This is a genomic window from Psychromonas sp. psych-6C06, from assembly GCF_002835465.1.
In the GTDB taxonomy this organism is placed as follows: Bacteria; Pseudomonadota; Gammaproteobacteria; order Enterobacterales; family Psychromonadaceae; genus Psychromonas.
The window spans coordinates 1-168997 of record NZ_PIZM01000004.1 but is presented as its reverse complement, the minus strand read 5'-3'; the positions used below and the strand labels follow the sequence as shown (position 1 = coordinate 168997).

General features: G+C 39.5%; 138 protein-coding genes and 11 tRNA genes. 85 read left to right on the top strand and 64 right to left on the bottom strand.

Annotated elements, in window-relative coordinates; translation table 11 throughout:
- The 9 genes from CW745_RS16780 to nrdA all read right to left on the bottom strand — a co-directional run.
- Window positions 1-359: VCBS domain-containing protein (locus CW745_RS16780; protein ID WP_238596747.1), on the bottom strand; the 359-nt coding region annotated here is incomplete at its 3' end.
- Window positions 360-487: 128 nt separating this feature from the next.
- Complete coding sequence (locus tag CW745_RS07835) at window positions 488-2959, bottom strand: VCBS domain-containing protein (protein WP_202973173.1); 2472 nt, start codon at window positions 2957-2959, stop codon at window positions 488-490.
- Between the two features lie 490 nt (window positions 2960-3449).
- Window positions 3450-3845, bottom strand: a complete 396-nt coding sequence (locus CW745_RS07830; RefSeq protein WP_101108095.1) for a YchJ family metal-binding protein — start codon at window positions 3843-3845, stop codon at window positions 3450-3452.
- A gap of 89 nt (window positions 3846-3934) precedes the next feature.
- Window positions 3935-5605 (bottom strand): asparagine synthase B, encoded by a 1671-nt coding sequence (asnB, locus tag CW745_RS07825; protein WP_101108094.1) that lies wholly within the window; start codon window positions 5603-5605, stop codon window positions 3935-3937.
- Between the two features lie 201 nt (window positions 5606-5806).
- On the bottom strand, window positions 5807-7423 hold the full coding sequence (locus CW745_RS07820) for a cation:proton antiporter (RefSeq protein WP_101108093.1): 1617 nt from the start codon (window positions 7421-7423) through the stop codon (window positions 5807-5809).
- 67 nt (window positions 7424-7490) lie between these two features.
- Entirely contained in the window at window positions 7491-9206 is a 1716-nt protein-coding gene (locus CW745_RS07815; protein WP_101108092.1) for an SEL1-like repeat protein, read from the bottom strand.
- A 139-nt stretch (window positions 9207-9345) separates the two neighbouring features.
- Entirely contained in the window at window positions 9346-9594 is a 249-nt protein-coding gene (yfaE, locus tag CW745_RS07810; RefSeq protein ID WP_101108091.1) for a class I ribonucleotide reductase maintenance protein YfaE, read from the bottom strand.
- A gap of 5 nt (window positions 9595-9599) precedes the next feature.
- Window positions 9600-10748: a class Ia ribonucleoside-diphosphate reductase subunit beta gene (nrdB, locus tag CW745_RS07805; RefSeq protein ID WP_101108090.1), complete on the bottom strand. Its 1149-nt coding sequence runs from the start codon at window positions 10746-10748 to the stop codon at window positions 9600-9602.
- Window positions 10749-10790: 42 nt separating this feature from the next.
- Window positions 10791-13061 carry a class 1a ribonucleoside-diphosphate reductase subunit alpha gene (nrdA, locus tag CW745_RS07800; RefSeq protein WP_101108089.1) on the bottom strand — a complete coding sequence of 757 codons (2271 nt, stop codon included), beginning with the start codon at window positions 13059-13061 and terminating at the stop codon, window positions 10791-10793.
- Window positions 13062-13661: 600 nt separating this feature from the next.
- Here nrdA and CW745_RS07795 point away from each other — a divergent pair.
- Window positions 13662-13859, top strand: a complete 198-nt coding sequence (locus tag CW745_RS07795; protein WP_343226079.1) for a hypothetical protein — start codon at window positions 13662-13664, stop codon at window positions 13857-13859.
- Window positions 13860-13865: 6 nt separating this feature from the next.
- Here CW745_RS07795 and CW745_RS07790 read toward each other — a convergent pair whose 3' ends face one another.
- Window positions 13866-14765 (bottom strand): LysR family transcriptional regulator ArgP, encoded by a 900-nt coding sequence (locus tag CW745_RS07790; RefSeq protein ID WP_101108087.1) that lies wholly within the window; start codon window positions 14763-14765, stop codon window positions 13866-13868.
- A 149-nt stretch (window positions 14766-14914) separates the two neighbouring features.
- Between CW745_RS07790 and CW745_RS07785 the strand changes: the two genes are divergently transcribed.
- Window positions 14915-15493, top strand: a complete 579-nt coding sequence (locus CW745_RS07785) for a LysE/ArgO family amino acid transporter (RefSeq protein ID WP_193755561.1) — start codon at window positions 14915-14917, stop codon at window positions 15491-15493.
- A gap of 73 nt (window positions 15494-15566) precedes the next feature.
- Here the strand turns inward: CW745_RS07785 and CW745_RS07780 are convergent, their stop codons facing one another.
- Window positions 15567-16478: a GyrI-like domain-containing protein gene (locus tag CW745_RS07780; RefSeq protein ID WP_101108085.1), complete on the bottom strand. Its 912-nt coding sequence runs from the start codon at window positions 16476-16478 to the stop codon at window positions 15567-15569.
- Window positions 16479-16653: 175 nt separating this feature from the next.
- On the opposite strand from CW745_RS07780, the gene CW745_RS07775 reads away from it, so the two are divergent.
- The gene (locus CW745_RS07775; protein ID WP_101108084.1) at window positions 16654-17268 is read left to right on the top strand and encodes a pseudouridine synthase; all 615 of its coding nucleotides are present in this window, start codon (window positions 16654-16656) and stop codon (window positions 17266-17268) included.
- 49 nt (window positions 17269-17317) lie between these two features.
- Here CW745_RS07775 and ubiG read toward each other — a convergent pair whose 3' ends face one another.
- Window positions 17318-18058, bottom strand: a complete 741-nt coding sequence (gene ubiG / locus CW745_RS07770; RefSeq protein ID WP_101108083.1) for a bifunctional 2-polyprenyl-6-hydroxyphenol methylase/3-demethylubiquinol 3-O-methyltransferase UbiG — start codon at window positions 18056-18058, stop codon at window positions 17318-17320.
- Window positions 18059-18310: 252 nt separating this feature from the next.
- Between ubiG and gyrA the strand changes: the two genes are divergently transcribed.
- The 15 genes from gyrA (at window position 18311) to CW745_RS07695 (ending at window position 38251) form a co-directional block, all read left to right on the top strand.
- Window positions 18311-21034 (top strand): DNA topoisomerase (ATP-hydrolyzing) subunit A, encoded by a 2724-nt coding sequence (gene gyrA, locus CW745_RS07765; RefSeq protein ID WP_101108082.1) that lies wholly within the window; start codon window positions 18311-18313, stop codon window positions 21032-21034.
- A gap of 74 nt (window positions 21035-21108) precedes the next feature.
- Complete coding sequence (gene serC, locus CW745_RS07760; protein ID WP_101108081.1) at window positions 21109-22197, top strand: 3-phosphoserine/phosphohydroxythreonine transaminase; 1089 nt, start codon at window positions 21109-21111, stop codon at window positions 22195-22197.
- Between the two features lie 84 nt (window positions 22198-22281).
- Complete coding sequence (gene hisC, locus CW745_RS07755) at window positions 22282-23391, top strand: histidinol-phosphate transaminase (protein ID WP_101108080.1); 1110 nt, start codon at window positions 22282-22284, stop codon at window positions 23389-23391.
- Window positions 23392-23393: 2 nt separating this feature from the next.
- Entirely contained in the window at window positions 23394-24686 is a 1293-nt protein-coding gene (aroA, locus tag CW745_RS07750; RefSeq protein WP_101108079.1) for a 3-phosphoshikimate 1-carboxyvinyltransferase, read from the top strand.
- Window positions 24687-24791: 105 nt separating this feature from the next.
- A complete protein-coding gene (locus CW745_RS07745; RefSeq protein ID WP_101108078.1) occupies window positions 24792-25454 on the top strand; it encodes a TrkA family potassium uptake protein in 663 nt (220 codons plus the stop codon).
- The gene (locus CW745_RS07740; protein ID WP_101108077.1) at window positions 25451-26818 is read left to right on the top strand and encodes a TrkH family potassium uptake protein; all 1368 of its coding nucleotides are present in this window, start codon (window positions 25451-25453) and stop codon (window positions 26816-26818) included. Before CW745_RS07745 ends, CW745_RS07740 begins: the two co-directional genes overlap by 4 nt.
- A gap of 390 nt (window positions 26819-27208) precedes the next feature.
- The gene (locus CW745_RS07735) at window positions 27209-28252 is read left to right on the top strand and encodes a rod shape-determining protein (protein WP_101108076.1); all 1044 of its coding nucleotides are present in this window, start codon (window positions 27209-27211) and stop codon (window positions 28250-28252) included.
- Window positions 28253-28289: 37 nt separating this feature from the next.
- Window positions 28290-29168, top strand: coding sequence for a rod shape-determining protein MreC (gene mreC, locus CW745_RS07730; protein ID WP_101108075.1), 879 nt, complete (start codon window positions 28290-28292; stop codon window positions 29166-29168).
- Window positions 29152-29634 (top strand): rod shape-determining protein MreD, encoded by a 483-nt coding sequence (gene mreD / locus CW745_RS07725; protein ID WP_101108074.1) that lies wholly within the window; start codon window positions 29152-29154, stop codon window positions 29632-29634. The genes mreC and mreD overlap by 17 nt, the downstream gene beginning before the upstream one ends.
- Before the next feature lies 1 nt (window position 29635).
- Window positions 29636-30235, top strand: a complete 600-nt coding sequence (locus CW745_RS07720; RefSeq protein ID WP_101108073.1) for a Maf family protein — start codon at window positions 29636-29638, stop codon at window positions 30233-30235.
- On the top strand, window positions 30225-31697 hold the full coding sequence (rng, locus tag CW745_RS07715) for a ribonuclease G (protein ID WP_101108072.1): 1473 nt from the start codon (window positions 30225-30227) through the stop codon (window positions 31695-31697). Before CW745_RS07720 ends, rng begins: the two co-directional genes overlap by 11 nt.
- Window positions 31698-31737: 40 nt before the next feature.
- The gene (locus CW745_RS07710) at window positions 31738-35661 is read left to right on the top strand and encodes a YhdP family protein (protein ID WP_101108071.1); all 3924 of its coding nucleotides are present in this window, start codon (window positions 31738-31740) and stop codon (window positions 35659-35661) included.
- Window positions 35651-36487: a carbon-nitrogen hydrolase family protein gene (locus tag CW745_RS07705; RefSeq protein WP_101108070.1), complete on the top strand. Its 837-nt coding sequence runs from the start codon at window positions 35651-35653 to the stop codon at window positions 36485-36487. The genes CW745_RS07710 and CW745_RS07705 overlap by 11 nt, the downstream gene beginning before the upstream one ends.
- A 10-nt stretch (window positions 36488-36497) precedes the next feature.
- Window positions 36498-37943 carry a metalloprotease TldD gene (gene tldD / locus CW745_RS07700; protein ID WP_101108069.1) on the top strand — a complete coding sequence of 482 codons (1446 nt, stop codon included), beginning with the start codon at window positions 36498-36500 and terminating at the stop codon, window positions 37941-37943.
- A gap of 137 nt (window positions 37944-38080) precedes the next feature.
- Window positions 38081-38251, top strand: coding sequence for a DUF1508 domain-containing protein (locus CW745_RS07695; protein ID WP_101108068.1), 171 nt, complete (start codon window positions 38081-38083; stop codon window positions 38249-38251).
- A gap of 93 nt (window positions 38252-38344) precedes the next feature.
- Here the strand turns inward: CW745_RS07695 and CW745_RS07690 are convergent, their stop codons facing one another.
- Window positions 38345-39592, bottom strand: coding sequence for a methyl-accepting chemotaxis protein (locus CW745_RS07690; RefSeq protein ID WP_101108067.1), 1248 nt, complete (start codon window positions 39590-39592; stop codon window positions 38345-38347).
- Window positions 39593-39686: 94 nt separating this feature from the next.
- Window positions 39687-40193 carry a ribosome biogenesis factor YjgA gene (gene yjgA / locus CW745_RS07685; protein ID WP_101108066.1) on the bottom strand — a complete coding sequence of 169 codons (507 nt, stop codon included), beginning with the start codon at window positions 40191-40193 and terminating at the stop codon, window positions 39687-39689.
- A 95-nt stretch (window positions 40194-40288) separates the two neighbouring features.
- Between yjgA and pmbA the strand changes: the two genes are divergently transcribed.
- Window positions 40289-41614 (top strand): metalloprotease PmbA, encoded by a 1326-nt coding sequence (gene pmbA, locus CW745_RS07680; protein ID WP_101108065.1) that lies wholly within the window; start codon window positions 40289-40291, stop codon window positions 41612-41614.
- A 34-nt stretch (window positions 41615-41648) separates the two neighbouring features.
- On the opposite strand, the gene punR is transcribed toward pmbA, so the two are convergent.
- Window positions 41649-42551, bottom strand: a complete 903-nt coding sequence (gene punR / locus CW745_RS07675; RefSeq protein ID WP_101108064.1) for a DNA-binding transcriptional activator PunR — start codon at window positions 42549-42551, stop codon at window positions 41649-41651.
- Window positions 42552-42649: 98 nt separating this feature from the next.
- Between punR and punC the strand changes: the two genes are divergently transcribed.
- A complete protein-coding gene (gene punC / locus CW745_RS07670) occupies window positions 42650-43870 on the top strand; it encodes a purine nucleoside transporter PunC (protein WP_101108063.1) in 1221 nt (406 codons plus the stop codon).
- A gap of 224 nt (window positions 43871-44094) precedes the next feature.
- On the opposite strand, the gene CW745_RS07665 is transcribed toward punC, so the two are convergent.
- Genes CW745_RS07665 through rsfS form a run of 5 tightly spaced genes read right to left on the bottom strand, consistent with a single transcriptional unit; the run spans window position 44095 to window position 48679 of the window.
- Window positions 44095-44877 carry a septal ring lytic transglycosylase RlpA family protein gene (locus CW745_RS07665; RefSeq protein WP_101108062.1) on the bottom strand — a complete coding sequence of 261 codons (783 nt, stop codon included), beginning with the start codon at window positions 44875-44877 and terminating at the stop codon, window positions 44095-44097.
- Between the two features lie 19 nt (window positions 44878-44896).
- A complete protein-coding gene (rodA, locus tag CW745_RS07660) occupies window positions 44897-45994 on the bottom strand; it encodes a rod shape-determining protein RodA (RefSeq protein ID WP_101108061.1) in 1098 nt (365 codons plus the stop codon).
- Window position 45995: 1 nt separating this feature from the next.
- The gene (gene mrdA / locus CW745_RS07655) at window positions 45996-47879 is read right to left on the bottom strand and encodes a penicillin-binding protein 2 (protein ID WP_101108060.1); all 1884 of its coding nucleotides are present in this window, start codon (window positions 47877-47879) and stop codon (window positions 45996-45998) included.
- Window positions 47880-47882: 3 nt separating this feature from the next.
- Window positions 47883-48353: a 23S rRNA (pseudouridine(1915)-N(3))-methyltransferase RlmH gene (rlmH, locus tag CW745_RS07650; protein WP_101108059.1), complete on the bottom strand. Its 471-nt coding sequence runs from the start codon at window positions 48351-48353 to the stop codon at window positions 47883-47885.
- Window positions 48353-48679 carry a ribosome silencing factor gene (gene rsfS / locus CW745_RS07645; RefSeq protein ID WP_101108058.1) on the bottom strand — a complete coding sequence of 109 codons (327 nt, stop codon included), beginning with the start codon at window positions 48677-48679 and terminating at the stop codon, window positions 48353-48355. Before rsfS ends, rlmH begins: the two co-directional genes overlap by 1 nt.
- Before the next feature lie 321 nt (window positions 48680-49000).
- Between rsfS and mraZ the strand changes: the two genes are divergently transcribed.
- The 16 genes from mraZ to lpxC all read left to right on the top strand — a co-directional run bounded on the left by mraZ (window position 49001) and on the right by lpxC (window position 67047).
- Window positions 49001-49459: a division/cell wall cluster transcriptional repressor MraZ gene (gene mraZ / locus CW745_RS07640; protein ID WP_101108057.1), complete on the top strand. Its 459-nt coding sequence runs from the start codon at window positions 49001-49003 to the stop codon at window positions 49457-49459.
- On the top strand, window positions 49459-50406 hold the full coding sequence (rsmH, locus tag CW745_RS07635; protein ID WP_101108056.1) for a 16S rRNA (cytosine(1402)-N(4))-methyltransferase RsmH: 948 nt from the start codon (window positions 49459-49461) through the stop codon (window positions 50404-50406). The genes mraZ and rsmH overlap by 1 nt, the downstream gene beginning before the upstream one ends.
- A complete protein-coding gene (gene ftsL, locus CW745_RS07630; protein ID WP_101108055.1) occupies window positions 50407-50721 on the top strand; it encodes a cell division protein FtsL in 315 nt (104 codons plus the stop codon). It begins immediately after the preceding gene.
- Between the two features lie 2 nt (window positions 50722-50723).
- Window positions 50724-52562, top strand: a complete 1839-nt coding sequence (locus tag CW745_RS07625; protein WP_101108054.1) for a penicillin-binding transpeptidase domain-containing protein — start codon at window positions 50724-50726, stop codon at window positions 52560-52562.
- Complete coding sequence (gene murE / locus CW745_RS07620; protein WP_101108053.1) at window positions 52552-54069, top strand: UDP-N-acetylmuramoyl-L-alanyl-D-glutamate--2,6-diaminopimelate ligase; 1518 nt, start codon at window positions 52552-52554, stop codon at window positions 54067-54069. The genes CW745_RS07625 and murE overlap by 11 nt, the downstream gene beginning before the upstream one ends.
- Window positions 54066-55490, top strand: a complete 1425-nt coding sequence (gene murF, locus CW745_RS07615; protein WP_101108052.1) for a UDP-N-acetylmuramoyl-tripeptide--D-alanyl-D-alanine ligase — start codon at window positions 54066-54068, stop codon at window positions 55488-55490. Before murE ends, murF begins: the two co-directional genes overlap by 4 nt.
- A gap of 4 nt (window positions 55491-55494) precedes the next feature.
- The gene (gene mraY / locus CW745_RS07610) at window positions 55495-56577 is read left to right on the top strand and encodes a phospho-N-acetylmuramoyl-pentapeptide-transferase (RefSeq protein ID WP_101108051.1); all 1083 of its coding nucleotides are present in this window, start codon (window positions 55495-55497) and stop codon (window positions 56575-56577) included.
- Window positions 56520-57911, top strand: a complete 1392-nt coding sequence (murD, locus tag CW745_RS07605) for a UDP-N-acetylmuramoyl-L-alanine--D-glutamate ligase (protein WP_343226078.1) — start codon at window positions 56520-56522, stop codon at window positions 57909-57911. The genes mraY and murD overlap by 58 nt, the downstream gene beginning before the upstream one ends.
- Window positions 57911-59122: a putative lipid II flippase FtsW gene (ftsW, locus tag CW745_RS07600; RefSeq protein WP_101108049.1), complete on the top strand. Its 1212-nt coding sequence runs from the start codon at window positions 57911-57913 to the stop codon at window positions 59120-59122. The genes murD and ftsW overlap by 1 nt, the downstream gene beginning before the upstream one ends.
- Window positions 59115-60179: an undecaprenyldiphospho-muramoylpentapeptide beta-N-acetylglucosaminyltransferase gene (gene murG / locus CW745_RS07595; RefSeq protein WP_193755560.1), complete on the top strand. Its 1065-nt coding sequence runs from the start codon at window positions 59115-59117 to the stop codon at window positions 60177-60179. Before ftsW ends, murG begins: the two co-directional genes overlap by 8 nt.
- Before the next feature lie 161 nt (window positions 60180-60340).
- The gene (gene murC / locus CW745_RS07590; protein ID WP_101108048.1) at window positions 60341-61801 is read left to right on the top strand and encodes a UDP-N-acetylmuramate--L-alanine ligase; all 1461 of its coding nucleotides are present in this window, start codon (window positions 60341-60343) and stop codon (window positions 61799-61801) included.
- Complete coding sequence (locus CW745_RS07585) at window positions 61801-62721, top strand: D-alanine--D-alanine ligase (RefSeq protein ID WP_101108047.1); 921 nt, start codon at window positions 61801-61803, stop codon at window positions 62719-62721. The genes murC and CW745_RS07585 overlap by 1 nt, the downstream gene beginning before the upstream one ends.
- 9 nt (window positions 62722-62730) lie before the next feature.
- Complete coding sequence (locus CW745_RS07580; protein ID WP_101108046.1) at window positions 62731-63477, top strand: cell division protein FtsQ/DivIB; 747 nt, start codon at window positions 62731-62733, stop codon at window positions 63475-63477.
- A 20-nt stretch (window positions 63478-63497) separates the two neighbouring features.
- Window positions 63498-64742 (top strand): cell division protein FtsA, encoded by a 1245-nt coding sequence (ftsA, locus tag CW745_RS07575; RefSeq protein WP_101108045.1) that lies wholly within the window; start codon window positions 63498-63500, stop codon window positions 64740-64742.
- 77 nt (window positions 64743-64819) lie between these two features.
- Window positions 64820-66016 (top strand): cell division protein FtsZ, encoded by a 1197-nt coding sequence (ftsZ, locus tag CW745_RS07570; protein ID WP_101108044.1) that lies wholly within the window; start codon window positions 64820-64822, stop codon window positions 66014-66016.
- Window positions 66017-66120: 104 nt separating this feature from the next.
- Window positions 66121-67047, top strand: coding sequence for a UDP-3-O-acyl-N-acetylglucosamine deacetylase (gene lpxC, locus CW745_RS07565; RefSeq protein ID WP_101108043.1), 927 nt, complete (start codon window positions 66121-66123; stop codon window positions 67045-67047).
- A 64-nt stretch (window positions 67048-67111) separates the two neighbouring features.
- Here lpxC and CW745_RS07560 read toward each other — a convergent pair whose 3' ends face one another.
- Complete coding sequence (locus CW745_RS07560) at window positions 67112-67633, bottom strand: DciA family protein (protein WP_238596745.1); 522 nt, start codon at window positions 67631-67633, stop codon at window positions 67112-67114.
- Window positions 67634-67663: 30 nt separating this feature from the next.
- On the opposite strand from CW745_RS07560, the gene CW745_RS07555 reads away from it, so the two are divergent.
- From CW745_RS07555 to CW745_RS07540, 4 genes are all read left to right on the top strand, one after another.
- Window positions 67664-68515 (top strand): M23 family metallopeptidase, encoded by an 852-nt coding sequence (locus CW745_RS07555; RefSeq protein ID WP_238596744.1) that lies wholly within the window; start codon window positions 67664-67666, stop codon window positions 68513-68515.
- A 39-nt stretch (window positions 68516-68554) separates the two neighbouring features.
- Window positions 68555-71284 carry a preprotein translocase subunit SecA gene (secA, locus tag CW745_RS07550; RefSeq protein ID WP_101108041.1) on the top strand — a complete coding sequence of 910 codons (2730 nt, stop codon included), beginning with the start codon at window positions 68555-68557 and terminating at the stop codon, window positions 71282-71284.
- Window positions 71285-71349: 65 nt separating this feature from the next.
- Window positions 71350-71733: an 8-oxo-dGTP diphosphatase MutT gene (gene mutT, locus CW745_RS07545; RefSeq protein ID WP_101108040.1), complete on the top strand. Its 384-nt coding sequence runs from the start codon at window positions 71350-71352 to the stop codon at window positions 71731-71733.
- A 19-nt stretch (window positions 71734-71752) separates the two neighbouring features.
- Window positions 71753-72004, top strand: a complete 252-nt coding sequence (locus CW745_RS07540) for a hypothetical protein (RefSeq protein WP_101108039.1) — start codon at window positions 71753-71755, stop codon at window positions 72002-72004.
- Between the two features lie 320 nt (window positions 72005-72324).
- Here the strand turns inward: CW745_RS07540 and CW745_RS07535 are convergent, their stop codons facing one another.
- Complete coding sequence (locus CW745_RS07535) at window positions 72325-73164, bottom strand: DNA ligase (RefSeq protein WP_101108038.1); 840 nt, start codon at window positions 73162-73164, stop codon at window positions 72325-72327.
- 63 nt (window positions 73165-73227) lie between these two features.
- The gene (gene nadC / locus CW745_RS07530) at window positions 73228-74079 is read right to left on the bottom strand and encodes a carboxylating nicotinate-nucleotide diphosphorylase (protein WP_101108037.1); all 852 of its coding nucleotides are present in this window, start codon (window positions 74077-74079) and stop codon (window positions 73228-73230) included.
- Between the two features lie 105 nt (window positions 74080-74184).
- Here nadC and coaE point away from each other — a divergent pair, with 105 nt between their 5' ends.
- From coaE to CW745_RS07510, 4 genes are read left to right on the top strand one after another with little or no spacing between them, the layout of a single operon-like run.
- Window positions 74185-74778 carry a dephospho-CoA kinase gene (coaE, locus tag CW745_RS07525; protein WP_101108036.1) on the top strand — a complete coding sequence of 198 codons (594 nt, stop codon included), beginning with the start codon at window positions 74185-74187 and terminating at the stop codon, window positions 74776-74778.
- 27 nt (window positions 74779-74805) lie between these two features.
- Window positions 74806-75546 (top strand): cell division protein ZapD, encoded by a 741-nt coding sequence (gene zapD, locus CW745_RS07520; RefSeq protein ID WP_238596743.1) that lies wholly within the window; start codon window positions 74806-74808, stop codon window positions 75544-75546.
- 9 nt (window positions 75547-75555) lie between these two features.
- Complete coding sequence (gene yacG / locus CW745_RS07515; protein WP_101108035.1) at window positions 75556-75744, top strand: DNA gyrase inhibitor YacG; 189 nt, start codon at window positions 75556-75558, stop codon at window positions 75742-75744.
- A gap of 29 nt (window positions 75745-75773) precedes the next feature.
- Window positions 75774-76118, top strand: coding sequence for a HopJ type III effector protein (locus CW745_RS07510; protein ID WP_101108034.1), 345 nt, complete (start codon window positions 75774-75776; stop codon window positions 76116-76118).
- Between the two features lie 45 nt (window positions 76119-76163).
- On the opposite strand, the gene CW745_RS07505 is transcribed toward CW745_RS07510, so the two are convergent.
- Window positions 76164-76616: an Lrp/AsnC family transcriptional regulator gene (locus CW745_RS07505; RefSeq protein ID WP_193755559.1), complete on the bottom strand. Its 453-nt coding sequence runs from the start codon at window positions 76614-76616 to the stop codon at window positions 76164-76166.
- A gap of 171 nt (window positions 76617-76787) precedes the next feature.
- On the opposite strand from CW745_RS07505, the gene CW745_RS07500 reads away from it, so the two are divergent.
- The 3 genes from CW745_RS07500 (at window position 76788) to CW745_RS07490 (ending at window position 79411) form a co-directional block, all read left to right on the top strand.
- A complete protein-coding gene (locus tag CW745_RS07500) occupies window positions 76788-77792 on the top strand; it encodes a PLP-dependent cysteine synthase family protein (RefSeq protein WP_202973176.1) in 1005 nt (334 codons plus the stop codon).
- A gap of 21 nt (window positions 77793-77813) precedes the next feature.
- Entirely contained in the window at window positions 77814-78839 is a 1026-nt protein-coding gene (locus CW745_RS07495; protein ID WP_238596741.1) for an endonuclease/exonuclease/phosphatase family protein, read from the top strand.
- Between the two features lie 197 nt (window positions 78840-79036).
- Window positions 79037-79411 carry a DUF2799 domain-containing protein gene (locus tag CW745_RS07490; RefSeq protein ID WP_101108032.1) on the top strand — a complete coding sequence of 125 codons (375 nt, stop codon included), beginning with the start codon at window positions 79037-79039 and terminating at the stop codon, window positions 79409-79411.
- A gap of 842 nt (window positions 79412-80253) precedes the next feature.
- On the opposite strand, the gene CW745_RS07485 is transcribed toward CW745_RS07490, so the two are convergent.
- From CW745_RS07485 to CW745_RS07475, 3 genes are all read right to left on the bottom strand, one after another.
- Window positions 80254-80823, bottom strand: coding sequence for a YceI family protein (locus tag CW745_RS07485; protein ID WP_101108031.1), 570 nt, complete (start codon window positions 80821-80823; stop codon window positions 80254-80256).
- Between the two features lie 16 nt (window positions 80824-80839).
- Window positions 80840-81367: a cytochrome b gene (locus CW745_RS07480; protein ID WP_101108030.1), complete on the bottom strand. Its 528-nt coding sequence runs from the start codon at window positions 81365-81367 to the stop codon at window positions 80840-80842.
- 107 nt (window positions 81368-81474) lie between these two features.
- A complete protein-coding gene (locus CW745_RS07475; RefSeq protein ID WP_101108029.1) occupies window positions 81475-82107 on the bottom strand; it encodes a glutathione S-transferase in 633 nt (210 codons plus the stop codon).
- Between the two features lie 126 nt (window positions 82108-82233).
- Here CW745_RS07475 and CW745_RS07470 point away from each other — a divergent pair, with 126 nt between their 5' ends.
- The gene (locus CW745_RS07470) at window positions 82234-83334 is read left to right on the top strand and encodes a GGDEF domain-containing protein (protein ID WP_101108028.1); all 1101 of its coding nucleotides are present in this window, start codon (window positions 82234-82236) and stop codon (window positions 83332-83334) included.
- A gap of 94 nt (window positions 83335-83428) precedes the next feature.
- Here CW745_RS07470 and CW745_RS07465 read toward each other — a convergent pair whose 3' ends face one another.
- The gene (locus CW745_RS07465) at window positions 83429-84064 is read right to left on the bottom strand and encodes a cation diffusion facilitator family transporter (protein WP_101108027.1); all 636 of its coding nucleotides are present in this window, start codon (window positions 84062-84064) and stop codon (window positions 83429-83431) included.
- 85 nt (window positions 84065-84149) lie between these two features.
- Between CW745_RS07465 and CW745_RS07460 the strand changes: the two genes are divergently transcribed.
- Both CW745_RS07460 and CW745_RS07455 read left to right on the top strand, forming a co-directional pair.
- Window positions 84150-84560, top strand: coding sequence for a helix-turn-helix domain-containing protein (locus tag CW745_RS07460; RefSeq protein ID WP_101108026.1), 411 nt, complete (start codon window positions 84150-84152; stop codon window positions 84558-84560).
- Between the two features lie 81 nt (window positions 84561-84641).
- Window positions 84642-86123: an alanine/glycine:cation symporter family protein gene (locus CW745_RS07455; RefSeq protein ID WP_101108025.1), complete on the top strand. Its 1482-nt coding sequence runs from the start codon at window positions 84642-84644 to the stop codon at window positions 86121-86123.
- A 30-nt stretch (window positions 86124-86153) separates the two neighbouring features.
- Here the strand turns inward: CW745_RS07455 and CW745_RS07450 are convergent, their stop codons facing one another.
- On the bottom strand, window positions 86154-87035 hold the full coding sequence (locus CW745_RS07450) for a chemotaxis protein (RefSeq protein WP_101108024.1): 882 nt from the start codon (window positions 87033-87035) through the stop codon (window positions 86154-86156).
- A gap of 97 nt (window positions 87036-87132) precedes the next feature.
- Between CW745_RS07450 and CW745_RS07445 the strand changes: the two genes are divergently transcribed.
- Window positions 87133-87429, top strand: a complete 297-nt coding sequence (locus tag CW745_RS07445; RefSeq protein ID WP_101108023.1) for a DUF1244 domain-containing protein — start codon at window positions 87133-87135, stop codon at window positions 87427-87429.
- A gap of 3 nt (window positions 87430-87432) precedes the next feature.
- On the opposite strand, the gene CW745_RS07440 is transcribed toward CW745_RS07445, so the two are convergent.
- Window positions 87433-88227, bottom strand: a complete 795-nt coding sequence (locus tag CW745_RS07440; protein WP_101108022.1) for a class I SAM-dependent methyltransferase — start codon at window positions 88225-88227, stop codon at window positions 87433-87435.
- Between the two features lie 187 nt (window positions 88228-88414).
- Between CW745_RS07440 and CW745_RS07435 the strand changes: the two genes are divergently transcribed.
- The 9 genes from CW745_RS07435 (at window position 88415) to CW745_RS07390 (ending at window position 98394) form a co-directional block, all read left to right on the top strand.
- On the top strand, window positions 88415-88801 hold the full coding sequence (locus tag CW745_RS07435; protein ID WP_101108021.1) for a hypothetical protein: 387 nt from the start codon (window positions 88415-88417) through the stop codon (window positions 88799-88801).
- A gap of 129 nt (window positions 88802-88930) precedes the next feature.
- Entirely contained in the window at window positions 88931-90103 is a 1173-nt protein-coding gene (locus CW745_RS07430; RefSeq protein ID WP_101108020.1) for a methyl-accepting chemotaxis protein, read from the top strand.
- A 22-nt stretch (window positions 90104-90125) separates the two neighbouring features.
- Entirely contained in the window at window positions 90126-90491 is a 366-nt protein-coding gene (locus CW745_RS07425; protein WP_101108019.1) for a response regulator, read from the top strand.
- A gap of 39 nt (window positions 90492-90530) precedes the next feature.
- A complete protein-coding gene (locus tag CW745_RS07420) occupies window positions 90531-92702 on the top strand; it encodes a chemotaxis protein CheW (protein WP_101108018.1) in 2172 nt (723 codons plus the stop codon).
- Window positions 92703-92719: 17 nt separating this feature from the next.
- Entirely contained in the window at window positions 92720-93226 is a 507-nt protein-coding gene (locus tag CW745_RS07415) for a chemotaxis protein CheW (protein WP_101108017.1), read from the top strand.
- Between the two features lie 58 nt (window positions 93227-93284).
- Window positions 93285-95864 carry a PAS domain-containing methyl-accepting chemotaxis protein gene (locus CW745_RS17045; protein WP_202973172.1) on the top strand — a complete coding sequence of 860 codons (2580 nt, stop codon included), beginning with the start codon at window positions 93285-93287 and terminating at the stop codon, window positions 95862-95864.
- Between the two features lie 44 nt (window positions 95865-95908).
- Window positions 95909-96736 carry a CheR family methyltransferase gene (locus CW745_RS07400; RefSeq protein ID WP_101108016.1) on the top strand — a complete coding sequence of 276 codons (828 nt, stop codon included), beginning with the start codon at window positions 95909-95911 and terminating at the stop codon, window positions 96734-96736.
- Window positions 96737-96745: 9 nt separating this feature from the next.
- A complete protein-coding gene (gene cheD, locus CW745_RS07395; protein WP_101108015.1) occupies window positions 96746-97339 on the top strand; it encodes a chemoreceptor glutamine deamidase CheD in 594 nt (197 codons plus the stop codon).
- A gap of 11 nt (window positions 97340-97350) precedes the next feature.
- Window positions 97351-98394: a chemotaxis response regulator protein-glutamate methylesterase gene (locus tag CW745_RS07390; RefSeq protein ID WP_101108014.1), complete on the top strand. Its 1044-nt coding sequence runs from the start codon at window positions 97351-97353 to the stop codon at window positions 98392-98394.
- 332 nt (window positions 98395-98726) lie between these two features.
- Here the strand turns inward: CW745_RS07390 and CW745_RS07385 are convergent.
- The 11 genes from CW745_RS07385 to CW745_RS07335 all read right to left on the bottom strand — a co-directional run bounded on the left by CW745_RS07385 (window position 98727) and on the right by CW745_RS07335 (window position 100064).
- Window positions 98727-98811: transfer RNA gene (locus CW745_RS07385), tRNA-Leu, on the bottom strand.
- A 1-nt stretch (window position 98812) separates the two neighbouring features.
- Window positions 98813-98887: transfer RNA gene (locus CW745_RS07380), tRNA-Gln, on the bottom strand.
- 60 nt (window positions 98888-98947) lie between these two features.
- Window positions 98948-99022: transfer RNA gene (locus tag CW745_RS07375), tRNA-Gln, on the bottom strand.
- Between the two features lie 53 nt (window positions 99023-99075).
- A tRNA-Leu gene (locus CW745_RS07370) sits at window positions 99076-99160 on the bottom strand.
- A 9-nt stretch (window positions 99161-99169) separates the two neighbouring features.
- A tRNA-Met gene (locus CW745_RS07365) sits at window positions 99170-99246 on the bottom strand.
- A 111-nt stretch (window positions 99247-99357) separates the two neighbouring features.
- Window positions 99358-99434, bottom strand: a tRNA-Met gene (locus CW745_RS07360).
- A gap of 81 nt (window positions 99435-99515) precedes the next feature.
- A tRNA-Leu gene (locus CW745_RS07355) sits at window positions 99516-99600 on the bottom strand.
- A 1-nt stretch (window position 99601) separates the two neighbouring features.
- A tRNA-Gln gene (locus tag CW745_RS07350) sits at window positions 99602-99676 on the bottom strand.
- Window positions 99677-99764: 88 nt separating this feature from the next.
- Window positions 99765-99839 (bottom strand) — tRNA-Gln (locus CW745_RS07345).
- 53 nt (window positions 99840-99892) lie between these two features.
- Window positions 99893-99977: transfer RNA gene (locus tag CW745_RS07340), tRNA-Leu, on the bottom strand.
- A gap of 10 nt (window positions 99978-99987) precedes the next feature.
- Window positions 99988-100064, bottom strand: a tRNA-Met gene (locus tag CW745_RS07335).
- Window positions 100065-100325: 261 nt separating this feature from the next.
- Between CW745_RS07335 and sbcD the strand changes: the two genes are divergently transcribed.
- The 7 genes from sbcD to CW745_RS07300 all read left to right on the top strand — a co-directional run bounded on the left by sbcD (window position 100326) and on the right by CW745_RS07300 (window position 112988).
- Window positions 100326-101531, top strand: a complete 1206-nt coding sequence (gene sbcD / locus CW745_RS07330; protein ID WP_101108013.1) for an exonuclease subunit SbcD — start codon at window positions 100326-100328, stop codon at window positions 101529-101531.
- Window positions 101528-105205, top strand: coding sequence for an AAA family ATPase (locus CW745_RS07325; protein WP_101108012.1), 3678 nt, complete (start codon window positions 101528-101530; stop codon window positions 105203-105205). The genes sbcD and CW745_RS07325 overlap by 4 nt, the downstream gene beginning before the upstream one ends.
- Complete coding sequence (locus tag CW745_RS07320) at window positions 105205-105966, top strand: DeoR/GlpR family DNA-binding transcription regulator (RefSeq protein WP_101108011.1); 762 nt, start codon at window positions 105205-105207, stop codon at window positions 105964-105966. The genes CW745_RS07325 and CW745_RS07320 overlap by 1 nt, the downstream gene beginning before the upstream one ends.
- 33 nt (window positions 105967-105999) lie before the next feature.
- Window positions 106000-106440, top strand: coding sequence for a TetR/AcrR family transcriptional regulator (locus CW745_RS07315; protein WP_101108010.1), 441 nt, complete (start codon window positions 106000-106002; stop codon window positions 106438-106440).
- A gap of 69 nt (window positions 106441-106509) precedes the next feature.
- A complete protein-coding gene (locus tag CW745_RS07310; RefSeq protein WP_343226077.1) occupies window positions 106510-107628 on the top strand; it encodes an ABC transporter substrate-binding protein in 1119 nt (372 codons plus the stop codon).
- Between the two features lie 17 nt (window positions 107629-107645).
- On the top strand, window positions 107646-112106 hold the full coding sequence (locus CW745_RS07305; protein WP_153069750.1) for a response regulator: 4461 nt from the start codon (window positions 107646-107648) through the stop codon (window positions 112104-112106).
- The gene (locus CW745_RS07300; protein ID WP_101108007.1) at window positions 112107-112988 is read left to right on the top strand and encodes a diguanylate cyclase; all 882 of its coding nucleotides are present in this window, start codon (window positions 112107-112109) and stop codon (window positions 112986-112988) included.
- A gap of 41 nt (window positions 112989-113029) precedes the next feature.
- On the opposite strand, the gene ychF is transcribed toward CW745_RS07300, so the two are convergent.
- The 11 genes from ychF to mtnN all read right to left on the bottom strand — a co-directional run bounded on the left by ychF (window position 113030) and on the right by mtnN (window position 124440).
- Window positions 113030-114121, bottom strand: a complete 1092-nt coding sequence (gene ychF, locus CW745_RS07295) for a redox-regulated ATPase YchF (RefSeq protein ID WP_101108006.1) — start codon at window positions 114119-114121, stop codon at window positions 113030-113032.
- Between the two features lie 30 nt (window positions 114122-114151).
- A complete protein-coding gene (pth, locus tag CW745_RS07290; protein WP_101108005.1) occupies window positions 114152-114742 on the bottom strand; it encodes an aminoacyl-tRNA hydrolase in 591 nt (196 codons plus the stop codon).
- A gap of 2 nt (window positions 114743-114744) precedes the next feature.
- A complete protein-coding gene (locus tag CW745_RS07285) occupies window positions 114745-115365 on the bottom strand; it encodes a 50S ribosomal protein L25/general stress protein Ctc (RefSeq protein ID WP_101108004.1) in 621 nt (206 codons plus the stop codon).
- Between the two features lie 253 nt (window positions 115366-115618).
- On the bottom strand, window positions 115619-116566 hold the full coding sequence (locus CW745_RS07280) for a ribose-phosphate pyrophosphokinase (RefSeq protein ID WP_101108003.1): 948 nt from the start codon (window positions 116564-116566) through the stop codon (window positions 115619-115621).
- 88 nt (window positions 116567-116654) lie between these two features.
- The gene (gene ispE, locus CW745_RS07275; protein ID WP_101108002.1) at window positions 116655-117509 is read right to left on the bottom strand and encodes a 4-(cytidine 5'-diphospho)-2-C-methyl-D-erythritol kinase; all 855 of its coding nucleotides are present in this window, start codon (window positions 117507-117509) and stop codon (window positions 116655-116657) included.
- A gap of 19 nt (window positions 117510-117528) precedes the next feature.
- The gene (gene lolB, locus CW745_RS07270) at window positions 117529-118134 is read right to left on the bottom strand and encodes a lipoprotein insertase outer membrane protein LolB (protein WP_193755558.1); all 606 of its coding nucleotides are present in this window, start codon (window positions 118132-118134) and stop codon (window positions 117529-117531) included.
- A 97-nt stretch (window positions 118135-118231) separates the two neighbouring features.
- Complete coding sequence (locus CW745_RS07265; protein WP_101108000.1) at window positions 118232-119305, bottom strand: GGDEF domain-containing protein; 1074 nt, start codon at window positions 119303-119305, stop codon at window positions 118232-118234.
- Window positions 119306-119525: 220 nt separating this feature from the next.
- Window positions 119526-120611 (bottom strand): HD domain-containing phosphohydrolase, encoded by a 1086-nt coding sequence (locus tag CW745_RS07260; RefSeq protein WP_101107999.1) that lies wholly within the window; start codon window positions 120609-120611, stop codon window positions 119526-119528.
- A gap of 205 nt (window positions 120612-120816) precedes the next feature.
- Window positions 120817-122496: a DNA repair protein RecN gene (gene recN / locus CW745_RS07255; RefSeq protein ID WP_101107998.1), complete on the bottom strand. Its 1680-nt coding sequence runs from the start codon at window positions 122494-122496 to the stop codon at window positions 120817-120819.
- 279 nt (window positions 122497-122775) lie between these two features.
- Entirely contained in the window at window positions 122776-123744 is a 969-nt protein-coding gene (locus tag CW745_RS07250) for a cobalamin biosynthesis protein (protein WP_101107997.1), read from the bottom strand.
- Complete coding sequence (mtnN, locus tag CW745_RS07245; RefSeq protein ID WP_101107996.1) at window positions 123745-124440, bottom strand: 5'-methylthioadenosine/S-adenosylhomocysteine nucleosidase; 696 nt, start codon at window positions 124438-124440, stop codon at window positions 123745-123747.
- 149 nt (window positions 124441-124589) lie between these two features.
- Here mtnN and tyrS point away from each other — a divergent pair, with 149 nt between their 5' ends.
- The 3 genes from tyrS to CW745_RS07230 all read left to right on the top strand — a co-directional run bounded on the left by tyrS (window position 124590) and on the right by CW745_RS07230 (window position 129234).
- A complete protein-coding gene (gene tyrS / locus CW745_RS07240; RefSeq protein ID WP_101107995.1) occupies window positions 124590-125861 on the top strand; it encodes a tyrosine--tRNA ligase in 1272 nt (423 codons plus the stop codon).
- A 2-nt stretch (window positions 125862-125863) separates the two neighbouring features.
- Window positions 125864-126526, top strand: a complete 663-nt coding sequence (locus CW745_RS07235; RefSeq protein ID WP_101107994.1) for a hypothetical protein — start codon at window positions 125864-125866, stop codon at window positions 126524-126526.
- 176 nt (window positions 126527-126702) lie between these two features.
- Window positions 126703-129234: a diguanylate cyclase gene (locus CW745_RS07230; RefSeq protein ID WP_101107993.1), complete on the top strand. Its 2532-nt coding sequence runs from the start codon at window positions 126703-126705 to the stop codon at window positions 129232-129234.
- Window positions 129235-129542: 308 nt separating this feature from the next.
- On the opposite strand, the gene CW745_RS07225 is transcribed toward CW745_RS07230, so the two are convergent.
- Window positions 129543-130073 (bottom strand): PEP-CTERM sorting domain-containing protein, encoded by a 531-nt coding sequence (locus CW745_RS07225; RefSeq protein ID WP_101107992.1) that lies wholly within the window; start codon window positions 130071-130073, stop codon window positions 129543-129545.
- 588 nt (window positions 130074-130661) lie between these two features.
- Window positions 130662-131582, bottom strand: coding sequence for a GTP cyclohydrolase FolE2 (gene folE2 / locus CW745_RS07220; RefSeq protein WP_101107991.1), 921 nt, complete (start codon window positions 131580-131582; stop codon window positions 130662-130664).
- A 252-nt stretch (window positions 131583-131834) separates the two neighbouring features.
- Here folE2 and arcB point away from each other — a divergent pair, with 252 nt between their 5' ends.
- Window positions 131835-134087 (top strand): aerobic respiration two-component sensor histidine kinase ArcB, encoded by a 2253-nt coding sequence (gene arcB / locus CW745_RS07215; protein ID WP_202973171.1) that lies wholly within the window; start codon window positions 131835-131837, stop codon window positions 134085-134087.
- A 51-nt stretch (window positions 134088-134138) separates the two neighbouring features.
- On the opposite strand, the gene CW745_RS07210 is transcribed toward arcB, so the two are convergent.
- Complete coding sequence (locus CW745_RS07210; RefSeq protein WP_238596737.1) at window positions 134139-135002, bottom strand: hypothetical protein; 864 nt, start codon at window positions 135000-135002, stop codon at window positions 134139-134141.
- Window positions 135003-135074: 72 nt separating this feature from the next.
- On the opposite strand from CW745_RS07210, the gene CW745_RS07205 reads away from it, so the two are divergent.
- Window positions 135075-136034 carry a S49 family peptidase gene (locus CW745_RS07205; protein ID WP_101107990.1) on the top strand — a complete coding sequence of 320 codons (960 nt, stop codon included), beginning with the start codon at window positions 135075-135077 and terminating at the stop codon, window positions 136032-136034.
- Between the two features lie 20 nt (window positions 136035-136054).
- Window positions 136055-136663, top strand: coding sequence for a sugar O-acetyltransferase (locus CW745_RS07200; protein WP_101107989.1), 609 nt, complete (start codon window positions 136055-136057; stop codon window positions 136661-136663).
- A gap of 47 nt (window positions 136664-136710) precedes the next feature.
- Here CW745_RS07200 and CW745_RS07195 read toward each other — a convergent pair whose 3' ends face one another.
- Window positions 136711-138105 (bottom strand): DUF3943 domain-containing protein, encoded by a 1395-nt coding sequence (locus CW745_RS07195; protein WP_101107988.1) that lies wholly within the window; start codon window positions 138103-138105, stop codon window positions 136711-136713.
- Between the two features lie 96 nt (window positions 138106-138201).
- Window positions 138202-139176: a Gfo/Idh/MocA family oxidoreductase gene (locus CW745_RS07190; protein WP_101107987.1), complete on the bottom strand. Its 975-nt coding sequence runs from the start codon at window positions 139174-139176 to the stop codon at window positions 138202-138204.
- 56 nt (window positions 139177-139232) lie between these two features.
- Between CW745_RS07190 and CW745_RS07185 the strand changes: the two genes are divergently transcribed.
- The 3 genes from CW745_RS07185 to CW745_RS07175 are packed head-to-tail and all read left to right on the top strand — an operon-like array spanning window position 139233 to window position 142655.
- On the top strand, window positions 139233-141410 hold the full coding sequence (locus CW745_RS07185) for a Tex family protein (RefSeq protein WP_101107986.1): 2178 nt from the start codon (window positions 139233-139235) through the stop codon (window positions 141408-141410).
- Window positions 141403-142080 carry a tRNA (adenine(22)-N(1))-methyltransferase TrmK gene (locus CW745_RS07180; protein ID WP_101107985.1) on the top strand — a complete coding sequence of 226 codons (678 nt, stop codon included), beginning with the start codon at window positions 141403-141405 and terminating at the stop codon, window positions 142078-142080. Before CW745_RS07185 ends, CW745_RS07180 begins: the two co-directional genes overlap by 8 nt.
- Before the next feature lie 35 nt (window positions 142081-142115).
- A complete protein-coding gene (locus tag CW745_RS07175; RefSeq protein WP_101107984.1) occupies window positions 142116-142655 on the top strand; it encodes an NUDIX hydrolase in 540 nt (179 codons plus the stop codon).
- Window positions 142656-142879: 224 nt separating this feature from the next.
- Here CW745_RS07175 and CW745_RS07170 read toward each other — a convergent pair whose 3' ends face one another.
- Complete coding sequence (locus tag CW745_RS07170) at window positions 142880-144256, bottom strand: hypothetical protein (RefSeq protein WP_101107983.1); 1377 nt, start codon at window positions 144254-144256, stop codon at window positions 142880-142882.
- A gap of 13 nt (window positions 144257-144269) precedes the next feature.
- Window positions 144270-144932: a DUF2913 family protein gene (locus CW745_RS07165; RefSeq protein ID WP_101107982.1), complete on the bottom strand. Its 663-nt coding sequence runs from the start codon at window positions 144930-144932 to the stop codon at window positions 144270-144272.
- A gap of 289 nt (window positions 144933-145221) precedes the next feature.
- On the opposite strand from CW745_RS07165, the gene CW745_RS07160 reads away from it, so the two are divergent.
- Window positions 145222-145554, top strand: a complete 333-nt coding sequence (locus tag CW745_RS07160; protein WP_101107981.1) for a YajD family HNH nuclease — start codon at window positions 145222-145224, stop codon at window positions 145552-145554.
- A gap of 203 nt (window positions 145555-145757) precedes the next feature.
- On the opposite strand, the gene CW745_RS07155 is transcribed toward CW745_RS07160, so the two are convergent.
- The gene (locus tag CW745_RS07155; protein WP_101107980.1) at window positions 145758-146129 is read right to left on the bottom strand and encodes a DUF2799 domain-containing protein; all 372 of its coding nucleotides are present in this window, start codon (window positions 146127-146129) and stop codon (window positions 145758-145760) included.
- Between the two features lie 91 nt (window positions 146130-146220).
- Window positions 146221-147090, bottom strand: a complete 870-nt coding sequence (locus tag CW745_RS07150) for an OmpA family protein (protein WP_101107979.1) — start codon at window positions 147088-147090, stop codon at window positions 146221-146223.
- Window positions 147091-147207: 117 nt separating this feature from the next.
- On the opposite strand from CW745_RS07150, the gene rnt reads away from it, so the two are divergent.
- Both rnt and CW745_RS07140 read left to right on the top strand, forming a co-directional pair.
- Window positions 147208-147822 carry a ribonuclease T gene (gene rnt / locus CW745_RS07145; RefSeq protein ID WP_101107978.1) on the top strand — a complete coding sequence of 205 codons (615 nt, stop codon included), beginning with the start codon at window positions 147208-147210 and terminating at the stop codon, window positions 147820-147822.
- 71 nt (window positions 147823-147893) lie between these two features.
- The gene (locus CW745_RS07140) at window positions 147894-149591 is read left to right on the top strand and encodes an AMP-binding protein (RefSeq protein WP_101107977.1); all 1698 of its coding nucleotides are present in this window, start codon (window positions 147894-147896) and stop codon (window positions 149589-149591) included.
- A gap of 63 nt (window positions 149592-149654) precedes the next feature.
- Here CW745_RS07140 and fbp (CW745_RS07135) read toward each other — a convergent pair whose 3' ends face one another.
- The 3 genes from fbp (CW745_RS07135) to CW745_RS07125 all read right to left on the bottom strand — a co-directional run bounded on the left by fbp (CW745_RS07135) (window position 149655) and on the right by CW745_RS07125 (window position 153373).
- A complete protein-coding gene (gene fbp, locus CW745_RS07135) occupies window positions 149655-150653 on the bottom strand; it encodes a class 1 fructose-bisphosphatase (protein WP_101107976.1) in 999 nt (332 codons plus the stop codon).
- Window positions 150654-150853: 200 nt separating this feature from the next.
- Window positions 150854-151855, bottom strand: coding sequence for a class 1 fructose-bisphosphatase (gene fbp, locus CW745_RS07130; protein ID WP_101107975.1), 1002 nt, complete (start codon window positions 151853-151855; stop codon window positions 150854-150856).
- 9 nt (window positions 151856-151864) lie between these two features.
- Window positions 151865-153373, bottom strand: coding sequence for a DUF3612 domain-containing protein (locus CW745_RS07125; protein ID WP_101107974.1), 1509 nt, complete (start codon window positions 153371-153373; stop codon window positions 151865-151867).
- A 167-nt stretch (window positions 153374-153540) separates the two neighbouring features.
- Between CW745_RS07125 and CW745_RS07120 the strand changes: the two genes are divergently transcribed.
- From CW745_RS07120 to CW745_RS07095, 6 genes are all read left to right on the top strand, one after another.
- Window positions 153541-155724, top strand: a complete 2184-nt coding sequence (locus CW745_RS07120; protein WP_101107973.1) for a malate synthase G — start codon at window positions 153541-153543, stop codon at window positions 155722-155724.
- Between the two features lie 42 nt (window positions 155725-155766).
- Window positions 155767-157365: an isocitrate lyase gene (locus tag CW745_RS07115; protein ID WP_101107972.1), complete on the top strand. Its 1599-nt coding sequence runs from the start codon at window positions 155767-155769 to the stop codon at window positions 157363-157365.
- A 125-nt stretch (window positions 157366-157490) separates the two neighbouring features.
- A complete protein-coding gene (locus CW745_RS07110; RefSeq protein WP_101107971.1) occupies window positions 157491-158576 on the top strand; it encodes a polysaccharide deacetylase family protein in 1086 nt (361 codons plus the stop codon).
- 22 nt (window positions 158577-158598) lie between these two features.
- Window positions 158599-159456, top strand: coding sequence for a glutathione-dependent disulfide-bond oxidoreductase (gene yghU, locus CW745_RS07105; protein WP_101107970.1), 858 nt, complete (start codon window positions 158599-158601; stop codon window positions 159454-159456).
- A 648-nt stretch (window positions 159457-160104) separates the two neighbouring features.
- Window positions 160105-161601: a BspA family leucine-rich repeat surface protein gene (locus tag CW745_RS07100; protein WP_101107969.1), complete on the top strand. Its 1497-nt coding sequence runs from the start codon at window positions 160105-160107 to the stop codon at window positions 161599-161601.
- Window positions 161602-161709: 108 nt separating this feature from the next.
- The coding region (locus CW745_RS07095; RefSeq protein WP_153069749.1) for a filamentous hemagglutinin N-terminal domain-containing protein at window positions 161710-168997 on the top strand (7288 nt) is incomplete at its 3' end.

Sequence of the window (168997 nt, the reverse complement as noted above, 5' to 3'; positions counted from 1 at the left end):
GTTGTTTGAAGTTGTGTTTCTTCGGTAACTGCACCCGAATTGGTGCCTGCAATTACTGCTGTATCATTAGTGCCGTTAACAGTAATGCTGATTTGATGTGGCGTGCCATCAGCAGAATGCACAGTAATAACATCAGTGGCGGTTGCGCCTTGTCCTAATGCTTGTACCGTTGGATTGGTATTATCTAAATCGTAAGTCCAGCTGCCTGAATCAGTCAGGTGAAGTGTACCTAATGATCCCACAATATCAGTGTCCGAGAAGTGTGCTTCACCAGAATCTGTATCGGTAACGGTTAATGTTCCGGTAGTTTGAAGTTGTGTTTCTTCGGTAACTGCACCTGAATTTGTGCCAGCAATCACTGCTGTATCATTAGTGCCGTTAACAGTAATGCTGATTTGATGTGGCGTGCCATCAGCTGAGTTAACAGTAATTGTGTCTGTTGCCGTTTTACCTTGTCCTAATGCTTGTACTGTTGGATTGGTATTGTCTAAATCGTAAGTCCAGCTCCTGAATCAGTCAGGTGAAGTGTACCTAAAGTACCAACAATATCAGTACTTCCTGTGGACGAGGTAGAGAAGTGTGCTTCGCCAGTGTCAGTATCGGTAATAGTTAATAAACCAGAAGTTTGCAGTACAGACTCTTCCGTCACTTGACCAGTATTAGTTCCAGAAATTACAGCAGCATCATTGGTGCCATTGACCGTAACCGTGATTTGATGTGGCGTGCCATCAGCTGAGTTAACAGTAATTGTGTCTGTTGCCGTTTTACCTTGTCCTAATGCTTGCACCGTTGGATTGGTATTGTCTAAATCATACGTCCACGCACCTGAATCAGTCAGGTGAAGTGTACCTAATGATCCCACAATATCAGTGTCCGAGAAGTGTGCTTCACCAGAATCTGTATCCGTAACGGTTAATGTACCAGTTGTTTGAAGTTGTGTTTCTTCGGTAACTGCACCCGAATTGGTGCCTGCAATTACTGCTGTATCATTAGTGCCGTTAACAGTAATGCTGATTTGATGTGGCGTGCCATCAGCAGAATGCACAGTAATGACATCAGTAGCGGTTGCTCCTTTTCCTAATGCTTGTACCGTTGGATTGGTATTATCTAAATCGTAAGTCCAGCTGCCTGAATCAGTGAGGTGAAGTGTACCTAATGATCCTACAATATCAGTGTCCGAGAAGTGTGCTTCACCAGAATCTGTATCGGTAACGGTTAATGTGCCGGTAGTTTGAAGTTGAGACTCTTCTATCACCACACCTGAATTTGTGCCCGCAATCACCGCTTTATCGTTGGTGCCATTAATAGTTATAGACACTTGATGTGTTGTACCATCTGCCGATTGAACCGTGATCGTATCTGTAGCAGTTTTCCCTTGGCCTAATGCTTGAACGGTAGGGTTGGTATTATCCAAATCGTACGTCCACGAACCAGTATCCGTTAAGTGCAACGTACCTAACGTCCCAATTATGTTGGCATTTGAAAAATGCGCTTCACCAGTATCAACATCCGTTACAGTGAGTGTGCCCGAGACTTGAAGCTGAGACTCTTCCGTCACTGCACCTGAATCAGTGCCCGCAATCACCGCTTTATCGTTGGTGCCATTAATAGTTATAGACACTTGATGTGTTGTACCATCAGCCGATTGAACCGTAATGTTATCGGTAGCGGTTGCGCCTTTACCTAACGCTTGAACGGTAGGATTGGTGTTGTCCAGATCGTACGTCCATGCACCATTGTCTTGAAGGTGCAGGGTGCCTAATATCCCAACAATGTCGGTATTGGAGAAGTGTGCTTCTCCGCTATCGCTATCAGTAATTGATAAAGTGCCACTGGTTTGCAGTTGAGATTCTTCCGTCACGCTACCTGTATCTTCACCTGAGATACTTGCATTATCATCGACGCCACCAATCGACATTGACAATACTTGAGCGGAGCCATCAATAGTGTGTACTGTGAAGCTTTCTTGTAGCCCTGTTTGTTGGGTGAGAGCCTGAATGTTACTTTGGTTATTGTTGACGATATACTGCCAACGGCCTTGCTGATCGATAGTTAACGATCCATATTGTCCTTGAATGGTCTCTGCTTGCAAACCACTTTGATCATGGTCTGGATCCGTTACTTCAATTTTGCCTGACGATTTAAGTAATCCGTTACTGTCAACATTGGTATCTTCAATGAGTATGCCAGAGAAGTCTCCTGTGATGGAGGGCTTATCTTGTTGGCCACTAATAGGAATATCAACAATTAAAGTCGTACCATTTGACAGTTGTAAGGTAAAGGTATCTGTACTTGGTTGCTTATTTTGCAATTCAATATATGCAGGCGAATGAGGGTCAAGTACAAATGTATATTTACCCGATGCGTCTACCTCTAGTGTGCCATACTTTCCTGGAATCTTTTCAGCAAGGTAGCTGACAGGTTGTTGAGCCTGCGCAGAAGGTAGCAATAATGGTGTTGCAGGGGTTAAATCTGAAATCATTTGCGTTTGTTGGTCAGGGACATTTGTTGGCGGTAAATTTGAAATGCTAGTATGTGGATTTTGCAATAGTTGCGTAGCGATAGCGAAAGGGCTCGCTGATAAATAATGAGAGGAGTGTAATTGAGAATGAGTAGGTATGTTTCCTTGTTCAGTTACTTCGGCGTTGCTACTAGGCTGTTTTAAGCTATCGCTAGCTTCTGTATTTTCGATGATTATAGGTGTAGATGCATTACCTAGTTTTGTATCCTCGTTAATGCCAATTTGTTGTTTAGTTTCGCTAGATACAGCATTTACATTCTCAGCTGCCAACTGAAAAGAGGGTAAAATCAACATCAGTGAAGAGGGAATCGGAACATGGATATTGAGCTTTGAAAACAAATGTTTTTTCTTTGGCTCTTCTGCTTTCCGGTTCGTTTTGATAATTGGTTTATTGGGGGCTTTTGAGGATGTTGTTTTTAACGGTGTTGTATTTTTCATATCGTTCCACTTATCAAAAAGAATACTAAAATATAAGTTAAATACAACACTTGTATTATTACTAGAGATAAGCGCAATTTAACCATTAAAATTTAACTTTTGAGAGACTAACTGTGTTGTGGTCAAGTAAATTTGTCCACGGATTTGTAGTAATTCCAATATAATGTTTCTGCATTACTTGGAATTTGATAGATTTTTACTCAAGCTCAATATAATACTTTATCGGGTAAGGGGATACTTGACTGTGACTTCGGAGTTCCAAATGAAATTGTTGAATTTATAAATAGAAAGAGTCTATTAAAATAAAGAATCAATTTAATAGATATGAACTTGAAAAGTACCAGTAAATTGAAGCTATTTTAAATTCAGAATAATAGGGGCTGTGCATCATCTGTGCACTTTGAGAGCTAAATACAGCTAAACTTATGCAAGTGTATGGCGAACCTAATAGAACTTTAGGCAAGGCCATACAAGTGCAGGTAAGTAGATTCTAAGTATAAAAAGTCCCATCACAATAAAGCCATTGATCATGATCTTTCATAAAGTTTGAACGTTCATGGTGACATGAAAAGTCACCATCAACTAGATACCATGCTTTAAACTCAACAAACCCAGTGCTAGGCAAACTTTCTGTTTCAACTATTTGTAATTTTTTCCAGTCTAAACTTTTTTCTGAAAGCTGCTCAATGGTTAATGAACCTCTAAAATCGGGGTGGTAGGTATCAAAGAGGTATTCACCAAGTTGAAATACAAATGCGCTGTACCGAGAGCGCATTAATTGTTCGCAAGAAATGGGTTTTTGTTGCCGAGAGTGAAAAACAGCACAACATTTTGCGTAGGTGGAGCCACTGTTACAGGGGCAGGGGAGTTTATTTTTATCACTCATGGGAGTTCCAGTTTTGTTCAAAAGTATTCATGCATAAAAAAAGCGCTCAGTGAGCGCTTTAAAATTTTATCACAAATCTAAATTAGCATTTAGTTTTGTTGGTATGCATCGTTATGGATACCCGCAGCACGGCCCGATGGATCGGCGTTATTTTGGAAACTTTCGTCCCAAGCTAGCGCTTCAACGGTTGAACATGCAACTGACTTACCGTGTGGTACACATTCAGCTGCACTGTCTAGTGGGAAATGTTCAGCAAAGATACTGCGATAGAAGTAAGCTTCTTTAGTATCTGGCGTATTAATTGGGTATTTAAAGGCTGCACTTTCTAATTGCTGATCCGTTACTTGTGTTTCGATATGCTCTTTTAACGTATCAATCCAGTTGTAACCGACACCATCAGAGAATTGCTCTTTTTGACGCCATAGTACTTCATGCAACAATTTACCTTCAAAAGCTTCACGAAGAATATCTTTTTCAATGCGGCCATCTTTGATCATTTTAAGATCTGGGTTAGTACGCATTGCAACATCTAAGAACTCTTTGTCTAAGAATGGTACGCGTGCCTCTACACCCCATGCAGACATCGACTTATTAGCACGTAAACAGTCAAACATATGTAGCTTGCTAAGTTTACGGTTTAGCTCTTCATGGAACTCTTGTGCGTTAGGTGCTTTATGGAAGTATAAGTAACCACCAAATATTTCATCAGCACCTTCACCAGAAAGAACCATCTTGATACCCATTGCTTTAATTTTACGTGCCATTAAATACATTGGTGTTGATGCACGAATTGTTGTTACATCGTAGGTTTCAAGGTGGTATATCACCTCTTTAAGGGCATCAATACCATTTTGTTCAGTAAAGATAATAGGGTGGTGAACCGTGCCTAATTCATCAGCTACTTTTTGTGCTGCTGCTAAATCAGGTGAGCCTTCAAGACCGACAGAGAAAGAGTGAAGTTGTGGCCACCAAGCGCCAGATTGATCGTTATCTTCGATGCGCTGTTTTGCAAATTTTTGCGTGATTGCAGAGATAACGGAAGAATCAAGACCGCCTGAAAGTAGTACACCGTACGGCACATCACACATAAGTTGACGTTTTACTGATGCTTCTAGGGCTTCACCAATCTCAGCTGCGCTACCGCCGTTGTCTTTTACTGCATCATATTCCATCCAATCACGGATGTAGTACTTAGTGAGTTCGCCGATTTCACTATCTAGGTAATGACCTGGAGGGAACTCCTCTACTTTTACACACACTGGTGTCAGGGCTTTCATCTCTGATGCTACGTAGAAGTTACCGTGCTCATCCCAACCCATATAAAGTGGAATGATACCCATGTGATCACGACCAACAAGGTATTTATCTTTTTTGCTGTCATATAAACAGAATGCAAAGATACCATTTAGATCATCTAAGAACTGGTTGCCTTTCTCTTCGTACAAACCAAGAATAACTTCACAATCCGATTTAGTTTTGAACTCATAGCCACAGGTTAGTGTTGCTTCTAAATCTTTATGGTTATAAATCTCACCGTTTACCGCAAGAATATGTGTATTGTCTTGGTTGTATAGCGGTTGTGCACCTGTATTTACATCAACGATCGAAAGACGCTCATGAACTAGGATTGCTTTGTCGCTTGCATAAACACCTGACCAATCAGGGCCACGGTGACGTAATAATTTTGACATCTCTATTGCTTGCTTACGTAAAGCCGTAGGGTCGCTTTTAATGTCGAACACACCAAAAATTGAACACATATTGTTACCTTTATAGTTTCATTTCTATGACAGTTGTTAACCTAACTGCTACAAAAAATGAATTTGTTTTAATAATTGAGATGATTTTTACAGAATCAAGGTAAAAAGTCACACTAAATAGCGTTTACCAAGTCACAATTCCTCTGTTATAGCTGCATAATTCAAAGGATTCATAGCAATGTGTTATTTTTTTGTTAAATGTTATAGTTCTGGATCGACTTTATTAGCTTGAATTTTAGGTTGCAGCTCAGACCAAACATGACGAGCAAAACCAGAACCTGCCTCTTCATACATATTATAAACAGGACTTACGCCTAACTCATTAAGTTCCACTTCATCGCTTTTATAGTGGGCAAGGGCCGCCACTTTAAAGCTTGCACTATCAATTTTTTTTAGCTGTTCTGCTGCATAACGGTTACCGTTATGATCAGGCATCGCCAGTAAAATGAGTTTAATGTTGTCGGTCAGTTGTAATTTATTCCAAAAGTCGGAATCCAGCGCATCACCGGTTATTACACGTCGCCCTTGCTCACGATGTCTAAGCGTAGTTTGATGGTCATAGTCAATTCCCATAACTAGCTCACCATAGCTTATTTTAAGAGCATCGTATGCACCGGCACCAATGCGCCCCATCCCCATGACTAAAATTTGTGCATCTCCGACACGTACTGGCCTATCATCTTTATGTAAACGAGTAGATTGAAAGCGTTTTAATGTTAAGGTAAAACGACTGTAGATAGCGTCGGAGTACTTGTTTAGCACCGAGGCGATGATGAAACTTAATGAAACAGCAATCGCGGTGATAATTAACCAATCCTGTGATAACCAGCCTTTATAGGTTGCTAGTGATGCCACAATTAATCCGAATTCACTATAATTTGCCAATGAGAAAGCTGCAAATAGAGAGGTACGTGAACGTAGCTGGAATTTAGCAAGGGTTAAGAAGTACAGGGCAATTTTACCCACCAACAACAGCGAAAGGATAGCCGCTACAACCACGTGTTCGAGCTGCGGAAAACCACCTAAACCAATACTTAAGAAGAAACAGATTAAGAATAACTCTTTCATGTTAAACAGGGATTTAGCCATATCTTTTGCACTTGGATGTCCCGCGAGTAACATACCCGCTATTAAGGCACCTAAATCAGCCTTCATACCGACTGATTCAAATAAACCTGCGCCAATTACCAGCGCAAGGAAGAAACCGTACAAAACCAGAAGTTCGCCATGGCCAGCCCTATCTAATAGTTTAAAAAGTAATGGCCGGATAAGGGGCAGGGCAAATAAACCTAATGCCCAAATAGAGGGGATTTTTCCCACTGAAACGGTTAAAAATAGCACTGCAAAAATATCCTGCATGATCAAAATACCGATCGCAATACGCCCGTATAACGAGTTTGTTTCGCTTTTTTCTTCGAGTATTTTGACCGCAAAAACGGTACTGGAAAAGCTCAATGCAAAGGCAACCAACAATAAAGAACTTATCTCTAAATCAAGGAAGAAATAGATACCAAGTTGTTTCAGAAGGAATAACAAGCCAGCATAAAAGAGGATACTGGCAATAATGTGGATTGTTGCGCCCCCCCATACTTCAGTTTTAAACAGCGTGCGAATATCAAGTTTTAAACCAATCGAGAAAAGTAGGATAGTTACCCCTAAATTTGCCAAGGTGTTTAAGCCTTCCATTGCTTCAAAGCCGAAGTAGTTTAAAGCGAAACCTGCGAGCAAAAAACCAACCATTGGTGGTAAACCGGTGAAGTTAATGATCATGCCAAAGGTAAATGCTGTGCCAATAAAAAAGAGTAAAGTGGTATCCATTATTTCAACTTTTATAAATATATTTGCTTGATTTTATTGGAATCAGTAGGTCATTCCAACTGATTTGTTAAAAAAGGCTCGGATCAATCCGCGCGTCTGCTTTATCCTCAGCGGGGATAAATGTTTTATCACTTGATTGTTTTTTCTGAGCATCAAGTAATAATTTTTTTTGGGGTGATACATAACGAACATAAGTGGTGGTATCTGGCCATTCACGCCATATGGTAAGTTGTATTCCATCAGTAAGATTCCATTGATAACTCACTGCACCCTCAGCCTCTGTGCCTTTTTGGCTGTGAGGCTGGTCATATCGCTCGGCTAATTTATTTTTAACCTTACCAATGAGCTTGGGGTTACTGCGCCCTATAAAGGTGTATTCCGCGCTTACAAAGAAATCATCACGAGTGTAGGTGACCTTTAACTTGCTACTTCCTCTAATTACTGCTCCTGTAAAATAAGTGTCCGTCCAGAGATCAAGGTTTTCTTCAATCGGAACAATTTTTTGTTCTTTTATTTTTTCTCGAAGGGTTTCACGATCTGTGCAGGCAATATTAACGGAAAATAACTTAGTCGTAGCTGTATCATAGCAGTTTAAACGTGCACTGAGGACTTGATAGCGCTTAATGGCCCAAGGGAGTGTTGAACGTTGGTAAAGTGCTACTGCTTTTTGAAGGTCGACTTCAGTGCCTAAACCTTGCTCATAAAGATAAGCAAGTCGACCATGTGCACGTGAATACCCTAATTCAGAAGATAGTTTAAAATGCTGTAATGCTTTTTTGTAACTATGTTGAATTGACTGTTTTTTTTGTTTGTCTTCAATCCCTTCTTCATAAATTACAGCTAGTTGATAGTGCGCTAGCGCATGATTTTGATTCGCTGCTAGGGTATACCAATCGATCGCGCTACGAATATTTTTTTTTACGCCTTTGCCCTCTTTATGCAAGTTTCCAAGTTTAAATTGAGCACCACTATTACCTTTATTAGCGGCTGATCTATACCATTTAGCTGCGCGCTTAAAGTCTGTGTCACTGCCTTTACCAAGTTCATATAACTCAGCTAGCTTATAAGCTGCTGGTGCATATTGTTTAGTTGCAGATTGTAAATACAATGATTTGGCTTTTTTTAAATTTTTGTCTACACCACGGCCAAATTCATACATATGGCCTAGGTGGTATTGTCCGAGTGCATTGTCTTGTACGGCTGCCTTTTCATACCAGTTAATCGCTAATTTATAATTAATAGCAATACCTTTGCCAGATTGATAAATTTTACCCAGGTTAATTTGTGAGGTGATGTGCCCTTGCTGTGCCGCTTTGGTAAACCAGCGTAAGCTTTTTTGGTAGTCTTGTTGCTTATTATCGTTTTTTTGAAAGTAGACACCTAATTTAAATTGAGCAATGGCATCACCTTGGTTAGCCGCCTTAGTAAACCAAATTACCGCTTGTTGATCACTACGTTTTACACCAGTGCCATTTTGATACATGTTAGCTAGCACATATTGTGCTGCAACATCGCCTTGATTGGCCGCTTTGGTGTACCAAAATGCTGCCTGTTGATAGTTTTGTGGAACACCTTGGCCACTTTCAAACATCCAACCTAAGGTGTATTGTGCGGCAGGATCGCCTTTTTCTGCCAGCGGAGTCCAAAGTAAAATAGCACGTTTATAGTCACCTGCCTGTGCTGCTTCATAACCATCTGTGAAATCTGTTTGTGATAACGCCTCCACGCTAAATACGGTGGTGAGAAAAAACACAATTGGGCTGAGCTTATTAAGCGTGAACATCCAGTGTAGAAAGTATCCTAAAGTCAGTAATACGATAAAGTATAAGGCATTTTTTTTGAATAGGGCAATGCATTCGGAAGATGTTTAAGCACTACAAATTATTTGTGAGTAAACTCACGCTGTTATTGTTGTGTATAGGTTAACGCGTTATCGATATGTCACTTTTTGATTGGCTACAACAAAGCAATATTTCATTTTCTCGCAGGTAGGCCATCGGGTAAGTAATATAGTTTACTTGGCCACTGACTAAAGTGCATCGGCAGGCGCCACAATGCCCGTCGCGACAATGAAATTCTGCTTTAATTGCTTGAGACTCTAAGTTCTCAAGCAAGGTTTGCTGGCTATTTAACGGGTATTTTTTCCCATCAACGGTGAGGGTATGAGGCATATAACTTACAATTCAAAAGTACTTAAGTCTTCGCTGTCTACTTTACTATTAATCTGTCCGACAAGATAAGAGCTAATCTCTGCTTCTTGTGGAGCAACTTGTACGTTATCACTTACTAACCAATGGTTTATCCAAGGGATAGGGTTGGTGCTAACCGGGAAAGGTGCTTCGTAGCCGATAGCAACCATACGTTGGTTACTGATGTACTCTACGTATTGACATAAAATTTGTTCATTAAGGCCGATCATCGAGCCATCTTTGAACAAGTATTGTGCCCACTCTTTTTCCTGTTCAGCTGCTTGCATGAATATTTCACGTCCTTCGGCAAAACACTCAAGTGCAATTTCTGCCATTTCAGGATCATCTTTACCATCAGCCCACAGATTTAAAATTTGTTGTGTTGAGGTTAAATGAAGTGCTTCATCACGGGCAATCAGTTTAATGATTTTTGCATTACCTTCGAGTAAGTCTCGCTCTGCAAAGGCAAAGGAACACGCAAATGAAACATAAAAGCGAATCGCTTCTAGTGCATTAGTTGAACAGATACATAGGTATAGTTTCTTTTTAATGGCACGCAGTGTTAATGCTTCTTGTTTCCCTTCGATATTGTGGTAAGGAATAGTTTCTTGATCATCTAAACCATGTAGTTGCATATATTGCACTGAATGGATTAGTTCATCGTAATACCCTGAAATGTCAGTCGCACGCTTTTGGATTTCATCATTATTTACGATATCTTCAAACACTTCACCTGGATCCGTAAACAGGTTACGTAAAATATGCGTGTAACTACGGCTATGAATCGTTTCTGAAAATGCCCATGTTTCAATCCATGTTTCAAGCTCTGGCAACGAAACAATCGGTAATAACGCCATATTTGGGCTACGACCTTGAATTGAATCAAGCAGTGTTTGATATTTTAAATTAGAGATAAAAATATGCTGTTCATGATCTGGCAAATTCATAAAATCGATACGATCACGACTTACGTCGATCTCTTCTGGTCGCCAGAAGAAACTGAGTTGCTTCTCAATTAATTTTTCAAATACTTCAAATTTTTGTTGATCGTAACGTGCTACGTTGACCGGATTACCAAAAAACATTGGCTCTTTCATTGCGTCATTAGCAAGTTTTGAAAAAGTAGTGTAAGCCATTGAATACTCCAAAATATATCTATTATTGTTTGCTATTATCAGCTAGATTTTACACGCGCCACCGGCACACCCATCATCTTCCACTACTTTTTCATCATCCGCACCATCGCGCGTATTATGATAATACAGTGTTTTTACACCCATTTTATAAGCGACTAACAGGTCTCTTAGCAGGTTTGTCATTGGCACTTTATTATCATCGAAACGTTTTGGATCGTAATTGGTGTTAGCGGAAATCGCTTGGTCAACAAACTTCTGCATTAGTCCCACTAGCTCTAAGTAACCTTGGTTATTAGGGATATCCCACAATAACTCATAGTTTTCTTTGTACTTATCAAACTCAGGTACAACTTGTTTTAATATACCATCTTTACTCGCTTTAACACTAATGAAGCCACGTGGTGGCTCAATACCATTAGTTGCATTAGATATTTGACTTGATGTCTCTGATGGCATCAAAGCCGATAGCGTTGAGTTTCGCAGGCCGTGTTTAACGATGTCGCCACGTAGTGTTTCCCAATCAAGGTGCAGAGGCTCACTGTGGATATCATCGAGTGATTTTTTGTAATTATCGAGCGGTAAAATCCCTTGCGAATAACGTGTTTCATTGAACTTAGGACAAGCACCACGCTCAATCGCTAATTTATTAGACGCTTTTAATAGGTAGTATTGAATCGCTTCAAAGGTTTTGTGTGTTAAGTTGTTAGCACTACCATCTGAATATTTAACGCCATTTTTCGCTAAGTAGTAAGCGTAGTTGATAACCCCTATACCTAAAGTACGACGAGCCATTGAGCTGTTTTCAGCTGCTTTAATTGGATAATCTTGGTAATCAAGTAGATTATCAAGGGCACGTACTGCTAATTCAGATAACTCTTCTAGTTCATCTAAATTTTCAATTGCGCCTAAATTAAGTGCTGATAATGTACATAGCGCTATCTCACCCTCTTCATCCATAATATGCTGTAAAGGTTTTGTTGGTAGCGCAATTTCTAAACACAGGTTACTTTGACGAATAGGGGCAACTTTACTGTCAAAAGGACTGTGTGTATTACAATGATCAACATTTTGAATGTAGATACGACCGGTACTCGCACGCTCTTGCATGAGTAATGAGAATAATTCAACGGCTGGAATACTACTTTGACGAATTGACTCATCACCTTCGTAGAGATGGTATAAGCGCTCAAATTCATCTTGGTCTTCAAAAAAGGCATCGTATAATCCAGGTACATCGGATGGACTGAACAGAGTTATCTCTTTTTTGTCGATAAGGCGTTGGTAAAATAAACGTCCTAATTGCACACCATAATCAAGATGACGAACACGGTTAGAGTCGATACCACGGTTGTTTTTAAGTACTAATAAAGACTCAACTTCTAAGTGCCAAATTGGATAGAAAACAGTGGCCGCACCACCACGCACCCCACCTTGTGAACAAGACTTTACCGCGGTTTGGAAATATTTATAAAAAGGAATACAACCAGTATGGAATGCTTCACCGCCACGGATGGTACTACCCAGTGCGCGAATACGGCCGGCATTAATCCCAATACCTGCACGTTGTGATACATATTTAACAATTGAGCTTGCCGTTGCATTGATAGAATCTAAGCTATCGCCAGTTTCAATTAATACACATGAGCTAAATTGACGTGTCGGAGTACGTACGCCAGACATGATCGGCGTCGGTAATGAAATTTTGAACTGTGATGTCGCATCATAAAAACGTTTTACATAATCAAGACGCACTGATTTATCATAATCGGAGAATAAACACGCTGATACTAACAGGTACAAAAACTGCGCACTTTCGTAAATATCACCAGTAACACGATTTTGAATCAGGTATTTACCTTCAAGTTGTTTGACCGCGCCGTATGAGAAGTTTAAGTCTCGGTTGTGATCGATGAATTTCTCCATCTCCTCAAACTCTTGTTTACTGTAATCCTCTAAAAGGTGTGCATCATACTTTCCTTTAGAGACCATTTTACTCACATGCTCAAAGACACTCGGTGGTGTAAAGCGTTGGTAGGCTTTTTTACGCAGGTGGAAAACGGCTAAGTGAGCTGCCAAATATTGGTAATCAGGGGATTCTTCAGAAATCAGATCGGCAGCTGCTTTGATAATTGTTTCATGTATATCGTCAGTGCGGATACCATCATAAAATTGAATATGAGAGTTTAACTCTACCTGTGAAACTGAAACGTTATTAAGACCTTCGGCCGCCCAAGTGATGACGCGGTGAATTTTTTCGAGATCAATACTTTCTCTTTTGCCATTACGTTTAGTAACAAACAGGTTTTTATTCATTCTGATTACCTTTTAAGGGGTGAATTACAACTATGTAACAAATTAAGTGTTGTTCGTAAATTGTGTGATTTGTTTAATTTAAACACAACATATAGTGTTGCATTAAATAAGGAGGCACAAGATAACGCTTTTAAACTTTTTTTCAAGCTAATAATTTTCAACTTGGCGTGGATAATTTTGTGGATAAATTACGTATAAAAAAAGATGTTGGTGGTTGCTAACATTTTCGCTTACGTCAGCTATGTTTGTAATAAAATGCAAACACTATTTGGAAAATAATTACGCACCAATATCATTATTTAAAAAAGAATAGGCAAATACCATAAATTCTATTTAGTTCATGTTTTGGTGATTAATTGTAAATTTTGGCATTAATTATGCCGTTAATTATTGGACTGTGTATTTTTTAGTTGTTCTGAAAACTTCATTGTGTGACTGCACATAAATCAACACAAACCTATCCAGTCAACTTTGCATGCTAACTAGATTGATTTAGATCAAGGCTACTGTAGAAAATTTACGCTTTTATGGTAATTAATAAGGTTAATGAAATGTTAATCAGTTAAGTGACTATCGTTACATAATATTATTGAGGAGCGTATGATGAAATTGTTAATGGAAGATAAATGTTATACTGATATCTGCCTACATGGGAAATGGTTTCACCACGATCATGGCGAAACCAGCGCTTATATGCTGGGCTCTCGTCAAACCTTTGAACTTGGTTTTATGCCAACTACCGACGAAGAGCTTGAAGCTTGTCTTGAGCCGATTGCGAAAAGTCAGCTACTTTCTTAACGCGCTTTAGTTTATGTTAGTCGTTTGCGCTAATACCTGTTGGCAATAGGCGATTATATTATCTGTCAATTCACTAATTAACCTGCCCGATAGTTGCCAACACTGCCAATAGAGTGGCACATAGAAAATCTGATCGGGCATTATATTGACCAGTTGGCCACTTTTTAAGTGTTCTTCAATTTGTAACTTTGCATTAAGGCTATATGCTCCATCGGCCAGTGTAAGGTCAACAAAAGCCTGTGAAGAGCGGACCGTATGACAAGGGTATTGTCCCGCTTGTAAAGAAAAGTTATCAGCAAGAAATTTAAGGTGGATATCATCATGCTGATCAAAGATAATCGCAGGCGCTTGCTGAAAGCTAACTTGGTTGAAGCCTTGACTAAAATAACGATCGATAAATTTAGGCGTGGCGACACACACATATTCCATAAACCCTAAAAAATGACTTTCCCCGCCACTCATCGGCTTTTGTTTACTGGTCACACAGGCTAGCACTTCACCATTAGAGAGTCGCTCCCAAGTCCGAGATTCATCCTCAACAAAAAGGTTTAATGCGACTTGCTGTGCTTGTAGCAGAGGAGCTAACGCGGAAACAAACCATGTTGCAAGGCTATCTGCGTTTACGGCAAGCGGAAGAGACTGGCGTTGTTTGGTATTTTTTAATTGAACCTCAAGCTCAGATTCCAACTGTAAAACACGTTGATAATGGCCTAAAAGTTTTTGACCTAAAGTCGTCGCTTTAATAGGGTGGCTTCTAATCAATAAGGCCTGACCATGATGGCTTTCAAGTAATTTTATACGTTGTGATATGGCCGATTGAGAAATGTGCAGCTGTTTTGCCGCTTTATCAAAGCTTTGTGTTTTTAAAATAGCATCGAGTGCCGCTAAGAGCTTGTAGTCTTGCATCACTTTCCTTAGTGGGTGTTATCGATCATTAGCTAGGCTAATGAAGCATTAATATTATTAGTTTTATTTAATCGTGTTTGGCCGATATAGTCTACTTAAATAGATAAGGAGAGATGATGTTAGTTAGCTATTTCACAGGATTTACCCTCATGGCAACACTGATCATGCCGATCGGGTTGCAAAATGCTTTTGTATTAAATCAGGGGATACGCAAACAGCATCATCTGTTTGTTGCTACTTTTTGTAGCTTGGCCGATGTGCTTTTTATGTGTATCGGTGTGTGGGGAGGCGCAACCCTATTTAGTCTTTACCCATGGTTATTGATTACTATTACGCTATTAGGTGCTTTGTTTATGATGGTTTATGGTTGGCAATGTTTACAACGTGCTAGAAAAGGTGAGGGAAGTATAGAAACGGATAATAAGCAACGCAGTTTTAAGATGATTGTGCTCGCTTGTTGTGCATTTACCTTTTTAAATCCACACGTGTATATCGATACTATTGTTATTTTAGGTGGTTTTGCGGCTAATTTACTGGTGGAAGAGCGTCCCTATTTTGTATTGGGGGGGATTAGTGCTTCGTTTACTTGGTTTTTTGGGTTAGCTTTAATTGGGGCCAAATTTGCACATGTTTTAAGTAGTAGTAGAGCGCAACGTATTATTGATGCGTTAATCGGGTTGATGATGTGGGGACTGGCGATTTATCTGTTATTAAATTTGGATTTTTAACAGGATCCTGTTTCCTGCGGTGAATAGCAATGCAATAACAGGGCTCAGGTGTTATTGCATCCGTTGAGGTTTATTATTTTATAGCAGTGTAAAAACTCACATCCGCTTCTTCTGTCTGTGGATCATAATGATGATAAAACTCAAAACAAGGGCGTTCATCAATCGCTAGATCGGCTTCTATAATTTGTGACATTAATTTTTCCCAGCAACGACGATATTGCTTTTTATCAGTAATGTTTTCACGAATTGAGCTATATCGCCCAGCGGGTAGGGGCTGTATCTCAATTCCTTGTGTGACTTGTGTCCCTTCAGGTACGCTAATACAAATATCTGTTCTGCATTTTTCTGCTGGTGTGATTTCAGGATTATCATGATAGATAAAAAGTGACTCTCCCTGTTCAAAAGAGTGTAATGCAGCCCATTGATAAAGTTTTCCTATTGCTTGTTGGTATCCTTCGCCATAAGGGCCTGTAACACGGATATAAGCGAGTAATTTATTGTTTATCGTTTCAATTTTCATAGTGATTGCTTCCTGTTGTTGATCACATTGATAAGCATAGCGACCTTCATCGTGATTGGCGTTTCCATTATTGTGTAGCAGGTGGCCAATCTTGCTTTTTTGTAATAATGCTCGGTAATCTGTTGGCGTGGTGCAGTTTCTTATTTGAGAAGCGCTCAATCCAAAGTACTGACGAATTGCTTTCGCAAAACTTTGCGAGCTTGAAAAACCAAGTGTCAGTGCTATCTCTGTAATGCTCTGTTGGGTATAAAAAAGTTGTTGTGCAGCATATTCGAGTTTTAAGCGTCTAAGGTATCCTGCGAGTGTTTCGCCACTGACCACTTTGAAAATACGGTGAAAGTGATAGGGTGACAAATAAGCTTTTTCTGCAACCATCTGCAGGTTTAATGGCTCTTTAAAATTCGCCTCTAAATAACGAAACACCGGTTTAAGTTTTTGCTGATAGTTGGTTTTTTTATTTTCCATAGTTGATGCTCAAAGGAAAGTGTTAAATAAAGATAATGATTTATGGGTAACGCCCAATATAACTATTTAAGATAAGCAAGGCGTGTCAATTATTGCTTTTCCCTATATTTTTTACCTATAGTGCACTAATGATATAGTGAGTAATAATTTACTCGTATGATTAAGGTAGCGTTTTATGACCACCACGGCCGATGCTGATAGCATTATAGAGCACCAGCATTTCAAAATTTATAAACCCTATGGGTTTTTAAGCCAGTTTGTACAAGAACAACGTAAAAAGAAAAAGCTATTAGGTGAGCTCGGTGATTTTCCTGAAAAAATAATGGCGATCGGCCGCTTAGATCATGATTCAGAAGGACTGTTGTTGCTGACTACCGATGGCATGATGAGTTATGAAGTAAGAAGTAAAGGCATTGAAAAAGAATATTACGTACAAGTCGATGGCGCTATTACCGAGGAAGCGTTATTACAGCTACAACAGGGCGTTGAAATCACCGTTAACGGGAGTAAGTATTTAACCTTACCCTGCCACGTCAAGCAGTTAGTTGCTGAGCCTGAGTTACCGAGTCGTGGTCGTAAAATACGCGATGCGAGGCATGGCCCCACCAGTTGGATCTCAATTACCCTCACTGAAGGTAAAAACCGTCAAATTAGAAAGATGACAGCTGCAGTTGGTTTTGCAACATTAAGGCTGGTTCGCGTTCGCATTGCTGATATTACTATCGAAGGGATGTTATCTGGAGAAGTGCTGGTATTGAATAACTTGAATGAATCCGTATCGCCTTTTTAATTCTTTTGGTATTAAAAGCGCGTTTTTTTGTAACGCGCTTTTAATCATCTTATACGCGTTTGACACAACGTAACATGTAATTCACATCAACATTTTTAGTGATCTCAAATCCACCGCTAAAAGGGCTAAACTCAACGCCACAAAGATGCTCACATTTCAGCGTGGTTTTATCGATATCTGCCAATAATAGAGAGGGACGAATAAACTTCTCATATTCATGGGTGCCCTTAGGAACCCATTGTAATAGATGTTCAGCCCCTAAGATCATCATCAAATAGGCTTTAAACGTTTTATTAATGGTGGAGAAATACACTGTGCCACCCGGCTTGACCATGTCGCAACATGCTTTGATGATAGAAGCAGGATCAGGCACATGCTCTAACATCTCCATGCAAGTCACCACATCAAACTGCTCTGGGTGATCATTGGCAAACTGTTCAGCGGTTATTTTTTGGTAATCAAGTTTTGTTTGTGTTTCTAGTGCATGCAGGCGCGCTATTTGCAGTGAAGCGTGGGCCATATCAATACCTATCACCTCCGCGCCTTGAATCGCCATGCTCTCTGCTAAAATACCGCCACCACAACCCACATCAACGACACGTTTTGCAAATAACCCCTCAACACCCTGCTCAATGTAATCAAGGCGAGTTGGGTTTAGCATATGTAGTGGTTTGAAATCCCCCTCTAAGTCCCACCATTGCTCAGCCATTGCGGAAAATTTTTCAATCTCTTTTTGGTCAACATTATCGTTAAAAGCATCATTTTGCATTGTGTTTGTATCTACAGACATAAATTTTGGTACCCAATAAACAAGTTAATAACGAGTATACCGATCACCCTAAAATTTAGAAATTGATTTATTTCGCATTTTAAGGCGTTTTTAGCTTTTTTGTTCTGGTTAAATAATAACCGTAAAAGTGATAAGTGTGCTTATTTGCGCCATAATGCGACGCTAAGGCGATTTTAATCGTAAAAGAGGCATGATAGTAGTTGCTTTTGTGTTAGACTGCTTCACCCTAAAAATTTGAGGATTTCTATCTCTATGAGCGAATTTGCATCTGACGTTTCTCCAATTAACATTGAAGACGAATTAAAAAACTCTTATCTCGAATATGCAATGAGCGTAATTGTTGGGCGTGCTCTGCCTGACGTACGCGATGGCTTAAAGCCTGTTCATCGCCGTGTTTTATTTGCGATGAATATTCTACGCAATGATTGGAATAAACCTTATAAAAAATCAGCACGTGTTGTTGGTGATGTAATTGGTAAATATCACCCACACGGTGATACGGCTGTTTACGATACAATTGTACGCATGGCGCAAGACTTCTCAATGCGTTACATGTTGATCGATGGTCAAGGTAACTTCGGTTCTGTCGATGGCGATAGTGCTGCTGCGATGCGTTATACGGAAATTCGTATGGACAAAATTGCCCACGAATTATTGGCAGACCTTGATAAAGAAACCGTTGATTATGTACCTAACTATGATGGTACAGAGCTTATTCCTGAAGTGATGCCAACAAAGATTCCGAACCTATTAGTAAATGGTTCATCGGGTATCGCGGTTGGTATGGCGACGAATATTCCACCACATAACTTAGGTGAAGTGATCGATGGTTGTTTAGCATTAATCGCCAATAAAGAGATCACCGTTGAAGAGCTGATCGAATTTATTCCCGGTCCAGATTTCCCAACCTGCGGTATCATCAATGGCCGTAAAGGTATTATCGATGCTTACAAAACCGGCCGTGGAAAATTAAAGATTCGTGCTAAAGCGGATATCGAAGTGAATGAAAAAACTGGTCGTGAAACGATCGTGGTCCATGAGCTTCCATACCAAGTAAACAAAGCACGCCTCATTGAAAAAATTGCGGAATTTGTAAAAGATAAAAAATTGGAAGGCATCAGTGCCCTACGCGATGAGTCGGATAAAGACGGTATGCGTATGGTGGTTGAAGTGAAACGTGGTGAAGTGGGTGAGGTGGTATTAAATAACCTTTATGCACAGACACAGATGCAGGTTTCATTTGGTATTAATGCCGTTGCATTAGACCATGGTCAACCGAAACTATTTAACCTAAAAGAGATGCTGGAAGCGTTTATTCGTCACCGTCGTGAAGTGGTAACACGTCGTACGGTATTTGAATTGCGTAAAGCGCGTGATCGTGCCCACCTGTTAGAAGGTCTTGCGATCTCACTGGCAAATATTGAAGAGATCATTGAACTGATTCGTCGTTCTCCGACGTCTGTTGAAGCAAAAGCCGCATTGCAAGCACAGGGCTGGAAGTTAGGTAATGTTGCTGCCATGTTAGAAGCTGCTGGTGTTGATGTTGCTCGACCTGATGCGTTACCTGCTGAATATGGTATGCGTGATGAACTGTACTACATGACAGAAGTACAGGCACAAGCAATTCTGGATATGCGTTTACACAAGCTTACCGGTCTTGAGCACGAGAAAATATTAAATGAATACCAAGAGCTTATCGACCTGATCACAGGTTTAATCTTTATTCTTGAAAATCCAGCGCGTTTAATGGAAGTGATTAAAGAAGAGCTTGAAGAGATCCGCACTAACTTTGGTGATAAACGTCGTACAGAGATCACTGCAAGTGAAGCTGACCTGTGTATGGAAGATTTAATCAACGAAGAAGATGTTGTTGTGACGCTTTCTCACGAAGGTTACGTGAAATACCAACCATTAACCGATTACGAAGCACAGCGACGTGGCGGTAAAGGTAAGTCAGCGACATCGATGAAAGATGAAGACTTTATTGAGAAGCTATTAGTGGCAAGTACCCACGATACGATTTTATGTTTCTCAACACGTGGCCGTTTGTACTGGCTGAAAACATTCCAATTACCGTTGGCTTCTCGTCAAGCGCGTGGTCGTCCGATTGTCAACATTTTGCCGCTTGAAGAGGGCGAACGTATTACAGCAATTCTACCGGTACGTGATTACGAAGATGACAAGTTTGTCTTTATGGCAACGGCAAATGGTACCGTGAAGAAAACGGCATTAAGTGCTTACAGTCGTCCGCGTGCAAGTGGTCTGATTGCCATTAACCTAAATGATGATAACGAGCTAATTGGTGCACAAATCACCAATGGTGAGAATGAGATCATGATCTTCTCGGATGCCGGTAAAGTTGTACGCTTTAAAGAAGCGGAAGAAACACCGGCTGTTGATGAAGAGGGCAATCCAATTCTTGATGAAAATGGCGTGCAAGAGATCAAATTCAAAGGTGTACGCCCAATGGGTCGTACTGCAACCGGTGTTCGTGGTATTAAGTTGAAAGAGGGTGAGAAAGTGGTTTCACTGATCATTCCAAATGAAACTGGCCATATTCTGACTGCGACTGAAAATGGATACGGTAAACGTACTCCTCTTGAAGATTACGCATCGAAAAGTCGTGCAACACAAGGTGTTATCTCAATCAAAGTGAGTGAGCGTAACGGTAAAGTGGTTGGTGCGGTGCAGGTTGATGAAAATGATGAAATCATGCTTATCTCTAACCGTGGCACGCTGGTTCGTACTCCGGTAAGTGGTGTTTCAATTGTTGGACGTAACACACAGGGTGTAACGTTAATTAAGACTCGTGAAGATGAAAAAATCGTCGCGTTACAACGTATTGAAGAGATCAAAGAGCAACCTAACTACGAATCACAAGAGGAAGGCGATACTGAGCAATCGGTAGAGTCTGCAGCTCAAGAGCAGGCAACAGAAGCAAATGCTGATGAATCGCCTGTTGATTCAGTAGAATAAACATCATTTATTATAAAATAAGCGGCTCTTGAGTCGCTTATTTTGTTTTACAAAGACAAACAAGAAGAGCGTTAATGAGTAAAATATTTAATTTCTGTGCTGGACCTGCAATGTTACCCGAAGCGGTAATGGCAAAAGCGCAAAGTGAGTTTTGTAACTGGCAGGGGCTTGGCGTTTCTGTGATGGAAGTGAGTCACCGTAGCCCTGAATATATTGCAATGGCAAAAGAAGCTGAGCAAGACCTGCGTGATTTAATGGAGATCCCAGATAACTACAAAGTGCTGTTCTGCCATGGTGGTGGACGTGGTCAATTTGCTGCTATCCCACTTAACTTGTTAGGTGAGCGGTTAGAAGCGGATTATCTGTTAACTGGGCAATGGTCTAAATCTGCTGTAGTAGAAGCAAAAAAACATGCGCGCATCAGCGAAACGGATCTGATGACCCAAACTTCTGAAGGTAAAATAAGCGTAAAAGCGACATCTGAATGGCCGATTAATGCAGGTGCCGCCTATCTGCATTACTGCCCGAATGAAACCATTGAAGGGATAGAGATTTTTGATCTGCCTGAAACTGGTGTTGTGCCATTAGTTGCAGATATGAGTTCAACAATTCTTTCACGCCCAGTCGATGTATCTAAATTTGGTATTATCTATGCTGGAGCACAAAAGAATATTGGTCCATCGGGGTTATCGATAGTGATTGTACGTGATGACTTAATCGGTCATGCGCGTAAAGCGATCCCTTCTATCTTCGACTATGAAGTACAAGCAAATGCTGACTCAATGTTTAATACGCCACCAACCTATGCGTGGTATTTAGCAGGTCTAGTATTTAAGTGGCTTAAAGAGCAGGGGGGCTTGGTTGAAGTTGAGCAGAAAAATATTGCTAAAGCAGAGCTACTTTATGGTTTCATTGATAGCTCTGACTTTTACGCAAACAATGTCGATAAAAGTGTGCGTAGTCGCATGAATGTGCCGTTTACGTTAGCTGATGACAGACTTAATGAAACATTTTTAAACGAAGCAAAAGAAGCTGGTTTGCTGACGCTTAAAGGACATAAGTTAGTTGGTGGAATGCGTGCAAGTATCTACAATGCAATGCCGATCGAAGGTGTGCAAGCATTAGTCGATTTCATGAATCAATTTGAGAAAAAATACGCATAAAAGCGCTTAACTATTAGCTTTGAGCGAACAGTTAATACTGAATGCTCAAAGCCGATTGCTGACCGCTTATGATAAGGAGTTTGTATGAGTTGTGATTTTTTAAGTTTGGCAAATTCGGGCGTACAGAAGTTACACCCATACCAAGCCGGCAAGCCTACCGATGAATTAGAGCGTGAATTAGGTATTACTGATATTGTTAAACTCGCATCTAATGAAAATCCACTCGGTCTTGCACCGTCGGTAAAAGGAGCGTTGCAAAATGAACTCACTGAGTTAACACGCTATCCGGATGCTAACGGTTATTATTTAAAAAAAGCATTAGCCGATAAATACGCAATTGAGATTGAACAAGTTACGCTAGGGAATGGATCAAATGATCTGTTGGAATTAATTGCGCGTGCGTTTGTCTCCCGTGACGATGAAGTAATGTATGCAGAGCATGCCTTTGTTGTTTATCCTCTTGTCACACAGGCGATTGGCGCTAAAGCAGTCGTTGTGCCAGCGAAAGATTACGGTCATGATTTAGTGGCGATGGCAAATGCCATTACTGCCCAGACTAAGTTAATATTTATTGCTAATCCTAATAACCCAACAGGTACGTTTTTAGAGCAAGAAGCGATTCACGCCTTTTTAAGCAAAGTCCCAAGTGATGTGTTGGTTGTGCTTGATGAAGCTTATTTTGAGTATGCTACTGCATCACGTCGTGGCAATGCGATTGAGTGGATCAACGAATTTCCCAATCTAATTGTATCTCGTACTTTTTCAAAAGCCTATGGATTAGCGGGTTTACGTGTTGGTTACGCTATCTCCCATCCTGATATTGCCGATATTCTAAACCGTGTTCGTCAGCCATTTAATTGTAATGCATTAGCATTAAAGGCAGCTGAAACGGTATTAAACGATGAAGAATACCTGCAAAAAAGTGTTGCTTTAAATAATCAAGGCATGGATGACTTAAGTGCATTTTTCACCGACAACAATCTCGATTTTATCGCATCGATGGGTAACTTTATTACTGTTGATGTAGGCAAATCGGGAGATGAAGTGTATCAAGCCTTGTTGCAACAGGGGGTTATTGTCCGCCCGATCACAGGTTATGGTTTAGCGAATCATCTACGCATCAGTATTGGTACACAGGCTGAAAACCAACGTTTTAAAGAAGCATTAACAACAGTTTTGAATTTAGAGAGTTAAAAATGGAACAATTATTATTAAACCCGATTAAAAAAGTCGATGGTGAAATTAACCTACCAGGCTCAAAAAGTCTTTCAAACCGCGCCTTATTACTGGCCGCATTAGCGAAAGGGACGACCACGCTAACCAACTTACTTGACAGTGATGATATTCGTCATATGTTAAACGCGCTTAAAAAGTTAGGCGTTAACTACCAACTTTCTGACGATAAAACAGAGTGTGTGGTTGAAGGGTTGGGGCGTGCATTTAATACTACTGAGCTAGGTGAATTAGAGCTGTTTTTAGGTAATGCGGGTACGGCGATGCGCCCATTGTGTGCTGCACTTTGTTTAGGCCAAGGTGAATACGTATTAACTGGCGAGCCACGTATGTTTGAACGCCCAATTGGCTCATTAGTTGAAGCATTACAACAAGCGGGCGCTGAAATTACTTACCTAAAAGATGAAAATTATCCCCCACTTAAAATTAATGGTACGGGCCTTAAAGGCGGTAACATTAAGATTGATGGTAGTGTATCAAGTCAATTCTTAACTGCATTCTTAATGTCTGCACCGATGGCAAGCGAAGACACTACCATTGAGATTGTTGGTGAGCTTGTTTCAAAACCTTACATTAAAATCACGCTACAAATTATGGCTGACTTTGGTGTTGAAGTAGATAATGAAAATGGTGAATACCAAAAATTCACCATTAAAGGTGGCCAAACTTACACGGCTGCTGGTAACTACCTTGTGGAAGGCGATGCTTCTTCGGCATCTTACTTCTTAGCTGCGGGCGCCATTGCTGGTGGTACGGTTAAAGTAACTGGTATTGGCCGAAACTCAGTGCAGGGTGATATTCAGTTTGCCGATGCATTAGAGGCAATGGGCGCTGATATTGAGTGGGGCGATGATTATATCAAAGCGAGCAAAGGTGAATTAAAGGCTGTTGATATGGATTTTAACCATATTCCAGATGCTGCCATGACCATAGCCGTTGCCGCGTTGTTTGCAACGGGCACCACGAAAATTACCAATGTTTATAACTGGCGTGTGAAAGAGACTGACCGTTTATTTGCTATGGCAACGGAGTTACGTAAAGTAGGTGCTTTTGTTGTTGAGGGGCATGATTTCATTGAAATTACGGCACCTGAGCAGATCAAACATGCTGAAATTGATACCTACGATGATCACCGTATTGCGATGTGTTTCTCGTTAGTCGCATTAAGTGGTACTTCGGTAACGATTAACGATCCAAAATGTACGTCTAAAACTTTCCCTGATTACTTTGAAAAGCTAGCTTCTGTTAGCCGATAATTTTATTAAAGTTTTTAGAATATGAACGAAAGCCTTGCAATTGCAGGGCTTTTTATTATCTAATTCTTTTCTGATGATGTTGTGAACTTTACGTAAAGAGCTGCTATGAAACTTAATAATAAACAATTTGCGGTGATCGGACTTGGCCGTTTTGGTATGGCGATATGTCAAGAGTTGTCTGCGCAGGGGGCACAGGTGCTTGCTGTTGATGTGATTGAGACTCATGTAAAAAAAGCTGCTGAGTTTGTTAGCCAAGCAATTGTTGCTGATTGTAGCGATGAAGATACTCTGCTTGAGTTAAAACTAAACGATTACGATATCGTTATGGTTGCTATTGGTGATGATGTGAATACCAGTATTTTTACCACCTTAGTATTAAAAGAGTCTGGGGTAAAAGCAGTATGGGTTAAGGCCAAAGATAAGTATCATGCAAAAATATTAAAGAAAATTGGTGCGGATAAGATTATCAGCCCTGAGCGTGATATGGGAGTGCGTATTGCACGTAATATGCTTGATAAGCGAATCTTTGATTACCTTCCTTTAGGCAGTGGCTTAGCAATTGCTGAAGTGGTGGTGGGCAGTAAACACTTTGGCGAAATGATTCAGCAACACCCTTGCTGTCAAAGTGAAGATACCACCATCCTTGCGCATAAAAGAGGTCCGAAATTAAACAGCCATCCTGATTTGAACGGTAAACTTGAAATTGGAGACATTTTAATTGTGGCCGGATTAGAAGCGAGTATTCTTGAGCAGTTTAGAAAGCTATGATCTCTTTTTCCAAACAAAGTGCCGTGCTACATGTAAAAAAAGAAAATGGTAAAAAACGTTGGTCAGAGCCACGCGTCATCCTGTTTAGCTTTTTGGCTATCCTGTTACCTGGGGCGCTATTACTCACCTTGCCTATTTTTTCTGTATCAGGTCTCAGTTTTATTGATGCTTTATTTACCGCTACCTCTGCAATAAGCGTGACTGGACTAGGCGTAGTTGATACTGGCGAGCATTTTACTTTTACGGGAAAAGTATTATTAATGATACTGATGCAAATTGGCGGGTTAGGCCAGATGACGCTTTCAGCTATTTTATTGTATATGTTTGGTTTGCGTCTTAGCTTGCGACAGCAGTCTTTGACTAAAGAGGAGTTAGGGCAGGGGAAATCAGTAAATTTAAGGAAGTTAGTAAAACATATTCTCGTGTTTTCTTGTATTGCCGAATTATGTGGAATGATTTTGTTAGCGGTGCGCTTTGTTCCTCAATTGGGTTGGTCTGAAGGATTGTTTAGTGCGCTTTTTCATGCTGTTTCTGCATTCAATAATGCAGGCTTTTCACTATTTTCAGACAGCATGATGAGTTATGTTGGCGATCCTCTTGTCAACTTTACCATTGCTGGATTATTTATTTTTGGAGGCTTAGGTTTTACGGTTATTTCTGATCTGCATGGCAATTTTTTTCGTGGTTTTAAACACTTACAACTTCACACCAAAATTATGTTATTAGCTACCCCTTGCTTATTAGCGTTTGGCACTTTACTTTTTTGGCTTTTAGAATCAAATAACCCTAATACTCTTGCTACGTTGAGCACGCTCGACCAATGGTTAGCTGCATTTTTTCAATCAGCAAGTGCACGTACAGCAGGTTTTAATAGTATTGATTTAAGCCAATTTACTTACCCTGCATTATTGGTAATGATGGTGTTGATGTTAATTGGTGCGGGCTCAACTTCCACTGGTGGAGGCATTAAAGTCTCAACATTTGTCGTGGCGATGGTTGCAACGTGGGCCTTCTTAAGGCAACGTAATAAAGTAGTTATATTAAAACGCACTGTGCCGTGGAGTACGGTGACAAAATGTTTAGCGATTATTGTGGTCAGCTTCTTTGTACTCATTAATGCTATGTTTTTATTGATGATAACTGAAAATGCTTCCTTTCATATAGTGATGTTTGAAACCATTTCTGCTTTTGCCACCGTCGGTTTAACAGCGGGCTTAACAGCAGAGTTATCGGATGCGGGGAAAGTCATTATGGTAGTGGTAATGATTATTGGTCGAATTGGACCACTTACGCTGGCCTATATGTTAGCCCGCCCTAAACCAACACTGTTAAAATACCCTGATGGCCATGTGTTTGCTGGATAACGAAAACAGTTAACATCATTTCTTGAAAGCGAGCTACGCGACGAGTATTGAAATTGCCTGCGCATTTTAATACTCATCAGTATTAAGTATCTCAACTATCTTGTTGATTAACCTAATAGACAACTACGCAGCATTCCTGCATCTTTCTTTAACCAGCTCTGATTCCAATATTATGTGCAATAGTATAAACAATAAAGACTGACAATGGAGAGGAGATACGTTATAGAAAAAGGAATCATTGCACTTTGCCTGTTTTATAAACAGATATTGAAAAAGTTGCTAATAAAGTTGTTGATAACCTACGCTATTCACTTTCTTTTCTTGATGAAATATAAGAGGGTTGGTAGAGTGCATGCTTATATAATCTTTTAGCCCTGTTGGATAGAATTCATGTTTAAAATGCTTCGAGGAATGTTCTCTAACGATCTGTCGATCGACTTAGGAACTGCAAACACTCTTATTTATGTAAAAGATCAAGGTATCGTTCTTGATGAACCTTCTGTTGTTGCTATTCGTCTAGATAAAAATGGTGCGGGTAAAAGTGTTGCTGCTGTAGGGCATGCGGCCAAGCAGATGTTAGGTAAAACGCCTGGTAATATACAAGCGATTCGTCCAATGAAAGATGGGGTGATTGCTGATTTCTACATTACTGAAAAGATGTTACAGCACTTTATTAAGCAAGTGCATAACAACAGTGTGTTACGTCCAAGCCCGCGTGTTTTAGTTTGTGTCCCTTGTGGTTCTACGCAAGTTGAGCGTCGTGCTATTCGAGAATCTGCACAGGGTGCAGGTGCACGTGATGTATTTCTAATTGATGAGCCGATGGCTGCTGCGATCGGTGCTGGCATGCCAGTATCTGAAGCAAAAGGTTCAATGGTTGTTGATATCGGTGGTGGTACGACTGAAGTTGCTGTTATCTCATTAAACGGCGTCGTTTATTCTGCATCGGTACGTATTGGTGGTGATAAGTTTGATGAAGCGATTATCAACTATGTGCGTCGTAACTATGGCTGTACGATAGGTGAAATCACTGCGGAGCGTATCAAGAAGAGCATTGCAATTGCTTACCCAATCAATGAAGTTAAAGAGATTGAAGTGCGTGGCGTGAATGTTGCTGAAGGTGTACCACGTAGCTTTACCTTAAATAGCAACGAGATTCTAGAAGCGTTACAAGAGCCATTAAGTGGCATTGTTTCTGCGGTAATGTTGGCACTTGAGAAAACGCCACCAGAGCTTGCTGCTGATATTGCAGAGCAGGGGATGGTATTAACAGGTGGTGGCGCATTATTATGCGAGCTAGATAGACTGTTATCTGAAGAATCTGGTATTCCTGTGATTGTTGCTGACGATCCATTAACTTGTGTTGCACGAGGAGGCGGTATGGCGCTTGAGATGATAGATACCCATGGTGGTGATCTGTTTAACGCTGACTAATCTTTACTCAACTCATTTTGAAAATTAATGATTTATAATGAAACCTATCTTTCTTAGCGGTCCCTCATTTCTATTAAGGCTATCCATTGTGATAGCCTTTTCGCTTATTCTGTTTTTAGCTGATAGCCAGCTCAATTTATTTGCTTCTGCACGTATTTACCTTAACTCTTTGGTGAGCCCAATTCAGTATATTGCTGATGCGCCACAAAAGTTATCTAGTGCTATTTCTGAAAACTTGCTAACGCGACAGGCGCTTAAAGACCGTAACCTTGAGCTGGAGAAAGAAAACCTCTATCTCAAAGCTGATCGGTTATTACTGACGCAACTAGAAAATGAGAATAAACAGTTACGTGAATTACTTAATTCACAACGTAGTTATACCAATAAACGTATGATTACCGAAGTGATGAGTTTACGCTCAGATCCCTTTTCACATCAACTATTGATAGATAAAGGTGCATCAGATGGCGTCTATGTTGGACAGCCGGTAATCAATGAACAAGGTGTGGTTGGGCAAGTTTCACAGGTTGGAACAACCACGAGCCGCGTATTATTGATTGTGGATGCAAGCCACGGTATTCCGGTTAGAGTGCAACGTAACGATATTGCCGCTATTTTACATGGCAGTGGTGCATGGAATAAACTCAATGTTCCCTTTGTACAAAGTAATGCGGATCTTAAAGAGGGGGACCTCTTAGTTACCTCTGGCTTAGGTGGGCGTTTTCCAGCGGGTTATCCTGTTGCTAAAATTAGTCACTTTAACTACCAAGAGGGGGCTTTATACGCTGAAGTAACCGCTACCCCTGTGGCGTTGTTAGACAGAAGTCGATATCTGTTATTATTGTGGAACGATCATCAATATAGTGACGCAGAGCCAGCGCTAGACCTGGAGAGTGAAGATGTCACTGCTGAGTAGTTATCGTGTTATCTATTGCACTTTTTTACTTGGCTTATTAGGCGCGATATATCCATTACCTATCTATTTAAATGCCTTTAGGCCTGATTGGATGGTGTTAATCATCTTTTATTGGGTTCTTGCTCTGCCTCATCGTGTCAGTATCTTACATGCATTTTTATTAGGCCTAATATTGGATGTATTACTCGGTTCGACACTCGGCATGCACACTTTAGTCTTTTCCTTACTCGCTTATATCGTCAGTGTTAGTTATCAACGCATTCGTTATTTCACTATGGTACAAACAACTCTGTTGGTCGGTTTCTTTGTTTTATTGTCTAAACTCGGGCTGTATTGGATGGCTTCTAGTTTGCAAGAGATCATTTTACATAAACACTATTTTTGGTCGATATTTACCTCGATGTTAATCTGGCCTTGGTTCTTCTTTTTCATGCGTTTTTTGCGCAAACGTTTTAAGGTTACCTAATATGCGCACAGTTAGTACAGAAACGCAGATCTACCTTTCTTCAAACTCTCCCCGTCGCGCGGAACTTTTAACACAAATTGGCGTCACATTTGAACGTGTTAAAGCAGAGGTTGAGGAGGTGTTACAACCCGATGAGGCGGCTGAGCAATATGTGACCCGTTTAGCACGACAAAAGGCGCAAGCTGGTTTCCTCAATAGCGCTAAAGACAAGCCGGTATTAGGTGCTGATACGATTGTTGTCATTGATGAACAGATATTAGAAAAACCACGTGATAAAACCCATGCAGAGCAAATGATGAATTTGCTGTCTGGACGAACACATCAAGTCTTTACTGCTGTTGCATTAGTCAATGAGAGATTCACTAAAGCGTGTTTAGTTAAGACTGATGTGACTTTTAAGCCTCTTACCCTGCAGCAGATAAGTGATTATTGGCAAACTGGTGAGCCTATTGATAAAGCTGCTGGTTATGGTATTCAAGGCATCGGTGGGCGTTTTGTCACTCATATAAATGGCAGTTACACTGCAGTAGTTGGGTTACCGCTTTATGAAACAGATATGTTAATCAAAGAATTTTTAGAGGAATCGCGCTATGTCGGTTGAATTATTAATGAATATCACACCTACCGAATCACGTGTTGCGTTGATTGAAGGTGGCATTCTACAAGAGTTGCATATTGAACGTTTAGCCTCTAAAGGCATTGTCGGTAATGTTTATAAAGGTAAAGTTTGTCGAGTATTACCGGGAATGCAAGCTGCATTTGTGGATATAGGTTTAGATAAAGCCGCTTTTTTACATGCTTCTGATATTGTTTTACACACTGAGTGTGTTGCCCAGAATGAGAAAGCACAGTTTAAAGTCGCTGACATTTCAGAGCTTGTTCGACAAGGCCAAGATATTATTGTTCAAGTGGTGAAAGATCCTTTAGGGACTAAAGGTGCACGCCTGACCACTGATATTACCGTCCCTTCTCGTTATTTGGTCTTTATGCCGGGCAGTGTTCATGTTGGCGTATCACAGCGTATTGAAAGTGAAAAAGAGCGTAACCGTCTAAAAAAAATTACCCAATCCTGTGTTAATGAACTTGGCGGTTTTATTATCCGCACCGCCGCAGAAGGCGCGCCAGAAGAAGAACTGCAACACGATGCTGCTTTTTTGCAGCGAGTATGGGCAAAAGTACTTGTGCGTAAAGCGCGTTATAAATCTAAGAATAAATTGTTGTACCGTGATTTAGTCCTGCCATTTCGTATATTACGTGACTTTGTGGGAACAAAAATCGATAGAGTGCGCATCGATTCTAAAATTACCTTTAATGAAATCAAAGAGTTTACTCAAGAGTTCGTGCCTGAACTTGAGAATAATATTGAATACTATGAGGGTGCTAGCCCTATCTTTGACCTATTTGATGTTGAAAATGAAGTACAGCGTGCGCTTGAGCGCAAGGTGGAATTGAAATCGGGCGGTTATTTAATTATTGACCAAACAGAAGCGATGACCACGGTTGATATCAATACCGGCGGCTTTGTTGGGCATCGTAACTTAGAAGAGACGATTTTTAATACTAATATCGAAGCAACACAAGCGATAGCACGACAACTTCGTCTTCGTAACTTGGGCGGTATTATTATTCTTGATTTTATCGACATGAAATCGAGCGAACATAAGCGTCGCGTATTTACCAGTTTAGAACAAGCATTAGCAAAAGATCGCGTTAAAACCCATATCAATGATTTCTCGCCACTGGGCTTAATTGAAATGACTCGAAAACGCACGCAGGAGAGCCTTGAGCATATCTTCTGTGATGAATGTTCACAGTGTAATGGCCGTGGTTATGTAAAAACGGTTGAGACGGTGTGTTACGAAGTATTACGTGAAGTGTTGCGTGTTAATCGCGCCTATGATGCGGATTATTTTGTTGTTTATACCTCCCCGGCAGTCGCTGAAGCCTTGCAGGGCGATGAGTCACACAGCTTAGGTGAATTAATTTTATTTATGTCGAAACAGGTGAAAATAAACGCTGAACCATTATATGGGCCTGAGCAGTTTGACGTAGTGATGATGTGAGGCTAATTCTTTTGTATAGTGATAAAAAGTGGGCCTTTAATTGAAACATTTTACCTTTAAATGGTTAAAACGAATTTATATTTTATTCGCCATCAAACTGGTTATTGTTGCTGTATTGCTTACTTCTGCGCGTATTTTATTTATCAGTGTCGAAGATTATAAACAGCAGGCGATCGAGTGGGTAACGGGTGAATACGAAGTTGATATAGCTGTTCAGGATATTTCAGCAGGAATAGACTTCTCGGGCATGATCTTGACCTTGAATAATGTTGAATTACTTGACTCTGAAGAGTTACCCTTTGTTTTAAAGTTTGAGCACCTATTTTTACATTTAGACTTTTGGGACTCTGTTGTAGAAAGAAAATTAAATTTTAATAGAATCTCTTTACAAGGTGCAGAGCTAACACTCAATAAAGGCTCTGATCAGGCCCCCTCAGAAAAATCACAAATAACGATCAATAAATTGAAAGATATTTTTCTGTCGCAGTTAAAAAAAGTGTCGGTCAAAAATAGTAAAGTTCGTTATGTTGACGAGTTTGGTCATCAAAAATTGATCGTTATAAATCAGCTACGCTGGCTGAATGACGGAGACGATCATCAAGGCATTGGCGAGGCTAGTTTTCCTGACAAACTTGGAACCAATAGCCTTAAATTTGTGGTCGACCTATTTCCAGAAAATGACAATCAACCTTTATCGGGTAACCTCTATTTAAAAGCTGACGATCTTGATATTACAGAATATTTGGTCGAGCAAGTTAATAGTAATGCACGTGTTACCAAAGCGGTGCTGGGCTTTGATGCATGGGCTAAATTTACTGAGCACAAAATTGATAGCGTTCAAGTTATCTTTAAAAAAACGGCTTTTTCTTGGTCTCAACTTAAACGCAATTATCATTGGGGAATCTCTTCTGGAGAATTACAACTAACAAACAGCAACAATGGCTGGTTATTAGATAGTTATAATTTGGCAATGCTTCGTGACAATAAACCCTGGCACCCTCTAACGCTCAGTGGCAAGGGCGATGATAAACACCTAAAAATTAATATTAATGGATTAACGATACAAGATATTAGCCCCTTTTACCTTTTACACTCTGAACTTACGAAAGAGCAAATAACCCAACTACGAAAATTTAACCTTGATGCTAATCTTGATCAAGTTGGTGTTATATTGGATGAACAAAACAACGTTCAATTTAGCGTGAATATGAGTGACTTTAATAATCGCCCTGTTGGCGCTATACCTGGCATTAATAATGCGACTATTGCAATTAATGGTGGTATCGACAGTGGATACGCAACGATTAAACTTGCACAACAACAGATTACTTTCGATGGTCAATTTAGCCGTAATATGCCAGTGCAGTCTGCTGATATTGACCTGCAATGGCAGCAGACCAATAACGGCTTGAAACTCTTCAGTAAAGGGGCGTTGTTAAATACTGATGAGCTCCAAACAAGCACTGATTTCTCGCTACTATTAGCTAACGAAAATGCTCAAAATCAAAGTACATTTTTAAGCTTATATACCTATGCTTCACTCAATGATGCCAGTAAAGCACAATATTACTTCCCGGTAAAAGCGATGGGTGAAAGTGTGTTTGAGTATCTAGAGCCTACGCTTAAAAAAGGGCATGTGGAGGGGGCTAAAATCCTTTGGTATGGCGCTTTTAATCATTATCCATACCTTGAAAATAACGGTATATTTCAAGCATTTGTCCCACTGCGCGATGCGCAATATGATTTCTATGGGGAATGGCAAGGATTAACAGATTTAGATTTAGATTTACTGTTTGAGAATGATTACCTACTAATGGATGCTAAACGGGCCTCCTTAGGTGAAGTGGAAGTTGATAAGCTAAGTGCTAAGGTCGATCACCTTAATCCCGATGGCATATTAACGATTAAAGCGGATATCGCTGAAGATGCCAAAAACATAAGTGATTATCTTAAAGCATCACCATTAAAAGAGAGTGTTGGTAAGGCCCTATCGGTGCTAGAGGTATCTCAACCTTTATCGGGCAATATTATATTAACCGTCCCCTTTAACCGTGAAAAACAACAAACACAAAGTGAAGGAACTGTGCGCTTGGTGGATAATCAACTTGATATTCATTTAGCTGATAATCTTGTTATGCCTTTAAAAAAATTAACTGGTAGCTTTGACTTTATTAACGGCAACCTCATCGCTAGTGAGTTGCAAGCATCGCTATTTGAACAGCCTGTTGAGGTTGATTTTAACACGGAAGAAAAAAACGATCGTTATGTTTTAGATGCGCAGTTAAGGGGGATTTGGAAGCTAGCACGGTTAAGCCAGTATCATACGCTATTAGCTCCATTAACACTCTCTGGTCATTTAGATTGGTCTGGCGATGTTAACTTTACACACCTTTATTCAGGTGGATACAACTATCAGCTGGAACTCGAATCTGAGACACAAGGAATAAGAACTAAACTTCCTGCGCCTTTTTATAAACATACTTTGCAATCATGGCCGACTGTAGTAAAAATAACTGGTAACGACAGTCATAGTTTAATGAAAGCTTCTGTTGCTGATAAATTGAGCTTTGAGGGACAACTGAACTACCAATATGGAATACAAAGCATTCCTTATTTTAGTTTGGATGTCGGTCAGAAAGCCACCACTGACCTTGATAAAAACAAGCAGGTTATTAATATTAACTTAGAGCATTTAGGACTTACGGCTTGGTATGATAAATGGCGCATTGATAATCAAGAGTTTGAAGGTTCGATAATTGATGAAGTTATTGAAGATACATCGATTAATGAGCAATCGTTACTTGACATAGAGGCGGTCAATGTAGACATCAAGCACCTAGAACTATTCGAACAACCTTTTGCGCTTTTTCGTGCGAATGCAATCAAAACTAACGATAAATGGGGCGCATCGATCAATTCCGATGTATTACAAACCGATGTAGAGTATCGACCAGGCATTCCAATTCGTATTGATCTCAAAGCGCAAAAAATGAACTTTCAATCTTTAGATTTAAGTTTGTTAAAAGACTCAAAGCGACGAAACTCAGGTAAGTTAAAAGCACTAAGCAGTAATTTATTACTTGATTATCCAGAGTTATTTGTTGAGTGTGAACGTTGTATTTATAAAGATTTTGATCTTTCACCGTTGAATGCGCATATATATCCAACTAAAAAACGCTTAAATATTGATTACATTAAAATTGGTGACGAAACTGAGTTCACAAATATTTCAGGCGTTTGGGATCAACGCTTAACGAATATTATCTTCGACAGCGAAGGCAATAAAGACAATGATATTATAAGAAGAATGGGGTACACCAGCCCTGTTTACCACCAAAAAATGCAATTGAGTGGCGCTGTTAATTGGGTGGGGGGGCCTTGGCAAGCTAACTTTGATACATTAAATGGTGCTTTCTCTGCAGGTTTAGCCGACGGTGCGATTACGGAGGTAAGTGATAAAGGTACACGCTTTCTAAGTGTCTTTAGTTTAGATGGTATACGTCGCTCACTTAATCTCGAGTTCGATAACGTTTTTGCTAAAGGTTTTAGTTTTGACGAGTTAACATTTTCCGGCAATATTAATGATGGCGTGGTGAGTAATGACGATTTCTATTTGGCAGGCTCTGCTGGTAAAATAATCGGCAAAGGTCTTATTGACTTACCTAACTATGAAACCAATTATAATTTTAGTTACAGCCCTGCCGTCACCTCTAGCTTGCCAGTATTAGCAGCCTTTGCTATCAATCCGTTGACAGGAGCTGCATTGTTAATGATCACTAAACTACTTGAGCCTGTCGTTGATACCATTATTCGAGTTGATTTTAGCGTGAAAGGTGATCTTTCCTCTCCTGATGTAAAATTAGTGACCAGAAAAAGAGGAAAAATTAAACTTGAAAACAGTGAAGTATTACAAGAAATGACAGAGCAACATCAGGCATTAAAGGGGAATCCAAGTGAGTTGTAAGATCGTCGCATTACAATTAGTCAGTGAAAGTGATCCTATCTCTAACTTGCAAGTGATTGACCAGCTGTTAAGTCAGCTAAACCCACAATCAAATGATCTTGTGTTATTACCGGAAAATGCAATTTGTTTCGCCGATAAACATCAATATTTAAAGTTGTCGGAAGATTTAGGAGACGGAACTTATCAAACCCAGCTAGCGCAATTAGCGATTAAGTATCAATGCTATTTAGTTTGTGGGAGCTTTCCGGTTAAAAGCGAGCAAAAAGATAAAATTTTTACAACTACACTGGTCTTTTCGCCGGCTGGTTTGCTAATTAGCCATTATCATAAAATTCACCTGTTTGATGCGCTGGTGAGCGATGAGCAAGGAGCTTATAAAGAGTCCGATACTTTTACGCCTGGCAAAAAGCTACAAACTTTTGACTGGGTAACCGATGATGGTTGCTTTAAAGTTGGTCTTGCTATCTGCTATGACTTACGTTTCCCTAGCCTTTTTCAAGCCTTAAGAGAGGCTGGATCAGAAATATTGCTATTGCCTGCCGCTTTTACACAGATTACTGGCAAAGCGCACTGGCAACCCCTATTACAAGCGCGTGCCATAGAAAACCAGTGTTATGTCGTGGCCGCTAATCAAGGTGGTATTCATGCAGGAAAGCGCCATACTTATGGTCACTCTATGATAATCTCTCCTTGGGGGGATATACTTGAAAAGCTTGAAATGAACCCCGGATTTGTCAGCGCACCATTTTCTCACCGTGTTATTAAAGAAGTACGCTCGAGTATGCCAATTACCGCCCATAATCGCTTTATTAGCGTTTTAAAATAAAGGAAAGAATATGTCTTTTGAACAAGTTTGTGAGCGCTTTTTAGCACCAGCACAATTATCCATTGAAGATCTACAGTCACAAATTGGGCGAATTTGTACCCCTAATATCGATTATGCAGATTTTTATTTTCAGTCTAGTCGTCATGAATCATGGGTATTAGAAGATGGCATAGTAAAAGATGGTAGTTATAACATTGACAAAGGGGTAGGGATTCGTGCCATTTCGGGGGAAAAAACCGGCTTTGCATATGCTGATCAAATATCATCAAAAGCGTTGACAGATGCCGCCAGTGCAGCGCGTAGTATCGTCAAAAGTGGCCAACAAAAAGAGGTTAAATTAATTCTTCCAGAGGATATTAACCGCTTTTATAGTGACACCGATCCACTCAATAGCTTACCCCAAGATAAAAAAATTACTCTTCTTAAAGAGGTTGATCAGTTCACCCGTGCGTTAGATTCAAGTGTTTGTGAAGTGACTGTTTCGCTAAATGCAGTTTATGAAGAGATTTTAGTCGCAGCGAGTGATGGCACGCTTGCAACAGATATTCGTCCATTAGTGCGTTTTAGCTGCTCAGTATTGATCGAAAAAAATGGTAAGCGTGAACATGGAAGTGCCGGTGGTGGTGGGCGTTTTAATCTTGACTATTTTACCGATACCCAAGAAGGGGAGGTAAAGGCCTTTTCCTATGCACGTGCTGCGGTGCGACAAGCGCTGATTAATATTGATGCGATTGATGCTCCAGCGGGTACGATGCCGGTTATTATTGGTGCTGGTTGGCCTGGAGTACTATTACATGAGGCCGTTGGCCATGGCTTAGAGGGCGATTTTAATCGTAAGGGCTCATCTGCTTACAGCGGAAAAATAGGCGAGCAAGTCGCTTCAAAACATTGCACTATCATTGATGATGGAAGCATTGCTGACCGTCGTGGCTCAATTAATGTTGATGACGAGGGCACCCCTGGTCAGCGTAATGTGTTAATTGAAAATGGTATTTTAAAAGGTTACATGCAAGACAAATTGAATGCGCGTTTAATGGGTGTTGATCCTACGGGCAATGGTCGTCGAGAGTCTTATGCTCACCTACCATTACCGCGTATGACTAATACATTTATGTTAAATGGAGAATATGAACATGAGGAGCTTATTAGTAGTATTAAAAATGGTATCTATGCGCCTAATTTTGGTGGTGGACAAGTTGATATTACCTCAGGTAAGTTTGTGTTCTCTGCCTCTGAAGCGTATTTAATTGAGAATGGTAAAGTCACTGCACCTATTAAAGGGGCTACATTAATTGGTAATGGTTTTGATGCAATGCAGCAAATTTCAATGGTCGCTAATAATATGAAACTAGATCCTGGCGTTGGTGTGTGCGGTAAAGAGGGGCAAAGTATCCCTGTTGGTGTTGGACAGCCTTCTGTGAAAGTTGATCAATTAACGGTTGGTGGAACGAATTAAGCGCTACTCGTTATAGGTATACTTTATGGATAATTATTGGGCGTTTATTATCTTGTCTTGGGATTAACTAATTATTTTTTTGAACTATGCTTACTCTGTAACTATTAATTTAACCGTTCATTAATTAGGAGTTAGAGATGACAGATAAGTGGAAAATATACACGGATTCAAGAAATAAATGGTGTTGGTATAAAACAGCGAAAAATGGGCAAATGTTAGGCGCTTCAAGCCAAAGTTTTGAAACGGAAGCTGAGTGTATCAAAGATGCTAAAGAGCAGGGGATGCAGGATGATTCTCCGCGACTTTGAGTCCATGCGGTCGCTTTAATAAGTTAGATACCAAAAGGGCATATTTTATGCCCGTTTGGATATCAGAAATACAACGTCTTTTTAGGCTCTATACTAAAACAATTCGATATCATCGCCTTGGCTCGCTTCCACTCCGTCACTCGCATTTCTCAATTCTGTACGTATTTTTGTTTCCCAATTTGCATTTTTTAAGGAGAATTGGTCTAGTTTTACTTTTAATGTTTCTGCTAATTTAGACATGTCATCTGAACTTACTGACTGTATCTGAGAGTTTTCTAGTGCACCATTATTGAGCTCTACCATTGCATTAACTGATTTTTGTGCATTAGTAGAGATAGACTGTTGTCTACTAATCGCATCGTGTGCCTGCTCTGATTTTTGATTAATAGCTTCAATAGAGTGGTTAATTTGATCTAATTGAGTGTTAGCTTGCTGAGATAGCTCTAATGTACTTTGCGCAGATTCTCTGCCTACTTGCATGACTTGAAAAGCATCACCGGTACTATTTTGAATTTGAGTGACGAGATCACGTACCTCTTTGGTAGAGTTAGTGGTTCGTTCTGCCAGTGTTCTTACTTCATCGGCAACAACAGCGAAACCTCGGCCATGTTCGCCTGCTCTTGCTGCTTCAATGGCTGCATTTAAAGCGAGAAGGTTGGTTTGTGCTGCTATTGCGCTGATGACATCAGTAATTGCATTAATTTGTTCACTGTCAGTTTTTAACTGGTCAATATGTTTTGATGCATCTTCAATATGCTCGCTTAGCTGATTCAAACTACTCGCGGTGCTTGCTGTCCCCTGTTTTGCATCTGTCACGATGTTTGCTGTTTCTTGGACCTCTGAAAAAATAACCGCTATTTCACTGTCTAACTCATCGGTTGCTGTGGCCATCTCATGTATTGCGTTACTTAATTGGTGGCCATGTGTTGCTTGCATCATTGCCTTTTGAATCATTGAGCTATAGGTATCTTTAAGGTCCTGTGACATGGGGACTAAACGCGCTGATGAGCTATATACCCCTTCAAGTAAGCTTTCTATTTTTTGATGTTGAGCATTTATTTGTTTCAGAAAAGGAGAAAAAAGAGTGTTTTTATCGGCATTAAACCTAAAGTGTAAGTTGATAGCCTCACTCTCACTATTATAGTGCTCGATATATTCATTACAGCTTTGTAAAGCAGGTTTAATGGCAGTGAAAAAAATCATCAATGCAATAACTATTACGATAATATCAACTGTTAATGTTACCCAGAAAAGATCCCCGAGTAGAAGGTGATTAACAAGGTGTCCCAATAATAAAAAAAGTGAAGGAAAAAGAATGAATATGAGTGACTTCTTAAGCATAGTAACCTACTAATTTGATGAGATTATCAAATTATAGGTTACTTTTTTTATATATGATAAAAACGCTATAGGGGAGGGATATTTATGAGGCAGATCATAAACAGCTTGGTTTGAGATAATTAAACAGTTCTTTAGCTGCTTTAGCCGGTTTCTCTTCTTTTTTCTCTTTATTGGCTTGGCGTACTAATTGGCGTAATTTTTGTCGCTCTAGTGAATCGTGCTCTGCCAGTAGTTCATTGATTTTATTGTCGCCCTGATCAATTAACTCATCACACAGCTTCTCTAATCGCTGTGTCGCGTGAGTTAGTTGTTGATGCTTATTATTAAGTTTATCGATTGCGGTGCGAATAGCATCGCAATCTTCATTACGTAATACTTTACCAATATATTGAATTTGGCGACGCAAGGCTTCATTTTTATCCATGATTTTGTGTGCCACAGAAATCGCATGAAATAAAAGCTCACTTCCTGGTATCTGTGTAAGCTGTTTTTTATTCAAACCTACTAATTCACGGCCAATGAGTTTTAATGCATCAGCTTCACGTTTGATTTGTGATTTGCTGATCTCTTCTTCTTCGATTACTTCTACTTTTTTATTCATAATGTTTTGTCGTTACAGATTAAAGGGGAATTAATTGAAGTATACGTGTTATTCTTGCCGTTTCTAAATTTAATTTATGATACTGGTATTTGATTATGATTGAACAAAAACAACAACTCGAAAATGCGGTCAATGAAGCCTTAATAATTGCTAATAAATTGGGTGTTGATCAAGCTGAGGTTGCCCTCGGGAAAACATCTGGTAGTGCTGTGAATACGCGTTTAGGTGAAGTTGAAAATGTGGAGTTTAATCTCGATGGAGCCATGGGCATCAGTGTCTATATCGACCAATGTAAAGGTAGCGCGTCTACTTCTGATTTAAGCCCTGAAGCGATAGCTTCGACAGTAAAAGCCGCCGTTGATATTGCTAAATATACTAGCCAAGACAAATTTTCTGGCTTACTAGATAAAGATTTATTAGAGACTGAACCACAGGATTTAGACTTATATCATCCAAGCAATGGCGATACAGATCAACTGCTTGATTTAGCGAAACAGTGTGAAGAGATTGCTTTGAATAGTGATAAACGAATTGTCAACTCCGATGGGGCGGCGGTTAATAGTCATTCAAGCTTACGTGTTTACGGTAATAGCAATGGTTTTCTGCATAGCTATGCAAGTAGCCGACACAGTTTAAGCTGTGTATTGATTGCGCAACAGGGTGACGAGATGCAACGCGATTATAGCTATACCAGCGCTCGTGATATGCAGGATTTATTTAGCGCGAAATGGGTTGCCGATGAAGCGGTAAAGCGGACAGTTTCACGTCTTGGCGCAACAAAGATTGCAACGCAACAAGCACCAGTGCTGTTTGCCCCAGAAGTTGCAACTGGCTTATTCGGTCATTTAGTAAGTGCAATTAGTGGTACCAGTTTATATAAAAAATCGACATTTTTGCTCGACAGTTTACAGACACAAATTTTTCCTGAGTGGATGCAAATATTAGAAAAACCACATGTGATCAAAGGGGTTGCTAGCTCACCTTATGATCAAGAAGGGGGAAGAACCATCGATAGAAGTATTGTTGAACAAGGGGTATTACAAACTTATCTGTTAACCGGTTATGCTGCACGTAAATTAAAAATGCAAAGTACGGGGCATACAGGGGGCATTCATAATTGGTTTGTGAAATCGAATGGTTTGGACTTAGCTGGATTATTTAAAGAGATGGGGACAGGCTTTTTTGTTACGGAGTTAATGGGCCAAGGAGTTAACATGGTAACTGGAGATTATTCAAGAGGTGCAGCTGGCTTTTGGATCGAAAATGGTGTCATCGCTTACCCAGTGCACGAAGTTACCATTGCAGGTAATTTAAAAGAGATGTTTATGGGTATTGAAGCGGTTGGTTCAGATATTGACCCGCGCAGTAGTCTAAAAACAGGATCTATTTTAATTAATCAAATGAAAATTGCAGGTGCTTAATATTCAAGCTTGATATTTGATCTTAACTAAAAAATTATGCCAACCACTGTTGGTGTAATTTTTCACTATCACCTAAATAGCTCAATAACCACTTAATTGCAGGCGCTAAAGAGCCTTCACGCCATGCAAGGCAACAAGGACTGTTTTGATGTGGGTTTTGCAACTCTTTTTTTACTAATAGCCCTTTTTCTACTAAAGGTGTAGCGCGGTGCGTTGGCATTACACCAATACCAAGGCCTGCAATAAATATTTGTTCAGCGCTGTGCCAGTTCGGTACTACAATTCTCCGCTGATTATTAAGTAGCCATGTGGTACGTTTGGGTAATGTACGTGCACTATCTTCCAAACAGATACTGGGAAATTCAACCAGTTGTTCATCCGATAAAGCACTAGTGTAGTGTGCAAGGGGGTGGTTTGTACTGACGACAAAGTCCCATGATAACTCTCCCATGCTACGATAAGCTACACCTCCTGTGATAGGGATTGCAGAAGTCGCGCCAATAGCAATATCAGCGCGAGCGTCTACTAAAGCATCCCAAACCCCATTAAATACTTCCATGGTCAACAGCAGCTCAATATCCGGAAATTGTTGATAAAAATCTTCAACTAATTGATTCACTGATGCTTCTCTAACGACATTATCGAGAGCAATTGAGACGCTACTTTGCCAACCATTTGCAACGCGCTGAGTTTGTGTTTTGACCTCGTCCATTTGCTTTAATAATACTCTTGCCTGTTGTACAAAATATTCACCAGCAGCGGTTAGTTTCACCTTACGGTGCAAACGCTCAAAGAGTAATACCCCCAGTTTATCTTCAATTAATTTCACATTATAACTAATTGCACTGGGCACTTTATGCAGTTCGTCGGCCGCACTTGAAAAACTTCCTCGGCGAGCAACCGTTTCGATAACGCTTAAATCATGGTGAGAAAACATACACATCAACTTTTTTGATAGCAATGGTTAAAATATACCGTTTTAATCCTCTTTTGTGCAAGTTTATACTGCTTTAAAATTTTCTATGTGAGCAAAAAATGAATACACAACACACTAAAGTTCCGTATGTTTGGCTATCTGGTTTGAGCATGTTAGGTTTTCTAGCAACCGATATGTACTTACCTGCTTTTGATATATTGCGTCAAGACTTAGCCACCAGTAGTCAAATGATCGGTTGGTCTTTGAGTATTTTCCTTCTTGGAATGGCAATTGGACAGGTAGTTTATGGCCCATTGAGTGAGCGTTTTGGCAAAAAGCGTGTATTGATATCAAGCTTGGTTATTTTTAGTGTCGGTACCATAATCTGTGCATTATCGAGTAATGTCGAGCTATTACTTGCTGGTCGATTTATCCAATCGATAGGTGCAGCTGGCGCGACGATTATTTGGCAAGCTTTTGTTATCGAAAAATATGATGATAAAACCTCCCAACGTATTTTTGCAACAGTTATGCCATTAGTAGCGCTTTCTCCTGCACTTGCGCCCTTACTTGGTGCGTTATTAGAAGCGCAGTTTGGTTGGCAGAGTATTTTCTACTGTTTATTGTTGATCGGTATAGCTTGGGCTTTTCGTAGTAGCTTCATTGACTTTAAATGTGAAAAAGATCCATTAGCTACAGTACGTGAGAAAAATATCAAAACGTCGATATTAAAGCAGTATGTAACAATTTTAAAATCTAAGAAATTCAGTGGCAATATGATTATCTATGCAGCTTGTTCGGCCGCTTTTTTTGCTTGGCTTACTGGCTCACCTTTTGCAATGAGCGCAATGGGGTATTCTGGTACTGATATTGGTTTAAGTTATCTACCACAAACTATCGCTTTTATCATCGGCGGTTACAGTTGCCGTTACTTACTTAATCGTTATAGCAGTGAGCAACTATTACCGTGGCTATTAAAACTGTTTATCTTGAGTGTTGTTGCAATGTTTTCTGTTGCGAGTTTGGCGACACAGACAAGCATTATTCCGCTATTAATACCGATGTGTTTTATGGCCGCCGCTAATGGAGGGATCTATCCTATTGTTGCTAATAATGCATTATTAGCATTTAAAAACAGTAGTGCGTCTGCATCGGGCTTATTGAATTTTTTGCAGATGATGCTATGTGTATTAGCGAGTGGGGTAGTGTCACTATTTAGTGATTATGGTGTGTTAGCAATGACCGCTGTAATGGTGTTTCAAGGCATATTGGTGTTGTTTGGTTATAGTCTCATTGCTAAACAACGTAAATTAGAAAAATTAGTCGTTGCGACAGTTTAAGCTAGGTAACATCAACGCTGATTAGTGGAAGCGTTATAGTCTTTGGACTCAAATAGTTATCTCCAAAAATAACTAGCTGATTTACTGGTTAAAGTAACTTATCTCTTCGTTAATATTTTCGTAAAGGCTACAACCATTTACGTCAAATTTAGCCTTGGGTTAAGTTGCTTTTCCTGTGCAAAATTTAGATCATATACTTAATTCAATAATAAGCTAACGATGAATTAGCGTTTTTTCTGATGGACGATGAAAGCACCAGGGTATTCTTTTTGTAGCTGTTCAAGCAGTTTTCGTGCTTTTTTCTCACTGTTTAAGGGCCCCAAGCGTAATCTATAATTACTTTTATCTTGTAAAGCCGATTGACCTACTGCGTATTTTTCACTTAGTTGCTTGCCTAATTTATTTGCCTTGTCTTGCTGTGAAGTTACTAAATATTGAACATAATAGAATCCATTCAAGTAGTCATTCTTATGTTCATTTTGATCTACGGGAATATGAATAAGCTCAATTTCCACCTTTGCAGTACCAGATTTAATGATGTCGAGCTTATGGGCTGCGACATAGGATAGATCAATGATCCGACCTTCATGAAAAGGACCTCGATCGTTAACACGCACAATCACACTTTTCTCATTTTCAAGGTTAGTCACTCTGACATAGCTCGGTAAAGGTAAGTTTTTGTGTGCAGCACTCATTGCATACATGTCATAGCGCTCGCCATTAGAAGTAAGGTGACCATGAAACTTATTTCCATACCACGAAGCATACCCAGTCTCACTAAAAGAGGTGATGTCGTTAAACACTGGGTAGTCGATACCGCGTACTCGGTAGTTGCTGTTTCCACCACGAGAGTAGGGCTCATATCGTGGAACCGCATCTTCAATGTGTGTCAGTGGTGGAACATCATCAGGGTGATGATCATTATTATATTGATAGCGACTGGAGCTACAGCCTGCAAGTACGCTAATTAAAGTTAAGTATAATAATGTTTGTGTTTTTAGGGGCATAGCTGAATGACCGAATTGTTTATTTAGCGTTAAAACGCTTATGGGTATTGAATGACATTAACACGCCAAAACCAGCGAGTAGTGTAACGATGGAAGTACCACCGTAACTAATTAACGCTAAAGGCACGCCAACAACCGGTAATAATCCACTGACCATGCCAATATTTACAAATACATAGACAAAAAAAGTAAGGATAATACTGCCAGCAACTAACTTGGTAAAGGCATCTTGAGCTTGATTAGCTATCCATAATCCTCGACCAATAATGAACAGGTAAATCGTCAGCAATAGCAAGATACCAATAAAACCAAACTCTTCAGAATACACCGAAAATATAAAGTCAGTATGTCGCTCTGGCAAAAACTCCAGCTGTGATTGTGTACCTTGTTGCCAACCTTTTCCCCAGAGTCCACCAGAGCCAATGGCTATTTTAGATTGTATAATATGATACCCAGCACCAAGTGGATCTGCTTCCGGATTAAATAGTGTCATTACTCGCCCTCGTTGGTAATCATGCATTAAATAGAACCACAGCACTGGAATAAAAGCGAGTACACCTCCAATAGCAATACTAATGTATAACCAAGATATTCCGGAAAGAAAGAGGACAAAAATACCTGAAGAAGCAACCAAGATAGAAGTACCGAGATCGGGTTGCTTGGCAATTAATAGTGTTGGAATTATCACAATTAACAGCGCAATAAGGGCATTTGATAAGCGTGCAGGAAGCGTATATTGGCTGATATAATAAGCGACAGCAAAGGGCATGATCAGTTTCATTATTTCTGAGGGTTGAAACTTCGTAAAGCCAAGGTCTAACCAACGTTGTGCTCCTTTACCTGTATGGCCAATAACTAAAACTGCGATTAGCATTAATACACAAATGATAAAAATTGCGGGTGTCCAGCGTTGATAAACTTCAGGAGGAATTTGTGCCATTACTAGCATCGCTACCATCGCAATGCTAAGCCGAATTATTTGTGGCATGATCCAGTCGGGCGAAACAGAATAAAGAGTGATGAGGCTTAAGCCCATTAAGCTGAAAATACCAAGCATTAACCATGGATCAATATGAAGTCGATAAAAAATACTCTTCTGCGCTTTGGTACTAACCATATTAATTATCCAGTATGTCTTGGTCTTTTATGTTATCGAAGTATTCGTCAAAAAGTTCACGTAATACGGGGGCCCCATTTGAGCTTCCCCCACCTGCATTTTCTAAAATGACGGTGGCGACAATCTCTGGAGACTCATAAGGAGCGTAGGCAACAAACATTGCATTATCTCTATGGCGTTCAGCAATGCTAGCCGCGTCATATTCCTCATCTTCTTTAATATTGATAACCTGCGCTGTTCCTGATTTACCTGCCACTGTATATGAGGTATCAGCAAATGCTCGATGCGCTGTCCCTGTAATTTTACTGGTTACCCCATACATCGCTTTTAATGCAATGTCCCAGTAGTGTTCATCCTTTAAAACGATAGAGGGCGACATATTAACAGGCGGGGTAAATTCACCACCATCAGATACAATAGAATGAAGAATGTGAGGTGCAATGATTGTTCCTTTTCTAGCCAGAATCGCCGTAGCTTGGGTTAGCTGAATAGGCGTGACTGTCCAATAGCCTTGACCTATTCCAACAGAAATCGTGTCACCATCGTACCAAGGTGCTTTATAGCGCTGCCGTTTCCATTCTCTTGAGGGCATGATTGCTTTCGTTTCTTCGGCAAGATCTAGACCACTATATTGACCAAAACCAAACTGTTCCATAAAGGGGTTGATTCGATCAATGCCTATTTTATAAGAAGCATCATAAAAATAAGTGTCACAACTTTGCTCAATTGCGTGAATCACATCAACTTCGCCATGTCCCCAGCGTTTCCAGTCACGAAAACGGCGTTTACTACCAGGAACAATCCACCAACCAGGATCTTTAATTTTAGTATGTTCTGTAACAACACCTGTATCTAAGGCGAGTAACGCCATTTGTGGCTTGATCGTTGAAGCGGGTGGATAGCGACCTTGAGTCGCACGATTGATCAAAGGACGATCTTTGGAATTTAATAATTCATTATATTTTTTACTGCTGATCCCTTGCACAAACAGATTAGGATCATAACTGGGATTGGATACTAAGCTTAAAATACCACCGGTTCTCGTATCCATTACAACGACAGAGCCACGTGTGTCGCCAAGCAGTTTTTGTGCTTTAAGCTGTAGATTAATATCGATGTTAAGTTTAATGTCTTTACCGGGAACTGGCGGTGTAAAATTTAAAACGCGAATCACCTTACCCCAGCTGTCTACTTCAACTTGTCTTTGACCGGGGTGGCCATGCAAAATCTCTTCATAATATTTTTCAATACCTAGCTTACCAATATAGTTTGTGCCTCGGTATCGGGCGGTTGCACCTTGTTCATCAATTCGAATAAGATCTTTACTGTTTATCTTGGCGATATACCCTAAAACATGTGTAAAAGCATCACCGAAGGGATAATAACGTTTTAGGTTGGCTTGAATTGAAAAACCTTTAAATTGGTGTTGATTAACGGTAAATAAAGCAACCTCTTCGCTACTTAATTGATCCCGTAATAGTATTGGCTTGTAAGATCGAGCGCGGGCATAGCGATTACGGTTATAAAATTTTTCAACTTCTTGATCAGTTAAATCGAGCATTTCTCTAAGTTTTTCAATCTTTTGCTTAAGGTTTTTTGTTTTTTTTACAACAACCTGCAAGCTATATACAGGCCTATTTTCTGCGAGAATAATACCGTTACGATCATAAATTAAGCCTCGATTTGGTGGCACTGTTTGCACATTAATACGGTTATCGTTAGATCGTGTTTGAAAGCTTTCGAAAGAGTTGATTTGCAGATAATAAAGGTTTGAGATTAGGGCTGCGATGGCAATAATAATTGCAATAAAAACCACCAAAGTACGGCGCATAAAAAGTGCTGATTCAGCAGAATGATTACGTATATTGATGGGTTTTCTTGGCACAAATTACTCGCGGTGGTAGGGATGGTTTATCGTTAATGTATAGGCGCGATAAAGACCTTCAGCAACAATAATACGCACTAAGGGATGCGGTAAGGTAAGTGCTGAAAGTGACCAACGTTGTTCTGACTTTGCAATACACTCTGGAGCAAGCCCTTCTGGCCCTCCAATTAACAAGCTAATATTTCGAGCATCTAATTGCCACTTTTTCATTTCGCCAGCTAATTGCTCTGTTGTCCAAGGCTTGCCTGTCACCTCAAGGGTGACAATCTTATTACCTTTTGGGATGGCTGCTAATGTCAGTTCACCCTCTTTTTTTAAAATGCGCGCTATATCTGCATTCTTACCACGTTTTCCGGCATTTATTTCAAGCAACTCAAGTTGCATCTCTTTGGGAAAGCGTCTTGCATATTCTTGATATCCTTTTTCAACCCAGTCGGGCATTTTAGTGCCCACTGCGATCAACTGAATTTTCATTAAGCAGACTGTCCCCAAAGTTTCTCTAGATCGTAAAATTGACGTGTTTCATCTTGCATAACATGCAATACAACATTACCTAAATCAACCAGTACCCATTCACTGCCCTCTAAGCCTTCGACACCAATGGGCGCTTCCCCAGCGCGCTTAGCTTCTAATGCAGTTTGTTCAGCAATTGAACGTACATGGCGTTTCGAGTTACCAGTACAGATAATCATAGTATCAGTTACATCAGAGCTATCTGATACATCAATGATAGTGATCTCTTTGGCTTTCATATCTTCGATTTGTGTAATTACAAATGCTTTTAATTCTTGGTCTAACAAAGGAGTGTCCTTTTTAAATAAAACAGCTAATCGAGAACTATATCACGTTCATGACATTCACCTAGCATTTTTGATAATAATTTCACCATTTAGAGCACATTTACAGCGCTAGCGTAATGTTCATCAATTTTGAACATATAGATCATGTTTGTGTGATAAAAATCATAAAAAAAAAAGATCCTTTGCTTGCAAAAACGGTGCACTTTATTACACTTCCTCATCTATTGTGGTAAAAAGTGTCGAAAAGTGGATCTTTTACCCTAAATAAGAAATTTACGACCCTAAAAGAGCCATATTTTCTCAAGTTAGGACTTGATCGTCATGTTACGAAGTGCAAATGCCATCAATATGGACACCAAAGGAAGGATCGCGATGCCAACTCGATATCGCGATAGCCTATTGGAATCTTGCCATGGTCAATTTGTCTGTACGATCGACTTACAATCGCCTTGCTTATTGATTTATCCATTGAATGAATGGCTGGTCATTGAAAAAAAATTAAGTGCATTATCGAGCACCAATCCGATTGAAAGGCGGGTGCAACGTTTAGTCTTGGGCTATGCAACAGAAACAGAACTCGATAAAGGAGGCAGGTTATTGATTGCGCCTACTTTACGAAAGCATGCAAAATTAGAAAAGAAAGTGATGCTAGTTGGTCAGTTCAATAAGTTTGAATTGTGGGACGAAGATATGTGGCAGCAGCAAGTTGAAGCTGATCTACTCGAAGGTTTGCCCGCTGGTGAGCTATTAACTGAAAGTTTAAAAGGATTCTCACTGTAATGGCAGAGCACATCACGGTTTTATTAGATGAAGCGGTTAATGGATTAGCCCTTAAAAAAGACGGCATTTATGTAGATGGTACCTTTGGTCGTGGCGGACATTCCCGCTATATTCTGGATCGTTTAGGTGAAAATGGGCGATTAATTGCGATCGATCGCGATCCGCGTGCTATCGCTGTTGGCGATGCATTAATGCAAGCTGACCCGCGTTTTAGTATTATTCATGGCCCATTCTCTGGATTAGCTGAGTATGTAAAAGAGTTAGGCTTGGCTGGAAAAATAGACGGTGTGTTACTTGACCTTGGTGTCTCCTCGCCACAATTAGATGATGCCGAGCGTGGTTTTAGTTTTATGCGTGACGGGCCGTTAGATATGCGAATGGATCCAACCTCAGGGATCAGTGCCGCAGATTGGTTAGCCAAGGCGGATGTTGACGATATTGGTTGGGTTTTAAAAACCTTTGGTGAAGAGAAGTTTGCTTACCGAATAGCCCGTGCAATCGTTGCCGATCGCGACGAAACACCTTTTTTACGTACGTTAGATCTCGCTAAATTGATCGAGCGCCTTTGTCCTAAACGTGAAAAGAAAAAACATCCGGCAACGCGCAGCTTTCAGGCTATTCGCATTTATGTAAATAGTGAGTTAGAAGAGATCCATAAAGTGTTAGATGGCGCGCTCGATGTACTCGCGATCGGCGGTCAGCTTTCAGTGATCAGTTTTCATTCACTTGAAGATCGTATCGTAAAACGCTTTATTCGTAAGCAGGAGAAAGGACGTGAATATCCTGCTGGACTGCCTCTCACAGATGAGCAGATGCAGTCTGGAAAAACATTAAAAGCAGTAGGTAAGGCGCTAAAACCGACCTCGCGTGAAATAGATGACAACCCAAGAGCGAGAAGCTCAGTATTACGCGTTGCTAAAAAAATAGCGCACCCAGAGAATGCATAATTGAGTGTATCTCGCGATAATTTATTATTGCTGATACTCAGCGATTTACGACGATATTTTGTGGTTGTTGTTTTGGCAATCGCACTTTTAGTGAGTGCTTTTTACAATATTTATATCACCCATGAAACGCGTAAATTAGTGACAGAAAAAGATATGCTTGCACAACAGAAAGATAATTTAACCATTGAATGGCAAAACTTACTCATTGAAGAGCATACCTTAGATGAGCATAGTCGCATCAGGTACTTTGCTAAGAAAAAACTCTCTATGGCTCAGCCAACTACAAATAATAGCGTATTAGTGGAAATACCATAACAATGAAACGGACTGTCAGTAAAAAAAGAAAAGTGCAACAAGCTCAAGCTAGGAAGGTATATCATGCTTTTTCCTCGTGGCGCTTTATGTTTGTATCAATTGTTGTCGCTAGCATTGCTGTATTATTGATATCACGCCTTGCCTATATTCAAGTAATTGAGCCTGAATATTTAACAGAAGAAGCGGACAAGCGTAGCTTACGTGTCACTAAATCAGTCACTCATCGTGGCAATATTTCTGATCGTAATGGTGAAGAGCTTGCTATTAGTGTGCCTGCTTATGCAATTTGGATCGATCCAAAAACAGTCAAAGAGGCCTATGCCTTTAATGATGAACAATGGCAAGCAAGCGCCATTGAAAACAAGCGTACTGGAAAATTAAAATATACTAAAAAGAAGTTTTTCGAATCTAAAAAATGGCCTGCATTAGCAGAGGTGCTTGATATAAAACTTGAAGACTTGGTTAAAATAATTGAGCGCCCTAACGCACGATTTGCTTATTTAAAACGCCAAGTTAATCCACCTGTCGTTGATTACATTAAACAACTAAGACTAGCCGGCATCGCTAATCAATTAGAGTCGCATCGTTATTACCCAACGGGAGAGATAAACGCTAATATTATCGGTTTAACTGACCTAGATGCTCAGGGTATTGAAGGGATAGAAAAAACCTACAATAATTTTTTACAGGGACAAAATGGTAAAAAGCGAGTACGTAAAGACAGGTTAGGTAATGTAATCGATCAAATCGAAGTCGTTGCTGAGAAAAAAGCAGCTGGTAACTTAGCGCTTAGTATTGACCAACGAATTCAAGCGGTTGCTTATAGCGAGTTAAAAAGGGCGGTGAAAATCCATCAAGCAACCTCAGGCTCATTAGTTGTTCTTGATGTACACACCGGTGAAATCTATGCAATGGCTAACTATCCATCCTTTAATCCAAATGATCGAAGTCAGTATCAACCTTATAAATTACGAAATCGTGCAATTACTGACACTTTTGAGCCAGGCTCTACCGTAAAACCTTTGGTGGTGGCGAGTGCGCTTGCTTACAAAAAAACCGACGTTGATGAAGTTATCAATACTTCACCTGGTTGGATGAATATTGGTGGACGTCGTGTACGAGATGGCAAAAATTTGGGCGAAATCGATTTAGCAATGATACTTAAAAAATCTAGTAATATAGGCGTAAGTAAGCTTGCATTACGCTTAAAACCTGGGCAGTTACAGCAGACCTTTGCTGATTTTGGATTAGGTAATGATACCGGTGTTGGCCTGATTGGTGAAAGTGTTGGGCGTTTACCGATTCGTCATCGCTGGTCTGATTTTGAATTAGCGACAATGTCTTTTGGCTATGGTATCACAGCGACTACGCTTCAAATCGCGAAAGCCTACGCTATTTTAGGCAGTGGTGGTAAACAATACCCATTAACCATTTTAAAAACCGATAATCCAGGTGAAGGAGAACAGGTCATTCCACGTAATATCGCCTTAGAAGTCGTGCATATGATGGAAGGCGTGAATGAAAAAGGTGGAACAGCAAGAAAAGCAAGCATTGAAGGTTACCGTATTGCGGGTAAAACAGGTACTTCTCGTAAAGCAGAAGCGGGTGGTTATGGTGATGATTATGTGTCCATTTTTGCAGGGCTTGCCCCAGCCAGTAACCCACGCTTTTCAATTGTGGTGATGATTAATGAGCCACAGGGAGATAGGTATTATGCAGGTGATGTTGCCGCGCCGGTTTTTTCATCGGTTATGCAAAGTGCACTTTTACTAAGCCACATTCGCCCTGATGATGAACACACTCGTTATACTCTGTTGGATCAATTAAAAGATGCCCAATAAAATAGCACATCCCTTAAACTTATTATTATCCCCTTGGTTATCGCTACCTAATACTATTTCAATGCCAGTTGCTGGCATGACTTTGGATAGCCGAAAAGTAAAAAACAACTATCTCTTTGTTGCCTTGCAGGGGGGAACTGTTGATGGACGCCTGTTTATTGAAAATGCGATTCAAGGTGGCGCGTGCGTTGTACTCGCTGAAACGAAAGATAAACAGCAACATGGCATGATTGAAAGCAACAATGAAACCCCTATTATTCATTTTTATGACCTCACTAAGGTACTAAGTAAACTCGCTTATCAGTTCTATTTTCCTGACGCAGATTGTCATAAAGTAATCGGCGTGACAGGCACAAATGGTAAAACAACGATTGCGACTTTATTAGCTAATTGCCTAACGTTACTCAATCAAAAGAGTGCTCAGATGGGCACCATTGGTAATGGCTTATTTGGCGAGTTAGTTAGCAGTTTGAATACCACGCTAGATCCTCTTTCTGTATTTGCATGCCTTAATGATTATCAGTGGCAGGGAACAAAATATACAATGATGGAAGTTTCCTCTCACGGATTAGTTCAAGAAAGAGTCAGTGCAGTACCATTCCATAGTGCCATTTTTACCAATTTAACGCGTGACCACCTCGATTACCATGGCACGATGCAAGCTTATGGTGATGCGAAGAAAAAGCTGTTTGAAGACTTTCCCCTTAAACATCGAATTATTAATCTAGACGATAAAACGGGTGCAACATGGGTAGACGAATACCCTGATGCCATCACCTTCAGTACACATAATAAACGTTTACTTTCACATCGATACTTAATGACTCACAGAGTCCGTTATTTAGCCCAGGGATTAGCCTTTTGTTTTGAGTCTTCATGGGGGAATGGAGAGATAGTTGCCCCCTTTTATGGTGACTTTAATGTTTCAAATTTAGCTGCTGTGATCACTCAGTTGCTTGCTGATGAGTTTACTATCCATGCTGTTCAGCAGGTTATGCCTTTGCTTAGTACCGTTGCAGGGCGAATGGAACAGTATCATTTTGAACCCCAAAATAGTACTTTTGTGGTTGATTATGCGCATACGCCTGATGCGCTTGAAAAAGCGTTATTAGCACTAAAAAAACATAGCCATAGAGGACGTTTGATTTGTGTATTTGGTTGTGGTGGCGATAGAGATAAAGGAAAACGCACCGAAATGGCAAAAGTAGCTGAAGCCTTTGCAGATAAAGTCGTTTTAGTCGATGATAACCCGCGCACCGAATCTGCTGAACAGATCATGAGCGATATCTTGGTCGGTTTCACACAACCTGATAGGGTCGAGTGTATTCATGATCGTAAACAAGCGATCGAGCAACTATTGGCTACTAGCCAAGAAGATGATCTGATTTTAGTCGCAGGCAAGGGACATGAAGATTATCAAATAATCGGTGATAAGCGCATTGATTATAGTGACCGAGTATTATTAGCCTCGTTACAGTTATTACATAAAAAGAAGACAGATTTATGATTTCCCTCTCCTTAGAAGAGATAGCATTGGCAACAGGTGGCGAATTACGCAATGTTGATACTTCCAATAATAATTTTCCAGATCACATTACAACCGTTTGTACTGATACAAGGCATATAGCTGAAGGCTGTCTATTTATTGCATTAAAAGGTGAAAACTTTGATGCTCACCAATTTTTGCTTGAAGCACAAAAGCTAGGAGCGACTGCATTTATTGTCGAGCAAGAAGGTAATATCGAATTACCCTATGTTGTAGTCAATAATACGCGCACTGCATTAGGCCAATTAGGTGCATATGTAAAAGCCAAAATTAAAAACTTAAAGTGTGCTGCTATTACCGGAAGTAATGGTAAAACCACAACTAAAGAGATGTTGAGCGCTATTTTAAGCGTTCATTGTCCTGTGGACGGAGCTGTACTATCAACCGCTGGTAATTTTAATAACGATATTGGATTACCTTTGACACTGCTTCGTCTCACTGAACAAACTCGTTTTGCAGTGGTAGAGCTTGGTGCGAATCATCAAGGGGAAATCGCTTACACCTCTGCACTTGCTAAGCCTGATGTAGCACTGATAAATAATGTTATGCCTGCCCACCTTGAAGGCTTTGGAAGTATTGAAGGGGTTGCACAGGCAAAGGGTGAAATTTGGTCAAGTTTAGAGGCGAGTGCGACAGGTGTTGTCAACCTTGATGCAAAATTTTCTCAGACCTATATTAATCAATTAAAAAAGCAACAAACATCAATATTAACTTTTTCACAAACTGACAATAGTGCCTCTGTGTTTGCTACAGAACTTGAGTTTGATCCATTAGGTCGTGCCCGTTTTACACTAAATTATGAACAACAACAGATATCAATCTGTTTGAATATTGCAGGGCAACATAACGTCAGTAATGCACTGGCTGCGGCAAGTATGGCAATTGCTTTAGGCTGTGATTTAAACGTTATAAGTAAGGGCTTAGCTTCCTTAGAACTTGTTGCTGGACGCGTAAATAGCCTGTCAATTAATGACAACCTAATGCTTATTGATGACAGTTACAATGCTAATTCGGCATCATTAAAAGCTGCGATTGATTTACTTGCTCAAAATAGTGGTGAAACGGTTCTTATCTTTTCTGATATGGGAGAGTTGGGCCAATATAATGAACAAGAGCATCGCATTGTTGGGCAGTATGCTGCTGAGCAGCAAATTACTGTATTGTTAACCGTTGGTCAGTCAACAGCATTTACCCATGAAACTTTTAAGTCATTAAGCAGTCATACCTGCTTGCATTTTGATGATAAAAAGGTGCTTAAAGCACATCTACACACTTATTTACAAAACAAACGCAATGAAAAACTAACTATTTTAGTGAAAGGCTCACGCAGCACTAAAATGGAAGAAATTGTTGCTTATATAAAGCAACAGAAAATAGGATAACGCCATGATAGTCTGGTTAGCAGAGCTTTTTTCAAGCCACTTTACATTTCTTAATGTATTAACATATTTATCAGTGCGTATGGTGCTAGCAGTATTAACTGCACTTGCTTTCTCACTATGGATCGGACCTAAATTGATTCGGTTCTTGCAGAAAATGCAAATTGGTCAAGTGGTGCGTGATGATGGTCCTGAATCACATTTTAGTAAAGCGGGGACACCCACAATGGGGGGATTAATGATCCTAGCCGCTATTACTATTTCGACCTTACTGTGGGCAAGGCTAGATAATCATTACGTTTGGGTTGTATTATTTACCACTGTCGCTTTTGGTACTATTGGTTTTATGGATGACTATTTGAAAGTTGTTCGAAAGCACCCGGATGGGTTAATTGCGCGTTGGAAATATTTCTGGCAATCAGTGACTGCTTTGGCGCTTGCCATTGTATTAATGTTGACCGCTTCTTCACCTGCAGAGCTCACTTTTGTGGTTCCTTTCTTTAAAGAGTATATGCCTTACTTAGGCTGGTTATTCATTCCTTTGGTCTACTTTACGGTCGTAGGAAGCAGTAATGCGGTAAATTTAACTGACGGCCTTGATGGGCTCGCTATCATGCCAACGGTGATGGTAGCTGCTGCATTTGCATTGATTGCTTACTTAACGAGTAACATTAATTATGCTCAGTATTTATATATACCTTATATTCCCCATGCCAGTGAACTAGTGGTGATATGTGGCACTATTGTTGGGGCTGGTCTTGGCTTCCTTTGGTTTAATACTTACCCTGCTCAAGTATTTATGGGTGATGTTGGCTCGCTTGCATTGGGAGCTTTGCTAGGTATTATTGCTATCTTAGTGCGCCAAGAGGTACTGTTATTCATCATGGGGGGGATTTTCGTAATTGAAACACTGTCGGTGATTTTACAAGTTGGTTCATACAAAATGCGTAAACAACGTATATTTCGCATGGCACCTATACATCACCACTATGAAAAGAAAGGCTGGCCTGAGCCAAGAGTGATAGTGCGTTTTTGGATCATTACGATTGTGATGGTGTTAATTGGTCTTGTTACCTTAAAAGTACGTTAATTATGGTTAAGCAACGTGTTGCCGTTTTAGGGCTGGGAATTACTGGCTTAGCCTCGGTTAATTATCTACTCAAGTTCGGCTACCAGATCACCGTCTTTGATACGAGACAAACTCCCCCTGGAGAAGATAAATTACCCGCGCAGGTAAGCCTCATTAAAGGTGAACTTTGTGGAAACACGCTGGCCTCTTTCCCATTAATTATTTCTAGCCCTGGCATTGCACTGTCAACACCTGCTTTACAAAGTGCAATTCAAGCTGGTAGTGAAATAATCGGCGATATTGAACTCTTTGCTCGAGCCCTAAAAAAAGCCCCGTATCAACATGCTAAGTGCGTTACCATCACAGGTTCGAACGGTAAAAGTACAGTAACAAGCTTATTAGGTGAAATGGCTAAACAAGCGGGCGTTAAAGTTGCTGTAGGGGGGAATATTGGTATTCCAGCGTTGGAGCTTCTTTCGCCAGATGTTGATTTATATATCTTAGAATTATCTAGTTTTCAATTAGAGACAACACACTCTTTAGATGCAAATATCGCAACCATTTTAAACCTGAGTGAAGATCACTTAGATCGCTATGATTCCTACCAGCATTATATAGATACTAAACACAATATTTATCAACAAGCCAAAAGTACTCTGTTTAATAGTGAAGATGCGCTTACTTTTGTACGTGATAAAGATAAACAAAGTGTTAGTTTTGGTTTTTCAGATGCCACTTATCATATCAATGTTGATGCTCAGAATTGCAGTTGGCTTGCTAAAGGTGAGTGCTTACTACTTTCTGTTGATGAGTTAAAAATAAGTGGAAAGCATAACTGGTTAAATGCACTCGCTTGTCTTGCATTAGGGGAAGCCGTTGGTCTGAACATAAAACCTATGCTTGCAACATTAAAAACCTATGTGGGGCTCGAGCATCGTTGTGAATTTGTCGCCGACTGGCGAGGTGTGCGTTGGATAAACGATTCTAAAGCCACCAATATTGGTGCTACACAAGCCGCACTGCATGGTTTATCACAAACCATTATTGGTGATGTGCATCTGATCTTAGGTGGTGAAGGAAAAGGGGCAGACTTTAATGAATTAACGCCCTTTTTAAGTGATGTTAAAGGCAAAACTTATTGTTTTGGTGCTGATGCTATTAAAATTAATAAAGTAGTTCCGCAAGCACAAATGGTTGAGGATCTAGTCGTTGCTGTCAATCTACTTAGTCAAGAGGCGAAAAAAGGGGACTTAGTGATATTAAGCCCTGCTTGTGCAAGCCTTGATATGTACCCTAATTTTATGGCTCGAGGTGATCACTTTAAAAAGCTTGTCTTAGCACTGAGTGATAAATAATGACTTGGCTGCGCTCTCTCTTCACCTTTGACGATGTTAATGCACCTTACGATAAACCTTTATTGGTGATTGTATTGGTATTGATGTGTGTGGGTATGGTTATTGTCGCTTCAGCCTCTATCCCAGAGGGCATTGCTCTATCTGATGATCCTTTTCGTTTTTTAAAACGACAAGTTTTGTATGTTGGCATCTGTTTGGTTTTAATGGCGTGCATTGTAAACGTGCCTTTTTCATTTTGGTATAAGCGGCAAATGCTGATATTGATTCTCTCATTAATGGCTTTATTAGCTGTTTTAGTGATTGGTACTGAGGTCAATGGCTCTATGCGTTGGTTACGTTTAGGCCCGGTTAATATACAACCTTCTGAATTTGCAAAATTAGCAATCGTGCTTTTTTTGGCGAGTTATTTAGTTCGTCGTCAAGAGGAAGTGGTGGATACGATAAAAGGTTTCATTAAACCGCTTATCATTTTGTCGTTATTTTCATTCTTATTATTACTGCAACCAGATTTAGGTTCAACTGTAGTAATTGTTGTCGTCATGATGGGCATGTTGTTTATCGCAGACGCTAAATTGGTCAACTTTATCGCCATTATTGTTTCTCTGCTTGCGGTGATCGTTGCTTTAGTTGTCATGTCTCCTTATCGAATGGCACGTGTAGTTGGATTTTTAGACCCATGGGCAGATCCCTTTGGCAGAAGTTACCAGTTGACCCAATCCTTAATGGCTTTTGGCCGGGGTGGTTGGCTAGGCCAAGGGTTAGGCAACTCGGTGCAAAAATTAGAGTATTTACCGGAAGCGCATACTGACTTTATTATGGCTATTCTTGCCGAGGAGCTTGGGTTTATCGGGGTAAGTTTAGTGATTATACTGGAATTTATGCTTGTCTATCGGGCCTTTTCAATAGGTAAAAAAGCATTAGCGTTAAAGACGCCATTATTGTTTTCAGGTTATGTTGCAATTGGTATTGCAATTTGGTTTTTCTTCCAAACAGCGGTTAATGTCGGCGCCGCATCGGGCATTGCACCAACAAAAGGTCTAACTCTTCCATTGGTCAGTTATGGTGGCTCAAGTCTTATATCTATTGCTATTGCCGTAGCATTGTTACTACGTATCGATTTTGAAACTCGTATTGCCGCGTCTCCAATTCGATTAAAAAAATCTACGAAGAAAAAGAAAAAAATTGAGAAGTTAAATGATGGCGATGAATAAAACATTATTAGTCATGGCGGGTGGAACTGGAGGTCATGTTTTTCCCGGGCTTGCTGTTGCTGATAATTTAAAAAAGCGTGGGTGGCAGGTAAGTTGGTTAGGTACAGCAGATCGTATGGAAGCACAGTTAGTGCCAGAGCATGGCTACGATATCGACTTTATTGATATCGCAGGGGTGCGAGGTAATGGCTTAAAACGTTTATTAATGGCGCCCATACGAATCATTAAATCGATAATGCAAGCTCGGCGCGTGTTAAAAAAACGTAATGTAGACTTAGTATTAGGAATGGGGGGATTTGCCAGTGGGCCCGGTGGAATAGCCGCATGGACGTTAGGAATTCCTGTACTCGTGCATGAACAAAACGCAGCAGCTGGATTAACCAATCGTATTTTAGCGCTATTTTCCAAACAAATATTAATGGGGTTTGCTGGAGCTTTTAAGACAAAAAAAGCATTGCTAGTCGGTAATCCTGTCCGTGACAGTGTTTTAGCGCTTCCTGCAAAAATAATATCTGAACTGCATGAGCCACTGCGAGTATTAATCGTAGGAGGAAGTTTAGGCGCTAAAGTGCTAAATGAATTATTACCAGAGGTTGTGCAAAACCTACCGAAAGATGCTTTAGACATTATTCATCAAACTGGACGTGGCAACGAGCAAGCGGTGCTGTCTCATTATGAGAGCAAAGGGATAAAAGCAAATGTGCAAGAGTTTATCACTGATATGGATGCCAGTTATGCATGGGCTGATATTGTTATCTGTCGCGCAGGAGCATTAACTGTTTCTGAGGTCGCAGTAGTTGGATTGCCGGCTATTTTTATCCCCTTACCGCATGCAGTTGATGATCATCAAACTAGAAATGCACAAGATTTAGTTGATCGAGAAGGGGCTGTGTTAATCCCACAGAGTCAGTTAAATAGTAAAATATTAAGTGATTATTTACAGTCATTCAGCCAAAATAGGCTACTGCTCGTTAAGATGTCACAGCAGAGCAAAAAAGCAGCAATTTTAGATGCAACGGAACGTGTCGCAGCGATCTGTTTACAGACGGTACAATAAGATAAAAGATAGGGATTATGCTTCTTAGGAAGTAGATAAAAATGAATGCGTATGCAATGAATATCGATATTCTAACATTGCAGGTTTTTAAACTAAGCCGATTAACCCTTTATTTTTGTCGGTGAATTAATACTAATTTTAATAACAAGTGATAGCAAAATATGACAAAAATTGAACTCGCACAGATTCGCACCATGATTCCAGAAATGCGTCGTGTAAAACAGATCCACTTCGTAGGTATTGGCGGTGCTGGCATGGGAGGCATTGCCGAAGTGCTTGCTTATGAAGGTTACAAAATCACGGGCTCTGATATTGCAGTGAACCCTGTTGTGGATCGATTACGTTCAATTGGTGCAGATATTTTTATCGGCCATCAACAAGAAAATATTTATGGTGCATCTGTTGTTGTTGTTTCAACTGCCATTAACCCTGAAAACCCTGAACTACTTGCCGCACAACAAGCACGTATTCCCGTTGTTCGTCGTGCGGAAATGTTAGCTGAACTAATGCGCTATCGTCATGGTGTTGCTGTTGCTGGTACGCATGGTAAAACCACCACAACAAGTTTAATTGCTAGTATTTATGCACAAGCTGAGCTAGACCCGACTTTTGTCATTGGAGGATTGTTGAATAGTGCTGGTACCAATGCAAAGCTAGGCCAAAGTCGATACTTAATTGCAGAGGCTGATGAAAGTGATGCATCTTTCCTGCATCTACAACCCATGGTTTCTGTGGTCACAAATATTGAAGCTGATCATATGGATACCTATCAAGGTGACTTTGAAGTTTTGAAGGAAACCTTTGTAAAATTCATCCAGAATTTACCTTTCTATGGAACTGCTGTTGTTTGTTTAGATGATACTGTCGTCGAGGAGTTAATTCCTAAATTTGCTCGTCAATGTGTAACTTATGGTTTTCATGAGCAAGCTGATGTGCGTATCTCTAATTTTAATCAGTCAATGAACCGGTGTGCTTTTACTGTACATCGTGCCAATAAAGATGATTTGAATATTCAACTTAATTTACCTGGAAAGCATAATGCACTAAATGCAGCCGCAGCCATTGCTGTGGCTATGGAGGATGAGATTGAAGACGATGTGATTGTGCAAGCTTTTTCCGAATTTGAAGGTATTGGCCGTCGCTTTGAACAATATGGAGAGTTTGAAACAGGTAATGGTAAGGCGATGCTTGTAGACGATTATGGCCATCATCCAACAGAGGTACAAGCGACTATTAATGCGGTTAGGGCTGGTTGGCCTGAAAAACGTTTAGTAATGGCTTATCAGCCACACCGTTACACCCGAACACGTGATCTTTACGAAGACTTTGCACATGTATTAGGGCAAGTTGATCAATTGCTCTTACTTGATGTTTATGCCGCAGGAGAAACGCCTATTGCCGGCGCTGATAGTCGATCATTATGTCGCACTATTCGACAACATAGTGGAAAAGAACCTATTTTTGTTGCCTCCGCTGACCTTTTACCAGGAATCTTAGCGCAGGTGATCGGCGAAGGAGACATTGTATTAACGCAAGGCGCTGGAAATATTGGCGCAGTTGTAAAAACATTAGCTGATTTAAAATTAGATATTACAAAAATGACACAGGCAGGCGAAAAATAATGCAACAAGACTTTGGTAAGGTTGCCGTTTTATTCGGTGGAAATAGTGCTGAGCGTGACGTGTCATTAGCATCGGGTAATGCCATTCTTACCGCACTTATCAGTCAAGGGATTAATGCCGTTGGTATCGACCCAAAAACAGACGATATTAGTTTGTTAAAAAAGCTGGGATTTGACCGTGTTTTTATTGCCTTACATGGTCGCGGTGGTGAAGATGGTGTTATTCAGGGTTTTTTAACAACATTAGATATTCCTTTTACTGGTTGCGGTGTGATGAGCTCTGCGATTGCGATGGATAAATCAAAGACCAAGCAGATTTGGCAGAGTATGCAGTTACCTACTGCTGACTATCAATTAATTGTCAAAGAAAGCTTTGATGAATCGCAGTGTGCCGCTATACTGGCTCGTTTATCAGGCACGGTGATGGTTAAGCCTATTAATGAAGGCTCCAGCATTGGTATGGCAAAAGCAAATAATGAACAACAATTGATTGCTGCACTTAATAACGCTTTTACCTATGATGACAAAGTGCTAGTTGAAGCTTGGATAACCGGAAAAGAGTTTACTGTTTCAATGCTAAATGGTCAGACGTTACCAGCTATTCGCATGCAGACTAAAAATGAATTCTATGATTATCAAGCTAAATATCAATCTACAGATACGCAATATTTTTGCCCCTGTGGATTGGAGGATGATAAATTAGCTGAGTTGAACCGTCTTGCGATTGAAGCCTTTAACGCTATTGGTTGCCGTGGATGGGGGCGTGTTGACTTTATGCTTGATGAACATGAACAGTGGTATCTGCTGGAGGTAAACACTGTGCCCGGGATGACTACATCAAGCTTAGTCCCGAAGGCTGCGAAACAGGCGGGTTATAGTTTTGAGCAATTGGTTGTAGAAATTCTCAAACAGACATTATAAGTAAGCATTATGCTAACAAGACTCAAACAGGTTAATTTTGCTAAATTGATAAGTGTGCTTTTTTTTATCGCACTCCTATACCTGTTACAGTTAAGTTATTTCAATTTAAAAAATTGGCTTACAGATGAAAAATCAGTGCCATTAAGTGCATTAATCTTAACAGGAGATAACACCCACATTACTTTTAATAATGTGCGTGATGTCTTGATTAATCAGGAAGATAGGCTCAATTTTTTTACTGTTGAAATCGCGCAGATACAAAAAGAACTTGAGGATATGCCCTGGGTTTATTCTGTTTCAATTCGTAAGCGCTGGCCCGATACGTTAAAAGTGCACATTGTTGAGCAATCGATTGTTGCAGTTTGGAACGACAGAGCATTGTTAAATCGTTTTGGAGAAATTGTACAGGCTGACCCTGTGACAGCTAAGCAAGACTATGTTTCGTTGCACGGTAACGATGAACAAGCAAATGATGTGTTAACCACTTATATGAAATTACATCAATTGTTAAAAGTAAATGATTTTGAGATTGCGTCATTAAGTAGCGATACAAGGCAGTCTACATCCTTAACCTTGAAAAATGGCATGCTACTGCGCTTAGGAAAAGAGCAGAAACTGGATAGAATACAGACCTTTTTAACGGTTTATCCGTTAATTGGTAAAAAATACGATGTAAATAAGATCGACTATATCGATTTGCGCTATGATACTGGCTTTGCGATCGGTTGGAAGGGCGAGAGTGAGTTAATTAAATGATGTTAAGGTATAACTAGAGTATGGAACATGATTACACGGTTGGTTTAGATATTGGTAGCCATAAAATTGTCGTTTTAATTGGTGAGCTCTTAGAAAATGAACAAATTAACATTGTTGGTATTGGTGAAGCTTATTCAAAGGGTGTTGATAAAGGAGCTGTCACCGATTTAGACTCTGTGGTTTATGCGATTAAAAAAGCGCTTAAAAGTGCTGAAGAGATGGCTGATTGCCAAGTATCATCAGTTAGCCTTTCAATTTCAGGGGCACATATTGAATCGTTAAATGAGTCAGGTACTTGGGCTATTGATGATCATGAAGTCAAAGCCTTTGATATTGAAAGCGTCATACATAATGCTCGCTCAATAAAGTTACGAGATGATCAACGCTTATTACATGTGATTCCGCAACAATATGCAATCGACTCACAAAGCGGAATCAACAATCCCCTTGGTCTTTCAGGTATTAAATTAAAAGCTGATGTGCATTTAATTACCTGTCATCATGATCTGGTTAAAAATTTAGAAAAAGCGGTAGAACGATGTGATTTGCATGTTGATCAGCTGATTTTTTCAGGCGTGGCATCAAGTGCCGCTACCTTGAGCGATGATGAGAAAAAACTCGGAGTTTGTGTCGTAGACATGGGCAGTGGTACCATGGACATATCTGTCTATATTGATGGTGCGTTGCGTCATAGTAGTGTACTTAATTACGCTGGTAACTCTGTGACTAATGATATTGCTATCGCTTTTAGTGCACCACCAACCTCTGCAGAAGAGGTAAAAATTAAATATGGTAGTTTATCGCGCGAGACGATTAGTCCAAATGATACTATTGAGTTACCAAGTGTTGGCGGAAGAGCCAGCAGAACATTGCAACGCCATACTTTGGTCGATGTCATTGAGCCTCGTTATAGTGAACTATTAGGGCTTGTTAAAAAAGAATTATATTCCTTGGGTTATGCAACTGACGCTGATGGCTTAAAACAACAACTAGCAGCTGGTATTGTTATAACGGGTGGTGGCGCACAAATTCGAGGATTGGTTGAAGTTGCAGAAAAAGTTTTTGATAATATGCCAGTAAGAATTGGCATACCGCAGAATTTGCAAGGATTGGCTGATGATATCGCTGAGCCTGCATATTCGACAGCTCTTGGCTTATTGCGGTATAAGCATGATGAATATAGCGAAGGCCAGGAAGAGCCAGATGAAAATCGCTTTAGCCACTTTTTAAATAAAGTAAAAAGTTGGATAAAAAAGGAATATTAGTGGGTAGGGTCTGGGATGTTGAAACTTAGTAGATATGTTGACAGCATACAGGCAATTGATACCGATGGAGGCATGATATGTCTGATGATTTAATAAAAGTGGAAAAAGATCAAATGTTTGAAATAGTTGATGAAGAGTATGAACAACAAGCTGTTATAAAAGTTGTTGGCGTCGGTGGTGGTGGCGGTAATGCTGTTAATCACATGATTGATCAAGGCTTAACAGGTGCTGAATTTATCGTAATGAATACGGATGCGCAGGCATTACGTAAGTCAAAAGCGACTATTCGTTTACAACTTGGTGCATCCATTACTAACGGCCTAGGCGCAGGTGCTAACCCTGAGGTCGGCTATAAATCAGCGCTTGAAGATAAAGAAACTATCCGTGAAATGTTAACCGGTGCCGATGTTGTCTTTATCGCTGCAGGTATGGGCGGGGGCACTGGTACAGGTGCTTCACCTGTTGTGGCAGAAGTTGCAAAAGAGCTTGGTGCTTTAACTATTGGCGTGGTTTCTAAACCTTCATTCTTTGAAGGTAAAAAACGTATCAATTATGCCAATCAAGGTATCTCAAGACTTTCTGAACATATTGATTCATTACTTATTATTCCAAATGATAAGTTACAGAAATCATTGCCAAAAGGCGTTACTTTCTTAGGCGCATTGGAAGCCGCAAATGGCGTTTTATATGATGCTGTTTCAGGTTTCTCTGCCATTATCAATAACGAAGAAAGTACTATTAATATCGATTTCGCCGATGTGCGTACTGTTATGACTGAAGCGGGTACAACTGCAGTAATGGGCATAGGTATCGCATCTGGCGAAGAACGTGCTGAAGAAGCGGTTGAACAAGCTATCTCTTGCCCACTACTTGAAGATGTAGATCTTTCAAATGCACGTGGAGTACTAGTCCACATTGTTGCCGGTATGGACTTTGCTTGGGATGAGTATGAAACTGTTGGTGATGCACTGCGTGAGTTTGCCTCTGAAGATTCGCAAATCATTATCGGTGTAACGGTTGATCCAACAATTGATACTGCTGAATTACACGTGACAGTTATCGTGACTGGACTTGGTGAGCGTAAATCAGACCTAACAGTTGTTAAAAATCCCACTATTGCGACTGAAACAGCAACTGCTCCGGAAGTAGAGAAGGTAGTCGAAAGTGTTGAGGTTGTTGAGCCAGAAGTGGTTGTTGAAGAGCCGGCCGCAGAGGCGAAGCCTGAAGGTAGCTATCTTGATATTCCAGCATTTTTACGTAAACAAGCAGATTAGTCATATTTTGTAATTTATTTGTAATGCGGGTGTAAAGTTTGTGATATAAGTCTCATACTGATATACTCGCTATTATTATAAATTTTTCAGGCTTAGGTGATACGATGATTAAACAAAGAACATTAAAGAAAAGTGTTAAATCAACCGGTATTGGTTTGCATTCAGGTAATAAAGTAACTATCGAGTTACATCCTGCACCTGCTAATACAGGTATTGTTTACCGCCGTATTGATCTAAACCCTGTTGTGACTTTCAAAGCACATGCACAAGCTGTACAAGAAACCTTGTTATGTACCTGTTTAGTTAATGATGATGGACAGAAAATATCTACGGTTGAGCATCTTTCAGCTGCCCTTGCAGGTCTGGGTGTCGATAATATTATTATTGATGTTGATGCACCTGAAATTCCAATTATGGATGGTAGTGCTAGCCCATTCATTTTCCTATTGCAGTCAGCGGGTATCGAAGAGCTAAATGTGGCGAAGAAATTTATTCGTGTTAAAAAAGCCGTGCGTGTTGAAGATGAAGCAGAAGGAAAGTATGCAGAATTAACCCCTTCAAACAAAGGTTTTAGTTTAGATTTTAAAATCGACTTTGATCATCCTGTTTTTGAAGGCCAAAATCAGCATATTGAAATGCAATTCTCTGGTGATTTATTCGTAAAAGAAATCAGTCGCGCAAGAACTTTTGGCTTCATGAAAGGAGTTGAGCAACTCCAAGCGAATAATTTGGCTCTTGGCGCTAGTCTTGATAACGCTATTGGTCTAGATGAGTTTCGTGTGTTAAATCCTGATGGTCTTCGTTATGAAGATGAGTTTGTGAAGCATAAAGTATTAGATGCAATCGGTGATCTGTATCTTTCGGGTTACACCATTTTAGGACATTTAAAAGCATTTAAAACGGGTCATGCTTTAAACAATAAATTGTTATGTGCATTGCTTGCAGATCAAGAGGCTTGGGAAATGGTGACTTTCGAAGAGCCTGTCAGTGAGTCTCCAGTGCAGTACATTGAACCTGTGTTGGCATTCTAAGCTAATATGAGTGACTATATGAAATCCTGCTTTATTGCGGGATTTTTTTTGTCTGTTTTCCGGGTTATTTTTTAGAGTGTTGTGCCAACGACTGTAATGCTTTTCTAAGTTCTGGGTCAGTGTCTTCCGCAAGCGCTAGAAAGCTATCAGCTACATCTGCAGACATTTTAGTTGCTCTCTTTTTTATACGTGGGGTGTTTTTCTTAGTCTTGTTGGTCGTGATAGAGAGACGAGGATTTACTTTAATATTTACTTTTAACAAACCTGGAGCCTCTTGACGAAATAGGCTGAGTAGGTCATTTCGCATAAATTGCAAGCGCACCATCCAATTTGCATTGGGGATTTCTATAAGCAATGTCCCATTTTGTAAATTACCTAGCCTACAGCCGGCGATATTATGTTGTTTCAAAAAACTTTGTAGTAAACTATCAAGCCTTGTGAAAAGAGGTTGATTATGTTGCAGCTGAGTCTTGGTAAGCAGTTGTGCAACAGGTTTTGGTTGACGACTTCTATTCATTTCTATTTTCAATAGTGAATTAATAATATGAGTATAACGGTAATCTATTCCAGAGAGGAACAAGATCATACTTTTTCCCTAACAAAAAACAGGTTTCTGTTGATCCCTCTTTTGTTTATCGCGTTATTCGCTGTCAGTACTTGGTTTATTCAGTCCTATTACAAAACGCAATTAGCCCAATTTAAAATAAACGCTCTAAGTGAACAAGATATTAGCAAAGACAAATATTTAAAGCTTATTAAAGCACAAAGCGATGAAAAATTGTTGGTACTCAGTTCGAAACTGGGGGAGTTAGAAGCTAACATCACACGCGTGAATGTGCTTGGTCAGCGTTTAATAGAAGCATCAGAACTTCCGAAAGAAGAGTTTGATTTTGAATCCCAGCCCCCCTCATCTTTACAAAAAGACATTGAGGGTGATGACATTTTTCAATCATCGTTTTTATTAGAAAGTATTGAAAATGTTGATCAATATCTGATAAAAAAAGAAAAACAACTTCAACGCCTTGAAATTGCTATCAACAATCGCCATTTGCTTGATGAGTTATATATTTCTGGCCGGCCAGTTAAGGGTAAAGGATCATGGCTTTCCTCGCTTTATGGCACAAGAAAAGACCCTTTTACAGGAAAATTGAGTCGTCATCGTGGTGTTGATATCGCAGGGCCTGCGGGTATGCCATTAATCGCTACTGCTGCAGGGGTGGTAGTTGAGTCTGGTCGAAGAGGTGGCTACGGATTAATGGTTGAGATACAACATGGTAACGGTTTAACGACACGTTATGCACATGCTATCGAGTTAACAGTAAAAGTAGGTGAGATTGTCAGTAAAGGCCAACAAGTTGCTGTGATGGGCAGTACAGGGCGCTCAACAGGCCCACATATACATTACGAAGTTTTGAAAAGTGGTCGTCAGGTTGATCCTGATTATTATATACACCGCGTAGCGGGTTAGAGACGAAACAAATTTAATTTTAAAAATGAGAAAAGTAAAATGATTACACAGCTAATAACAAAAATAATAGGCAGTCGTAACGACCGTTATCTAAAAAAACTTCGTAAAGTAGTCGATGAAATTAACAAACTAGAGCCACAAATGGATGCGCTTTCAGATGTTGAATTAAAGGCTAAAACCGCCGAGTTTAAACAACGTGTAGAAGCAGGTGAAAGCCTAGATGCTATTTTAGTTGAGGCATTTGCAGTCGTACGTAGTGCTTCAGTACGTGTTTTTGGTATGCGTCATTTCGATGTACAGCTTATTGGGGGCATGGTTTTAAATGATAATAAAATTGCTGAAATGCGTACCGGTGAAGGTAAAACACTGACGGCAACTCTTCCTGCTTACTTAAATGCACTAACCGGTAAAGGTGTGCATGTTATTACCGTGAATGATTATCTTGCAAAACGTGATGCTGAGTGGAACGCTCAACTGTTTGAATTTTTAGGGCTAACGGTAGGTATTAACCTTTCTGGCATGCAGGGTGAAGCGAAACGTGAAGCTTACGCCGCTGATATTACTTACGGTACTAATAATGAATTTGGCTTTGATTATCTGCGCGATAATATGGCTTTTGAAGCTGGCCAACGTGTAATGCGTCCACTGCATTATGCAATTATCGATGAAGTTGATTCTATTTTAATCGATGAAGCGCGTACGCCACTTATTATTTCTGGTCCGACCGATGGTGATGCCTCTTTATACACGGAATTAAATACTGTCATTCCAATGTTGACTAAACAGGATCAAGAAGATACCGAAGAATATACAGGCGATGGCGATTACACCATTGACGAAAAAAGTAAGCAGGTGCTTCTAACTGAGCGTGGCCAAGAAAAAGTAGAGAAAATACTACAAGAGCGTGGCTTATTAGCGGAAGATCAATCCTTATATTCAGCATCAAGTATTAGCCTGCTACATCATGCTAATGCCGCTTTACGTGCACATACTTTATTTGAAAAAGATGTTGAATATATCGTTAACGAGCAAGGTGAAGTTGTTATCGTTGATGAACATACGGGTCGTACGATGCCGGGTCGACGTTGGTCTGAAGGTCTTCATCAAGCTGTTGAAGCAAAAGAAGGTGTTGAAATTCAAAATGAAAACCAAACCTTAGCTTCTATCACCTTCCAAAATTTCTTCCGTCTTTACGATAAATTAGCGGGGATGACCGGTACAGCTGATACTGAAGCCTTTGAGTTTCAATCAATCTATAGTTTAGAAACAATCGTTATTCCAACCAATAAACCGATGACACGAATCGATGGTGGTGATCTTGTTTATTTAACGGAAGTTGAAAAGTATCAAGCAATTGTTAAAGATATTGAGCAACGTCTTGAGCGACGTCAGCCGGTGTTAATTGGTACCGTTTCAATCGAAAACTCTGAATTATTATCGCAATTAATGGATAAAGCGAATATTAAGCACAGCGTACTGAATGCTAAATTCCATGAAAAAGAAGCGGACATCATTGCGCAAGCTGGTGCATTAGGATCAGTTACTATCGCAACCAATATGGCGGGCCGTGGAACAGATATCGTGCTAGGCGGTAATTTACAAGCGCGTCTTGATAAATTAGGCAATGCAAGTGAAGGCGAAATAGAAGCTGAAAAACTAGCATGGCAAGCAGAGCATGACATGGTAAAAGAGGCCGGTGGTTTATATATCATCGGTACAGAGCGTCATGAATCTCGTCGTGTTGATAACCAGTTACGTGGTCGTGCTGGTCGTCAAGGTGATGCGGGTGAAAGTCGTTTCTATCTTTCTATGGAAGATTCTTTGATGCGTATCTTCGCATCAGAAAAAGTATCTAACATGATGAAAAAATTAGGCATGGAAGATGGTGAGGCGATTGAGCATCCTTGGGTTACCCGTGCTATTGAAAATGCGCAACGTAAAGTTGAAGGCCGTAACTTCGACATGCGTAAATCGCTACTTGATTTTGATGATGTTGCTAATGACCAACGTAAAGTGGTGTATCAACAACGTAATGGTGTAATGGACAGCGAAGAGATCACTGAAACTATTGATGGTATTTGGGATGATGTATTTAACGACTGTGTTGACCAATTTGTACCTCAGCAATCACTGACGGAGCAATGGGATCTCGAGGGGCTAGAGCGTAAACTTAAAACTGATTTCTTAATCGATTTACCGGTTCAACAGTGGTTAGTTGATGATGCAAATTTACAGGAAGAAACTATTCGCGAAAATATTTTAGTACATGCAAAAGAAGTGTATGCAGCTAAAAAAGAGCAGGTAGGGCAGGAGATTATTGCTGGCTTTGAAAAGTCAGTTATGTTGCAAACTATTGATACCTTGTGGAAAGAGCATTTAGCATCGATGGATCATCTTCGTCAAGGTATTCATCTACGTGGTTATGCACAAAAAGATCCTAAACAGGAATATAAGCGTGAATCATTTGAGATGTTTCTTTCTATGCTAGATAACTTGAAGCATGATGTGGTGACAATTCTTTCTAAAGTGCAGGTGCAAAGCCAAGAAGAAGTTGAAGCGATTGCTGAACAACGTCGTATTGCCGATGAAAAAGCAAAACTTGAAATGAAGCATGCTGGCGCTACAAACGGGCAACAAACGGAAAGTGATGAAGAAAATGCATCTGCGGATCCTTTTGTACGTGACGAACGTAAAGTAGGGCGTAATGAGCCATGTCCTTGTGGTTCAGGCAAAAAATACAAACAGTGTCATGGCAAGTTAGCTTCATAATGAAATGAGTAACAAAATAAAATGGCTCTTTAGAGCCATTTTTTTTGCTTAAAAAAGGTAAATTGATGAAAGTTATTGATATTAGTATCGCCATTGTAAAAGATGAACATGGTAAATATTTGATCTGTTTAAGGCCTGATGAAAGCCATCAGGGCGGAAAATGGGAGTTTCCGGGAGGCAAGGTTGAGCAAGGTGAATTAGCACATCAGGCAATGCAGCGAGAACTATTAGAAGAGGTTGGTGTAACTGCCGATCGTTTCGGTTTATTTGACAAACTGTTCTTCGATTATGGCGATAAACAATTAAATTTATATTTTTATTTAGTAGATAAATATACTGGTGAAGCCACTGGCAGAGAAGGGCAACCGGTAAAGTGGGTTAGTGCACAGGCGCTATTAGACTATGATTTTCCAGAAGCTAATAAGGGAGTGATTGCGAAGCTACTATAATATACATAAGGAGATGCTTATGGATAATATTATATACTTTGCTGATCATGCCGGTGTACCTGATCAGGCTAAAAAAATAGCTCCGATGATAAGAGAGCTATTTCAATCAATGGGCGGTAATGAGCTATTTGCAGAGGAGGTGATCTCAGAGTACTGTACTTACTTAGAGCAACTCTCTAATTTAAATAATAAGGGGCTGTACGAAGAGCAGCTTAATCATGCTTGCCACATTATTTTAGGGTTATTAATCAAAGAGAAGTTATGCACATAATGTCGTTAATGGTTATCAAAGATGATCATTTGCAATAGGTGTAATTTATCCCCATACCAGATTAAATAGCGTATAAATTTTATTATACCAATTCTATTAATATAGCGATCAAATATTACGTAGTAAAAAGGAGTTAGTTCAAGGCGAAAATTGATGTAAATGGTTGTTCCTTTTACGAAACTTTTAACGCTGAAATAGCTTCTTTTAACCAGTAAGATTGATCAGTTATTTAGTGGGTTTGGTATTAGTTAAATATTTTATTTTTAAAAAAACATTCTTCCCGTGGAAAATTTACAGCACATATTTTTATTTAATTGCTTTTATTTTTCGTCGGGATCTAATGCAACTCTAATCCGCAAGAAAGTTGCGAATCGTGGTACGCCATTTTTGGTTTTACCAATATATTGATAGGTGATGATATCTCCTATTTTTGGCGGATTTTCTCGCTCAGCATTGGTAAATCCAGATCCTATTTTAAAGCTCATTCCATCTTTCGTTTTGACCAATAACGAACCCATACGTCCACTGTGTTTCCCTTTTCCGGGAATATACGCCATTACAACAGCTTCTGCATCATCATAACGTTTTAGTTTCATTAGGTCTTGGCTTCGTTTTACTTGATAATAGGCATCGACATGGTGAAGCATTAACCCTTCACCACCATCATTTATAATTCTATCTAACGTCGCTTGTAATGCTTGTTGTGATGAGTATTTTTGTTGTGGGATCATTTTTAAATAGGGTGAAGGACTGTCATCAACTAGTTGTTGCATCACCTTAAGTCGTGCTGTAAAGCGTTTACTGGAGCTTGGTAAATCAAAAATCATGAATGCGATACTTTGCCAATCTTCATCATTTGCCTGCTCGGTACGTACAATGCCAGAGACACGTTCAAATTGTTCTCGGGCTATCCATAATTCTCCGTCTAACGCTTGAGTTGGAAAATCTTTAATAAACCATTTAGGGGCTGGAAATATATTTCCTCGTCGAGAAATCAGATGCTGTCCATCCCAATAGGCACGAACGCCATCAAGTTTCTCGCTCACCCAGTATTGGCTAATATCGATATCGCTATGATATTTGCTAGCAAGTTGAATCGGTGGTGGTGCCGCGAAGACGGCTGGGCTTAACAAGAGTAAAAGAACTATTAGAAAAGGCATAAAAAAACTCCCTAGTGATGTAATCAGTCTAGAGAGTTTTGCTAGGTTTGCTATAAGCTGTAACTAATTAACAAATCGCATTGAGAGATCAACAGCGTTAACATGCTTTGTTAAGGCGCCAACCGATATGTAATCGACCCCAGTACTCGCGTAACTTAAAATAGTACTCGTTGTTACATTGCCCGATACTTCTAAATCGGCAGTATGTTCATTATTACGGTTTATCTCAACCGCTTCAATCATCATTGGCACGGTAAAGTTATCTAACATCACACGTTGTGCACCTGCATCAAGTGCTTGCTTTAATTCTTCAATACTTTCTACTTCAACTTCTACCCAGCGCTCAGGGTGTTGCTTATTCGCCATCTCAATCGCTTGCTTTATACCACCACAAGCTAAAATATGGTTTTCTTTAATTAGATAAGCATCAAAAAGCCCTAAACGGTGATTATGTCCACCACCACATAACACTGCATATTTTGAAGCATTTCTTAGCCCCGGGAGCGTCTTACGGGTATCAAGTAATTTACAGTTTGTTTCGCTGATTAAATCCATGTATTGCTTAACACGAGTGGCAATGCCTGAAAGGGTCTGTACAAAGTTTAATGCGCTACGTTCGCCCGTTAGCAGTGTCCGCGCACAACCTTCTAGTGTGAATAGTGTGGTATCGGCCTTAACAAAATCACCATCTTTGACATGCCAAGTAATGCTGATGTTATTACCTAATTGACGAAAGACTTCTTGCGTCCAAGCTTGCCCACAAAAAACAGCATCTTCACGTGTGATAACCACCGCTTTTGCCTGTTTATCTTCAGGAATTAAATTTGCAGTAATATCACCTTCTTCTGGTGATAAACCGTTTAAATCTTCATGCAACGCAATACGAACGCTTTCTGAAATCTCTTTTTCAACCATGATTCTTCTTCCAAGCAACAATAAAAGCCTAATTTTAGCATGAAGTTAAGATTTAATGACACAACTCTTATAAAATGCACAAGCTATAAATAGGAGGAATCCAAAATGCGTTTAGTGATCGGATTAACAGGAGGAATCGGTAGTGGTAAATCAACTGTTTCTCACTTTTTTAAAGGTTTAAATATTTGTGTCGTTGATGCGGATATCGTCGCTCGTGAAGTGGTGCAAAAAGGGCAGCCTGCTATAAATAAAATTTGTGAATACTTCGGTGAAGATATTTTAATAAATGATGAGTTAGATCGCGCTAAGTTACGGCAGATTATTTTTACTGATCCAGTAAAAAAGAGATGGCTAAATAACCTATTACATCCCATTATCCGTGAGCAAATGCTAATTCATCTTGCAAACGCGACAAGTGATTATGTGATTTTAGAAGCGCCTTTACTGTTCGAAAATAATCTCCAACAATATTGCGATCATGTTGTGGTTGTTGATATTGAAGAGTCGCTTCAGATAAAACGTGCCTGTGCACGTGATAACAGTAGTAAGGAACAAATTAAAGCGATTATTGATAGTCAAATTACACGTAATTTACGTTTACAAAAAGCCGATTTTATTATTAATAACAGCTCAGTTTCATTAGCTGAATTAGAAATGTCGGTAATTACTTTAGATAAACAACTTAGGGCGTTACAATAGCGTGTGATTTGTACTAATGAGACTAAAATGAGCAATATTATTACCTTTGAATATCCATTAAATGAAAAGATGCGAAGCTATCTCCGTCTTGAGTTTCTATTTCAGCAAATTAATAAAAGTAAAAAATTTGAGCATGGCAGTGACTCAACGCTGTTCTTTAAAGGATTATTTGAGCTACTAGAATTGCTCGAGCGTTGTGATATTCGCCATGATCTTGCTAAGGACTTACGTGTTCTATCGGAGCGGATGAAGGAGTGGTTAGCCCATGATGAAGTTGACCATCAAGCTGTTTCTGAACTGTTGCTTGAAATTGAAGAGCTGAATAAAGCGGTTATCGCGATGCCTAAACAGCTGCGCTATTTTAAGGCAAACCGTTTTTTAACCTCACTTAAGCAACGTTTTTGCATTCCTAGTGGTTGTTGTAATTTCGATCTTCCTCAGTACCATCTTTGGTTAGCCCAAGGGGCAATAAAACAAGGTAGTGATGCTGATATATGGGTAAGTCATTTTGAAGCTTTACAAAAAGCACTGTTACTTTATTTAAGAATTACACGCTCCCAAGGTACGCAAACGGAACAAGTTGCTGTAAATGGCTTCTATCAGGGAGAAGTGGAAAATTGTTGTTTTGTGTCTATTGAGTTAGATATTTCATTGGGGGTATATCCCATGATCAGTGGCCATAAAGACAGATATTCTATTCGTTTTATGAGTAGTGATATTGAAAATCATCGCAGCGATGACATTGCATTTAAACAGATCTGTTGTTAGGAGAAATTAATGAAAGTAAATTGCCCCACTTGTAAAAAAGAGGTGGAATGGTCAAAGGAAAGTCTGCACCGACCATTCTGCAGTAAGCGTTGCCAGCTTATTGATTTAGGGGAATGGGCTTCAGAAGAGAAACGCATTAAAGGGGAAGCGGTTGACGCAGAAAACCTTCCTCAAAATAAAACCATCTATTTTGATTAACAATCGCTATTATAATTCAAGGAAATAACATGTTGCTACCAGCATTTTTAGAGAAACTAAACACACAAGCAGAATCAATTGAGTTTTCAGACACAATGTCTGTTATCGAAGAGAATTATCAGTTTACTGAAACAGCATTTACTAACGGTAATCAAAGCAATGAGGCAGGACAAAACTCTGGCTCTTGTAAAATTTTTGCCTTTGCTAAACTACAAAAGTTTTCACAGCAACAAACATTAGCGTGTTTTGGACAGTTTTACCGTGAGGATGTTTTACAGCATCCAGACGCAACGGATCATCAAAATATTCGCCAATTTATGATTAATGGCTGGGAAGGTATCGCATTTAGTGCACCAGCCTTATCGGCAAAATAAAAAGAGAATAATAAAAAATTCACTCACTTTCGCCGTAAGTGGTTTTTATAGCGAAAGTTCAGTGGTGTATTTGAGTTGTTGCATCGCAAAGCTCGAGGTAACATCAGTTAAACCATTGACGTTATTAACTAAGGTCTTATAAAACTTATCATAACTGCGCATATCTTTGACAAGCACCTTTAATAGATAATCATATTCCCCCGCCATACGATAGAACTCCATCACCTGCGAAAAGCCTTTTACTTGCAAAACAAAATCTTCAAACCAGAGTTCTGAATGTTGCAGCGTTTTAATTTGTACAAAAGCGATCAGCTCTAATCCCATTTTTTCAGCGTCGAGTAAAGCAACTCGCTTTTTAATCACTCCTTGGTTTTGTAAACGTTTTATGCGATTCCAACAGGGGGTGGTGGTGAGATTTAACTGTTCAGCTATCTGTTGTACTGGCAGTGAACAATCTTGCTGTAAAATATTCAGTATTTGCTTATCTATTTTATCCATTTAAATATCCTAAGAATATATTTTTGATATTCGTATATTATAAGATTAATTTTCTATTTTATCGCTTTTTTGGAGAGAGTTAAGAGAAATCTTCTGGTCGTTGTTACTTATAATAAAAACAACCAAAGGGGGATATAAATGATAAACAATAACTTAAAGCAATCGTCGAACATTGACCGTCAATGGGTAAACAATGCCATCGCATTGATTCAAGCAGACTACCAGCGCAGTGCGGATACTCACTTGATTAAGCTTGATTTAGCTGAGTTTCCAGATATCAGTATCTATTTAAAGGATGAAAGTACGCATCCAACGGGAAGCCTTAAACATCGCTTAGCCCGCTCACTTTTTTTGTATGCTTTGTGCAATGGTAAAATTAATCAAAACACGACTATTATTGAAGCCTCCTCTGGAAGCACTGCAATTTCTGAAGCCTATTTTGCACGTTTATTAGGGCTTAAATTTATTGCTGTGATGGCTAAGAGTACTAGCCAAGAGAAGTTAGCCTTGATTGAAACTTATGGCGGTCATTGTCACCTTGTTGAGTCAACGGCAATGATTTATGAACAATCAGAAAAGTTAGCCAAGCAACTTAATGGCTATTACATGGATCAGTTTACCTATGCAGAGCGTGCGACGGATTGGCGAGGTAATAATAATATTGCTGATTCAATCTATCAGCAGATGTCACGGGAAGCGCACCCTGTGCCTAAGTTTATTGTCGTTAGTGCGGGGACGGGAGGAACGAGTGCGACCATTGGCCGTTATATCCGTTACCATCAATTAAGCACTGAGCTTGTCGTGGTTGATCCTGAAAACTCAGTCTTCTATGACTATTACCAGAGTGGCGATATGACCCTTAGTAGCGATAAGAGTAGTAAGATTGAAGGAATAGGCCGACCCCGTGTTGAACCTTCATTTATCGCTTCCTTGGTGGATAGAATGATTAAAGTTGCGGATATTGAGTCTATTAATAGCATGTTATGGCTTGAGACTGTATTAGGCCGAAAAGTCGGGCCAAGCACTGGAACTAATATGGTTGGTGTGTTGCAACTTGCCCGAGAAATGAAAAAAAAGGGAGAAGCAGGCGCAATAGTCACCCTGTTGTGTGATCGTGGAGATCGCTATTTAGATAGTTATTATTCGCCTGACTGGGTTAAACTTAATATCACTTAATCTCATGAAAAGAATATTATTTTGGACATTCCCCATAGCCGTTTAAAAATTGCGACTTTTAACCTGCTTAATTACCTTGAGCCACCCTTTGCGTGTTATGAATTTGAGCGTATTTACAGCGAGCCACAGTGGCAGAAAAAGCAACGCTGGATCTTGAATTACTTAGCGGAATTTGAGCCAGATGTGATTGGCTTTCAAGAGGTATTTAGCCCAGACTCATTACAAGCACTGTTAAAAAATGCGGGGTATGCCTACTTTGCTGTGGTAGATAACTGTAAAGTCGTTGATGATTTTATCTGTAGTGCACCAGTGGTTGCCATTGCCTCTCGTTATCCTATTACCGAAGTGAGTGCTGTTACACATGATCTACAAATGGCAAGCAATATGGGGCTTGCTGAGGACTTCTCGTTTAGCCGCAAAGTATTAAGAGCCACCGTTGATTTACCACATATTGGCAATACCGACTGTTATGTTGTGCATTTTAAATCTAAACGCGCTCTCTTTGAGCACAGTGAAACGCCACAATTAAGCGCTGAAAATAATATTGTTGAATCACTTAAAGCCAGTGTCGCTGGTGGTTGGGGAGCAAGCATTCAACGTGGTAGTGAAGCGACACTGCTGTTTATTGAGATGATTAAACGAAAAGTGGCTACATCGCAACCGATGATATTGATGGGAGACTTTAATAATAACTTAACGGATGGAGTATTAAATCACCTTTTAATCGATAATTTACGCTTTGTTTCGCAGGTTGATAAAAATGCTTATTTAGCGAAATATTGTTTACAGGATGTTTGGAATTTGTTCTGTGAAAGTGATTGTTATCATGGGGAGCCAAGGGCTGCGACGCACTATTACGGTGAAACAAGTTCAGTATTAGATCATATCCTCGTTTCCTGTGAGTTTGATGCTAAATACAGTAGTAGTACTTATTCAGTGAGTAATTATCACACCTGCGATAGACATTTAATTAATCCTATTTTTGATCGAGATGGTGAAAGTACCGACCATGGTATTGTATTAGTGACACTAAGGCTTCGATGCTAATATTGGTATTTTTTATTTGGTAATGATCTACTTTAATTTTGTGATCGTATTAAAATAAGAGTGCATTTTTAATACAATTTTAATGTCAATATTCAAATAACTTTTAAATCGTTATTTAACAGTAAACAAATAGAAAAGTTCATTGATCCTTTCTATCCTTAAATCATTGATAATATTATTAACTAACTGGTGGCCTTATGATTAAATTTTATTTTATTTTACCTTTTACTCTGTTTCTATTCGCTTGTGCATCGACATCCAGCCAAACAGATACATTTATAGCATCAAGTGATTGGCAAGCCTTAGGTACATATGATGGTTCGGAAGGGTTACCTGAAAAATCACAATCAACATTGCAAGAATTGAGTAACAGGTCTAATGGCGGTGAAGTCGATTATAAAAAATATCAAGATAGTTACTTAGCGGCTGTCACAATTTACTGTAAACCAACTAATGCAAACATGCTTGCTCTGCTTGGTAAGCCTTATTTACATGCATGTGACCGCTTCCCAAACGGTTTATTCTTCTATCAAGATTATATTAATGCACTCCGCAATAATTCTAGCCGATAAAATTTATGCTTTAATTATTTACAGTAATGGAAATTTATAGCAATAAAATCAGGGGCAACCCCTTGATTTTATTGTTAATTAATCTGAGTAAATCATGTCTTTCACTTATAACAATATAGGCTCATTACATTCCCCAGAAAGTCATACTATTTAGTAAATCGAACACTCCCACTATAACGCTATATTCATGGTTCTAATTATTTAGGTTAGTAAAGTTAAATATAATCTAAGTGCTTCATTAAAATAATATTTGACCGCCAGAAGCTACGAACTGTTGAATATTTACATTTATTTTTGCAAGGATTGGCAGCCTTTCTATTCAAAGTTATTGGCGAGTAAAGCTTAAATGCACAGATCAATAGCCCCCGGTAACCATATAAATTACCGTACTATTTTACGGATAAATATTTACTGGCCTAGCCATATACTTTAGCCAATAGAGCCACTATTTTCGCAAACTTAAATTTTCTAAATTTGGTTCTGATACTTAATTCTATTAGGCTTAATTACTAACTGGTAAATGTTTAGGAAAGGGGAAATCAACAATATTAAGGTGCGATTTATAATACCAATTCCGTTAATATAGTGATCAAATATTACGTATGAAAAAGGAGTTAGTGCAAGGCGAAAATTGATGTAAATGGTTGTTGCCTTTACGAAATTTTTAACGCTGAAATAGCTTTTTTAACAAGTAAGATTGATCGGTTGTTTAATCGATTTAGTATAATATAAGCAAGTGTAAATCGTAATTGTTACAATGCCTTACTGAGTACATTTTTTGGGGAGATATTTTTGTTACAAATGAAATTAGTGCACTCGCTTAGAGGAGTGCACTGAAAAAGTTATTGTCTAATGCCTTCTACGTGTAATTCCATATCGACATAGCTTGATGCCCCCATCACTTTGATACCAAAGTCTTTCAGTTCGAGACGAGTTGTTGCTTGAAACCCTGCACGGTATCCACCCCATGGATCTTTACCTTCACCAATAAACTCAGTATCTAAAGTAATATTTTTAGTTACTCCGTGTAGTGTTAGATCACCACTAATAGCGAGAGTACCATCGGCATTTTTTACGACTTTGTTACTGACAAACGTTGAGGTTGAGTATTTCCCCGTGTTAATAAAATCATCGCTTTTAATATGCTTATCACGCTCTGCATGGTTTGAATCAAGGCTTGTTGTATCGATACTTACCGATACCTTAGAAGCTTCAATGTTATTTGCATCAAAAGTAAAATCACCAGAAAAGGTGTTAAATCTACCCTTGATAAAGCTATAGCCTAAGTGGCTTACTTTAAAGTTTACCGATGCGTGTGCTCCACGTGTATCAATTTTATAATCAGCAGCGTTTACTAAAGTTGGCAAAGTAAGTGCTGAAGCAACTGTTGTAACTAAAAGTAATTTTTTCATTATGGTTCCTTGTCAGTTAGATCATTTTTTTAAGGGTGTTGTCTTGGTTAATAAAGTGATGTTTTAATGCCGCCATTGCATGTAACAAGGCAAGCGCTATTAAAGTGTAAGTAAGGTAAAAATGTACTTCTCCGGCAATATCTTCTTGGTTCTCAATCAGTGAACCTAAACCAGGGAAAGTAAACCAGTTGAATACTTCAATGCCACGACCATCTGCTGTAGAGATTAAGTAGCCTGAAAGGAAAGTGGCAAATAGCAAAACATAAAGTAAACCATGTGCAATTTTAGCACCGGCTTTTTCCCAGTTTTTACCTTCTATTTCTGGTGCTTTACTGAGTAGCTTCCAAATTAGTCGAAAGGCGGTCATTGCAAACAAAATCAAACCGATAGATTTGTGCCAGTAAGGGGCAACTGTATACCATTCACTATAATAGGATAAATCTACCATCCAATAACCTACGGCAAAAAGTCCAAAAATAGCAATTGCAGAAAGCCAGTGAATCACTTTTGCAATTGGGTTGTATTGTGAGGTAGGTTGAGACATTCTCATTCCTTAGGTTTAATTAAATTCATTAAGTTAAAAACAGTGTAGACGATTTAATTAATAATCAAACAGATAGATAGAGAATGTTTTATTCAAAAAATTTGATGTTATGGAAAATCTTGTGCTTCTTTACTCGGTAACCAGGTCGGGTACTTTTGCATAATTGATTCAAATAAAGGGGAGTTAATAAGCTCTTGTAACCACTTTTTCAATTGCGGATAGGGACTGTCGTTAAACCATGCTTTATCAACACTTGCGAATTGTCGTATAAATGGAAAAATAGCAATATCTGCTAACGTCACTCTGTTTAAGAAGAGATAATCATTAAACAAGAGTCTTTTTTCTAACTTAACTAAAAAGTCTTCGCATTGCTCGCGGTAATAAGTTTCACTGTTTTCAGGAAAACGTACTGCATATTTATATTTATCAAGCCACTGTTTAAATTCGAAATCATTCTCATCAATCAACGCGAGCATGTTATCCATATTATCGGTTTGCCAATCATCGGGATCATGCTGAGAAATCGCCCAAGCCATAATATCTAAGCTTTCATCAAGTATTTTTCCATTTTTAAGCTGTAACACGGGGACAGTGCCTTTACGAGATATTTGTAGCATCTCGTCTGGCTTTTCTTTTAATATGATCTCACGAAGTTGCACCGATTGCTGGCTATAAGCAATGGCAAGTCGAGCTCGCATTGCATAGGGGCAGCGACGAAACGAATATAAAATATGGCTCATAGTTTGATCCTTGATAAGTAAACAAGAAAATTATGTAAATAGTGAAAATAAACTAACTTTATTTTCTATATTATCAAAGCAATCATTACAGTTTTACTAAATATCGTGATAAATGTGGGAGTTATAATGGATTCGTTTCCGTGGAGTGAAAAATTCATAACTGGTCAGCAAGAAGTTGATGAACAACATTTTTACTTGGTTACCTTAATTAATAAGTTTATTGAGTTAATGACTGAAAATAAAGCGTCATTGCCTCAAATACAAGGCGTTTATAAAGAGTTAGAAGATTACGCTATTTATCACTTTCAAGAGGAGGAGCAATTAATGCGAGATGCGAAGATTGCACCTGCTTTTTTAAAGGATCATATCGAATCTCATCAGCATTTTTTAGCACAAATAAATTGTATGTATCACACTATTTCTAGCGATTGTATTGCAGATAGTAAGCATCTATTAGACTTTTTAGTGCATTGGCTAATTACTCATATTTTGACAACTGATATGAATATGGGGCGACAAATAGAAAAAATTAATGCAGGGATGGAGCCAGATGAAGCATTTAAATCTGAAAAAAGGGCGGTAGACAGTTCAATGGAGACCCTTGTACATGCGTTAAATCATCTTTTCTCAGAAGTGGCAGAGCGGAACAAAGAGCTACATGTGCTTAACCAAAGTTTGGAAAAAAAGGTTCAGGAGAGAACGGCCGAACTTAAGGTGCTCAACGAAGATTTGAAGTTATTAGCAGTGACAGATCAATTGACCAACCTGCCTAATCGTCGTTTTGCTATCTCTCGTCTTAATATACTTTGGCGCGAATCTATCAGTGTTAAACCACTATCATGCTTGATGATCGATGTTGATGACTTTAAACCTGTCAATGATACTTTCGGCCATGATGCAGGGGATCTTGTCTTAGTGGAGTTAACTAAACGATTAAAGCAAACGTTACGAAATGACGATATTGTTTGCCGCCTAGGTGGAGACGAATTTTTTGTTATTTGTGAAAATACTCATTTTGACGGTGCAATGCATATTGCGCAGCTCCTATCTAATGCAGTTAAAGAGTTAACGGTGAGCGTTGGCGACGGGCAATGGCTCGGAAGTATCAGTATTGGCGTCGCGACTCGTCATCAATCGATGCATCACATTGATGAGTTAATGAAGATGGCCGATGAGGGCGTTTATTTAGCCAAACAAGCGGGTAAAGGCTGTATTCGGGCTATTTAACCTTAGTTTTGCCTAATTCGTTTTGAATTAGGCAAAAATTGCACAGCATATTAAAAATCACCACTCTTTGGTTCAAAATACGATAAAGCTTCTATTAACCAGAATGGAGATTATTAGATATTGCCTGTTTTTTCTCTTTTTTAGCTTGTTGAATAATTTGCCAAGCCGAAGAGAGAAACAGGCTTGCTAATATAAAGGCAACTACCAAATCAGGAAGTGCACTCTCTGTCACCCAAACTCCAGAGGCCGCGATAAGCACGACTAAATTACCAATGGCATCGTTACGACTACAAAGCCAGACAGAACGAACGTTTGCATCGCCATCTTTATAGCGCATGAGCAGTAATACACTGATTAAGTTTGCACTAAAAGCGAGTAGGGCAATCGTACCCATGGTCATCGCATCTGGGCTATTAGTGACTAAAAAACGGTACAGCGTGGATGCAAAGACCCAAAGTGCCATAATCAATAAACTATAGCCTTTAAACAGCGCCACATTACTTCGTAGGTTAAGGGACTTTCCAATGGCCCACAAACTAATGCCATAGGTTAAGGTATCTCCTAAAAAGTCTAACGCATCGGCCTGCAGGGCTTGAGACTGTGCGCTGATTCCTGCACTCATTTCAACTAAAAACATCACTCCATTAATCGCAATCACCCACCATAAGATACGCTTATAGGCTTGACTCATGCCATCAAAATTTGAGTGTCCTCCACAACATCCAGCCATTTTTCTTTCCTTATAAGTAACAATATGTTCAAGTATAAAACCTCTAGTTACTTGAGGTTCAAGTATTATTTTTAAAAGGTGTGTAATGGCTATTTACAGTATTGGGCAACTCGCCACTAAAACGGGGTGTAAAATCCCTACTATTCGTTATTACGAAGAGATCAATATTTTACCTATGGCTGGTCGCAGTGAAGGCAATCAACGTCGCTACAATGAAGATCATCTGCAAAGGCTCAATTTCGTCAGACACTGCCGTGCATTAGGGTTTAGTTTGGATGAGATTCGTCAATTGATTCATTTACAAACCTGTAAAAATCATATTGAACATGAAGCGCATGATATTGCTGTTCGACACTTGCAGGATGTTCGACAAAAAATCAAGCAGCTACAATTATTGGCAGATGAGCTGCAATCAGTTGTGCAAAGTTGTTGCTCAGGAGAGGCGATGCAGTGTCAAATTTTAAATGTATTAAATAAACCGTGCTCTGGTAGTTAAATACAGAGAGTGGGTTTTGATAAACCCTACATAGAGTGTTACTTTTGCTTGCAATAAAAATGGATAAATAAGGAGTATCACTTGGAAGAGATAGTAAATTTTTTAAATGGCATTATTTGGAGCCCTGCGCTTATCTATTTATGCCTAGCCGCTGGGTTGTTTTATTCAATCCAGACGCGCTTTGTACAAGTACGATTAATTCGTGAAATGTGGCAGCTACTTTTGTCTGGGAGAAAATCTGAACATGGTATCTCCTCTTTTCAAGCCCTAGCTGTTTCACTTTCGGGTCGTGTCGGCACTGGTAATATTGCAGGAGTGGCCGCCGCGATTGGTTTTGGTGGTCCTGGTGCTGTTTTTTGGATGTGGGTGGTTGCCTTTTTAGGCGCTTCGACCGCATATATAGAGTCTACGTTAGCACAGATATATAAAGAAGTAGATAACGGTCAGTATCGTGGTGGTCCCGCTTATTACATTGAAAAAATAACAGGTCAAAAATGGTATGCGGTTTTATTTGCGCTTGCGACTATTACTGCTTGTGGATTTTTATTACCGGGCATTCAATCAAACAGTATCGGTAATGCTGTAGAGCTCGCTTTTGGCCCCGGTGAAATGATTGATACTGGTCTTGGCTTGGTCAGTGCAACCAAAATAGCGACGGCATCTGGCCTCGTTTTACTTTTAGGTTTTATCATTTTTGGTGGCGTCAAACGTATCGCTAATTTTACCCAGTTTGTTGTTCCGTTTATGGCACTTGCTTACATTATTATTGCCTGCGTGATCATTGCATTACATATTAATGAATTGCCCGGTATCTTTATGATGATTGTTGGTGATGCCTTTACGCCAATGGCAGGTGTTGGTGCAGCGATTGGTTGGGGCGTTAAACGTGGTGTTTATTCAAATGAAGCTGGACAAGGTACAGGGCCTCATGCGGCGGCTGCTGCAGAAGTTGAACACCCTGCACAGCAAGGGTTGGTACAAGCCTTTTCTGTTTATATTGATACTTTATTTGTTTGTAGCGCGACAGCGTTTGTTATTCTAATCACTGGTGCTTATAACGTACATGGTGTGGGCGAAAGTTTTCTGGTGCAAAATGTAGCTGCCGATATTGCCGCTAACAGTCCTGCATATACACAGATGGCGGTCGACAAGGTATTACCAGGAGTAGGTAAGCCTTTTATTGCCTTAGCATTATTTTTCTTCTCTTTTACCACCATTCTGGCTTATTACTATATCGCAGAGACAAATGTGGCTTATATTCGCCGTACTTTACGCTCTGTTGATTTTACCTTCTTCTTAAAATTAGCACTGATGTTTGCAACGTTTTACGGCACAATCAAAACAGCAAACCTTGCTTGGGGACTAGGTGATGTAGGAGTTGGATTAATGGCTTGGTTAAACATTGTTGGCTTATTAATCATTTTCTTTATGGGCAGACCAGCGCTGAAAGCATTGAAAGATTATGAAAGTCAGCGTAATGAAAATAGACCGGTGTATAGTTTTGACCCGTTAAAACTAGGTATTAAAAATGCGCTTTTCTGGGAAAATAAACAGAAAAAGTAAAGGTAAAAAAAGTAAAAGGCTTGAATGAACTCAAGCCTTTTTAGCACCTTTAAGCATGGCGTCTACCAGTGATTGTGCCGCAAATTTCGTTAGTGCATCATCTGCGCCTACTTGCTGAGCTCTATCGACACTCATTTCGCTGGATAAAGAGGTATGAAGAATAATGTATGCGCCGGCTATCTCTTTAACACTTCTTACTTCAAAGGTTAATTCGTAGCCATCCAATCCAGGCATTTCAATATCACTGACTAAAATAGTGATAGGATCTTCTTTTTCAGCACACTCTTTCATTACTTGTAGTGCATCATTGCCGTTTTTACACACTTTGAATGGCACGTCGATGCGCGTTAAGGCTCCCTCTAATTGTTTACGTGCAACTGCTGAGTCGTCAACAAGTAAAATATGTTCATTTTGTAATAAGCCTTTTTGGACACCATTAATTTCAACTGAATGATCATCATTATCGGGGAAAATTTGTGATAGCAATAATTCAATATCCAGTAGTTGAATCAATTTTTTTTCAAAGTGAGTAATGCCGGTAATATAAGTTTTATGGCCAAGCGAGCTCGGTGGTGGCTCTATATTTTTCCAGTTACATTCAATAATTCTCTCTATTTTTCGTACTAAAAAACCTACATGCTGACGGCTACAATCGGTAATAATGATCACACAATTTGGCTTTTCTTCCTCGCTAATTGGCGGATAACCGACAGCAGCTGCCATATCAATAATGGAAATGGTTTGGCCTCGAATACTCGCTGCACCGAGAATATTACTGTCGGCATTAGGAAGTTGAGTTAATTTTTGATAAGGCACTATCTCTTGAATTTTTAATGTGCCGAGTGCAAAACTCTGCAATGTAGACAGCTTAAATAGCAGTAAACCTTGCGATTGACTTGAGGTTGATTGCATAAAATATCCATAATAAAGTTCAGTAATAAATTATAGTCGATTAGCTTAAAATAGATGTTAACATGTTGTAAATTTTAAAAGTTTAGTAGGAAATTACATGACGCCAGATCAAAAAACTCAACTTGAAGCAGCTGCTTTTCGCCGTTTATTAAGCCACCTAGATAATCGCAAAGACGTACAAAATATTGAGCTGATGAATCTTGCCGGTTTTTGTCGTAACTGCTTATCAAAATGGATGGTAGCAGAGGCTACTCCTATTGGTGTTGAACTCGATTATGATCAAGCCAGAGAGCTTGTTTATGGTATGCCATATGCGCAGTGGAAAGAACATCATCAATTACCCGCTACCGAAGCGCAATTGGCGACCTTTAAAAAACTACAGTCAAATAAATAAGTGTCATTGATGTTCAGTTAAATAAGCCTGCCATTGGGCTTCAAACTCTTGCATCTGTCGGTGTTTCTTGGAAGCATTGTGCTCAGCTCTATCAAGATCAGTGGTAAAAGGCCCTGCACGGCAGGCGGTGCAACATTGCTTATCTTGATAAACGGCTTTGTCTAATAAAGTCTGAAAAGGATGCGTTGCTTGAGTACTCCATACATAGGTTCTTCCCTGTGTATCACGTACATGTTTATCACGATCCACATTTCGTACTTTATAGTCAGGAAAGTCATCAATATTAAATAGAGAAGAGCCTAAATAATTGAAATGACTTTGCTGGTGTAACGCATTTTCAATATTCCATTCGCGGTATGGTTTCACATCCTTTGAAGTAATAAAGCAAAGTTGTTCACCTAGTGGGTCTAAAAAATGTTCAAAGGCATTAAACAAAAATGTGCGAAGTAAAGCACGGTTAAGAGTATTAATACTGGCTTGCGCAGCGGTTTTATTAAACTCTTCAAAAGAGGCAAACCCTGGAAGTAAGGGAAACTGAAATATCACCACATCGAAAGTCTGCTTTGCTAATGTTGACCAACTTTCTTTATTGGTAACGTCAAAATTGAATAATAAAGGGATTCCCTTTTTGTGAAGTGCTTGATAAGCATTTTCGCTGTACTTATTGCTCATTGTTTCTAAGGTATCAAAGACCGTCGCCGTTAAATGTCGTGGCTGGTGGTTTGTTAGCAACGAATGTGAAAATGATAGATCACCATCGCCAACGGTTAATATTCGCCACGCTTTTTTAATTATCATCTTAATTACTCGCTTTTTCTAATGAGTGATAATTTAACATTTAATGCGCTTAGCATTAAGCGTTAGCGATAAAATAGTTATTTTAAATCCGACTATCCTCCCGCGATGACGCGATGTTGATTGTTTACTCATTAAATTAACGATAAATTAACCTTTGAATCATTCTACTTTTTCTTTGGAGCTTGCTGTGCGCAAATTGTTTAAATTTACTTTTTTGGCAGTTACACTGTGTACTATAAGTTCGCTTTATGCCACCGTCCCCTCAAGTAGTCCCGCTACATCACAATCTTCTGACATGGCTTCTCGCACACTCAATGATCAAACTTATCAAATAGGCTTAATGGTAGAAGCGCTTCAATCTGCGTTGAAAAAACGCGATGAAGAAGCGCTTCAAACTATTTACCGTTATGGTACGGATAGCCGCTATTACTCGATGATAAGGGGGTGGTTATTTCAAGAGCTAGTCAATGTTGAAAGCCTATTACATGCTCATAAAGGGAAAAAAAGCAGTATTAAATTTCAGAATCACTCCAATTTTTTAAAGAAAGCGATTCGCTCTATTGACTTAGAGTGATACAAGTTAGCCTTATTATTATGCAGTGATCTTGATCAACTTGTGATAATCAATTAAAAATAAAATATTAAGTATCTAAAAAAGGTGTCTACAGTTAAATAATTGTTAAATAAATCAAGGCTGTGGAATATGTTAAAAAAAGTGATGCTAAATAAGCTGTTTTATACAGCAATTATTTTGATTTCTTCGCTAATAGCATTGCAGTTTTTTCCTTCTGAAGTAGTCATCATTGTTGCCATCCTCAGCACCACATTGTTAAGCCATTATCTCGTGAAACAGCCCCAACTAAAGATTGACGCTAATAGTTGCTTAAACTTAACTTCTAATGAAATTGAAAGTTGTGAAAAAATATTATCAAGCGCTAAAGGGCTAGCACACCAAAGCCTAGGTAGCTTACGTAATAATCAAAGTGATTTATCTGATCTTATCGGTACACAAAAGGGCGCTATCAGCACACTATCCGATGCATTCATGGCGATACAATCATTACTTGATCAACAGCAGAGTTATTTACATTCACTGCTTGGAGTTGAAGATGAAAATGTGGCTAAGAGCAACATGGATATGGCTGAATTTGCCAAAAAAACATCCTCCACACTTAATCACTTTATAGAAATTGCCAGCAATATGGGCAATGAATCTGTTTATCTATCAGAGAAAGTTGAACATATTAGTGCACAAATGCCGGGAGTTATGAAAGCGCTACAAGGGATAGAGCAGATTGCTTCACAAACTAATTTACTTGCACTAAATGCAGCTATTGAAGCCGCTCGAGCAGGAGAAGCTGGGCGAGGTTTTGCGGTAGTTGCAGGTGAAGTCCGCTCCCTTTCAAACAGCTCAACAGAGGTCAGCCATACTATTCAGAAGCAGTTGAGTGCCATGAATGAGTTAATTTCCGATCTTTCTAAAGAGGTCAAAAATATCGCTTCTCAAGATCTCGATTATGTACATAACTCAAAAGATGAGCTTAACGTTGCGATTAAACAACTGTCTGATAAAGCAGATAATGATTTAGAAATGACACGTAATCTTGATAGTTTGGCCTCACAGTTAGTTGATGCGGTTCATAATGCACTTCGTGGTTTGCAATTTGGTGATATTAGCATTCAAAGTTTGCAATTTACTGCTGACGACATTGGTTTGTTACATGGACTGATGCAGGAAATAGAATCAATGAAAGGGGAAAATATTCCCGATGAGATAAATGAAATTGTAGAAAAGTATAAACGCACTAAAGAGGAGAAATCACATAACCCAGTTTCATCATCAACAATGGATGGTGGTGAAGTAGAATTCTTTTGAATAGTAAATAGAGGGAATATAAATGGCAAAGCATATTTTAGTAGTTGATGACTCAGTATCAATTCGCCAGATGGTAGAGGTGACATTGTTATCGGCAAAATATCAAGTTTCGTTGGCAAAAGATGGCCAAGAAGGGTTTGATATGTGTAAAAAGAGCCGTTTTGATTTCGTATTAACGGATCAAAATATGCCTAGAATGGATGGTATTACGCTGGTTAAATCATTGCGTGGATTACCTGGTTATCAACGCACACCCATTGTTATGTTGACCACTGAGGCTGGGTCTGACATGAAAGCGAAAGGTAAAGCCGCTGGTGCCACTGGCTGGATGGTGAAACCTTTTAATCCCGCAAAACTTCTTGAATTAACCTCTAAAGTATTAGGCTAGTTTATATCTTGGGCAATTATGTAAGAGCGAGTCATTGATATGTCTATAGATATGCAACAGTTTAATGCTGTATTTTTTGAAGAAGTATCAGAGCACCTAACCAATATGGAATCATTGCTGCTTGATATTGATGTCAATGAGCCAAACCTCGAAGATCTTAATGCCATTTTTAGGGCCGCGCACTCCATCAAAGGGGGGGCGGGTATTTTTGGTTTTGAAGATATGACACAGGTGACGCATATACTTGAAACTTTACTGGATAAGTTACGCAAAGAGGAACTCGCTCTAACCACTGAAATGATTGATGCTTTTTTAAAAGCTGGCGATGTGTTGGCTGAGCAGAAAGAGGTACATCAAGAGGGAGGAGAGCCTGTTGAAAGTAGCTTGATAGAAGCTGTTTGCAATCAATTACAAAAACTATCAAGCCCTCCGGAGACCTCCGTTGAAGAAGTAACATCATTCACTGCAGAGGAAGAAATAGCTGATAAACAAATCTCTTTCTTGGTTGATAATGATGAAAACCCTGAGAACCTATTGCAAGAGTTGGCTAGCCTTGGCGCATTAACACAGCATTCCGAAGTCGTTGCAGGTTTTACAAAGTGGCTATTAGTCTTATCTAACTGCCATTCAAGCAATGAAGAGCTGATAGATATTATCTCATTTATTGCAGAGCCCGATTCAATATTGGTAACCGATTTAATTGAAACAGATGATGATGATAGTTTTGGGTTTTTTGATGATGATATCGAACCGCAAGCATGTTTTGGCTTGTTTGAACCTGAAGAGCATGAAGCAACAGCTGCTTTGCAAGATAACGCGTTAGAAAGTAATGATGATAGCTATGGTCTGTTTTGTGATGATGAAGCTCCTGTTAGTGACTTGATAGAGAACAGTTCAGTTGTGCAGGATACTGCTGTTAGCAATGATCAAGAAGTTGAAACCGAAGCCTATGGTTTTTTGGATGGGCGAGAGGAAAAGAAAGAAAGTGTAAAGCAAGTGATGACTTCACCGGAGCGAAAAAAGCGTCCTGCTGCAAAAACAGCCACACAGGTTGAGACTTCAATACGTGTTAATACTGAAAAAGTTGATCAATTAATTAACCAAGTTGGCGAACTGGTGATTACACAAGCGATGCTGATGCAGATATCAAATAACCTTGATCCATCTGAGCACGATATTTTACTAAATCGACTCACTCAATTAGAGCGCAATACCCGTGATCTTCAAGAGTCTGTAATGTCGATTCGAATGATGCCAATCAGTTTTGTATTTGGGCGTTTTCCGCGAGTTGTTCGTGACCTTTCAAATAAATTAAACAAAAAAATTGATTTGCGTATGGTGGGTGATGAAACTGAGTTAGACAAAGGGTTGGTGGAGCAACTTGCTGATCCGCTCACTCATCTAATCAGAAACAGTATTGATCATGGAATTGAGATGCCTGAAGAGCGCATCGCTAATGGTAAACCTGAATCAGGCACGATAACCCTAAGTGCTTTTTATGAAGGTGGTAATGTCGTGATTAATATCAGTGATGATGGTGCGGGTTTAAACCGAGATAAAATATTAAGCAAAGCAATAGAGCGTGGATTACAAGTCGATGAAAATATCTCCGACAACGATGTTTACCAACTTATTTTTTCAGCTGGTTTTTCTACCGCAGACCAAGTGACTGATGTTTCTGGACGAGGTGTTGGAATGGATGTTGTTAAACGAAATATTCACTCCATGGGGGGGCAGGTAGAGATATATTCTCAGGCAGGTGAAGGCTCTACTATCTCCATCCGTTTACCACTTACTTTGGCGATTTTAGATGGCATGTCTATCTCTGTTGCCGGGCAAATATATATTATCCCACTGACTTTTATATCTGAGTCATTACAACCCCAACCACAAGATATAAAAAAAATTAATGGCACTGGGACGGTAGTTAAAGTGCGTGGTGATTATATTCCGATGCTTGCATTACATGAGTTATTTAATATTCAGACCGACATTAAAGAGGCAAGTGATGGCATTTTAGTATTGCTAGAAAGTAATAATAAAAAAATAGCGTTATTGGTTGACCAGTTAGAGGGGCAACAACAGGTTGTACTAAAAAGCCTTGAAACCAATTTTCATGCGGTGCCTTGTATTTCAGGGGCAACTATTATGGGAGATGGCAGTGTTGCACTAATTTTAGATGTTGCAGGTTTGGTAAGTGAAAGCGATTAATTGAGCAGGAGAAAAGCATGCCACAAAACGAACAAGAGTCTGCAAACAGCTTTGTCGATGAGATGAGCAGTACAGATGATAATGGTTATTTAACCTTCACATTGGGTGAAGAAGAGTACGGAATTGATATCTTGACCGTACAGGAGATAAGAGGTTATGACTCGGTAACAACGATAGCGAACATGCCCGATTTTATAAAAGGGGTGATCAATCTTCGAGGCATTATTGTTCCCATTGTAGATATGCGTATTAAATTCAGTCTGGGTGAAGTGACTTACAATGAGATGACGGTGGTTATTATTTTAAATGTGGCAGAGCGTGTTGTAGGCATGGTTGTTGATGGTGTCTCTGATGTGATATCGCTGAATGAGTCACAAATTAAAGATGCGCCAGAGTTTGGGGCTGTACTAGACACACAATATATTCGAGGTTTAGGTGTTATAGATGAACGCATGTTGATTCTAATCGATATTGAAAATCTTATGACCAGTAAAGAGATGGCGTTAGTTGAAGCGCTAGCTTAAAAAAATACGCCAATGAATCTAATTTTAAATCAGTAGTTTTAGTTGAAGGGACACCACTATGCGAAATAATACGCCAGTTACTAATAATGAGTATGTGTTAACCGATAAAGATTTAATTGTTTCGAATACCGATATGCAAGGCAATATCACTTACATCAATGATGATTTTTTACGAATTAGTGGTTTCACGGAAGCTGAATTGATGGGGCAACCTCAAAATATAGTTCGCCATCCTGATATGCCAGCTGAAGCCTTTGAAGATTTATGGCGCGATTTAAAAGCGGGAATTCCTTGGACAGGCTTTGTAAAAAATCGCTGTAAAAATGGTGACTTTTATTGGGTAAAAGCAAATGCAACGCCGATTATAGAAAATGGTCAAATAACAGGCTATATGTCGGTTCGAGAAGCGCCATCACGTACTGATATCGAAGCCATCTCTGCAATTTATCGCTTATTTAAGCAAGGTAAGCAGGGCGATATGCAGATATATCATGGTCAGGTAATTACGCCTAAGTGGACCGATAAATTAGCATTTTTTACAAATATGAATTTCAAAAAAAGGATCAATACATTGTTGGCCTTTTTAGTGCTGACATTGTTTGTTGGTTTAGGGATTGGATTTTTAGCTAATTATGAAACGGATCAAGTGCTGAATGATATTTATGCCGACCATATTAAAAACTTAGAAAATGAACGACAGGTTGCAACGACTATTCATGAATTACAATCATCCCTACATGAAAATGGTTTTTTATCTAATACAGATATTGAAAAATTTAAGACGATGTCACTACCTCCGTTAAAAGAATTGGATGAGACATTAACTCATGCTAAAACGCTATATATCAAGCATGAGAATAGCTTTGTTTATAAATCAACCTTTATGATTGTCTCCACTCTTTTAGCGATTGTAATATTTATCTTTTTAATGCGTAAATTTAGCCAACTGCTGTTGCAGCCTTCGGAGAGAGCACAAGGTTATTTACGTGAATTATGCCAAGGTAATTACAGCTTTGATGTCGAAACAAACAGTGACGATGAGATTAATTCTGTTCTACTTTATCTCAAAATGATGCAGATTAAACTTGGCTTTGAAGTGGAAGATATGAAACGTGCTGCTAATGAAGCGACACGCATCAAAATAGGTTTAGACAGTGTGAGTACTAATGTGATGATTGCTGATAATAATCGAAATATCATTTATATGAATAATTCTATTGTGCCTATGTTACGCAATGCACAAGATGACTTGCGTAAAGAGTTACCTAGCTTTGATGTTGATAAATTACCCGGAAGTAACATTGACCAATTCCATAAAAAACCTGAACACCAGAAAAAATTATTAGCCACATTTACCTCTGAATTTAAAACTGAGATCATGGTTGGCGGACGTACCTTCTTACTTGTTGCAAACCCTGTGATCAATGAGGCGGGCGATCGCCTTGGCTCTGTAATCGAGTGGACAGATAGAACAGCAGAAGTCGCAGTTGAAAAAGAGGTGGAAGGAGTTGTAAATGGAGCAATTGAAGGAGACTTCACTAAACGTATGGATTTAGAAGGCAAAAATAAATTCTTTACGCAACTGAGTGCTGCTATTAATAGTTTAATGGAAACCAGTGAAACAGGTTTAACCGAAGTGGTTAGAATGTTGTCTGCACTTTCTAAAGGCGATCTGACTGACCGCATTACCAATGAATACCAGGGGACTTTTGGACAATTAAAAGATGATTCAAATCTAACTGCGGATAAACTCAAAGAGATTGTGTTACAAATCCAAGAAGCGACTGATACGATTAATACTGCCTCAAAAGAGATTGCGATGGGTAATAGCGATCTCTCGCAACGCACTGAAGAGCAAGCATCTAGTCTCGAAGAAACGGCTTCAAGTATGGAAGAGCTGACCACCACCGTTAAGCAAAATGCTGAAAATGCGAAACAAGCAAATCAACTTGCTAATGGTGCTTCAGATATCGCCGTGAAAGGGGGGGATGTTGTTGGTAAAGTGGTGAAAACGATGAGTGATATCAATGAGAGTTCAAGAGAAATTGTCGATATTATTTCAGTGATAGACGGTATTGCATTCCAAACGAATATTCTGGCGTTAAATGCAGCGGTAGAAGCCGCTCGTGCGGGGGAGCAGGGTAGAGGGTTTGCGGTCGTTGCATCCGAAGTACGTAGTTTGGCACAACGCTCTGCGGCTGCTGCGAAAGAGATAAAAACGTTGATCGGTGATTCGGTTGATAAAGTTGAAGTCGGTGCAAAATTAGTTGATGAAGCAGGCAAAACGATGGATGAAATTGTTAATGCGGTTAAGAGTGTTACCGATATCATGGCAGAGATAGCAACTGCTTCAGAGGAGCAAAGCTCTGGTATTGATCAAGTTAGTCAAGCAATCACACAAATGGATGAAGTCACACAACAAAATGCTGCATTAGTTGAAGAAGCCGCAGCTGCCGCTGAGTCATTAGAGGAGCAAGCAGGTAACTTAAGTGTTTCTGTGAGCGTGTTTAATACTGGTGCTGGCCACTCTTCAACGGCAATGAGCGCCAATATGAAAGCGATTGAAAGTACTAAGGCAGGTGCTTCATATAATAACTCATCTAAAGTCTCAGATGATGATGAATGGTCTGAATTTTAAGATTAATGCCTCTTGTATTAGAGGTATTTTAATTAGGGAATGATATGAGTAGCGACCGTGAATTTGTTTTTACCGCCAATGACTTTTCTCATGTTCAGCAATTAATTTATGATCATGCTGGAATTTCGCTTAGTGCACAAAAAACAGACCTAGTTTACAGTCGCTTAGCGAAACGGTTACGCAAACTAAAAATACATCGTTTTGATACTTATCTAAAAATATTAGATGATGTTCATCATCCTGAGTGGGAAGAATTTATTAATGCGCTGACTACTAACTTGACTTCATTTTTTCGAGAAGCCCATCATTTTAAAAGACTTTCTCAACACCTTAAAGCGCATTTTTCACGTGCGACAACAAAAGATCCCGTTAAGATTTGGTGTGCTGCTAGTTCAACAGGGGAAGAGCCATATAGCATTGCAATGACAGTGGCGACAACCTATGGGAAATTGACTCCACCGGTTAAAATTTTAGCGACTGACTTGGACACCAATGTCTTAGAAAAAGCAAGATGTGGAGTATATCATATCGACAATATCGATAAATTATCGGCATTACAAAAAGAACGTTTTTTCTTAAAGGGAACAGGTGGGCAGTCTGGGCATGTCATGGTGCGCCCTGAGATTAAATCTTTGATCACTTTTAATCAATTAAATCTGCTTGCTGATTGGCCCATTAAAGGCACATTTGACATTATATTTTGTAGAAATGTCATGATTTATTTTGATAAGCCCACCCAGTACCAATTATTAGAAAAATTTTCTAAATACTTAAATAAAGGTGGTTTACTGATTGTCGGCCACTCAGAAAGCTTTCCCGAAGCAAGCCATATTTTCAAAATTGATAAGCAAACAGTATATATACGTTGTTAAGGTAAACATATGGATAGGGAACATCTAGCTAGTAGTCGTTGCTTTGATAAAAAATTTAAATGTGAAGCGATACGCGTCTTACCCGGTGAGTATTATGTGAGTAAACACAATAAGCTTATTATCACTGTTCTAGGTTCTTGTGTTGCTGCTTGTATTTGGGACAAAAAACGCGGTATAGGTGGATTAAATCATTTTATGCTTCCTGGAAAAGCAAGTTCTGATTTTAACAAATCTGCACGTTATGGTAGTTTTGCAATGGAGGTGTTAATTAACCATATTATTCAGCAAGGGGGAAGGCGCGAAGATTTAGTTGCGAAAGTTTTTGGTGGGGGTAGGGTCATGCATCACTTTACTAGTTTTGATATTGGTCAGGATAATAGTACATTCATTATTGATTATCTTAATAATGAGGCCATCCCGGTTATTGCTTCTGACTTGGGAGATATTTATCCAAGAAAAATTTGTTTTTTTCCACAAACAGGTAAAGTAATGGTTCGTAAGTTAACTAAAACACACAATCAAGAAATTGAAAAACAAGAAGGTAGCTATTTCACTCAAATGAGCCAAGAAGAGGTTGAGGGTGACATTGAATTATTTGATTAATGAGGAAAAAGATGGCTATTAAGGTTTTAATTGTAGATGACTCGGCCCTAATTAGGCGTATTTTAACTGAAGTCATCGATGCGCAAGAAGGTTTAGTTGTTGTAGGAACTGCTCCAGATCCTTATGTGGCGCGTGGATTAATTAAATCACTAAACCCCGATGTACTCACTTTAGACGTTGAAATGCCCAAAATGAATGGGCTTGATTTTCTTGAAAAATTAATGAAACTTCGACCAATGCCGGTTGTGATGATTTCAACATTAACAGATAAAAGCTCTGCGGTAACGATTCAGGCCTTAAGTTTAGGGGCTGTTGATTTTGTTACTAAACCGAAGATGGATCAAATGCAGGAGATGCGTGCATACGGAGATATGATAGCGGATAAAATTCGTATTGCGGCAGGGGCTAAAATTAAAGCGGTGAAAGCTTCTGCAGTTCCGATTCCTTCCAAGCAGAATGTATTAATTGAAAATACTCAGATAACCAATCGAAAGATCATCGCTATTGGTGCTTCGACTGGTGGTACAGAAGCAATTTTTCAAGTTTTATTAGGAATGCCAACCGATTGCCCTGCCATTGTAATAACGCAACATATGCCTCCTGGATTTACAGCATCATTCGCAGCAAGGCTAAATAACCATTGTGATATTTCAGTTAAAGAGGCAATACACAATGAATTAATCAAACCTGGTACTGCTTATATCGCGCCTGGAGGAAGCCACCTGTTAATTTCTAAAAGAGGTGGTAACTATTATACTCAACTTAACCAACAAGATCCCGTAAATAGACATAGGCCTTCTGTGGACGTGTTATTTGACTCTGTTGCGTTATGTGTTGGTAATCAAGCTGTGGGAGTTATGTTAACCGGCATGGGAAAAGATGGAGCACAGGGCATGTTAAAAATGAAACAAGCTGGCGCATTTAATTTTTCTCAAGATGAAGAAAGTTGTGTTGTTTATGGCATGCCAAGAGAGGCTGTAAATGTCGGGGCAGTTGATCAAGTCGAAACACTTAATAATATAAGCAATGCAGTATTAAGCTACTTAACTAAATAATGTAGCTTTTCTTTTAAGTGCAAAAAACAGTTGGTTGCTAGTTATCCATATTGAAAGAGTAATGCTACTCAAGGATCTATTTGGGTCTGTATACCTTGCACGTTAATTTTATATCTACTGAAATTTAGGCACAAAAAACAGCGAGTTACTGGTTGATTGTTTACTCTATTGAAGAGTAATGGTGCACAAGGAGAGACTTGAACGCTTACACCTTACGCGCACTTTGGAATAGCTGAACCTAAATCTTGCACGTTAATTTTATATCTACTGAAATTTAGGCACAAAAAAACCAGCTAGTTGCTGGTTGATTGTTTACTCTCTTGAAAGAATAATGGTGCGGAAGGAGAGACTTGAACTCTCACACCTTACGATACTAGAACCTAAATCTAGCGCGTCTACCAATTCCGCCACTTCCGCGTGGCTGGGATAAGAGGATTTGAACCTCTGAATGCCGAGATCAAAACCCGGTGCCTTACCGCTTGGCGATATCCCAGTTGTAATTGTTAAGCGTTTTCTTCGCTTGTTCTTAACCTGCCATGCAAGTTAAAGAATGTGGCTGGGATAAGAGGATTTGAACCTCTGAATGCCGAGATCAAAACCCGGTGCCTTACCGCTTGGCGATATCCCAGTTGTATGTTTAAGAGCTACTACTCTAAATTGGATTCTTAACTTAGTCAAGAATGGTGCGGAAGGAGAGACTTGAACTCTCACACCTTACGATACTAGAACCTAAATCTAGCGCGTCTACCAATTCCGCCACTTCCGCATTAGTAAATGGTGGCTACACCTAGATTTGAACTAGGGACCCCATCATTATGAGTGATGTGCTCTAACCAACTGAGCTATGTAGCCATTTACTTTTTTACTATTAAAAAAACCAGCAGAGGGCTGGTTAATTATTCCCGTGAGGGGGTATTTTTGAATTTGTTATTTGTTGCATGCAACATGTAACAATATCAAAAATGGTGGCTACACCTAGATTTGAACTAGGGACCCCATCATTATGAGTGATGTGCTCTAACCAACTGAGCTATGTAGCCAACAGTACTTTTATTATCAAAAGTAAGATATAAAAAAACCAGCTATTTGCTGGTTAATTTATTACTCTAATCAAAGAGTAATGGTGCGGAAGGAGAGACTTGAACTCTCACACCTTACGATACTAGAACCTAAATCTAGCGCGTCTACCAATTCCGCCACTTCCGCGTGGCTGGGATAAGAGGATTTGAACCTCTGAATGCCGAGATCAAAACCCGGTGCCTTACCGCTTGGCGATATCCCAGTTGTAATTGTTAAGCATTTTCTTTGCTGATGTAATGATATAGCGTTTTCTTCGCTTGTTCTTAACCTGCCATGCAAGTTAAAGAATGTGGCTGGGATAAGAGGATTTGAACCTCTGAATGCCGAGATCAAAACCCGGTGCCTTACCGCTTGGCGATATCCCAGTTGTATGTTTAAGAGCTACTACTCTAAATTGGATTCTTAACTTAGTCAAGAATGGTGCGGAAGGAGAGACTTGAACTCTCACACCTTACGATACTAGAACCTAAATCTAGCGCGTCTACCAATTCCGCCACTTCCGCATAAAGCAAATGGTGGCTACACCTAGATTTGAACTAGGGACCCCATCATTATGAGTGATGTGCTCTAACCAACTGAGCTATGTAGCCATCTGCTTTATTATCTTAACTCGTCTCTGTTTAACCAGTCGTTGTCTCGATGGGGCGCATTATGCTGAGTTCGCTCACAATCGTCAACTGTTTTTTAATAAAAAATAGGGATTTTAGCTTGATTGCTTGTTTGTCAAACAAGTTGATTTTATTTCGCACTAAAATTGATAATTTACTAAACAAAAATACGCTAAAAGTTAATGCAGTTTTCCTGTTTTTATCTTGTTAAACTACTGATTAAGTTAATTGATGAGACTATAAATGAAAATATTACACACTTCAGATTGGCACTTAGGCCAACATTTTATGATGAAAACGCGCGAAGCTGAACACCGTGCCTTTCTGAATTGGTTAATTGAAGAGGTTAGTGACCAGTCCATTGATGTAGTGGTCGTTGCGGGGGATATTTTTGATAGTGCTTCACCACCATCTTATGCGCGTAAACTTTACAGTGATTTCATCGTTAAACTACAAAATACTAGCTGTGCACAATTGATCATCGTATCAGGTAATCATGATAGTGTGGCGGTGTTAAATGAAAGTAAGAATTTGTTGAGTGCCTTAAATGTATCGGTATTGGCAGGTTTAAGCGAAGATTTAACAGATCATATTATTAAGGTACATGATCAACACAACAAAGAAGTGCTTATCTGTGCATTGCCGTTTTTAAGAGCGACCGATGTTATGGTGAGTGAGTCGGGAAGCAGTGCTGATCAAAAGCAGTTAAATTTACAACAGGGAATAGCAAAAACCTATCAAGCTATATATGAACTAGCCTCTTCACAGCGCATCGATGCGCACACTCCGATAATCGCAACTGGTCATTTAACTGCTGTCGGTTGTTCGGTATCTGACTCGGTGCGTGAAATTTATATCGGTACACTCACTGCGTTTCCGGCTTCTTTATTTCCTTCCTTTGATTATGTTGCACTTGGGCACCTTCACCGTGCTCAAAAAGTACAAAAAAGTGAGCATATTCGTTACAGTGGCTCACCTATTCCATTAAGTTTCGATGAGTCAAAACATGATAAGAAGGTGATTATCGCTTCGTTTTCTGATAATTCCGCACTTGCCACTTCAGAGGTCACCATTCCTATTTTTCAAAAATTACAGGTGATAAGTGGTGGTCTGAAAAGCGTAATGGCACAGCTAAGTGAGTTAATGGAAGAGGAAATATCTACATGGGTTGAAGTTAAAATCAAAGAAGCTTTTTACCGGAGTGACGTACAGATACAGCTTAATGAGTTAGTCGCTGGCTCCAGGGTAGAGATTCTTAAAATAAGTAGCCCTAAAATAGAAGAAAATAGCCAGTGGCAAGACAAACAGGTAGAAACGTTAGAGGCACTAACTCCCATTGAGCTGTTCCAACATCGACTCGATTGCGAAGACAGTTTAAGTGAAACACAACAAACACAGTTAAAAACATTGTTTGCGCAAAGTTATGCGGAATTGAAGGAAAAGCAATGAAGATTCTCTCCTTAGAGTTCGAAAACCTTAATTCTTTAAAGGGCAGTTGGAAGATTGACTTTCAATCGCAAGATTTTGTGGATAATGGCCTATTTGTGATCACTGGGCACACAGGTGCGGGAAAGAGTACTCTGTTAGACGCAATTTGTTTAGCGCTTTATCAGCAGACTCCTCGCCTTGATAAGTTGACTCAAAGCAAAAATGAACTGATGACTCGTGGAACAGGAAGTTGTCGTGCAGAAGTTGACTTTAGCGTGAAAGATAAGCGTTATCGTGTTTCGTGGGAGCAGAAACGTGCCCGCAAGCAAGCGGAGGGAAAATTACAAGCCCCTATTTGTGAGTTAGCTACGTTTTCTGGCGATATTTTGGCAACCAAAAGCAGTGAAGTTTTAAAGCGGGTTATTGAATTAACCGGACTTGATTTTTCTCGCTTCACAAAATCAATGTTACTTGCGCAAGGTGGCTTTGCTGCTTTTTTAAATGCCAGTCCTAAAGATCGTGCTGAGTTGTTAGAGGAGTTAACCGGAACAGAGATTTATGCACAAATTTCTCAGTATATATTTGAACGCAATAAAGAAATACAATCTGAGTTGATCCAGTTAACTAACCAATCAGCACTGTTGACACGATTAGATGATGAAGATTTAGCTTCATTGCTAACTGAAATAGACAACTTACAACAGGATTATGACAACAAAACGAAGCAGATTAAAAGTGTTGAGGTAGCGTTACAGTGGCAAGCGCTAGCTGTACGCTTAACAGGGCAATTAAAAGTAGCCTCAGAAACTTTACAGCAAGCCCAACAAGCATTTGATGACTTTGCCCCACAAAAAGAGAAGATTGTTGGTGCACTTAAAGCACAGCCTATTGTTCCCTATTTTGTTGCTCTTAATGAACAAAAGAAACTTGTTGAAAATAATGTAAATGATTTTAACGAACAACAACAAAAACTCACACAGCTACAAGATCGGTTAAATACTGCCGAACAGTTCGCCACTTATTTATCAGCAAAGCATCAAAAAGCAGTTCTTCATCACCAAGCACAAACACAACGCTTAAATGATGAGCTTATTCCGATGGATAGCCAAATCAGCGATGTTACAGAGCAACTGAACGAGTCATTACCGTTGTTAGAGGTCCAACGTCAAGACACACAAAAGAGTAAACGTTGTTTAGATGCACTCTCACAGCAATTAAACTCTGAGCAAAATAAAAATGTATCGTTGTCAGAGAAACTGAAACAGCAACAAACAGTTATCATTGATAACGATAACTTAACGTTACTTGAACAATTCTTATCCCGCTATGAAAATGAATCACAAAAGCTACAGGCTCTAGCTGAGAAATCAGATCAAAGTACCGATAAGATAACTCAAACTAATGCGTTACTGAATCAGGTCAAAAAGCGTCTGAATGACGATGAAACACGGTTAAAATCGAATACCGAGGCGATAGCGCAGATAGATGTTCAAAAAAAATCACTAATAGAGAAAATTGGAGATAATGGTAGTGAGCGCCTGAGCCAGCTACATCAAAAAAATAATGCCTTAATTCAACTGCAACAGATGACTCAGTCATTAGATAGGTTAATGCAAGACAACAGCAAAATAGTATTAGATATTAGCGGTAAAGAAAGCTTAGCAGAGGAACAAAAGCAAAAACTTTCTGATTTAGAGAGGCAGGGGAAACGGTTAGCCATTGAAGAGCAAGATCTTCAAACTTTAATTAAGCAAGATACTCTGCTTCGAAGTATTCAGGATTTACAGTTACAGCTTGAAGAGAATCATCCTTGCCCGCTATGTGGCGCTTTAGAGCATCCCGCAGTACAAAATCATGTTAACTTGGATATTGATAGTACAGAGATTCGTTTACAGAAAAAAAGTAAAGAGTTAAATAAAAAACGTGCCGAATATGATCAACTGAAAGGGCAATTAAAAGGGTTAGTTCAACAAATAGCAGAGCTACATAAGCGACAGCTCGAACAGAAAAATGAGATTGCTTCCCTTAGTAGTAACTGGCTAACAAATAGCTATGCACAATCATTACAGCTCAGTTATCTACCAAGTAGCGCGGAGTTGTTAAATGAAAAAAGTAATGCGTTAGCAGATGAAATTAATGAACTCGAAAATGCTTTAAAAGAGTATCAACAGTTAGAACGCTCTGCTTTACCTCTATTACAACAAAAAGAGCAATCAAATTCACAAATCATAGAGCTAAAAGAACAACTCAATAATGTGCTTAATGATCTTAAAATATACCAATCAACTCAGTCTGAGTTATCGGTACAATCAAACGCATTGCAAACAGAACAAAAACAGTTAGTTGAGAAAATTGCTACTTGTTTGCCTCAGAATGTGCAGTTGCCATTAATATTAGCCTGTCCTGAGGAGTGGTTGCAAAGTCAAAAAATGCAGATCATGAAATTTAATGAGATAACAGAACAATTGGCTCAATCAACACAAACCTTACAACAACTCACACAGCAATATGCATTGCAATCACAACAGCAAGAGCAAAATGAAAGACAGTTTGCAGAGAAAGAACTGCAGTTACAACAAATAACCGCACGTAAAAATAGTTTGCAAGCAATGCGTATTCAGCAGTTTACTGAACAAAGTCGACAGCAGTTACAGCAAGGCTATGATCAACAACTGCAAATAACGCAAGCTGAACTTGAAAAAGCCCATGCAGAGCTGAATCGGCTCAAGTTAGAAATAGAAAGTGTACAAGGTGTGTGCATCGCGTTAACCTCGGCAAAAAGAAAGATTAGCGATACGCAACAAGAAGTCGAAAAACAGTTTAATGAACAGCTTTCTAATAATGATTATAAATCGATAAATGAATTTCAAGAAAACTGTTTAGACCATCAACAAATCGCATCACTGCAAACAAACCTTACGGTATTAAATGATGCACTATTAACACAAAAAACACAGTTTGAAAGTATTCAAAAGCAATATGATGACCATCAAGCTAGTTGCCCGACTAATTTAGATGAAACACAACTCAATGGTCGATTAACAGAATTTAAAGGCCAGTTATTGAGCTTAAATGAGTCTTTAATGAATAAAAAGATGACACTACAAATTGACCAAAGTAATAAAAAAAAGCAGCAACAACTTCAGCAACAACAAACTGATTTTAAAGACACCGCACATAATTGGGAGTTGTTAAATAAACTTATTGGACAAGCTGATGGTAGTAAGTTTAGAAAGTTTGCTCAGGGATTAACACTGGATAATTTAATTTATTTAGCAAATCGAGAGATGGCACACTTAGATCAACGTTACCAGCTTCAACGTAATGTCGATGAAGAGCTCGCGTTACAAGTTATTGATTGTTGGCAAGCGAATAGTGTACGAGATGTAAAAACACTCTCTGGCGGTGAAAGTTTTCTAGTGAGCTTAGGGCTAGCACTGGCCCTGTCTAATTTAGTCAGTCATAAAACACAAATCGAGTCACTGTTTTTAGATGAAGGCTTTGGTACTTTAGATGAGAGTACATTGTCGATGGCACTTGATGCTTTGGAGCGTTTGAACTCAACGGGTAAATTAATTGGTATTATCTCTCATGTTGATGCATTAAAAGAGCGAATTAATCATCAAATCCATGTCCACAAAAACAGTGGCGCAGGGTATAGTGTGTTAGATAAGCAATATAGAAAAGGTGAGTGATGCTACAGCAAGAACGACATAACATGATCTTAGATTTACTTTGTCAGCAAGGAAGAGTCTATGCAACAGAGTTAAGCCAAGATCTTGGGGTCTCTGAAGATACTGTCCGCAGAGATTTAAAGCAGTTAGATGAAGATAAATTATTAAGGCGTGTTCATGGCGGTGCATTACCTTTGCAACAAGAGTCGGAAGCTTACCGGGAGCGACAAGATGAAATTGACCCTCTGAAAAAGCGCATTGCGTTAGCCGCCATTCAATTTATCAAACCTGACCAAACTATTTTAATTGATTCAGGAACAACTTGTTTACAATTTGCGATGAACCTACCCACCCACTTTAACTTTACAGTAGTGACACCAAGTCCATTAGTCGCAAGTAAATTAATGTATCATGATAATATCGAGTTGATACTCCTTGGTGGTAAAATTTTAAAGTCGGCGGTAATGGCGCTTGGAGCAACTACAAATGCCATGCTTCGCAAGATTCATTTTGACAGTTGTTTTCTAGGTGTATATGCTCTGCACCCTAATAAAGGCTTAAGTATTAATCAGTTAGATGAAGCTGAAACATTAGCAACCATTATTGATCAATCAGAACAGGTGATTGTTTTAGGGTCTTCATTAAAATTGGGAAAAATGGGCACTTATCAGGTTTGCGACAGTAATAAGCTGAATTTACTCGTGACAGATTCGACTTCAGAGAATAAAATATTGCAACTATTGAAGGATCAAGGGGTGCAAATAGAGATTTGCGCAGATTAACTCAACAGTAATTATCAAATGGAAGTGATAAAAATGGCTAAAAGTACACAAAAACAAGCATTGTTAACAGAACAACGCATACAACAAGCAATTGTTGATATCTTTATGGAGAAAGGTTGGGAGGCAATAAGCTACGGCTCAATTGCAAAACATACTGGCCTCTCGCGCGGTGGCGTACAGCGTATTGTCCCGAATAAAGATGCAATGATGGGGGCCTTCCAAGGTCAGGTTTCTGAGTTTTTTACCAAGCAGCTCGACTTTTCTAATGAACATTCATTAACCGATAGCTGGGTTCGTGCGCTAGATAACCTGCATTTTAGAAATTGTCTTAAATTCTTTATTGGAGCAATTTCTAATGATTCACCGGGAAAAGCATTAGCAAAACAAGGTTTTGAAAATTTTTCTGAGAAAGTTGGTGAAGAGAAGATGCAATCATTAATCGGTTTATCGGTGTATCGCTTATTAGATGCATAACACAATTATCAATTTAAATGTAACGCGTAAAATAATGTAAATCCAATAATAGTCTAAGCTTATTACATCTTGATAAGCTTAGGGTATTTCATATTGTACAACTTCTTTAGCAAGGCAATAAAATTAATATTTATACTGATTATTGCCTTTTCCAGTTTAGCTTATTCAGCTCCATCTAAAAAACAGACAATCAGAGCGCTTTATGTGCCTCTTGCTGATCATTATGCTGCTTTAGTGGCCTATGACCGTTATAAAAACAAAATGATTCATGCAAATTTTCAAATTCTACAAATGAAAAATTGGGATTTCTTGCGTGCTTATTTCCAGTCAGGTAAAGCTGATATGGCCTACGTAATGAGTCCATTAGCCATGGACATGTATCATCGTAATCCAAATTTTAAGTGGATAGGGCTGATGCACCGCGATGGTAATGCACTCGCTATCAATGAGCTGATCAAAGAGAAAATGAAACTCGTTGAAAACCGTATACATAGAAAGCCTGATAATCAACTAGCCGTTGCATTAGCGCAATTATTGCAAGAACGTGGGCAAAGTACCTCAATTGGTGTTCCTCATATACTCTCCACACATAGTGTTGTCTTGTATCAATATTTAAAAAATAATGGTTTACAACTGACAATTAATGAAGATAACAGTAAAGCCGTTCATTTACTTCCTGTTGCCCCACATAAGGCGCCAGGGTTTATTAAAGGAAACAGTAATCGCGCTATTCCGGCTGCATTTGAGCAGTCTCTTCCTTGGGCGGATATTGTCGAAACAGATAAATTTGGCTATATAGCCTGGTATTCAAAAGATGTTTTACCCTCTCCTCATGGTCATGTCGAATGTATTGCAATAGCGACAGACAAAGCGATAACAGATAAATTTTTAGCCACTAAAGAGGTCATGGATTACATCAAAATTGCTGGTAATGATATCGAACAAGCAAGAGATCAAGGAGGAGAAGCATTAGATGATATTGTGCGTATTATTCAAAACCACATTCCTGCACATTCTAAAGACGCTATAATTGCGAGTTTAGATCCTCATTTAAATGTAATTAACTACCACTCTTTGAATATTGATAAACCAGGACTGAAATTAATCATGAACTTTGCTGTTGAAGCAAAGATATTAGAAAAAGAGATCGATATTGAGCAATTTTCCGCACCTCAGTTTGATAATTAGTGAAGGAAATAAATGCTTTGAATAATGAAAATAGACTGCATCCAGCGAAGCGTAAGTCTTTGTTTCGTCGATTAATATTTTGGTTTCTTATACTCTCTCTAGTACCAATGAGCATTACGTCATGGATAAACTATCAACAAGCGAAACAAAGTTTAATCAATGAAACTGAACGAAAACTCTATCAAAGTTCAGAGGACAGCCATAAGTTTATTAATAATTGGTTTGAGTACCGCTTTATGGACATTAATACTCAGGCGCGTGCACAAGTTAACCGCCGTTTATTACAAAGATTAAAGCAAGGCTGGAAAAACAGCAAGCGACCTCTAAGCGAGTATGTAAATAGTTATGATTGGTTATTGCGAGTTGATGCACTACAGAATGATTTGGTAAATTTAAGCCGTAATTATGATTACATCTATGATCTCTTCCTCATTGACACTGATGGAAACTTATTATTTAGTGTAAAACGTGAGTCTGACTTAGGTCAAAACCTGTTAACAGGGCCACTTTCCCAGACTAAATTTGCACAAACAGTTGCGAGGTCATTACCAGGTGGAGCCCCATTGTTTTCAGATATTGAACGCTATGGGCCATCTGCTCAACTTTTATCTGGCTTTTTAACCGCCCCTTTAATTGATGACTCTGGTGATATTATCGGTGTTTTTGCAATACAGCTCCGTCTTGACCGCATCTTTAATCGAATGATTTACAATGAAGAAATAAGCTCCTCACAAACTCACTATCTAGTTGCTGCTGATGGCTTATTAAGAAGTCCGATGAATCAAAATTTAGATTCCGTATTAACCCGTGAGATAAATACCGAACAATTTGAACTTTGGCGAGAAGAGCACCATGAAGGGAATCAACCCGATGAGCAACGTGAGATTGTTTGGGAGTATGTTGGCCCAAATGGAAAAGATGTCTTTGGTGTTCACCAATTGGTGGTGATCAATAATGTACGTTGGGTTTTAATCAGTGAAATTGACAGTGGTGAAGTGTTACAAACCAGTGCTGATATGGCAATAGCTGTATTAATCGTGTTGTTTTTCTCTATTTTTATCATCAGCATTATCGCTATTATACAAGCGAAACGCATCACCACGCCACTACACAAATTAGCCCTCGCTAGCCATAACGTGGCAATGGGAAAAAGTAATCAGCAAGTTGACATAGATGTTGATAATGAAATAGGGCAGTTAGCTGATGCATTTAATAATATGCTTTCTCAAAAAGAAAAAAATGAAATTGCTATCAAGAAAAGTAACGCACAATTACGTAACGCCTTAAGTGAGTTGTCTAGCAAGCAGTATGCTTTGGATCAACATGCCATTGTTGCCATCACAGATAAAGCGGGCACCATCATTTTTGCTAATGATAAATTCTGTCAAATAAGTGGCTATGAACGTGATGAATTAATCGGTGCGAATCATCGTATGATTAATTCAGGCTTCCACCCTAAAGCGTTTTTTACTGAAATGTACCGCACCATTAGTCGTGGTTCAGTTTGGAGTGGAAAAATCTGTAATCGTAATAAAAGTGGCGAGGAGTATTGGGTAGATACGACGATAACTCCCTACAAAGATGAGTTTGGTGAAGTTCAGCAATATATTGCGATACGTACAGATATTACTCAACAACATGCGTTTGAAGAGCAACAACAACTGCGACTTAAAGTGGCTGCGATAAAGTTATCAATCACAAACACCTTCGCTGGTGAGAATAGCCTTGATCAGCAGTTATCTGATGCACTAGTGCAACTCTTCGAGCTACCTCATTTCAATTTGAAACCTAAAGCCTGCTTATTCGCTTTTAATAGTCACCATTCTGTACTTGAATCACGCGCAATAGAAGGTGATTTTTCCGATTATCCAGCACCATTTTTAGATCAGTTTTTAACTATCTGCGAACAGGGGATACACAGTAATGAGCTGACTATAGATGCGCTTTGTCATGCTCACTGTTGCAATGACGTGCCTCCACATGGCCATTATATTTTACCGCTCACAAGTAAAATAGAAGATAACACACAGCAAAAAAATAGCTTAATTGGTGTTATTTTACTCTTTACCGAGGCGAATAGAGGGTTAGATAATGATCAAGTGCAGTTATTAGGTGAAATAGCCTCAATATTTACCAATGCAATTTTACGTGATAAAGCGAACAAGCTACTCCAACGTGCGACTGAAACCGCACAGCAAAATAACCAATTAAAAGGAGAGTTTTTAGCTAGCATGAGCCATGAGATACGAACACCAATGAATGGAGTGTTAGGTATGTTGGGCTTGTTATTAAACAGTGATCTAAATGCGGATCAAAAGCATAAAGCGATTATTGCTAAATCGAGTGCGGAATCATTGTTAGTGTTAATTAACGATATTTTAGACTTTTCCAAGGTTGAGGCTGGGAAGCTTGAGCTGGACTTGATTGATTTTAATCTGCGAGAAATGATGGGGGACCTTTCTGAAGCCATGGCTTTAAAAGCCCATGAAAGAGGAGTTGAGATTATACTTGATGTCACCGGTGTTGAACATTCTATGGTTATAGGTGATTCTGGGCGTATTCGCCAAATTGCAACCAACTTACTCAGTAATGCGATTAAATTTACGGAGCAAGGTGAGATAAAGGTAACGGTACAAACACATGAAAAAGAAAGTGGTGAACTAAGGTTATTATGTCAAGTTCAAGATTCTGGAATTGGTATTCCTGAAAATAAAATCGCGACATTATTTGAGGTATTTACACAGGTTGATGCATCAACAACACGTAAATATGGAGGTACTGGTTTAGGTCTTGCGATCAGTAAAAAGCTAGCAAACTTGATGTCGGGTGATATATCAGTCACCAGTGAGTTTGGCAAAGGAAGTAATTTTAGTTTTACTGCCAATTTAAAAACCAGTCAGCAATCTCAACGCGTATTACCGCTTGTCGATATCAGTAAGCTAACACTATTAATTGTAGATGATAACAACACCAATTTAGCGGTACTTCGAGGTCAGCTAGAGCATTGGGGAGCATCCGTAGTTGAAGCAGATAACGGTCAACGAGCATTAGATTTATGTTATCAGTGTATTAATGATAAAAAGCCACTTTTTGATGTCGCATTACTGGATATGCAGATGCCGATAATGGATGGAGCAGAACTGGGAGAACGGATACGTAATGATTCAAACTTCGATACCATGAAACTGGTGATGATGACCTCTATCGCTTCTCAGAATGAAACACAATTTTTTGCTGACTTGGGTTTTAATGCTTACTTCCCCAAACCTGCGACGACATCTGATCTATTTCAAGCATTAAGTGTTGTTGTTGATAATGGTGAAACGTTACAGCAAGCATTACCGTTAGTAACCCATGACTATCTTGCATCATTAGTGCAGGTTAGTCCGGTGGAAAAGATAAAAAATGTTGATAAACATGCGACAAAAATATTGTTAGTAGAGGATAATAAAGTTAATCAAATGGTCGCTTTAGGAGTTTTAAACGAGCTCGGCTTTAATGCAGATGTCGCTGAAAATGGTCTTCAAGCACTGGAAATATTACAAGGTAGCTCATCGAACACACCATACCAATTAATATATATGGATTGCCAAATGCCAGTCATGGATGGTTACCAAACGACGATTAATATTCGTCAGGGTGATGCTGGAAAACGATATGAAGATATCCCCATTATTGCTATGACAGCGAATGCGATGGAAGGTGACAGGGAGAAATGCCTTGAGGTTGGCATGGATGATTATATTGGTAAGCCGATAGAGCCCAAATTGCTAGAAGCGAAACTTTACAATTGGCTATCTGGTAACGTTAATGCAAGGGAAGAGATGATGAAGTTGCAACCCTCAGAGCTAAATGATGGACAACAAGACTTACAAGTTTGGGATCAACAAGGTGCTTTACAGCGTTTGGTGAATAATGAGTCTTTATTAACTTCACTTGTAAAAACATTTTTTGAGGAAATGCCTGAAAAAATAGAACAGTTAAATGAATCTATTAACGAAAAAGATAAGCAACAAGTCGCACTACTAGCGCATAATATAAAAGGTGCCTCAGCCAATCTTAGCGGCTTAAAATTAGCTCATTATTGCTTTCAATTAGAGAAACTGGCAAAAGAAGAGGGGGGATTTAATGATGCTTATTTTACTATCTTTACTAAAATTGAAGAAAGCTATAACCAACTGATACAAGCATTTAACCAATATATAAGTGCAACTAAATCAGATAATACAGTGGATAACCGCATCTCATGTGAACAAGCGATTGAATTTTTAAATACATTAAGTTCCAGGTTATCGGAGTGTGACTATATCGAATCAGAAGAGATTCAGCCTTTTATTGATAGTCATTTTGCTAGTGAAATTAATGGTTTATTAAATGAGTTACAGCAAAAAATTACATTATTTGAATTAGATAATGCACAGCAAATTACGGCAACACTTATTGAGAAGTTAAAGGCTTTAAAAGAAGGAAATGGTTAAATGTTGAATAAAGCAACAGTGCTTATTGTTGATGACTCACCGACAAACTTGCAAGTGTTAGCCGCTTGCGTGAAGGACAAACATCGTGTAAAAGTCGCCACAAGTGGGGAGCAATGCCTAAAAATAGCGCAAACATCCCCACAACCAGATCTGATTTTACTGGATGTTGAAATGCCTGGTATGAACGGCTATGAAGTGTGTAAATACCTAAAGTCATCTTCGCAAACTGCTGATATTCCAATTATTTTTGTTACGGGATTACAAGGTGATAAAGACGAAGAAAAAGGGCTTGCACTAGGCGCGGTGGATTACATTACAAAACCTATTCGTCCAGCTATTGTTATCGCTCGGGTGAAAACCCATATCACATTGAAACTACAACGTGATAAGTTAAATAAAATGGCTTTTTACGATCAATTAACTGGCCTTTATAATCGTCACTTTTTAATTGATATGGCGAGTAAAAAAGTAGCACGCGCCTTAAGACACCGTTATGACTTATGGGTACTAATGATAGATATCGACCATTTTAAAAGCATAAATGACACCCATGGTCATCCAATGGGAGATGAAATATTAAAAGAGGTTGCTCAGACATTAGCATTGGATAATCGCAGTGAAGATCTGGCTGCGCGTTTTGGGGGGGAAGAGTTCGTAGTCATGTTTGATCCATGTAATGAAACTGATGCAATCATGAAAGCGGAACGTATACTTAATAAAATAAGACAACTAAAGCCACATAATATTAATGTCACTGTGAGTATTGGAATGGCAAAACTTGTTGAGCAGGATGTAACTTTTGAGAGATTATTGAAACGTGCTGATCAGGCATTGTACGATGCTAAAGAAAATGGCCGTGATAGATTAGAACTAGCACAATAATAAAAGGTAACCGAAGTTACCTTTTATTATTTTTAATTACTTTAAACGTTGAATCTAAAGTGGATAACATCACCATCTTGGGTAATATATTTCTTTCCTTCTAAACGCCATTTACCGGCTTCTTTAGCGCCAGATTCTCCATTAAATTCAACGAAGTCATCGTAGCTCACAATCTCTGCACGAATAAAGCCACGTTCAAAGTCAGTGTGAATAACACCGGCTGCTTCAGGTGCTGTTGCGCCAACTTTAACAGTCCAAGCACGTACCTCTTTAACACCCGCAGTAAAGTATGTTTGTAGGTGTAACAGTTGGTAGCCACTAAAGATAACACGGTCTAAGCCTGGCTCATCTTGGCCGATTGCTTCAAGAAATTCAGCTTTGTCTTCTTCATCTAATTCTGAGATTTCAGACTCAATAGAAGCACATACAGGAACAACAACAGCATTCTCTTTCTCTGCTATTTCACGCACAATATCAAGGTATTCGTTATCTTCAAAACCATCTTCTGCAACGTTAGCAATGTACATGGTTGGTTTACCGGTTAAAAAGTTAAGGTAACCAATCGCTGCTTTTTCTTCTTTGGTTAAATCAAGACCACGCACCATGCCGTCATCTTCTAGGTGGGCTTTGATTTTTTCTAATACAGGCAGTTCAAATTTAGCATCTTTATCGCCACCTTTTGCTTTTTTAGCAACACGTAAAATACTACGATCACAGCTCTCTAAGTCAGCTAAAGCAAGTTCAGTATTAATGATATCGATATCATCTTTTGGATCAATTTTACCTGAAACATGAACGATATTATCATCTTGGAAACAACGAACTACATGGCCGATGGCATCGGTTTCACGGATATTAGCAAGGAACTTATTACCTAAACCTTCACCTTTAGAAGCTCCTTCAACCAGTCCTGCAATATCAACAAATTCCATTGTGGTTGGAATGACGCGTTCAGGATTTACAATTTTTTCAAGTTTATCAAGACGTGGATCAGGAACAGGAACGATGCCCGTATTCGGTTCAATAGTACAAAACGGAAAGTTTGCTGCTTCGATGCCTGCTTTAGTCAGTGCGTTAAAAAGAGTAGATTTACCCACATTTGGTAAACCGACGATGCCACATTTGAAACCCATGATGTAAACCCTTTGATTTATTAAATTATTTTACTGTGCTTTAAAGCTATGTAAGCGATTCATCGCTTTAGCTAGCCCGTCTTGGCCTAAAATAGGCGTACAACGTGCTGCTTCATCAATACTTTGGTCAATTAAGTTTTGCTCTGCTCTCGATGCTTTACCAAGCACAAAACCACTGACTCTGTTTTTGTCACCCGGATGACCAATACCAATACGCAAGCGATAGAAATTTTTATTATTTCCTAGCTTACTAATAATATCTCTCAAGCCATTATGTCCACCGTGACCGCCACCTAATTTGAACTTGGCGACACCAGGAGGTAGATCAAGCTCATCATGTGCAACGAGTATCTCTTCTGGTTTAATACGATAAAAATTCGCCATGGCTGCCACTGATTTGCCACTGAGGTTCATAAAAGTAGTAGGGACAAGTAATCGAATATCATTACCAGCAAATTGAATACGGCCGGTTAAACCAAAAAACTTAGCTTCTGCTTTCAGTTGGATATTTTCTTGTGAGGCGAGTTGGTCTAGATACCATTGTCCGGCATTGTGTCGGGTGTGTGTGTATTCGGGGCCTGGATTTGCCAGGCCCACAAGCAGTTTAATCGTAGTTGACACGATTATTCAGCTGCTGCTTCTTCTTCTTGCTCTTCGTCAGCTACTGCTGATTTCTTAGCTACTGCAATAGTTGCAACAGGTAAGTCATGTGCAGAACCTTTAGAAAGTTCAACAGATTCAACGCCTTCTGGTAATACTAAGTCAGAAAGGTGAACCGTTGCACCAAGCTCAACAGTTGCTAGGTCTACTTCAATGAATGAAGGTAGTGCAGCTGGAAGACAAGATACTTCAACTTCGTTAGCGATGTGAGAAACAACACCACCTGCTTTAACAGCTTCAGCAGTATCTTCATTAATGAAATGTAGAGGAACTGTTGTATGAAGTTTTTGGCTAGCATCAACACGTAGAAGATCTAAATGTTGGATTTGCTCTTTGTATGCGTGACGTTGGATAGCTTTAAGTAAAACTTGCTCAGATGTGCCATCGATTTCAAGATCAAGAATTGAAGAGTAAAACGCTTCAATTACTTCAACTTTACGTAATTCTTTTTGTTCAAAAGTAATTGATACTGGCTCTTTGCCTGCACCGTATACAATTGCTGGTACTAAGTCTGCATGACGAAGGCGGCGGCTCGCACCTTTCCCTAGGTCCGTACGTGTTTGTGCAACTAATTTAATAGACATGGTGTAACTCCAATAACGAGAAATCGATAGTTCGATCCTCAAATTTAAAATAGATTTTACCTTGCGACCAGATAAAACCACCTTTCAAGCCATAAAGGCGTGTATAAAAAAGGCGCGCCATAATAACGCAACCGATATATTTGTACAAATGAAAAGCAAAAAAAAACGCCTTTAAAAGGCGTTTTTAATCATTTGCATCGTTTACTGATTTTAAAAGGCAGTTAGTGCGCTTTAATAGACAGTAAAGTGCTTTTTAATAATGGAACATCGCAGAGATCGATTCTTCATTACTAACGCGACGAATCGCTTCAGCAAGCATGCCACTCAGTGTCAATTGCTTCACTTTACCGGTTGCAACAAGATCATCTGAAAGAGGTATAGAATCAGTTACGATGAATTCATCAATGACAGAGTTTTTGATGTTTTCAACGGCTTTTCCTGAAAATACAGCGTGTGTTGCATAAGCGTATACAGAAAGTGCGCCACGCTCTTTAAGAGCCGCAGCTGCTTGACATAATGTACCGCCCGTATCGATCATATCATCAACGATGATACAGTGACGGCCTTCTACATCACCGATTAAGTGCATTACCTGTGCCACGTTCGCTTTAGGGCGACGTTTATCGATAATAGCAAGATCAGCATCGTCTAATAGTTTTGCATGCGCACGAGCACGAACAACACCGCCAATATCAGGTGAAACGATCATTGGGTTGTCTAGTTTTTTCTCTAACATATCTTCAAGTAGGACTGTACTACCAAATACATTATCAACTGGCACATCAAAGAAACCTTGAATTTGCTCAGCATGAAGATCTACTGTTAAAACGCGGTCAACACCTACATTAGATAAGAAATCTGCAACCACTTTTGCAGTAATTGGCACACGGCTAGAGCGTACGCGACGATCTTGTCGAGCATAACCAAAATAAGGAATAACAGCTGTAATACGTCCCGCTGAAGCGCGGCGCATTGCATCGATCATCACGATCAATTCCATTAAGTTATCATTGGTTGGTGCGCAAGTTGATTGCACGATGAAGATATCATCGCCACGTACATTTTCGTTTACTTGTACGTGTATCTCTCCATCACTGAAGCGTCCTACTTCTGCGCTTCCTAGTTTAATGAAAAGACGATCAGCAATTTTTTGTGCTAATTCTGGGGTGGCGTTACCTGCAAATAGTTTCATATTTGGCACTGTGAGGACCTCTGTCATCCTGATAGTTGATATTAAAAAGCAATATGCTAGTTAACATGGGTGGTAGACTATTAATCGACCACATAATTTAATTTAGGGTGGATAAGAGCGTATTAACGGGGGACGTGTTTACACCTTTACAGGTGAAAGCAGTTAACCATTGTGGGCTGTTATCTAATACAACTTGCGCTTCTTCGGCGGTGGCAAATGTGCTAAAAACACATGCGCCGGTGCCAGTCAATCGAGTTGGTGCGTATTCTATCAACCAGTCCATTGCCTTGGCAACCTTAGGATAGCTATTTTTTACGCAGGGCTCGCAATCATTGTGCCATTTTTGCTGCATTAATTCAGTGATACTTCGCTTTTGGGTGTTTCTAATCAGCACTGGATTTTTGAATACTTCGGGCGTAGAAACATGGCAGTTTGGAATGGCAACCAAGTAGTTATCTTCGGAGGGGAACACCTTAGTTAGCTTCTCGCCAACACCCTCTGCCAAGGACGCAACTCCTTCAATAAATATCGGTACATCAGCACCGAGTGATAAGCCCATCGCACTAAGTTGTTTTTTGGTTAAATTAAGGTTCCAGTGATAATTTAATGCTAGCAAAGTGGTGGCCGCATCTGAGGAACCGCCCCCTAATCCCCCCCCCATAGGAAGGTTTTTTTCAATATATATATCAGCTCCGACTGACATTTTCGTTTGTTGCTGCAGCATTAAGGCTGCTTTATAGATAAGGTTCTCTGTGCTTGGCAAGTCTTCAAAATCAGGGCTAAGTGTTATTTTTCCTGATAGGTTTGGTGTAATAGTTAAGTAGTCACAACGATCGATAAACTGGAACAGTGTTTGCAGTTCATGATACCCATCCTCACGTTGGCCATTGATATAAAGAAAGAGGTTTAATTTAGCTGGGGCAGGCCAGCGGATAGTATTATTTTTTAGCATATTGTCTTCTGAAGTCGGTTTATGGCGTTGTTGGTAATTGCCAATTAGCAATGGCAAATTTTAATCGGAGTTGCCCACGTGTGAGATCTAATTTGTAGGGCAAATTAATACCTTTTACGGTGCGGTAATCACTATAGTTAATAGACCAGCCTTGTTTATCATTTTGGTTACTTAAGAGGCTACTGACTAATTGATTATCACCAAGCTGGTAATTTGCTTGCTTAGGATTGCCCTTTATCCATTGTTGTAGTTGCTTTATAGGAATGTCCATACCTGATAATTGTTGCACTAATTGCTGTGTATCGTCTGATACATAGTTATTGCCATCTTGGTCTGTTATAACTGTGCGTAACCCAACTTTTTTTATTTCTAAGATATTTAAACCTAAAAAAGTGGTTAAGTGGATTTGAAAGTCTTCATCAGATTGTTGCCAATGAATATTGACACTATTTCTCTCTGTTGGTGTTATTACTGCAAGCTTTCCGGAGAGAGACCAGTAAGATAAATTTTCAAGGCGTGTTTGTTGGTTAATCCATGAATCATGAGTTTCAATACCAGTGTGTGGGGTTTGAGCACAGCCAACAAGCAATAAGGGGATAAGGAGATAACAAATACGACATTTCATAAGTAACATTGAGCCAAATAAATAGTCTAGCTTAACATGCTATGTTAATGAGTGGTAATAGAGCATAAAAAACTAAAAAAATTAAGATTAATAATGGTTAAAAGAAATCGATTTCAGAGTCGTTTATTTCATTCTTTTGCGCGACTATTTTATTTTTAGCGACGAGATCTTCATACAAGTGTACTTGATTTCTGCCATTATTTTTGGCGAAATATAGTGCACTATCTGCCGCTTCAATAACGTTTCTTGGATCTGGTTGATGAGTAATTTCAATCCCGCCAATGCTGACAGTGAGGGTTGAAATCTTTGCGTATTGGTGTGTGGCAATAACATCACGAATTCTTTCAAAGGCTCGAAGTGCATCGTGATTATCATGAGCTTTTACTAAAATCACAAACTCTTCGCCTCCAAAGCGAAATATTTTATCAAATTCACGGACACTTTTTTCTAGTAGTCTTGCGACTAAAATTAGTATTTCATCGCCATATATATGTCCATATTGATCATTGATGGATTTAAAGTGGTCAATATCCAACACACATAACCAGTATGTTAACCAGCCCCTCTGAGCTCTTTGGTCTTTTGGATCAGGGGTGTCAGGCATGACCATTTGTACCTCATTTTGATTGTTACTAATTAATATTCGAGTGATCTCAGACTCAAGTGTTTCACGGTTCAATAATCCTGTTAGTTTGTCTCGTTTCGTAACTTCTATCATCTCCAGATAGTTAGAATAGATACGTAACAAACTGTGAACAAAACGTTGTATCTCAGGATCTATCTTCTTGGCTGTTTGTACCAATATGGCAAAAATCTCATCGTTGGCATCAAAAGCAGGGTAAATAGTCTGCTTTTCGTTACATTTTTCTTCAGAGTTAATCGTTGTGATTTGAGCATTATTTATCACTTGCATCAGAGCATTATGAAAATAAGCAGGTAAAGCGTGATGTTTAATATGCTCAGTCGTGATTATCTCTGTGCCATTTGCATAAGCAAGAATGCCCATTTTTAATTCAGGTTCACAACTGAGTACTTGATACAAACGAAAGCAACTCTCTGTTTCAAATTCAAGCAATGTTTTAAGTAGACTCCGCTCTATTACTTCTCTGTCACGATAACGCGTAATCTCAGCCAATGAATCGATAAATTTAATTGAATTAATTTTCTTCACCGTAACTCCTGCTAAGGTCTGTTGACCTCTGTCGTTTAAATTTTTCAACACTGCTCACTTTGAGCAAGGCAGATGGAATGTGGCTTAGTCATGCTAAGCAAATTTCATCTGGCGGAGAGCAAAACGTCTTTTAGCTTGTATTGGCGCTATTGACCTAGTCAATTGGGGCAAATTGTTGCCAAAATAAACGCGAAAGATCAACAAGGCCTGTGCTATAAACTTAGTTGGGATACTTTTCTTTAATATCGAGAAACAACGTTAGGTTATTCTTTAGCAACGATACCAGCGCTGGGTCAAAATGTTTACCTTGTTGGTCTGTAAAGAAGTCTAAAATTTCATCAATAGGCCAAGCTTTTTTATATACTCGATCACTACCCAGCGCATCAAATACATCTGCAATAGCGGTAATACGTCCATAAATATGAATATCTTCTCCACTAAGCTGTTGTGGATAACCAGTGCCATCCCATTTTTCATGATGTTGATATGAGATGATGGCTGCTGCTTTTAATACTGGACGTTTAGAGTGATTCAGTAGGTCATATCCAATCTCAGCATGCGTTTTCATCACTTCAAATTCATCAGCTGTTAATTTTCCAGGCTTTTTTAGAATAGCGTCTGGTATGCCTACTTTACCTATATCATGCATCGGCGATGCAAGTTTAATGAGTGAAGCTTCACTCTCTGAAATTCCGGTAAGTTGCGCTAATAGTTCCGAGTACTCGGCAACGCGACGAACATGATCTCCGGTTTCTTTAGATCGTGTTTCACCTATTTCTCCCATGGCATAGATTATCTCTTTTTGAGTATCTAAAATTTCTTGGTTTAGGTGAATAACTTCGGAAATATCTGAGGCGTATACAGTGACGCCATTTAACGCAAGCGTGCCACGAATAACGAGTGAGTAGGTTATTTTGTCATCAATAGTGAGTGTGTGAGTTTCGATTTTTTCTTTTTTAATCAAAGTGTTGATGGGCTTTTCAATCAGTTGATTAAAGTGGGAAATGTGAGGGAACTGTTTTTTTGCGGGGCTATTACAAAAGAGTAGACTGCTATCTGCTTTAAAAATAAAAACAGGTTGTGGGTTATATTTAGGTAGATAATGAATAAATAAGTTTTCTTGTGCTGCCTGTGTTTGCCTATTTATAAGGCGACTTAACCAGCATTTATGTGTGAGGCCGGTATAGAGTAATATTATTCCCATTGGCATTAGAAGAATTGCATGGCTATGCGTCCCTATCGCGATAAAGATGGTAGCGATAATAATGCGGGCTGTGCTTTCACGTTTACTGAGGTTTATTAGCATAACTTATTCTTTATAAAGGCGACTTTACAAAGAATAATTCACATCTCAAATGTTGCAAATTATTAGCTAGATCTTGATGGTTTATTAATGAAAAAGGAGGGGCTTACCATTTTTGCGTACAACGCGAAAAAATGACTAATAGGCGTTTATCGATTTCCTACATCATCAAATAAGCATGATGATGTAGGTTTATAATTTAGTTGAATCAGTCAGTGTTAACTAATAACTCTTTAGCGTTTGCTAATGTGTGGGAAGTGATATTATCGCCACCGAGTAAGCGTGCTAACTCTTTTAACCTATCATTCTCTGACAAGCTGATCATGGTTGTATTCGTATTCTTGCCATTACTCTGCTTAGTCACATACATCTGCTGATGTCCATTTCCTGCGACTTGTGGAAGATGGGTTACACAGAATATTTGTGTACTTTCACCTAAACTGCGAAGTAACTTGCCAACCACAGCCGCTGTAGCGCCACTGATTCCAACATCGACTTCATCAAAAATTAACGTTGGTGTGGCAACTCGTTGGCTAATAATGACCTGCATTGCTAAGCCAATGCGAGAAAGCTCACCACCCGATGCTACTTTTCCTAGGTTTTGCAAGGTTTGCCCCGCGTTTGTTTTGACTTGAAACTCAATATTATCCGTACCAAGAGGGCTTAATGATCGTTGGCTACTTTCGCTTAACGCGATATGGAAAACACCATCTTGCATATTAAGCTGTTGAATGCTTTTCGTTATTTTTTGACTTAACTCTTTAGCGTAACGTTTGCGACTTTGGCTTAGCTTTTTAGCATGCAAATAATAGTTTTCTTCAGCCTTAAGAAGATCTTCGCTAAGTTGTTCTATTTGTTGTTCGCCACTATTTAACTGTTTAAACTCTTTGCTCAATTTTTGGTGATGGGAAAATAAAAGCTCAGGTTGTACTTGGTGTTTACGTGCTAAAGACAGCGCATCACTCATTCGCGCTTCAAGTTGCAAAAATTGCTCAGGGTCGAGTTCTAGATTTTCACTAAAGTGTCGTAACTCGTAGCTTGCATCTTCAATTTGAATTACTGCTTCTTGAAGGCTTGTAATAATATTTTCTAGGTTTTTATCATTTTCAACTTGTTTCTCAAGGGCAACAACACTACTACGTAACAGGCTTAATGCATCAAACTCTTCGCCATCGCTCACTTGATTTAAACTGATTTGGCAGCTCTCAAGCAAGGCTCCACTGTTTGCTAGTCGTTTATGTTCACGCTCAATTTTTTCATATTCATCTTCCCCTAATGCAAATTCATCTAGCTCTTGAATTTGGTACTCTAATAATTGTTTACGTGCTTGCTTTTCCTGTTGCGATGCCTGTTGTTGCTTAAGCTGTTTATTTAAAAAATGCCAACCTTGGTAAGTATCTTTTACCTTTTGTAGTAGCTGATGATGGGCTGCATAGTCATCGATGATGGATAGTTGAATGTCACTTTTTAGGAGGCTTTGATGCGCATGTTGCCCATGAACATTAACGAGTAATTGCCCTAAGCTTTTAAGTTGGGAAACGGGAACTGGCGTACTATTAATATAGGCTCTTGAGCGACCATCTTTACTTACAGTTCGGCGCAACAAGCATTCATTATTATCTTCGTTGTTTTCAAGGTCATTATTCATTAACCATTGTTTTGCATGTGGAGTATCACTCAGTGTAAAGCGTGCGCTAATTTCTGCTTTATCGGTGCCTACCCTGACCATATTTGCATCTGAGCGTGAACCTAAACACAATCCTAATGCATCAATGGCAATGGATTTACCCGCGCCTGTTTCACCTGTGATAGTGGTCATTCCATTGTTAAATTCTAATTCTAAAAATTGAACAATCGCAAAGTGTTGAACGGTTAGTTGGTTAAGCATAATTTTGATACCTAAAAAGACTGTGTATAAATACAGTTTAATACTGTTTTTTTAAACAGTAAAGGGGAGGTGGCCAAAATGTGTGATCGAGTTGTCTTTCTAATATCAACTGAATTAAGTATGCGATCTAAATTTTGCGCTACAAAAGAAACTAAACTCAAGGCGTAATATGACGTAAATGGTTGCCCCTTTAGGGAAAGTTTTAACGAAGGGGTAAGTTACTTTAACCAGTAAAATAGGCCTGTTATTTATTTCGTTTGCTATAAAAAATAATAATATCTAAATTCGCATAAACTCAAGTATCAATGGAAAGAATGTATATCCAGTAAAGCAACAAAGCCAAAACCATGCACTTAGACTGATACGCTGTAAAGAAAGCTCAATTTTTTCAACCGCAGGAGCTGCATTACTACCCAGTGTCGCATAGGTGATTTTCTGATCTTGATATAAACGCACGCCACCGAGCTCTAATTGCATACTTAATGCAAAACTTGCAAGCATTAACCCAGATGAAAAGTGATGCCAGTGCATACTTTGCTTAAATTTTTTGGGGAGATTTTGAAGGGGACGGTCGTAAAGGGCAAAAGTAAAGCTAATGAGTAGATGTACTGGAAACAACATCAAGGTATAGATAAAGCTGGGAATACTGGTCAGTGTGGTAAATTCCGCTTTTTTAGCATTCCATTGTTGCGAGCAAATTTGTATTGTGCGATAAAAAATGGCGCCGTAGATACCCGCTACCATATACCAGAAAAGCACTGCAAACCATGAAGCACTGAGCTGTAAAACCATTGATTCAATAGTGGCTTTATTTACCCCCATCAAAGAGAGGGGCTTTGTTTCTCGTTCGGTGAGGCTATTTAGTTTAAATTTTGCGAGAGGTAAATTATTACGTTTTAGTGCATCACTAATTGCAAGGTAGACTACTTTTTTGTCATGCCAAGAAAGCAAAATGAACAGTAAAAGAATATCAATAGTAAGAGGTCGATATACGATATTGTAAAGCTGGCTAATAATGAGGATAGTAGGAAAAAAAATCAAACTAATAGACAGTAAACTTGCGACTCTTTTGTACGCATCGCTTCGCTCCTCGAGGTTTACTTTAACTGCAATTTGTCTAAATATAAGTTCAACTGCTGCCAGCGGATTGAGGTCTTTGGGCAACGAAATAAAAAAAGAGAGCAGGGCGACCGCTATTATTGAAAAATAGTGACTGTACTGCTCTATAAAATTAATCAAATGATCCATTTAATCTAATCTGTTGAGAATGGCTTCTACTAGTATAGAGGCATTTTTAGCTGCAATTGGAAGATATTGTTCAAATGAGAGCTCTGACTTCTTGCCCGCAATATCAGAAAGAGAGCGAATAATGACAAAAGGGACTTTAAACTGGTGACAAACTTGTGCGATTGCTGCCGCTTCCATCTCACAGGCTGCCATTGTAGGGAAATTATTACGGGCCACTTCTGCTTTTTGAGGATCAGCCATAAAAATATCACCGGTACAGATCAGGCCTTGAATAATGTTCAAGCCATTAATTGTTTGTGCTGCTTTCTGGGCTACATCAATAAGTTTTTTATCTGCTTCAAATGCCGGTGGCAATTGCGCCATTTGACCAATCTCATAACCAAAGGCCGTTAAATCAACATCGTGAAAACGAACTTCAGTAGATATAACAATATCACCGACACTAAGGTTAGTATCATAACCACCGGCCGAACCCGTATTGATAATCGTATCAGGTTTGAATTGCTCTAATAATAGCGTCGTTGCAACTGCCGCTGCTACTTTACCTATGCCAGATTTAGTCACGATGACCTGTTTTGTGTTTAACGTACCTTGGTAAAACTCGCATCCTGCAATGATTGTGGTTTCAATATTCTTTAATTTTGATTTTAGGATGCTAACTTCTTCATCCATTGCACCGATAATGCCTATTTTCATCGTTTAACTCTCTGTAATTTCATCATAAAAGGGTAATGTTAGCACAATCATCGTAACTTCTTCACTGAATGGTTTTTTTGTTTCTATTAACTGTGTAAAATCCTGTTCCATATTTATAAAACAGTTAATGAATTAGGGATCACTACACTATGAATGCTTTACTTGAAGATTTAAAAGCGCGCGGACTGGTTGCACAAACAACTGCTGATGAAGAATTACATGAACATTTATCAAGTGGTTGCCAAACACTTTATTGTGGTTTTGATCCGACAGCAGACAGCTTACACATTGGTAGTTTAGTACCTTTATTAACACTAAAACGTTTCCAGGATGCAGGCCATAAGCCACTTGCTTTAGTTGGTGGTGCAACGGGATTAATTGGCGACCCAAGCTTCAAAGCGGCTGAACGTAAACTTAACACTGATGATGTCGTGGAAAACTGGGTAAGTAAAATTCGTGCTCAAGTTAGCGCATTTATTGAGTTTGGTGAGCAAGAAAATGCTGCCGAAGTCGTTAATAATCTTGATTGGATCGGAGAAATGGATGCAATTTCATTTTTACGTGATGTAGGTAAACACTTTAGTGTTAATGCGATGATTCAAAAAGAGTCTGTAAAACAGCGTATCGACCGCGAAGGTGCGGGTATCTCATTTACTGAGTTCAGTTACATGCTGTTACAATCCTACGATTTTGCTGCGCTGAATAAGATGAATGGTTGTTCGTTACAAATTGGCGGGTCTGATCAGTGGGGTAACATCACTGGTGGTATTGATTTAACCCGACGCATGAATCAAGAGAAAGTGTTTGGTTTAACGTTACCACTAGTAACGAAAGCTGACGGAACTAAATTTGGTAAAACGGAATCTGGGACGATTTGGCTGGATGCATCGAAAACATCACCTTACGCATTTTACCAATTTTGGATCACGACACTTGATGCTGATGTTTATAAGTTTCTTCGTTACTTTACCTTCCTTTCAATCGAAGAGATTGATGCCATTGAAGCAAAAGATAAAACGATTCAAGGTCGCCCACAGGGACAAGCAATTCTAGCTAAAGAAGTTACGCGTACTGTTCATGGTGAAGAGGGGCTTGCATCAGCAGAACGCATTACGGAAGCATTATTCTCAGGTGATTTGAGTGCATTAAGTGAGTCTGACCTTGCACAGCTTGCACAAGACGGCCTTCCAGCTACAGAGGTAACAGAGTCAGAAAAAAGTTTGGTCGACTTATTAACCAGCTGTGAGCTAGCCAAATCAAACAAAATGGCACGTGAATTTATTAACAATGGCGCAGTGAGTATTAATGGCGAGAAAGCTTCTGACAGCGAAATGACATTACAAAAATCTGATGCGTTATTTGCTAAATATACGGTAATAAAACGTGGTAAGCGTCTGTTTAACTTATTTATTTGGAAATAATAATGAAAATATTTAATCGTTCTTTAGCATGTATGGCTTTATTCACTTTGCCTTTGTCTGTTATTGCGCAAGAGCAAAATGAAGAAAATTGGATTGATTTGAGTGATCCTCGTGCGATTTACTCAAGTGTTAGTGTTGCAGCTGGTAATGAAGGCGTTAATATTTCAGGAAGTTATGGTGGCTATTTAAATGGCCAATATAAGCATAAGATCACCCTTGAAGCGATGAATGATCTCGATTATTACAACGTTGATTACATGCTGATTAATGCAAGTAACAATACTGGATTTAGCTTTGAAAGCACTTGGGATAGAGATGTGTGGGGGATTCGTGATGTGAATGATACCTCTATCGGTGTTTTTACAAAAGTTCCACTCATGAATAATAAGTTGAACGTTTATCCTAAGCTTGATTTGGGTATGCTTTGGGGAGACGATGTTAAATCAACGACTTATATCAAATTTGATGCGACCACTCGTTATAGCTTTACTAATAAACTGTGGGTTGGTGTCAGTCCAACTTATACCTATGCGATGAAAGGAATAGAGTTAAGTGAGTGGTATGGTTCAGTGGATGCGGGTATACAGCTGTCAGAGTCATTTGCATTTTCAGTGCATTACAATACAGATCAAGAATTTAGTGTAAAAACTATTTTTACTTTCTAAATTAGCAGGTTAATCAACCTATAAAATTAATAAAAGGTCACTTAATAGTGACCTTTTTTATATTTATTTAATTAATAAACTGTGAGGGCTAGCATGTAACGCCTATTATAAAATTACCTTTCATTGAACTGTGCGCTAAAATTAGTCGTTCTGTTCTATTATTGGATTTACTTATCATGTTTAAACGGCTTTCATTGTTTACGTTATTTTTTTGCCTTTCAACCTTTGCTTTTGCAGCTTTAAATGAATCCACCAAACCCAATAAAATTAATATTTATTTAGATCAAAACCTCCCCTATTCTGGATTTAATACTCAGCAACAAGCACAAGGACTTTATGCGCAATATTGGCAAATATGGTCTGAAAAAACAGGTATTGGTGTAGAGTTTAAGCATCTTCCACAGCAAAATATTGGTACTTTACTTTCGACTAACAGCCCTGCACTTTACAGTGGATTAAATATTGATAAACATTCCCTTGGGGAACTAGATAAAAACGTTATTTTAGCTATTAAAAGTGACTTATACTATTTCTCTGAGCATGCCAACAAGGTTTCCGATGCCTTAATTGACACTAAAAAGAGCATTATTGTTGGGGGCTTGTTACCACAAGCACAACAGTTACCGCTTCTGCAAAATAAAAGTAATATTATCTACAAAGCATACCCTGGCTTGCTAGAGCTATTGTTGGATTTATACCAAGATAATTTAGATGCGTTAGTTATTTTTAATATTGGCTCTGAAGATAATGGCTTGATTGATCTTCTACTCAGTTCAATATTATCGACAACCTCAATAGATAGCAGTAATAACCAGCTATACGCATACCTACCTACAGGTCAAGAGACATTACTTAAATGGCTACAGTGGGGAAATCAATTTGAACAGATAGATGATCAAATACGCGCTTCATTAATTGCATTAAATGCCCCATGGTGGGGCGCTTCTGCAAATATGACGCGTAATATTTTGGTGATCACTGGATTATTTCTCTTGTTGTTTATTATTGGTCGCTCAAAGCGAAAAAAAGACAGACAATTTAAAGATGTACTTGATTCTTCACCTTATCCGTTGGCTATTTTTTCTCTTGATGGGAACACCATTTTTTACCTTAATGATGAGGTTAAATCTTTATTTCCCTTCAAAAAGAAAAAGAAAAAATATATTTTTGAAGAGACTGAAAACCAGTTGTTGCTATCTCGTTTCATTAACAAAGCGAGTCATCAAACAGTCATCGATAATGGCTTAGTTCGCTTGTTAGTAGACGATACATTTCATGATATTGAACTGTTTGCCAAACGTATCCATTATAAACGTCAAACCGCTTGGTTATGCCACCTTAAAGATGTGACAGCATTGCTTAGCGCAGAAAGAAAATTGATCGAAGAGCGCGAGTTATTACGTAAAGTCTTAGATTCTATCCCAGAGCAGATTGCCTTCAAATCCCCTAAAGGTACCATTATTGGTTGTAATAAATCATGGGCGGAAGCGAACAGTACTACAGTAGCCCATGCAACGGGGCGTAGTGTTGCAGATATGATGTCGGTACCTGCAATTAAGAAACAGAAGCAACAAGAAGCAACGGTTTGGAATGGAGAAACCTATAACACCCAAGAGTGGATCCAACAGAAGAAAGCTGCTGATTTGAGCCTAGTGAATATCACTAAAGTGCCACTTTATAATGATAAAGGTACCATTTTTGCTATTTTGAGTATCGATAGTGATATCACCGCGTTACATAATTTAACCAAACAGTTAAAAGATGAAAATTTACAGCGTAAAGAGACAGAGAAAGCACTATCAAAACAAAGTGTTTTACTCAGTACTGTGTTTGCAGCTAGTTATGATCCGATTGGTTTATTAGACCATGAAGGGCGTATTATTGGGGCAAATAACTCCTTCGCAAAATTGATGGATGCCAAACCTGACGATATTATCGGTAAATTGCAAAGTGAATTACTCTCTTCTGATCGTGCTGATTGGGCTGATCGTCAAAATCAAGAAGTACTTAAATCAGGTGAGCCAATTATCTTTGAGGAGCTTCTCTTTAGCGGTGATAAGAAAACCTGGTACGAAGTCCACAAAGCTCCCTTTAAAGACGATGAAAGTCGCTCTGAGGGAATTGTCATTATGGCTCGGGATATTACTTCGCGTAAGTTAACAGAAGAAAAATTAAGTTCTGATGCTTCTGATTTCGAGCAAAAAATGTTAAATGACCAGCTTACCAATATTGCTAATCGTCGCTCCTTTGATGAACGCTTTAGTCAATTATGGTCAGAAGCATATAGTGAGCAAGAGATGCTTTCCATCGTGATGTGCGATATAGATTTCTTTAAACCCTACAATGATAATTATGGCCATCAAAAAGGTGATGAAGCATTAAAAATTGTTGCGACTGCTTTACAACAAGCCGCTAATGAAATGGGATGCTTTGCTGCTCGTTATGGCGGCGAAGAGTTTGTTGTTATCATTAAGGGAGGTAATGCGACCAAAGTATTACGTGCTGTTGAAAAGCTTCGTGAAGCAGTTAATCAGACCAAAGTTGAGCATTTGTATTCAGATGTTAGTCGTTATATTACCATGAGTATGGGGTTATCCAGTATCTTCCCAAGTGATCTTAATACAATGAAGATGTTATTAGCAGAAGCTGATGGCGCATTGTATGATGCGAAGATGTCAGGACGAGACCAAATAAGCGTTCATAATTAATTGTTAGCATTACCATAATATGGTGATCAGGGCTTGCAGAGAAACAATCATAGAGAACAAGGACGGTGATTGAGTAATAATACCAATTCCAATAAATTAATTCGGTTAATTCTTTATCGCACATTAACCAAAAGACGTTGATGTTAAATAGTGGGGCCATTTACGAAAATTATAATTAAGCAGTAATAACCACATAAAAGTAAAAGGTGTTTTTAGTTTTGTATTGCGAGCAATTGACGGAGTGATTACCGCAATAGCTCGCAAATTTTTGCATAAAAGGTCAATTGACCTTGAGCCTTTTAGCGTGATTAGCGTTTAAATTTTCTTCGAGAAAAAGCTAAACCTGCCATGCCTAGGGCGAACAATGCGACAGAAGCGGGGGCCGGTACATCAATGCTTTTTGCGCTTCGGTATACGATGGTTTCATAGTAACTGTCAGCATCTGCCACATCAACGAAAGACCATAATCCAGCTAAACCGTTTGTCACATCAATATGGGTGTAGGAGTTTGAAAACCATCCCGTCGCTTTGGCATAGTTGTTGCCATTATATGACTCTGTATTAGCAGAAGAATAATCTACTTTAAATGTTGATGCGTTGATCCCCAAAGATGCAAATAAATCAGAGGTCATAACACTCCAACCATAATTAGATTGTTCTGATAAATCAATTGCTGCGCATGATCTTTCGAGTAAACCATCACTACATGGTGAAGCCCAAGCTAAATCATAATTTTCATAAGTTACATAAGCATCTTGTGCTACTTCGCCGGTCATAATTGTGGCATTTACATTAGCGGTAAGTAATCCACAACAAATTAGTAATCCAATATTTTTCATTTGCACTCCATTTGATTTCTGTTGAAACAATAAACATGCAAATGGTGTTCCAAAATGCAAGTTGTTGAAATATATGGTTTTATAATATGTTAAAAATAATACATGTAAAAAAAGCTGACAAGTAATTGCCTTTTGTGTGTTTATTTTTTTATCATATATTCAGGGAGCTTGTTTTACGCTCAACTTACTCTGAGTACTTTTTGTATAATAAAGGTGTTAGACCAATCCGCATAAGTATCTGATCTATCTTTTTGGTTAAAGGAATGGATAACTACGTTGCATTCAATCGCTAGCTATTACTGAATCGCGCGACTTGTTCTCTATTATTTTTCCTCAATACGCCCTTAGCAAAATATTATGCGCAGGAAAAGTGGCTTAACTCAAGGCGAAACTTGATATAAGTGGTTGTTTTATTTGAGAAAGTTTCAGCTGAGAGGTAAGTTTTTTTAACCAGTAAAATAGATCAGCTATTTATTTTGTTTGGTATTACTGAAAGGTTAAGAATAAGCAGACTAAATGATATATAAAAAAGGCCAATCATTTAACTGACTGGCCTTAGTAGGTTAACAATGTTCGACTTTCTGTTGATTATGCTTGATACCCGCCAGCAATACCTTTAGTCGTAATTGAAACAGCATCATGTGCGTGTAAGCTTTCATAATGATTAACTCGTAACCAAAAATCAGAAAACTTAGTTTGAGGGTGAAGAGCATATTGAAGCTGTCTTGCCGCATCTTCACAAAACATAAGGTTTTGCCCATTTAAGCGCGCAAACTCTTGCTCATCTTCTCGTTTTACCGCAGCTTGAACTGGTGTTTTTAGTGTATTTTCAACCAAGTCAATTAATTCAATGACAGGAAAGCTATCATTTTCTGCATCTAGCTTAACTTTTACTTGTACAACACTGCGTTGACTATGAGGTGTTGCAACAATGCCTTGCGTCGAGCCTAACCAAGCTAACACCTCTTCTTTATTAAGGTTTTCTTGTTCTGCATACTGCTTTGAAAAAGCACCTTGAATCAGTTGTCTTGCTAATGCTGCTGAGCAAGGGCATGTTGATGAATAAGGGACATTAACTTGCATTTCAAAATTAAAAGTACCATTGGTTAGTTTACCAATTATCACTACAGGGTAAGCTTTCCAGCCACGTTTTTCACTGATTAATGATTTACGACGTAAGTGATAATCAAAGGAAAATTTTACAAAAGCTTCCTGACTTAATTCATGATGGCTTTCGATAAACCCTTCTAGCAAGGTTGTTAAAGTATCTAACGTCAGCTCAGATTCTGTTGATAATTGATCAAGCTGAAGATACAAACGTGACATATGGATGCCTTTAGCTTGCGCATCACCAAGGTTCACGAACAGTTCAGCACTCGCGCTAACCTGTTGTGGAGCGCAGTTATCCGTTTGTACCATGAGTGGTAGTTCAATGTTGCTCATTCCAACGCGATCAAGTGTACCTTCGGTTTGAGCTTGTGCGCTATTTGCGATATCTGGCATTGCCATCAGAAAAAACTCCCTTCACAGGATATTAAAAGTTAATAAATTTAAGCGGAGCATTATAAACGTGTTCGTGACAATTAAAAACCTCCAAATGAAAAGGATTATCAGTGATTGATTAAATTGTCTATTTATTGACCGACGCTCTGCTTTATTCTGCGTTTAATAGATAATTAATTGCTGAAATGTGTAATAACCGCAACCATTTCAAGGTGATATTGCTTACAATATTACTTTTCCATTATCCGTGGGGCATTCGTGAGTATTTTTAATTTAAAGACCTGGGTACATTATTACGTAGCATTACTGAAACGTTTGGGGGCATTTCGTTTCAGCTTGTTACTGGCTTTTGCGATCATTAGTGCTGACTCGGTGTTACAGATGTTACTTGCATATTATTTCAATGATCCACTTGATATCAGTGATATATCGCGTTCTTTTATTTTGGGACTATTAATTACGCCATGGGCGGTTTACTTTTTAACGGTGGTCGTGGGAGATCTCGAAGAAGCCAGGCAACGCTTAGATGGCACCGTAGCTAGACTTCAAGTTATGTTATCGCAAGATCAAAAACAGACCCGCGCACTTGAGTCCGAAATTGTTGAACGGCAAAAAACACAACAATTATTAGAAGAACACACCATTTTATTACGATCATTTTTAAACACATCTTCTGATCTTTTTTTTCATCGAGATTTAAAGGGAGCATTTGTTAGCTGCAATAAAGCGATGGAACTAGTAACTGGCCGAAGTGAAGGGGAACTAATCGGTTTAACGCCCTTTGACATTTATCCTGAAGAGTATGCAATTGAAGTTGTACAACGGGATCAAAAAGCACAAGAAACAGAGCAAGAACAAATTCATGAACATTGGCTAAATTACCCTAACGGTCGTCAAGCCTTTTTCGAAGTACGTGCGTTACCACTGTATAACGCACAGCACATTTGCGTTGGGGTGATCGGATTTGGACGCGACATTACAGAGCGGAAAAAACATCAAGAATCACTGGAAAAAGCCAGTCGTGATAAAACCACATTCATCTCTACCATCAGCCACGAGCTACGCACGCCACTAAATGGTATTGTCGGCTTAAGTCGAATGTTATTAGATGATCAGCTAAGCGCAGAGCAGAGAAAATACTTAAAAACTATTCATATGAGCGCCATAACACTAGGTAATATTTTTAATGATATTGTCGACCTAGACAAGCTCGATCGAAGACGTTTAAACTTAGTGTCTAATCATATTAATATGCTTGATTTTATTAGTGATTTAGAGAGCCTTGCATTTATTCAAACCGAGCAAAAAGGTTTAGCTTTAGACTTTGAGCAGGGTAGTATTTTACCCGATTATATCGATGCAGATGATACGCGTCTGCGCCAAGTATTATGGAATTTTGTTACCAATGCGGTGAAGTTTACTGAGCAGGGTAAAGTCAGTATTCGTTGTTTTTGCGAATTTGAAAATGCTAATAAGGCTCGTCTGTGTTTTGAGATTGAAGACTCTGGTATTGGTATTCCAGAGGACCAATTAGAAAAAATATTTGCTATGTACTACCAAGTAAAGGGTAATCGACATGCAACCGGTACCGGGATTGGTCTGGCTGTTTCTAAAAAAATAGTGGACGCAATGGGAGGTCATATCACAGTGAGTAGTGAGCTTGGAAAAGGCAGCACCTTTAAACTTTGTTTACCGGTGGTATGTCCTGATAAGTTTTCTCTTGCGCAAGAAAGCGAAGCAAAGGTGCCAGAACTGTGTATCTTATTGGTAGAAGATATCGCCCTTAATGTGGTTGTTGCTAAAGCACTACTCAACAAATTAGGCCACCAAGTGGATGTGGCTGAAAATGGAGAGCAGGCGTTACAAAAAGTAGAAGAAAATAATTATCAACTTATTTTGATGGATATACAGCTGCCAGATATGGATGGCTATCAGGTCACCACTTTACTACGTGAAAAGCATAACCAATTACCTCCTATCGTCGCTTTAACTGCGAATGTTTTTACTGATAAACAGTCATTTATTGATAAAGGAATGGATGATGCGTTGGGTAAACCCCTCACCGTAAGCTCCTTCAAACAGATGCTAAAGCATTTTTTCACGGATGACTCTCCACAGAGTGATAGGCCACCATTAGCTGAGAAGACGATTCAGGAGGATGCTAAAGAAGCTGTTTTTGATACCCCGATGCTTACTGAACTATTAGCGTTTATTCCACGCTCTGTGATGCTTGATAACATTGCATTATTCGCAAAAATGATGCCCGATTATATGCAGGTATTAGAGTCTAATATGGTAGCCAAAGATAAAGAGCGTATTGTCAGCGAGGCGCATAAAATGAAAGGTGCAGCCGGCTCTGTGGGGTTAAAGCGTATCCAGCAATTAGCTCAAAAAGTACAGTCGCCCGATCTACCGGCGTGGTGGGATAATATTGACGACTGGGTTGAGCTGATAAAAGGTCACTATGAACAGGATATTCGTGATTTAAAAGTGTGGATTGCCAAGCAATAACAATTGTTACGTCATTTGTTGTAATCAACCAATGACGTAACAGGTGCACTTTTAAGTATGATCGCCATGCATTAACTGCTCAAACTTCTCGTTACCCTTTAAGTTTTCAAAGTCAGCTTCTTCGGCAGCTAACTCTTTCAGTGTTGCTCGACCAGCAATCGCACGTGTTAAATCGTAAATAGCTTGTTCTTCAACACCTAAACACGCATAAGCGCAGGCACGTTGATAAAGTGCATTTTGATTATTATCGTCTACTTCTAGTACTCGATTACAAATACTTAATGCCCAGTGGAATTCACGCATCTCCATAACAGCATCGGCTTTAGAGGTAAGTGCTTCTAAATCGCCAGCGCGAATTTTTAGAATTTCATCATAAGCTTCAATGCGTTGTGTCGGTGTTTGTGCTTTTTGTGCCCGTAACCAAAGATTATGAATCTCATTAATTTTTTCAATTTCAATATGATTATCAGCGATACGACGTGTCTTACGACGTAGGTCTTTTTCTAATGTTTCAAACTGTTTTTCATACTGTTCAGAGATATTTTTTATCTGCTGATTAGCCATTTTTTTAGTATTTTCTCTGATTTCTCGCAGAGATTGCCATCCGATCATTGCAATCATTGAAGCGACACCCGCAATGATATAGAAAAAATAAGTCACTGTATTAGATGCATAACCTAACGACTTATCGGCAACATCGAGTTCTCGATCAGTAATATCGACAGTGATGCGTCGCTCTAAGTCTTGGAAGTCATGGCGTAACGATTTAAGTTCATCTAACACATAACGCTCTACTAATGGCTTATCGTGAATTTGATTTTTGTCTGCTTGCGAAGCTTGAGTCTCAGCATTACTGGTTGCATAAAGTGCACTGCTAGTGAGCCATAAGGTAATGAAAAATAAAAGTTTGTGCACGTTGCTTTCCTCTTGTTTTGTTATAATTATGTTGCTAGTTTATTGATACTAACGATAGGGCAGGATAAAGCAATGAGCGACACTAATAAAGTAGAAGAACAATGGGTTAAAGGAATAATTAAAGAAACTTTTGCTGAGCAAAGAAAAACACGGCGCTGGGGGATCTTATTCAAATTACTGACTTTTACTTATCTCTTTGTGGCGTTGATATTAATTCTTAATGCTGCTCCCAAGGGGGATATAAGTGCAGAGAAATCCCATACCGCTTTGGTCCGTGTTAATGGTGTGATCGCTGCCGATCAAGAAGCTAATGCTAATCGTATCGTTACTGGTTTAAGAGATGCTTTTAAAAACGAGCATAGTAAAGCCGTGATGTTAGTGATTAATAGCCCCGGCGGTAGCCCAGTACAAGCTGGCTATGTTTATGATGAGATGAAACGCCTGCGTGGTATATACCCGGAGAAAAAATTATATGCCGTGATTGCAGAGTTGGGCGCTTCTGGTGGTTATTATATGGCTGCTGGTGCTGATTTTATTTATGCTGACAAAGCCAGCTTAGTGGGGTCAATTGGCGTCACCGCATCTAGTTTTGGTTTTGTGGATTTAATGGAAAAAGTGGGGGTTAAACGCCGCCATTTTACCTCTGGAGAACATAAGGCATTTCTAGATCCCTTCTCTCCTGAAAAAGAGAGTGAAGCAAAGTTTTGGCAACAGGTGTTAGATGTCACTCACCAACAATTTATTGCCGTTGTTCAAGAGGGACGAGGCGATCGGATTAAAGCGGCCGAAGAGCAAGAGAAACTGTACTCGGGACTTATTTGGAATGGTGAGCAAGCATTGTCTTTAGGTTTAATCGATGGATTAGGTAGCCCAGGTTTTGTCGCAAGAGAGATTGTCGGAGCAGAAGAGGTTGTTGATTACTCAGTTAAATCTTCAGCAATCAATGAGGTTATTGAAAAGCTAGGAATTTCAATTGGTAGTGGCATTGCCAATCAGCTATCAACACAGAGTCAGTCTTTAACACTACATTAATATGGCTGGTAGAGGGCATCATGCATAAAAAAGTGGAAGATTTTTCAGTGCAATTGCGCATTGATAAAAAGTTGGTGAAACAACAACTTGCTTGTAAAGAGAAACTATACGATTTTAATTTTTCTCGTCCCAGTGAAGGTGAAAAACGTCATAAAATTTTATCTACGCTTTTTGGCCGTTTTAAAAACACCCATATTGAGCCTCCTTTTCAATGTGATATGGGGAGTAACATCTTCTTTGGTGAAGGGGGCTTTATTAACTATGATGTTAAAATTTTAGATATTGCCCCGGTAACTATTGGTGAGTATGTTTTACTTGCCCCTAATGTTGTATTAAGTACGGTAAACCATCCGATAGACTTAGCTGAGCGTGTTAAGCCTTATGCCTGTGCAGAGCCAATTAATATTGGTGATAATGTCTGGATAGGTGCGGGAAGCATTGTCCTAGGTGGTGTCACCATTGGATCTAGAAGTGTTATTGGTGCTGGAAGTGTCGTCACGAAAGATATTCCCAGTGATGTGATTGCAGTTGGTAACCCATGTCGTGTAATTAAAAATGTGGTACATGGTCAAATGCCATCAGAGGAGTTGTTAGCCAGTTGGTGGGGAGAGTTTGCAGATCCAGAATAGGCTTATTTAAAAAACTTATTCTGGATATATGCCAGATTATAAATGCTTTAAAGCGACCACTCACCTTTACCAAAGCGGTAAATAATAGAACTACTTAAATGGTTCTCATGGGTTTTGGTACGTGTGCTGTAGTAGCTCCGCCAATCACCTTGAATAGCCCAGTTATTGGTAATTTTGTAATGTAAGCCAAGACCTGCATTTATTTGAAAACGTCTTTTAGTTTTATCTTCGTCGGCCATCATTTCGCCTAAACCGGCAGTGATAAAGGGGCGTAAATTAGCATCGCTATTAAAGTAGTATTGACTATCTATGCCGTAGTTTTCATAAATCATATCATCGCCAGCCGATTTACTATCCACTGTTGCACGGGTATAGTTTAAGCGAGTAGAAAAGCTACGCGTAAAGTAAAGTCCAAGTGACCACTGTGTTCCAAAGGCACTTTTTTTGCCCCACTCATCATCTAAGTTTACCCAAGCTCCACCGGCAGAAACACCAATGATACCTGTATCTACCGGATCCTCTGTTCGAGATTCATAACGAGAAAGTACCACTTTCTTTCCACTGATACCTGGCAATGCAGGGCTATCATCATCACCAAATATATAGCTTACTTTTAAGCCTATTTGATTTTCAGTTTCTGTACCGTACGGAAGTGGGACTTCGTTAAAGGTAAAGTATCCTGTGCCGGCTTTAATAACGTCTTTGCCCAATAGATAATTGAAGTTACGGCCAAGTGAGTCAACGGGATCTAAAAAGAACAGTGCAGTATTTCCAAGGTATTCAGAGCCTAAAACAGTACCACCGTTAAGCCATATATCGCGCTCAGTGGTATATGCCCATTCGCCATAAGCCCAACCTAATACAGGTGTAACTACTAAATCTTGAAGAGAGGGGACTTCAGCGAAAGCTTCAACACCATATTCCCAGAAAAAAGTGGACATAACCGCTGAATACATAAATGCATCCCATTGACGGTAACCTGATTTACGTGCTGATTGGTAATAAACGCCACCGAAGTAAGGATGCATGACATAGTTTAAAACCACATCATCCCTATCCCAAGTGGGGCCTGATTTAACATTGTCAGCCCATTTCTTTCCAAGCTGTAGGTCGGTTTTTTCCCAGTTCGTGATCTCTTCTGGCATTACAGCGAGCACTGCAATTACACCTAACCCAAGCCCAAATATAGAATAAGTTTGTGACAGTAAGCGATCACTATCTTCGCCATTTTTTGAGTCAAACAAAGATACCTGATAGGGGCTGTCATAAAAAGCGGGGTCGATATCTTTCTCTTCCCAAGCAGAGTTGGTCGCGTGTTTTTGATAAATTTCAATGCTCGTTTCACTTAGTGCCGGCTCCGCAGGAGCACTTTCAGCAAAAGTAAAAGAGGTAAACAGTAGCGCAAGCGGTAACGCAGTTTTTAAATAAAAATGAGAATGCACATCAACACCAAAATAATTTTTAATAAACAATAAATATGGGGCGCAAATTTACAGTAAAATGCGATCTAGCGCAAAGATATAATATATTAATCGACTTTATTTATTGTCTGCAGGAAATTTAACCCCAGTTAAGCGACGAATTTCAGTGATCACTGCCGCGGTTGTTTTGGCGCGTTGCATTGCTTCCTCGTCAATCTGCTTAGCAATTATCTGTTTAGCAAAAAATTGAGCTTCATAGGACATGCTGTTTTCATTTTGCTCAAGCGTTAAATCCAGACTTTCCTGTTGCGTCAAGGTTACTTTTTCACATAGGGCAACGTGCTTGATAGTCAGGTTGCCATTCTCTCCCTGAATCTCATTATCCAGTGTTGAATTACTGATTTTTGAATGATCAACGGTAACAATAAAGTCGCCATAATCCAGTATAACAGTACCGCATCCATCAACACCTGATTGAAGTAGGTGAGCTTGCGCTTGGATCTTTTTAGGCTTACCAAATAGGGCAACAGTAAAAGCGATACAGTAATAACCAATATCCATTATTGAGCCATTTGAGAATTGTGGATTAAAAGTATTCGGATTATTACCTGCAAGGTAAGCTGGGTAGCGTGAAGAGTATTGGCAGTAATGAATATTTGCTTTGCGTATCGGAGAAATTTTATTTAAGTTATTTTTTACCTGTTTGAAATTAGGCAAATGTGCACTCATATAAGCTTCAAAAAGGATCACGCCATTTTCAATTGCTACATCAAAAAGTTGTTCAACTTGTGCTGCATTAGAGGCAAGTGGTTTTTCACAAATGACATGTTTACCCGCTTTTAGCATCTGCATGGATTGTTCAAAGTGCAACGAGTTGGGGCTCGCAATATAAACAGCTTTAATATCATCATCATCAGCCAGTGTCTGCAGATCGTCATAGCAGGTGGACACAGAAAACTTATCTGCAAAAAGCTGTGCGCTTTTTAATGTGCGGGAGTAAACTGCCCGTAATGAAAGCGCATTATCAACACGTGTTGCGTTAACGAATTTTTCGGTGATCCAGTTACTACCAATGACTGCAAAGTTGATCATGTGAAACCCTTTTATGAATAGCGAATGAAAAGTAAAACAATAATAAGAATTAAACTATGAATAAGCCAGTAATAATAACAGACATCAATCAGCAACTCACCAATGAACTAAACCTGACAAAACCGCAGGTTAATGCTTTCATTACCCTCTATGACGATGGTAATACGGTGCCATTTATCGCTCGTTATCGCAAAGAGATGACGAGTGGGCTTGATGATATACAACTGCGTTCTTTAGAAACGCGCTTAATATATTTACGTGAGCTTGATACTCGCAGAGAGGCTATCTTAAAAGCGCTCAATGAATCTGGGAAATTAACGCCTCAATTGCGTGAACAGGTAAAAAGTTGTCAAAGTAAAACGATATTAGAACAACTCTACCTACCTTTTAAAAGTAAACGGGTTAATAAAGCGCAATTAGCGATAGATGCTGGGCTTGAGTCGCTGGCCGACAAGCTTTGGTTTCAGCCTGAAAGTGATAAAACGATACTTTGTAAATCTTATCGTTGTCCCGCTTTTAATAACATAGAAGCGTTAGTAGCAGGGGCGATGCAGATACTTATAGAGCGTTTAATTGTTGATCTTAGCCTGCTTGATAAACTGAGAAAACAACTGCTTAATAATGCAAACTTTAAGGTTTCTGTTATCAAGGGAAAAGAGCAAGAAGCGCTTAAATTCAAAGATTATTTTAATTATAACGAACCAATAAGACGGATGTTATCACATCGTTTGTTAGCCATTCTACGTGCTAAAAGTGAAGGTTTTTTACGGCTAAAAATAGAGCCTGATCCACGACAAGATAAAAGTATTAAAACATCTTATTGCGAAGTGTTAATCGCCAACCATTTAGGTTTCTCATTGAAGGGGCTGATGGCAAATAATTGGCGAGTTGAGGTGATAAGAAAAGCTTGGAAATCGAAACTATTGCCGATGTTAGAAACACAAATTATCAGTACATTAAAAGAGAAAGCCCACGAAGAGGCAATTCAGCTATTTGCCACTAATTTAAAAGAATTACTAATGTGTGCGCCAGCTGGACGTAAAGTAGTACTTGGCTTTGATCCCGGTTTTCGTAGCGGCTGTAAAGTGGCGGTTATTGATGCCACTGGAAAATATTTAAATAGCGCAACTATCTATCCACATGCACCACAACAGCAATATGATATTGCCAAGCAACAGGTCATTAAACTATTAACACAGTATCAGGTGGATTTAATTGCAATCGGTAATGGCACCGCCTCGCGTGAAAGTGATCAGTTTATGAGTGATTGTATATCAAGCAGTGGTCTTGATATTCGGCATTTGATCGTCAGTGAGGCGGGGGCATCGGTGTATTCTGCTTCCGCGTTAGCTAGTGATGAATTGCCCCGCCTAGATGTCTCGATTCGTGGTGCGGTATCGATAGCAAGGCGATTACAAGATCCTTTGGCAGAATTGGTCAAAATTGATGCCAAAGCCATTGGTGTTGGTTTGTATCAGCATGATGTCAACCAAACGCAATTAAGCCAACGCTTGCACGCCGTGGTAGAGGATTGTGTTAATGCCGTTGGCGTGGATCTCAATAGTGCCTCTGCGCCTTTATTACGCTATGTTGCAGGCCTAAACCCAAGTATTGCAGAAAACATCGTCAATTATCGTGATCAGCATGGCTTGTTTTATACGCGTAGTGCGCTAAAGAAAGTAGTGCGACTTGGCGATAAAGCTTTTCAGCAATGTGCGGGTTTCCTGCGTATTACTGAGGCACATAACCCACTTGATAACACAGCGGTACATCCAGAGAGTTATTATCTGGTCAATAAAATGGCTAAGCAGTTAGGTCTTGAAATCAAACAACTGCTTAGCAATACAGCACTATTAGATAATCTTCAGCAAAGAGACTTAATTGACCAACAGTTTGGCACATTAACAATCGGCGCAATTATTGATGAGTTGAAAAAGCCCAATCGAGATCCTCGTCCAGAGTTTAAAACAGTAAAATATGCCGAGGGGATTAATGAAATATCAGATTTAAGCGTAGGGCTAATGTTACAAGGTGTAGTATCTAATGTAACAAACTTTGGGGCATTTGTGGATATTGGCGTGCATCAAGATGGTTTAGTACACATATCGCATCTTGCAGATAAATTTGTCAGCGATCCCACGCAAATTGTCAAAGCGGGGCAAATTGTTTCCGTTAAAGTATTAGAAATCGATCTCACTCGTCAACGCATTGCGCTGAGTATGCGAAATGATTGAATTAAGTAAGGTAAAACTAGGCAAACGATTAGCTGCCATTGAGGCGTCGGTGAGAGAGGGCTATGATCATATTTGGGATTGTTGTTGTGATCATGGCTTATTAGGGTTTCAGCTACTTGCCCATGGTAAAGGAGAATGTGTCCATTTTGTTGATGTTGTTGCCCCGTTAATGGAGGAGATAACCTGTAAATTGACCCGTTTTTATAGCGGTGATAAGCACTGGCAAGTACATTGTTTAGATGTGGCAACATTACCTATTAAAGCATTTAATAACGACAGACATTTAATTATCATTGCCGGTATAGGTGGGCATTTATTAATTGATCTACTTGAAAAAATATTGCCTCAGGTACAACAAAGCAATGTTGAATTTATTTTGTCTCCCGTACATCACAATTATCAACTTCGCCACTTTTTGAAGGAGAATGATTGTGCCCTTATCGATGAGTTTATCGTTGCTGAAAACAAGCGTTTTTATGAAGTGTTGCATATCAGTAATGGATCAGGTGCTCCTGTTTCTTTAGTTGGCGATAAAATGTGGGATTTCGCAAATAGCGAGCATCGAACTTATCTTCAACAAACAATTAGCCATTATCAACGTATGGCTAAAAATTCGAATAGTAAAGCGAGTGAAATAATTAGCGCGTATCAAGCGATTGCTAGGTTATAATCTTCGCCCTTATTTAATTATTGGAACTGTTTACCATGCGCTTATTACGATCGACTTGCCATCCTGCTGTGAATTTAGCTGAGTATCGCTATTTTGAGCGTATTGCTACACGGGCGATTGTGTTAAAAGGTGACAAAATATTACTCTTATATACCGAGCGTTATGATGATTATACTTTACCCGGCGGTGGAGTTGATGATGGAGAAGCGTTGCTTGAAGGTTTTAAAAGAGAGTTAGCAGAGGAAACCGGCGCAAAGCATATTCGTAATATCGAAGAGTTTGGATTATACGAAGAGTTTCGACCATGGTACAAAGAAGATTTTGATGCCATGAAAATGCAATCTTACTGCTTTCGTTGTGAAATTGATGAGCAACTTGGTGAGACTAAATTTGAAGATTACGAGATAAAAAATGGTATGAAAGCGGTTTGGTTGCCAATCAGTGAGGCAATAAAACACAACCAGAACACTTTGGCTGAAAGCGATAAGAAAGGCATGTCGGTTGAACGAGAGTTGTTTCTATTAAAACTGATTGAAAAAGAGTTACTGACCACATGTAGTTACTCGGTTGGTTAATCCATATCCATATCAGCTCTTTGAGCTACTTGTTGTTGGTTAAAATAATAGTTAGGGTGTGTTGAACTTTGTCGTTTAAATGTTGAACCCGTAGGGCAATATTTGTTGCAAAACAACTCTAAATATCAACAGACCCTCGCTATTAGGGGGGAATGCGACTTGCTCTTTTCTTCATCACTTTTCGGTAATAAGCCCCAATAACAATATTATGTGGATGGTAAAAATTATCGACTAATAACTGCTGTAATACCATATAAAGCAAGTGCTTCTGCGGTGCTATTTGAAGGGGATAGGCTAGCAATCATATTGATCTGTTGTTGCTGTGCCTGCTCGAGAAAATCAAGCAATAACTCTGAAGGACCTCTGATCAGCTGGTGGCTAAGCGATTCAGACAAAATGACATCAGAAACGGGAAAGTTTTTAAGAATGTCTGTTAAAAGTTCACGTTCACTGTGAATCCACCAATAAACCTTGGTATTAATTAAGCGAGCCATGACTAGCCCTGAAAAAAAGATAGAGGTGCGCAATATTCTTTCGGGGTGCTCAATACAAATATCTAAATGATTGGCATCGCATCCCAATTCGTCAGCGAGTTTAAAACGTATTTCACGTTGGACGCCATCGGGAAACCAGTCTTGAACACTTTTAGCATGGATAATATAGCGGATATTGTCGGACTTCGGCAGTGCCGAAATCTGTGTTTTATTCATGCCATGTACGCAAAAATAACTTTCAATGACACTTTTCTCTAAATGATAAAGTTTATAAGCACCGGCAGAAGTGGGGGATTCACTGACCCAATGTTTTAAGTAAACGCGTGAAAAAAGCGATAAAAATAGCTGCTCCCACTGGGATTTATCAGGAATATTATTTAATGTGGCAAGTACTGGAAAACCACTATTTTCGATCAGTGTATAGGTTGCATAGCAAACGTTGGCCGGTAATTCACCAAACGTGATAATGATAGGAAACCAGTCGTTATTAGTGAGCTCATTCAACTCGTTGACAAGGTGTAACCCCTCTGTTTGTAAATCAATAATTAATAGCTTAGGTTTACCTAGCGAAGCACTAAGGGTATCGGCATCAAGGTAGTGGACATTATCTAAACCTATATTGTTAAAGGCTGTCTGATGAATGCTTTTTTTATTATCAGAGCTTACTAACACAACAGAGTAATCGCTTAACCACTTTTCAAAGAGTCGTTTAAGTGATTGTTTCCATTCGGTGATATTTTCTTTAAGATTTTCTTCATCGCTACAATGTACAAAAGAAGAAATGTTAGTTTCCATGCTTGGTAATGAGCCTAACCAAAGTACGCGAATATCGGCGCGATGTGTTAAGAGTGTCACTAACTCTTCAATATCACTAGCTGGCTCAGATTCGATACTATCAGGAACAATCAATGCTATGCCACGTGGGCTTGAGCGAAGCATAAAAATTAACTGCTCAATATTATTAGCAACTTGCAGTTCGTTAGTAATACTACGGTAGGTATTCTTATAGCTGTAAACTTTGCAACGAGAGTAGTTATTTTTTCGTGAATACGATGCCAATAATTGCAACTCTTGTTCTGATAAAATTGAACTTTGCTGTTCTAACATTGGCATCCTTTGACTACTTCTCTAATACAACATCTATTGGAAACTCGGGAAGTTTCTCGCCATCATTATTAGGATAAACGATAAACTCACCGTGATATTTTACCTTAGATTTATAATCAGTGATTTTATGCAACAGTAAATTTTGTGTAAAGGCAGCACCAACCAATATTTGTAAATCGCCACGCAAGTAAATAGACAGAGGCTTGATTAAAATATCTTGTTCATCGAAACAGTCAGCTAGTTCATCTGCACAAATAATTAAAGAGGCTGCCCCACCACTGTGGCGATTAAGTTTATTACCGACTATTAGATCGGTGTTAACCATCCATTGTTGTAACTCAAGTGCTTCGACTAACGCATCAACTTGAGCACGGCTGACCACTTTTACTTTTTTATCTTCATCAAGAACTTGGTCATAGCATTTTTGAAGATAGGCAAATTGATCTTTTAATCCCGCATTTTTACCTAAACTTCGCGCTTTGCTTTGCCATGCTTTTAAAGTTGGTACAGTAATGCCATCAAAGCGTTTCTGTTTCATTGCTGTTGTCACCCAAGCACCAAGATAATGGGCTTCATTAAGTGGGTTTTTCGGAGTACGTCCAGATGCCTGTGAAGCCTCTAATTCAGAGAGTGCAGTTGAGATTAATGTGTATATTTCTTGAGAAAAGAGAACCATAAAAGACCTGTTTAATATAAGTGAGATAAAATAACTATCAGTATATCACTATCGGTAGTGAAGTTCGTAGAAACGTCTTTTAGTTTTGTGTTGCCTACTGTTGAAGGCTAATAGATCAAGATAAAAGTGTTTTTATTGAACCCCAATAGCTACATTTTTTGCAAAAAAACGCGAAACAGCAATCGCATCTAGTTTGGTGCAAAAGACAATTGCACTTGAACCTGTTGTACCTGATACTGTGATAACGTTAAACTACGGCAATAAATGATCAATAATTAAAGAGAAAACTATGGCTTATATTCCTGGCAATTATAAAAGTTTAGAAAGTGACTACCGTGATAAAGCATTGAAACTGTTTCCATGGGTTTGTGGTAAGTGTGCACGCGAATTTGTCTATTCGAATTTGAAAGAGCTGACTGTTCATCATATGGATCACGATCATAGTAATAATCCGGCAGATGGCAGTAACTGGGAGTTATTGTGCATCTATTGCCATGATCACGAACATGATAAATACACGCAAGCTGATCTATATGGAAGTAGTGTTGAGGCAGGGGATGATATGCAAGGTGGAGCGACGTATAACCCTTTTGCTGATTTGATGAGTAAGATGAAAAAATAGCGCTTCAGCAATCGAATTAATTATGTAATTTCATTTAGTAAAAGTGTCCTAGCTCAAGCATAAATTTCACCTAACTATTTTTTCTTAGAAAATGTCTGTGAAGAGATAAAGCTATTTTAAATTATATATGAGAGAGACTATTTATTTCTTTTGATATGAATGGCTTATTTAAAATTAAGCCATTCATCAATAACAAGCAATACTTACATCGACGCCGCTCGTGAGTTACGTCCACTAATCCAGTCTTGATAAAAAGCCCATCCATGAGGGTAGCGATCACAAATATTACGATAAGTCATACCTTGGACTCCAAGAATATAAGCATTTTCTATATCGCAGTAGCTATCTAATGCTTGTTTATACCCTTTTAAATATTCAGCATAGTTGATGCTTTTATCGGCAAATTTATCACTTAGTTTTTGTAAGCTTTTTTCTGATTTTTCAATAAAACCATGGCTGGCATCATACTCTCCGACTGCAAACCAATTTTTAGCTTTCACTTGATCCTGTATTTCGGTTGTAGTGCATGCAAATAGGGCGAAAGGTAAGAGTAACATTAATAAAATACGTAACATAACAAGCTCCAATGTCTGTTTTCAATTACTGATGATCACTGATACGAACCAGACTGTCTATTAGATCATTAGGAGCAACTGAGTTTGCTGTTTATATCTCTTCTCTTTCGATGGAAATCACCACGCGTCGGTTTTGCATACGTCCCAGAACAGTTCCATTATCTGCAACATGGTGTTTTTCTCCATATCCGGATACTTGGATTTTTTCATCATCGAGGCCTAGCTGAGCAAGGTAATCTTTAACTGAACTTGCACGTTGCTGAGAGAGTTCTAAATTACGATATTTCGCACCGTAACTGTCTGAGTAACCTGAAACGAGTACAACACTGATACTCTCGTCATGTTTAATATAATCGCCGATCATTTTTAATCGTTTTTTAGAAAAAGCGGTTAGCTTAACACCGTTTTTATTGTATTTGAGAATACTGTAGGCAATGTCATCGAAATTGTATGGAAGCAATTGGTCGATACAGTTGTTAAAGTCGTCGTAACTTTTCATAAAATTAACTGCAGACAAACCAACGCTGGTTACCTGATCTTTGTTATACCAATCTTGATAATAAAAAGTGGGTACTTTACCTTGTTCGAGTTCACTGAGCATCTGCCATGCATTTTGACGCGTTACGTAACCATCAAATTGTTGGTGGAAGGTGACTTTTCCAATTGTCTGTGCTTCGCTACCTGGTCGCCATTGCGGTGGTACCGACTTTAAGGTCACTGAGCGGGTTTTGGGGAGTGCGCGTTTACTATGCAAAATAAAATCAAGATTGATATTTTTACTTGCACGCGCTTCAAAGTGAGCTTGACCATACCTTGGAATAGGGTGCTCAAGGGTACACTGAATAGGCGTCGAACTAGAGATGTACCACAATGAATTATCAATGTTGGCGTTGTAGCTTTTATTAGTAGCATAGCTACTATTAATGCATAAAAGTAGCGTTGCCATTAACTGTATTTTCATAATTAATCTCATCAATTGGGCTGCATAAATAAACTATCGGCAGTGTGGCCGCATTCTTTAGCAAAATATATTCACTTTATGGCATAATCGCCCCTCATTTTTGATTATGAGTATTTTATGGAAAACCAATTAGCGAAGCGATTTCGAGGTTATTATCCCGTTATCATTGATATTGAAACCTCTGGGCTAAATGCACAGACCGATGCAATACTAGAGATTGCAGCGATTTTCCCAGCAATGGATGATCAAGGTTATTTATACTGCGCTGATAAAATTCATTTTCACGTGGCTCCCTTTGAAGGCGCAAACTTAGATCCCAAAGCGCTGGAATTTACCGGTATTGACCCTTTTAACCCATTGCGTGGTGCGGTTGATGAACGTGATGCTTTGACTGATATATTTAAATTGGTCCGCAAGCATCAAAAGTTAAATCACTGTAATCGCTCCATTATTGTGGCCCACAATGCGACCTTCGACCAAGGTTTTATTAATCAAGCAACGCAACGATGTAATTTAAAAAGAATGCCATTTCACCCCTTTGCCAGCTTTGATACCGCAAGTATGGCGGGATTGATACTCGGGCAAACTGTACTCGCTAAAGCGTGCGCACAAGCAAATATAGCCTATGATAATAATGAAGCGCATTCAGCTCTGTACGATACAGAAGTAACCGCATCACTGTTTTTTTATATGGTTAACAAATTAAAAGCACTTGGCGGTTGGCCACTTTAATCACCATATTGAAAATAAAGTCATGTTTTTTTACTTAACTCCTTATTTATCTTTTTTATTAGTAGGTAACTATGCCATCAATTAACAACGCTCAGACGTTATTAGATATTACATCACACGCATTTTCTGAGTTTTCAACCTGTACCTTAGTGGCCAATGTGGATGGCGAAGCGATCACTTATGCACAAGCACAGCAAAAAATAGAAATTTTACAGGCTAAATTAGTCTCTTTAGGAATTGAACAGGGTGATAAAGTCGCCATTTGTAGCGAAAATATGCCACATTGGGGAATCGCTTATCTTGCTATCACCACCATGGGCGCCGTTGCCGTGCCAATATTACCTGACTTTCACAGTAATGAGATTCATCATATCGTTAAACACTCAGAAGCTAAGGGGATTTTTGTTTCTGAAAAAATGAGTAATAAATTAGCGGAAGACGATTTCACCTCATCGTTGAAATTTGTTCTCTCATTAGAAAGTTTACGTTTACTAGAAGATTACGCTTCAAAAAATGAGCTTTTGCTTAAAGGCAGTGAAAAGCTTGCTCAATTTCGCGCTAAATTAAGTAAATCGGAACAACCTGAAAAAAAATCGGTGAGTATCAACAAGCAAGATCTTGCTGTGATCATCTATACATCCGGTACAACTGGCCAATCTAAAGGGGTGATGCTATCGCATGATAATTTAGTGTCGCAGATAAAACAGGCTGATAAATTAATTAAAATTCTTCCTGAAGATCGCTTTTTATCGATTCTTCCCCTTGCGCATACCTTTGAATGTTCAATTGGCTTCTTAGTGCCATTTTGTAATGGTTCCTCCATTTTTTATATCAGTAAAACACCTGCACCGAAAATCATCTTGAAAGCGATGACAACAGTAAAACCAACCTGTATGTTAAGCGTGCCTTTAGTGATTGAAAAAATTTATAAGTCTAAGGTACAAGCTAGCTTCAACAAAAATGCAATCATTAAATATTTGTATAACCATGTTGGTTTTATTCGTAAAAAGCTTAATAAAATTGCCGGTGCAAAGTTAGTTGAAAGCTTTGGTGGAGAGATCCGCTTCTTTGGTATTGGGGGGGCCAAATTATCGCCCTACGTCGAACAATTTTTACAAGAAGCAAACTTCCCCTATGCGATTGGTTATGGCTTAACCGAAACGGCACCGATTATCGCGGGCGCAATTCCGGGAAACACAGCTGTCGGCACAACGGGTATTATTGTTGATCGCATGGAAACACGTTTTGTACAGCATGGGCAAGAGGGAGGCGATGCTGAATTACATGTGCGCGGTCCGAATGTCATGATGGGCTATTACAAAGATAAAACGCGTACGGATGAAGTGTTAGATAAAGACGGCTGGTTAAATACTGGTGACCTTGGTCAACTTGATGAAAACGGAATATTAAGCATTAATGGTCGTAGTAAAAATGTGATTATTGGTGCAAGTGGTGAAAATATTTATCCTGAAGCGGTAGAGTCAATTATCAATCAAAATGAGTTGGTAGTGGATTCATTAGTGTATGAATTAGAAGGTAAAGTTGTTGCGAAAATTCATATCGATTATGATCTTTTTGATGAAACTCATAATATCAAAAAAACCAGCGATTCGGCATTGCACACTGAGATTTTAGCCGCATTAGAAAGCATTAAAAATGAGGCTAATACTCAACTTGCTAACTATTCAAAAATAATGACTGTCTTTGAACAATCGGAGCCTTTTATTAAAACACCGACCAAAAAAATAAAGCGTTATTTACATATTTAACGTGCAATAGCGCTCTGACAACAACAATGCCACTTCATGAGTGGCATTGTTGTTTAAGCGACTTTATTTACAAGCTTCCATCATCGAGTGTGCTTTATCAACCATGTTATTGCTACCACAGAAGAAAGGCACTCGCTGGTGTAATTCAGTTGGCATGATCTCTAAAATGCGCTGATGACCATCACTTGCTTTGCCACCTGCTTGCTCCATTAAAAATGCAATCGGGTTACATTCATAAAGAAGGCGCAATTTTCCCTCTGGTGCAGAGGCCGTGGAAGGGTAAATGTAGATACCTCCCGTTAAAAGGTTACGATGAAAGTCAGAAACTAAAGAGCCAATATAACGTGAGGTATAAGGGCGGTTTGTCGCACTATCAATTTCTTGGCAGTACTTAAGATAGTCTTTTACGCCCTGTGGAAATTTAAGGTAATTACCTTCATTAATTGAATATGTTTTGCCATTATCTGGGATCTGCATATTTTCATGTGATAGATAAAATACACCTAAAGAGGGATCACAGGTAAAGCCGTGCACACCATTACCCGTAGAATATACTAGCATGGTAGAAGAGCCGTAAATCACATAACCGGCAGCAACTTGGTCAACACCAGGTTGTAAAAAGTCTGCCAAGACAACAGGAGTCCCCACTGGGCTTTTACGTTTGTAAATTGAGAAGATAGTACCAACTGAAACATTTACATCGATATTTGAAGAGCCATCAAGTGGATCCATCAGTACGACATATTTACTGTTGCAACCACGCTCTGTATCAAAGCTAATAAATTCATCTTCCTCTTCGGAGGCGATACCACATACTTCACCCCGCGCTTCTAAGGCTGCTTTAAATTTATCGTTAGCGTACAGATCCATTTTTTGTTGCACTTCACCCTGAACATTTTCATTGCCAGTACTGCCAATAATATCGGCTAAGCCCGCCTTATTGATCTCTCGGTTAACTACTTTTGCTGCCAACTGAATAGCGCTGAGTAGTAATGTTAATTCACCACTCGCTTCAGGGAAATCGTGTTGCTTATCAATAATAAACTCACCTAGTGTGATCATCTTAGCTCCAAATTAATAAAGTGATATTATATTACAAATCAATCTTCGCGGTGCATTGTAACGCGTGATCCGATGATATATCTAGTGGTTTTGTGATATTAAAGTGTAAATTTTACCATTAAAGATAATTCTTTAGTCAAGAAAGGGGCTTTCTCATGTACTAGCCCCTATTGATGAAATGTCTGAATACTGTATTTTTATTAATCTTTAAATTGGCTAAGCATGCCTTGCACATCATTAACCATATTTTCACTGCCACAAAAGAAAGGCACTCTTTGGTGTAACTCTGTTGGAGAGATAGTTAAAATGCGACGTTCGCCATCACTGGCTAAACCTCCTGCTTGCTCCATTAAAAATGCCATCGGATTACATTCATAGAGTAAACGCAATTTTCCCTGAGGGGCAGAGGCGGTTGAAGGGTAGATATATATGCCACCCTTGAGCAAATTACGGTGAAAATCTGAAACTAAAGAGCCGATATAGCGCGAGGTGTAGGGACGATGAGTGGCACTGTCTATCTCTTGGCAATATTTTAAGTATTTTTTAACACCCATTGGGAATTTTAGGTAATTACCCTCATTAATTGAGTAGATAACACCATTTTTAGGGATAGTCATATTTTCATGTGAAAGATAAAAGACACCTAAAGAAGGGTCTAAAGTAAAGCCGTGTACACCATTACCTGTGGTATATACCAGCATGGTAGATGAACCATAAATAACATAACCGGCGGCCACTTGTTGATCGCCTGGCTGTAAAAAATCCGCTAACGTCGCCGGGCTACCAAGCGGACTGACACGTTTATAAATTGAAAATATAGTGCCCACAGAAACATTCACATCGATATTAGAGGAGCCATCAAGCGGATCCATCAACACCACATATTTACTGTTACAGCCTCGTTCACTATCAAAAGAAACATAATCATCCTCCTCTTCAGAGGCGATACCACATACCTCACCCCGTGCTTCGAGCGCTAATTTGAATTTATCGTTAGCGTACAGATCCATTTTTTGTTGCACTTCACCTTGAATATTTTCAACGCCCGTTGCACCAATAATATCAGCGATGCCTGCTTTGTTTATTTCACGGTTAACAACTTTGGCGGCTAGCCTAATCGCACCTAACAATGCGCTTAACTCGCCACTGGCTTCTGGAAAATCTTGTTGTTTTTCAATGATAAATTCGCCTAAGGTGATCATATTTATTCCTTATTGATTGCTGTAACAACTTGGTTTACGAGGACAAACTGCACCACGTGCACAAATGAGCTGTGCTTCCTGTTCTATGCCACGGGTTATCCAATTTATGTTGAGAATCCGTGCCACGCTATTAAGCACTGTTTTCATTTTAGGTGGTATTTTGCAAGTACCACCATTTTCAATACATAATTTTTGTAATTCATTGACCAATAAAGTGGCATCGTGCCCCTGCGCACTGATCGCAGGGTTGAGCTCAATGCCGGTACACAGCACATGACTGGCACTATTTAAATCTTGTACTTTGATAGACTCACAGCAATATATTTTGGCAATGCCATTTTCATTTAAAATGGAAAACTGAGCTGCGGTTCCGGCCGCGGGTTGGTTTAGCATACGAAATACAGACCAATGCTGGCAAGGGTCGCGGACAATACGCATGTTTCCCCAAGGCAATGGAATACCATTACCTCGATACACTGCTTTTAATTTCCCCTGTGCATAGGCATCAAAATAGTGCCAGTGCGGATAAGCTGAAACCGCTGTCATACGGCGCATTACTACTGCTTCTGACACTTCAATCTGTTTACACACATCTATCTCATAACCTTCACGATCAAGTAGCTGCCTAAAGGGGACTTTAGGGCAAAGCAGGGCCGCTGCAAAAAAGCTACATTCAAAATCACGCCAAGCATGCAAAATATCCTGCGCATCGAGTTGGCTTGAAGAGGGGATCTGCTCCTTTTGAATATCATATTGAGTTTGATCGCCGGCAACCATGATGCTTTTTTCACCATCACTATTGTGCAAAACATTATGTCCAATGTGCACAGCCAGCTCATATTTAAGCCGGGTGATATTATTTTTTAATATTTTGTTTAGGTAAACTGTACGTGGTGGCTGGAAGTATGAGGTAACTAATTTATTACTTGAGTCAGTAACATTTTCCGCTTTTGGCAAGCGTGTAAACCAACTTATTTTTAATCCACGAGATTCACTTATCTCCATTAAATCTTCAGCGTAAAGTGGCATTTTCTTTAAACCAATCTCTTCTGCAGCGCGCTCTAAATCGGGAAAATGGTTTTGATGGTGTTCTTGATGAGCACGAATTAACAGGTGAGCAAACTGTCTTCCGGTAGTGCCAGTTTGCGATAACATCTCAGGAATGGCTATTTGCAATATTTCATTTGAAAACAAGAAGCTAGGCTCTAATGCCATGCCTTTAATACCGCCCCTGTTACCCTTTTCTGGTGTAATATCCTGTGCTTCTGGCGCATCATCTAAAAACCATTGACTGCTTTTTTGAAAAACGGTTGCAATGACCGCCAGCATATCTTCACTTGGCACTCGTTTACCTCGTTCAATCATCGAAAGGTAAGAGACCGAAGGTGCATATTCCGCGTCTAATTTAATACATCGAGAAGAGAGATCTTCCAACGTTAATCCATTACGTTTTCGCAGGTTACGTATTTTAGTCCCGAGAAAGTGTGATTGTCTTCCTAAGCTTTTTTTTATTTTCATTTTGTAAAATTTACACTGTGTAATTTTCTTTGTGAAATTATATGAATTATTTCTCTATAGTTACAACTGTTGAATGACAAATAAACAAAAAGAGTTTGAAAAGTGAGCGGTAGACGGTTTTCGAATTTTTATCTTAGCAGCGATGTGATGTGACCAAGGAGCAAAATATGACTTTACCTCAAGAGAAACAGTGCGCGATAAACCCTGCATTCTATCAGTTTATTAACGATGAAATTTTGCCACAGACATCTTTAAACAGCGTCAATTTTTGGTACGACTTTAATTGTCTTATCTGTGACTTTTCTGAGCAAAACAGTGCATTGCTACAAACTCGTAAAGAGATGCAAACACAAATTGACCAGTGGCACCACGATAACCCTTATAGCAATAATCCAACACTCAGCAAGGCTTATCGTGAATTTTTACAAGATATTAATTATCTCACACCTGAAATTAACGATTTTCAAATTGAAACCTGCAATGTTGATCCGGAAATTTCTACCATGGCAGGTCCGCAGTTGGTGGTTCCCGTGAGTAATGCGCGTTTTGCATTAAATGCGGCTAATGCACGTTGGGGCAGTCTGTACGATGCATTTTATGGCACTGATGTTATTGACGATACCAAAGCGTTAGCAAAGGGCGCCACTTTTAATACACAACGTGCTGAAGTGGTGATCAACAAAGCGAAAGACTTTTTAGATGAACATTTTCCGCTAGAAACAGGTTCGCACCACGATGTATCGAGCTACTTAGTTTATTACCAGCATCTACTTGCATTCTTTGCAGATGGTCGTGAAAGCGGTTTAAAAACACCTTGCCAGTTTACCGCCTTTGATGGTTCAAAAAATGAGCCAAGTTACCTGCTATTAAAAAATAATGGCTTACATGTGGGGTTACAGATTGACCGCCACGGTAAAATTGGTGCGACTGATAAGGCCGGCATTGATGATATTCAGATTGAGTCAGCGTTGACCACCATTATTGATTTTGAAGACTCAGTTTCTGCAGTTGATAGTAACGACAAAGTGTCGGCTTACCGAAACTGGTATGGCTTGATGACCGGGAATTTAGCCGCCTCTTTTGTGAAGAATGGTCACACCGTTGAGCGTCATCTTAATTATGATCGCTGTTTTACCGCTAAATCAGGCGAGTTATACCGTGTACCGGGGAGATCGCTGTTGATGGTACGAAATGTTGGCCATTTGATGGGCACCGATTTAATCCAAGATAGTGAGGGTAATAATGCGCCAGAAGGGATTGTTGATGCATTGATTACCGCGCTCATTGGTAGTTTAGATCTACAAAAACGCGAAGGAGACAAATTTAGAAATAGCCATACCGGTAGCATTTATATTGTTAAGCCCAAAATGCATGGCCCCGAAGAAGTGCGTTTCACCTGTGAGTTGTTTAGTCGCGTGGAAGAGATTTTAAACCTGCCTAAAAACACCTTAAAAATTGGCATCATGGATGAAGAGCGTCGCACCACACTCAACCTTAAACAGTGCATTTACGAAGCACGCGAGCGTGTGGTGTTTATTAATACCGGCTTTTTAGATAGAACGGGCGATGAGATCCACACCAGCATGAGAGCGGGCGCTTTTTACCCTAAATCTGCCATTAAAAACGAACCTTGGATCGGAGCCTATGAGAATAACAATGTTGAGATAGGGTTACGCTGTGGGTTTTCAGGAAAAGCGCAAATTGGTAAAGGCATGTGGGCGATGCCCGATGAGATGAAGCAGATGATGCAAGATAAAATTGTACACCCGCAATCTGGCGCCAATACCGCTTGGGTACCATCTCCGACAGCAGCCACTTTACATGCTTTGCACTATCACCAAATTGATGTGTTTGAACAACAAAAATCAATATTAACACGCCAGCCTGCCAGTCTTGATGCGATGTTAACCATGCCTGTTATGCCGAATGAAATACAGCTTAGCGAGGAACAGGTATTGAGTGAGTTAGCTAACAATATTCAAGGTATTTTAGGTTATGTAGTGCGCTGGGTAGAGATGGGCGTCGGGTGCTCTAAAGTGCCGGATATTAATGATATCGGCTTAATGGAAGATCGCGCCACATTACGTATTTCGAGTCAACATATTAGCAACTGGTTAATACATAAGGTTTGCACCCACTCACAGGTTGAGCAAGTAATGCAAAATATGGCTCAAGTGGTTGATGAGCAAAACAAGGGCGTGCCGGGCTACCGTAACATGTGTCCTAATTGCGAGCAAAACTTAGCTTTTCAAGCAGCGCAAGCACTTATTTTTAAAGGAGATAAACAACCAAACGGTTATACCGAACCACTGTTACACGAGTACCGCATATTAGCAAAACAGCAATTCTAGATAGTTTTATTCACTACACAAATGATCAATAGAGAGGGAATTATGATGAATTACAAAACAGAAATGAACAACGCAAGCAACTTCTTAGGCCAACAAGGTACAACATGGAATGCAATTAATGCTGAATACGTAACCCGTATGCGTTTACAAAATCGTTTCAAAACAGGGTTAGATATTGCCAATTATACTGCGGCTATTATGCGTGAAGATATGCACGCTTATGATGAAAATAGTGATAACTACACACAATCATTAGGTTGTTGGCACGGATTTATTGGCCAACAAAAGATGATCTCCATTAAAAAGCATTTCACCACCACTAAGGGGCGTTACCTTTACCTCTCTGGATGGATGGTTGCTGCGATGCGCTCAGAATTTGGTCCGTTACCGGATCAGTCAATGCATGAAAAAACCTCTGTGCCGATGCTCATTGAAGAGCTATATACTTTCTTAAAACAGGCGGATGCGCGTGAGCTAAACCATCTGTTTACCGAGCTCGATGACGCACAAAGTCGTGGCGATCAAGTCGCCGCACAAGCAGTGCAAAAACAGATCAATGAATTTGAAACTCATGTGGTGCCGATTATTGCCGATATTGATGCCGGTTTTGGTAATGAAGAAGCGACTTATTTACTGGCTAAAAAGATGATTGAAGCGGGGGCATGCTGTATTCAGATTGAAAACCAAGTGTCAGATGCTAAGCAGTGTGGTCACCAAGACGGTAAAGTAACGGTGCCCCATGAAGATTTTCTCGCGAAAATTAATGCCGTACGTTATGCCTTTTTAGAATTAGGCGTTGAAGAGGGAATTATCGTCGCGCGTACTGATTCACTAGGTGCTGGGCTGACTCAAAAAATCCCTGTGTCGCAATATCCTGGTGATTTAGCGGAACAGTACAATGCCTTTATCGATGGCGAGCCACTCAATTCGCTAGATCAACTAGACTCGGGAGATATGGTGTTACACCGTGGCGGTGAGCTTATTAAACCAACACGTTTGGCGAACGGCTTAGTACGCTTTAAACCTAATACCGGTGAAGATCGTGTCGTACTTGATTGTATTACTTCACTGCAACATGGCGCAGATCTACTTTGGATTGAAACGGAAACGCCGAATGTAGAGCAGATTGCGGGCATGGTAAACCGTATTCGCGAAGTGGTACCCAATGCCAAATTAGTTTACAACAATAGCCCATCCTTTAACTGGACATTAAACTTCCGTCAGCAAGTATTTGATGCGTGGCAAAGTGAAGGTAAAGACTTAAGCTCATACCATCGCGGTGACTTGATGAGCCCGCTTTACGATAACACAGCGCTGGCAACGACGGCCGATGAGAAGATTCAAGACTTCCAAAGGGAAGCGTCTAAACATGCGGGTATTTTCCATCATTTGATCACGCTACCGACCTACCATACGGCAGCGCTTTCAACCGATAACTTAGCTAAAGAATACTTTGGCGAGCGCGGCATGCTGGCTTACGTTGAAAATGTGCAGCGCCAAGAGATCCGCCAATCTCTGGCATCAGTAAAACATCAAGACATGTCAGGCTCCAACATAGGTGATGATCACAAAGAGTACTTCTCAGGTGATCAAGCCTTAAAAGCCTCGGGCGAAAATAACACCATGAGTCAATTCTCATAAACAGACTTATTGACACTCGGTACTGAGATAGTGCCGAGTTTTGCCTCACAAAAAAGCACACATTTCACTGTTTTTTAATCATCGATAGGAGATAATTCAGCTTCACCACAATTTGGAAGGATATTATGTCTGTTATTAAAATAAGCGCCAGCGCACTTCTTTTGGCAACCCTCTCACAGGCTTCCCAAGCCAATGACATCTCCCTTGTTAATAGTACTTGGAAATACAATAAGCAATCAGCCTATGCACTACAACACGATGATTATTGCGGAGGTACACAAGACAGTATCCATAACATTGCTGTTCCTGAATTGAAAAAGCGAGGTTTAACCGCCTCTTTTGGTGTGATAGCAAGAAGTTGTTGGCCTGATCTTTGGGATAAAGCCAAGCAGTATGTGGATGACGGTTTTACACTCTATAACCATTCGATGCGACACACACCTGCGTTTAAGCCGACTTGGGAGTCGAAAACCTTTCGTGATGATTGGAAAAATGAATTAGATATTGGCAAAGCAAACGAGCGCATAAAAGCCAAAACTGGTTACACGCCGACCTTAATGGCTATGCCCTATGACATTGGTAGTGATGAAAGCTATAAATATGTACGTGAACATCCTGAGTTAATTGCCATGCGTGCGCCAGTAGAAAATAATGGAGTATGGGCTGGCAATCAAGGTATTAACGACAAAGATTTTTACAATGGTTATAAATTAAAAGTATCGCTTTTTTATGATTGGAGCCCCTATTGGAAATTGGGAAAAAAGAAACGCTTAGGGGCATTTTTACAGGATGTCATTTCACAACAGGGCTTTGGTGTGCAGTATTTCCACGGTATTAATGATGACTCTTACTTTGCCGTCAGTAAAACAGAATACCTGAGATTGCTAGACAAACTCAAACAGGCCTCTGACACCGATTTAGTGTGGGTCAGTGATGCTGGCGAAATCGTTAATTATCGCTATGCACGAGAGTATTGCACCCTAACATTAGAAAAATCCGATGCACAACAGCAACGTTTCTCAATACAAGGAACGGTTACCCAGACGCAATTGTGTTCGCAGGTTAATCGTGAGTTGACCGCTATGGGCGATGTGGAGCAAAAAGTGGTTGCGGTTGAGCAGGGCGGAGAAGCATTAGCTTTTGTTCAGCAAGATGGAAAAATTCAGTTTGAATATCAAACGGATAAAGGCGATATTACCCTATTATTTTAATCAATTATTAAAGGAAATGCTGATGACTAAGCAATATCAACCCCCTAAAATTTGGAGTGAAAATACCGCGTCAGGCAACAAGTGGGCGAACATTAATCGTCCCGTTTCTGGTGCAACACATCAACAAGCACTTCCACAAGGTGATAACCCATTACAGCTATATTCATTAGGCACACCTAACGGCCAAAAAGTAACCATTCTATTAGAAGAATTACTCGCATTGGGCATTACAGAGGCGGAATACGATGCTTACCTGATAAATATCGGTGAAGGCAATCAATTCTCATCGGGTTTTGTTGCCGTAAATCCAAATTCAAAAATACCCGCATTGCTAGATAAATCCGGCGATGAAGAGGTAAATGTCTTTGAGTCCGCTTCTATACTGCTACATTTGGCCGAAAAGTTTGGTCACTTTTTACCAGCGCAGGGGAGCGCACGCACGCAAACTTTTAACTGGTTATTTTGGGCGCAAGGGTCAGCGCCATTTCTTGGTGGCGGTTTTGGCCATTTTTATGCCTATGCAGATGAAAAATTAGAATACCCGATTAACCGCTTTGCAATGGAAGCTAAACGCCAATTAGATGTACTGGATAAACAACTGGCAAACAATACCTACGTTGCAGGAGAAGAATATTCGATTGCCGATATGGCGATTTTTCCATGGTATGGCAAATTGGTATTAGGCGAATTGTATGATGCGGCAGAGTTTTTACAGGTACAAAACTATACCCATATCATGCGTTGGGCGACTCAATTACAACAACGTAGCGCGGTACAGCGTGGTTGTATCGTCAACCGTTCTTGGGGTGAAGCTTGGGAACAACTACCTGAACGACATAGTGCTACTGATATTGATAAGGTATTAGCACAGCGTCCTTAAATACACGAGACGGGAAGCGCACACGCTTCCCTCATCCCACAGCATCTTTCTATTTTGGGATACCCATGCCTTTTTGACTAACTTCTCAATCTTTCCTCTGTGAAAGCGAAGGGCTCTGTGCCCTCTGTGGTAAAAGTTGGGATGTCCCCGATCACTATTCTTAGACTTACAGCTACAAAAAATCATCACGTGTTCATCTTTCCTCTGTGAAAGCGAAGCGCTCTGTGCCCTCTGTGGTAAAAGTTGGGATGTCCCTGAACACTATTCTTAGACTTACAGCTACAAAAAATCATCACGTGTTCATCTTTCCTCTATGAAAGCGAAGCGCTCTGTGCTCTCTGTGGTAAAAGTTGGGATGTCCCCAATTAACCAATTACCGAATGTACTCGATCACTTTTTTGAAATAATAAAGTGCAGTGTCTTTTTTGTGTTGTTAGTTTGATTTTGTCGCTGATTTGTCGCTTAGAAGGTAATTGATTGTTGTTAAGTGTAAAGATTGCCACATTTTGCTTATTTTAATGTCATTTTTGCTTGTTTTCTGATAAATTTGCGCTACTGAATTTTGTTATTTTGTTTATGCTTTCAGTGTATTTTAACTGCTTGGCAATTTAACGTACTTACTCAAATAAATTTTTACAGGGATGCTTTATGACACGGTTACCAATCTCCTTTTCTAACAAAGCGCCATTAACGGCGCTTGTCTTAAGTTTAACCGCACTATCTGGTTGTGGCGGTGGTGGCGGTTCGGCGCCAGAAGTGAAAAAAGATACCACTGCGCCAGTTATCACTGTAACGGGCGCGAACCCATTAAAGCATGCTTATGGTCGCGATTATGTTGAGCTAGGTGCGACCGCTTTAGATGCTGTTGATGGCGTTGTTGAGGTGAGTGTGGAAGGTGGCGTGAATAGCGACATGATGAACGATTACATCATTACTTACACGGCGACTGATAAAGCGGGCAATAAAGCGACTGAAAAACGTACCGTATCGGTTGAAGATTTAACGGCGCCGGTGATTACGTTAAATGGTGACAATGAAGTCGGGTTGGTGCAATTTGATACTTACCAAGAGCTCGGCGCAATAGCACAGGATGATGTGGATGGGGCATTAACCGTTGAGGCGCCTTCAGGTGAGATAGATTCAACTAAATTGGGTAGTTACCCACTAACTTATAGCATCACAGACAATGCAGGTAATGCTGCAACAACCGTAAGAACAGTTGTGGTACGTAAACAAAAGCCTTTTATTACTACATGGGACACCACTAAATCAGGTTTTAGTGCGAATGATCAAATCAAAATCACCACGAATTCCATCGACAATGGGGGGGAGTTTACCTATGACTATAACGTAGATTGGGGAGATGGCACGACGAGTGAAAATTTAACCGGGGATTATACGCATACTTATGATAATACTGTTCCTGGTTATCAAACTGGGCCCGGTGTTTACACGGTTACAATTCGTGGGGTTTTCCCACAAACAAACTTTGACTCTTTGATTCAGCATGATGCTGAGAAGTTAATTTCAATTGAACAGTGGGGCGACATTAAGTGGTTATCATTCCAAGGCGCTTTTGGAGAAACTGTCAATATGGTTAGTCATGCTCAAGATACCCCAGACTTACGTTTGGTTCAAAGTATGCGAGAAGCTTTTGCAGGGGCACTAATGTTTAATAGTTCAATCGAACACTGGGACGTAAGTAATGTAACAGATATGAGTGCTTTATTTGCATATACGGATTCCTTTAATCAAGATCTAAGTACTTGGGATGTTAGCTCTGTAACTAAGACTGGTGAAATGTTCGCAGGAGCTAAAGCTTTTAATCGTGATATAAGTAACTGGGATGTCAGTCAAGTTGAAGAGACGTACAGTATGTTTGAAGGGGCTCTAGCATTTGACCAAAACTTGAGCAGTTGGGATGTAAGCTCTGCAACGAGAATGGAAAAAATGTTTTCTAATTCAGGTCTATCTCAAACCAATTATGACGCGATACTAACTAGTTGGAGTCAATTAACGTTAAAACAAGGCGTTGAATTTGGTGCTGGCACAATTAACTATTCATCTAGCTCGCAAGATGCTCGTAATGTTCTAACTAGCGCTCCCAATTTTTGGCTTATTACAGATGGCGGTGTTGCTCCTTAGCCATTTATTGTTAGCCGTAAACTGACGGCTACTTGTATTTATTATTTTTAACCACCTTGCATGGAGCAAGGTGGCGTTATTGTATAACATTGTAATAGGGATATTAATATGAAACGCTTACTGCCTTTCTCTGCGAATGCTTTAGTCAAATCAACTTCTGCTGTGAGTCAAAAAGTCGTCACTAGCTCATTGGTGGGCGCGTTTCATCAAAACCTATTACAAAGCTTACCACAAAACCGCTGGGTGCAACGTCGCCTACGTTTCTCGGGCACGGCACTTTCGGTGTGCATTACCCTTGCAGGCTTTAGCTTACCCACCCTGTTTAATGAGGCACATGCTGGGCCGAAAGGGGGCGTGGTTGTTGGTGGTACGGGGACTATCTCTAAAGATGATTTAGCCACTATCATCAAACAAACCTCACAAAATATGGCGATTGATTGGGATAGCTATAACATCGATGCCACCGAGGTGGTGAAATATATCCAGCCCAACGGAAAATCCATCTCCCTTAACCGTATTCTTGGTGTTAATGGCTCAACCATTGCCGGTAAAATCCAGTCTAACGGTCAAGTGATTTTAATTAACCCGAATGGCTTAGTGTTCACGGAAACTGCCGTGCTTAACGTCGGCGGGATTATTGCTTCTGGTTTAAATATGAAGACCAGTGACTTCATGAACGGCGATTACATCTTTGATGAAGTCGTCGGCACCGAAGGTAAGGTGATTAACCGAGGTTTAATTAGTGCGTCGCTTGGCGGTAATGTTGCTCTTATTGGTAAGCAGGTTGAAAACAGTGGTTTGATTTCAGCTGATTTAGGCTCTGTGACGTTGGCCGCTGGCAAACAAGCGGTATTGACCTTTGAAACCGGTGGCCTGCTTGGCGTTAAAGTCAGTAAAGAGATTCTCCAAGATGAATTAGGCCTTGATGCAGCTGTGGTTAATAGTGGTGAAATTAATGCCCAAGGTGGTCGCGTCTTACTAACTGCCAGTACCAGCCAAGATGTTTTTTCACAAGCGGTCAATGGCTTAGATGAAGCAACCAGTGCGGTGGTACATGCCGATGGCAGCTTCACTCTCGGTGGCGGTGCCGATTTAATCAATACCGGTACCATTGATGTGTCTTCGGGTGACTATAGCCAGACAGCGGGGCAAGTTGTCGCAATTGGCCAAAATGTTACACACTCCGGGCAAATTTTAGCTAATTCACAAATAACCGGTGCGGGTGCGGTTGAGCTTCATGCCACTGATACCAATTTATTAACCGAAAATGCAACCATATCTGCTGTTGCAGAAACCACTGGTCAAGGTGGTGATGTCAAAGTATTAGGTGATAAAGTTGGGCTATTTGATCAAGCAAGCGTTGATGTGTCGGGTGCCAATGGAGGTGGACAAGCTTTAATCGGCGGTGATTACCGCGGTGAAAATAAACAAATCCGAAATGCGTCAGGCACTTATGTCGGTAATGAAGCGACTATTAATGCCGATGCGATTACTAACGGTGATGGTGGTGAGGTTATTGTTTGGGGTAATGACTCAGCAAAAGTTTATGGCACAATCAATGCCAAAGGCGGTAGTGAATCTGGCGATGGTGGTTTTGTAGAAACCTCCGCTAAATATGTTGATCTAGATTTAAGAGTTGATACTTCAGCTGAGCAAGGTGAAGGTGGTGAGTGGTTAATTGACCCTTATAACATAACTATTAATGAAAATGGAAATAGTGAAGATGACGAGACGTTTGACCGAGAGTGGTCGTACACTGACTCTGATGGCAAACTTTACTCGCAAAGGTTTACTAATGATGGTGAAGATTCATATATTAAAATCTCTACACTGAGGCTGGCTCTAGGTTATTCTTCCAAAGTTTTAATCGAAACTAGTGAAGGAGGGCTCTCTGAAGCTAATGGTGGTGGTAATATAACATTAGACGCAGAATTAGATATTAATGATCTAGGCCACAGAGGCCAGCCTACGCTGACCCTATCTGCCCACCATGATGTAATTATTAATCAGAAAATATACGATAGTAATCAAGCTGCAAATACCTTTAACCCTAATCTAAACCTAATTCTTGAAGCTAACAAAAATAGAGCTGATGCTGATGATGGTGGCGGTGACGTTATCATTGATAATGATATATTCACCTATGGTGGCTCATTCACCGCTGACGGCGATAATATCATCGTTACTGTGGGGAAACAGATTAATACCGACGGGAAGAAAAACAGCGCTGGTGGAGCGATTAACTTAACCGCGCATGTTGGATCTATTCAAGCTGGTGAGTTAAGCAGTAATGGTGGTTTAGTTACTTCAATTAACACTGTAGGTCAAAGTGCCGGTAATATTACTCTTCAGGCTGCCACAGGCATTACTGTCACAGGGTTTGACACTAATTATACAGACGCTGATGGTGATCCTTATACGATTAAAGAAGCAATCAGTGCATTAGGTAGTAAAGGTAATGATATTTCTGGTATTGGTGATGGTACAGGGCAAAATGGCGGTAAAGGTGGCCAAATTAACTTAACAAGCACCTCTGGAGATATCAGTATACAAGGGAGCATTAATAGCTCTGGCGGTGATGCTCATGGTAAAGATGGTAATGAAGATGCAACGGGTGGTGACGCTGGACGTGTAACGATTGCAACTGCGGGTAGCATTACCGTTGATGATATCATCAATAACGGTGGTGCTGGTGCACAAACTGGTGATACTGCTATCGGCGGTAACGCCTATGCTGCACCTGAAGTACCGGAGGCGATTAATCCAAATGCTATTATTCTGCAAGGTGCAACGATTAATCTACAAGGCCAACTCTCTGCCCAAGGTGGTACTGGTAATGAAGCCTTAGGCAAAGGCGGTAATATTGTCTTAAATGGTACAGTTGTTGTTGCTGCCGACAATGTTACGTTAACAAGCACTGGCTCCACAGCGGGTGACATTCAATTTAAAGATACTCTTGATGGAAAATCGGGTAATAGTTCTAACCTTTCTTTAACCGGTAAAGATATTACTTTTTCTAACCATGTTGGCAGCAATCAGCAACTGGGTAATTTGACTTTTGCTAATAGCGGTGCGGTCAATGCTAGCAACTACTCTATTTCAGCTAACTCCATCGACACTACTGACGGCACGATAAACCCAACTATTACAACGACTGATTTTAGCGCTGGTAATATTGTTACCGTGGGCAAAGCGACCATTGCGGTGACTAATGCAGTTAATGTTGGCACTATCACAACAGATGGTGGTGCGACTGGTGCAGTCACACTAAATGGCGCTTCTGTGCTGACAACCGATATCACCACCTCGGGAGGTACGATAGGCGGTGCGGTTGATATTGCCGCCCAGGATATTACCGTAGGCACCATTGATGCCTCTGGCAGTGACACAGGGGGTGATATCTCTCTGGTTGCCAGCGAAAATGGCACGGATGAAACGCAGAGTACACCAAGTATTACCTTAAACGGTGATATTAATGCACAGGATACAACAGACCAATCTGATAATGGCACTATCACTGTAAAAGTGGACGGTACTTATGCGAATGGTGCAATTGTTGTTAACCATAAAGCTGCTTTCTCATCTGTTTTTGTTTATCAAGGTACAGGTACTAATAGTAACCACAGTTTAACCTCTGCGAATATCGCGGATAATGCTTGGTTATTAAATGCTGCTCAGCAAGGTACATTAAATGGGCTCACCTTTAGTGGTTTCCATCAGCTTATTGCTGGTGGCAGTAAAGAAGACATTAACGATGTCAGTAACGATACTCTAACTGGGCTTGCACAAAGTAATAAGTGGACGATTACTGGCGCAGGTAACGGAACGGTTGCGAAAAATGAAACTACACCAACCGACACAATAACCTTTACCGGTATGAAAAATATCACCGGTGGCGGCAGTGCAGACCTGTTTGAGATTGATGATGGTGGGCAAATTTCAGGTGTGATTGATGGTGGTGGTGGTAATAATGAGCTACAAAGTATAAAAGCAACTGGAAGCAATGCTTGGGGTTTAACAGCAACAAAACACAGCGGTAAATTTAACGATAAAGTATTTAAAAATATTCAAACGATTACGGGCAGTGAAAATGCAACTGATACATTAACGGGGCATGCACAAGCTAATGATTGGTTAATTGACTCAGCGGGTGGTGGGCTGGTTAAAGAGGTTGCTGCAGGTGATGCCGATGGCATTAGTTTTAATAATATCAATTCATTAGTGGGTAATGCTAATGATGATACCTTTACCGTTGCTACTGATGGCCATTTAACTGGCACCATCAGTGGAGGAACATCTGGCAATAATAAATTAATCAGCAGTAAAGAAGCAACAGAGGATACACCTTTAGATAATAACTGGGCAATGTCTGGCGTGCATGCTGGCTCATTAAATGGTGTTGATTTTAGTAATATGCAAACACTGCAGGGTAGTGCTAATGCTTATGTGACAGACAAGCTTACAGGGGCTGATAAGAGTGTTAGTGTTGTCCAACATAACGCTTGGTCAATCACTGGAAATGGGATTGGCACGCTGAATGAAGTTGACGCGGCTAATGCGAACAAAACCAGTTTTGAGCAAATAGAGGAATTAATTGGCTCAAAGGGCGACGATCAATTCGTATTCAGCGGTAATGGTGATGTGAGCCGCATTGATGGCGGTGAAGGCAGTAATCGTTTGACGGCTTGGAGCAGTACTGACAACTTTAATAGCTGGACCGTGGATGGCATCAAAAACTCATTAACGCAAACAGTGAATGGCGGTGACCCTGTGCTGAAAACCGTTATTTTTTCTAATGTTACCGCCTTAAATGGTGGCAGTGGGGTTGATAAATATGATGTTAATACCAATCTAGCGTCGATTGATGCAGGTGCAGGTAATGATGAAATTACCGTTGGCACTGGCGGTGGCCTCACTACCGTTAATGGCGATGCTGGTAATGATATCATCACCATTAACGCATTTGATCAAATAACCAACCTTGATGGTGGTGGGGATGATGATAAGTTAGTGTTTGCGATTGCTGGTGCTGACGTGAATTTACAAAGCAATCCTTTGACAAATATTGAAACAGTCTCTGCGACGGGAGAAGACAATAAGTTAACTGCCTGGAATAGTAGTGGTAGTGATATCAACGTCTGGACTGTTAATGGCAGTTCAAATACTTTAATTCAGCAAGAAAGTGATTTAACTGAGCTTAAAAGTATTAAATTTTCTGGGTTTGATAAGTTACATGGTGGTACAGGCGCTGATGAGTTTACTATTTCAACGTCGCTTAAGGAGGTTAATACAGGCAACGGTATAAACAAAGTCACGTTGAACGATACCACCAACCAAAAAGATACCGAGTTGGTCGCTACATTATTAGGCGGTACTAATGATGATACTTTGGAGTTCAGTAATGCCGGACAGTCAGTTGACTTAAATACACTTGGTAGCTTCGAGACGGTTAACGCTGCCACTGGCAGTAATACTTTAACTGGTTGGAATAATACTGATTACCAAAATATCTGGACCATAGATGGTGGCGCAGAGAAAATCGAACAAAAAGACGGCAGTACTGAACTACAAAGTATTACTTTCTCCAATTTTGATATTTTAAAAGGTGGTACGGGTGTTGATGAGTTTACTGTCACCACTACGATTGACAGCATTGATGCAGGGGGTGGTGCTGATAAGGTAGATATCAATGAATTAGCTCTCGTTACGAGTACCATAACTGGTGGTGCTGGTGATGATACGGTGAATTTATTATTAGAAAATAAAACTGTTGATATTAGTAAATTAGCGCTGGTTGAAAATGTAAATGGTAAAGCGTCAAACGATGGCAGTAATACAAATATCCTGCAAGGTATCACTGATAGTACTAATGGGTGGGTTGTTGATGCTAAAAATGCAGGGCAAGTTGGCACCATTAAGTTTACTAATTTTGCTAATTTAAAGGCAGGTAATAAAGGGGATACTTTCACTATTTCTGCCGAAATCAATAAAATTACAGGTGGTGATGGTGCTGATACGTTCAGTCTTGATGAAGGGTTCATCATCAAAGACTTGATTGATGGCGCAGGCACAGTAGCCGATAAAGCTCAGTTAATAAGCAGTGACGCGTTAACTTTAAATTTAAACAAGCTAAAAAGTATTGAAAATGTCAATGGTACTGGTGGCGCAGTTTATACCTTGCAAGCGGGCAATTCAGATTCAAATACTTGGGAGGTCTCTAGTGATCACGGTGGTGACTTTAATAAGGACACTGAGGGCGCAATTAAATTTACCAATATTAACAACCTAATTGCAGGCAGTGGTGGTGATGGTTTCACAATTAGTGCGATGATTGCCAGTATTACGGGTGGTGTGGGTAAAGATACAATTAATATAGATAATAGCGGCAATGTTACGGGAACAGTTATTGGTGGCAGTAGCGATAGCGTTCAAGACACACTTAACTTTACTGGTGATATCGTTAAACACCTAGCGATGTCAGAATTTGAAAGTATTGAAGTTATCAATGGTAATGGTGGCCGTTTAACCGGTGATGATAATGATAACACTTGGAAAATTAATGGTGTTAATAGCGGGACGGTAGCGGGCTTTGCGTTTACTGGTTTCTCTAGCTTATTAGGTGGCGAGGGCGCGGATTCATTTGTGTTTGTATACGATGCGACCGATCCATCGAATATTATCAAAGGTAGTATTGGCTCTGTGGATGGTAAAGCGACAGGTAAAGCCAATAGTATTGAGGCATACCAAGGTGTTACCAATAAATGGAATTTTGAAACAACTAGCAAAGGTGTGATCAAAGAAGTAGATGATACTCAGTACGTTGCATTTAGTAATATAAAAACATATACAGGTGGCGGTGCCGGTAATGAATGGATTGACTTCTCTGGTGCGGGGACGCATGACATTAATGTAGATGATTACTTTGGTTTTACTGGCATTATCGGCAATGGCGCGGGTAGCACTTTAAATGGCCAAGATGGTTTTGAGAATAACTGGACGGTTACAAAAATAGATGGCTTAGGTGATGCGAAAAATGATGGTGTAAATGACGGTATATTCAATAATGCCAATAGTAAAGGGGATATGTACTTTTTAGATTTTGCTAACTTAACCGGCGGTAATCTAAAAGATAGCTTTGTAATTGTAGATGATGCCTCTATTTCAGGCACAATCGATGGTGGTGCCGGAACCACTGATAATAGTTTACAAGCAAACAATAATATTAATGTTTGGGATGTTTCTAGCTCTAATCAAGGCACGATAAAAGTTGCAAATGTGGTTTCTGTTACTTTTAAAAATATAGATAAATTAGTAGGTGGTAATGCGAAAGATACATTTAATATCACCAACCTGGATTTAATCACCGAGATTCAAGGTGGCGAAGGTGCGGGCTCAC

Bases quoted from the DNA above. Each gene is read 5' to 3' on its own strand.
- CW745_RS07835 (WP_202973173.1), bottom strand. From the start codon at position 2,959: ATGAAAAATACAACACCGTTAAAAACAACATCCTCAAAAGCCCCCAAT.
- CW745_RS07830 (WP_101108095.1), bottom strand. From the start codon at position 3,845: ATGAGTGATAAAAATAAACTCCCCTGCCCCTGTAACAGTGGCTCCACC.
- asnB (WP_101108094.1), bottom strand. From the start codon at position 5,605: ATGTGTTCAATTTTTGGTGTGTTCGACATTAAAAGCGACCCTACGGCT.
- CW745_RS07820 (WP_101108093.1), bottom strand. From the start codon at position 7,423: ATGGATACCACTTTACTCTTTTTTATTGGCACAGCATTTACCTTTGGC.
- CW745_RS07815 (WP_101108092.1), bottom strand. From the start codon at position 9,206: ATGTTCACGCTTAATAAGCTCAGCCCAATTGTGTTTTTTCTCACCACC.
- yfaE (WP_101108091.1), bottom strand. From the start codon at position 9,594: ATGCCTCATACCCTCACCGTTGATGGGAAAAAATACCCGTTAAATAGC.
- nrdB (WP_101108090.1), bottom strand. From the start codon at position 10,748: ATGGCTTACACTACTTTTTCAAAACTTGCTAATGACGCAATGAAAGAG.
- nrdA (WP_101108089.1), bottom strand. From the start codon at position 13,061: ATGAATAAAAACCTGTTTGTTACTAAACGTAATGGCAAAAGAGAAAGT.
- CW745_RS07795 (WP_343226079.1), top strand. From the start codon at position 13,662: ATGATGAAATTGTTAATGGAAGATAAATGTTATACTGATATCTGCCTA.
- CW745_RS07790 (WP_101108087.1), bottom strand. From the start codon at position 14,765: ATGCAAGACTACAAGCTCTTAGCGGCACTCGATGCTATTTTAAAAACA.
- CW745_RS07785 (WP_193755561.1), top strand. From the start codon at position 14,915: ATGGCAACACTGATCATGCCGATCGGGTTGCAAAATGCTTTTGTATTA.
- CW745_RS07780 (WP_101108085.1), bottom strand. From the start codon at position 16,478: ATGGAAAATAAAAAAACCAACTATCAGCAAAAACTTAAACCGGTGTTT.
- CW745_RS07775 (WP_101108084.1), top strand. From the start codon at position 16,654: ATGACCACCACGGCCGATGCTGATAGCATTATAGAGCACCAGCATTTC.
- ubiG (WP_101108083.1), bottom strand. From the start codon at position 18,058: ATGTCTGTAGATACAAACACAATGCAAAATGATGCTTTTAACGATAAT.
- gyrA (WP_101108082.1), top strand. From the start codon at position 18,311: ATGAGCGAATTTGCATCTGACGTTTCTCCAATTAACATTGAAGACGAA.
- serC (WP_101108081.1), top strand. From the start codon at position 21,109: ATGAGTAAAATATTTAATTTCTGTGCTGGACCTGCAATGTTACCCGAA.
- hisC (WP_101108080.1), top strand. From the start codon at position 22,282: ATGAGTTGTGATTTTTTAAGTTTGGCAAATTCGGGCGTACAGAAGTTA.
- aroA (WP_101108079.1), top strand. From the start codon at position 23,394: ATGGAACAATTATTATTAAACCCGATTAAAAAAGTCGATGGTGAAATT.
- CW745_RS07745 (WP_101108078.1), top strand. From the start codon at position 24,792: ATGAAACTTAATAATAAACAATTTGCGGTGATCGGACTTGGCCGTTTT.
- CW745_RS07740 (WP_101108077.1), top strand. From the start codon at position 25,451: ATGATCTCTTTTTCCAAACAAAGTGCCGTGCTACATGTAAAAAAAGAA.
- CW745_RS07735 (WP_101108076.1), top strand. From the start codon at position 27,209: ATGTTTAAAATGCTTCGAGGAATGTTCTCTAACGATCTGTCGATCGAC.
- mreC (WP_101108075.1), top strand. From the start codon at position 28,290: ATGAAACCTATCTTTCTTAGCGGTCCCTCATTTCTATTAAGGCTATCC.
- mreD (WP_101108074.1), top strand. From the start codon at position 29,152: ATGTCACTGCTGAGTAGTTATCGTGTTATCTATTGCACTTTTTTACTT.
- CW745_RS07720 (WP_101108073.1), top strand. From the start codon at position 29,636: ATGCGCACAGTTAGTACAGAAACGCAGATCTACCTTTCTTCAAACTCT.
- rng (WP_101108072.1), top strand. From the start codon at position 30,225: ATGTCGGTTGAATTATTAATGAATATCACACCTACCGAATCACGTGTT.
- tldD (WP_101108069.1), top strand. From the start codon at position 36,498: ATGTCTTTTGAACAAGTTTGTGAGCGCTTTTTAGCACCAGCACAATTA.
- CW745_RS07695 (WP_101108068.1), top strand. From the start codon at position 38,081: ATGACAGATAAGTGGAAAATATACACGGATTCAAGAAATAAATGGTGT.
- CW745_RS07690 (WP_101108067.1), bottom strand. From the start codon at position 39,592: ATGCTTAAGAAGTCACTCATATTCATTCTTTTTCCTTCACTTTTTTTA.
- yjgA (WP_101108066.1), bottom strand. From the start codon at position 40,193: ATGAATAAAAAAGTAGAAGTAATCGAAGAAGAAGAGATCAGCAAATCA.
- pmbA (WP_101108065.1), top strand. From the start codon at position 40,289: ATGATTGAACAAAAACAACAACTCGAAAATGCGGTCAATGAAGCCTTA.
- punR (WP_101108064.1), bottom strand. From the start codon at position 42,551: ATGTTTTCTCACCATGATTTAAGCGTTATCGAAACGGTTGCTCGCCGA.
- punC (WP_101108063.1), top strand. From the start codon at position 42,650: ATGAATACACAACACACTAAAGTTCCGTATGTTTGGCTATCTGGTTTG.
- CW745_RS07665 (WP_101108062.1), bottom strand. From the start codon at position 44,877: ATGCCCCTAAAAACACAAACATTATTATACTTAACTTTAATTAGCGTA.
- rodA (WP_101108061.1), bottom strand. From the start codon at position 45,994: ATGGTTAGTACCAAAGCGCAGAAGAGTATTTTTTATCGACTTCATATT.
- rlmH (WP_101108059.1), bottom strand. From the start codon at position 48,353: ATGAAAATTCAGTTGATCGCAGTGGGCACTAAAATGCCCGACTGGGTT.
- mraZ (WP_101108057.1), top strand. From the start codon at position 49,001: ATGTTACGAAGTGCAAATGCCATCAATATGGACACCAAAGGAAGGATC.
- rsmH (WP_101108056.1), top strand. From the start codon at position 49,459: ATGGCAGAGCACATCACGGTTTTATTAGATGAAGCGGTTAATGGATTA.
- CW745_RS07625 (WP_101108054.1), top strand. From the start codon at position 50,724: ATGAAACGGACTGTCAGTAAAAAAAGAAAAGTGCAACAAGCTCAAGCT.
- murE (WP_101108053.1), top strand. From the start codon at position 52,552: ATGCCCAATAAAATAGCACATCCCTTAAACTTATTATTATCCCCTTGG.
- murF (WP_101108052.1), top strand. From the start codon at position 54,066: ATGATTTCCCTCTCCTTAGAAGAGATAGCATTGGCAACAGGTGGCGAA.
- mraY (WP_101108051.1), top strand. From the start codon at position 55,495: ATGATAGTCTGGTTAGCAGAGCTTTTTTCAAGCCACTTTACATTTCTT.
- ftsW (WP_101108049.1), top strand. From the start codon at position 57,911: ATGACTTGGCTGCGCTCTCTCTTCACCTTTGACGATGTTAATGCACCT.
- murG (WP_193755560.1), top strand. From the start codon at position 59,115: ATGAATAAAACATTATTAGTCATGGCGGGTGGAACTGGAGGTCATGTT.
- murC (WP_101108048.1), top strand. From the start codon at position 60,341: ATGACAAAAATTGAACTCGCACAGATTCGCACCATGATTCCAGAAATG.
- CW745_RS07585 (WP_101108047.1), top strand. From the start codon at position 61,801: ATGCAACAAGACTTTGGTAAGGTTGCCGTTTTATTCGGTGGAAATAGT.
- CW745_RS07580 (WP_101108046.1), top strand. From the start codon at position 62,731: ATGCTAACAAGACTCAAACAGGTTAATTTTGCTAAATTGATAAGTGTG.
- ftsA (WP_101108045.1), top strand. From the start codon at position 63,498: ATGGAACATGATTACACGGTTGGTTTAGATATTGGTAGCCATAAAATT.
- ftsZ (WP_101108044.1), top strand. From the start codon at position 64,820: ATGTCTGATGATTTAATAAAAGTGGAAAAAGATCAAATGTTTGAAATA.
- lpxC (WP_101108043.1), top strand. From the start codon at position 66,121: ATGATTAAACAAAGAACATTAAAGAAAAGTGTTAAATCAACCGGTATT.
- CW745_RS07560 (WP_238596745.1), bottom strand. From the start codon at position 67,633: ATGATCTTGTTCCTCTCTGGAATAGATTACCGTTATACTCATATTATT.
- secA (WP_101108041.1), top strand. From the start codon at position 68,555: ATGATTACACAGCTAATAACAAAAATAATAGGCAGTCGTAACGACCGT.
- mutT (WP_101108040.1), top strand. From the start codon at position 71,350: ATGAAAGTTATTGATATTAGTATCGCCATTGTAAAAGATGAACATGGT.
- CW745_RS07540 (WP_101108039.1), top strand. From the start codon at position 71,753: ATGGATAATATTATATACTTTGCTGATCATGCCGGTGTACCTGATCAG.
- CW745_RS07535 (WP_101108038.1), bottom strand. From the start codon at position 73,164: ATGCCTTTTCTAATAGTTCTTTTACTCTTGTTAAGCCCAGCCGTCTTC.
- nadC (WP_101108037.1), bottom strand. From the start codon at position 74,079: ATGGTTGAAAAAGAGATTTCAGAAAGCGTTCGTATTGCGTTGCATGAA.
- coaE (WP_101108036.1), top strand. From the start codon at position 74,185: ATGCGTTTAGTGATCGGATTAACAGGAGGAATCGGTAGTGGTAAATCA.
- zapD (WP_238596743.1), top strand. From the start codon at position 74,806: ATGAGCAATATTATTACCTTTGAATATCCATTAAATGAAAAGATGCGA.
- yacG (WP_101108035.1), top strand. From the start codon at position 75,556: ATGAAAGTAAATTGCCCCACTTGTAAAAAAGAGGTGGAATGGTCAAAG.
- CW745_RS07510 (WP_101108034.1), top strand. From the start codon at position 75,774: ATGTTGCTACCAGCATTTTTAGAGAAACTAAACACACAAGCAGAATCA.
- CW745_RS07505 (WP_193755559.1), bottom strand. From the start codon at position 76,616: ATGGATAAAATAGATAAGCAAATACTGAATATTTTACAGCAAGATTGT.
- CW745_RS07490 (WP_101108032.1), top strand. From the start codon at position 79,037: ATGATTAAATTTTATTTTATTTTACCTTTTACTCTGTTTCTATTCGCT.
- CW745_RS07485 (WP_101108031.1), bottom strand. From the start codon at position 80,823: ATGAAAAAATTACTTTTAGTTACAACAGTTGCTTCAGCACTTACTTTG.
- CW745_RS07480 (WP_101108030.1), bottom strand. From the start codon at position 81,367: ATGTCTCAACCTACCTCACAATACAACCCAATTGCAAAAGTGATTCAC.
- CW745_RS07475 (WP_101108029.1), bottom strand. From the start codon at position 82,107: ATGAGCCATATTTTATATTCGTTTCGTCGCTGCCCCTATGCAATGCGA.
- CW745_RS07470 (WP_101108028.1), top strand. From the start codon at position 82,234: ATGGATTCGTTTCCGTGGAGTGAAAAATTCATAACTGGTCAGCAAGAA.
- CW745_RS07465 (WP_101108027.1), bottom strand. From the start codon at position 84,064: ATGGCTGGATGTTGTGGAGGACACTCAAATTTTGATGGCATGAGTCAA.
- CW745_RS07460 (WP_101108026.1), top strand. From the start codon at position 84,150: ATGGCTATTTACAGTATTGGGCAACTCGCCACTAAAACGGGGTGTAAA.
- CW745_RS07450 (WP_101108024.1), bottom strand. From the start codon at position 87,035: ATGCAATCAACCTCAAGTCAATCGCAAGGTTTACTGCTATTTAAGCTG.
- CW745_RS07445 (WP_101108023.1), top strand. From the start codon at position 87,133: ATGACGCCAGATCAAAAAACTCAACTTGAAGCAGCTGCTTTTCGCCGT.
- CW745_RS07440 (WP_101108022.1), bottom strand. From the start codon at position 88,227: ATGATAATTAAAAAAGCGTGGCGAATATTAACCGTTGGCGATGGTGAT.
- CW745_RS07430 (WP_101108020.1), top strand. From the start codon at position 88,931: ATGTTAAAAAAAGTGATGCTAAATAAGCTGTTTTATACAGCAATTATT.
- CW745_RS07425 (WP_101108019.1), top strand. From the start codon at position 90,126: ATGGCAAAGCATATTTTAGTAGTTGATGACTCAGTATCAATTCGCCAG.
- CW745_RS07420 (WP_101108018.1), top strand. From the start codon at position 90,531: ATGTCTATAGATATGCAACAGTTTAATGCTGTATTTTTTGAAGAAGTA.
- CW745_RS07415 (WP_101108017.1), top strand. From the start codon at position 92,720: ATGCCACAAAACGAACAAGAGTCTGCAAACAGCTTTGTCGATGAGATG.
- CW745_RS17045 (WP_202973172.1), top strand. From the start codon at position 93,285: ATGCGAAATAATACGCCAGTTACTAATAATGAGTATGTGTTAACCGAT.
- CW745_RS07400 (WP_101108016.1), top strand. From the start codon at position 95,909: ATGAGTAGCGACCGTGAATTTGTTTTTACCGCCAATGACTTTTCTCAT.
- cheD (WP_101108015.1), top strand. From the start codon at position 96,746: ATGGATAGGGAACATCTAGCTAGTAGTCGTTGCTTTGATAAAAAATTT.
- CW745_RS07390 (WP_101108014.1), top strand. From the start codon at position 97,351: ATGGCTATTAAGGTTTTAATTGTAGATGACTCGGCCCTAATTAGGCGT.
- sbcD (WP_101108013.1), top strand. From the start codon at position 100,326: ATGAAAATATTACACACTTCAGATTGGCACTTAGGCCAACATTTTATG.
- CW745_RS07325 (WP_101108012.1), top strand. From the start codon at position 101,528: ATGAAGATTCTCTCCTTAGAGTTCGAAAACCTTAATTCTTTAAAGGGC.
- CW745_RS07320 (WP_101108011.1), top strand. From the start codon at position 105,205: ATGCTACAGCAAGAACGACATAACATGATCTTAGATTTACTTTGTCAG.
- CW745_RS07315 (WP_101108010.1), top strand. From the start codon at position 106,000: ATGGCTAAAAGTACACAAAAACAAGCATTGTTAACAGAACAACGCATA.
- CW745_RS07300 (WP_101108007.1), top strand. From the start codon at position 112,107: ATGTTGAATAAAGCAACAGTGCTTATTGTTGATGACTCACCGACAAAC.
- ychF (WP_101108006.1), bottom strand. From the start codon at position 114,121: ATGGGTTTCAAATGTGGCATCGTCGGTTTACCAAATGTGGGTAAATCT.
- CW745_RS07285 (WP_101108004.1), bottom strand. From the start codon at position 115,365: ATGTCTATTAAATTAGTTGCACAAACACGTACGGACCTAGGGAAAGGT.
- ispE (WP_101108002.1), bottom strand. From the start codon at position 117,509: ATGCTAAAAAATAATACTATCCGCTGGCCTGCCCCAGCTAAATTAAAC.
- lolB (WP_193755558.1), bottom strand. From the start codon at position 118,134: ATGAAATGTCGTATTTGTTATCTCCTTATCCCCTTATTGCTTGTTGGC.
- CW745_RS07260 (WP_101107999.1), bottom strand. From the start codon at position 120,611: ATGCTAATAAACCTCAGTAAACGTGAAAGCACAGCCCGCATTATTATC.
- recN (WP_101107998.1), bottom strand. From the start codon at position 122,496: ATGCTTAACCAACTAACCGTTCAACACTTTGCGATTGTTCAATTTTTA.
- CW745_RS07250 (WP_101107997.1), bottom strand. From the start codon at position 123,744: ATGGATCATTTGATTAATTTTATAGAGCAGTACAGTCACTATTTTTCA.
- mtnN (WP_101107996.1), bottom strand. From the start codon at position 124,440: ATGAAAATAGGCATTATCGGTGCAATGGATGAAGAAGTTAGCATCCTA.
- tyrS (WP_101107995.1), top strand. From the start codon at position 124,590: ATGAATGCTTTACTTGAAGATTTAAAAGCGCGCGGACTGGTTGCACAA.
- CW745_RS07235 (WP_101107994.1), top strand. From the start codon at position 125,864: ATGAAAATATTTAATCGTTCTTTAGCATGTATGGCTTTATTCACTTTG.
- CW745_RS07230 (WP_101107993.1), top strand. From the start codon at position 126,703: ATGTTTAAACGGCTTTCATTGTTTACGTTATTTTTTTGCCTTTCAACC.
- CW745_RS07225 (WP_101107992.1), bottom strand. From the start codon at position 130,073: ATGAAAAATATTGGATTACTAATTTGTTGTGGATTACTTACCGCTAAT.
- folE2 (WP_101107991.1), bottom strand. From the start codon at position 131,582: ATGGCAATGCCAGATATCGCAAATAGCGCACAAGCTCAAACCGAAGGT.
- CW745_RS07205 (WP_101107990.1), top strand. From the start codon at position 135,075: ATGAGCGACACTAATAAAGTAGAAGAACAATGGGTTAAAGGAATAATT.
- CW745_RS07200 (WP_101107989.1), top strand. From the start codon at position 136,055: ATGCATAAAAAAGTGGAAGATTTTTCAGTGCAATTGCGCATTGATAAA.
- CW745_RS07190 (WP_101107987.1), bottom strand. From the start codon at position 139,176: ATGATCAACTTTGCAGTCATTGGTAGTAACTGGATCACCGAAAAATTC.
- CW745_RS07185 (WP_101107986.1), top strand. From the start codon at position 139,233: ATGAATAAGCCAGTAATAATAACAGACATCAATCAGCAACTCACCAAT.
- CW745_RS07180 (WP_101107985.1), top strand. From the start codon at position 141,403: ATGATTGAATTAAGTAAGGTAAAACTAGGCAAACGATTAGCTGCCATT.
- CW745_RS07175 (WP_101107984.1), top strand. From the start codon at position 142,116: ATGCGCTTATTACGATCGACTTGCCATCCTGCTGTGAATTTAGCTGAG.
- CW745_RS07170 (WP_101107983.1), bottom strand. From the start codon at position 144,256: ATGTTAGAACAGCAAAGTTCAATTTTATCAGAACAAGAGTTGCAATTA.
- CW745_RS07165 (WP_101107982.1), bottom strand. From the start codon at position 144,932: ATGGTTCTCTTTTCTCAAGAAATATACACATTAATCTCAACTGCACTC.
- CW745_RS07160 (WP_101107981.1), top strand. From the start codon at position 145,222: ATGGCTTATATTCCTGGCAATTATAAAAGTTTAGAAAGTGACTACCGT.
- CW745_RS07155 (WP_101107980.1), bottom strand. From the start codon at position 146,129: ATGTTACGTATTTTATTAATGTTACTCTTACCTTTCGCCCTATTTGCA.
- CW745_RS07150 (WP_101107979.1), bottom strand. From the start codon at position 147,090: ATGAAAATACAGTTAATGGCAACGCTACTTTTATGCATTAATAGTAGC.
- rnt (WP_101107978.1), top strand. From the start codon at position 147,208: ATGGAAAACCAATTAGCGAAGCGATTTCGAGGTTATTATCCCGTTATC.
- CW745_RS07140 (WP_101107977.1), top strand. From the start codon at position 147,894: ATGCCATCAATTAACAACGCTCAGACGTTATTAGATATTACATCACAC.
- fbp (WP_101107976.1), bottom strand. From the start codon at position 150,653: ATGATCACACTAGGTGAGTTTATTATTGATAAGCAACACGATTTCCCT.
- fbp (WP_101107975.1), bottom strand. From the start codon at position 151,855: ATGATCACCTTAGGCGAATTTATCATTGAAAAACAACAAGATTTTCCA.
- CW745_RS07125 (WP_101107974.1), bottom strand. From the start codon at position 153,373: ATGAAAATAAAAAAAAGCTTAGGAAGACAATCACACTTTCTCGGGACT.
- CW745_RS07120 (WP_101107973.1), top strand. From the start codon at position 153,541: ATGACTTTACCTCAAGAGAAACAGTGCGCGATAAACCCTGCATTCTAT.
- CW745_RS07115 (WP_101107972.1), top strand. From the start codon at position 155,767: ATGATGAATTACAAAACAGAAATGAACAACGCAAGCAACTTCTTAGGC.
- CW745_RS07110 (WP_101107971.1), top strand. From the start codon at position 157,491: ATGTCTGTTATTAAAATAAGCGCCAGCGCACTTCTTTTGGCAACCCTC.
- yghU (WP_101107970.1), top strand. From the start codon at position 158,599: ATGACTAAGCAATATCAACCCCCTAAAATTTGGAGTGAAAATACCGCG.
- CW745_RS07100 (WP_101107969.1), top strand. From the start codon at position 160,105: ATGACACGGTTACCAATCTCCTTTTCTAACAAAGCGCCATTAACGGCG.